The sequence below is a fragment of the Rhodococcus erythropolis R138 genome (assembly GCF_000696675.2).
Classification (GTDB): domain Bacteria; phylum Actinomycetota; class Actinomycetes; order Mycobacteriales; family Mycobacteriaceae; genus Rhodococcus_F; species Rhodococcus_F erythropolis.
The window spans coordinates 4,208,047-4,438,732 of the sequence record NZ_CP007255.1; the positions used below are offsets into that span (position 1 = coordinate 4,208,047).

Annotated in this window: 218 protein-coding genes and 1 pseudogene (2 of these 219 running past the window's edge); 70 read left to right on the forward strand and 149 right to left on the reverse strand. The window is 62.6% G+C overall.

Features of this window, described 5'->3' with window-relative positions:
- The 8 genes from entS to H351_RS19300 form a co-directional block, all read right to left on the reverse strand.
- Positions 1–616: the start of an enterobactin transporter EntS gene (gene entS, locus H351_RS19265; RefSeq protein ID WP_007735127.1), read on the reverse strand. It extends 686 nt beyond the left edge of the window; the window shows 616 of its 1,302 coding nt (coding positions 1–616); it begins with the start codon at positions 614–616; the stop codon falls past the left edge of the window.
- Positions 613–1,626: a Fe2+-enterobactin ABC transporter substrate-binding protein gene (locus H351_RS19270; protein ID WP_029255217.1), complete on the reverse strand. Its 1,014-nt coding sequence runs from the start codon at positions 1,624–1,626 to the stop codon at positions 613–615. The genes entS and H351_RS19270 overlap by 4 nt, the downstream gene beginning before the upstream one ends.
- 40 nt (positions 1,627–1,666) lie before the next feature.
- A complete protein-coding gene (locus H351_RS19275; RefSeq protein ID WP_244891374.1) occupies positions 1,667–14,128 on the reverse strand; it encodes an amino acid adenylation domain-containing protein in 12,462 nt (4,153 codons plus the stop codon).
- Between the two features lie 208 nt (positions 14,129–14,336).
- A complete protein-coding gene (locus H351_RS19280) occupies positions 14,337–14,789 on the reverse strand; it encodes a flavodoxin family protein (RefSeq protein WP_029255215.1) in 453 nt (150 codons plus the stop codon).
- 47 nt (positions 14,790–14,836) lie between these two features.
- A complete protein-coding gene (locus H351_RS19285) occupies positions 14,837–15,484 on the reverse strand; it encodes an isochorismatase family protein (protein ID WP_029255214.1) in 648 nt (215 codons plus the stop codon).
- A gap of 37 nt (positions 15,485–15,521) precedes the next feature.
- Entirely contained in the window at positions 15,522–17,186 is a 1,665-nt protein-coding gene (locus H351_RS19290; protein ID WP_019748151.1) for a (2,3-dihydroxybenzoyl)adenylate synthase, read from the reverse strand.
- 41 nt (positions 17,187–17,227) lie between these two features.
- On the reverse strand, positions 17,228–18,028 hold the full coding sequence (locus tag H351_RS19295; RefSeq protein ID WP_019748150.1) for a 2,3-dihydro-2,3-dihydroxybenzoate dehydrogenase: 801 nt from the start codon (positions 18,026–18,028) through the stop codon (positions 17,228–17,230).
- Complete coding sequence (locus H351_RS19300) at positions 18,016–18,246, reverse strand: phosphopantetheine-binding protein (protein ID WP_003942230.1); 231 nt, start codon at positions 18,244–18,246, stop codon at positions 18,016–18,018. The genes H351_RS19295 and H351_RS19300 overlap by 13 nt, the downstream gene beginning before the upstream one ends.
- A 201-nt stretch (positions 18,247–18,447) precedes the next feature.
- Between H351_RS19300 and H351_RS19305 the strand changes: the two genes are divergently transcribed.
- Entirely contained in the window at positions 18,448–19,605 is a 1,158-nt protein-coding gene (locus tag H351_RS19305; RefSeq protein WP_029255213.1) for an isochorismate synthase, read from the forward strand.
- Between the two features lie 7 nt (positions 19,606–19,612).
- On the opposite strand, the gene H351_RS19310 is transcribed toward H351_RS19305, so the two are convergent.
- Positions 19,613–20,011 (reverse strand): DUF1801 domain-containing protein, encoded by a 399-nt coding sequence (locus H351_RS19310; protein ID WP_019748148.1) that lies wholly within the window; start codon positions 20,009–20,011, stop codon positions 19,613–19,615.
- Positions 20,012–20,213: 202 nt separating this feature from the next.
- On the opposite strand from H351_RS19310, the gene H351_RS19315 reads away from it, so the two are divergent.
- Both H351_RS19315 and H351_RS19320 read left to right on the forward strand, forming a co-directional pair.
- Positions 20,214–21,161, forward strand: a complete 948-nt coding sequence (locus H351_RS19315) for a hypothetical protein (RefSeq protein ID WP_244891501.1) — start codon at positions 20,214–20,216, stop codon at positions 21,159–21,161.
- A 47-nt stretch (positions 21,162–21,208) separates the two neighbouring features.
- Positions 21,209–21,865, forward strand: a complete 657-nt coding sequence (locus H351_RS19320; protein ID WP_019748146.1) for a DUF3105 domain-containing protein — start codon at positions 21,209–21,211, stop codon at positions 21,863–21,865.
- Positions 21,866–21,900: 35 nt separating this feature from the next.
- On the opposite strand, the gene H351_RS19325 is transcribed toward H351_RS19320, so the two are convergent.
- Positions 21,901–22,365 (reverse strand): hypothetical protein, encoded by a 465-nt coding sequence (locus H351_RS19325; RefSeq protein WP_020907483.1) that lies wholly within the window; start codon positions 22,363–22,365, stop codon positions 21,901–21,903.
- Complete coding sequence (dapB, locus tag H351_RS19330) at positions 22,362–23,126, reverse strand: 4-hydroxy-tetrahydrodipicolinate reductase (RefSeq protein ID WP_019748144.1); 765 nt, start codon at positions 23,124–23,126, stop codon at positions 22,362–22,364. Before dapB ends, H351_RS19325 begins: the two co-directional genes overlap by 4 nt.
- Before the next feature lie 102 nt (positions 23,127–23,228).
- On the opposite strand from dapB, the gene H351_RS19335 reads away from it, so the two are divergent.
- Entirely contained in the window at positions 23,229–25,268 is a 2,040-nt protein-coding gene (locus H351_RS19335) for an ATP-binding cassette domain-containing protein (RefSeq protein ID WP_019748143.1), read from the forward strand.
- The gene (locus tag H351_RS19340; RefSeq protein WP_020907480.1) at positions 25,265–25,999 is read left to right on the forward strand and encodes an energy-coupling factor transporter transmembrane component T family protein; all 735 of its coding nucleotides are present in this window, start codon (positions 25,265–25,267) and stop codon (positions 25,997–25,999) included. Before H351_RS19335 ends, H351_RS19340 begins: the two co-directional genes overlap by 4 nt.
- Here H351_RS19340 and H351_RS19345 read toward each other — a convergent pair.
- The gene (locus H351_RS19345) at positions 25,965–26,621 is read right to left on the reverse strand and encodes a TetR/AcrR family transcriptional regulator (protein ID WP_029255211.1); all 657 of its coding nucleotides are present in this window, start codon (positions 26,619–26,621) and stop codon (positions 25,965–25,967) included. The genes H351_RS19340 and H351_RS19345 overlap by 35 nt on opposite strands.
- A gap of 226 nt (positions 26,622–26,847) precedes the next feature.
- On the opposite strand from H351_RS19345, the gene H351_RS19350 reads away from it, so the two are divergent.
- Complete coding sequence (locus H351_RS19350) at positions 26,848–27,792, forward strand: metal-dependent hydrolase (protein ID WP_029255210.1); 945 nt, start codon at positions 26,848–26,850, stop codon at positions 27,790–27,792.
- On the forward strand, positions 27,792–28,955 hold the full coding sequence (locus H351_RS19355; RefSeq protein ID WP_020907476.1) for a DUF7802 domain-containing protein: 1,164 nt from the start codon (positions 27,792–27,794) through the stop codon (positions 28,953–28,955). The genes H351_RS19350 and H351_RS19355 overlap by 1 nt, the downstream gene beginning before the upstream one ends.
- Positions 28,956–29,017: 62 nt before the next feature.
- Here H351_RS19355 and H351_RS19360 read toward each other — a convergent pair whose 3' ends face one another.
- Positions 29,018–30,067 carry a lipoate-protein ligase LplAB gene (locus H351_RS19360; protein WP_029255209.1) on the reverse strand — a complete coding sequence of 350 codons (1,050 nt, stop codon included), beginning with the start codon at positions 30,065–30,067 and terminating at the stop codon, positions 29,018–29,020.
- Between the two features lie 245 nt (positions 30,068–30,312).
- Here H351_RS19360 and H351_RS32120 point away from each other — a divergent pair, with 245 nt between their 5' ends.
- The gene (locus H351_RS32120; RefSeq protein WP_153211278.1) at positions 30,313–30,486 is read left to right on the forward strand and encodes a hypothetical protein; all 174 of its coding nucleotides are present in this window, start codon (positions 30,313–30,315) and stop codon (positions 30,484–30,486) included.
- Positions 30,487–30,505: 19 nt separating this feature from the next.
- Here the strand turns inward: H351_RS32120 and H351_RS19365 are convergent, their stop codons facing one another.
- Both H351_RS19365 and H351_RS19370 read right to left on the reverse strand, forming a co-directional pair.
- On the reverse strand, positions 30,506–31,336 hold the full coding sequence (locus tag H351_RS19365; RefSeq protein ID WP_051636585.1) for a MerR family transcriptional regulator: 831 nt from the start codon (positions 31,334–31,336) through the stop codon (positions 30,506–30,508).
- Between the two features lie 52 nt (positions 31,337–31,388).
- A complete protein-coding gene (locus tag H351_RS19370; RefSeq protein ID WP_029255207.1) occupies positions 31,389–31,895 on the reverse strand; it encodes a VOC family protein in 507 nt (168 codons plus the stop codon).
- A gap of 169 nt (positions 31,896–32,064) precedes the next feature.
- On the opposite strand from H351_RS19370, the gene H351_RS19375 reads away from it, so the two are divergent.
- A complete protein-coding gene (locus tag H351_RS19375) occupies positions 32,065–32,553 on the forward strand; it encodes a nitroreductase family deazaflavin-dependent oxidoreductase (RefSeq protein WP_019748134.1) in 489 nt (162 codons plus the stop codon).
- Between the two features lie 31 nt (positions 32,554–32,584).
- Here the strand turns inward: H351_RS19375 and H351_RS19380 are convergent, their stop codons facing one another.
- Positions 32,585–33,766, reverse strand: coding sequence for a GDSL-type esterase/lipase family protein (locus H351_RS19380; RefSeq protein ID WP_029255205.1), 1,182 nt, complete (start codon positions 33,764–33,766; stop codon positions 32,585–32,587).
- Positions 33,767–33,872: 106 nt separating this feature from the next.
- Here H351_RS19380 and H351_RS19385 point away from each other — a divergent pair, with 106 nt between their 5' ends.
- Entirely contained in the window at positions 33,873–34,448 is a 576-nt protein-coding gene (locus H351_RS19385; protein WP_029255204.1) for a TetR/AcrR family transcriptional regulator, read from the forward strand.
- Between the two features lie 187 nt (positions 34,449–34,635).
- Here the strand turns inward: H351_RS19385 and H351_RS19390 are convergent, their stop codons facing one another.
- Both H351_RS19390 and H351_RS19395 read right to left on the reverse strand, forming a co-directional pair.
- Positions 34,636–35,544 carry a tyrosine-protein phosphatase gene (locus H351_RS19390; protein ID WP_020907469.1) on the reverse strand — a complete coding sequence of 303 codons (909 nt, stop codon included), beginning with the start codon at positions 35,542–35,544 and terminating at the stop codon, positions 34,636–34,638.
- Positions 35,545–35,728: 184 nt separating this feature from the next.
- Positions 35,729–36,649 carry an alpha/beta hydrolase gene (locus H351_RS19395; RefSeq protein WP_029255203.1) on the reverse strand — a complete coding sequence of 307 codons (921 nt, stop codon included), beginning with the start codon at positions 36,647–36,649 and terminating at the stop codon, positions 35,729–35,731.
- A 174-nt stretch (positions 36,650–36,823) separates the two neighbouring features.
- Between H351_RS19395 and H351_RS19400 the strand changes: the two genes are divergently transcribed.
- The gene (locus H351_RS19400; protein WP_029255202.1) at positions 36,824–38,287 is read left to right on the forward strand and encodes a glycoside hydrolase family 5 protein; all 1,464 of its coding nucleotides are present in this window, start codon (positions 36,824–36,826) and stop codon (positions 38,285–38,287) included.
- Positions 38,288–38,338: 51 nt separating this feature from the next.
- Here the strand turns inward: H351_RS19400 and H351_RS19405 are convergent, their stop codons facing one another.
- A complete protein-coding gene (locus H351_RS19405) occupies positions 38,339–39,001 on the reverse strand; it encodes a GAP family protein (protein ID WP_029255201.1) in 663 nt (220 codons plus the stop codon).
- Between the two features lie 132 nt (positions 39,002–39,133).
- A complete protein-coding gene (locus H351_RS19410) occupies positions 39,134–40,726 on the reverse strand; it encodes a D-alanyl-D-alanine carboxypeptidase/D-alanyl-D-alanine-endopeptidase (protein ID WP_029255200.1) in 1,593 nt (530 codons plus the stop codon).
- A gap of 86 nt (positions 40,727–40,812) precedes the next feature.
- Here H351_RS19410 and H351_RS19415 point away from each other — a divergent pair, with 86 nt between their 5' ends.
- A complete protein-coding gene (locus H351_RS19415) occupies positions 40,813–42,138 on the forward strand; it encodes a serine hydrolase domain-containing protein (RefSeq protein WP_029255199.1) in 1,326 nt (441 codons plus the stop codon).
- Positions 42,139–42,180: 42 nt separating this feature from the next.
- The gene (locus H351_RS19420) at positions 42,181–42,819 is read left to right on the forward strand and encodes a PadR family transcriptional regulator (protein ID WP_020969422.1); all 639 of its coding nucleotides are present in this window, start codon (positions 42,181–42,183) and stop codon (positions 42,817–42,819) included.
- A gap of 240 nt (positions 42,820–43,059) precedes the next feature.
- On the opposite strand, the pseudogene H351_RS19425 reads toward H351_RS19420, so the two are convergent.
- A pseudogene (locus H351_RS19425) lies at positions 43,060–43,413 on the reverse strand (VOC family protein); the annotation flags it as partial.
- A 66-nt stretch (positions 43,414–43,479) separates the two neighbouring features.
- Here H351_RS19425 and H351_RS19430 point away from each other — a divergent pair.
- Complete coding sequence (locus H351_RS19430) at positions 43,480–43,887, forward strand: hypothetical protein (RefSeq protein ID WP_029255198.1); 408 nt, start codon at positions 43,480–43,482, stop codon at positions 43,885–43,887.
- A gap of 46 nt (positions 43,888–43,933) precedes the next feature.
- Here the strand turns inward: H351_RS19430 and H351_RS19435 are convergent, their stop codons facing one another.
- From H351_RS19435 to H351_RS19535, 22 genes are all read right to left on the reverse strand, one after another.
- Complete coding sequence (locus H351_RS19435; RefSeq protein WP_020969421.1) at positions 43,934–44,677, reverse strand: DUF6390 family protein; 744 nt, start codon at positions 44,675–44,677, stop codon at positions 43,934–43,936.
- A complete protein-coding gene (gene hypE / locus H351_RS19440; RefSeq protein WP_029255197.1) occupies positions 44,677–45,747 on the reverse strand; it encodes a hydrogenase expression/formation protein HypE in 1,071 nt (356 codons plus the stop codon). Before hypE ends, H351_RS19435 begins: the two co-directional genes overlap by 1 nt.
- Positions 45,737–46,849 carry a hydrogenase formation protein HypD gene (gene hypD / locus H351_RS19445; protein ID WP_020907460.1) on the reverse strand — a complete coding sequence of 371 codons (1,113 nt, stop codon included), beginning with the start codon at positions 46,847–46,849 and terminating at the stop codon, positions 45,737–45,739. Before hypD ends, hypE begins: the two co-directional genes overlap by 11 nt.
- Positions 46,846–47,145: a HypC/HybG/HupF family hydrogenase formation chaperone gene (locus tag H351_RS19450; protein ID WP_020907459.1), complete on the reverse strand. Its 300-nt coding sequence runs from the start codon at positions 47,143–47,145 to the stop codon at positions 46,846–46,848. The genes hypD and H351_RS19450 overlap by 4 nt, the downstream gene beginning before the upstream one ends.
- Positions 47,146–47,161: 16 nt before the next feature.
- Positions 47,162–49,450: a carbamoyltransferase HypF gene (gene hypF / locus H351_RS19455; protein ID WP_029255196.1), complete on the reverse strand. Its 2,289-nt coding sequence runs from the start codon at positions 49,448–49,450 to the stop codon at positions 47,162–47,164.
- Positions 49,447–49,731 carry a HypC/HybG/HupF family hydrogenase formation chaperone gene (locus H351_RS19460; protein WP_021333538.1) on the reverse strand — a complete coding sequence of 95 codons (285 nt, stop codon included), beginning with the start codon at positions 49,729–49,731 and terminating at the stop codon, positions 49,447–49,449. Before H351_RS19460 ends, hypF begins: the two co-directional genes overlap by 4 nt.
- 3 nt (positions 49,732–49,734) lie before the next feature.
- A complete protein-coding gene (locus H351_RS19465; protein ID WP_029255195.1) occupies positions 49,735–50,229 on the reverse strand; it encodes a hydrogenase maturation protease in 495 nt (164 codons plus the stop codon).
- Positions 50,230–50,235: 6 nt separating this feature from the next.
- Complete coding sequence (locus H351_RS32940) at positions 50,236–50,355, reverse strand: DUF6893 family small protein (RefSeq protein WP_003942178.1); 120 nt, start codon at positions 50,353–50,355, stop codon at positions 50,236–50,238.
- A gap of 80 nt (positions 50,356–50,435) precedes the next feature.
- On the reverse strand, positions 50,436–51,800 hold the full coding sequence (locus H351_RS19470) for a hypothetical protein (RefSeq protein ID WP_021333536.1): 1,365 nt from the start codon (positions 51,798–51,800) through the stop codon (positions 50,436–50,438).
- Positions 51,797–52,435 (reverse strand): DUF6084 family protein, encoded by a 639-nt coding sequence (locus H351_RS19475; RefSeq protein ID WP_020969415.1) that lies wholly within the window; start codon positions 52,433–52,435, stop codon positions 51,797–51,799. The genes H351_RS19470 and H351_RS19475 overlap by 4 nt, the downstream gene beginning before the upstream one ends.
- On the reverse strand, positions 52,432–53,052 hold the full coding sequence (locus H351_RS19480) for a DUF5947 family protein (protein ID WP_029255194.1): 621 nt from the start codon (positions 53,050–53,052) through the stop codon (positions 52,432–52,434). Before H351_RS19480 ends, H351_RS19475 begins: the two co-directional genes overlap by 4 nt.
- A 19-nt stretch (positions 53,053–53,071) precedes the next feature.
- Complete coding sequence (locus tag H351_RS19485; RefSeq protein ID WP_029255193.1) at positions 53,072–53,974, reverse strand: NifU family protein; 903 nt, start codon at positions 53,972–53,974, stop codon at positions 53,072–53,074.
- A gap of 3 nt (positions 53,975–53,977) precedes the next feature.
- Positions 53,978–55,771 carry a nickel-dependent hydrogenase large subunit gene (locus H351_RS19490; RefSeq protein ID WP_020907450.1) on the reverse strand — a complete coding sequence of 598 codons (1,794 nt, stop codon included), beginning with the start codon at positions 55,769–55,771 and terminating at the stop codon, positions 53,978–53,980.
- A 54-nt stretch (positions 55,772–55,825) separates the two neighbouring features.
- Entirely contained in the window at positions 55,826–56,941 is a 1,116-nt protein-coding gene (locus tag H351_RS19495) for an NADH-quinone oxidoreductase subunit B family protein (RefSeq protein ID WP_020969412.1), read from the reverse strand.
- Positions 56,942–57,104: 163 nt separating this feature from the next.
- Entirely contained in the window at positions 57,105–57,905 is an 801-nt protein-coding gene (gene hypB / locus H351_RS19500) for a hydrogenase nickel incorporation protein HypB (RefSeq protein WP_029255192.1), read from the reverse strand.
- A 2-nt stretch (positions 57,906–57,907) separates the two neighbouring features.
- On the reverse strand, positions 57,908–58,237 hold the full coding sequence (gene hypA / locus H351_RS19505; protein WP_073512368.1) for a hydrogenase maturation nickel metallochaperone HypA: 330 nt from the start codon (positions 58,235–58,237) through the stop codon (positions 57,908–57,910).
- Between the two features lie 160 nt (positions 58,238–58,397).
- Positions 58,398–60,092: a cutinase family protein gene (locus tag H351_RS19510; protein WP_007735070.1), complete on the reverse strand. Its 1,695-nt coding sequence runs from the start codon at positions 60,090–60,092 to the stop codon at positions 58,398–58,400.
- Positions 60,093–60,273: 181 nt separating this feature from the next.
- Positions 60,274–61,386: an alcohol dehydrogenase catalytic domain-containing protein gene (locus tag H351_RS19515; protein WP_029255190.1), complete on the reverse strand. Its 1,113-nt coding sequence runs from the start codon at positions 61,384–61,386 to the stop codon at positions 60,274–60,276.
- A 28-nt stretch (positions 61,387–61,414) separates the two neighbouring features.
- A complete protein-coding gene (locus H351_RS19520; RefSeq protein WP_029255189.1) occupies positions 61,415–62,773 on the reverse strand; it encodes a M16 family metallopeptidase in 1,359 nt (452 codons plus the stop codon).
- 126 nt (positions 62,774–62,899) lie between these two features.
- On the reverse strand, positions 62,900–65,170 hold the full coding sequence (locus tag H351_RS19525) for a polyribonucleotide nucleotidyltransferase (RefSeq protein WP_029255188.1): 2,271 nt from the start codon (positions 65,168–65,170) through the stop codon (positions 62,900–62,902).
- Positions 65,171–65,608: 438 nt separating this feature from the next.
- Positions 65,609–65,878 carry a 30S ribosomal protein S15 gene (gene rpsO, locus H351_RS19530; protein WP_003942254.1) on the reverse strand — a complete coding sequence of 90 codons (270 nt, stop codon included), beginning with the start codon at positions 65,876–65,878 and terminating at the stop codon, positions 65,609–65,611.
- Between the two features lie 180 nt (positions 65,879–66,058).
- On the reverse strand, positions 66,059–67,039 hold the full coding sequence (locus tag H351_RS19535) for a bifunctional riboflavin kinase/FAD synthetase (RefSeq protein ID WP_029255187.1): 981 nt from the start codon (positions 67,037–67,039) through the stop codon (positions 66,059–66,061).
- Between the two features lie 117 nt (positions 67,040–67,156).
- Between H351_RS19535 and H351_RS19540 the strand changes: the two genes are divergently transcribed.
- On the forward strand, positions 67,157–67,903 hold the full coding sequence (locus H351_RS19540) for a metal-dependent transcriptional regulator (RefSeq protein ID WP_029255186.1): 747 nt from the start codon (positions 67,157–67,159) through the stop codon (positions 67,901–67,903).
- 10 nt (positions 67,904–67,913) lie between these two features.
- Here H351_RS19540 and H351_RS19545 read toward each other — a convergent pair whose 3' ends face one another.
- From H351_RS19545 to rbfA, 7 genes are read right to left on the reverse strand one after another with little or no spacing between them, the layout of a single operon-like run.
- Positions 67,914–68,390: a GNAT family N-acetyltransferase gene (locus H351_RS19545; RefSeq protein ID WP_029255185.1), complete on the reverse strand. Its 477-nt coding sequence runs from the start codon at positions 68,388–68,390 to the stop codon at positions 67,914–67,916.
- Positions 68,387–69,307, reverse strand: a complete 921-nt coding sequence (gene truB / locus H351_RS19550) for a tRNA pseudouridine(55) synthase TruB (protein ID WP_021333527.1) — start codon at positions 69,305–69,307, stop codon at positions 68,387–68,389. Before truB ends, H351_RS19545 begins: the two co-directional genes overlap by 4 nt.
- Before the next feature lie 24 nt (positions 69,308–69,331).
- Positions 69,332–69,991: a 4'-phosphopantetheinyl transferase family protein gene (locus H351_RS19555; RefSeq protein ID WP_029255184.1), complete on the reverse strand. Its 660-nt coding sequence runs from the start codon at positions 69,989–69,991 to the stop codon at positions 69,332–69,334.
- Positions 69,992–70,004: 13 nt separating this feature from the next.
- Positions 70,005–70,928 (reverse strand): metallophosphoesterase family protein, encoded by a 924-nt coding sequence (locus tag H351_RS19560; protein WP_003942180.1) that lies wholly within the window; start codon positions 70,926–70,928, stop codon positions 70,005–70,007.
- Entirely contained in the window at positions 70,913–72,316 is a 1,404-nt protein-coding gene (locus H351_RS19565) for an MATE family efflux transporter (protein ID WP_047889326.1), read from the reverse strand. The genes H351_RS19560 and H351_RS19565 overlap by 16 nt, the downstream gene beginning before the upstream one ends.
- A 10-nt stretch (positions 72,317–72,326) precedes the next feature.
- Positions 72,327–73,319 carry a DHH family phosphoesterase gene (locus tag H351_RS19570; RefSeq protein ID WP_029255182.1) on the reverse strand — a complete coding sequence of 331 codons (993 nt, stop codon included), beginning with the start codon at positions 73,317–73,319 and terminating at the stop codon, positions 72,327–72,329.
- 12 nt (positions 73,320–73,331) lie between these two features.
- Entirely contained in the window at positions 73,332–73,811 is a 480-nt protein-coding gene (gene rbfA, locus H351_RS19575; RefSeq protein WP_003942248.1) for a 30S ribosome-binding factor RbfA, read from the reverse strand.
- 844 nt (positions 73,812–74,655) lie between these two features.
- Here rbfA and H351_RS19585 point away from each other — a divergent pair.
- Complete coding sequence (locus H351_RS19585; RefSeq protein WP_051636470.1) at positions 74,656–74,949, forward strand: hypothetical protein; 294 nt, start codon at positions 74,656–74,658, stop codon at positions 74,947–74,949.
- A gap of 3 nt (positions 74,950–74,952) precedes the next feature.
- Here H351_RS19585 and H351_RS19590 read toward each other — a convergent pair whose 3' ends face one another.
- The 5 genes from H351_RS19590 to rimP form a co-directional block, all read right to left on the reverse strand.
- The gene (locus H351_RS19590; protein WP_003942205.1) at positions 74,953–75,243 is read right to left on the reverse strand and encodes a DUF503 domain-containing protein; all 291 of its coding nucleotides are present in this window, start codon (positions 75,241–75,243) and stop codon (positions 74,953–74,955) included.
- Between the two features lie 113 nt (positions 75,244–75,356).
- Positions 75,357–78,293, reverse strand: a complete 2,937-nt coding sequence (infB, locus tag H351_RS19595) for a translation initiation factor IF-2 (protein WP_019748064.1) — start codon at positions 78,291–78,293, stop codon at positions 75,357–75,359.
- A 108-nt stretch (positions 78,294–78,401) separates the two neighbouring features.
- A complete protein-coding gene (locus H351_RS31485; protein WP_019748063.1) occupies positions 78,402–78,752 on the reverse strand; it encodes a YlxR family protein in 351 nt (116 codons plus the stop codon).
- A 44-nt stretch (positions 78,753–78,796) separates the two neighbouring features.
- Positions 78,797–79,828, reverse strand: coding sequence for a transcription termination factor NusA (nusA, locus tag H351_RS19600; RefSeq protein ID WP_003942738.1), 1,032 nt, complete (start codon positions 79,826–79,828; stop codon positions 78,797–78,799).
- Positions 79,825–80,445 (reverse strand): ribosome maturation factor RimP, encoded by a 621-nt coding sequence (gene rimP / locus H351_RS19605; protein WP_020907437.1) that lies wholly within the window; start codon positions 80,443–80,445, stop codon positions 79,825–79,827. Before rimP ends, nusA begins: the two co-directional genes overlap by 4 nt.
- A gap of 271 nt (positions 80,446–80,716) precedes the next feature.
- On the opposite strand from rimP, the gene H351_RS19610 reads away from it, so the two are divergent.
- The gene (locus tag H351_RS19610) at positions 80,717–81,166 is read left to right on the forward strand and encodes a hypothetical protein (protein WP_019748061.1); all 450 of its coding nucleotides are present in this window, start codon (positions 80,717–80,719) and stop codon (positions 81,164–81,166) included.
- Complete coding sequence (locus tag H351_RS19615; protein ID WP_080945658.1) at positions 81,163–81,618, forward strand: ferritin-like domain-containing protein; 456 nt, start codon at positions 81,163–81,165, stop codon at positions 81,616–81,618. The genes H351_RS19610 and H351_RS19615 overlap by 4 nt, the downstream gene beginning before the upstream one ends.
- A 54-nt stretch (positions 81,619–81,672) precedes the next feature.
- Here the strand turns inward: H351_RS19615 and H351_RS19620 are convergent, their stop codons facing one another.
- Positions 81,673–83,097 (reverse strand): MFS transporter, encoded by a 1,425-nt coding sequence (locus H351_RS19620; protein ID WP_029255179.1) that lies wholly within the window; start codon positions 83,095–83,097, stop codon positions 81,673–81,675.
- A gap of 84 nt (positions 83,098–83,181) precedes the next feature.
- Here H351_RS19620 and H351_RS19625 point away from each other — a divergent pair, with 84 nt between their 5' ends.
- From H351_RS19625 to H351_RS19635, 3 genes are all read left to right on the forward strand, one after another.
- Positions 83,182–83,817 (forward strand): TetR/AcrR family transcriptional regulator, encoded by a 636-nt coding sequence (locus H351_RS19625; protein ID WP_020969397.1) that lies wholly within the window; start codon positions 83,182–83,184, stop codon positions 83,815–83,817.
- Positions 83,818–83,910: 93 nt separating this feature from the next.
- Positions 83,911–84,408, forward strand: coding sequence for a nuclear transport factor 2 family protein (locus H351_RS19630; RefSeq protein WP_029255178.1), 498 nt, complete (start codon positions 83,911–83,913; stop codon positions 84,406–84,408).
- Positions 84,405–85,244, forward strand: coding sequence for an SDR family NAD(P)-dependent oxidoreductase (locus tag H351_RS19635; RefSeq protein ID WP_029255177.1), 840 nt, complete (start codon positions 84,405–84,407; stop codon positions 85,242–85,244). The genes H351_RS19630 and H351_RS19635 overlap by 4 nt, the downstream gene beginning before the upstream one ends.
- Here the strand turns inward: H351_RS19635 and H351_RS19640 are convergent.
- Both H351_RS19640 and H351_RS19645 read right to left on the reverse strand, forming a co-directional pair.
- Complete coding sequence (locus H351_RS19640; RefSeq protein WP_029255176.1) at positions 85,206–86,162, reverse strand: DMT family transporter; 957 nt, start codon at positions 86,160–86,162, stop codon at positions 85,206–85,208. The two genes, H351_RS19635 and H351_RS19640, sit on opposite strands and share 39 nt — an antisense overlap.
- Before the next feature lie 91 nt (positions 86,163–86,253).
- A complete protein-coding gene (locus H351_RS19645) occupies positions 86,254–87,549 on the reverse strand; it encodes an MFS transporter (protein ID WP_051636584.1) in 1,296 nt (431 codons plus the stop codon).
- Positions 87,550–87,708: 159 nt separating this feature from the next.
- Here H351_RS19645 and H351_RS19650 point away from each other — a divergent pair, with 159 nt between their 5' ends.
- On the forward strand, positions 87,709–88,134 hold the full coding sequence (locus H351_RS19650) for a pyridoxamine 5'-phosphate oxidase family protein (protein ID WP_020907428.1): 426 nt from the start codon (positions 87,709–87,711) through the stop codon (positions 88,132–88,134).
- 76 nt (positions 88,135–88,210) lie between these two features.
- On the opposite strand, the gene H351_RS19655 is transcribed toward H351_RS19650, so the two are convergent.
- The 5 genes from H351_RS19655 to H351_RS19675 all read right to left on the reverse strand — a co-directional run bounded on the left by H351_RS19655 (position 88,211) and on the right by H351_RS19675 (position 93,954).
- Positions 88,211–88,990: a nuclear transport factor 2 family protein gene (locus tag H351_RS19655; RefSeq protein WP_029255174.1), complete on the reverse strand. Its 780-nt coding sequence runs from the start codon at positions 88,988–88,990 to the stop codon at positions 88,211–88,213.
- The gene (locus H351_RS19660; RefSeq protein WP_029255173.1) at positions 88,987–90,717 is read right to left on the reverse strand and encodes an acyl-CoA dehydrogenase family protein; all 1,731 of its coding nucleotides are present in this window, start codon (positions 90,715–90,717) and stop codon (positions 88,987–88,989) included. Before H351_RS19660 ends, H351_RS19655 begins: the two co-directional genes overlap by 4 nt.
- 58 nt (positions 90,718–90,775) lie before the next feature.
- The gene (locus H351_RS19665) at positions 90,776–91,435 is read right to left on the reverse strand and encodes a rhomboid-like protein (RefSeq protein WP_021343988.1); all 660 of its coding nucleotides are present in this window, start codon (positions 91,433–91,435) and stop codon (positions 90,776–90,778) included.
- Between the two features lie 22 nt (positions 91,436–91,457).
- Positions 91,458–92,129, reverse strand: coding sequence for an O-methyltransferase (locus tag H351_RS19670; RefSeq protein WP_029255172.1), 672 nt, complete (start codon positions 92,127–92,129; stop codon positions 91,458–91,460).
- Positions 92,130–92,208: 79 nt separating this feature from the next.
- Positions 92,209–93,954, reverse strand: a complete 1,746-nt coding sequence (locus H351_RS19675; protein ID WP_029255171.1) for a proline--tRNA ligase — start codon at positions 93,952–93,954, stop codon at positions 92,209–92,211.
- 55 nt (positions 93,955–94,009) lie between these two features.
- Here H351_RS19675 and yaaA point away from each other — a divergent pair, with 55 nt between their 5' ends.
- Complete coding sequence (yaaA, locus tag H351_RS19680; protein ID WP_007735009.1) at positions 94,010–94,753, forward strand: peroxide stress protein YaaA; 744 nt, start codon at positions 94,010–94,012, stop codon at positions 94,751–94,753.
- A gap of 12 nt (positions 94,754–94,765) precedes the next feature.
- Here the strand turns inward: yaaA and H351_RS19685 are convergent, their stop codons facing one another.
- The 10 genes from H351_RS19685 to mqo all read right to left on the reverse strand — a co-directional run bounded on the left by H351_RS19685 (position 94,766) and on the right by mqo (position 106,168).
- Positions 94,766–96,274, reverse strand: coding sequence for a protein adenylyltransferase SelO (locus tag H351_RS19685; RefSeq protein WP_029255170.1), 1,509 nt, complete (start codon positions 96,272–96,274; stop codon positions 94,766–94,768).
- A 35-nt stretch (positions 96,275–96,309) separates the two neighbouring features.
- Entirely contained in the window at positions 96,310–96,738 is a 429-nt protein-coding gene (locus H351_RS19690; RefSeq protein ID WP_007735005.1) for a CBS domain-containing protein, read from the reverse strand.
- A gap of 80 nt (positions 96,739–96,818) precedes the next feature.
- Complete coding sequence (locus H351_RS19695) at positions 96,819–98,315, reverse strand: MFS transporter (protein WP_020907421.1); 1,497 nt, start codon at positions 98,313–98,315, stop codon at positions 96,819–96,821.
- Between the two features lie 11 nt (positions 98,316–98,326).
- Positions 98,327–99,553: a uroporphyrinogen-III C-methyltransferase gene (gene cobA, locus H351_RS19700; protein ID WP_029255169.1), complete on the reverse strand. Its 1,227-nt coding sequence runs from the start codon at positions 99,551–99,553 to the stop codon at positions 98,327–98,329.
- Entirely contained in the window at positions 99,550–99,933 is a 384-nt protein-coding gene (locus H351_RS19705) for a cobalamin biosynthesis protein (RefSeq protein WP_051636469.1), read from the reverse strand. The genes cobA and H351_RS19705 overlap by 4 nt, the downstream gene beginning before the upstream one ends.
- Before the next feature lie 13 nt (positions 99,934–99,946).
- The gene (locus H351_RS19710; protein WP_029255167.1) at positions 99,947–101,323 is read right to left on the reverse strand and encodes a cobyrinic acid a,c-diamide synthase CobB; all 1,377 of its coding nucleotides are present in this window, start codon (positions 101,321–101,323) and stop codon (positions 99,947–99,949) included.
- Positions 101,317–101,931, reverse strand: coding sequence for a cob(I)yrinic acid a,c-diamide adenosyltransferase (gene cobO, locus H351_RS19715; protein ID WP_019748043.1), 615 nt, complete (start codon positions 101,929–101,931; stop codon positions 101,317–101,319). The genes H351_RS19710 and cobO overlap by 7 nt, the downstream gene beginning before the upstream one ends.
- 21 nt (positions 101,932–101,952) lie before the next feature.
- Positions 101,953–103,917, reverse strand: coding sequence for a magnesium chelatase subunit D family protein (locus tag H351_RS19720; protein WP_037119394.1), 1,965 nt, complete (start codon positions 103,915–103,917; stop codon positions 101,953–101,955).
- 224 nt (positions 103,918–104,141) lie between these two features.
- Positions 104,142–104,618, reverse strand: a complete 477-nt coding sequence (locus tag H351_RS19725; RefSeq protein ID WP_003942808.1) for a GNAT family N-acetyltransferase — start codon at positions 104,616–104,618, stop codon at positions 104,142–104,144.
- A gap of 11 nt (positions 104,619–104,629) precedes the next feature.
- The gene (mqo, locus tag H351_RS19730; RefSeq protein ID WP_020907417.1) at positions 104,630–106,168 is read right to left on the reverse strand and encodes a malate dehydrogenase (quinone); all 1,539 of its coding nucleotides are present in this window, start codon (positions 106,166–106,168) and stop codon (positions 104,630–104,632) included.
- Positions 106,169–106,314: 146 nt separating this feature from the next.
- On the opposite strand from mqo, the gene H351_RS19735 reads away from it, so the two are divergent.
- Both H351_RS19735 and mtr read left to right on the forward strand, forming a co-directional pair.
- Positions 106,315–107,364 carry an alpha/beta hydrolase gene (locus H351_RS19735; protein ID WP_020907416.1) on the forward strand — a complete coding sequence of 350 codons (1,050 nt, stop codon included), beginning with the start codon at positions 106,315–106,317 and terminating at the stop codon, positions 107,362–107,364.
- Positions 107,361–108,737, forward strand: a complete 1,377-nt coding sequence (mtr, locus tag H351_RS19740; RefSeq protein WP_021333011.1) for a mycothione reductase — start codon at positions 107,361–107,363, stop codon at positions 108,735–108,737. The genes H351_RS19735 and mtr overlap by 4 nt, the downstream gene beginning before the upstream one ends.
- 77 nt (positions 108,738–108,814) lie before the next feature.
- Here mtr and H351_RS19745 read toward each other — a convergent pair whose 3' ends face one another.
- On the reverse strand, positions 108,815–109,360 hold the full coding sequence (locus H351_RS19745) for an alpha/beta fold hydrolase (protein WP_003942671.1): 546 nt from the start codon (positions 109,358–109,360) through the stop codon (positions 108,815–108,817).
- 233 nt (positions 109,361–109,593) lie between these two features.
- A complete protein-coding gene (locus tag H351_RS19750) occupies positions 109,594–110,223 on the reverse strand; it encodes a TetR/AcrR family transcriptional regulator (RefSeq protein ID WP_244891375.1) in 630 nt (209 codons plus the stop codon).
- Between the two features lie 102 nt (positions 110,224–110,325).
- Between H351_RS19750 and H351_RS19755 the strand changes: the two genes are divergently transcribed.
- Positions 110,326–111,471 (forward strand): Rv3169 family protein, encoded by a 1,146-nt coding sequence (locus H351_RS19755; protein ID WP_029255165.1) that lies wholly within the window; start codon positions 110,326–110,328, stop codon positions 111,469–111,471.
- Entirely contained in the window at positions 111,464–112,495 is a 1,032-nt protein-coding gene (locus H351_RS19760; RefSeq protein WP_029255164.1) for a phosphotransferase family protein, read from the forward strand. The genes H351_RS19755 and H351_RS19760 overlap by 8 nt, the downstream gene beginning before the upstream one ends.
- A 34-nt stretch (positions 112,496–112,529) precedes the next feature.
- Here the strand turns inward: H351_RS19760 and H351_RS19765 are convergent, their stop codons facing one another.
- The 3 genes from H351_RS19765 to H351_RS19775 are packed head-to-tail and all read right to left on the reverse strand — an operon-like array spanning position 112,530 to position 114,460.
- A complete protein-coding gene (locus H351_RS19765; protein WP_020907411.1) occupies positions 112,530–113,336 on the reverse strand; it encodes an enoyl-CoA hydratase/isomerase family protein in 807 nt (268 codons plus the stop codon).
- On the reverse strand, positions 113,333–113,953 hold the full coding sequence (locus tag H351_RS19770) for a TetR/AcrR family transcriptional regulator (RefSeq protein ID WP_020907410.1): 621 nt from the start codon (positions 113,951–113,953) through the stop codon (positions 113,333–113,335). The genes H351_RS19765 and H351_RS19770 overlap by 4 nt, the downstream gene beginning before the upstream one ends.
- A 45-nt stretch (positions 113,954–113,998) precedes the next feature.
- Positions 113,999–114,460, reverse strand: coding sequence for a PPOX class F420-dependent oxidoreductase (locus H351_RS19775; RefSeq protein ID WP_020969381.1), 462 nt, complete (start codon positions 114,458–114,460; stop codon positions 113,999–114,001).
- A 121-nt stretch (positions 114,461–114,581) separates the two neighbouring features.
- Between H351_RS19775 and H351_RS19780 the strand changes: the two genes are divergently transcribed.
- The gene (locus tag H351_RS19780; RefSeq protein ID WP_229756819.1) at positions 114,582–115,451 is read left to right on the forward strand and encodes a PhzF family phenazine biosynthesis protein; all 870 of its coding nucleotides are present in this window, start codon (positions 114,582–114,584) and stop codon (positions 115,449–115,451) included.
- An 88-nt stretch (positions 115,452–115,539) separates the two neighbouring features.
- A complete protein-coding gene (locus H351_RS19785; protein ID WP_029255162.1) occupies positions 115,540–115,965 on the forward strand; it encodes a DUF6069 family protein in 426 nt (141 codons plus the stop codon).
- On the opposite strand, the gene H351_RS19790 is transcribed toward H351_RS19785, so the two are convergent.
- The 5 genes from H351_RS19790 to H351_RS19810 all read right to left on the reverse strand — a co-directional run bounded on the left by H351_RS19790 (position 115,962) and on the right by H351_RS19810 (position 120,652).
- Positions 115,962–116,795: a GAF and ANTAR domain-containing protein gene (locus H351_RS19790; protein ID WP_019748033.1), complete on the reverse strand. Its 834-nt coding sequence runs from the start codon at positions 116,793–116,795 to the stop codon at positions 115,962–115,964. The genes H351_RS19785 and H351_RS19790 overlap by 4 nt on opposite strands.
- Positions 116,796–116,871: 76 nt before the next feature.
- Positions 116,872–117,441, reverse strand: coding sequence for an RNA polymerase sigma factor (locus H351_RS19795; RefSeq protein ID WP_020969378.1), 570 nt, complete (start codon positions 117,439–117,441; stop codon positions 116,872–116,874).
- An 84-nt stretch (positions 117,442–117,525) separates the two neighbouring features.
- The gene (locus tag H351_RS19800; protein WP_029255161.1) at positions 117,526–119,037 is read right to left on the reverse strand and encodes a cobyric acid synthase; all 1,512 of its coding nucleotides are present in this window, start codon (positions 119,035–119,037) and stop codon (positions 117,526–117,528) included.
- A gap of 8 nt (positions 119,038–119,045) precedes the next feature.
- Complete coding sequence (gene map, locus H351_RS19805; RefSeq protein ID WP_007734970.1) at positions 119,046–119,903, reverse strand: type I methionyl aminopeptidase; 858 nt, start codon at positions 119,901–119,903, stop codon at positions 119,046–119,048.
- A gap of 29 nt (positions 119,904–119,932) precedes the next feature.
- Entirely contained in the window at positions 119,933–120,652 is a 720-nt protein-coding gene (locus H351_RS19810) for a transglutaminase domain-containing protein (protein ID WP_020907403.1), read from the reverse strand.
- A 53-nt stretch (positions 120,653–120,705) separates the two neighbouring features.
- On the opposite strand from H351_RS19810, the gene H351_RS19815 reads away from it, so the two are divergent.
- The 4 genes from H351_RS19815 (at position 120,706) to H351_RS19830 (ending at position 123,471) form a co-directional block, all read left to right on the forward strand.
- Positions 120,706–121,056, forward strand: a complete 351-nt coding sequence (locus H351_RS19815) for a DMT family transporter (RefSeq protein ID WP_019748028.1) — start codon at positions 120,706–120,708, stop codon at positions 121,054–121,056.
- Positions 121,053–121,379, forward strand: a complete 327-nt coding sequence (locus H351_RS19820; protein ID WP_019748027.1) for a DMT family transporter — start codon at positions 121,053–121,055, stop codon at positions 121,377–121,379. Before H351_RS19815 ends, H351_RS19820 begins: the two co-directional genes overlap by 4 nt.
- Positions 121,380–121,433: 54 nt before the next feature.
- The gene (locus H351_RS19825) at positions 121,434–122,252 is read left to right on the forward strand and encodes a helix-turn-helix transcriptional regulator (RefSeq protein ID WP_019748026.1); all 819 of its coding nucleotides are present in this window, start codon (positions 121,434–121,436) and stop codon (positions 122,250–122,252) included.
- Between the two features lie 142 nt (positions 122,253–122,394).
- Positions 122,395–123,471 carry an ABC transporter substrate-binding protein gene (locus H351_RS19830; protein WP_020907401.1) on the forward strand — a complete coding sequence of 359 codons (1,077 nt, stop codon included), beginning with the start codon at positions 122,395–122,397 and terminating at the stop codon, positions 123,469–123,471.
- A gap of 17 nt (positions 123,472–123,488) precedes the next feature.
- Here H351_RS19830 and H351_RS19835 read toward each other — a convergent pair whose 3' ends face one another.
- Positions 123,489–124,082: a GNAT family N-acetyltransferase gene (locus H351_RS19835; protein ID WP_021333024.1), complete on the reverse strand. Its 594-nt coding sequence runs from the start codon at positions 124,080–124,082 to the stop codon at positions 123,489–123,491.
- Between the two features lie 162 nt (positions 124,083–124,244).
- Between H351_RS19835 and H351_RS19840 the strand changes: the two genes are divergently transcribed.
- Together H351_RS19840 and H351_RS19845 are read left to right on the forward strand one after the other, a co-directional pair.
- Complete coding sequence (locus tag H351_RS19840) at positions 124,245–124,643, forward strand: DUF7144 family membrane protein (RefSeq protein WP_019748023.1); 399 nt, start codon at positions 124,245–124,247, stop codon at positions 124,641–124,643.
- Between the two features lie 78 nt (positions 124,644–124,721).
- Positions 124,722–126,167 (forward strand): hypothetical protein, encoded by a 1,446-nt coding sequence (locus tag H351_RS19845; RefSeq protein ID WP_029255159.1) that lies wholly within the window; start codon positions 124,722–124,724, stop codon positions 126,165–126,167.
- Here H351_RS19845 and H351_RS19850 read toward each other — a convergent pair.
- Positions 126,145–126,522: an SHOCT domain-containing protein gene (locus tag H351_RS19850; RefSeq protein WP_020969370.1), complete on the reverse strand. Its 378-nt coding sequence runs from the start codon at positions 126,520–126,522 to the stop codon at positions 126,145–126,147. The two genes, H351_RS19845 and H351_RS19850, sit on opposite strands and share 23 nt — an antisense overlap.
- Positions 126,523–126,653: 131 nt before the next feature.
- Positions 126,654–126,905, reverse strand: coding sequence for a three-helix bundle dimerization domain-containing protein (locus H351_RS32580; protein WP_019748020.1), 252 nt, complete (start codon positions 126,903–126,905; stop codon positions 126,654–126,656).
- Between the two features lie 219 nt (positions 126,906–127,124).
- Between H351_RS32580 and ppk2 the strand changes: the two genes are divergently transcribed.
- Genes ppk2 through H351_RS19875 form a run of 4 tightly spaced genes read left to right on the forward strand, consistent with a single transcriptional unit; the run spans position 127,125 to position 133,386 of the window.
- On the forward strand, positions 127,125–127,892 hold the full coding sequence (gene ppk2, locus H351_RS19860; protein WP_153212522.1) for a polyphosphate kinase 2: 768 nt from the start codon (positions 127,125–127,127) through the stop codon (positions 127,890–127,892).
- Between the two features lie 27 nt (positions 127,893–127,919).
- Positions 127,920–130,682 (forward strand): cation-translocating P-type ATPase, encoded by a 2,763-nt coding sequence (locus H351_RS19865; protein WP_029255158.1) that lies wholly within the window; start codon positions 127,920–127,922, stop codon positions 130,680–130,682.
- The gene (locus tag H351_RS19870) at positions 130,679–132,373 is read left to right on the forward strand and encodes a SulP family inorganic anion transporter (protein ID WP_019748017.1); all 1,695 of its coding nucleotides are present in this window, start codon (positions 130,679–130,681) and stop codon (positions 132,371–132,373) included. Before H351_RS19865 ends, H351_RS19870 begins: the two co-directional genes overlap by 4 nt.
- 47 nt (positions 132,374–132,420) lie before the next feature.
- Positions 132,421–133,386 carry an endonuclease/exonuclease/phosphatase family protein gene (locus H351_RS19875; protein WP_029255157.1) on the forward strand — a complete coding sequence of 322 codons (966 nt, stop codon included), beginning with the start codon at positions 132,421–132,423 and terminating at the stop codon, positions 133,384–133,386.
- Positions 133,387–133,422: 36 nt separating this feature from the next.
- On the opposite strand, the gene H351_RS19880 is transcribed toward H351_RS19875, so the two are convergent.
- Complete coding sequence (locus H351_RS19880) at positions 133,423–134,421, reverse strand: Lrp/AsnC family transcriptional regulator (protein WP_244891376.1); 999 nt, start codon at positions 134,419–134,421, stop codon at positions 133,423–133,425.
- Positions 134,422–134,557: 136 nt separating this feature from the next.
- Between H351_RS19880 and H351_RS19885 the strand changes: the two genes are divergently transcribed.
- The 7 genes from H351_RS19885 (at position 134,558) to H351_RS19915 (ending at position 142,972) form a co-directional block, all read left to right on the forward strand.
- Positions 134,558–135,901, forward strand: a complete 1,344-nt coding sequence (locus tag H351_RS19885) for a DUF3100 domain-containing protein (RefSeq protein ID WP_029255155.1) — start codon at positions 134,558–134,560, stop codon at positions 135,899–135,901.
- An 84-nt stretch (positions 135,902–135,985) separates the two neighbouring features.
- Entirely contained in the window at positions 135,986–137,200 is a 1,215-nt protein-coding gene (locus H351_RS19890; protein ID WP_029255154.1) for an amidohydrolase, read from the forward strand.
- Positions 137,197–138,555, forward strand: a complete 1,359-nt coding sequence (locus H351_RS19895; protein ID WP_029255153.1) for an L-serine ammonia-lyase — start codon at positions 137,197–137,199, stop codon at positions 138,553–138,555. Before H351_RS19890 ends, H351_RS19895 begins: the two co-directional genes overlap by 4 nt.
- 125 nt (positions 138,556–138,680) lie before the next feature.
- Positions 138,681–139,565, forward strand: coding sequence for a hypothetical protein (locus H351_RS19900; RefSeq protein ID WP_244891377.1), 885 nt, complete (start codon positions 138,681–138,683; stop codon positions 139,563–139,565).
- Positions 139,566–139,691: 126 nt separating this feature from the next.
- The gene (locus H351_RS19905) at positions 139,692–140,852 is read left to right on the forward strand and encodes a serine hydrolase domain-containing protein (RefSeq protein WP_029255151.1); all 1,161 of its coding nucleotides are present in this window, start codon (positions 139,692–139,694) and stop codon (positions 140,850–140,852) included.
- Positions 140,853–141,148: 296 nt separating this feature from the next.
- Positions 141,149–141,835: a TetR/AcrR family transcriptional regulator C-terminal domain-containing protein gene (locus H351_RS19910; RefSeq protein ID WP_020969360.1), complete on the forward strand. Its 687-nt coding sequence runs from the start codon at positions 141,149–141,151 to the stop codon at positions 141,833–141,835.
- 9 nt (positions 141,836–141,844) lie between these two features.
- Complete coding sequence (locus H351_RS19915; protein ID WP_029255150.1) at positions 141,845–142,972, forward strand: FAD-dependent oxidoreductase; 1,128 nt, start codon at positions 141,845–141,847, stop codon at positions 142,970–142,972.
- A 20-nt stretch (positions 142,973–142,992) separates the two neighbouring features.
- Here H351_RS19915 and H351_RS19920 read toward each other — a convergent pair whose 3' ends face one another.
- Both H351_RS19920 and H351_RS19925 read right to left on the reverse strand, forming a co-directional pair.
- Complete coding sequence (locus tag H351_RS19920; protein WP_134771729.1) at positions 142,993–143,589, reverse strand: class I SAM-dependent methyltransferase; 597 nt, start codon at positions 143,587–143,589, stop codon at positions 142,993–142,995.
- 5 nt (positions 143,590–143,594) lie between these two features.
- Positions 143,595–144,338: a GntR family transcriptional regulator gene (locus H351_RS19925; protein ID WP_019748005.1), complete on the reverse strand. Its 744-nt coding sequence runs from the start codon at positions 144,336–144,338 to the stop codon at positions 143,595–143,597.
- Between the two features lie 96 nt (positions 144,339–144,434).
- Here H351_RS19925 and H351_RS19930 point away from each other — a divergent pair, with 96 nt between their 5' ends.
- From H351_RS19930 to H351_RS19955, 6 genes are read left to right on the forward strand one after another with little or no spacing between them, the layout of a single operon-like run.
- On the forward strand, positions 144,435–145,562 hold the full coding sequence (locus H351_RS19930) for a TIGR03364 family FAD-dependent oxidoreductase (RefSeq protein WP_029255147.1): 1,128 nt from the start codon (positions 144,435–144,437) through the stop codon (positions 145,560–145,562).
- Between the two features lie 25 nt (positions 145,563–145,587).
- Positions 145,588–146,265: a phosphonatase-like hydrolase gene (locus tag H351_RS19935; protein WP_029255146.1), complete on the forward strand. Its 678-nt coding sequence runs from the start codon at positions 145,588–145,590 to the stop codon at positions 146,263–146,265.
- 25 nt (positions 146,266–146,290) lie between these two features.
- Positions 146,291–147,340 (forward strand): 2-aminoethylphosphonate ABC transporter substrate-binding protein, encoded by a 1,050-nt coding sequence (locus tag H351_RS19940; protein ID WP_020969356.1) that lies wholly within the window; start codon positions 146,291–146,293, stop codon positions 147,338–147,340.
- Between the two features lie 2 nt (positions 147,341–147,342).
- A complete protein-coding gene (locus H351_RS19945; RefSeq protein WP_020907382.1) occupies positions 147,343–148,518 on the forward strand; it encodes an ABC transporter ATP-binding protein in 1,176 nt (391 codons plus the stop codon).
- Entirely contained in the window at positions 148,515–149,417 is a 903-nt protein-coding gene (locus H351_RS19950; RefSeq protein WP_019748000.1) for a 2-aminoethylphosphonate ABC transporter permease subunit, read from the forward strand. The genes H351_RS19945 and H351_RS19950 overlap by 4 nt, the downstream gene beginning before the upstream one ends.
- On the forward strand, positions 149,392–150,177 hold the full coding sequence (locus H351_RS19955; RefSeq protein ID WP_029255145.1) for an ABC transporter permease: 786 nt from the start codon (positions 149,392–149,394) through the stop codon (positions 150,175–150,177). Before H351_RS19950 ends, H351_RS19955 begins: the two co-directional genes overlap by 26 nt.
- 57 nt (positions 150,178–150,234) lie before the next feature.
- Here H351_RS19955 and H351_RS19960 read toward each other — a convergent pair whose 3' ends face one another.
- Positions 150,235–151,857, reverse strand: coding sequence for an AMP-binding protein (locus H351_RS19960; protein ID WP_029255144.1), 1,623 nt, complete (start codon positions 151,855–151,857; stop codon positions 150,235–150,237).
- A 178-nt stretch (positions 151,858–152,035) separates the two neighbouring features.
- Here H351_RS19960 and H351_RS19965 point away from each other — a divergent pair, with 178 nt between their 5' ends.
- Entirely contained in the window at positions 152,036–152,845 is an 810-nt protein-coding gene (locus tag H351_RS19965; RefSeq protein WP_046378400.1) for a LuxR C-terminal-related transcriptional regulator, read from the forward strand.
- Between the two features lie 4 nt (positions 152,846–152,849).
- Here H351_RS19965 and H351_RS19970 read toward each other — a convergent pair whose 3' ends face one another.
- The 5 genes from H351_RS19970 to dxr form a co-directional block, all read right to left on the reverse strand.
- A complete protein-coding gene (locus H351_RS19970) occupies positions 152,850–154,664 on the reverse strand; it encodes a penicillin-binding transpeptidase domain-containing protein (RefSeq protein WP_029255143.1) in 1,815 nt (604 codons plus the stop codon).
- Positions 154,665–154,733: 69 nt separating this feature from the next.
- Complete coding sequence (locus tag H351_RS19975; protein ID WP_029255142.1) at positions 154,734–155,570, reverse strand: GNAT family N-acetyltransferase; 837 nt, start codon at positions 155,568–155,570, stop codon at positions 154,734–154,736.
- A gap of 111 nt (positions 155,571–155,681) precedes the next feature.
- Positions 155,682–156,839 (reverse strand): flavodoxin-dependent (E)-4-hydroxy-3-methylbut-2-enyl-diphosphate synthase, encoded by a 1,158-nt coding sequence (ispG, locus tag H351_RS19980; RefSeq protein ID WP_007734888.1) that lies wholly within the window; start codon positions 156,837–156,839, stop codon positions 155,682–155,684.
- 87 nt (positions 156,840–156,926) lie between these two features.
- A complete protein-coding gene (locus tag H351_RS19985; protein ID WP_020907377.1) occupies positions 156,927–158,144 on the reverse strand; it encodes a M50 family metallopeptidase in 1,218 nt (405 codons plus the stop codon).
- Between the two features lie 7 nt (positions 158,145–158,151).
- Positions 158,152–159,309, reverse strand: coding sequence for a 1-deoxy-D-xylulose-5-phosphate reductoisomerase (gene dxr, locus H351_RS19990; protein ID WP_029255141.1), 1,158 nt, complete (start codon positions 159,307–159,309; stop codon positions 158,152–158,154).
- A 120-nt stretch (positions 159,310–159,429) separates the two neighbouring features.
- Between dxr and H351_RS19995 the strand changes: the two genes are divergently transcribed.
- Positions 159,430–159,699, forward strand: a complete 270-nt coding sequence (locus H351_RS19995; protein ID WP_019747993.1) for a DUF2631 domain-containing protein — start codon at positions 159,430–159,432, stop codon at positions 159,697–159,699.
- A gap of 80 nt (positions 159,700–159,779) precedes the next feature.
- Here the strand turns inward: H351_RS19995 and rlmN are convergent, their stop codons facing one another.
- Entirely contained in the window at positions 159,780–160,889 is a 1,110-nt protein-coding gene (rlmN, locus tag H351_RS20000) for a dual-specificity RNA methyltransferase RlmN (RefSeq protein WP_019747992.1), read from the reverse strand.
- A 102-nt stretch (positions 160,890–160,991) separates the two neighbouring features.
- On the opposite strand from rlmN, the gene H351_RS20005 reads away from it, so the two are divergent.
- Together H351_RS20005 and H351_RS20010 are read left to right on the forward strand one after the other, a co-directional pair.
- Positions 160,992–161,402, forward strand: a complete 411-nt coding sequence (locus tag H351_RS20005; protein ID WP_020969349.1) for a LapA family protein — start codon at positions 160,992–160,994, stop codon at positions 161,400–161,402.
- Between the two features lie 95 nt (positions 161,403–161,497).
- Positions 161,498–162,340 (forward strand): HpcH/HpaI aldolase/citrate lyase family protein, encoded by an 843-nt coding sequence (locus H351_RS20010; RefSeq protein WP_029255140.1) that lies wholly within the window; start codon positions 161,498–161,500, stop codon positions 162,338–162,340.
- A 79-nt stretch (positions 162,341–162,419) separates the two neighbouring features.
- Here H351_RS20010 and H351_RS20015 read toward each other — a convergent pair whose 3' ends face one another.
- The 6 genes from H351_RS20015 to rpsB form a co-directional block, all read right to left on the reverse strand.
- Positions 162,420–163,148, reverse strand: coding sequence for a class I SAM-dependent methyltransferase (locus tag H351_RS20015; RefSeq protein WP_029255139.1), 729 nt, complete (start codon positions 163,146–163,148; stop codon positions 162,420–162,422).
- Positions 163,149–163,154: 6 nt separating this feature from the next.
- Positions 163,155–164,051, reverse strand: a complete 897-nt coding sequence (locus H351_RS20020) for a phosphatidate cytidylyltransferase (protein ID WP_003942673.1) — start codon at positions 164,049–164,051, stop codon at positions 163,155–163,157.
- Between the two features lie 48 nt (positions 164,052–164,099).
- The gene (gene frr / locus H351_RS20025) at positions 164,100–164,657 is read right to left on the reverse strand and encodes a ribosome recycling factor (protein WP_003942777.1); all 558 of its coding nucleotides are present in this window, start codon (positions 164,655–164,657) and stop codon (positions 164,100–164,102) included.
- Positions 164,658–164,700: 43 nt separating this feature from the next.
- Positions 164,701–165,429 (reverse strand): UMP kinase, encoded by a 729-nt coding sequence (pyrH, locus tag H351_RS20030; RefSeq protein WP_019747988.1) that lies wholly within the window; start codon positions 165,427–165,429, stop codon positions 164,701–164,703.
- A gap of 200 nt (positions 165,430–165,629) precedes the next feature.
- A complete protein-coding gene (tsf, locus tag H351_RS20035; RefSeq protein ID WP_019747987.1) occupies positions 165,630–166,457 on the reverse strand; it encodes a translation elongation factor Ts in 828 nt (275 codons plus the stop codon).
- Positions 166,458–166,609: 152 nt separating this feature from the next.
- Positions 166,610–167,467 carry a 30S ribosomal protein S2 gene (gene rpsB / locus H351_RS20040; RefSeq protein WP_003942709.1) on the reverse strand — a complete coding sequence of 286 codons (858 nt, stop codon included), beginning with the start codon at positions 167,465–167,467 and terminating at the stop codon, positions 166,610–166,612.
- Positions 167,468–167,774: 307 nt separating this feature from the next.
- Here rpsB and H351_RS20045 point away from each other — a divergent pair, with 307 nt between their 5' ends.
- Positions 167,775–168,275 carry a M23 family metallopeptidase gene (locus H351_RS20045; protein WP_037119391.1) on the forward strand — a complete coding sequence of 167 codons (501 nt, stop codon included), beginning with the start codon at positions 167,775–167,777 and terminating at the stop codon, positions 168,273–168,275.
- A gap of 25 nt (positions 168,276–168,300) precedes the next feature.
- Here H351_RS20045 and H351_RS20050 read toward each other — a convergent pair whose 3' ends face one another.
- Positions 168,301–169,410, reverse strand: a complete 1,110-nt coding sequence (locus H351_RS20050; protein ID WP_019747985.1) for a MinD/ParA family ATP-binding protein — start codon at positions 169,408–169,410, stop codon at positions 168,301–168,303.
- A gap of 122 nt (positions 169,411–169,532) precedes the next feature.
- Positions 169,533–170,459 (reverse strand): tyrosine recombinase XerC, encoded by a 927-nt coding sequence (locus H351_RS20055; RefSeq protein WP_029255137.1) that lies wholly within the window; start codon positions 170,457–170,459, stop codon positions 169,533–169,535.
- 84 nt (positions 170,460–170,543) lie between these two features.
- On the opposite strand from H351_RS20055, the gene H351_RS20060 reads away from it, so the two are divergent.
- Positions 170,544–171,716, forward strand: coding sequence for a multidrug effflux MFS transporter (locus H351_RS20060; RefSeq protein ID WP_029255136.1), 1,173 nt, complete (start codon positions 170,544–170,546; stop codon positions 171,714–171,716).
- Here H351_RS20060 and H351_RS20065 read toward each other — a convergent pair.
- The 5 genes from H351_RS20065 to H351_RS20085 all read right to left on the reverse strand — a co-directional run bounded on the left by H351_RS20065 (position 171,713) and on the right by H351_RS20085 (position 176,530).
- The gene (locus H351_RS20065) at positions 171,713–172,483 is read right to left on the reverse strand and encodes a siderophore-interacting protein (protein ID WP_029255135.1); all 771 of its coding nucleotides are present in this window, start codon (positions 172,481–172,483) and stop codon (positions 171,713–171,715) included. The two genes, H351_RS20060 and H351_RS20065, sit on opposite strands and share 4 nt — an antisense overlap.
- A gap of 295 nt (positions 172,484–172,778) precedes the next feature.
- Positions 172,779–173,138 carry a histone-like nucleoid-structuring protein Lsr2 gene (locus H351_RS20070; protein ID WP_003942721.1) on the reverse strand — a complete coding sequence of 120 codons (360 nt, stop codon included), beginning with the start codon at positions 173,136–173,138 and terminating at the stop codon, positions 172,779–172,781.
- A gap of 403 nt (positions 173,139–173,541) precedes the next feature.
- The gene (dprA, locus tag H351_RS20075) at positions 173,542–174,669 is read right to left on the reverse strand and encodes a DNA-processing protein DprA (RefSeq protein WP_029255134.1); all 1,128 of its coding nucleotides are present in this window, start codon (positions 174,667–174,669) and stop codon (positions 173,542–173,544) included.
- Entirely contained in the window at positions 174,666–176,174 is a 1,509-nt protein-coding gene (locus H351_RS20080; protein ID WP_029255133.1) for a YifB family Mg chelatase-like AAA ATPase, read from the reverse strand. Before H351_RS20080 ends, dprA begins: the two co-directional genes overlap by 4 nt.
- Positions 176,174–176,530, reverse strand: coding sequence for a YraN family protein (locus tag H351_RS20085; RefSeq protein ID WP_029255132.1), 357 nt, complete (start codon positions 176,528–176,530; stop codon positions 176,174–176,176). The genes H351_RS20080 and H351_RS20085 overlap by 1 nt, the downstream gene beginning before the upstream one ends.
- A gap of 265 nt (positions 176,531–176,795) precedes the next feature.
- On the opposite strand from H351_RS20085, the gene H351_RS20090 reads away from it, so the two are divergent.
- Positions 176,796–177,530 (forward strand): hypothetical protein, encoded by a 735-nt coding sequence (locus H351_RS20090; protein WP_003942731.1) that lies wholly within the window; start codon positions 176,796–176,798, stop codon positions 177,528–177,530.
- 115 nt (positions 177,531–177,645) lie between these two features.
- On the opposite strand, the gene H351_RS20095 is transcribed toward H351_RS20090, so the two are convergent.
- Positions 177,646–178,200, reverse strand: a complete 555-nt coding sequence (locus H351_RS20095; RefSeq protein WP_244891378.1) for a helix-turn-helix transcriptional regulator — start codon at positions 178,198–178,200, stop codon at positions 177,646–177,648.
- 396 nt (positions 178,201–178,596) lie between these two features.
- Between H351_RS20095 and H351_RS20100 the strand changes: the two genes are divergently transcribed.
- The 3 genes from H351_RS20100 (at position 178,597) to H351_RS20110 (ending at position 181,199) form a co-directional block, all read left to right on the forward strand.
- The gene (locus H351_RS20100) at positions 178,597–179,604 is read left to right on the forward strand and encodes an iron-siderophore ABC transporter substrate-binding protein (protein ID WP_029255131.1); all 1,008 of its coding nucleotides are present in this window, start codon (positions 178,597–178,599) and stop codon (positions 179,602–179,604) included.
- 82 nt (positions 179,605–179,686) lie between these two features.
- The gene (locus H351_RS20105) at positions 179,687–179,920 is read left to right on the forward strand and encodes a hypothetical protein (RefSeq protein WP_019747974.1); all 234 of its coding nucleotides are present in this window, start codon (positions 179,687–179,689) and stop codon (positions 179,918–179,920) included.
- A gap of 97 nt (positions 179,921–180,017) precedes the next feature.
- Positions 180,018–181,199 carry an RtcB family protein gene (locus H351_RS20110; RefSeq protein WP_029255130.1) on the forward strand — a complete coding sequence of 394 codons (1,182 nt, stop codon included), beginning with the start codon at positions 180,018–180,020 and terminating at the stop codon, positions 181,197–181,199.
- Between the two features lie 65 nt (positions 181,200–181,264).
- Here H351_RS20110 and H351_RS20115 read toward each other — a convergent pair whose 3' ends face one another.
- The 6 genes from H351_RS20115 to H351_RS20140 form a co-directional block, all read right to left on the reverse strand.
- Positions 181,265–181,570, reverse strand: a complete 306-nt coding sequence (locus tag H351_RS20115; RefSeq protein WP_003942715.1) for a DUF2469 domain-containing protein — start codon at positions 181,568–181,570, stop codon at positions 181,265–181,267.
- 37 nt (positions 181,571–181,607) lie between these two features.
- Positions 181,608–182,288, reverse strand: a complete 681-nt coding sequence (locus H351_RS20120) for a ribonuclease HII (RefSeq protein ID WP_020907294.1) — start codon at positions 182,286–182,288, stop codon at positions 181,608–181,610.
- 50 nt (positions 182,289–182,338) lie between these two features.
- Complete coding sequence (lepB, locus tag H351_RS20125) at positions 182,339–183,142, reverse strand: signal peptidase I (RefSeq protein WP_081051171.1); 804 nt, start codon at positions 183,140–183,142, stop codon at positions 182,339–182,341.
- A 53-nt stretch (positions 183,143–183,195) separates the two neighbouring features.
- Positions 183,196–183,537 carry a 50S ribosomal protein L19 gene (gene rplS / locus H351_RS20130; RefSeq protein WP_003942791.1) on the reverse strand — a complete coding sequence of 114 codons (342 nt, stop codon included), beginning with the start codon at positions 183,535–183,537 and terminating at the stop codon, positions 183,196–183,198.
- Positions 183,538–183,626: 89 nt separating this feature from the next.
- Positions 183,627–184,514: a hypothetical protein gene (locus tag H351_RS20135; RefSeq protein WP_003942742.1), complete on the reverse strand. Its 888-nt coding sequence runs from the start codon at positions 184,512–184,514 to the stop codon at positions 183,627–183,629.
- A gap of 105 nt (positions 184,515–184,619) precedes the next feature.
- Positions 184,620–186,965 (reverse strand): Tex family protein, encoded by a 2,346-nt coding sequence (locus tag H351_RS20140; protein WP_029255128.1) that lies wholly within the window; start codon positions 186,963–186,965, stop codon positions 184,620–184,622.
- A 75-nt stretch (positions 186,966–187,040) separates the two neighbouring features.
- On the opposite strand from H351_RS20140, the gene H351_RS20145 reads away from it, so the two are divergent.
- Complete coding sequence (locus H351_RS20145; protein ID WP_029255127.1) at positions 187,041–188,027, forward strand: serine hydrolase; 987 nt, start codon at positions 187,041–187,043, stop codon at positions 188,025–188,027.
- A gap of 26 nt (positions 188,028–188,053) precedes the next feature.
- On the opposite strand, the gene rffA is transcribed toward H351_RS20145, so the two are convergent.
- Both rffA and H351_RS20155 read right to left on the reverse strand, forming a co-directional pair.
- The gene (rffA, locus tag H351_RS20150) at positions 188,054–189,196 is read right to left on the reverse strand and encodes a dTDP-4-amino-4,6-dideoxygalactose transaminase (RefSeq protein ID WP_021343913.1); all 1,143 of its coding nucleotides are present in this window, start codon (positions 189,194–189,196) and stop codon (positions 188,054–188,056) included.
- Entirely contained in the window at positions 189,186–190,172 is a 987-nt protein-coding gene (locus tag H351_RS20155; RefSeq protein ID WP_019747967.1) for a glycosyltransferase, read from the reverse strand. Before H351_RS20155 ends, rffA begins: the two co-directional genes overlap by 11 nt.
- Positions 190,173–190,344: 172 nt before the next feature.
- Here H351_RS20155 and H351_RS20160 point away from each other — a divergent pair, with 172 nt between their 5' ends.
- Together H351_RS20160 and H351_RS20165 are read left to right on the forward strand one after the other, a co-directional pair.
- Positions 190,345–192,543, forward strand: a complete 2,199-nt coding sequence (locus tag H351_RS20160) for a membrane protein (protein WP_029255126.1) — start codon at positions 190,345–190,347, stop codon at positions 192,541–192,543.
- Complete coding sequence (locus H351_RS20165; protein WP_020969332.1) at positions 192,540–192,986, forward strand: GtrA family protein; 447 nt, start codon at positions 192,540–192,542, stop codon at positions 192,984–192,986. The genes H351_RS20160 and H351_RS20165 overlap by 4 nt, the downstream gene beginning before the upstream one ends.
- 5 nt (positions 192,987–192,991) lie before the next feature.
- On the opposite strand, the gene H351_RS20170 is transcribed toward H351_RS20165, so the two are convergent.
- Entirely contained in the window at positions 192,992–193,570 is a 579-nt protein-coding gene (locus H351_RS20170) for a TetR/AcrR family transcriptional regulator (RefSeq protein ID WP_020969331.1), read from the reverse strand.
- A gap of 68 nt (positions 193,571–193,638) precedes the next feature.
- Between H351_RS20170 and H351_RS20175 the strand changes: the two genes are divergently transcribed.
- Positions 193,639–194,214 carry a dihydrofolate reductase family protein gene (locus tag H351_RS20175; protein WP_029255125.1) on the forward strand — a complete coding sequence of 192 codons (576 nt, stop codon included), beginning with the start codon at positions 193,639–193,641 and terminating at the stop codon, positions 194,212–194,214.
- Here H351_RS20175 and trmD read toward each other — a convergent pair.
- The 24 genes from trmD to H351_RS20290 all read right to left on the reverse strand — a co-directional run bounded on the left by trmD (position 194,211) and on the right by H351_RS20290 (position 222,558).
- The gene (gene trmD, locus H351_RS20180; protein WP_029255124.1) at positions 194,211–194,915 is read right to left on the reverse strand and encodes a tRNA (guanosine(37)-N1)-methyltransferase TrmD; all 705 of its coding nucleotides are present in this window, start codon (positions 194,913–194,915) and stop codon (positions 194,211–194,213) included. The two genes, H351_RS20175 and trmD, sit on opposite strands and share 4 nt — an antisense overlap.
- Before the next feature lie 9 nt (positions 194,916–194,924).
- Positions 194,925–195,497: a ribosome maturation factor RimM gene (rimM, locus tag H351_RS20185; protein WP_020907286.1), complete on the reverse strand. Its 573-nt coding sequence runs from the start codon at positions 195,495–195,497 to the stop codon at positions 194,925–194,927.
- A 14-nt stretch (positions 195,498–195,511) separates the two neighbouring features.
- Positions 195,512–195,754, reverse strand: a complete 243-nt coding sequence (locus H351_RS20190; RefSeq protein ID WP_003939023.1) for an RNA-binding protein — start codon at positions 195,752–195,754, stop codon at positions 195,512–195,514.
- Positions 195,751–196,221, reverse strand: a complete 471-nt coding sequence (gene rpsP, locus H351_RS20195; protein WP_003942818.1) for a 30S ribosomal protein S16 — start codon at positions 196,219–196,221, stop codon at positions 195,751–195,753. Before rpsP ends, H351_RS20190 begins: the two co-directional genes overlap by 4 nt.
- A gap of 209 nt (positions 196,222–196,430) precedes the next feature.
- Positions 196,431–197,513 carry an amidohydrolase family protein gene (locus tag H351_RS20200; protein WP_029255123.1) on the reverse strand — a complete coding sequence of 361 codons (1,083 nt, stop codon included), beginning with the start codon at positions 197,511–197,513 and terminating at the stop codon, positions 196,431–196,433.
- Positions 197,514–197,516: 3 nt separating this feature from the next.
- Positions 197,517–199,094: a signal recognition particle protein gene (ffh, locus tag H351_RS20205; protein WP_003942713.1), complete on the reverse strand. Its 1,578-nt coding sequence runs from the start codon at positions 199,092–199,094 to the stop codon at positions 197,517–197,519.
- Between the two features lie 115 nt (positions 199,095–199,209).
- Complete coding sequence (locus H351_RS20210; protein WP_020907284.1) at positions 199,210–201,717, reverse strand: [protein-PII] uridylyltransferase; 2,508 nt, start codon at positions 201,715–201,717, stop codon at positions 199,210–199,212.
- Entirely contained in the window at positions 201,707–202,045 is a 339-nt protein-coding gene (locus H351_RS20215; protein WP_003942772.1) for a P-II family nitrogen regulator, read from the reverse strand. Before H351_RS20215 ends, H351_RS20210 begins: the two co-directional genes overlap by 11 nt.
- 56 nt (positions 202,046–202,101) lie before the next feature.
- Positions 202,102–203,361: an ammonium transporter gene (locus H351_RS20220; protein ID WP_051636583.1), complete on the reverse strand. Its 1,260-nt coding sequence runs from the start codon at positions 203,359–203,361 to the stop codon at positions 202,102–202,104.
- Positions 203,362–203,608: 247 nt separating this feature from the next.
- Positions 203,609–205,072, reverse strand: a complete 1,464-nt coding sequence (gene ftsY, locus H351_RS20225) for a signal recognition particle-docking protein FtsY (RefSeq protein WP_029255121.1) — start codon at positions 205,070–205,072, stop codon at positions 203,609–203,611.
- A 42-nt stretch (positions 205,073–205,114) separates the two neighbouring features.
- The gene (gene smc / locus H351_RS20230) at positions 205,115–208,702 is read right to left on the reverse strand and encodes a chromosome segregation protein SMC (RefSeq protein WP_029255120.1); all 3,588 of its coding nucleotides are present in this window, start codon (positions 208,700–208,702) and stop codon (positions 205,115–205,117) included.
- Positions 208,703–208,728: 26 nt separating this feature from the next.
- Positions 208,729–209,013, reverse strand: coding sequence for an acylphosphatase (locus H351_RS20235; RefSeq protein ID WP_019747956.1), 285 nt, complete (start codon positions 209,011–209,013; stop codon positions 208,729–208,731).
- A 5-nt stretch (positions 209,014–209,018) separates the two neighbouring features.
- The gene (locus H351_RS20240) at positions 209,019–209,942 is read right to left on the reverse strand and encodes an SMP-30/gluconolactonase/LRE family protein (RefSeq protein ID WP_029255119.1); all 924 of its coding nucleotides are present in this window, start codon (positions 209,940–209,942) and stop codon (positions 209,019–209,021) included.
- On the reverse strand, positions 209,942–210,394 hold the full coding sequence (locus H351_RS20245) for an OsmC family protein (RefSeq protein ID WP_020907278.1): 453 nt from the start codon (positions 210,392–210,394) through the stop codon (positions 209,942–209,944). The genes H351_RS20240 and H351_RS20245 overlap by 1 nt, the downstream gene beginning before the upstream one ends.
- Before the next feature lie 41 nt (positions 210,395–210,435).
- A complete protein-coding gene (mutM, locus tag H351_RS20250) occupies positions 210,436–211,305 on the reverse strand; it encodes a bifunctional DNA-formamidopyrimidine glycosylase/DNA-(apurinic or apyrimidinic site) lyase (RefSeq protein ID WP_019747953.1) in 870 nt (289 codons plus the stop codon).
- An 8-nt stretch (positions 211,306–211,313) separates the two neighbouring features.
- Positions 211,314–212,087: a ribonuclease III gene (gene rnc, locus H351_RS20255; protein ID WP_019747952.1), complete on the reverse strand. Its 774-nt coding sequence runs from the start codon at positions 212,085–212,087 to the stop codon at positions 211,314–211,316.
- A 19-nt stretch (positions 212,088–212,106) separates the two neighbouring features.
- Positions 212,107–212,289 carry a 50S ribosomal protein L32 gene (gene rpmF / locus H351_RS31490; RefSeq protein WP_007729318.1) on the reverse strand — a complete coding sequence of 61 codons (183 nt, stop codon included), beginning with the start codon at positions 212,287–212,289 and terminating at the stop codon, positions 212,107–212,109.
- 2 nt (positions 212,290–212,291) lie between these two features.
- Positions 212,292–212,852 (reverse strand): YceD family protein, encoded by a 561-nt coding sequence (locus H351_RS20260; protein ID WP_007729319.1) that lies wholly within the window; start codon positions 212,850–212,852, stop codon positions 212,292–212,294.
- 189 nt (positions 212,853–213,041) lie between these two features.
- Positions 213,042–213,803 (reverse strand): DivIVA domain-containing protein, encoded by a 762-nt coding sequence (locus tag H351_RS20265; protein WP_003942696.1) that lies wholly within the window; start codon positions 213,801–213,803, stop codon positions 213,042–213,044.
- 131 nt (positions 213,804–213,934) lie between these two features.
- Entirely contained in the window at positions 213,935–214,429 is a 495-nt protein-coding gene (gene coaD, locus H351_RS20270; RefSeq protein WP_003942776.1) for a pantetheine-phosphate adenylyltransferase, read from the reverse strand.
- On the reverse strand, positions 214,426–214,992 hold the full coding sequence (gene rsmD, locus H351_RS20275) for a 16S rRNA (guanine(966)-N(2))-methyltransferase RsmD (RefSeq protein ID WP_029255118.1): 567 nt from the start codon (positions 214,990–214,992) through the stop codon (positions 214,426–214,428). The genes coaD and rsmD overlap by 4 nt, the downstream gene beginning before the upstream one ends.
- Positions 214,989–218,393, reverse strand: a complete 3,405-nt coding sequence (locus tag H351_RS20280; RefSeq protein WP_029255117.1) for a pyruvate carboxylase — start codon at positions 218,391–218,393, stop codon at positions 214,989–214,991. Before H351_RS20280 ends, rsmD begins: the two co-directional genes overlap by 4 nt.
- Positions 218,394–218,513: 120 nt before the next feature.
- Positions 218,514–220,775, reverse strand: a complete 2,262-nt coding sequence (gene recG / locus H351_RS20285; protein WP_029255116.1) for an ATP-dependent DNA helicase RecG — start codon at positions 220,773–220,775, stop codon at positions 218,514–218,516.
- A 73-nt stretch (positions 220,776–220,848) separates the two neighbouring features.
- Entirely contained in the window at positions 220,849–222,558 is a 1,710-nt protein-coding gene (locus tag H351_RS20290; RefSeq protein ID WP_029255115.1) for a DAK2 domain-containing protein, read from the reverse strand.
- A gap of 348 nt (positions 222,559–222,906) precedes the next feature.
- Here H351_RS20290 and rpmB point away from each other — a divergent pair, with 348 nt between their 5' ends.
- Positions 222,907–223,098 carry a 50S ribosomal protein L28 gene (gene rpmB / locus H351_RS31495; RefSeq protein WP_003942669.1) on the forward strand — a complete coding sequence of 64 codons (192 nt, stop codon included), beginning with the start codon at positions 222,907–222,909 and terminating at the stop codon, positions 223,096–223,098.
- Positions 223,099–223,229: 131 nt separating this feature from the next.
- Positions 223,230–224,024, forward strand: a complete 795-nt coding sequence (locus tag H351_RS20295; RefSeq protein ID WP_019747947.1) for an enoyl-CoA hydratase-related protein — start codon at positions 223,230–223,232, stop codon at positions 224,022–224,024.
- A 66-nt stretch (positions 224,025–224,090) separates the two neighbouring features.
- Here the strand turns inward: H351_RS20295 and H351_RS20300 are convergent, their stop codons facing one another.
- The 3 genes from H351_RS20300 to H351_RS20310 are packed head-to-tail and all read right to left on the reverse strand — an operon-like array spanning position 224,091 to position 226,324.
- Entirely contained in the window at positions 224,091–224,762 is a 672-nt protein-coding gene (locus H351_RS20300; protein WP_020907272.1) for a uracil-DNA glycosylase, read from the reverse strand.
- Entirely contained in the window at positions 224,762–225,283 is a 522-nt protein-coding gene (locus tag H351_RS20305) for a gamma carbonic anhydrase family protein (RefSeq protein WP_007729328.1), read from the reverse strand. The genes H351_RS20300 and H351_RS20305 overlap by 1 nt, the downstream gene beginning before the upstream one ends.
- Before the next feature lie 9 nt (positions 225,284–225,292).
- Positions 225,293–226,324, reverse strand: coding sequence for a thiamine-phosphate kinase (locus tag H351_RS20310; protein ID WP_081051172.1), 1,032 nt, complete (start codon positions 226,322–226,324; stop codon positions 225,293–225,295).
- A gap of 77 nt (positions 226,325–226,401) precedes the next feature.
- On the opposite strand from H351_RS20310, the gene H351_RS20315 reads away from it, so the two are divergent.
- On the forward strand, positions 226,402–227,094 hold the full coding sequence (locus H351_RS20315; protein WP_078377411.1) for a DUF3515 domain-containing protein: 693 nt from the start codon (positions 226,402–226,404) through the stop codon (positions 227,092–227,094).
- Here H351_RS20315 and H351_RS20320 read toward each other — a convergent pair whose 3' ends face one another.
- The 3 genes from H351_RS20320 to H351_RS20330 all read right to left on the reverse strand — a co-directional run bounded on the left by H351_RS20320 (position 227,095) and on the right by H351_RS20330 (position 230,420).
- Positions 227,095–228,201: a D-alanine--D-alanine ligase family protein gene (locus H351_RS20320; RefSeq protein WP_024487352.1), complete on the reverse strand. Its 1,107-nt coding sequence runs from the start codon at positions 228,199–228,201 to the stop codon at positions 227,095–227,097.
- A gap of 72 nt (positions 228,202–228,273) precedes the next feature.
- Positions 228,274–229,425, reverse strand: a complete 1,152-nt coding sequence (locus H351_RS20325; protein ID WP_037119384.1) for a cystathionine gamma-lyase — start codon at positions 229,423–229,425, stop codon at positions 228,274–228,276.
- Positions 229,422–230,420 carry an NAD(P)H-dependent glycerol-3-phosphate dehydrogenase gene (locus tag H351_RS20330; protein WP_029255111.1) on the reverse strand — a complete coding sequence of 333 codons (999 nt, stop codon included), beginning with the start codon at positions 230,418–230,420 and terminating at the stop codon, positions 229,422–229,424. The genes H351_RS20325 and H351_RS20330 overlap by 4 nt, the downstream gene beginning before the upstream one ends.
- Before the next feature lie 126 nt (positions 230,421–230,546).
- On the opposite strand from H351_RS20330, the gene cofC reads away from it, so the two are divergent.
- Positions 230,547–230,686 carry the beginning of a 2-phospho-L-lactate guanylyltransferase gene (gene cofC / locus H351_RS20335; protein WP_081051173.1) on the forward strand. The gene runs 610 nt beyond the window's last position, so the window shows 140 of its 750 coding nt (coding positions 1–140); it begins with the start codon at positions 230,547–230,549; its stop codon lies off the right edge, out of view.

The following is a 230,686-nucleotide window of genomic DNA, read 5'->3' on the forward strand; positions in this document are numbered from 1 at the left end:
TCGTGCCCGGTGCGGGGGAAGGGCCGATGGCTTGGAACAACGTGACAGTTGCTGCGGTGGCCACCGCAGCAACAAAGTATGTCGCGGGGATGCCGCCGGAGGCGATGATCACGCCGGCGATTGCCGGCGAGATCATCGTCCCGATGTCGGTGGTCAGCGCTACCAAAGCGCCGGCCGCAGCCATCTTGTTGCGCGGCAACAACGTCGGCATCAAAGCCATCAAGGCCGAGCTGCTGACACCGCCCGCCAAGCCGTCGACAGCTGCCGCGACGTAGATGACCCACATCGACGGGTGTGGCAAGAGCGCATTGCACCCGAGAATGACAAAGCCGAGACCCGCAGCACTGCGGGCCAACTGGATGGTGCGTCGCCGGTCGTAACGGTCAGCGAGCACGCCGCCGAACAGGCTGCCGAAGAACATGGCGATGGCCATCGCCGTGGACACTCCGGCAACCTGCAAGGTCGAGCCGGTGAGCTGGTACGTCTGCGCGGGAACGGCTACGACGAGCAGTCCGATCCCGAGCAGCGAGATCAATCGCGCGGAAAACGCGTACCTGAATGGACGGCTGGTCCGCAACGGTGAAACATCGATCACCAGCCCACCGAATCGAGTCATGCGAAGGTCTGGCCGATCAGGTCGAGCGTAGCCATTGCGCCGTCATAGTCAGGACGGTAGCTGGTGGCGGGGAGCTCGAACGTCGTGCCTGCCTTGAAGGACGGCAGCTGCGAGTAGAGCGGATCGGTGGCAAGTTCGGCCATCGGGCGACCGGACACCGGAATCACAAAGGTGACAGGAGCATCGGCGACCTGCGAGAGCAGTTCCGGGCTGACCTCGAACGAGTCACCCGAGCCGAAGAGCTGCGGGTTGCCGGCCTTGGCCATGACGTCGTCGGCCTTGAAACCGAGCTCGGCGAGCATTGCGGGGAGCGCTGCCGTCGGCGGCACGAGGTACGGCTTGTTGTTGGCGAGCGAGAGAATGTAGACGACGTTGCCCTCGGGAACCTTGATCTTGCCCTTGACCTCTTTGACCTTGTCGTCGTACGCGCTGATCAGTGCCGGAACCTTGTCCGAACGACCTGCGGCATCGGCGACGATCTCGAGCTGCTTGTCCCAGTTGGCAACCGTCTTGGGGACCAACACGGTGGGTGCGATAGCAGTCAGCTGGTCGTAGAGTTCCTCGGCCTGAACCGAGGTGATGCCCTGTCCACCGCCGATGATCAGGTCGGGTTCAGCCGCCGCGACGGCTTCGATGTTGAGCTGCTCGCCGGCCGGCAATTCCTTGGTGCCCTGCGCCTTTGCGGCATCCGACCATGCCGGCGGGAATCCACCGTCGAGGTTCGTGACACCGAGGACGCGGGTATCGGTGGCAACCACCGGTGCGTCCAGGGCGTACAGGTATCCGGCGAGACCCCCGCTCAGAACCACGATGCGCTCCGCCGACGCGGGCACGGTGACCGAGCCCTTTTCGGTTTCGATCACGCGCGTCGTGGGCTCTGCAGCCTTGGTCGGTTCGTCGTTCGAATCGCTACTGCAACCGATCATCGCCACGAGTGCGACGATCAGCAACCCTGCGATGGCGACGAATCGTCGCCAACTCCGTATCGCGAGGGGCGGTGTGGACTTCATCATTGAGCTCCCATTGTGTTTCAACTGTGTGGTTTTCAAACTATGTGGCCGTGCGTTTCGACAAATGGCTGTCGAGCAGCGGGGCAATTGCCGCCCACCCGGCTGGGGTCACCAATCCGGCGTGGTCGTACGGCAGATGGTGTACTGCCATGTCCCGGTCCCCGCGGACTCTGCGCCAGCGATCGGCCAGCAGCTGTCCGGACGCCTCGGCGTCGGCGGTGATCAGAGTAACCGGTCCGTCGTAGGTTGTGTCAGTCGAGCGGGCGACGAGCAAACGAGTGGCATCAAAACCCGCCCGAACAGCCTCGACCAGTCCCGGTGCCTGAGTGAGGATCTCGGGTGGCAGGGCGGCGGCCAGATCTCGGTCGTCGGAATCGTCACGACCACGATCGTCACGATCTCCCAGTGGATGAGTATCGATCAGACCGGCGAACTCCACCCTCTCGCCGGTATCGACCAGCTGAGCCGCCATCGCGGCAACGACGTTGCCACCGAACGAGTAGCCGAGCAGGTGGTACGGCCCACTCGGCTGAACACCCCGAATCGACTCGACGTACATCGCTGCCAGTTGGTCCACGTTCGTCGGTTCGAGTGGCTCACCGGCAACTGTGGGCAGCTGCAGGCCGAACAGTGGACGGTCAGCCTCGAGAACACCGGTCAAAGGCGCAAAGGGCCAAGCGAATCCACCGGCCGGATGCACGCAGAACAGTGGTTCTCCGCTGCCTTCGGCTCGCAGTGTCAGGAGGCGATCGCGACTCAGATCGATTTCGGACGCCGACTCGTCAAGGTGTGCTGCAAGTTCTGCAACTGTCGGACGGGCCATCAGCGTTCCCACACCGACGCTCACCGACAGGTCATGCTCCATCTCCCCCACCAGTCGCATGGCTCGAAGCGAGTCGCCGCCGAGATCGAAGAAACTCTCTTCGGGATCGACTGCCTCGACGCCGAGTACGCGCGCAAAGACCTGGCACAGTTGCCTTTCCATCTCGGTTCGCGGTGCTCGGGCCGCTGCTCGGGCGGGGGGTGCCGGCAACGCACCGCGGTCCAGTTTTCCGTTGGGCGTCAGCGGGATCGAATCCACGACGACGATGTCCGACGGAACCAGGTGCGCCGGTACGCGTTCCCGCAACGCAGCTCGCAGATCGGTTGAATCAGCGCCAGGTTCTTCGATGACGTACCCGACCAGTCGCGGCGGCGCACCGCCTTCGCTACGGACTGACGCTGCCGCTCTCAACACTCCCGGCAACGACGCCAGCGCGGATTCCACTTCACCCAATTCGATCCGAATGCCTCGGATCTTGACCTGATGGTCTGCGCGACCCAGATATTCGAGTTCGCCGTCGCGGCGACGCAGAACGACGTCACCCGTGCGGTACATGCGGTGACCGACCGAGTAGGGATCCGCGACGAATACGGAAGATGTCAGCGCGGTCCGGTGAAGGTAACCCATCGCCGTTCCGTCACCGGACATGTACAGCTCGCCCGCCGCTCCGATCGGAACCTCCCGCAGCCCCGAATCGAGTACCCTCGCGGACGCGTTCAGAATCGGACGACCCAAGCACGGTGTCTCGCTCCCCTGAACCGGGGATCCCATCGCGTTGATCGTGAACTCCGTCGGCCCGTAAAGGTCGTACCCGTCGACACCGTCCTGATCGCGCAATCGCGACCACAGTTCGGCAGGTACAGCTTCTCCTCCGAGCATCACCAATACAGGCGTCCGCTGCCCGTCGAGGAGACCGGCGGCCATCAGTTCCCGTGCATACGAGGGGGTTACATTCACGACGTCGATACCGACTTCGCGGTAATGCTTCACCAGAGACGCGGGGTCCAGTCGCGCCTGCTCGTCGATCACGTGAACTTCATGCCCCGCGAGCAACCAGAACAGTTCCTCCCATGACATGTCGAACGAGAACGAGACTGTGTGCGCGATGCGCAAACGTCGGCCACCCACACTGTTTTCGGTCGGAGTGAAGATCTCGGCCTTGTGATTGTGATACATCGTCGTCAACCCGCGGTGACCCACCACGACGCCCTTGGGTTTTCCGGTACTGCCCGAGGTGTAGATGACGTAGGCAGGCTGGTCCGGTGAGGTCGGCCCGCACACCGCGGCGTCGTCGACTACAGGTGCCGGGGACTGCCCGTCGAGTACCCCTGTTACGTCCGGGTCGTCGAGGACCAGACATACCTGTCCATCCGGAACAACGAGGTCACGCGTCTGAGTCGTGGTGATCACCAGCGCCGCATCGCTGTCGAGGATCAGTTCGCGCAGGCGTGCAGGCGGGTGAGCCAGATCCAAGGGAAGGTATGCCGCTCCGGTTCTCATGACCGCGAAGATCGCTACGACGTGATCGGCGGTACGCGGAAGTGCGAGCGCCACAACACGGGTCGATCCCGCGCCTGGCACCGACTGCCCCAGCGCCGAAGCGAGTATCCGTGCCAGCCTGTCCACTCGAGTGTTCATCTCGGCTGCGCTCAGTGTGACGTCTCCGAAGACCAGCGCCGTCTCGTCCGGAGTTGCCGCTGCCCTTTCGCGGAGCAAGGCGTCCACGCTACCGCCGGCCTGGTCCGGCCGCGGCATCACAATGTGCTCCGAAGCGAATTCCGCGGGGGTGCGCGAAAGCGGAACCGCCGTGTCCGCCACCGTGGCGGTATCGGAATTCGCCATCACTTCGAGGATCGTGATGGTGCGTGAAAGAACGTCCCGAGCCACGTCGTGGGGAATCAGGTCGGGACGATTTTCGAGAGTGAGCGCCATCGGCGCATCCCCGGCACCCGGATCCACGTCGAGCGTGAGCGCATAGTGGGTGCCGTCCACTGCGTCGAACCCGACGATTCCACTGCGCCCGAACGTGTCTCGACGTGCCTGTTCGTCACGAGGCGTGTTGCGGAAGACGTATAACGTGTCGAACAGTGTTGCGAACCCAGCGCTTCGCTGCACGTCGCCGAGCCCGAGATGGTGATGCCCCAGCAGCGAACCCTGTTCACGGAACAGGCGTCCGAGCAACGCCGAGATCTCCTCGCCTGGCCGGACCCGGACACGCACGGGAATGGTGTTGAGCGCCAAGCCCACCATGCGGTCGGCGCCCTCGACCTCGGGTGAACGTCCCGAAACCGTCGATCCGAAGACCACGTCGTCACGCCCCGTCACGGCGCGCAATGCCAGGCCCCACGCCGCAGAAACGACGGTGGACAGCGTCACTCCGCTACGTCTGGCCAGCTCGCGAACGTGCTCGGTGATGCTCTGTTCGAGCTGAACCCGGGTGAACACCGGCAACGGAGCGCGTCCGCCTGATCCCGCACCACCCACGAGTGTGGGTTGCTCGAGATCCGCGAGGTAGTCCTTCCAGGACGAGAGGGCGTCCGTGCGATCCGCTTCGGCGATCCATCGCAGGTGATCACGGAAGTCCGCAGGCTTGTCGAGCGCGCCGTCGAGTCCAACCGGGTCCGTGCCGTGAGTGCGAGCAAACTCGTAGAGCGCAAACAACTCCGCGTACATCAAGGTCTGCGACCAACCGTCGGTCAGCAGATGGTGCTGAGTGAAGACGAGATGCGCTCCCCCACCCGGTAACCAGACCAGCACCATTCGAATGAGTGGTGGTGCATTCAAGTCGAAGAGCGTGCCGAATTCGGCCTCGTCGACGGCGCGAACCTCGCGATCGATGTCCTCGGTCGCAACTGCGCTCAGATCGATCTCGCGGAAAGGCATTTCGGCTGCCCTGGGCACGAACTGCACCGGAGCGTCGAAACCGGCGTGTGTGAAGCCGGCCCGCAAGTTCGGATAGCGCCGCAAGAGCGCATCCCCCGCTGCTCGGAGTGAGCGAACGTCGACGGCAGCATCGGCGGAGAACTCGAATCGCGGCTGCATGTGATAGACATCCGTACCGCCGGCGCCGTCGAGAACCGACTGGAAGTACATGCCTTCCTGCAAGGGACCGAGTGGCAGCACGTCCTGCCAGCCCGGGCTCAGCGACTCGAGCCGTGCCCGACGATCCGCATCGACGGCTACGAGTGGGCTCGGCACACGATCCGGCGCGGTGTCGGGCAATGCCTTTCGGTCCACCTTGCCGTTGAGGGTGAGCGGGAGTGCTTCGAGCACCGTGATGCTCTGCGGCACCATGTGCTCGGGGAGCAGCCGCGCAATCTCCTTGCGCACCAGTACCGAATCGAGCGTGGTTCCACCTTCGGGAACCACATATCCGTGCAGACTTCCGGTACCCGCCGCATCGACACGGACGGTGGCTGCCGCGCGGAACACACCGGCCACCGATCCGAGCGCGCCTTCGACCTCGCCGAGCTCGATGCGGAAACCGCGAACCTTCACCTGATCGTCCGCACGACGAAGGAAGTGCAAAACCCCTCGCCTGCGTCGGACCAGATCGCCGGTGCGGTAGAGGCGTGCCCCCGGTAGAGAAGGATCGGCAACGAACCGAGCTACGGTCAGATCGGGGCGATTCAGGTATCCGCGGACCACCTGCGCACCGCCCAGATACAGCTCGCCCGCAACGCCTTCCGGAACCTCACGCAGGTCGTCGTCGAGGATTCGCACGTGCACGTCGGTCCAGGGCTGACCGATCGTGACTCGGTCACCGGTTGTGATGACCGAAGATGTCGCCCACACCGTGGCCTCGGTGGGTCCGTAGACATTCCGGACCGAAGCAGCGTTGGCCACCAGATCGTCAGCCAGATCCTGCGGGAGGGCTTCCCCTCCCACCAGGGCTCGCACCATGGCGAGTCCGGATGCGTTCTCGTGTTCGGTGACCACTCGCCACAGCGCCGGCGTTGCCTGCATCACTGTCGCATCGCTTGCGATGATCAACGCCGACAACGCATCCGGATCGCGAACCGTCCTGCGGTCTGCGATCACGACAGTCGCGCCCGCTGCGAGCGGGCACAGCAACTCGAGTGCGGCGATGTCGAACGACACCGTTGTCACCGCGACGATGCGATCGCCCGGCCTGATCCAGCAATCCTCGAGTACCGTGTCCGCGAAGGCCGCGAGGTTGCCCGTCGAGACCATCACGCCCTTGGGGCGACCCGTCGAACCGGAGGTGTGGATCATGTAGGCGAGGTGATCGCCCGCCGCGGGCGGTGAAGGAAGCACAACACCCGAGTTGGTGAACTCACCGTCCACGAAGACACTCGTGGCGACCGTCGACGGAAGTTGCCCGGCGCTGTCGATACTGGTCAGGGCACACACCGGAGCCGCGTCCTCGATCATGAACTCGAGCCGCTCACTCGGGTAGTCGACGTCGAGTGGCAGGTACGCCGCACCAATACGCAGTACCGCGAGCAGTCCGGCCACCAGATCCGCATCTCGATCGAGCGCGACGGCGACTACCTTCTCGGGTCCGGCGCCGGCCGCGAGAAGTTCGCGGGCCAGCTCGTCGACGCGCGCCGACAGTTCCCCGTAGGTAATTCCGACCTCACCGGAGACCACCGCGACGTCGTCGGGGTGACGGCTGACGTGTCGAGCGAACAACTGCGAGATCCCCGACGGCGGCGTCGCGCGTCGGCCCGGATCGCGATCCGACTTGCTTTCCGACAATCGCAGATCCGCGACGACAGTGCTGTTTTCGTGACCGAGGACCGCGATCACACCGTCGAGCAATGCATCCGCAGTCGCGGCGTCGAACAGCCCGGCATCAACCGTCAATCGAAGTTCTGTTGCGGTTCGGACGAATTCGAGGTCGACGCTCGCTCGGGGCGAGTGACCGACACGGGCAGCGAACAGACTGCTGGCGGGACGCCCGAGTAGATCGGCGATTCGGTCCAGGCTGACTTCGGAATGCGCAAGTGCCTCAGAGAAAGCGTTTTCGACTCGTCGAACGACATCGGCAATTCTCGGCCGACCGGACAGATCGACCCGAATCAGGCTGTCAGTCCCTTCCGAGAAGAGTCCGACCGCAAGGTCCCGACCACCACCGAAGCCGTTCAGCGTCGCCGCCACTGCGGCCAACAGCACCGCGTCGAATCCTGATCCGTCACCGAACCGCGCATCGCGTAGCTGACGAACGTAGGTGTGCGGGCGGTACGCTTCGCCGCGCGGGCGATCGTAGGGAAGGTCCGTTTCGAGGGGCAAGCCCGCGAGCGTGCGAACCCAATACCGCTCGTGATCAGGATTTCCCGACACTGCCGGGGCGCGGAACGTCGCCACGGTCACGGCGGGTCGATCGACGACAGCAACCGAATCCGGCGAGAACTTCTTCTGATCGACGCGTGCGGCCACGGCAAGACCGAGGGGGGTCGGGGTGTCGAAGACATCGGAGACGACGACGCGAATTCCCAGCTTCCGCAGACTTCCCACCAACCGCATCGCAGTGAGCGAGTGACCGCCGAGAGTGAAGAAATTGTCACCCGGATCGACGTCGGGAATCTCCAACACCGTTGCGACACAGGCGCACACTGCATCGACGACCGCGGGATCGACATCGATCGCAGGATCGGACGCGGCCACCTTTTTCGTGACAGCCACATTTTTCGTGACAGACACCGCATCGGCAACGGACGCTGCCTGTCGGACAACCGTGAGCACCGCGGATGCGGGAGCTGTCGGCTCGGTCAGCAACCCACGCAGGATCTCCGCGAGCCGTGTGACCATTCGCTGCGCCGTGGCTTCGGAGACAACTGCCGGATCGTGGTACAGGACCAGATCCAGACCGGTGCTCGGCGGCGCCATCAACGTCATCGGATAGTGCGTGACTCCGCGGTTGGTGAATCCCTCGACTCGAAGTGTGTGCGATGCAGGCTGTCCCGCACCGGAGTTCGGGAAGTTCTCGAACACCAGGAGCGTGTCGAACAGTTGACCGATCCCGGCGATGCGTTCGATCTCGGCCAAACTGGTGTGCTCGACGTCCACGATGTCGAACTGCGCGTTCTGCAGACCGACGAACTGATCCAGCAAGGGCTGATCCGCGACGATGTCGAGGCGGGCCGGAATCGTGTTGCTGAACAACCCGACCATTCCCTCCACCCCGGAGAGTTCGGCAGGTCGGCCGGACACCGTGGCCCCGAACACGACGTCCCACTGTCCCGACGCTTCGGCGAGCGCCGCTGCCCACGCACCCTGAACCAGGGTGTTGACCGTCAGCGCTCGCGCACGACCGAGTTCGATCAGCGCTTCGGCGTCCGATGTCGCGAGAGGAACCTCGAGCGCGACGGGCACACTTCGCGGCGCCCCTGCGTCGGCAACGAGAGTCGGCGCGGTGAGCCCACGCAGACGCTCACTCCACACTGCGCGGGCAGAGTCCTGATCACGGCCGGCGATCCATGCCAAGTAGTCGCGATACGGCGTCGGCGCAGGAAGGTGCGCATCGCCGTCGTGGTAGACGTTCATCAGCTCGCGCAGGACGATCGGAGTCGACCACCCGTCGGTGAGCAGGTGATGCGCATTGAGGACCAAACGGTGCACCCCGCCGGGCAGCCGAATCAGCAGCGCACGCAGCAGAGGCGGTGTACTGACATCGAAGACGTAATCGGCGGCCTCGTCCTCGAGCTGATCTGCAGAGCGGAATGCAGTGTCAGCTGGAACGGAGGTCAGGTCGACCGAACGCCACTCGACTTTTGCACCGCGCGGAATGATCTGAACGGGCCGTTCGAACTGCTCGTAGTGGAAAGCTGCGCGTAGGTTCGGGTGCCTGTCGATCACGGTCTCGAACGCGTCGGCCAACTTCACCTCGTCCAACGGGCCGGAGAGGTCGAAGCGTGCAGTAAGGGTGTAGACGTCTGCCTCGCCGTCACGGACCGCGTGGAACAGGAGGCCTTCTTGTAGCGGCGAGAGCGGAAGTACATCGGCAAGCGGTCCGTGGACGGCTTCGAGTTCGTTGATCCCGGCTTGATCTACCACCGCGCCCTGGCCGAAGATCGTCGCCGAGCAATCGGAAGGCGTCAAACCACCCTCGAAGAGCGCGGCATGCGCGGTCAGGGCGGCGAGCGCACGTTCCCAATGCTCTTGCAGCTCGACGATCGTCGCGGCGTCGAGCACTGAACCCGCCGCAGTCCATTCGACTGCCAGCGTCGTCGAGTCGTCCTCTCGGACAAATGCGTTGAGCGCCAGCACCTCCGACATTGCCTTGCTCGCCGGTTCGATGACCGCGAATGGATCCTGCTCCGGCAATCGCCATCCGGTTCCGGGTAGGGACGGGAAGCGGCCGAGATAGTTGAGCAACAGTTCAGGTGTAGCGCACGCGGAAAGGTCAGGTGCGGTGTCGCGATCCAGATGCCGCAGAACTCCGTAGCCGACTCCACCTCCGGGTACGGCGCGTTTTGCTTCCTTCACCGCACGAAGCAGATGCCCGGCAGCTGCTCCGCCGCTCAGTGCGTCGGCAAGATCGTCTGCGGTGAGCAGTGCATCGGTGGGAACCCGGACGGGGAACTCACTGGTGAACCACCCGATGGTTCCGGCGAAGTCGGTGTCGCTGGTGAGCGCGTCGCGGCCATGGCCTTCGACGGTGACTGTCTGCGCGGGCAGCCCGATGAGGCCGCGGCCGTGCTGCCATGAGCGCAAGGCAAGCATCAAACCCGCGAGAAGCACTTCGTCGGCCTTGGCTCGATACGCCGCCGGAAGCGTGGTCAACAGCGCGTCGGTGACAGCCGGGGGTGCAACAGTTGTCGTGCGAGAGGCGGTTGCGGTGAGGTCGACTTTCGGGTCGAGACGACGACTGCCGATCGGCTCGTCGTCCGCCTGTACCGACGCGGACTTCCAGTACTCGAGCTCCGATGCCATGCTGCCCGAGGTCCCGAATTCTGCGAGCAACCCCGCGTATCGGCGCCACGAACTTCCACCAGCACCCAGCCGGGCCGACCTACGCTCGCGCGCTGCATCGGTAGCTTCGTGGAGGTCTGGAAGCAGAATTCGCCAGGACACACCGTCGACGATCAAATGGTGAGCCACGACGATCAAGTGGTCGGGTCGACCGGCCTCGGTATTGACCAGTACGACTCGCAGGAGTTCACCGGCGCGTGGGTCGAGACTCGCCGCCGACGCCTCCGCGAGCTCTCTGATCCGGGACGGCTCGGAGGTGTCGGACACCTCGTGAACGAGCCCCTCGCTGCGCACCGCGCCGACGTCTCGGACGATCAATTCGGTAGTGCCGCTGTCATTGTCACGGCGCAGGAGCAGACGTAGAGCGTCATGGTGATCGAGGATCGTCTGCACGCCGGACTGCAGGTCGCCAAGCGAGAGGCCGTCGTCGATGCGCACTGCGGTCCACTGCGTGTAGCCCGCGATTGCCTCGTCTGTCGGATTCTTGTCGATCAGTGCCCGAACGATCGGCGGAGCGATCACGGTGCCGGTCGCCACGTCCGCAACCGAGGCTACGGCGTCGGCGTCATCGGCAATCTCACGCGCCGCAGCGGCGATGGTTCCCAGATCTCGCTGTGCCAGTAGCTCTTTCGGAGCGACGACCAGTCCGCGCACCCGCAGGCGACTGCTGACACTGATTGCCGTGATGCTGTCACCACCGAGGCCGAAGAAATCCTCGTCCACACCGACGCGCTCGCGGCCTAGCACCTCGGCCACCACGTCACAGAGGATTTCCTCGTGTGGTGTGGATGCAGCGCGACCTTCCGATTCGGTGGCCGGGGCTGGTAGTGCCGCACGATCGAGCTTTCCGTTCACCGTGACGGGTAGTTCGTCCAGAACGACGATTGCGGCGGGAACCAGATGATCCGGTACGCGACCGGCGAGGTCTCGGCGCAATTCTTCCTGCGGCGGAAGCGTCGTACCGGCGGCGGCTACAACGTAGCCGACCAGGCTGGGCCGTCCTCCATCCGTACGGATCAGCGCGGCGGCCGCGCCGATTCCGGGCACCGATCCGAGAACAGCCTCGACCTCGCTCAACTCGACGCGATGTCCGCGGATCTTCACCTGCTTGTCACTACGACCGATGAAGTCGTATCCCCGCCCGGGTACCCAGCGCGCGACGTCCCCGGCGCGGTACATCAGATCTCCCGGAGCCCCGAAGGGATCTGCGACAAAACGCTCGGAGGTCGCTCCGGCGCGACCGAGGTATCCCCTGGCCAATTGCGGTCCGGCCAGATAGAGCTCACCTCGTTCACCGTCGGCGACCGGTTCGAGCGCGCTGTCGAGCAGGTACGCGCGGGTTCCCGCGAGCGGGTACCCGATACGCGGTCCGGCACCTTCGACCGTGGTCGCGATCGCGTCGACCGTCGTTTCAGTGGGGCCGTAGAGGTTTCGAGCGGGAACGCCGGATTCGATGATCGCGTCCCACAGTGCGGGCGGTGCCGCCTCGCCGCCCACGACGAGGAGCTGCAACCGCTGCGTACGCAGCAATCCGTTGTCCACCATCGCTGCCGCCATCGACGGCGTCGTGTCGACCACGTCGACGCAATCTCGCTCGAACGCCGCGACCAGGGCAACGGCGTCCTTCTGCAGTTCTTCGTCGTATACGTGCACCCGATGACCACACAGCAGCCACAGCAGTTGATCGAGAGACGCGTCGAAGGCGAACGACGCCGTATGCGCGGTGTGCAGTTGGCGGTTTCCGACGCGCTCGGCGGTGTCCCGGTAGATGGTGGCGCGGTGGTGGTGAAGCAGGTGCGCCAATCCACCGCTTCTGACCAGCACTCCCTTGGGCTTGCCTGTCGATCCCGAGGTGTAGATGACGTACGCCAGGTGATCGACATGCCGCGCCGTCGCCAGTTCACCGAGTTCGAGTGGAAGCTCGGAATGGGCACGGAGTTCTTCGCGCACTGCGGCGGAATCGAGTACGAGCGGGTCGGGTCGAGAATCTCCGACGAGTTGCTCAGCCAGTGTGGAAGTGGTGAGCACCACCTTCGGTTGCGCGTCGTCGATCAGATCCCGCAACCGCTCGGCCGGGTGCTGCGGATCCAGGGCCACGTACGCTGCGCCCGCGTTCAGTGTCGCGAGCAGAGCCACCACCATCTCGGAGGTACGCGGAAGCGCAAGTCCGACAATGTCGTCCGGGCCGACATCGCGAGCCCGAAGCAACCGGGCGAGTTTGTGGACGCGGCCACCGAGTTCTGCGCCTGTCAGACGTTCCTCACCGCACACCAGGACCGTGTCATCCGCATGATCGGCGACGATGCGGTCGAAGACGTCCGGGACGAGGGCGACGGAGCCAGGCACAGGTTCAATTTCACGGCCGGCAAGGATCCGCGCAGCTTCGGGTGCCGGCATCATCTGCACCTGTCCGACGGCAGGGTCTCCCTCCCCCACCATCGCGTTGACGATGCTCACGAAACCAGCGAGGCGACGCTGAACCGAATCCCGAGTGTTGGTGCGCGCGTCCACTTCGAACCCGAGGAGAACTTCGCCGTCCGCGATGGGGGTGACCGTCAAACCCAGGTCCTCGGGCGGACCTCCGGCGACGTTACGTAGTACACCCACAGCGCCGGCGAAATCGAGGGCGAAGTCGAAAGCCTTGAGATTGATTCCGATCCCGTGAAGCAGTGCGCCGGTGCCTGCGACGCCCAGGTCCCGAGCAAGATTCTCACCGCGGTAGCGCTGGTGTGCGCGCAGGCTTTTCATCGTGGCGGCCACCTGCTTGCTCAGGTCACCGAGTCGATCGTGGCTGCGAATCGTCAACCGGAGAGGCAGAACGTTGACTGCCATCGCCGGGGTCTTGAGTGCCGTGCGCCCCACGCGCGCCATGAGTGGCATCGCGATGACAACATCCGTCTCACCGAGCAACCGGTGGAGAAACGCGCCGTAGCAGGCGATCAGCGTCTCGGCCCACGTTGTTCCCGTCGCGTCTGCCACCTCTTTGAGGCGGCCGAGGGCATCGGCACTGATGACCTCGCGAACCTGGATCGTTCGTTCCGCTGGACCGGTGACCTGCTGGCCCCGCCCGTCCAACGCGGGCAAAGGCGTCAGGACATCACGCCAGTAGTCACGATCTTCGACGAACTGGTTGCCCGCCCGGTACGCCTCGTCCTCGGCGACCAACGCACTCATCGAACCGAATCGCGTTGGTGCGACGTCGGTTCCCTTCTTCGCCGCCGTGTAGTGCGCGGCGACACGACGCGAAATCATGGCTGCGCTGTATCCGTCGACGATCAGGTGGTGATAGAGCTGGATGCACCAGATCTCGCGATCGGACAGCCTGATCAGCGAGTACGTGTAAAGCGGGCGCTCCACCATCAAGCGGCAGTACTCGGACGCTCGGCTGCGCTCGGCGTCGACCAGTGCGTGCGCCACGGCTACGGGATCGCGCTCGTCACGGACGTCGGTGATCGGGATGACGCCAACCGGCTCGTCGGAGATGTACTGACGCGGGCCGTCCGCCGTCTCGATCATCCGCAGCCGCATGGTTTCGGCTTCGCCGATCGTCGCCCTGATGGCGGCCGTCAGAAGTTCGGTGTCGATCGGTTCGTCGCCTGAGATTTCGAGCACCTCGCCGACGAGATAGCTCCGAGATTCGGGATCAAGCCTCTGTGCGTTCCAAATCCCGAGTTGAGCTCCTGTGAGAGCAAACGTAGCTTCGTTTGCCGCTCCGGAGTTCGAACCTGGAAGAACGCTCACACTGATCCCCTCGTCTGTGGACACACGTCACCCAAGGGTGACCTAACGTCGTTTTGGGTAGCCTAAACTAAATGTCAATGAATCGGGGAATCCGCCTCGCCGGTGACCCGAGAACCGACGGCTCCCGACGCGTTCACCAGAGGACACGCGCTTCTACAACCACTTGCGGGACAGTCTCTTTCGTGAACCGAAACGAGAAAGTGGAAGGCTAGTCCATCAGCGTTGCTGCGACGGTTCCGCCCAGTTCATAACAACCATCGCGGACAGATTTGTCCACGCTGACAGTCACTTCGAGTGGATCCGCCACCGCGACCAATCCGAGCCCTGTCGCGAGTTTGCGCACCGACGACACGGCACCAGCAGTGTCGTTGTTGCCGTGAACCCACAGGCCGTACGGCCGATCCGACACCGCACCGAGACATTGGTAGTACGTGGTGTCGAAGAAGTACTTGAGCGCGCCCGACATGTAACCGAAATTGGCGGTGGTACCGAAAAGATAGCCGTCAGCAGCGAGGACGTCGGGCACCGTCGCCGCCAACGCCGGCACCACCTTCACCTCGACGCCCTCGATCTCGGGATCGCGAGCCCCGGCCAGGACTGCATACAACAATTCGTGGGTTGTCGGCGAGGGCGAGTGGTGAACCACCAACAAAGTCTTCACACACCTGACAATACGGCGACGGGTGGCGCACCCGTCGCCGTTCACGCCTACGCCGAAACCGTTTCCGCGCTCATCGCCTTGACCAGGTCATCGGTTCGGGTGACCGAGGCGCAGCGCCCGGCCGCGTACTCGAGGGCGCCGACATGCTCGCCCAGGGAGAAGTCGGCCACCGCGTCGCCCACGAAGAAGATCTGCACGTCTTGCATGAACCCGTCCAAAGCGGTAGTCAGGCAACCGATGTGGGCATAAATTCCGGTGATGATCAGCTGGTCACGCCCACTCTCGTGCAGCCGCTCACGCAGATCCGTTTTGATGAAGGCGCTGTAGCGCCATTTTGTGAGCATCACGTCGTCCGGATGCGGAGCCAACTCGGCGATCACGTCGGTGTGAGCGGGATCTGCCTTCAGACCCGGTCCCCAGAAATCCGACAGCAACGCACGCTCCTCGGGATCCTGATCTCCGGGTTGCGCGGTGTAGACGATCGGGATTCCGGCAGCTCGCGCCGACGAACGAAGCCGGTCTATGTTCGGAACCACGGTTTGGAGCGGGTCGACGCTTCGGTCGTACGCGTTCACGAAATATTCCTGCATGTCGTGCAGAAGCAGCACCGCTCGGGAAGGATCGAGAGTCCAGTCGACCCGATTCTGCGGAAACTCGGTGGGCATCTCGTATCGCACTGCTGTGGGTAGCGCCATGATGAATCTCCTCGAAAATGTGGGGGGTGGGAACCGATCAACTCGACAGAGTCTGTGCGGCAATCGATTCGCTGAGAACACGGCGCAAGGCCGCCTTGCTGGTCTTTCCGACGCCGGTGACGGGGAACTCGGTCACGAACTCCACTCGATCCGGAACCTTGTACGCCGCAACGCCTCGGCCTCGTATGTATCGCTTGATCTCGCCGACGGTCGGTGCATCTCCGGAAATCACCAGAACGGCGCAGGTTCGCTCGCCCAGGTACTCGTCGGGAACAGCGACGACGGCCGCATCGTGGACAGCAGGATGCGAGAGCAGGTGGTTCTCGATCTCCTCGGCGGCCACCTTCTCACCGCCGCGGTTGATCTGGTCCTTTGCGCGGCCCTCGACAATCAGGTGTCCCGAATCGGTGACGCTGACCAGATCGCCGGTGCGATAGAAACCTTCGGCGTCGAAGACCTCGGCATTGTGCGCATCCGCCCGGTAATAGCCACGGATCGTGTACGGCCCCCGAGTCAGTAAGTGCCCCGTGGTTCCGGGCTCGACGAGCGCGCCATCGTCATCGACTACACGAACCTCGTCGTCCGGTGAAATGGGCCGGCCCTGCGTGCTGACGATCAATTCTTGCGTGTCGTCGAGGCGGGTGTAGTTGACCAAACCCTCAGCCATGCCGAACACCTGCTGAAGGGTGCAGCCCAGCTCCGTGGGTACGCGTGCGGCAGCTTCGGCGCTGAACTTCGCTCCGCCGACGCCGAGAACCCGCAAGCTCGACAGGTCGTGATCTGCCTTGCTGGGGGCGGCCATCCAGGCCAATGCGATCGGTGGAACCAGCGACGCGTGCGTGACTCGCTCTGATTCGATCAGACCGAAAGCTGTGGACGGCATGGTGTCCGGCGCCAGAACCACGGTGCCGCCCGCGTGGAAGACACCCAGGATGCCCGGCGAACTCATCGGAAAATTGTGCGCAGCAGGGAGAACCACCAACATGCGCGTCGAATCGTCGACGCCGCAGATCGGGTTGGATGCCCGCACCGAGTAGAGGTAGTCGGCGTGCGTTCGCGGAATCAGCTTCGGAACACCGGTCGTGCCACCGGAAAGCTGAAGAAAGGCGACCGACAACGGATCGACGTCGGCAAGAACGGGAACCTCGTATCCGCGCAGCGAATCGAAACCGACAAACTCTTCGGGGTCACCGGCCACGATCACAACAGGCGGAGTCTCGAGGCCTTCGTTCACATCACGCGCCAGTGCGCGGTAGTCGAACCCGCCATGACGGTCGGCGACGATATAGGCAGCGACATCAGCGAACTGGCAGAAGTATCCGATTTCGGTTCGGCGATGCGCCGGCAACCCGAATACCGGCAGGGCGCCGAGCTTCAACACACCGAACAATGCTTCGACGTATTCCACGATGTTCGGTAGCTGCAGAAGCACACGGTCACCGGCGCGAACACCCAACCCGGACAGGCCTCCGGCCACTGCCGAGCTGCGACGATCGAGGTCGCAATACGTCAGCCGTGTTTGTGCCCCGGTGGCATCGCTGCCTACCACCGCTTCGTTGTCGGGATGCCGTGCGGCCGCGGCCGTGATGAATCCGGCCAGCGTCTCGTCAGTCCAGTAGCCTCGTTCCCGATAATGCGTCACCAATTCGGGTGGATACTGTGCGACGGGCGCCAAGGGCTCGCGAGCGATCCTCGATGTCATGCAAGTGACTCCTCTTCGAAAGTACTGTCAGCAAATACATCTCACGCTTTTAGCGTCGCTCCGCCGTCGACGTACAGCGCCTGCATGGTGATGTGGGCCGCCCGGTCGGACAGCAGGAAGTGCACCGAGTCCGCGATATCGTCTGCGGTGGCAAGTTTTCCGAGCGGAATGCCCAGGCGATAGCCCGCCAGATTGCCTTCGATGACAGCGTCGGCACCCGAATCGTCGGAAGGGTCCGACCACAAAGACCGCTGCATCGCTGTGTCTGTGGAACCCGGAGCGACAACGTTGACGCGAATCCCGTCGACAGCCAACTCCAGGCCCGCGGTTCGAACCAACATGGTGGCAGCAGCTTTGGACGAACCGTAAGCACCCATCCCGATACGTGGGACACCGGCCGCGTTGGACGAGACCACCACGATCGACCCAGCCCGCCGGCGACGCATTTCCAGTCCCACACTTTGCAGAACGTTGAGCAATCCGAATACGTTGACGCCGAATATCTTCCGCCACTGGTCTGGATCGGAGTCCAGCACCGATCCGGTGTCGAGAATTCCGGCGACGTGCGCGAGCGCGTCGATCCGGCCGAACGTGTCCATCGTGGAGGCCACTGCCGCGTCGACTGCCTGCCGATCGGTCACGTCCACGACGTGACTCTCGATATCGGCGCCTTCGACGATTGTTTCTGCCAATTCCGCAGTTGCCCGCTTCAGTTCGACGTCGTCGCGATCGAGAAGTGCCAGCGAATACCCGTCGCGCGCAAGAGTCCGGGCCACTGCGGCGCCGATCCCCGCCGCCGCACCGGTGACTACGGCAATTCGGCGATCGCTCACTGCGGGCACAGCACCTGAACCCAGGCATTGATCGTCGGTTCTTCTGCCAACTCCGCGAAGTCGGCATCCGCGCCCGCTCCTCGCCATCGTTCGACGAGCGTCATCAAGCGAACCGAGTCCAGTCCTTCGTCACCCAGGTCCGCGTCGTCGCCGAGTTGTTCTGCCCTCATCGACAGAACCTCGGCGACGTCGCGCACGATCTGGTCACGGTCCACGGTGTTGCTCATCGGTCTCCTCGAGTAGTGGTCGACGCGCTCAGATCGAGCCAACCCACCCCTCGTGTCGACCCCGTCCGCACGCCTTTACTTTAGGCCAGCCTAACCATAACGGTACGGAAGTACACAACCCGGATGCTCACGACACAAATTCACCCAAACTAAGGCTAGCCTCAACATAGCAAGTAATCCTGTCGAACTGGAAGGGTGTCAATGTCAGCACTCGCCGAAGTCTCCGAATTCCCGTTGCGCAACAACCGGACTGACGATGAAACGGACTCCGTTTTCCTGCTCTCACGTAGGCAAACGTCGATCCGCACTTCGGGAGTAGTCGAAGAATTCGACTCGGCCTTCGACGCCGCTGAAGCCCTCAAAACGGGGCGCATCGACTCGGTCGTCGGCGCCCTGCCGTTCTCACCGGAGACGGCGTCCGCCCTCACCGCGCCACTGAGTTTCACACGAGTCCGCGGTGATCTATATCACTCGAACGTACCGACGCTACCCACTTCGCGGGTAGCCGGATTCGAACCCAGCGCGCAGATCCACACCGACAGAGTCCGCGGCGCCATCGAACGTCTTCGAGCAGGCGAACTCGACAAAGTTGTCCTCGCACGCTCCCTGACCATCGAGGCCGAGTCCACGATCTTTCCCGCCGCTCTGGCCGAGAAACTGATTGCACTCGATCACGCGCACAACGGTTTCTGCGTCGACTTGTCCCCCGCCGGAGGAAAGTACCGCGGGCGTTCGCTGGTCGGCTCGACGCCCGAGGTTCTGATCGAACGGCGAGGCGACGTCGTCACCTGCCACCCGTTGGCGGGCTCGATTGCACGGCACCCGAATTCAGATCAGGACGAGGCGAATGCCGAGCAACTCCGCGCGTCGACCAAAGATCTCGCCGAACACGCGTTTGTAGTCGACTCCATCAGCGCGATACTCGGACCACTGTGCACATCATTCACTGCACCCAGCGCACCGGAACTCCTTCGGACACCGCAACTGTGGCACCTCGGGACCAAGATCGAAGGTGTCCTGGCCGATCCGAGCCTGACCTCGCTCGAGCTGGCAATGGCGCTGCACCCGACCCCCGCCATCTGCGGAACACCGACGGGCGCCGCACGCGAGCACATCACCGCGACCGAAGGGGACCGCGGGTTCTACGCCGGTGCCGTGGGCTGGTGCGACCGAACCGGAGACGGCGAGTGGATGGTGGCTATTCGTTGCGCCGAGATTGCAGCAGACGGCCTCTCAGCGCGGGCGTACGCAGGCGGCGGAATCGTCGCTTCCTCCGATCCGGAAATCGAGCTGAGAGAGACCAGTACAAAATTCCGCACGTTACTCAGTGCGTTCGACCTCGCTGAACATCAGCTCTGACCAGGCATCACTTCTTCGAGGTGTTCAGGGCAATCGCGGCGTGAACGAGTGCCTTGAACGCCTTTTCGTCGACGGCTTCACCTTCGTGAAAATCGATCGCCCGTCTCGTATTGCCCTCGAGGCTGGAGTTGAAGAGACCTGAGGCGTCGTCGAGTGATGCGCCTTTGGCAAAAGTCACCTTCACTGCACTCTTGTAAGTCTCACCGGTACAGATCATTCCGGCGTGGTACCACACGGGAACTCCTCGCCACTTCCATTCCTCCAACACATCCGGATCCACCTCTTTGATCAGAGTTCGTATCCGGGAGAGCATCTCGCCCCGCCAGTCTCCGAGTTCCTCGATTCGCTGGTCGATCAACTGAGACGGGGAATCTGCGCCTTGCTTTTCGGAATCACGCTTCGCCATCGCTTCGTCACTTCCTGCTCGTTGCCGCCGATCTCCGGTGAGTCGAGTATCCCCTCCTGCACCAACATTCACTCAGCGAATCACTGACGCATCACGACGTCTCGGCAAGCGCGATTTCTTGGAATTCGGACAAAGTGAGACGGACGTCCAGTATTCTCTGGGCACTAAGTCCCGATTCTTCGGCCCGGAGGACTGCATCGTGATGTGGAATCGCCCGCTCGCCCATTCAGTCGCTGCGGCTGCCGGATCGGTTCTTCTCGCCGCCGCAGTCGTCGGCGTTCACACTGTTCCGGCGGCGGCGCAACAGGCCCCGCGCGTCTTCGACGTACTGTGCACACCCACCGATGAAGGCCTTTCCGAGCTGTCCGGACTCACCGTCACCGCGGCCGGGATATACGCAATCGGCGACAGCGGCTCCGATGATCGAGTCGCCGAACTCGATTCGAACTGCCACGTTCAGCGCTGGATCAGCGTGGGCACCCCTCGTGTCGATGTCGAGGATCTCTCGTCGACTCCCGACGGCCACCTGTGGCTGGCAGACATCGGCGACAACAACGCGGTACGAACGTCGATCGGGCTGATCGAACTCGATCCGACTTCAGGTGCCGCGACCTCCTACCCCCTGGTTTATCCGGACGGGGCGCACGATGCCGAGACACTGCTGATCCAGAGCAACGGGCTTCCCGTCATCGTCACCAAGGATTACCTGGGCGCAAGCGTGGTCTACACAACCGCTGAGCGACAGCAGGTTCAGGATCCGAGGACGGCGTCGCCGACCATGTTGGCCAAGGTAGGTCAGCTCAGATTTTCTCCCACCCTCACTTCCGGTGGGCCGGTCCCCCACGCCGGAACGATGGCTGTCACCGGAGGCGCCGTGAGCAAAGACGGCACGGTGGTAGCGCTGCGCACCTACACCGATGTCTACCTCTACACAGCTCCCGACGGCGATGTCGCGAAAGCCTTGACCACCACGCCTATTCGTGTGCCCCTTCCCGACGAGCCACAAGGTGAAGCGATCGCGTTCGACGCGGCCGGTGATCTGATCAGTGGCTCCGAGGCATACCAAGGGCCGCTGCCTCCGCTCCGAATTCTTCGAGGCGCCAGTGACATCGCGCGCTCGGGCGGAACCACAAGCTCTCTCGGGTCGTAGTCGATTCACGTCTCGGGAAAGCGGACGGGCGCCGCTATCATGGCCGAGTGAACAAACAACTTCGAGCAACAGTGGCGATCTCGACAGTTCTCGCGCTGGCTTCGTGCGCGAATTCTCTCGAAGGAACACCTCGACCGGATGCGTTTGTTCCGAGCGTCGACAATCCGGATCCGTCCGAATCCATCGACGGAGTTGTCACGGTCGACTACCCGGCAGCTCAACACGTACGGCCGAACGAACGTGTGGCGTACACACATTCACCGCCCTTCGGTGGTCGCCATGATTCGGTCTGGGCAAACTGCACCGGAGTTGTCTACCCGCAAGCCATTCGAACCGAGAATGCGGTCCATTCCCTCGAGCACGGGGCAGTGTGGATCACGTACAACCCCGACCTGGTCTCGAGTGAGGATCAGGCGCGCTTGGCACAGCGAGTCGAAGGCATGAGCTACACCTTGATGTCGCCGTATCCGACCCTGGATTCGCCGATCTCGCTGCAGTCCTGGGGCCGTCAACTCAAACTCGACAACGCTGAGGACGCTCGCATCGATCAATTCGTCTCGGCGCTACGAGTCAACCCGAACACGTATCCCGAAGTGGGCGCGACGTGTTCGGTGCCGATGACTAGCTTCGACCCGAACAACCCGCCGCCATTCGACCCCACCACTCCGGATCCGTCTTCTCCCGCAACAGTTCCGGAGCGGTAGCATCCCAGCAGACCCCTGTTCACAGCAGGGAGAAACTACTTGCCTCGCGACCGACGTTCCAGTTCCACTGCGCGGCGCATGGTTTCCCGCGCCCGGCTTCGGTCACCGGCATAGTCGTAGGCGCGAGCGAGTCGGAAGTTCTGCTTCCAGTTGTCCGGGTCCGCTTCCCAGTCGACCTTGATCTGAGCGAACAACTCGTCGGCAGCCGCCCGCTCGATCCGGCCCGAAGGCAATTTCGGAAGTGAAGACGCATCGACAGCGAGGCCCTCGTCGTGAATCTGCTGCGCGAGGCGTTGGTGTGTGAAGCCGGCACGAAGGGTGGCGATGACGAGCCACAGCCCCAGGAACGGCAGGATCAGCACGCCGATCCCGAGACCGATCGCGGCGCCGCCTCCGTCTTGGATGAGCTGGATTCCGCGCTGGCCGAGCAATACGAAGTACACCGCGAGCGCGATACAGATCGCAACGATCAGCGCGAGGGTGCGGGTGGTCTTGTTCATAGATCGAGGAAGGAATCGATACCGACCGTCAGGCCCGGACGTGACCCGATCTGGCGGACACCGAGCAGAACGCCCGGCGCGAACGAATTCCGGTCGATCGAGTCGTGGCGAATGGTCAGCGTCTCGCCCTGAGTTCCGAGAATCACTTCCTGATGCGCGACCAGTCCGGCCATCCGCACGGAGTGAACCCGGACTCCGTCGACGTCGGCTCCGCGCGCACCCTCGAGCTCGGTCGTGGTGGCGTCAGGGCTGCGTCCGACGCCTGCTTCCGCGCGAGCTTCGGCGATCATGGCGGCCGTTCGGTATGCGGTGCCCGAGGGAGCATCTGCCTTGTTGGGGTGGTGAAGTTCGATGACCTCGACGGAATCGAAGAAGCGCGCCGCGGCAGCCGAGAAACGCATCAACAACACAGCACCGATGGCGAAGTTCGGGGCGATCAGAACACCCGTTGCAGGCTGCTCGTCGAGCCAGGACTGCACAGTCGCAAGCCTGGACTCGTCGAAACCGGTGGTGCCGATCACGGCGTGAATTCCGTTGGCCACGAGGAATTCCAGATTTCCCATGACGACGTCGGGGTGCGTGAAATCGACGACTACCTGAGTGCGGGTGTCGACGAACGTCTCGATGCGATCACCGGTATCGACCTGAGCGACAAGTTCCAGATCGGGAGCAGCTTCCACTGCCTCGCAGATCGCTCGACCGACCTTGCCCTTGGCTCCCAGAACCCCGACCCTGATGGGTGCTGCACTCACGTCTTCCACGCTCCGTCCGATGCATTGTTTGAGGTGAAGCCTACGCAATCGTGCCGATGCGCTCACCATCAGTCGGGCGGGAGTTATGTCACCACTGGCACACTGGACGTAGTGAGCAACCGTCCGCAAGTCCGCGAAACCGGCAACCTTCGACCACTCGAGTTGGCAACGGGTGCCGTCATGGCCGGATTCACGGTCGCGTTGTCCGTCATTGCCACGGTCATCCCCATGGCCAGCGCCCTCAACCTCGTGGCCGCCGTTCCGATGGGAATTGTTGCCCAGCGCTTTCGAGTCCGCGCCGTGATGACGGCCGGTGTCTCGGCTACTGCGGTCGCTTTCGTCGCAGCGGGTTCGGGATCTGCGGCGGCGGTCGCGCTGAGCGCTCTCCTCGGCGGAATCATCGGTACGGTCAAGCGGCGCGGTCTCGGCTTCATCTCCGCGTTGCTGTCGTCGCTTGTCATCGGACCCGCGCTGGCGTTGTTCTCCATAGTCCTGTTGCTTGTTCTCGCGCCCCTGCGCACCTTGTTGTTGACCTCGCTGGAGAACACCGCGCTGGGCGTGGCCGCAATCTTGAAGCGTGCCCCGACGCTGGTCGGCGCAGCCGAATGGATCGAGAACAGCATCGGCTCGATCATCGACTACTGGTGGTTGTGGATCGGCCTGTCGATCAGCTCCGGAATCGTCCTCAGCACCGTCGTCTCCTATTTTGTCCTCGGTGCCGTCCTCGATCGATTGGCCGCACTCCCCTCGGCCGACCCGCTCCAGACAGCTCCCGACGACCGTCCGATCGACCCGCTACCGGTCACTTTCGATCACGTGGGCTTCACCTATCCGAGTGCATCGACGCCGGCGCTCGTCGACGTCAACTTCACGGTCCGACGAGGAGAGTTCGTCACCGTCGTCGGCCACAACGGCTCGGGCAAGTCCACACTCACCCGGTTGCTCGCCGGTCGCGCACCGACCGTCGGGACCCTGACGAGGCCCGGGTCCGCCGGTCTCGGTCGACACGGCGGAACCGCCGTCGTCCTCCAACGTCCCGAGAGCCAGATCCTCGGAACCCGCGTCGCCGATGACGTCGTCTGGGGGCTTCCGCCCGAGTCGCATCCCGACGTCGATGCACTGCTGGCCGAGGTGGGACTCGCGGGCATGGGCATGCGCGAGACCTCAGGGCTGTCCGGCGGCGAGATGCAACGTCTGGCGGTTGCTGCCGCTCTGGCTCGTCGCCCCGCTCTGCTGATCGCGGACGAAGCCACCGCGATGGTCGATCAGGCCGGCCGGGAGGAATTGGTCTCGCTCCTCGCCGAACTGCCCCGGCGCCATCCGATGGCCGTGGTGCTGGTCACCCATCACCACGCCGACACCCGCAACGCAGATCGGGTGATTCAACTACAACGCGGACGGCAGATCGATCACCAACCCGGTTGGATGACGTCGACGTTCGCGGGTCCGCCGTCTGCGCCGTGGCCGGCCGGCACTCGAACTGTCCTCCAACTCACCGATGTCACCCACACCTACAACGACCGGACTCCGTGGTCGCGGCGCGCACTCTCGGACGTGAATCTGACCATCGGAGACGGGGACGGGCTACTGGTCCTGGGCGGCAACGGTTCCGGTAAATCGACCCTGGCCTGGATCATGGCGGGCTTGATCGCACCGAGCCGGGGAACCGCGGTCTTCGACGGCAAACCCGTCTCGCGTCAGCTCGGCACTGTCGGTCTGACGTTCCAACACTCGAGGCTGCAGCTGCAACGCCGAACCGTCGCCGAAGACATCGAGGCCGCCGGCGGTCCGGAGATCGGATCGGTGCAAGTCTCCTGGGCGCTCGACGCCGTCGGACTCGACCGTCACATCGCCGGCCGCAGTATCGACGAGTTGAGCGGCGGACAGATGCGACGCGTCGTACTGGCCGGTCTCCTCGTCCGCCAACCCCGCGTACTCATCCTCGACGAACCATTGGCCGGTCTCGATCCACCCGGCCGACACGAAATCCTGAACGTACTCAGGTGGATTCGTCGGAACGGAACCGCAGTAGTCGTCATCTCCCACGATGTCGACGGCATGGATGCCGTCTGCAGCAGAACAATTCGACTGTCGCAGGGTCGCATCCTCGACCCTGCCGCCAGCAGCGCCTTGGAAGGATCGACGACGTGACAACACTTCTGCGCGAAGTCCCGACTTCATCGCCGATCCACCGATTGTGGGCCGGAACGAAGATCGTTGCCGTCGTTCTCGTCAGCATCGTGGTCGTGGCCGCGCCGTCCTGGCCGGCGATCGGCGTCGTACTGGGATTGTTGTTGCTGACCGCGGTGATCGGACGCATCCCCCCGACTGCAGTTCCCCGGCCTCCGTGGTGGTTGTGGGCGCTGATCCTGCTCGGCGCGTTGATCAACCTTCCGATCGGCATCGACGCGGTGTTCATCTACCTGCAAGCTGTGACGTTCGGTCTTGTATTGCTCTGCGTCTCACTGATGTTGGCGTGGACCACGTCGATGAGTGACGTGGCGCCGGCACTGGCAACGCTCGGTAGACCGCTGCGAATATTCAAGATCCCGGTCGACGAGTGGGCCATCGCGACCGCCCTCTGCATTCGTTCACTTCCGCTGTTGATCGACGAGATGCTCACCCTGGTAGCGGCGCGACGACTGCGCCCGAAAGCTGTGGTGAACAGCGCGGCCGACAATTCGATAGTCGACCTGATCACCACAACCATGTCCGTGGCAATTCGGCGGTCTGCCGAAATGGGCGAAGCAATCTCCGCTCGCGGGGGCACTGGACTGATTGCGGCGTACCCCAAGCGCCCTCAGCTCGCCGACCTGTTCGCGCTGACCGTCGTCATCGCCGCGTGCGTCAGTGCCGTTGCTTTGACGATAGTTCTGCGCTGATCGGGTCATCGCTGACAGAATTTGCCTGGGCGATGATCGCAGAACCCATCCAGCGCCGTAGGTATCGCCGCAGTTCCTCATCGCTCCGCGGTGGGTCGCCAGGCGCGAGGAAAAACGACTGCATCGTCCGCAGGACGTATTCGACCAGTTCCTGAAGTGACGCGTCGTCGTAGCCGTAATGCACCCAGTCCACGTCGAAGCGGTTGATCATCGCCATTCCGAAGGCTTGCGCCTCCTGAGAGGTCAGACCCTCCGGGTGCAGACTCGTATTCGTGCTTGTGAGAAGGATGCCGAGATGCGGTGTTCGGTGGACCTGAGTCAGTGTGTAGAGAACACCCTCGGTCATCGCCTCGACGGGATCTTCGATGCCGCTCACGTGTGTGGTGAGTCGATCGAGGTAGCCGTCGACCGACGCGATCGCCGCTGCCCGCATCAGAGCGTCGGCGCTGGGGAAGTATCGATACACGGTCTGCCGGATCACGCCCAGTGACTCCGCGACGTCGCCGATGCTGATTTCCGAACTCGTCCGACCGATCAGCTCGACCGCGGCCTCGACAATTCGACGAGACGCATCTTCGTCGTTGACCGGTGGATTGCCGCCCCACCCACGCCTTCGTGCCACTGCCCACTTCCTCGCTCGAACGAGGCTCGAACCATGTCTTTGCGCTCGAAGTCCAAGAGCCACAGGCTAACACAGGCAGGTTTTGCATCTGCGTTCCTCGAATTCACGTTCGTCATCGAAAAGTGAACATACAACTGCACACCAATATGTATGATTACCGCCACACGTGGCTTCGAGTGCCAGAGCGGCCACCTGACCAGCCCCTCCGAAAGACGAGGTTCGACAAGTGACCAACCTTCAGCCCCGAAAGATGGATTTCGGATTCGAGGATCATGACGTTCCCTTCCTGTGGAACCCGGAGAATCCGGCCTGGTCGAGCATGTCCAACGCGGTCTCGTTCCTGGCCATCGGTTTCGAGAAAATGATCGTGAAGATGATCATGCAAACCAAGTCGCGGATCAGCGATCCGGAGGTCGCCGAGGAAGCCGTGGCATTCATGCGTCAAGAAGGCCACCACTCGACCGCCCACCGCCAACATGTGAAAGCTCTGATCAGGCGATACCCCGGACTGCAGAACACACTCGACGCCGTGATCGGTGAATTCGATCTGCTCACCGAGGCGACCTCGTTGAACTACCGGCTCGCGTACACCGCAGATCTGGAGGCGACCTTCACACCGGTGTTCAAACTGATGCTCGACAACGAGGCGACCTTGTTCCGTCCGGGAGACGACCGCGTCGCGTCACTGTTCATCTGGCACTTCGTCGAGGAGGTCGAGCATCGCAGCTCGGCACTGATCATCTTCAATTCCGTTGTCGGAAGCGAGCTTTACCGGATGCGAATGGCGCCGTCGATCTTCGCGCACGTCATGAAGGTGATTCGCATCGCCTGTGCAGGGTTCAACCAGCACGTTCCACTCTCCGAACGGCAAGTCGACTCACTGTCGATGTTCGCCATGCACCGCACCAAGCAGAAGATTCTGACGTCGTTTGCGCCCTACCTGACCAAGGGCACCATGCCCCGCGCCTTCGATCACCTACAACTCGGCGAACAACTCGTCGCGCTCGGCGGTGTCTTCCGCAGCCAGATGCCCAATCACAACCCGGACCACGAGAAGCTCCCCGCACTGGCCGACCAGTGGTTCAAGCGTTACGACGACGGCTACGACTGCACACGCTGGTACACCGCTGAATCTCAGGCACAAGAGTCGATCACGTCAGGGGCCAACTGATGGCAGAGCACTGCTCCCCCACGTTTGCCCAACTGGCAACAGAACTCGGTTTCTCCTGTCAGGAAGCAGGTGGACTCGTCGAGTTCCGTAACCCGGCGGCCCTCGAGAACTGGACCCTGCCCGTACTCGAATGGACGATCATCGTCGGCTCGGTACTCGCACTGGTCTTGGCGATCGTGCGACTGCGCCGCAACGGCGACCCCACCAACCTGGTCCTTTGGTTCGGCGCCACCGCCTACCTGTTCATCATCGAGCCTCCGCTGTACTTCCCGGCAGCCTTCGGCATCGAAGAACAAGTGGACACGATGTTCGCGCACAACGTGTTCACCGTCGACTTCATGTGGGGTCGACTGCCGCTGTACATCATTGCCATCTACCCGCTCATGGCGACGTTGGCCTTCGAAATAGTCAGAATGCTCGGCGTTTTCCGCAAATACGGTCCACTGCTGGGCGCAGTCTGCGTCGGCTTCGTCCACCATGCATTCTACGAAATCTTCGATCACCTCGGACCCCAGTTGCGGTGGTGGGAGTGGTCGACGTCGAACCCGATCAACCAACCCATGTTCGACGCGGTTCCACTCCCCAGCGTGGTCGTCTTCGCCGCGTTGTGGCCGATGTCGTTGGCATTCTGCGTCCAGTACTTCGTCGGACGGCATGTCGATGCCGGCAAGCACTTCTCCGGGCTTCAGTTGGTTTGGCGCACCATCGTGATCGGCCTGCTGGCCTCGCTGGGTACGTTCATTCTCCCGCTCCCGGCGACGGTCTTCGGGATGGGCAGTGACACCGTTCGTGGGTTCCTCTATGCGGCGGAACTCGCCGTCCTCACAGTGGTCGCGATCGTGGTTCTCGTCCGCCAGTGGAGAAACCTGCGCTCGGCAGAATCGAACGCTCCTGCACACACCAACAGGTTCGTCCAGATTTACAGCGTCGTGTACCTGGTTGTCATGGCCGTACTGTGGGCGAGTGCGCTTCCGGACTTCTTCGACGCAGTCGACGGTTCCACCAGCGCTGGAGATCCAGTCGGGAACCTCTGGTACACGCTGGCGTGCTTCGTCATCGCAATCCTGTGTGTGAGCGCAACTTTCACCATTCCGAAGAGGAACTCCGTCGTCGACGACGACGCTGAACTTCTCGGGGCAAACTCAACGACTCCGGCCAGCTAGGTCGACCGGGGCGAGACCTCTGGGGTCTCGCCCCGGTTTGTCGGTGTCTCGAGACAACGGCGTCACGGGACGCGGTGAGTCCACGCTTCGGTGCTGAACTTCGTGTCCACCAGCTTGCGCGCCTGCTCCAACTCCGAGTCCGTGTAGTCGCTGTCACGGGTGTCGTACTGGCCGCGGAAGTGCTGCGCAAACGACTCCAGGATCGCTGCACGCGTCATTCCGGTTTGAGAACGCAGCGGATCGACCCGCTTGGCTGCGCTCTTGGTTCCCTTGTCCGACATCTTCTCTCGCCCGATTCGCAGCACCTGCGTCATCTTCTCCGCATCGATGTCGTAGGCCATGGTCACGTGATGGAGCACGGTGCCGGACGCGAATCGCTTCTGAGCGGCGCCGGCTATCTTGCCCTTGTCCGAGGCGATGTCGTTGAGCGGCACGTACCGAGCGTTGATACCCACCTCGGCCAGCGCTCCCATCACCCACTGATCGAGAAACGCGTAGGACTGCTCGAAACTCAAACCTTCGACCAACGACGCCGGTACTGCCAACGAGTACGTGATGCAGTTGCCAGGTTCCATGAACATCGCGCCGCCACCGGAGATTCTGCGCACCACGCCGATGCCGTGCCGCGCGGCAGCCTCGGAGTCGACCTCGTTACGCACGGACTGGAACGATCCGATCACGACCAAGGGCGAGTCCCAGTCCCAGAATCGCAGTGTCGGCGGACGCTCACCCGATGCCACCTCACGCGCGATCACCTCGTCCAGCGCGACGTGCATCGCTGGGTCCAGAACCACCGGTGGGATGAGGTCGAACGTGTGATCCGCCCAACTCGTGGCGTGACCGAGTGCGCGCCGGATCGCAATACCGACCGACTGCGGCGTGAAGCCGATCATCGAGACGGACTCGTCGAGCGCACTGGAGATGGCTTGTGCCAACTGTTCTGCATCCGAGTCGGCTGGCATTCCCCGCAACGCTGCGTTGATGTCGTCGAGCGCGCTGTCGGGCTCGAGGAAGAAGTCCCCCGAGACTGCGACTTCGGCCAGCCGACCGTCCGCCACGTCGACGTCGACCGCGACCAGTTTTCCACCAGGAACCTTGTACTCTCCACGCATTCGTCCAGCCTATCCCTGTGCGATTCTCTGCGGTGAGCGCCGTCGAAGATCACACCGCGCGCGCAGTGCGCATCGGTTCGGCCGGAAGGGTGATCAGGCTCTCACACCTGTAAACCGCTGTGCGGCTCCATGATCGCGCGGCGAGGACAGCACGTGTCGGCCCCCGCCTTGACACCTGCTTCTTCCGACAGGCGAGATGATCGCTGGGGTGGGAGGATTACCGCAACGAGCCAACTCTCTGGCGAGTGACAACGGAGGTAGACATGAAGGTCCCGGCGTTCCACTCGACGGTTCCTTCGGATCTCGACGTCTATCACGACAACGAAAGCTGCATTTTGGCCGCGCGCATCGCAGTACCCCATCGTGCCCCCGGGGTCGACGGCCGACCGTGGTGCACTGCCTGCGCGTCTTTGGACTGACGAGCGACCACCAGCTCACTCACACCCATGTCGCCGATTCGGGGACAACTCCATGGGCCAGAGCGTTCGCATCGATGACAGCGCGGAGCCACGCGGTCAGACCGGTCTCGACCGTCTCGTAGAACAGCGCGTCGTAGAACTCGGAGAATCCCGGATCGGCCACGTACATCCGTCCCAGACACACCTGCATCGAGTGTGTGCAGTCGAAGTAGACCCCGATCGACGCTCGGTGGCGTTCTGCCAGCGAATTCGCCTCGGCGCTTCCCGGTTCGACACCCGCACGGCACGCCAACGCCAGATCTTCGTTGAGCGCCTCGACGCAGTCGGCGATCTTCTGCCAATCCTCAGCGGTCCTACCTGCCGACCGTTCCGCGTGCTGCGCCCACTGCGCACTGTCACCCCAACGCTCGTGCGCCTCCGGTCCCCATGACGGCTGCCAGTGTCGGCCGAAGATCGACACCTGCTCGTCTGCCGGCAACAGCACACCGGACTTCCTGGCATCGATGATGCGATCCAAGGACTCGCCCTGTTGCTCCAAGTCGGCAATCCGTTGTCGCAACTCGGCGCGCTGCCCGCGCAGTGTTTCGTCCACGTGGGCTGCCGGCGATTCGAGCAGTATCCCGATCTCGTCGAGCGACAAGCCCACGTCGCGGTAGACAAGTACGCGACCAATTCGGCCGAGGTCGGCGTCGGTGTACAGCCGGTAGCCTCCGTCACTGCGCCCGGATGGGCACACCAAACCGATTGCGTCCCAATGATGAAGGGTACGTACAGTTATGCCCAGCCGAGATGCGGCAGCACCGACGGTAAGAGCATTGTCTGCCTCGTCTCCGAAGAGTTGATCCGTCACGGCATCCAGTTTGACAGACGCGGTGCGCGAGACCACCGCGTCAGACTTCTGTTCAGTCGTCGGGTCCGTCAATTCCCATACCTCGCAGATGCTCGGCCTCGGCACTGTTCGGGTCGTACGGACGAGCGGCCGTCATGATCACACGCGCGTTCTCCGGTGTCACGATCTCCAACTCCAGTGAATTCCACGGCTTCAGGTCTGGACCGCTGGTGCATCCGGGCCGCAATTCCTCACACGCCTTTGCTATCTGGTCGATCTGACTCAGCACACACGCAAAGCTCACGCTGATGGACGGTGGCGAATCTGCTCGCTCGCCGGGCACGAGCAGAACGTCTTGAAATGCCCAGCGCCGCAGATGCGTCAGTCGATCAGGCACCGAAAAGAAGTCGAAGAAACCGAGCCCGCGGATCCAGAAGTCTGCCGATTCGGCCAGATCCGAAGTCGGAACAGACACGAACATCGGCATACCGTAGAGACCTCGGAACTGTTCCGGAGGCACGGCATCGGTCGTAGGGACAGGGACGGGGCTGATGTCGAATGCAGGGTAGGTGTCGGTCATGAAGTCATCGTGAGCCCTCACGCTACGTCAGGGTCAAATCGTGTGAACTCCGATCAGAAAACACAGTGACCGGAAAACACAGTGATCAGAAATCGAGAAGCACCGAGCCCGCAATCCTCATAGGTTTGTCGAAACGACGCTCACGCCGACAAACTGGAGGTAGCCGACCATGGCACAGACGGATCCAACACCGAGAGATCCCATCGGGAATCACAGCGAACCGAAGTCCGGCGGTCCCGGCGCACTGTCACGGTGGATGCAGCGGAACGCGAACGCCCGCACGAATCGCAAGATTCGGCGCGGGAAAGGCACGTTCATGGGAATGGACGTCCTCATCCTGCACACGGTAGGCCGACGCAGCGGGCAACCCCGAGAGACTCCGCTGATGCACCTGTCCGACGGCAGGGGCGGTCTGTTGATCGTGGCTTCGGGCGGCGGCGGTCGAAACCCGGACTGGCACTCGAATGTGGTGGCGCATCCCGATCGAGTGTCTATCGAGATGCCCGGCCGAAATCCCGTACCAGTCACAGCTCACGAACTCGAAGGCGACGATCGCGAGCAAGCGTGGCACCAAGTGGCCACCGCCCAGCCCCGAATCGCCAAGTACCAGAGCAAGTCCGATCGCAAGTACCCGCTGATTCGGCTCACCGTGATGTGAGTGGTGGTGTGAGCCGAATCAGATTGCGCGATTACACCTCGCCGGCGAATACATCGCCGTCTGCGAATACACGTTGGGCAAAGCGTTCGCCGATGAGACGATGCGTTGCAGCGTCCGGATGGAGCTGATCGGGAAGCGGCAACTCTTCGTTCTCCGCGGCACCGTAGAGATCACACCCGTCGACGTAATGCAGATTGGGATCATCGACTGACCGCTGGGTTACGATGCGCGCCAACTCTTCCCGAATCGAGCGCAGCGTCAGCTTCCCGGATGCCCGCTCGGCGGGATCTCCGGTGGCAACGAATCGCATTTCGCCTCTGGCAAGAGCGTCGAAGTCGAAGGCACCAGGCCCCGGTGTGTCCTCGTGGATCGGGCAATAGACGGGCGAAACGACCAACAGCGGCGCCACTGGATGACCGTCGCGAACCGTGTCGAGGAAGCCGTGCATTGCAGATGTGAAGGCCCGTAGGCGCATCACGTCGGAGTTGACCAGATTGATGCCCATCTTGATGCTGATCAGGTCAGCAGAAGTGTCGCGCATCGCGCGGGCGGTGTACTGGTCCAGCAGAGCACTGCCACTGAACCCGAGGTTGATCAGATCCACGCCGCCGACGGAGGCTGCAAGAGCAGGCCAAGTGCCGGAGGGACTTTCAGCGCCGGATCCTTGACTGATCGAGCTTCCGTGATGGAGCCACACGCGGCGCTTCGTATCAACCGCGAGTTCGAGTGGCGCGTCGGTTCGCAATGCGACAAGTTCGGTGGTCTCGTTGTGTGGCAACCAGATCTCGACGGTCTTGGATCGCGCGGGCAGCTCCGCGAAACGGATGATACTGACAGGTCCGGACTGCCTCTGAGCGGTACCGGTAGCCATGTCGATCGTCACCGTATTGCCGCCCGTAGCGCTTGCTTGCCCGGCCAGTTCGCCGTCGACGAGCAGGTCGTACACCCCTTGCGGCCTCGGCGGAGCGCCGGTGTAGATCATTTTCGTGGGCAGAGTATCGAGTTCGATGCTCGTGGCGCTGGTTCGGAATACTAGCCGCACTCCGGACGGTTGTGATTGCGCCATTGCCATCTGCCCGTCAGCGAATTGCGTGCGAGCCGTGGCAGGTAGGCGGTGCGTCAGCACACCGCGTTCGGTCCGTTCGATTTCGAGGGCTCCGCGCACGATGTCCTCGGAAATTTCGGTAGTAATCCAGCTGCTCTGGCTGTGCATTTCATTCACCTGAAAATCGTTTACGGAAGTTTGCTACTGCTGATAGTAATTTGCCTATACTCTTTAGGCAAGTGGTTTACCCTCCCAACGAACAGGACCGATTGACATGCCTCGCGCAGGACTCACAGCCGACCGCCTCGCGATGGCGGGCGCGGAATTGGCCGACGAGGTCGGCTTCGAGCACGTGACCGTATCGGCAGTCGCCAGGCAGTTCGACGTCAAGGTCGCAAGCCTGTACTCCCACGTGAAAAGTTCGAACGACCTCAAAACCAGAATCGCGTTGCTCGCTTTGGAGGAGATGGCCGACCAGGCTGCCGACGCCGTGGCCGGTCGGTCCGGCCGCGACGCTTTGACCGCCTTCGCGAACGTCTATCGCGACTACGCGAAGGCACACCCCGGCCGGTACGCCGCGTCACAGATGCGCCTCACCCCGGAGGACGCAGCAGCGAGCGCGGGCTTCAGACACTCGCAGATGATGCGATCGATTCTGCGCGGATACAACCTCAACGACCTCGACCAGACTCACGCAGTTCGGTTGCTAGGCAGCGTTTTCCATGGATATGCCAGCCTGGAGTTAGGTGGATCGTTCAGCCACAGTGCACCGGACAGCGCCGAAAGCTGGTCCAGGATCCTCGAGGCTCTCGATTCGATGCTGACCAATTGGCCAGCGTCGAGTGCATGATCGGGCGTGCTTCTTGTGAGCAAAGTTCCTGCGCCACTTGGTGTTGGCATGCGGCCTGATGATGGAGACCGCAACCTCGAGCCCACCGCAGGAGCAGCGCCACACAATTGCGCGTTCCCGTAATCATTGGTCGCACTGGAACAGCAGAGGGTCCGAGTGGGCAATAAGTCGAGGTGTGGGGCTGCGCTTAGAGGAGAAGCTTGGCACGCAGAGAGTCGATAGTGCCCTGGTCGACGCCGAGGCCCTCCCGTACGTAAGTATCCATACCACCGTAGAGTCGGTCCACCTGGGCGTACGCCGCATCGAGCCACGACAGGTCCACCGCGTCGTCCCGGCCCAGGTACGTGTTCGACGCCATGAAGTCGGCACTGATGACCTCACGCGGGACACCGAGGATGGTCAGCAGGATCGCGGTACCCCAACCGGTGCGGTCCTTCCCTGCGCTGCAGTGGTAGACGGTTGCGCCGTCGGAGTTGTTCGCGATCGCCGTCAGCAGATCATGGAAGGCGACATCGGAGCCACGGTAGTTGACCATGAACGGGTAGCCGATGCTCTGGCCGATGTTCGAGGTTCCGTTGACCGCGCCGTCGATCAACGCGCGACCGAGGGTCAGGGGAACGAACTCGTGGAACGCGATGCCATGGTCGATGCTGACGACGTCGGCGACCTGGTAGGTGACCCCGGCGGGGATCCGATCGGGATCCTCCGCTCGTTCGGAGGTGTTACGCAGATCGACGTCGAGGGTCAGGTTCGCGGCGGTGAGTTTGGCCAGATCAGTCTCATTGAGCGAGCTGAGCTTGTTGGAACGGAACACCAGGCCTGTCCGGACGGTCCTGCCGTCGGTAGTCCGATAGCCGCCGATGTCGCGGAAGTTCCGCGCCTCGTCGAGCCTGATCTCGGCCGCGGACGGCGGTGGGATCTCCGGCAGCGGCGGTTGCTCCCCGGACGATCCGAACTGGCTCGAACCCGATTGCGGGTCGCCGCTCGAGGCGGAGGCGAGTGCGGGGCCAGTCAAGGCCGCCACCACGGTAAACAGCGCAGTGAGGGCGATTCCGAAAGAATGCGCCCCTCGGCGGCGCGTGTAAGCAGTCGTCATCGTCGTCCTCTTCACTCGCTGTGCTGGACGACCCCGCGCCCCCGCAAACTCACGTGCGAGATTACAAGGGTGGCGCGCTCCTCGTCCCGACTTTGCCCCAGAAACCGGACATTTGTTCAGGTGTCCGAATTGCCCGCTCCTGCCACTCCTACACCCTCGGCACACTGAACCGCGCCCGTGCTTGTCACGCCGGCTCGGCGTCGAGACGATTCCGAAGCCAAGCACCCATATCGAGCGCAGCGCGCCGGGCAACAGGCGTTGGATGGTTTGTAAATCCATGCGGGACAACAGGATAGAGACGCAAGTCGACGTCGTTACCGGCCGCCGACAGCCGCGCCACCATGGAGAGGTTCTCAGCCAGAACCACGTCTTCTGACCCGACCACCACGAGGGTAGGCGGCAGGCCGCTGAGGTCGCCGAATGTCGGAGAAATATCCGGGAGAGTGCGATCATCGACATGCCCGACATAGGCTTCGATGAAGTATTCGTCGCTGATGGTGCGGCCCGCGGGAGTCTGCGCACTGACGTCGTACGTGCCCGCTTCCAGCACGGCACCCGAAAACGACTTGGCCAGACCTCGATCACGAAGGCGCAGCAATGTCGTCGTCACCAAGGTTGCTCCCGCCGACATGCCACCGATGGCGAGCCTGGTCGTCCCGAACCGTTCGGCAGCGACATCAAGTAGCCACAAAGCGACTGCCTCACAATCGTCCGGCGCTGCCGGCCAAGGGAATTCCGGCGCAAGCCGGTAATCGACGGTAACCACTGCCACCCCGACCGCGTCGGCAAGTCTCGTACTTCGGGCGTCAGCGCTGGCCGCTGAACTCATGTAGAAACCACCACCCGGAAGATACAGATAGACCCCGTTGACAACGCCGTCTTTCGGCGTGACTACGCGCACTGAAACGGATCGACCCTCGATGTCGAGTGTGTGTTCAACAGCCCGGGTCGCCGTGGGCTCAACCACCCTGGATGCTCGCGCCACAAGCAGTTCCTGCAGCGAACTCGGACCGACACCGGCAAGCCGCGGCGCATAGAACGCTCGGGTGATCGCCACATCGTCGCCGGGTAGTTGTTCGACCAGATCAGTCAGTGCAAGCTTCACAAATGCTCCCTCGGGTCGCGACTTGTCGACAATTCTCGCACCCCGTACAGCAGCCTCGAGCCGGGGCATTCCAGGCAGTGAAGACGTGACGGGTATGTGCGAATCGCGCCGCAATAAGGCGTTCTCACGCTACCCTCATCTCTGAATTGGACGTTTGTCTAGAAAGGTCGACGGATGCGTGCGCTGTTGCTTGCCACCCTTGCAATCCTGGCTATCCAGATTGCAGCCCCGGCGGCAAACGCTTCACCTCCGGATCCGGGCTGGACTCTCCCCCAACTGACCGTCGCAGATCGAACGATCAAGGACGTCGACGGACGAACGGTGTTGCTCCGCGGCGTGAACGCCAACGGTCTCAATGACTACGCAACCAACGGCACCGGTCTACCCACCGTTACGCCGCTGGGAATAACGGACTTCGCGCAGATGGCCGCGCTGGGCTTCAACGTTGTCCGACTCAACGTCGCGTGGTCCCTCCTCGAACCGACCCGCGGTGCATTCGACGCTGCGTATGTCGACCGGATTCGAGGCGCAGTCCAGAACGCGAAAGACCACGGCATCTACACCGTTCTCGACATGCATCAGGACGCATGGGGCCCGTACGTCGGCACCCCGAGCGACCAGTCGTGCCCGTCTTTCATGGAGCCGGGAGTCGGCTGGGACGGCGCACCGGAGTGGGCAACCCTGACCGGCGGATGGACGACCTGCAATATCGCTGGACTCCGGGAAGCCGCACCGGCGATCGCCCATGCCTTCCAGGCGTTTTACGACGACGAGCAAGGAATCCAGAGTCGCCTCGTGGCTACGTGGGCGCGGTTGGCCGCCGAGTTCAAAGACGAACCGGCGGTGGCCGGATACGACCTGTTGAACGAACCGAATCCCGGCCTGCGCGATCCATTCACCGCCGCTGATCAGATCGGGCAGTTCTACAAGCGGGCCACCGACGCCATCAGACAGGCCGAATCAGGCGGATTTCCGCACCTCGTGTTCTTCGAGCCCAGCGCGATCTGGTCGGCATTCGGCTTCGACGCGCTGCCCCCACGCCAGTACCTGACCGATCCTCTGGTGGTCTTCTCGCCACATCTCTACAGCGAATCGATAACAGTCAGTAGCGAATTCCCCGGAATCGAAGACGGGTTCAAGATCGCCGACCGCGCTGCCGCCTGGTACGACGCCCCGTTGTGGACGGGTGAATGGGGTTGGTTCGGGGATGCCGGCGAGCAGGGAGCAGACGTCGACCGCTTCGTCGACGCCACCGACAACTACCGGATGGGCGGCGCGTGGTGGTCGTGGACACAAGCGTGCGGTGACCCCCACCCGGTTCGAGACGGCAATACCCACCAGCCGCAAGGAAATTTGAATCGCATCGACTGCCCTTCCGGCGAATCACTCGGGCTCGTAGAGGGATTTGCCGGGCCTCTCTCGCGTGCTTATCCGCGAGCAGCGCCCGGCACACTGACGGAGTTGTCGCGCAACGGGTTTACCGGGACGGGTACCGGACAGGTCGAAGCCTGGTACCCCGGCACCGACCGGCCACAGCTCGAGACCACGAATCTCTCCGACGTCCGACTGTCCCCGATAGAAGGCGGCTGGCAACTGATCAGCCACGCCGATGGCGACTACGCGGTGAACTTGGCCTGATAGGACACCCACCTCGGCGGTCCGCGTTCACACCACGTGAAAGAGGGCTTATCAGAAGATTCCGCCGATTCCTTTGCCGATCAGAACAACTCCGACGACCAAGATCAACACGCTCATCACCGTGGTGTTGTTGTCTTGGAGCCAGACCTTGAGCTTGGCCAACGGCTCGCGCAGACGATCAGCAGACACCAGGTATCCGATGACCGGGATCGCGACCGTTGAACTGGCGATGATCGTGAAGACAAGGACAGAGGCGATCACTCCACTGGTCGCCAGCGACGCCGAGCCGATCGACACTCCCGCCGCGATGCACATCAGCAGATTCTTCGGGTTGATCGCGGCGAGCGCGAATCCTAGGCCCAACCCCTTGACCGCGGTCATCTCGTCGATGGCTTGCATCCACTTCGGTGTTTCGTGTTCGCCGCTGCGCCCTCGCCACTGCTTGACCCCGAAGGCCAACAGGAGGACACCGAGAGCGAGTTTGATCCACGATACCGTGGCAGACGGTCCATTGTCCGAGGTGCTGAGGGCACTGGACAGGGTGACGAAAAGAACTGTGGCAATGAAGATTCCGAGCAGACAACCCAACGCGAACCCGATGCTGGTGCTACCCGCGCGCTTGGAGAGCAACATCAAGATCGTGGCGATGACGGCTACCGGAGACACGGCGACACCGACAGCTATGGGGAGGAGATCTCCGATAACGGAACCCATGTCAAAACTCGTTTCTCATCGGGACGCAGTCGATACCGCTGCGCGCCAATGCTGACACTCTGTGCGCCTACATCGTTCGTGCCTCATTCGAAAGGGATGAGCGCCCGAACGCCGGACCTCCGTCTCGCCCCGTCAATTCGTCTGTGCTTGTTGGAATGCAGCGGCAACACCACCGACGTCTCCCCCGACTTGGAACACGCCCCTAGGCAGGTCGGGAAACACTGCATCGCTGACGGCGACGACAAACAGAAGTCGGCGATCGTCGGGGGTGATCATGTAACCCGACAACGCTTGAAGAGTGACTATCAACCTGCCGGTGTCAGATTCGACGTCGGCGGATGTTCCCGTCTTACCGATGACCTTCCCCTTTGCCGGACTGTCGGTTCCCACGCCCGACAACGAGCCTCGCTCACCGAGTACGGGTTGACCTGCCCAGAACGTATCGGCCCATGGCTGCTGGTCCACCCAGTCGAGCCACTGGAGGACGGCTGCGGGCGTCGATTGTGACGGGTCTCCGCCCTGACCGTCCATGACCACCAGGTCGGATGCTGCAATACCTGCCTTCTCGGCGAGTGCCCGCACGCTGGGCAGACCGTCGCTGCACGACGACGATCCTGTCGCTACTGCCAACAGACACAAGAAAGTGTTCGCGCCCGTGTTGTAGCTTGTCGCGAGAATCATCCCTCCCGACTCCGAAATTGGTGCCGATTGCAGGCTCGCAACTTGTCGACTTCCTGAATATGTCCGATCGACAGGCAGGGCAGCCGTGCTGTTCGTACGAGATACCGATGCAACCTCGATGCCATTGCGTCGCAGCGCTTCTACGAACAGCTGACGCGCCCACGTCGGCGCGTCGGTAATGCGATAGACAGTCAGTGATGTCTTTCCAGCCGGTACCGACCCGGTTACGTTGATCTGGGTGGGATCGGACGGATCGGCCGCAACCTTCAGAGTCGAGTCGCTACCTTCCTCACCCGTGGTGACCTGAGCATCGACGCGGAACAGGCCGTTGCCGGGAAGCATGTCGATGGCGGCGGGCTCACCTACCGCACCCGGACTCGCCTGGATATCGACGAGGTTGTCGTTGACGAAAATCGACGGGACCAGGCCTTCGACTGTCGAGTATGTGTCCCACAGACGAGGGTCCACCAGAACGTCGCCGTTTACCCGAGTGATGCCGGCGTCGGCTACTTGTCGTGCGAGATCGTTCAGGCCTGCCAGCGGATCACCGGGCGCGAGAACGGCTCCTGGCAGGGCATCGGCGTAGACGTGGTCGATGCCGTCGGTGGCGAAATCGAATCGGCCTTGTGCGGCGTTGCGCCCACCGAGCGCGAGGTCACCGGAGCCGACCAGCACCAGATCACCGGTAAGGGTGCCCTCGACGGGGAGAGAAGTGGCATAAACGGGGGTGGTGACAGTGTGGTCTACACCAAGGGTGTCGTAGGCGGTGCCGACGGTGAAATGTTTGGTCTGGGAAGCCAAAAACATAGAGCTATCAGCATTGTTGCTGTAAATCACCTCGTCGGTGGCGGGGTCGACCAAGAGATAGGACCACCGAGCCATGGCGTACGGATCGGTGGCCATGATGCGGGCTGCCTCCTCGGGAACCTGTTGCGCCGGAGCCGATGCGGAATCGGAATTCGACGGCTTCGCCGAACATGCGGTGAGGACTACTCCGACGCTGATCAACGCAGCGACGGCGCGAACTGATGTGGTGTGCGGCATGGACGCTCCTGAGGATGCATGACTGATTTGTCGTAATTTACTGCAAAGTGCAGCATGCAGAGTGCAGTATCGCTTAAAGTCCCTCTATGAACCCTTTTGGGAAGTCGACGTCCTTTCACAACGTCAAGACCCGCAAAGTGGCTGTGGCCTGCATCGCTACGGCATTGCTGCTCTCAGCCTGTTCGTCCGCAACCGATTCCGAGTCCCCCTCATCGTCCCCGCCGACCTCCGCCGGGTCTGCGGACGGCGCCGTCTTGTCTTTCGACAGCGCCGCAATGGATTCCGTCGTCTCCGAGAAGGCAGAAGAGTTCCGTGAGATCGCAATGGTGGTCATGGTCACGACGCCGACGCAGAAGTACGTCAACACATGGGGTTCGGTCAGGGAAGGCGTGAACGAGCCTCCCACTCTGGACACCAAGGTTCGCGTGGGCTCGAACACCAAGACCTGGACCGGTACGGCCATCCTGCAGTTGGTCGACGAAGGCAAGGTTGCGGTAACCGATCCGGTCAGCAAGTTCCGCCCAGATGTCCCCAACGGCGACAACATCACCATCGGCGACCTGCTCGACATGCGTAGCGGCCTGTACAACTACACCGAAACCCTCGAACTCAACCGGGCGCTCGACGAGCAGCCGGAGCGGGTGTGGACACCCGAGGAACTGCTGGCAATGGGGCTGAGCCAGCCGCCGTATTTCGCGCCCGACACCGGTTATCACTACTCCAACACCAATACCGTTCTCCTCGGCTTGATCGCCGAGCAGTTGGACGGCAAGCCGATTCAGCAGATCTTCGCGGACCGATTCTTCGGGCCACTCGCACTGGCAGGGACGTCGTTTCCTGCGAACACCGACACCAGCATCCCGACTCCGTTTGCAGACGGCTACACCTACAGTGGCAACGTCGAAACGCTCGGCGAAGGCAAAGAGGCTCTCCCACAATCTCGCCTCGACGCGATCGCCGCAGGCACCGAAAAACCGACCAACACCACTAGGCACAATCCCTCGTGGACATGGTCTGCAGGTCAGGGAATTTCGACTGCAAACGACATGGCGACATGGGTCAAAGCTCTGGGAACCGGTTCGCTCCTGAGTCCCGCCACACAAGAGTTGCGTTTGAACAGTGTGCAACCCACAGATGGCGAAGGATCCGCAGGATACGGATACGGTATCGCTCAAATGGGTCCGATGTACGGCCACATCGGCGAACTGCCCGGCTACAACTCGTTCATGGGGTACGACCCGGTCAACGACGTGACCTTGGTGGTGTGGGGAAATCTGGCACCCACGGCCGATGGTTTCGCCCCGGCCTCTGCCGTCGCTGCAGCGCTCGTCCCCTTCATCTACGGCAAGCCCGCTCAGGACACATCCGACGACATCGCCGACACCGAGGATGCAAACGGTGAAGGGAAGTAGCACTTGTAGGCTCGGATGTAACCGCGGAACGAAGGGAGCCATGTGGCTCAGCGTGATCTCACACCTACCTCGTACATGATCCTGGGACTGCTGACGGTCAAGGACTGGTCGGCATACGAGATCGCCGAACAGGTCGGACGCGGGGTCGCCGAGTTGTGGCCCAGCGCCGACCGACAGCGATACAACGCCCCCAAGATCCTGCTTGAACGCGGTCTGGTCACGGCGAGCACGGTAACGAAAGGCACTCAGCGCTCGCGCACGGTCTACTCCATCACCGACGAAGGTCGCACAGCGCTGAGTGACTGGCTCGCCACCCAGGCCACACCCCCCGCCTTGCAGTTCGAAGGCATGATCCGCGTGATCTTCGCCAACCAAGGCACGATTGCCGACCTGCGGACCAACCTGACCACCATGCGCGAACAGGCAACTCGGTCCAGAAGTCTGTTCGTCTCACACGCACAACGGATTTCGGCCCCCGAAGCCGGCACACTCCCCCAGCAGAATCATCTGATGGCACTGGCCAACCGGTTCATGATCGGCCACTTCAACCACATCGCAGAATGGGCCGACTGGGCGCTGGAAGAAACTGCTGACTGGCCCGACACAGTGCAACCGGCAACAACCCACCGAAAGCGCACCGTCTCCACCCTCGCTCACTCGATAGACGATGGAAGTAGCTAGATCCCCCTCGAAAGCCATCGGACGTCGGTCCGACACCTTCTCGAAACCAGTTCGATCAGCGATCTGGAAGAGAACAGTCCGACGGACGCGGACCGCGGGCGACGATCAGAGAAGCGGGACCCGCAAAGTCCGGTGACGAACGAGAATTCCAAGTGCACGGCCGGGAAAGATGTCGACAGCCGGCGGAGGCAGCACTGAACGACATTGAATCTGGAGTAATTTCTCCTCGGAGTGGTTGGTTCACGGGTAGACGGCGATCTCGATGAGGCTTCCGTCGGGGTCGCGACAATAGTGCGAGACCATCTCGCCGAGGGCACCCAGTTTGGTCACCGGCCCGTCGAGCACCTCGACCCCACAGTTCTCCAGGTGCTCACGGACAGTTCCGGGTGACGCAAGAGTGATGAAGCACAAATCCTCGGAACCTGCCGTCTCGACGGCGCCGGTGGTCCAGGCCGGGTCTTGCTCCGCCGATCCGAGAGGCCTCGGATTGATCTTCTGATCTCCGAACTTCACTGCAGTGCGTGCCGTGGGGCCGATTATCTCGATCGTCATTCCGCGTACCTTCGCGTACCACTGGGCGGTGGCGTCGACGTCACCCCGTCACCGATTGAAACGCGAAACGGCACCGAATCGCCGGTCAAGCGACTAGCGTCGAATCGTATGACTGCACTCAACGCTTTTGCACGTACCGGTGCCGCGGTCTTTGCGGCCCTTGCGATCTCCGGCGTGATGATGCCGGGTACCGCGGCAGCGGCGCCGAGCACGGTTCCGTTCCAGGTCGACCCTTACGTCCCGCTCGTCGACTTGCCCACTCCCCACCTTGCAGCGATCGTCGGCGAAGAACCTGGCGTCGCCGTGCTGCACGTGCGACGCGCACCCGGAGACGGAAACCCCCACTCCGCGGTCGTCCACTGGCTCAGTCTCGGAACCGGAGCGTACGGATCCGCATCATTTCCGACACTGGATGCACAACCCGTCACCATTCGTCCGGGCTCGGGTCAGGTCGTCGCATACGTCGATCCCCAGGCGATCGGAACACCGGGCCTCGGAACCTTTTTCGTGCCCTGACACCTGCGTATCCTCCAGACAGTGGTCCCTGCTCTGACAGGGCCTGTCACGTCGACAGCATCCGGGTCGCGATCCGCAATGCCGAGTCTTCCGCGGCATCCAATGCCCGTGATTGCTCTGACGTGATGTTGTCACACAGCCAATCCCAGTGCATCGTCACCAAGGCGCCCTGGACGGGCGTCGGTGCGAGTGAGCGGCCGTCAACGCTCCATCGCACTCGCTGCGTCACCGGCGTGCCGCGTACGAGTTGCTCACCGTCGAACTCGAGCGGGGACGAAACCACCAACGCGTGCTCCTCACTCACGTCCTCGACCACTCCCCATCTGATCCGGCAGTTCTGGAGGACGGACAGTGGGACCGCACCGCGCTTCCGAAGAAGCTTGACCCACGGATACACCAGAAATACGTGAAAACTGTGGTGCGCGAGCGCGCGGTCCCGATCCCCGAGGGCAGGGAGAAACCCGGTGTTCTCGCGTTCACCGAATGCCGCCCTCAAGTGCTGCAACAACGCCCCCGAATCAAGCGAGTCGAGGAGATCACCTCCTACCCAATAGGCTTCGATCACTCGCGGATCGAGAGGATCGTCGATGCCCGCACTTGCGGCCAATGCCTCGAGGTACGGCCACGCACCGTCGAATTGACGAGCGCGATCACGGTCGCCGCTGCCCGAGTTGCCGCTGGCCAGACGAAGCAGCACTGAAGGATCGTCGGGTCCGCAGTAACCCAACTCGTTCGGCGGATACGCGTAGCGGGCAAACAATGCCGGCCCGTTCATACCGACGGCAGTCATCAGCAGATCCGCGGAAGTTGTTCACCTGCCGGCAAATCCACTACCCGATTGCCTCCCAATCCCGTACGCGCCACCACCATTCCGCGATGTTCGGCCACGCACTCCCCGATCACGGCAGCTCCCGCACTCAGCGGATTACCGCGCATCGCTTCCAGAATTCGGTCGGAGTCTTCTCGCGGAACGAAGGCGATCAACTTACCCTCGTTGGCGACGTACAAAGGATCCAAACCGAGTAGCCCACAGGCGTCGCGCACGTCAGCGGGAATCGGCAGATCTCGTTCCACCAGCGCAACACCGATGTTCGACGCTTGAGCGATCTCGTTGAGGGTGGCGGCAACTCCGCCCCGGGTAGGGTCGCGCAAGACATGGATGTCGACGCCGGTGGCAATCATGTCGGCGACCACGCTGTTGAGCGACGCGCAATCACTGCGCACCTCGGTCCCGAATTCGAGACCTTCGCGACAACTCATCACGGCCACCCCGTGAACACCGATGTCGCCGCTGACGATCACGACGTCACCCTCTTGTGCGCGAGTGGGGTTGATGTCCACCCCGTCGGCGACAATCCCGATTCCCGCGGTGTTGATGAAGACTCCGTCGCCGTGACCGGCATCGACAACTTTGGTGTCACCCGTCACCAGTCGAACGCCGGCAACGTGCGCAGCCCGCCCGAGCGCCTTCGCGATCCCTGCGATGTCGGTCAACGCGGTCCCTTCTTCGAGGATGAATGCCGTCGACATCACCAAGGGTTGTGCTCCCGCCATCGCCAGGTCGTTCACCGTTCCGTTGACCGCAAGATCGCCGATCGTTCCGCCGGGAAACACCATGGGTTTCACGACGTACGAGTCCGTTGAGAAGGCGAGCCGCACCCCGCCGATGTCGAATACAGCCGAGTCGCCGAGCTCGGCATCGGCAGCGCTTCCGAACGAGGGCAGGAACAGATGCTCGATGAGCTCGGCGGACATCGCTCCCCCACCGCCGTGTCCCATGACGATGTTCGGCGAATCACGCAGCGGCAGTGGGCACACCCATGCCGACAGGTCCACGACAGCGGTCTCCTCAGCCGGCATGACCCGCCTCCTGCAGTTCCAGGCGTCGGTACAGGTAGTACGCAGCGCACGCCCCCTCGGACGACACCATCGTGGCACCGAGTGGATTCCGCGGAGTGCATTCCTTCCCGAAGGCACTGCACTCGTGTGGCTTGATCAAGCCTTGCAATACTTCACCGGACCGGCAGACACTCGACTCGTCGGTGTGGATATCGGTCACCGAAAAACGTTCTTCCGCATCAAAATACGCATACTTCGGTGCCAGCTGCCAACCACTGTCCGGAATCGATCCGATGCCGCGCCACGTCCGGTCCGACACCGCGAACACATCCTCGAGCATCGCTTTCGCTGCGGTGTTGCCCTGGGCGGTGACGGCACGGGCGTAGGCATTTTCGACCTCGTGTCGACCCGATTCCAATTGCAGCACCGTCTTTCTGATGCCCTCGAGCAGATCCAGCGGCTCGAATCCGGTGACGACGATCGGGACCCTGTACTTCTCGGCGAGGGCCGGGTACTCCGACGTTCCCATCACACTGCACACATGCCCGGCCGCCAGAAATGCCTGCACGCGGCACTCTGGCGAGTCCATTATCGCGGCCATTGCCGGCGGGACCAGAACGTGCGAGACGAGCAGCGAGAAGTTCTTGATACCCAGGCGATTGGCCTGATAGACGGTCATGGCGTTGGCCGGCGCTGTGGTCTCGAATCCGATCCCGAAGAACACCACTTGCCGGTCCGGATTCTCCTTGGCAATAGTCAGTGCATCCAACGGTGAGTACACCACGCGAACGTCGCCGCCGGCGCTCTTGATCCGGAACAGATCCGACGAACTCCCCGGAACTCGCAACATGTCCCCGAATGAACAGAAAATGACATCGGGCTTTGCCGCGATTTCGAGAGCTTTGTCGATGATCTCGAGCGGCGTGACGCAGACCGGGCAACCAGGTCCGTGAATCATCTCGATCTGCTCTGGGAGTAGTTGATCGATGCCGTGCCTGATGATCGAATGTGTCTGACCACCACACACTTCCATGATCGCCCATCGGCGCGTGGCCAGCGCGCGGATCTGATCCAGCAGTTTGCCGGCCAGTTCCGGATCGGAGAACTCGTCCAGATACTTCATGATTCCGTCTCCTTCGGTTCGATCCCGGCGGCCCGGGCAGCCCTGGCGAACCCGTCACCGAATTCCTCTTCGAGTACGCCGAGGTGTTCGAATTCCGCCAGCGTGCTGCGTGCGGATTCCTCGTCGAGTCGTTGGATCGCGAATCCGACGTGCACCACGACGTACTCGCCGACTCGGGCGCCCGGAATGTATTCGAGGCACACTTCTTTTCGGACGCCACCGAAGTTCACCACCGACATCGTCGTTCCGTCGCGTTCCTCCAAGGACTCGATACGTCCTGGTACGGCTAGGCACATGGCACAACTCCTGACCTCATGACGAACTCCCGACCAGCACTTGGCCGTAGGCGAGACCACCGTCGTTCGGTGGTAACTGCAGTCCTGTCAACGGCGTGAATCCGGCTTCTCCGAGCAGGGCACACGCCCGGACGAGCAGGAGAGGGTTCTGAAACACGCCTCCGGTGAGAACTACCTCGTCCACTCCCGCCAGTTCCCGGCCACGGATTGCCCACTCGAGTACGAGGTGCGCGACGGATTCGTGGAAGCGCGCGCCGATCACGTCGGCGGGCACCTTCGCCCGGAGATCACGGACAACGGCCCGAATGACCGACCGTGGATCAGCTGTCCATGAATCGTCGTCCGACTGCACCCAGTCGAAGGTGTACCGCGACGGGGCGCAGTCGACTCCCCTCGAAATGCCCTCCAGTTCGATGGCGGCCTGCGCTTCGTAGTCGACGCTCTGACGAACCCCGGTCAGCGAGGAGACTGCGTCGAACAACCGCCCCATGCTCGAGGTGTCCACACACCCGAAACCGGTTTCCAACTGGTGAAGTAGGACCGACTGCTCTCGTGGCGGACAGGCCGCCACCGGCGCGAGGTCGGATTCCCAGTCCAACCCGGCATGCCAGAGGTGGGCGAGCGCCATTCGGTACGGTCGTTCCACTCCGGCATCGCCCCCTGGCAGCGGTACGTATCCCAGATTCGCGAGACGGCGATAACCCTTGTACGTCGCCAGCAGCAATTCCCCTCCCCACACTGCGCCGTCCGCCCCGTAGCCGGTGCCGTCGAACGCTATTCCGAGAACCGGTTCGCTCCCGTCCCGGCCGTTCTCCCCCATCACGGAAGCCACATGTGCGTGGTGATGCCCGACGACGCGCACCGGTCGGTCGCCACTACGACTGCGAGCCCACGAGGACGAGCGATACCGAGGATGCTCGTCACAGGCAATCTGGTGCGGCACTACTCCGGTGATCGACTCGAAGTGACTCTCCGATGCAGCAAAACTGTCGAGGACAGCGAGGTCGCCCATGTCTCCGATGTGCTGACTCGGCCAGACATACGCACCCTCGGCAAGACAGAAGGTGTTCTTCAGATCGGCCCCGACCGCCAAGGTGGGCGGTAGATCGAACGGCGCCGCAACGGGCAGCGGTGCATATCCGCGCGAGCGACGAAGCAACTGTCGTCCACTGCCGACTATTCGCATCACCGAGTCGTCACACGGCATCAAGATCGGACGGTTGTGGGTCAACACCCCGTCGGCCAGGTCACCCACCCGTTCGAGATCGTCGTCGGAGTACAGAATTGGCTCGCCACCGATGTTCGCCGACGTCATCACCAACGCCGCCGGGCCCGCAGCGTCTCCCGCCAACCCGAGCAGGAGATGCTGAATCGGGTTGTAGGCCAGCATGATTCCGATGTCCGGAACGCCTGGGGCAATCGAGGGAGACAGCGCGTATCCAGACGCTTTGGCAACCAACACTATGGGACGCTCGCGCGAGGACATGGCATCAGCCTCGGCATCCCCGACCACACCCAGCGCTCTGGCTTCTCTCACATCGCGCACCATCACCGCCAACGGCTTGCTCGGTCGATGCTTGCGTTCACGCAATTCGTGAACCACGCGATCATCACGCGCATCGCAGGCCAAGTGGAATCCTCCAATTCCCTTGACAGCAAGAATCTTCCCGTCTCGTAGCAGCGATCGGGCTCGTAGCAGTGCGCCCTCGCCGGTCACCGCGGGCGCGTCGCCTTCCACGAACGAAAGCGTTGGACCGCACTCCGGGCAGGCAATCGGTTGCGCATGAAACCGGCGGTCGGAGGGATCCACGTACTCTGCCGCACAGTTCGCGCACAACGGGAACCGCTTCATCGTCGTAGCGGCCCGGTCGTAGGGCATCGACTCGATGATCGTGAATCGTGGACCACAATTGGTGCAGGTGATGAAGGGATGACGAAATCGCCGATCGCTCGGATCAGTCAGCTCCCGCAGGCAGTCGTCGCAGATCCCGACATCGGCCGGCGCCAAGGTTCGCCCGACCGCCCCCGCATCCGTCTCGATGATGCAAAACCCCTGACGACCTAGCGGCGGCGAGTCCTCGCGCTCTATCGACTCCACTCGTGCCAGCGGTGGGGGGCGGTTTCGCACCCGAGCGACAAACGCATCGATTGCCTCTCCGTCGCCTTCGATGTCGATCACGACCCCGAGAGCAGAATTTCCCACCGAACCCGACAGTCCCAGTTCGGTCGCAGTCGCGTGAACGAACGGCCGGAATCCCACACCCTGGACTACGCCACGAACGATGACACGGCTGGCGACCATCATGTCCCGACCTCGCCGGTACGAGTATCGGACTCGTCGATCTCACCGTCTTGACCACGGCCCATCAGTTCGAGGCCGGCCCGGGCGCGCTGTGCTCCCTGTTCGTCGACCTTCTCGACTGCAAAGCCCATGTGGATCACCACCCAGTCACCTGCCGTGACGGTGCCTTCGTCGAGCATCCCGATGTTGACCTTGCGCGGTGCACCTTCCACGTCGACGAGGGCGAGTTGACCGCCGTATCCGTCCAGTAGTTCGCGTACCCGTCCCGGAATCCCCAGACACATGACTCACACCTCCGGCCCCAATGTGGTGGCATCACAATCCACGTCGATCGACCGGACGAGTGCCATCACCGCAGAGGCGGCTTGCCTGACCGAATCACGCATCTCTGCACTCAATCCGATTCCGTCGCCGACCGATTTCGCGTGTGCCCCCACCACGAACGTCCGCGGGAGTGCTCCGCCGAGGGCCTGCAGGCTGGCAAACACCGAACTCGGATGCATCGAGTGTGCGTCGAAACCTCCTTGCGAGCCTTCACTTTCGGGATCCACTTCGATGATCGCAAGCTTCCCCGGAACTCCGGTCACCGGTAATGCGTCGATCAGCACCAGCGCGTCCCACGACTCCAACAAGTCGTATGCCAGATGCACACCACGAATCCCGTAGTCGACCAGGCGAACCCCCGTCGGGAGATTCTCATGCTGCAACGCTCGAACAACTTCGGGGCCGAATCCGTCGTCTTCGAGAAATATGTTTCCGACGCCTGCAATCAGCACGCGCACAGTGCTTTACATCTTTCGCATTCGCAGATAGCGCTGGATGTCCGGCATCGACACCACCAGAACGATCGCGGCTGCGATCGCGGTGGCGCCGAGAAGTGCCGTCGACAGCAATCCCATGCTCCTCATGGCGGGTTCTCCTCTCGATAGCAGTGAAGTCCGAAAGCTGTGAAGTCCGATAGCTGTGAAGTCCGACAGCGTGAAGTACGTCAACTCGCGCCGTCTCGCGGCACCGGCTCTATCTCGTCCGGCGCGAAGTACAGGTAGCGGCCGTACCAGTTGTGCAGATCGGCGGCCGGGTCGTCCAAGAGCGTCACCCCAACATGAATGTCGCCGTCCACGTCTTCATGAATGGTGGCGACGTGGGCGATCCGGCCGTCGAAGAACAGGTCCTGAGCATCAGCGCGACGTGAGGGGTGAAGCCGAACCGTACTTCCACCACAGACGCGGACGCCGTTGATCAATACTGCGTCGGTGCGTGGTTGAACACTGGTGTCGGCTTCCGGCGTCCACCAGTCCACGCCGTCAGGCACCTCGGGTATCAGATCAGAACCGGCAATCGAATCTCGCAGCACGCCGTGCAGGCCGGCTAGATCGTCGGCCGTCAAGCTCTCACATCGGTCGATGATGTCGGCAGCTTTCGAGTCGGTAGCCCGCGCCCGCGCCTTTTCCTCTTCGGTCATGGCGAGAATTCTCAGGGTGAGAATTTCGTCGATCTCCGTCGAGTCGAACAGGGATCCTTCGCTCTGCGGCGCAATCTCGGGAAAGTCGTACAAGATGATCGGTGACACCAGAACGGTGTGCGATGTACCGGGGTGAGTCGGATCCTCGGTCCCCGCAAGCACGGGATAACAGCGATTTTGCCGCAGCGGCTCCGAGTGATCTGGTTCGTCGAACAACGACACGAACCTCGAGCCTGCGCAGGTCAAAATGACGTGAGTGCCGAGCATCGACTGCGCCGTGGCCGTGCCCTTGTCCCTCATGTCGACGCTCGTGTCGTTCATGATGCTCACGGAGATCACCCTGCGTCTGTCCCCTGCGGAGGCGTTCAATTCCAAGCAGCCAGTCACCGGAAGCCGTGTCCGAACGACCCGTCCGACGACCCGGCCCCGAGAATCCGCCAGAGTCTCGCCGTCGACAACTCCCGCCGCACAGAAGGATTCTTCGACTCCGGCCTCGAGTTCGTCCAGACCCCACGGACCCAAGACGATCTCGGATTCGGTGGCTTCGTCCCACGAGATCGCCTCGTGCCCGTCGACGGCCAACCGATCCACCGGAATCCACGCGCCGCCGGCGCCGAGTCGTTCAACCGTCCGCGACTGGTGGTGCAAAAATCTCACCGTCGCCGTTACTTCGGCGCCGCTCCGCTCGAGTTCGCCGAGCAGACATTGGGCGGACATCGACGGTTCCTCGCCGACTCCGTCACCGGCGGCGCCGGGCGGTCCGAGAACCCCGAACTGCCAACGGGATTGATTCTTCGCCGAGCCGGCCCGGTAAGGATAGAGAAGATATCCCTCGTACAGGACAGCGTCGGCCACAGCCCGAACGTCGTGATCCATCTCAGTTCGGGTCATCGGGGCACCTCGCTCGCCGTGAGCAACTGCCGCACGGCTGAATCGAGGTCCGTGAAGCCGTGCGCTGCCTTGAATCGCACGAGATCGGCAATCGTCTCATGGTCGAGGCGTACCCAACCAGAGGCCGGATAATGCGTGGCCATCAGCTGTTTCCACACGTCGACCGGCAATTCGTAGGCAGCAGATCTGTCCCACGGGATCTGCTGTACCGAGAAACCGCGCTGCCCGTCGGTGAATACGGTTCCGCTCAGTAGAACCACGATCGGAATCGTTCCGTCACGGAGTGCGTGCATGTACTTCGACGCCGTCACCGAGAAGTCGTACGTACACGCCATGGGTAAGGCCGCGACCGTTGTTTCCGTGAATCCCTGAACGACCGCGGAACACTCCATCCACAAGAAGGTTCGTAGCGTACTCGACCAACGCTCCCGCGGACCGAACAAATCGCGCAGGGCGTCGCCTTCCTCGTCGGAGTACGGCCGGCGGTGCGGTTCGATTCGAACCTGTGCGCGTAGAGCGACTGCTCGGACGGTCGCGCCGGTAGTCTCCGACATCCTCAATCTCACCGTCAGATTTGGTGTAACCGCATACGGTTCCACCTCCACGTTGTCGACCGAGAAGTCGAGGACGGTCATGCCGACCTGCTTCGCGCCTCGACGCGCCCGAAGAACTCGTCCACCGCGCGCGCTGCGTCCTGGCCACCGTCGAATCCGCGCCACACGGTGCGCAGCCTGCCCACCAGCTCGTAGCAGGCGTCGATGGGAACAACGAAGCATCTCGGCGATTGTCCTGACGTGGGCACCGAGACAATCAACGCCTCGACGTCGGCCCGCATCTGCGAGAGCCCCGGATTCTCCGCGAGCACAGTCTCGAACGAGTCGATGGGCAGCTCGGATTCGGTAGCTCCGGCAGGTCCCGGATAGAAGACTATGTACTTGTCGAGGAGTGAGTTCCGAAAGAAGAATGCCAGTCCGACGGGGATTTCCAGGGACTCCCACCGGCCAGGGCCGAGGTCGAAGTCCGGAAATTCGAGATACCGATCGGGAACCGCCTTGTATCGAAGATCCGCGTCGACCGGCGCAAAGAGCAGATAGCAGGGACGGCACACGCACATCAGGCTCCGGACCTGTACGTCCACGACGTGTTGGTGTTCGTCACCTATGCCCGCCGCGCACATCTCACACAGCGGCCCGGGCGGAACGGCGCGCGTCGAGGCGATTCGCGTGAGCACCTCTCCCACAGTGGTTTTCATGACCAGGCTTCGTCCACGGCTAGGTCACCGGCAACACGGAATCGTCGGCAAGCGCGACCGAGAGCACACCGTCGCGAATAAGCACCGGCAGAGGCGCCAGGTGCTCGGAGCCGGTGCCGACCCGCGCACCCGCTCCGTACACGCTGAAGTGGGCAGAGCAAGTCGGACAGGTAAGGACAGCGGCGTCTCGGACAGGAAGGCCCATCATGCGTTCGAGCACAGCCCCCGCCATCGAATGGTCACATACGGGGCAATAGTCGCGATACGCGTACAGATCGTCACCGGAGCGGCAGACCAACAGATCGGTATCCGATACCCGGAAACCCGCGACCTCACCCGCGTCGACTTCGGCAAATTCGGGGACCTCCACCCAGTGCGCGCCTCCCCCGTCGGCGTGTACGTGCGAGAACAGGGACTCGACCGAGATCACACCCGACTTCAGCTCGTGCGAATCCGGTGTTTCGACGTCGATTCCGGTGGTCTCGGGTGCCGCCGCCTGCACCGCGTCCTGGACCGCGGTTTCGAGGGTCACCGACGACGAAGGGCAACTGTTACAGCTTCCGAGAAGCCGTAGCCGCACCACGCCGTCCGCCACCTCGATCAGTTCGACGTCCCCGCCGTGCGAGCCGAGGTACGGACGCACGCTGTCGAGCGCAGTGCGTACGCGGGTCTCGACGTCGTGCGGGTGAAGTCCGTGCACCAGTAGGAGGCTCGACACCAGATCGTCGCGAACCATCGCATCCATCATGGCCGGATCCGCCAGCGCGACGGTGCGTTCGAGTGCGGCGCCGTACAACTGCACGACCTCGCGCACCAGTTGCTCGGCGCGATCCCTGGCCACCGGGCCTGCACCGGCATTGGCCTGCAACAACGTCTCGATGCGCTCACCTGCTCCGCGCCAGTAGTCGGCCGATTGCTCCATCGATCACTCCCCGGTCACGGACTGCGTCGGAGAGTGCAACTTCTCCAGGGTCTTGCCGCCGCCGAGATACATGTGAACACCACACGGCAGACAGGGATCGAAACTACGCACGGTCCGCATGATGTCGATGCCCTTGAAGTGGTCTCGATCGTTCTCCTCGAAGATCGGCTGACCCTGCACGGCATCCTCGTACGGACCGGGGGTTCCGTAGCTGTCGCGCGGGCTCGCATTCCACGGGGTCGGTGGGTACGGGTGATAGTTCGCGATCTTGCCGTCACGAATCACCATGTGATGTGAGAGAACTCCGCGGACGGCTTCGGTGAATCCGCAACCGATTCCCTCGTCCGGAACCTCGAACGACTCCCACGTCTTGGTGCGGCCTGCCCGGATCTCGACAAGCGCCTTCTCTGCGAAGTGAAGGGCAGCCGCTGCTGCGTACGCCTGGAAATACGTTCGCGCACGGTTTCTTTCGAGAGTATTGCTGCCATGTTCCGGAATCTTCCACTCGAGCGAGACAGGACCCTTCAGTGCTGTTTTCGGAAGATTGATCTTCACACTGTGTCCGGTCGACTCCAGGTATCCGATGTCGACCAGGCCGGCAAGAGCGGTGCTCCACAGACGAGCCAATGCTCCCCCGCCGGTATCCAGAGCGAGGTTGTCTTTTCCGTCGAACCATCGCGGTGACATGACCCAGCTGTACTTGTCCTCGAGATTACGCTTCTGCGGATGCGGGTTGGTGTGTTGATTCCACGGGTGCCGGCGATCGACCGGGTTACCCAGCGGATCGGTTTTGACGAACATCTCCTGATCACTCCAGTCCTCGTAATACGAGGACCCCAGCATGATTCGGATACCGAGGTTGATGTCCACCAGATCCGTGGTGACCAACTTTCCGTCGACAACCACACCGGGAGTGACAAACATCTTCCGGCCCCAGTCGGTCATGTCCTTGTACGAGAAATTGCAGTACTCGGGGTCTTGGAACGATCCCCAACAACCCAGCAGGGTCCGCCGCAGGCCAACCTTCTCGTAACCGGGCAGCGCCTCGTAGAAGAAGTCGAACAGGTCGTCGTGCATCGGCACGACCTTCTTCATGAATTCGACGTACCGCATCAGCCGCGACATGTAGTCCGTCATCAGTTCGATCGTCGCGACAGTGCCGACGCCGCCGGGGTAGAGCGTCGATGGGTGGACGTGCCTACCCTCCATCAAGCAGAACATTTCGCGAGTCGAACGCGAGACTTGCAACGCTTCGCGATAGAACTCACCCGTGAACGGATTGAGAGTCCGCATGATGTCCGCGATCGTGCGATACCCGTGCTGCTCCTCGTGCGGGCAGCGCGTGTTCTCTGCCTGCGCCAGCACACCGGGATTCGTCTCGGAGACCATCTTCTCGCAGTAGTCGACTGCGACCAGATTCTCTTGAAAAATGTTGTGGTCGAACATGTACTCGGCGGCCTCGCCGAGATTGACGATCCACTCGCCTAGATGCGGCGGCTTGACGCCGTACGCCATGTTTTGTGCGTAGCACGAGCACGTGGCGTGATTGTCACCGCAGATGCCGCAGATACGACTGGTGATGAAATGCGCGTCGCGCGGGTCCTTCCCCTTCATGAACAGGGAATACCCACGAAAGATCGACGACGTGCTGTGGCACTCCACCACTTCGCGATTGGCGAAGTCGATCTTGGTGTAGATACCCAGACTGCCGACGATTCGGGTGATGGGGTCCCACGCCATCTCGACAAGACCGTCGCGGTCCGCAGTCGAGGTGGGTTCGGGAACGATGGCCGTCATTGCAGTGCCTCCCAGAGACGTTGCTCACGAACTGATTTGAAGGTATCCGGTCGGTCACCAGGTACGCGTCGCACCGGTGAGCAACTTCGACCCGCGCTCGCGCCAGTGCGGTTCCTTGTCCAACGTGTGACCGGTGATCCGGCGCAGACTGTGGATCACGGACCCGTACATTCCCACCGCATTGGTGGAGAGTTTGCCGCCAGGTGGTTCATCCATGAACGGCATGAATTTGTCCGGGAATCCCGGCATTGTGCAGCCGATGCAGATCCCGCCGACATTAGGGCACCCGCCGACTCCGTTTATCCAACCACGTTTGGGGACATTGCATTTCACGACCGGTCCCCAACATCCCAGCTTGACGATGCACTTCGGCGACCCGTACTCCGTCGCGAACTCGCCCTGCTCGTAGTACCCGCCACGGTCACAGCCCTCGTGAACGGTGGCACCGAAAAGCCACTGCGGGCGGAGGGATTCGTCCAAGGGAATCATCGGCGCCTGATCAGTGGCCATGTACAGAAGATAGGTCAGGGTCTCGGAGAGGTTGTCCGGCTGAATGGGACACCCGGGAACGCACACGATCGGGATGCCCGCCTTCGATTTCCAGGTCCACCCGAGATAGTCCGGCACGCCCATCGCACCGGTCGGATTGCCGGCCATCGCATGTATGCCGCCGTAGGTTGCGCACGTGCCGACCGCAACTACCGCAGTGGCTTTCGGCGCCAGCTTGTCGAGCCATTCGCTCGTGGTGACCGGTTGGCCGGTTTCGCGATTGTTCCCGAAACCACACCAGTACCCCTCGTCGTGAAGTTTCTCGTTCGGTATAGATCCTTCGACAACAAGAACAAAGGGTTCCAATTCTCCCCGGTCGGCTTTCCAGAACCATTCCAGGAAATCGTCAGCGCCGCCCTGCGGTCCACATTCGAAGTCGATGAGCGGCCAATGAACCGCCACCTGAGGCAGGCCGGGCAACGCACCGAGCGCGATCTCCTCGATACTGGGTTGCGTGGCCGCGGTGAGCGCCACCGAATCACCGTCGCAACTGAGACCGGCATTGATCCACAGCACGTGGATCAGAGTTTCTTCCGCTTTGGCCGCTGCACTTTCCGGGGTAGCTGCGCTTTCGGAGGCAGGTTCCGCCGTGGTGCCAGCAGTCGATTTTTGTGTGTCCATGTCAGCCGCTTTCACGGGTGCACTTGCGCCTGATTCTCGGCGCCGCTACTGCCTGACACGCTATGGCCTCAAATTGCTGCGGCACCGAAACGCTGACGCCACCGGAGTCGAACCTCGGCCCACTTGCGTGGCACCCACTCATTTCATTAACTACCCGAGCAGATCAGTTGTCAACGGCCACCGGAGAAATCGCCGAACGACTACCGATCCACTCGTACCACTCGTCCATGCCCTCACCTGTCGTGGCCGATAGAACAACAACGCGCACAGCAGGATTGAGGATTTTCGCTTGCGCGACACAGGCATCGACGTCGAACTCGACGTACGGGAGCAAGTCGATCTTGTTGATCACCACGAGGTCCGCGACGGCAAAGATGTGCGGGTACTTTTTCGGCTTGTCGACCCCCTCCGGCGTCGAAATTAGGACAACCTTGCCTTCCTCGCCCAGGTCGAACAGCGCGGGGCACACCAGGTTTCCTACGTTTTCGATCAGAAGCAGCGACTCGTCCGCGGGGTCCAAGGCGCGCAGCGCGCGGTCGATCATCTCGGCATCGAGGTGACAGCCCGCCCCCGTGTTGACCTGGACCACTGACGCGCCGGCCTCACGAATCCGCTCGGCGTCGAGCCGGGTTTCCTGGTCACCTTCGATCACGGCAATCGGTCGTTGTCGTCCTAGTTCCCGGATCGTTCGCGCCAGCAATGTCGTCTTACCCGCGCCGGGCGAACTCATGATGTTGAGCGCCGTGATTCCGCGGCCCCGCATCCACTCACGATTGTGAACCGCAATGCCGTCGTTCTTGGCAAGCACCTGCTGCTCGAGAATTACAGTGTGGTCGGAGTGACCGTGCCCATGGTCGTGGTCGTGGTCGTGGTCGTGGTCGTCGTGTTCCTGCTCGTGTTCTCCGTCTGCGACTACCGACACCCGAGGTCCTGTGGTGTCCCCGCACCCACACGTCGCGCACATGCTCAGCTCACTTCCATCGACAGGATCCGTAACTCTCGGCCGGCAAGCACCTCGACATCAGCACTGCCGCATTCACACAGCAAGAACATGTCGGGCGGCGAGAACATCACGCCGCAGCTTTTGCATCGCGCGCTGGTTGCAATCTCATCGATGTGCAAGCTGGCACCTTCGGCGTGAGTACCCGCGGTGACGACGTCGAAGCAGAACAGCAGAGAGTGTGGAACCACCGCGCAGAGTTGCCCTACTTCCAGCCGCACGCTCGATACTCGTCGCTCGCCGGCACGCTCACACACGGCTTCGACCACACTCTGCGCAATGGACAGCTCGTGCACGGTGAAACCCACGATTCGTGATCCGGAAACCTCCCTTCCACGATAAGCACCAACGGTCGCTGTGCGTAACCCGTACACGAAAACAGGCTGCGATCCGCAACTACTTGCGGATCGCAGCCTGTGACAGCGTTATTCGTGTGACGAACGCCGGCGAGAAGGATTACGGGTTCGGAACCGGCACCTTCGTCGTCGTGGTCGTCGACGTCACTGTCGTAGTCGGGGGCGCCGTCGTTGCATCCGTTCCCGCTACCGGTGTGGTCGGAACTGTCGACGTCGGCGTCACTGCCGCCGAACCCGTCGGAGTGGCAACCGCTCCCGATGTGACCGACGCCGATCCTGCCGCAGGCACCTGTGACGTGGTTGCGGGCGCTCCAGCAGATCCCGTGGAGCCAGTGGTCCCGGCCGGTGCCTGACCGGTTCCGGTGCCTTCAGCCACCGCGGCGTCGCCCTCAGCATTGCCGTCAGCCATGTAGGCATCGACAGCAGCACTGATCTGTTCCGGGGTCGGCTTCGCCGTTGTGTCGACGGGCTTTCCTTCCTTCGCCTGCTGGGCGAGGTAGGTGAGCCAGGCCGCTGCGTACTCAGCTGAAGTCAACGGCTTGCCGTTGGCCGCATCCGCATCTCGCCAGTAATCGAAGTGGTGTCCGACGTCTGGAGCGAGTGTCTGCTGGTAGGGGTCGCTCAAGATCACGGGAATCGTGTTCTGGTTGGTAGCAATCAGACCGACAATCTCCTTGAAAAGCTTCTGCGGCAGATATGCCAGCGGAGACACCTTGTCGGTGGACACCGTCTCGCCCTCGGCTACCGGCGCCGGCGCGGGTGTTTTTCCGGGCTTGTACTCCGGATCCGAGACCTTGAGCATCACCTGAAGGAATGTCTCGTCACTCTGCATCCAGTTGGGATTGGACGAAATGTCTGCGAACGCCTCGAAGACGATCTGGCCGAACACCACCGCGACGTCCTGACCGGTGGCCGGGTTCAGACCCTGCGCTTCGAGTTGGTCGATGTTCAACTGCCGACCGACATTTGCCGCCAAGATCAACAGAGAGATGTTGCTGGGAGCCGAGCAGGTGAAGTCACCGTCCGAGCAGAAGGACGCGACCTTGCCGTTCAGCTTGCCGAAACCTCCGGCAGTGCCGGGGAGTACACCTTCGCCAGGTGTCGCGGAGGTGCCGTTCTGGTACTTCGTATTGAAGTTATCCGGGTTCGTGAACGGATTCGTGGCACCGAGGAACGTGCCGTCGCCCGCTTCACGGCCTGCATCCGCCAGCATGACCACACCGACAACCTTGTCCGGGTCGACCCCGAACTCGTTGTTCTCCTGCGTACCGATGTCCATCGCGACGCGACGCACCACATCGGCGCCTTCGCTGTACCCGACGATCGAGAACTGAGTCTTCGGGCATTCCTTGGCGATGGCACTCATCACGGACTGCGTATTTGCAGCGCCGGCAGCGACGGCATCCTCGTAGGACGCCATGTTGGCCGGGTACGCGATGTACACAGCCGCGTACGAGCCGGGCTTGTTCGCGTTGACGGAGCCTGCCGGGTTGATCACCTGGTCGACGCGTTCACTCTTGTAGTCACCGGACAGGGCGGCCGGCAGCGGCTTCCCGTCGGCTCCCAGCAACATCTTCACCGTCGAAGCGTCCGGTGTGTCGTGTCGACCGGCAACCGCGATGCTGACCATGTCGTGACACTCGGTGACCGACGACGTCAATTGTGTCTCGATCGTGCGTGACTCCGGAGAGTCCACAGCGACCGCAACCGCGACCAGTGCGGCCACGCCGAGCGCTGCGGGCGCTACTGCACCCGCCAGTATTCGATGTCGCGAAAAGAACCCACGAACCGGCATATCTTCTCCCCAATCAACTTTTGGAAAACGTACGACCGACCCCCGGGGCGTCACGCAACGTCAATCGAGTAGTCGTCCAGTACGAGAGGAGCGTTACAACGGGTAACGATTTTCCGCGGCGACTCGGGAGGGCATCGGGGGCGCAAACGCCTCATTTCCGCTGCATAACACCGACGTGCACCTACTCCGCGTCGAAGATAATGACCTGTCGGATTGCTTTTCCGTCGGCGAGTTCGTCCATACCCGAATTGATGTCGGCCAATTCGATTCGCGAGGAAATGAGCTTCTCGACCGGCAGCTTCCCGTCGCGCCACAACTGCGCGTAGATCGGGATGTCGCGGGACGGGACCGCAGATCCCAGGTAGCTGCCGATGATGGTCCGCGCTTCGGCCACCAGCCCGAGCGGCGAGATCGACGAGCGCGCATCAGGCGCAGGCAACCCGACCGTGACGGTCGTGCCACCCGCTGCCGTCGCGGCCACGGCTGTCTCGAACGCCCGAGCATTTCCCGCAGCTTCGACGACGATGTCTGCGCGAACGCCACTCTCGGACAGGCCGGACGGTGTGAAGACCTCGGTCGCGCCCAGTTCCAGCGCCTGAGCCAGCTTGGACTCCAGTGCGTCGACGCCGATGACGTTCTCGACCCCGAGTGCCCGCGCCGCCAGGATTGCGGCCATCCCGACGCCGCCCAAGCCGACCACCATCACAGTGTCCGCCGGGCGAGGCTTGGCCGCGTTGAGTAGCGCTCCCCCGCCGGTCAACACCGCGCAGCCGAGTACGGCTGCAATCTCGGCCGGAATATCGTCTTCGACGGCAACTACGGACTTGGCGTTGACCACCGCATGCGTCGCGAAACCCGAAACGCCGAGATGATGTTTGACGCTCTCGCCGGAGCGTCGCAGTCGTTGCGCGCCACCGAGCAAACTGCCGTCGTTGTTGGCGGCGCTACCCACCGTGCACGGCATCCGGCCGTCAGTGGCGCATCCCGCGCACTCGCCACACCGCGGAAGAAAAGTCATCACGACGCGGGTGCCCACCGACAACGAATCAACGCCGTCGCCGAGTTCGACGATTCGACCAGCTGCCTCGTGGCCCAGCAACATCGGCACGGGGCGAACGCGATTCCCGTCGACCACGGAGAGGTCGGAGTGACAAAGCCCGGCAGCTTCGATCTTGACGAGGATCTCACCCGGGCCCGGGGATTCGAGGTCGAGTTCCGAAATCGAAATCGGAGTCGACTCCGCAAAGGGACGCTCCCGGCCGATCTCCTCGAGCACTGCACCACGGATCTTCAACTGCACACCCCGATTTCGATAGTTCGAACTACTTGCCCACGATCCCGCGTACCGACGCGGGAAGATCACGAACCCGCTTGTACGGGCCGACGACGGCGGCTGCAAACGACCTCGTCAACAGCACCTGCGCCACCTCGAGCACCTCTTCGGAGGTAACCGCGTCGATGGTCGCGAGCGTCTGCGCAACACTGCGATGGTTGCCGTAATTCAGTTCACTGCGACCGATACGGTTCATGCGTGAACCTGAATCTTCCAGTGCCAGAACCAATCCGCCGCGCAGCGATCCCTTGGCGCGGGCGATCTCGGCATCGGTGATGCCGTCCGTCGCCACGTTCGCAAGTACCTCGCGGATCACTGTGGCAACCTCCCCGAGGTTCTCCGGCTGGCAACCCGCGTACACGGAGAACGCTCCGGTGTCCGCGAAGGTGTCTACGCCGGAATAGACGGAGTACGCAAGCCCACGCTTCTCGCGAATCTCTTGGAACAGACGAGAACTCAGCCCGCCGCCCACTGCGGCGTTGAGAACAGACAGGGCCCAGCGATGACCCTCGTGCCGACCGAACGCGCGTACTCCGAGCGCAAGGTGGACCTGCTCGCTGTCGCGGTGGGTCAAGCTCAGTTCAGGCATCGTTCGCAAACGCAGAGTGCCTTCGCGCCGCGGCGCCGGCTTGACTCCACGCTCGAGATGCCCGGCGAAGGCGCGGCGAGCGAGCGTCACAACCTGCTTGTGGTCGACGTTCCCCGCTACTGCCAGCACCATCCGCTGCGGCGTGTAACGCCGAACATGGAAGGAATGCAGCTGATTGCGCGACATCGACTCGATCGATTCGACGCTACCGATGATGGGACGACCGACAGGATGATCTCCGAACAACGCGGTCAGGAAGGCGTCGCCGAGCAGGTCTTCCGGATCGTCGTCTCGCATCGCGATCTCTTCGAGCACTACTTGCCGCTCGACGTCGACATCCGCAGTTCTGCAGCGCCCACGCAGTACGACGTCGGCAACAAGGTCCACCGCCATCGGGAGGTCCTCGTCGATCACGTGCGCGTAGAAACAGGTGTGTTCCTTCGACGTGAATGCATTGAGTTCGCCGCCCACACCATCCATGACCTGCGCGATGTCCAACGCGGTCCGTGACGGCGTCGACTTGAACAACAGATGCTCGAGAAAATGCGCGGCACCGGCCACACTCGGCTGCTCGTCGCGGGAACCGACTCCGACCCACACGCCGACGGAGGCGGAACGCACACCGGGGATGAATTCGGTGACGACGCGCAGGCCGCCGGGAAGGACCGTGCGCTGCACTCCCGATTCAGGAGTCGCATCGATCGGCGATTTCAGCACAGCGCTGCGGCTGCGCGTGGTGTTGGGAGTGGTCTTTGGCATGAAAAGGTTCAGCAGTCCTCGGTGCAAGTGTTGAATCAGGTATCTACAGGCTCGTGTCTACAGACAGTACAGATGCGGCCCCGCACGGAAATCCGCGCGGGGCCGCATCAGAGTACGAAGTGAGATCTACTCGGAAGCAGCCTCGTCGGCGGCCGGAGCGGCAGCCTCGTCGTTGCCCTCTTCGACCGGGATCAGCGAGATCTTGCCACGTGCATCGATGTCGGCGATCTCGACGCGGATCTTGGATCCGACGTTGACCACGTCTTCGACCTTGGCAATGCGCTTACCGCTGCCCAGCTTCGAGATGTGCACCAGTCCGTCGCGTCCCGGCAGGAGCGAAACGAAGGCACCGAAGGCGGTGGTCTTGACGACCGTGCCCAGGAACCGTTCGCCGACCTTGGGGAGCTGCGGGTTGGCAATGGCGTTGATCATGTCGATCGCGGCCTGTGCAGACGGTCCATCGGTGGCGCCGACGAACACGGTGCCGTCGTCTTCGATGGAGATGTTGGCACCGGTCTGCTCGGTGATGGAGTTGATCATCTTGCCCTTGGGGCCGATGACCTCACCGATCTTGTCGACGGGGACCTTGATGGCCGTCACGCGGGGAGCGAACGGGCTCATCTCGTCCGGGGTGTCGATGGCTTCCGCCATGACCTCGAGGATCGTGGTCCGTGCATCCTTCGCCTGCGAGAGTGCTCCGGCAAGAACCTGCGACGGGATGCCGTCGAGCTTCGTGTCCAGTTGCAGGGCCGTGACGAAGTCCTTGGTGCCTGCGACCTTGAAGTCCATGTCGCCGAAGGCGTCTTCGGCGCCGAGGATGTCGGTCAGAGCGACGTAGCGGGTTTCACCGTCGACCTGGTCGGAGACCAGACCCATGGCGATACCGGCAACCGGAGCGCGAAGCGGCACACCGGCGTTGAGCAGTGCGAGCGTGGACGCACACACCGAGCCCATCGAGGTGGAACCGTTGGAGCTCAGAGCCTCGGAGACCTGGCGAATCGCGTAAGGGAACTCTTCGACGCTGGGCAGAACCGGCATGAGAGCGCGCTCGGCGAGTGCACCGTGACCGATTTCGCGACGCTTCGGCGAACCGACGCGACCCGTCTCACCGGTGGAGTACGGCGGGAAGTTGTAATGATGCATGTAGCGCTTGGTGGTCTCGGGACCGAGCGAGTCGACCTGCTGAGCCATCTTGACCATGTCGAGAGTGGTAACACCCAGGATCTGGGTCTCGCCGCGCTCGAACAGTGCGGAGCCGTGTGCGCGCGGGATGATCGCGACCTCGGCGGACAGCGAACGGATGTCCGTGACGCCGCGGCCGTCGATGCGGAACTGATCGCGCAGGATGCGCTGGCGAACCAGCTTCTTGGTGAGCGAGCGGAACGCTGCTCCCAGTTCCTTCTCGCGGCCTTCGAAGTTGGGTGCAACCCGCTCGAGAACCTCGACCTTGACCTCGTCGGTCTTGTCGTCGCGTTCCTGCTTGCCGGCGATTGTCAGTGCGGCATTGAGCTTTTCGGACGCAGCAGCCTCGACGGCAGCAAAAACGTCGTCCTGGTACGCCGGGAAGACCGGGTAGTCACCCGTGGGCTTTGCAGCCTTGGATGCCAGTGCTGCCTGAGCAGCGCACAGGCGTGCGATGAACGGCTTGGCGGCCTCGAGGCCTTCGGCAACGATGGCCTCGGTCGGTGCCTGAGCGCCGTCGGCGATCTTCGCGATGACGTTGTCGGTGGCCTCGGCCTCGACCATCATGATCGCTACGTCGGCGTTGTCACCGCTGCCGGACACGACGCGGCCGGCTACGACCATGTCGAAGACGGCGTTCTCGAGCTGATCGACCGTCGGGAATGCAACCCACTGGCCGGCCTTGTTGTCCTCGGAGACGATGAGTGCAACACGCACGCCACCGACGGGTCCGGAGAACGGCAGGCCCGCGATCTGCGTCGACGCGGAAGCGGCGTTGATGGCCACGACGTCGTACAGATCCTGCGGGTTGAGGCTCATGACCGTGACGACGACCTGGATCTCGTTACGGAGACCGTCGACGAAGGACGGGCGCAGCGGCCGGTCGATGAGGCGGCAGGTCAGGATCGCGTCGGTGGAGGGGCGTCCCTCACGACGGAAGAACGAACCGGGGATGCGGCCCGCTGCGTACATACGCTCTTCGACGTCCACCGTCAGGGGGAAGAAGTCGAAGTGCTCCTTGGGGTGCTTGCTGGCGCTCGTGGCGGACAGCAGCATGGTCTCGTCGTCCAGGTAAGCAACGACGGCGCCGGCGGCCTGCTGAGCAAGGCGTCCGGTCTCGAAACGGATGGTGCGGGTACCGAAGGACCCGTTGTCGATCACGGCGGTGGATTCGAACACGCCTTCGTCGACCTCTACTACGGAATTCTCTGTCATTCTTTTCTCTTCACTTCCCTCTCGTCTTCGCCGTACCCGCGCGGGCGTTTCCACCCTCCTGGTGGAAACTGCGCACCGAGGGACGTCCCCCTCTTGAATTGCAGACGCTCCTTGCGATGCGAGCGATTTCTGCTTCGGGACGTCACGACGTTCGGGCGGCCGTCGATCGAAGTCCGCCGGAGCTTTCGGGCACTTGCCCGGTCCGGAGAACCACTACCGACAACCGACACCACGTTCTCTGGTGCATACGGTGTGCTGGCTGCGCACTGCACAACTGTGCGTAGACAACTGTGCATAGCGCCGACAGCGGAAACTGCCTTGCGGCAGCTAACGCCGAAAGCCAGCGAAGCCCAGTATATGCGTGGCTTCGCCGGCTAACGGAGTGTTCGGCAAACCGAAGCGTGCCGTGTTGCTTTCGATCAGCGTCGTGAGAAAAATCTAGCGACGCAGGCCGAGACGCTCGATGAGCGTGCGGTAGCGAGCGACGTCAGTCTTTGCCACGTACTTCAGCAGACGACGACGGCGACCGACCATCAAGAGCAGTCCACGACGCGAGTGGTGGTCATGCTTGTGGGTCTTGAGGTGCTCGGTGAGATCGGTGATGCGCTTGGTGAGCATTGCCACCTGAGCTTCGGGCGATCCCGTGTCGGTCTCGTGCAAGCCGTACTCGCCGAGAACGACCTTCTTTTCTTCCGTGGTCAATGCCACTTGATTCACTCCTGTGATGACGTTTGCGTGAAAGGAACTAGATCGGTGCGGCCACCGCAAACCGCAGCACGCACCGAGAGAAGATCCTACCAGCAGCAATGAGGCGCTTTCGCCCACCTGGAGCGAATGTGGCCGCCGCCACTAGTGCAGGACGAGCTCAACCCACGCTGCGCGCCGCGCTCAACCCACGCTGCGCTCTGCATCCTCACTCAGGATTTGGCGTGCGCGTTCGACGTCTCGGTTCATCGCCGTGATGAGCGACTCGATCGAGTCGAACTTCTCCATGCCCCGAATCCGCGAAACCAGGTCGACAGCGACGTGTTGTCCGTACAGGTCTGCTTCGGTGTCGAGAACGTACGCCTCGACGGTTCGGGTCCGGCCGGAGAAGGTCGGGTTGGTCCCCACAGACACTGCGGCTTGGTATCGACGACCGGGAACGACAGTTCCGAGTTCCTCGCCGGCGCCGAGCACCGTGAACCACGCTGCGTAGACGCCGTCGGCCGGAATCGCCGAAAACATCGGCGGTGCAACATTGGCCGTCGGGAATCCCAACTCGCGTCCACGCTTGTCACCGTGGACGACTACACCTTCGACACGATGTGGACGGCCGAGAGCTTCGGTGGCGGCTTCCATGTCGCCTGCGTCGACGCACGAGCGGATGTAGGTCGACGAGAACGTCACCGCGTGCTCGGCGAGCAGCTGGACGCCGTCGACGGCAAAGCCGAAGCGAGCGCCCATCTCACGAAGAAGATCGACATTGCCGAGCGCGTTCTTGCCGAAGGTGAAGTTGTCCCCCACCACCACCTCGGCGACATGCAGACGTTCGACGAGAATTTCGTGGACGTAGCGCTCCGGCGTCAGCTTCATGAAATCAGCGGTGAACGGCATCACGCAGAACACGTCGATGCCCAGATCCTGAGCCAATTCCGCACGCCGTTGCAGCGTCGTCAACTGGGCTGGATGACTACCCGGCCGCACAACCTCCATGGGATGCGGGTCGAACGTCATCAACACGCTCGGAACACCACGTTTGCGCGCAGCGGTAACCGCTCTCGCTATCAATTGGGCATGCCCACGATGCACACCGTCGAACACACCGATAGTGAGCACACAACGACCCCAATCGGCCGGAACTTCGTCGAGACCACGCCATCTCAGCACGATTGGCAGCCTACGGGTCCACCGGCGGCGGGTCACGTTCGGACCCGCCCAGCGAATCACCGCTGTGCTGCCGCTCACGTACGGAAGTTCCGGATTTCGTAGCCTAAGCTAAGCGTTGTGGCAGCTCACAAGACCGGAACCTCGGAAGCATCATCGACGTCGGATGGCGACAGCACTTCGGCGCACGGCGCGGCAATCGACACGCTCGCACTCTCGTCGGTGGCTCAGGACTACCTCAAGGTCATTTGGACGATCCAGGAGTGGTCCCACGAGCGGGTATCCACCAAGCTCCTGTCCGAGAAGATGAACGTCTCGGCTTCGACGGTGTCCGAGGCGATCCGCAAACTCTCGGACCAGGGCCTCGTCGATCACGCCCGCTACGGTTCCATCGCTCTGACGGACAGTGGCCGCGCGGCTGCTGTGTCCATGGTCCGGCGCCACCGGTTGATCGAGACCTATCTGGTTCAGGAACTCGGGTACGGCTGGGACGAAGTCCACGACGAAGCCGAAGTCCTCGAACACGCCGTTTCCGATCTGATGATCTCGCGGATGGACGCCAAACTGGGCTTCCCCGAACGTGACCCGCACGGCGATCCCATTCCCGCCACCGATGGTTCGGTGCCGACTCCCCCGGCCCGTCAGCTCAGCGACTTCGCCAACGGCGAGCGAGGCCGCGTTGCCCGGATCTCCGATTCCGATCCCGAAATGCTTCGGTACTTCGATTCCGTCGGCGTCAGTCTCGATGTCGACATCACTGTCGAAGAACGCCGTGATTTCGCCGGAACAGTGTCCGTTCGACTCGGCGACAACCCCGACACCATCGACCTGGGAAGCCCAGTCGCTCAAGCAATTTGGCTCGTGTAGTCGAGGCCGCTCAGAGCGGCAGACGATATCGCCGTTCCACGGGCCGGACTCCGCCGGTCCGGGTCCAGTCGGCGAGCCTCTCGTCGACGTACACCCAACCTCGACGCTCGTACAGCGCGATCGCCGGCAAAGCGTCCTCGACGACGTCGAGCACCAGTTCCAACTGACTTTCTGCTGCGAAATCCGTGACAGCGTCGAGTAGCGCACCGCTGAGGCCGTTTCCGCGGGCATGGGGATGAACGAACAATCGCGACACGGCTATCGATCCCGCGGTGGTGGGCGCGCCTGCAACCTCGCGGTCGACGGCCACATGACCGACAACACGGCCGTCGCTCTCACCGACCCACGCCTTCACCACCGTGGGCGAACTGAGCCAGCGGTGCGGGTTCTGTGGCCACGTGTTCGGATATCCGTCGCACTCGTGGACCTGTGCCAGCGCATCGACGCAACCGTCGAGGTCGCCGTCGACACGCTCGCGGACGATCACCCGCGAAGCGTCGCCGGTCGCACGACCATCACCGAACTGGCGCGTCGACCCTTCTCCTGCAGGAGCGCAATCGTGTGACCGGTGGGATCGATCGCCGCACAGATCCCCTTCATCCCGATCGGCTCGAGCCAGCGCCCCTGGCTGATCGCCTCGGCTTCCTCCGCCGTGATCTGCCGATGCGGAAAAGCCGTCTGCGCGGCCTGATCGATGTCGAGGCTCACACCCGGCTGTTCCGCGAGATCTTCGAGCGTGCGCGCATGTTCGAGAGTGAACGGCCCGACGCGGGTGCGGCGCAATGCCGTCAGATGACCGCCGACGCCCAATTCACGACCGAGGTCGCGTGCAAGCGAGCGGATGTATGTTCCGGAAGAGCACTCAACGTCTACATCCAGATCGACGAAGCCACCAGGGACATCTCGCCGAGCCAGAACTTCGAAAGTCGACACCGTTACCGGGCGCGGCGCCAGCTCGACGGTTTCTCCCGCACGCACCAGGGCATGTGCACGTTGACCGTCGACCTTGATAGCGCTCACGCTTGCCGGGATCTGCTTGATGTCTCCGGTCAGCGTTGCCACGATCGCCGCGATCTCCGCGTCCGTCACCTGCGAAGCGTCTGCGGAAGTCAGGACCTCCCCTTCTGCATCGTCCGTGTCCGTCGCTGCACCGAGGCGAATGGTCGCCGAGTACGCCTTGGTTGTCAGTGCCAGGAGTCCGAGCAACTTGGTCGCACGCTCGACGCCGAGAACGAGGACGCCGGTCGCCATGGGATCAAGAGTCCCGGCATGTCCCACCTTGCGGGTGTTCAACAATTTGCGGCACCGAGCGACCACGTCGTGGCTGGTGATGCCCGCCTCTTTGTCGACAATCAGGATTCCGGCGCCGACAAGACCGGAGGAAGGCTTTTCACGAGCTGACACGTGTGCCGATTCTGCCAGTCGCGCTCACTGCACCGAAATTGCCGTCAGAATGAGCCCGCCCGACACCAACCACCTGCCGTCGAAAGAGGTGAGCGGCGGACCAGACGTCGCCTCACCGGGGACCAGCAGACGCGAGTTGAAAGTTCCTGAAGTGTCCGACTCCGCCTCGAATGTGATGTGGGCGTCCTCGAAACCCAACCAGCGCCCGGTGAGCGGAAACCACGCCTTGTACGTGGCTTCCTTCGCGCAGAAGAGCACTCGATCCCAGTGCACCGGACCGCCGGTTTCCTGAGTGTCCAGCCACGTTCGTTCCGCTTCGATGCTGACCGCGGGCAATACCCCGTCCGGCAGCGGGCCGTGCGGCTCGGCGTCGATACCGAGTGAGCGGACCTGCATGGAGTACGCCAGGACAGCGCCGCGGTAGCCGTCGCAATGGGCGAGGCTTCCGACTACTCCCTGCGGCCAGAGTGGGGCACCACGCTCGCCGCGCATGACAGCGGCAGACGGAACACCGAGCTTGCCCATCGCCTGACGCGCGAGGTGCCGGGTAGTCACGAACTCGCGACGACGCTTCTCGACCGCGCGGCCGATCAACGCCTCCTCACTGGGGTGCGGAACCAGACCGGGCGGATCCACGAAGGCCTCGGCCGTCGCAACTCCACCGGGAAGAATCTGTTCGATCACGTAGCGATACCTCTCAGCGTCCGGCGCGCATGCGCTCGACTTCGGCTTCCTGCTCCGGCGTGACCTTGAAGTGGCCACCCCACTTGTTGAGCGTTCCCGGCGGGTACTCCGGAACGGGAAGAATCTGACGCAACAACTTCTCCGGCAGTCCACGCCGACGCCATTCGCGCGGGTATCCGAGTGAGACTTCCTCGAAGCGGACGCCGTCGTAGTACGTGGTTCGAGGAATGTGCAGGTGACCGTACACCGAGCACACCGCGTTGTACTTCACATGCCAGTCGGCGGTCGCGGTGGTTCCGCACCACAACGCGAACTCCGGATACATGAGCACGTCCGTGGGCTGCCGGACCATCGGGAAATGGTTCACCAGAACGGTTTTTGTGCCTTCGGGGAGCGCGTCCAGCCGTGCCTGGGTGTATTCGATTCTCGCCCGGCACCACGCGTCGCGCGTTGCATACGGCTGCGGCGAGAGCAGGAACTCGTCGGTGGCGACGACGTTCTTGTCCCGCGCGATCTCGAGCCCGTGTTCCTTGTCTCGCGCGCCTTCCGGCAGGAAGGAGTAGTCGTAGAGAAGGAACATCGGGACGACCGTGACCGGGCCCTCGTCTCCCTCCCACACCGGGAACGGGTCCTCGGGTGTGATGACGTCGAGTTCGCGGCACATGTTGACCAGGTACTCGTACCGCGGCGCTCCGTGAATCTGAACCGGATCCTTGGCGGTCGTCCACAGTTCGTGGTTGCCCGGAATCCAGATGACCTTTGCGAATCGGCTGCGAAGGAGCTTCAACGCCCACCGAATGTCGTCAGTTTTCTCGGAAACATCTCCGGCGAGAATGAGCCAGTCGTCAGGCGAATCCGGGAACAGTTCCTCCGTCATCGGCTTGTTGCCGTTGTGACCGACATGAATGTCGCTCACCGCCATCAGCTTTGCTGCCACGATCCCTCTGCTTCCTCAGTTGAACTTCCGCGCTTCGCCGTCGCCGGACCTGTCACTGCCCACTTGCCGGAAAACGCTCGCCACGACACCGCGACCATCCGAAGTACTACGAACACGGTAAGCCCTGCCCAAATTCCGGCCAGCCCCCAGTCGTAGGCGAGGGAGAGCCAGATCGCGGGCAGAAATCCGAGAACTGCGCAGAGCATGGTCGCGTTGCGCAGAAACACCACGTCCCCGGCGCCGAGCAGAACACCGTCGAGTGCAAACACGATTCCCGCTACCGGCATGATCGCGACGAAGAACCACCAGGCGATCGACATTTGACCGAGAACCTCGGCGTCGGACGTGAAAAGTCCGGGGATCACGGAGTGGCCCGCGGCGAAGAAGATCGCGAGTACCACGGCAAATACCGTCGACCAGGCAGTGATCCGCCAGGTCATCCTCTTCGCGGCGGCTGCGAATCCACCGCCGAGGGCAGCTCCGATGAGCGTTTGGGCGGCGATCGCCAAGGAATCGAGAAGGAGCGAAACCAGGTTCCACAGTTGGAGGACAACTTGGTGTGCACCGACTACGGCTGCACCGAACCTCGACGCCACCGCGGCCGCCGAGACGAAACACGCTTGGAATGCGAGGCTGCGCAGGATCAGGTCACGGCCCATCAGCATCTGCGCCCGCATGATTGCAAGATGCGGTCGAGCCGAGACCGGTTCACGAAAGAGTGCCCAAGCGAACAGGACACCCGAAACGCTCTGGCCGACCAGATTCGCGACAGCTGATCCTTCGAGTTCCATCCGGGGAGCACCGAGCAAACCGTGCACGAGAATCGGGCACAACACCGCTGAAATACCCAGGCCGACAAGGACGAACCGAAGCGGTCGCACCGTGTTCTGAACCCCGCGCATCCAGCCGTTGCCGGCCAGAGCCACCAGGATGAGTGGAACACCCAATACCGCTATCCGAAGCCAACTTTCCGCAGCCGCCGCAATGTCGGGAGTCCCGGCCACCGCCGAAGTCAGCGGGCCCGCGATCACCTGCACGATCACTACCAAGGCCAAGCCGATCGCGGCCGCCAGCCAGGTCGCCTGAACGCCCTCGCCCACCGCGTCGCGCTCGCGGCCCGCCCCGTGCAGCCGTGCGGAGCGCGCCGTCGTGCCGTACGACAAGAAGGTCAGCTGCGTACTCACCAACGACAGGATCAGACCACCGACTGCCAATCCGGCCAGCGGAAGCGCCCCGAGTCGGCCGACCACGGCGATGTCGAACAACAGATAGAGGGGTTCGGCCGCCAGTACCCCGAGTGCCGGAAACGCCAGGGAAAAGATTCGACGTCCAGTGACGTCGAAATCAGCTGCCGAAGATCCCGCCGAGGTGGCGTCAGATTCGCTCAATGCCGCGGATTCAGCCGAGTGCCGCGACGAGCGCGGCAACAATCTCGTCGCTGGAAGTGGTCGACGTATATCCGGCCGACAGCCGGTGCCCGCCGCCACCAAGACTTTCAGCGACCGCCGACACGTCGATCGCCGACTTTGCACGCAACGAGATCGACCAGCTTCCGGAAACCGACTCTTTGAGTACTGCGGCAACTTCGGCTTCCGAAGTAGTTCGCACGATATCGACGACGCTCTCGATCTCCTCGGAGCGAAGATCGCCGATGTCACTGCGTCGGATCACCGCATACACCAGCCCACGGCCGTCCGCGGCTTCCGGGACCAGCACCGCGGACCCGAGTACCGAAGCCAGCATCGGCAACCACCCGAACGGATGGGTGTCGAGCAGCTTTCGCGCAATCGCGTCGCCGTCGATGCCGGTCGCCAGCAAACGTGCGGCGAGCACGTGCGGAAGCGGACCTCCCCACCGGAAGGAGCCGGTGTCGGTGACCAGCCCGGCATAGAGACAGTGCGCCAGATCGCTGTCGATCGCGACTCCCCACGCATCGAAGAATCGTGCGATGAGTGCCGTCGTCGACGCTGCAGTCTCGTCGACGACGTTGATGGTTCCGAATTCGGAATTGGAGCGATGGTGATCAAGGACGATTGTGCGATGCGCGCCGGCGAGTCGACTCGCCAACTCACCGAGGCGGCCCTCGCTGCCGACATCCACGGTCACCAGAACATCGACGCTTTCCCGAACATCGGCGGGCGCCGTGAGCAAGTGAACACCAGGGAAATCACACATCGACTCGGGCAGCGCCGACGGCCGACTGAACGCGACCTGCACCGAAACACCCCGACGCTCGAGAACGAGACCGAGCGCAAGTCCGCTGCCGATCGTGTCCGCATCCGGCTGCACATGGCAGAGAATTGTCACCGTGTGCGCCGATTCGAGAACCTCGGCCACCTGAGCGAACTTCGCCTCGCAGGGGTCGACGTCCGAAAGTGCGGTGAACGTCATTCTCGGTGCGCGTCAGTCGGCTTCACGAACATCTGGCGACGCCTCGTCTTCGTCCGAAGCCACTCGCGGCTCCTTGTACGGATCTGCATCTCCGGCCGGCTGTGCATTCTCACGCGCCTTGGCGACCTCGTCGTCGGCGGCCTTGGCACGGGCCAGCAGTTCTTCCATATGACGCGCGGTGTCGGGAACGGTATCGGCGACAAACGTCAGAGTCGGTGTGAAGCGAACGCCAGTTCCGGCACCGACCTTCGAGCGGAGAACACCCTTGGCCTTCTCGAGTCCTGCGGCGGCGGCTTCCACATCGGGTGCGGAATCGACCTTCTCGCCCATGACTGTGTAGTACACCGTCGCGTCGTGCAGATCGTTGGTGACCTTGGTGTCCGTGATGGTCACAAATGCGAGTCGCGGATCCTTGATCTCGTGATCGATCGCGGTCGCGACGATGGTTCCGATACGCTTTGCCAACTTGCGTGCCCGGGCTGGATCTACCATGACTGTCAGTCTCCTCTACCTGGCCACTCGAATCGAGGTGACTCGATCGATCAAAGTTCTGGTTAACAAGAATTATTACCGACAACAGTCTCGTCCATCGGCTACCCGGCAACCAAATCACCATCCACCCGCGCATGCCGGACCCAGAGCACAGACCGATCGCCCTTTTATTGGTAACGTTCGGTCGATGACGCGATCAAGAATCACCGCATCGATAATTTCCGGAGGACTCGTTGCGACTGCACTACTTTGCTCGCCGGCAATCGCGTCGGCCGACCACAGCGAGTTCACACCGCTTCCATTGACATATTCGTTGGGAAGGAACAACACCCTTCCTTGTAGCGGACAACTCACGGGCTACGTCCAAACCCCGCACGACCGTCCAGGCATTGCAGTCGTTTCAGTCTCCTGGACTTCCTTTTTCGACAGCCCGTGTTCGATCACCGCCTACGTCAATTATTCGAACCGCGACACTCGCACCGGTGGAACCAGAGCAATCGACTTGACGCATATCTCTGACGGATCCGGTTCGCTGCGGGGTGAATCGAGCCGCCAGATATCCATTGAGGTCGGGTCGGGAAACGCGGGCCTCAATCTGACCAGCGAATCGCTCACATCAACCTTGATCGATCCGGGCGCGTCTACCGTGCGCTTCGTCGTGGCATGAAGTAGCGCGCCGCCTACCGGGAGGTCCTCGCCAAGGGCGCCCCGCGAATCACGCGCTCCCGGACCGGATCTAAGTCGACTCACCCGTCGTCGATCCCTCGGGCAACAACGTCATCTTCATTCAGCGTGACGAACCCGAAGACGTCGAATACGGCGATCGAAGTTGCTGAGAGAGCTGGTGAGGGTTGTCGACGACGCCCAGATTCTTCGGGAATTCAGAAGCGACGATCACACCGCCGCTTTGGTTTTGGACGTTGGTCTACTTCGATTCCCGGACGCAGGCGCGGACCGGGTGAAAGCGCTGACCGCTTCTGTCGGGATCACCATTGCACAGAGTGAAACCGAGATTGCGCGGAAAATGCGCGACGCGGTCGACACAGTCGCACTCGGTTGCGAGGACGCCGAATCCCTTGCCGACCAACTCGATTCGGTACGCCGTCTGGATGCCTGGCTCACCGACACACACCAGTGACACTCAGTCTTCCGGGCCGAAGATTCGCCTTCGCACAGCCAGCAACTGAATCTCCGGACGCTCGGCGACCGCTCGCTCACAATGATCGAGAACATCGTGCAGATGATCGACGGACGAACTGACCACACCGACGCCCACGAGCGCACGACGCAGGCGTCCCTGCTCCCCCGCCTCCGCTGCACTCACGCCGAATCGACGGAGTTCCGTCAGGATCGGCGACAGCATCGAACGCTTTTCCTTGAGTGAGTGGACATCGCCGAAAAGAATGTCGAACTCCAGTGCCCCTACAAACATTTTCCCCCTAGACAGAGCCGAATGGACTCTTCCGGACTTGTATGTTCAAGTCCGGAAGAGTCCATGTCAGCTAGTACTCACGTGCGTCCGCCCCAACGCCCGTGTCGACATAATCAGTCGCGCGGCTTCTCGCGAAGCTCGTAGCACTCGAGAACGTCACCGATCTTGATATCGGAATAGGTGACGGTCAAACCACATTCGTAGCCTTCGCGAACCTCGGTAGCGTCTTCCTTCTCCCGCTTGAGCGAGGAGATGGTGACCGTCTCGGCGATGACCTTGCTGTCGCGGATGAGACGTGCCTTGGCGTTGCGACGGATGCTGCCCGACGTGACCAAGCAACCGGCAATGTTGCCGATCTTGGACGAACGGAACATGGCGCGGATCTCTGCCTTGCCCAGCTCGACCTCTTCGTACACCGGCTTGAGCAGACCCTTGAGTGCCTTTTCGACCTCATCGATGGCCTGGTAGATCACCGAGTAGTAGCGAATGTCGACGCCCTCGCGGTTCGCCAGCTCCGTTGCCTTGCCTTCGGCGCGGACGTTGAAGCCGATGATGATCGCGTTGGACGCAGCAGCCAGGTTGACGTTGGTCTCCGTGATGCCACCGACACCGCGGTCGATGACGCGCAACTGCACCTCGTCGTCGATCGGAATTCCGAGGAGAGCCTCTTCGAGGGCCTCCACGGTTCCCGAGTTGTCACCCTTGAGGATCAAGTTCAGCTGTGAATGTTCCTTCAGAGCTGCATCGAGATCGTCGAGGCTGATGCGCTTACGACTCTTCGCTGCAAGCGCGTTGCGCTTACGTGCGTTGCGACGGTCCGCGATCTGACGAGCGATACGGTCCTCGTCGACCACGAGCAGGTTGTCGCCTGCACCGGGGACCGACGTGAAGCCGATGACCTGGACCGGACGTGAAGGCAGTGCCTCGTGGACGTCCTGACCGTGCTCGTCCACCATGCGGCGGACGCGGCCGTAAGCATCGCCGGCAACGATCGAGTCGCCGACCCGCAGCGTTCCGCGCTGGATGAGCACGGTAGCGACGGGGCCGCGGCCACGGTCGAGGTGCGCCTCGATGGCAACACCCTGAGCGTCCATGTCCGGGTTGGCGCGCAGATCCAGGGAAGCGTCCGCCGTCAACAGCACTGCTTCGAGCAGTGCGTCGATGTTGAGACCCTGCTTCGCCGAGATGTCGACGAACATGGTGTCTCCGCCGTATTCCTCGGCCACCAGTCCGTACTCGGTGAGCTGCTGCCGGATCTTGTCCGGGTTCGCGCCTTCCTTGTCGATCTTGTTCACCGCGACCACGATCGGCACGTCGGCCGCCTGGGCGTGGTTGATCGCTTCCACCGTCTGCGGCATGACGCCGTCGTCGGCTGCGACAACAAGGATCGCGAGGTCGGTGGCCTTGGCACCACGAGCACGCATGGCCGTGAAGGCCTCGTGACCCGGGGTGTCGATGAACGTCACGAGACGCTCGTTGCCCTCGAGCTCGGTCAGCACCTGGTAGGCACCGATGTGCTGCGTGATGCCGCCGGCTTCGCCCTCACGGACATTCGCCTTACGGATCACGTCGAGCAGACGGGTCTTACCGTGGTCGACGTGGCCCATGACGGTGACCACAGGCGGACGGGACTCGAGGTCCTCTTCTCCGCCGGCGTCCTCGCCGTAGGTGAGGTCGAAGCTGTCGAGCAGCTCGCGGTCCTCGTCCTCCGGGCTGACGACCTGCACGACGTAGTTCATTTCGCCGCCGAGCAGCTCCAGCGTCTCGTCGTTGACCGACTGAGTTGCCGTGACCATCTCACCGAGGTTGAACAACGCCTGCACGAGTGCTGCGGGGTTCGCATCGATCTTGTCCGCGAAGTCCGACAGCGATGCGCCGCGAGCGAGACGGATGGTCTCACCGTTGCCGCGTGGCAGCCTGACGCCGCCGACTGCGGGAGCCTGCATGCTTTCGTACTCGGCGCGCTTCGCCCGCTTCGACTTACGTCCACGGCGAACTGCTCCGCCGGGACGACCGAATGCACCTGCCGCTGCGCCGCGCTGACCGGGACGGCCACCGCCGCCGGGACGACCGCGGAATCCACCGGCCGGAGCTGCTCCACCGGGAGCACCTGCACCAGCACCGGCGCCGGGAGCGCCGCCGCCGCGGTATCCACCGCCGCCGCCGCCCGGACGACCACCGGGAGCGCCACCGGGACGACCCGGACGTCCGCCGCCACCGGGCGCGGGACGAGCGGAACGAGCAGGCATTGCACCCGGGTTCGGGCGAGGAGGCATGGAGCCGGGGCTGGGACGGGGTCCGCCCTGACCTGCAGGCGGACGAGGTCCACCCTGGCCGGGAGCCGGACGGGGACCGCCCTGACCCGGAGCCGGACGAGGTCCACCCTGGCCGGGAGCCGGACGGGGACCGCCCTGACCCGGAGCCGGACGAGAACCGCCCTGGCCTGCACCCGGACGCGGTGCGCCGGGAGCCGGACGAGGTGCCGGACGCTCGGCGGGTGCCGAGGAGTACGGGTTGTTACCGACGCGAGGTGCCTTCGGTCCCGGACGCGGTCCGCCGGGCTTTGCGCCGGTGGACGGTGCCGCCGGAGCCGCGGGGGCTGCCGGTGCCGATGCTGCGGGAGCAGCCGGAGCCGGGCGTGCCGGCTTCGGAGCGTTGAACGTCGGGGTGGGGACCGGCGCCGACGGTGCTGCCGGAGCAGCGGCTGCGGGAGCCGCGGGGGCTGCCGGTGCCGGAGCTGCGGGAGCAGCCGGTGCGGGTGCGGCCGGCTTGGGGCCGGGACGCGGGCCACCGGGCTTTGCAGCTGACGGCGACGGTGCGCCGGGCTTTGCCGCGGGGCGAGCCGCCGGAGCGGCTGCGCCGGTCTCGGACTTGGTTTCTGCTCCGCCTGCCGACGGGAATGACTCCCGCAGACGACGGGCGACGGGCGCCTCCACTGTGGATGACGCAGACTTCACGAACTCGCCTTGCTCCTTGAGCGTTGCGAGTAGTTCCTTGCTGGTGACACCGAGTTCTTTAGCCAACTCGTGCACGCGGGCCTTGCCTGCCACTGCTCTCCTCACTGATGAGGTCGAGCAGGAGGCATCCCACAGATGTGGGTCCCGCACGACCTCGGGTTATCGCCGATGGACGTTCATCGTTGGTGCTTCACGGTGTGCTCATGAGTGCTTGTGCCTGTTCTTCTCGAGAGGTACTGCTTTTGTGTGAACTGCGTCGACCAGCTGGTCGACAGCGGACGTGTCCAGATTTCCGGACACTCGCAGTGCTCTGCTGAATGCTCGGCGCCGCTCTGCCAGGCTCAGACAACTCGGATCCAGGTGCAGCCATGCACCTCGACCGGGGAGTCTTCGCGATACGTCGGGGACGAGCGGGGAACCCTCCGGCCCCTGCTCACCAACCACGACCCTCAACAGATCGACAGCCGACCCTTGTTCCCTGCACCCCACACACGTTCTGACCGGCGAACCGGGTTTCACGCGCGCAGAATCCGAGGACTCACGTCGAACCATTGTCCACTCTACCGCCGAACCGTCTCGATCACTGCATTCCACCGTTATCCGTTGGACGTGGCGGGCCGGTCGGACGCGTCGCCAACGGGTGCCGCATCGCTCCGAATGTCGATACGCCAACCCGTCAACCGTGCAGCCAGGCGGGCATTTTGACCCTCTTTTCCGATGGCCAACGAAAGCTGGAAATCGGGCACGATGACACGGGCCGCACGAGCCTCCGGATCGACGACAGTGACGGAGACCACTTTCGACGGGGAAAGTGCGTTGCCCACAAACGTCGCGGGATCTTCGTCGAAGTCGATGATGTCGATCTTCTCCCCCGCAAGTTCGCTCATGACGTTGCGGACGCGCTGACCCATCGGGCCGATGCATGCACCCTTTGCGTTCAGCCCCTGCACGCGTGAGGCAACGGCGATCTTGGAACGGTGTCCCGCTTCGCGCGCGACGTTGATGATCTCGACGCTGCCGTCCGCGATCTCCGGAACCTCGAGTGCGAACAACTTGCGAACCAGGTTCGGATGGGTCCGCGAGAGGGTGATCTGGGGGCCACGGGCGCCGCGAGCAACCCCGACGACGTAGCACTTGATGCGCTCGCCGTGTTCGTAGTTCTCGCCGGGAACCTGTTCTGCGGGCGGCAACAATCCTTCGGCGCCATTGGATTCGCTGCCGATTCGAACGACGACCATCCCGCGAGAGTTTGCACGCGTGTCGCGCTGAATGACACCGCCGACGATTTCACCCTCATGGGTGGAGAACTCACCGAAACTGCGCTCGTGCTCGGCGTCGCGCAAACGCTGCAGGATGACCTGGCGTGCGGTGGTCGCCGCGATTCGACCGAATCCTTCGGGAGTGTCGTCCCACTCCTCGCCGATCATGTTGCCGTCGGCATCGGTGTCGTGTGCCATCACTCGCACCGAACCGGTCTTGATGTTGACATCGATCCGAGCGTTCTGCTTGTGCCCCTCGGTGTGGCGGTACGCCGTCAGCAGCGCGGTCTGGATCGTGGCGATCACAGTTTCGATCGAAACGCCCTTTTCGGCTTCGATCGCTCGCAACGCTGCAATGTCGATATTCACTTGTCGAACCCTTCTTCGTTTTCTACGTCTTCTAATTCTGCTTCGTCGTCTTCGACACTGTCCACGCCCGAGTCATCGGTGAGGTCAACCGCATCCGAGGGAACTGCGCGCCCCTCCGGGATGCCGCCCGCGAGTTCCAACTCCGCCTCACTGGGCTTCGAGAACTCCACCTGAACTACGGCCTTCTGAACGTCGCCCAGTGCAATCTCTCGCACGGTCAGTCCGCCACGGCCGCCGATGACAACCGCCACGGAATCGTCGTTCAACGTTCCGATACGGCCGACCACGGTCTCGCCGGCCAGATCGATACGCGCTTTGCGTCCACGAGCTCGACGCCAGTGACGCTCGAGTGTCAGTGGACGATCGATTCCCGGGGAGGTCACCTCGAGGGTGTACGGCGTTTCACCGATTTCCTCGAGGCTGTCGAAAAGTTCCGAAACGAGTCTGCTGATCTCTGCGGCGGCATCGAGTTCGATCCCGGCATCGCTGTCGACCATGATGCGCACCGCGCTGTGCTTGCCCGCACTCGTCACGACAACGTCTTCGACGTCGTAACCCTGGGCGTGCACGAGTTCGGAGATCAGCTCGATCACCCTCTCCCTGGATGGCACCGGCATCTCGCGAACTCCTCATTTCAGTTGTCGTCGATTGTCCGACTTGTGTCGACTGTCGACGTGGGCGGCTGCGAGCATGAAAAGACACCAGGTGCCTCATGCTGCAAGCATCCAAGAGTACCGCTCATTACGCGTCTCCGTGACCAGAGTGCCCGACGCACGTCACACTTGAACACGTGCCGCGGATTCGAACGATCGGCCGACCACCTGGCACGATGGACTGGTGCTGACGCCCATGACTACTACCCCACTCTCCCGGCGGAGTGCGCTCAAGATGACGGGAACCGCAGCAGCGTTGGGCGCTGCAGCCTTCTCGTTGTCCGCCTGCACCGACAACGGCACAGCGGAGGCGGCTGCAGAAGTCGACCAGTTGACGGCCCAGGCCGAGCGAGCTCGCTCCGACGCGGCAGCCGCAACCGCCGCCATCGCTCTTGCGCCGGACAAGTCGGCATCACTGACCACGATCAGCGCCGAACGCACAGCGCATGCACTCGAACTCGACGCCGAGATTGCGCGAGCAGCGGGCGGCGGCGCTACGACCACTGCGCCCCCGTCGACCTCGGTCGCGAACGCTCCGACGGGCGTTGACACCTTGAGGACCTCGCTTAACGATTCGGCGCGCAGTGCCGCGGATCTCGCTCGCACGATGTCCGGCTATCGCGCGGGCTTGCTCGGTTCGATCAGCGCGTCGTGCTCGACCCAGGTTGCGGTGTTGCTTCCATGATCACTTCGCACACCCGTCGAACCGAGAGTTCTGCCTTGCTGACCGCAATCGAATCAGAGAATGCCGCGATCTTCGCTTACGGAGTGGTTGCCGCGTTTTCGAATCCTGCCCGTGTCAACGAAGTTGCCACACATACAGCCGCGCACCGCGCGCGACGTGATGCGCTGGTTGCCCTGTCGACCGACGCGGGCGAGACCCCGCCGACAGCCGCGGCAGCCTACGAGATCCCGTTCCCGGTGACGGACGCCGTTACCGCGGCACAACTGGCAGCACAGATCGAATCCGACACCGCCGTGACCTACCGGGCATTCGTCGAACAGGTCGATACCGACCAACTCCGCACGTTCGGAATCGACGGCCTGACCGATGCGGCAATCCGCGGCGCCGGATGGCGGTCCGCGCTGGGAACCGCTCCGTCCACATCAGCGTTCCCAGGGGACCCGGCTTCGTAAACTGCTGTGCGCCTTTATTAACCGCCGGCGGTTAATAAAGGCGCACAGCAGTGCTCAGCTCTTGCGATGCGAGGGCACGAACCAAGCCGCGACAACCGCAACCAACACGAAGCAACCGCCGACGCGCAGGGCAGGTGTCAGCGCATCTCCGTAGCCCAGCGGCGTGAGCGCGCCACCAGCGGCAAGGAAGACTGCGGTGAGAACCGCGATTCCCAGCGCAACACCGATCTCGCGAAGCGTCGAGTTGGTCGAACTGGCCGTTCCGTGATCAGGCTCATCCATGTCGACGAGGACAGCCGTGGAACTCGGCGCGAAGGTCAGGCCCATGCCGATGCCCGCCATCAGGAGCGCCGGAACCAGTGAACCGTACGTCACGTCGGGACCGATCAACGCGGCCAACCAGAACAATGCTCCGGCCTGGAGCAGCAGACCGGTCAGCAGAAGTGAACGGAGCCCGACCTTCGGCGCCAGAAAACCGGCGAGAGGAGCGAAGATCATCGGCGCTGCCGTCCACGGAAGCGTCCGCAGGCCTGCTTGGAACGGGCTGTAGCCCATCACGATCTGGAGGTACTGCGACAGCAGGAACACCGCTCCGAAGATCCCGATCGAGAAGGTCAAGCCGATGACGTTCGCCATCGAGAAGCTGCGCGAACGGAACAGACGTAGGGGCATGACCGGATGTGACGTCTTCATCTCGCGAAGAACGAACAGCGCCAACGCGACTGCGGAACCGGCCAACGACGCAACCACTCCAAGCGATCCCCAGCCGTCGTCGTTGCCGTGAACGATCCCCCACACCGCCAGAAACACACCGAGTCCGGCGAGTGCGACACCGGGAAGGTCGAGAGGTTGTGTGCGACCGGTCGATTCACGCAACGCATACATCGCGAGAGGAACGGCAACGATCGCAACCGGCACATTGATCCAGAAGATCCCCTGCCACGAGAACCCGTCGACTACCGCTCCACCGACCACGGGACCGATCGCGATTCCCAGTCCGGAGACGCCACCCCAGACACCGATTGCCATGGCGCGCTTGGCTTCCGGTACGGCTGCGACGAGGAGGGTCAGCGAGAGCGGCATGATCGCGGCTGCGCCCGCGCCTTGAAATGCCCGGGCCGCAATCAGCAGGCCGGGAGTTGTCGACAGCGCCGAAGCGATCGATGCAGCCGTGAACAGCCCGATTCCGAACACGAACATCCGGCGGCGTCCCCACCGATCGCCGAGCGTCGTCGCCGAAAGCATCAGCGTCGCAAAGCAGAGCGTGTACGCATTCATGAACCATTGGAGCTGCCCGACGGACGCGTTCAGTTCCTTCTCGATCACCGGCAGCGCGCTCGTCATCACGAGGTTGTCGAGGGTAGCCATGAACATGGGCAGAGAAGCAGCAACCATCGCTATCGCGATCGGAACCTTACGTCCTCCACTGTTTTCCGACCCGGATGCGGCGTCCGATCCGGACTTCGTCAAAACGGTCATCGTGATTCCTCGATGTGAAGGTGCCTTAAGGCATCGATTGATTACTTAAGTCGAAACTAAGCTATCCGGTGATAACGTGTCAATATGTCGATCGGTGCAGCTGAACCACGTACCCGCAGGATGAGCGCACCGGAACGTCGCGCACTGGTCCTTGCCGCGGCAACGCGGGCATTTGCAAAGGGCGGATACTCCGGCACCAGCACGGACGCCGTCGCCAAGGAAGCCGGCGTCTCGCAGCCCTACGTCGTGCGCATGTTCGGAACCAAGGCAGATTTGTTCCACGCGGTGTTCACGCGTGCGCTCGACGAAATCGTCCGCACCTTCAACGACAAATTGGACACCGTCACAATCGATCCGAGCAATCCGCAGTTCTGGGCCGAACTCGGATCCGCCTACGGCGAGCTGGTCCTCGATCGAGATCTGCTGCTCGTCATGTTGCACGGCTTCGCAACCAGCACCGACGACGTCGCCGCCGTGTCCCGGACCGCCATGTCCGGCATCTACACCTTGCTGCGCGAGCGCACCGGTTGCACGCCCGAGCAAGCACGCTTGTTCATCGCGAACGGCATGCTGATCAACAATCTGCTCGCAATGATGGCACCCGAACACGCCGAAGAAGATCCGGCCCTCGGCGAACTCTGGGGCAGCGTCTTCAGCGACTCGACTGCAATCACTCTCACCGGCGACGAATCCTCGAGCGAAACCGACACCGTTTCCTGACCGGTCACTGGGAAAAACTACACACATGTGACTGAGGACACCCTACAGTCGATCCGACATGTCTCCGGGAAACCCAGACGAAAAGGACCGACGGTGGATCTCGCACAACGCCTCGACGCGCTCGAACAGATCGAGGAAATCAAGAAGCTCAAACATGGCTACTGGCGAGCATGTGACGCCAAGGATCCGGTTCGGTTCCGCAGCAGCTTCATCCGTTCAGGAGCGTCGATCGACTACGGACGTCTCGGCGCGTTCGACGACGCCGGGCCGATGGCGGACATCTTCGAGAAGATCGCTCTTCGCAAGGTCGACGGCCGGTACGCGGTACTCGACATGCATCACGGATTGCATCCCGACATCACACTGACCTCGGAGACGTCGGCGGTGGGGCGATGGACTCTGCAGTTCCGCCAGGTCGACACTGTCGGACGCACCGAGAAGTTGATGACCGGCGAATACGACGACAAATACGTGATCGAGGACGGTGTGTGGAAAATGAGTCAATGCCACTTCACGGAGACGTGGTCGATCACCACTCCCCTGTCCCCCGACACTGATATCGCCGAGGGTTCGTTGGGAGGCCCCCGGTGACCACGTCGACAAACGGCAAAGTAGCGCTCGTGACCGGCGCGAGTAGGAGCGTCGGTAAAGGCATTGCCCTCGCACTGGGAAGCGACGGCTGGACGGTGTACGTGACGGCCCGAGGCACCGTCGGCGCCGACAGCCCACTCGATCGCACCGCGGCGGAGATCACCGAGCGCGGCGGTCACGGCATTGCCGTGCAGTGCGATCACGCCGACGATCAACAGATCGTCGACCTGTTTGCACGCATTGCCGAGGAACAGTCAGGCCGCCTCGATCTTCTGGTCAACAACGTCTGGGCCAACCCGGCGGGCTATGCCGGCTTCGCCGATCCGTTCTGGAAGAGGCCGATCGACGATTGGGATTCGCTGATCGGAATCGGACTGCGCGCCCACTACGTTGCTTCGGTAGAAGCGGCGAAGTTGATGGTCCCCCGGGGCAGTGGAGTGATCGGCAATATCTCGTCATTCGGCACCCGCGGGTACCTGCACTCTGTCCTGTACGGGATGTCAAAGGCAGGTTTGGACAAGATGGCCGCCGACATGGCTGTCGAATTGAAGGGAACCGGCGTCACCGCACTTTCCTTCTGGCTCGGGTTGATCCGCAACGAGCGGATGGAGGCGAGTGGGATCGAGAGCTTCGAAGGCTTCTCACTGGCCGAGGCCGAAACCCCGGAATTCGTCGGCCAGGTCATCACTGCATTGGCCAACGATCCAGAAGTGAACGCGCGCAGCGGTCACACACTGATCACCGCCGAGACGGCCGTCGAGTACGGAATCACCGACGCCAACGGGAAACAACCTGCGTCACACCGCAGTGCCTTCGGTGGCGGCCCGCTTTTCTGAATCATCGGTGGCGGTGGTCGCGTCGCGTGCCGGCACAGCACGCGGCGCTGCCACTCGCGCCTTCAGGGCAAGCCAGGCACACCCGATGACGACGACGCCGCCGGCCACGATCGAGGGTGACAACGCCTCACCGAGTATCAGCGCCGACCAGGCAATGCTGAGTACCGGTTGAACCAACTGTGTTTGGCTCACAGTGGAAATGGGACCGATCGCCAGACCCCGGTACCAGGGAAAGAACCCGAGAAACATACTCACGCATCCCAGGTAGGCAAACGAAAGCCACGAATTCACATCGGCAGAGACCGGAGCCTGGGCCATGGACGCCACCGTCAACGCAATCGTGACCGGCAGTCCGAGAATCAATGCCCAGGCAATCGTCTGCCACGACCCGATCTCGCGGGCCAGCAACGCACCTTCCGAATATGCCAGCGCTGCACACACAACCGCGGCGAACAGAAGAAGATCAGCGAGCTGAAACGAGCCGAGTCCGCCGTTTGCGACGGCCACGAACCCTACGACCGATACCGCGCCGGCGGCGCTTGCCCACCAGAATCCCTTACTGGGACGCTCTTTTCCTCGGACGACGGCAAATACCGCGGTCGCAGCGGGAAGTAGTCCGATCACGACTGCCGCGTGACTCGCCGGCGATGTCTGCAACGCAAACGTGGTGAACAGTGAAAACCCCAGTACCGCGCCAACGGTCACGAGTGCGATGCGAAACCACTGCCGAAGCGTCGGAAGCGTCGCGCGAGTAACCGACAGCATCACAATCGCAAGGGCCCCGGCAACGACGGCGCGGCCCGCGCCGACGAACAGGGGGTCGAGATCCGCGACGGCGACCCTCGTGAGCGGAACGGTGAACGAGAACGCCAGAACACCGAGCAAGCCCCACCACAAACCGGATCGAGACGATGGCATCGGTAGCGGTGCCCGCGACGTGACGATAGCGCTACTCTTCATACTCATATTCAACGATAGCAGTAGCGCGCCAACCTGCGAAACTGGTATTTCAGATGCGAACCCGTGTGCAGGAGATCGAAATTGCACCGAGCAGTCCGACGAGCGCGAAAGCGTAGAAGCCCCACGGCACGGCGTAACCCGCACCCAGGAGAACTCCGCCCAGAATCGGGCCACAGATCGCACCGACCCGGCCGACACCCGCCGACCATCCGAGCGCTGTCGCGCGAATCTGCGGTGGGTGATTGGCGCTCGTGAAGGCGTAGACCAGTACCTGTGCACTGAAAACGAAGCATCCGGCGAGGAAGACCATCACGTAGATTCCGAACGACACCTTCACACTCAGAAGCGCCAGGAACAACGCTGCTCCCGTGAACCACACGATGGCTGCAGTCCGCGGGCCGATCTTGTTCGCGACGCCCCCGGCGATCAACAGCCCGACGACGGCTCCGGCATTGAGGATCAGAAGGAACGTCAACGAGGCTCCGAGGTTGTAACCGGCCTCGCGCATGATCGTCGGAAGCCACGTGTTCAATCCGTAGACGAGCAGCAAGCCCATGAAACTGGTGATCCAGATGGCGATGCTGTTGCGCAGGAACTTCGAAGAGAACAGTGCGCGAACGGGATTGGCGGCTTCGGCGCGCCCAACTTCGGACGTAGGCGCAGCCTCGAGCTCGACACCGTAGCGGGCAGCGATTTCCTCGGCCTCGGCACGCTTTCGGTGAGCGAGAAGGTACGACGGGGATTCCGGCAGATACCGCAACATGAGTGGAATCAGGACGACGGCAGGAAGTGCGCCGACAACGAACATCGCTCGCCAACCGAAAGGTTCGATCACGACGAGCGCCAGCGCGGCGGTGGCAACGGCGCCGACGTGATAGCCGGTCATCAGCATGGTCGACGCAGATCCACCGCCTTGTTTCTTCGAGAATTCGTTGACCAGAGCCAATGCCGTCGGAAGGGCGCCACCCAGTCCCACCCCGGCGAGGAAGCGCAGCAGACCGAAGATGAACGGATTGGGCGCAATTGCGCACAACAGAGTCAGAATCGAGAATGCGGCAACGGCGTACAGCAGCGCGCGGCGTCGACCGATGACGTCAGTGAGAGTGCCGATGACGAGGGCGCCGATGGTCATGCCGATGAGCCCGAAGGTCGAGATCATCGTGATCGTGCCGGTACTCAATCCCCACGCGTCGTAGTCGAGAAGTGAAGGAATGACCGCACCGAGTACGACCAGATCGAATCCGTCCAGAAGCACAGCTATCCAACACAACGGTGCTACCCACATTGCGGCACGCGCCCCAGGCAAACCGGTGATTGAACTCGATTGCGTATGCGGTGCGGTCATCGGATCCTCGACATTCACTGCTTGTGGGCGTTCGCTACCGGTTCAGATCCAGTAGTTCAGATCGAGATCTGTTCGCATTGCGAACGCATGTTCATAATGAGCACAACGATTGTGTACGGAGTCACAACGCCATGTCAAACGTCGCGGTAATCTCGAGGAATGGCACTCTCCGAAAATGAGCGTGAACAGTTTCTGGCCGAACCCCACATCGGGGCGCTGTCCGTAGCGGACGGCACCGAACGCGGTCCGTTGACCGTCCCGATCTGGTACCTGTACTCGCCCGGTGGCAAACCATGGATCCTCACCGGCAAGGATTCACGAAAGGCTCGACTCATCGAGTCGGCCGGGCATTTCTCGTTGATGGCCGAAAGGCTCGATCCGACAATCCGTTACGTCAGCGTCAGCGGATCCGTCGACAAGATCGTTCCGGGCACCGACGAGATGCTGGTCGAAGTCTCGCGGCGATACCTGACCCCGGACAAGGTCGACGGATATCTCGAATTCGCGCGATCGCAGTTGGGCGAGCAGGTAGCGATCTACATGAATCCGCAGCACTGGCTGTCTGCGGATCTCGGGGCGATCTGACACTTCACCGAAAAGCGAAGGCTCGGCGCGCCGGAGTGGCGCGCCGAGCCTGACCTGCGTTCGAGTGTTCTCGGTATCAGCTCTCGGTGAAGAAGCGCACCCGATTGAGGCGATGACCGCTCGCCTCGAAGCCGAACAGGGCGATGGCCGGTTCCCCGCACACGATTACGCTCGCCGTCACAGTTCGACCGGCAACCAGCATCTTGCTCTTCGTCACGCCGGTGAGCAGAGCGTTGACGTCGGCTTTGGACAACTGCGTTCCCGCCGGAAGCTCGACGGGTACCGGCGGCGTTCGACCGACAGCGGCCGCATCGAGGAACCGCGAAGCCGCCTTCTTGCCTTTGTCTCCGACTCCGAAGATGCCGCGCGAGAATCCGAGCGCTCCGCCGATCCCCTGGTTCGAGAGCAGCTGCGGGGTCAACTTCGCGGCAGCCTTCATCCCGGCAACGCCGGCGGTAGCGAGCTGGCTCAGCATCGTTGCCAATTCCCAATGCGCATAGAGGGTTCCGATCCGCAAGGAATCGGGCTCCCCCACCAAGTCGTAGCGCAAATGCATCGGCACGTCGAGGACGACTCCGGTCGACATCTCGGTAGCGAGGCTCAGATCGCGCCACACTGTGCGGCCGCACACGATATCGCGCTCGACGTCGAAGGTGATCGAATTGGGGGCGATGAACGTGTCGTAAAAACTCTCGATCGCCGCCTGTCCGTTATGCGGACGTGAACCTACAGGGTCGTTGATCTGGCCGTCTTCGGCAAACAGCGCAACCCAGGTCGAGCGATCATGCGCGCCGACGGCTTTCGGGGATCCCTCCACGACGGCCATCAACTGCTCACGTACCACCGGCGCGGTCATGCGCGCATCTCGTATGCACCGTCGTACGCCTTGACCTGCTGCCACACCCGGTCGAAGCGTTCACTGTCCACAACAGGCTTCCGCACTGCGGCCAAGGCCCACTTCTGCTGCTCCGGCGTCGACGACGGCTTTCCGTGCAGTGCGATCGCGTATCCCGAGAAGTCGCGAATCTGGAAGTCGAAGATCTGATCGACAACGTCGGCGTCGAGTCCGCTGATCTCGGCCTGCTCGAGAATCAGATGACCGTAGACTACGAGGGAGAACAGGTGCCCGACATTGAGCATGAAATCGAGATCCTTCTGCTGCTGCGCGTCCGGCGCTGAGGCAGTGAGCAATTCGGTGAGTGCGATCGCCTGCTCGTAGAAACGAGCGACGTTCGGGATCGAAGAGTGCTTCTCGTAGACGGGCTTCCACTCGTGGAACTGAATCTTCGCAGCGCCGCGGGTCGGTCCCTGATTCCAGAAGAACTCGTCGTCGGCTGCGTCGTCGCGCGTGACGATCTCCGGGAACTCCGCGGGGTTGAACAGGTAGTTCGGCAAGAACTTGAGGATCAGGCCGACGTTGACGTGGACGGTGCCCTCGAGCTTGGGCAGCGTGCCGATCATCTGCGCTGCTTCACGGAAGTACGTGGACTTCTCGTACCCCTTTGCCGCGATCACGTCGTGCAGCAACCCGACGACCTTTTCACCTTCCGAGGTGACCTTGGCCTTCGTCATGGGATTGAACAGCAGGTAGCGACGGTCTTCGAGGCTGGCGCTGCGGAAGTAGTCGACCGCCCGCGCGCTGAACTGTTTCATCGCGATCAGACGTGAGTACGCGTCGACGAAGGCGGCGCGTACATGGGCGAAGTCCGTGACCGGATTACCGTAGAGAATTCGATTCTGCGCGTGAGTGATTGCTTCGAAGAACGCATGTTCGGTGATCCCGATGGAGCCGGTGCACAGGTTGAACTTTCCGACGTTGACCGTGTTGAGCGCGGCCTCGAATGCGGCGACGCCGGTGTGCAGAATGTCTTCCTCGCGCACCGGGTAGTCGTCGAGGCGGAAATTGCTGACGTACATTTGCCCGCGCAGGACATTGTCCACAAGCTGATAGTTCGGATGTGCACTGTCGGCGACGAAGAACACGTAGCCTTCGGGACCCTCGACGTCGGTACGACGCCCGAACACAGACACCATTCCGGCTACGTTGCCGTTTCCGATGTAGTACTTCTCGCCGCTCGCGCGGAAGGCGACGTCGCCGTCGGTGGGAGTGAGAAGCATGTCGGTGGAGTACACGTCGGCGCCGTGATCACGCTCGGACAGGCCGAACGCCATGACACCACCGTCGACGAGTTCCTGCGCTGCACGCTTCTTCGCTGCGTCGTTGTCACTCATCCAGATCGGTCCGAGTCCGAGGATCGTGACCTGCCAGGCGTACCAGTAAGCGAGTCCGTAGAAACCGAAGATCTCACTCAAGGCCGCGTTGCGGGCACCGTCCCAACGACGGTTCTCGTCACCGTCGGCGAATGCCGCCGGAGTCTGGAACGTCGCGAACAACTTCTCCTTGCCGACGAACTCGAGAAAGTCGGAGACCCACACTGCGTCGAGGTCGTCCTGAAGCAGTTGCTTCTTGCCGCGGCTCTCGAACCATTCGATGGTGGCTCGCAGCAAACGGCGGGTCTCCGGATCGAACTGAGCGGGGTCGTAAGTATGGGGGTTGAAGAGCAATCCATCGGTGCCAGACACGTCATTACCTTTCGTCGATGACGCTAAACTACCAGCGGGTAACTTTCCGCGGTGCGATTCATGGAAGACCTGCGATTCTTCGCGAATGCCACAGGTCCATCGGATTCCACGTGCCCGCCCGAGCACGCGTGATCGGATAGCACGCCAATCCCAGCAACAACGCAGACATGTGGCCGATGGCGGTGAAATTGGTGGCGAAAATCAGAGGTACACCGTAGAAGAGCAACAGCCCCGCGAGATAGACGTATCGCCACGGATCGACGATGCGGTACACCAGAATCCCCATGATGCCGGCCAGACCGTAGCTCACTCCCACGTCGAGAGTGTTGACCGCCGACTCCGCCACGTATCCGTGCCGAATACCTTCGTACAGAACACCTTCGCTGATGTACGTGGCTCCGACGTGGGCGATGACGACAACACACAGCCACCGCCACGTCCCGAGCCAACGCTCAGCCGTTGCATGAAAGATGGTGAAGAGAACCAGGTATCCCAACCAACCGCCACCTTCGAGCCAGAAGGCACTCGAGAACAGGACTCGTAGCGGGTCTTCGGCCAGGTGATGCAGATTGGTCGAGCGCTTGCCGAGAAAACGCTCCTCGACATTGTCAGGCAGATGCCGGAGGAACAGCGTGGTGAACAGCAGGGCAAGCAACCAGACATAGGTACCGGGAGCACTGCGCACCCATCGCCATGCCGCCTTTGCTGCCCCCAGCATCCTCACCGCTTCGAGTCTGCGCTCACTCGTTCACTACTGCAACGGCAAACCCGTCCCACCCCTTCGAACCCACGGTTTGAATGGCGGTGCCGTCGAGTTTCGGCTCGGCCGCGATCATCTCCAACACCGCTCGACTCGCTTTGACGCGCTCGTCGTCGATATCCGGGTTGGACACATGTCCCCCACGCACCACGTTGTCCACGATGATGACGGTTCCGGGATGCGAAAGGGCCAACGCCCACCGCACGTACTCGGTGTTGTTCTCCTTGTCGGCGTCGATGAAGACCAAGTCGAAAGGTCCCAACTCTTCCTTCGCGATCGACGGGAGGCTGTCGAGCGCGGCCCCGACGCGGATGTCGACACGGTCAGCCAAGCCGGCGCGCTCGATATTCGCCCGAGCGACATCCGCACGAGTGGGATCGAATTCCAGCGTGATGACTTGGCCCGAGGGGCCGACCGCGCGAGCGAGCCAGATCGTGCTGTATCCGCCGAGCGTTCCGATCTCGAGGACATTGCGCGCCAAGCACATTCGCGCCAGAAGGTTGAGGAGCTTGCCCTGGTTCGGCGCCACGTCGATCGGAGGGAGGCCGGCCTCGGAGTTGGCGGCGAGTGCCGCGTCGAGAACCGGATCTTCACCTACCAACGTGGAGACAAGGTAACCGTCGACTTCTGCCCAATCCGGTTCGCGTTCCATAGCCACGATTGTGGCAGAAAAGAAGGGCCGCCGCAGACACCTCGGAAGGTGGCTGCGGCGGCCCAGACGACTATTCGAATCAGCCGCGAACTGCGCTGATGATCTCCTCGATCGCCGAGTCGGCGTCGATCTCACGGCTCTCGCCGGTGAAGCGGTCGCGAATCTCGACCTTGCCGTCGGCCCAACCACGGCCGACGACAACGATCAGCGGAACGCCGATCAGCTCGGAGTCCTTGAACTTCACGCCCGGGGATGCCTTGCGGTCGTCGAGGATTACTTCGAGTCCGGCACGGTCGAGTTGCGCGGCGAGGCCTTCGGCGCCTTCGCGTGCAGTCTCGTCCTTGTTCGCGATGACGAGGTAGACGTCGGCCGGTGAAACTTCGGCAGGCCAGCGCAGACCCTTCTCGTCATGGTGCTGCTCGGCAATGACGGCCACCAGACGCGAGACGCCGACGCCGTACGAACCCATGGTCGGGCGGACGGGCTTGCCGTTCTCGGCGAGGACGTCGACGGTGAAGACATCGGTGTACTTGCGGCCGAGCTGGAAGACGTGCCCGATCTCGATACCGCGAGCCGAGACCAGCGTGCCGGCGCCGTCGGGAGAGGCGTCGCCGTCACGAACCTGGGCGGCTTCGATGGTTCCGTCAGGGGTGAAGTCGCGACCGGCAACGAGGCCGACCACGTGCTTGCCGTCTTCGTCGGCGCCGGTGATCCAGCTGGTGCCGTCGACGACGCGCGGGTCGACAAGGTAGCGAACGCCGTTGGCCTGCAGTGCCTTCGGGCCGATGTAACCCTTGGCCAGGAACGGGTTGTTCTTGAAGTCGGTCTCGGTGATCATCACGAACTCGGCCGGCTCCAGCGAAGCTTCGAGGCGCTTTTCGTCGACCTCACGGTCGCCGGGGATGCCGATACCGAGCAGTTCCCACTCGCCGCCGGGCAGGCGGGTCTTGACCATGATGTTCTTGAGAGTGTCGGCGGCGGTGATGGTGCGGCCGAGGTCGGCACCGTTCGCCCAGTCCACGAGCGTGTCGATGGTGGGTGTGTTCGCGGTGTCGTACACCTTCGCTTCGGGCAGCCCGTCGAACGGAATCGAGTCGGGAACAACAGTCTTGACGGCCTCGACGTTGGCGGCGTAGCCGGATTCGAGGCAGCGTACGTAGGTGTCTTCGCCGATCTCGCTCTCGGCAAGGAACTCCTCGGACGCGCTGCCGCCCATCGCACCGGAGGTGGCCGAGACGATGACGTACTTGACGCCCAGACGCGTGAAGATCTTCTCGTAGGCACCGCGGTGCGCCTGGTACGACTCCGTCAGACCTTCGTCGCTGAGGTCGAAGGAGTACGAATCCTTCATGAGGAACTCGCGACCACGCAGAATGCCCGCACGCGGACGCTCTTCGTCGCGGTACTTGGTCTGCACCTGGTACAGGGTGACCGGGAAGTCCTTGTACGAGTTGTACTCACCCTTGACCGTCAGAGCAAAGAGCTCCTCGTGGGTCGGGCCGAGCATGTAGTCGTTGCCCTTGCGGTCCTTGAGGCGGAACAGGTTGGGGCCGTACTCGGTCCAGCGGTTCGACGCCTCGTACGGATCGCGCGGGAGCAGAGCAGGCAGCAGAATTTCCTGCCCACCAATGGCATTCATTTCTTCGCGGACAACACGCTCAACCTCGCGCAGCACCCGCAATCCCAGCGGCAACCACGAGTAGACGCCTGGAGCGATACGACGCACGTAGCCGGCACGAACCAGCAATTTGTGGCTGGCAACTTCGGCGTCCGAGGGATCGTCACGCAGGGTACGCAGGAACAGGTGGGACAGACGGGTAATCACGAGGTGTAAGGATAGTCGCCGCAGTCGGCCGAGCGGGCCTCGGTACGGTTACAGCGTGCTTGTACTGCTGCCTCCCTCAGAAACCAAGTCCGACGGCGGCAAGGATGCGCCCCTCGATCTGGCCGAACTGTCGATGCCACAGTTGACCGAAACGCGCGAATTGCTGGTTCAGACGCTGGTCGATCTGGCCGCTGACGTCGAGGCGTCGTGCGAAGCGCTCGGGCTCGGTCCGACGCAAGCAGACGAAGTGGAACGCAACGCCAAGCTGTGGGTGTCCGCGACGCGGCCCGCGCTGCAGCGCTACACCGGGGTGCTCTTCGACGCCCTCGACGCCAAGTCGTTCACCCGTGCCCAGAAGGCCAAGGCTCTCGATCGGATCGCGATCGGCTCCGCTCTGTTCGGTGCAGTCCGTGCGGGAGATCTGATCCCCGCCTACCGCCTTTCCGGCGGGTCCAAGCTGCCCGGGATGGGCACGCTCCGCTCACTGTGGAAGCCGGAGTTGCCGAAGGCCTTGGCGGCCGAAGCCGACGGCCTTGTCATCGATCTACGGTCCGGCACCTACCAAGACCTCGGACCGGTTCCGGACGCACTGATCGCAACGGTCCTCACCGAGAAGCCGGACGGCACCCGCACTGTCGTCAGTCACTTCAACAAGCACCACAAGGGTCTGCTCGCGCGCGCCCTTGTGGTCTCGCGCGCCGAACCGACCGACATCAAGGGTGTTGCGCGGGTGGCGTCGAAGGCGGGCTTGCGCGTCGAAATCGCGTCGGAGCGCGAATTGATCATCCTGACGGATTGATGGCTTCGTCTGTCAAGTGCCACAGAAGGTTTGGAATGTTTCGCTGAAAGACTGCGGAGCCGCCTCGGTGTAGTCAGCCCACTCGTCGCGTCGGTCGAATGGATGCGCGACAACCTCCAGCAGCTTCTCGAATGGAGCGAGGTCGCCGTCGGTCGCGGCGCGCAGGGCAGCGTCGAGCCGATGATTACGCGGAATGTACAGCGGGTTGACGCGATCCATCGCGCTCGCGGTCTCCGCGGCCCCGTATCCGTTTTCGGTCAGGGCTCCCTGCCACCGCTGCAACCAGGGCGCGATGTGCTCCCGTGGCACGAGGTTGTCGAGAGGCACCGAATTTCCGCGCAATACGTCGGCGAGAGCGCGGAAACTGCCCGTCCAATCAGCACCGTGTTCCGCCAACAACGTCAGCAGATCGTCGACGAGCGCCCGATCGACAAACGGCTGGGCCAGACCGAGCTTTGCCGCGAGACCGGCCGCGTAGTGACCCTCGTAGCGCTCGTCGAAGGTCTCGAGAACTGCTGACGCCGCGGAAATTGCTTCGTCGGGTGTGGAATCGATCAGTGGCAACAGTGTTTCTGCCAAGCGCGCCAGGTTCCACTTCAGTACAGCGGGCTGATTACCGAATGCATAGCGGCCCCCGTGGTCGATCGAGCTGAACACTGCCGCCGGATCGAACGCGTCGAGGAAGGCGCACGGACCGTAATCGATGGTCTCCCCCGAAATTGTCGTGTTGTCGGTGTTCATGACCCCGTGCACGAAACCGATGAGCATCCACCTCGCCACCAGTGATGCCTGCGCCTCAACCACCGCCTCGAGGAACTTCAGGTAGCGATTGTGTGTACCCGTTGCCGGAAGTTCGGTCAGCTCCGGGTAGTGCCGGGCAATCGCGTAATCAGTGAGCGGCTGCAATACCTCGCCCTGCCGGGCCGCGAACTCGAAGGTCCCAACGCGTAGGTGACTCGACGCGATCCGTGCAAGCACGGCACCGGGTTCTGCGCCGTTGCGGCGAACGTCTCGGCCCGTCGCCACCACCGACAGCGCGCGCGTAGTGGGGACACCGAGGGCATTCATCGCCTCACTGACGAGATATTCGCGCAGCATCGGCCCTACGACCGCATACCCGTCGCCGCCCCGAGAGAACGGCGTGCGCCCGGAGCCCTTCAGATGCAAGTCCACTCGCTGCCCGGCGCTGCTGACGAGTTCGCCGAGTAACAAAGCCCGACCGTCCCCGAGAATTGGTGCGTACCCACCGAACTGATGACCCGCATATGCCATCGCCACCGGTGTGGCCCCGACCGGCACCGTCGAACCGGACAGGACGCAGATCCCGTCCACACTTCGCAGCGCTGCTACGTCCAATCTCAACGACGCAGCCAGCTGCTCGTTCAGCACGAGCAACTGCGGGTCGGGCGCGGCAGCACCTTGCCACGGCACCGTCAGAGCGCCGAGTTCGTCGGCGAAGGTGCTCTCGAGGCCGGCCACGATGGTGACCGTGCCTGCTGTGGATTCCTGGAATGCGGCCATCACACGAGAGTAGTCACCGTGCGACAACCTATCGATCAGCCCTGATCGATGTACGACTCGAGCTGATCGCGTTCGCTCTTGAGCTCGTCGATGCGGCTCTTCACCACGTCACCGATACTGACGATGCCGAGGAGGTTGCCGTCCTCGATCACCGGCAGATGTCGGATTCGACGCTCGGTCATGATCGCGGCAATGCTGTCCACCGCGTCTGCCGGAACGCACGTGTACATCAGAGCGGTCATGACCTCGGAAACCTGGATCCCGAGAAGGTCCGGGCCACGCTCGTGCAGGCGTCGAACGACATCGCGTTCGGAGATGATGCCGACCACCGCGTCGTCGTCGACCACCACCATGGCTCCGATGTTGTGGCGGGCAAGATCGCACAGCAACCCGTTGACCGTTGTATGGGCGTCGATCGTGACGATGCTGTTGCCCTTGTTTCGCAATATGTCCGCGATCCGCATCACGGCACCCCGATTCGTCGAGACTCTCGGCACGTCCTGCAACGATCGTATCGGCTAGCGAAGCGGAAAAACAGGACTGATCAGGCGATTCCCTGAGCTGCCTTCTCCGCAGCCTGAGCCTGGGCTACCTGAGAAGGTGTGAACCTGATGCACAGCGCCGCGATACCGGCGAACACCGCGCAGACCGCGCAGCCCACGAGTGCGAAGGTGTATCCCTCTCCGAGTGCGATCAATTGCGCCGGATTCATGTCCGCTGCCTTGCCCGAAGTGCCGCCGAGCGAGAGCGTCTTCGACGTCGCCATCGCACCGATCACCGACAGCGCCAGTGGCCCACCGAGCGTCTGGGCAACCTGAGCGATGGCCGTCAGCGGGCCGATCTCGGTCTCCGGCACACCGGCGATCGCGCACAGTGGCAAGGGCACCATCGCGAGGCCGATACCGAATCCGATCCCGATCACGGGCACGAACAAGTTGGCCAGGTAGGTGGAATCGGAATCGAGAGTAGATCCGTAGAGGAGTCCGACGATCATGATCACGACGCCGGTGAGGACCAGCCAACGGGGTTGAACCTTCACGGCGAGCTTGGAAGCAACCGACGCGGCGGCGCCCAATCCGAACGCGAACGGAATGAACGCGATACCGGCACGCAACGGCGAATACTGCATGATGTCTTGCACGAACAGTGCGACGAAGGCCGTCATGCTGAACATCGCGCCACCGACGAAGAAGATGGCGAGGAACGTCGCGACACGGTTGCGATCGGCGAACAACGAGAAGGGCAAGAGCGGGTTGTCCGCAGTTCGCTCGACGAAGAGGAAGGCAGCGAGGGCGACCAGTCCGGCCGCCAATGCACCGATGACGGCGATACTCCCCCATCCCATTTCCGGGCCTTCGGTGAGAGCAAAAACAACACCGGTACAACCGAGGGTCGCGAGGATCGCGCCGGGGACATCCAAAGCCAGACGCGTCTGATTCGTCTCGCGAAGGGCGCGGAACGCCATGCCGACGAGCGCGATGCCGATCGGGACGTTGATGAGGAAGATCAGACGCCACGACACCTCGGTCAATGCGCCGCCGATGATCAGACCGGCGATCGATCCGACGCCCGTCATGGCGGCAAAAATCGCGATGGCCTGATTACGAGCCGGACCCGCGGCGAAAGTCGTGGCAACAAGTGCGAAGGCGGTGGGCGACGCTACGGCTGCGCCGACACCTTGAAGCGCCCGCGCTGCGATCAACATGCCCTCGTTCAGGGCGAGACCACAGAGCAACGACGCCACCGTGAACAGCGAGACTCCCGCGATGAACATCTTCTTGCGCCCGTACGCGTCACCGAGGCGACCGCCGAGGAGCATGAGCCCACCGAACGCAAGCGCGTACGAGGTCAACACCCAATTACGACCACTGTCGCTCAGCCCGAGGTCTGCCTGCAATGGCGCCAGCGCGAGGTTCGCGACGGTGCCGTCGAGCACCACCATCATCTGCAAACCACTCAGGACGATGATGGCGAGCCCGATGACTCGAGTGGCTACCGGGGCATTCGCCGAAGCGGTTTCAGATGTTGGGGAATCAGACACAAGACTTCACGTTACCCAGCGTCGACGGAAAAGCCCGCGACCGGCCCGATCACGATGATCGCCGGAGGCTTGATCTCCTCGTCTTTGACGCGCTGAGCAACGGTCGCCAGATCGGCCCGAAGTTCACGCTGAGTGCGCAGCGTGCCCTCTTGGATGACGGTGACCGGCGTGGTTGCCGGGCGTCCACCGTCGACGAGTACCTTGGCGAACTGATCGATGCGCTCGACCGCCATGAGCAGCACGATCGTGCCGCGCAACTTGGCCAGTGCCGACCAGTCGACCAGCGAATCCGGATGATCCGGAGCCACGTGCCCACTGACGACGACGAACTCGTGGGTGACACCGCGGTGGGTCACCGGGATGCCCGCGGCCGACGGGACCGAGATCGCGCTCGTGATTCCGGGCACTACGGTCACGGGAACGCCGGCAGCGGCACACGCTTCGAGTTCTTCGTATCCCCGCCCGAAGACGTACGGGTCCCCGCCCTTGAGGCGGACCACGAACTTGCCTGCCTTCGCGTTGTCGATCAGCGCGGCGTTGATGGCCTCCTGAGCCATGGCACGGCCGTACGGGATCTTGGCGGCGTCGATCACCTCGACGTCGGGACCCAGTTCGGCGAGCAACTCCGGCGGAGCCAATCTGTCGGCCACGACGACGTCAGCGCGTGCGAGCAAACGGCGTCCGCGCACGGTGATCAGGTCGGGGTCACCGGGGCCACCACCGACGAGAGCAACGCCCGCAGCGGCCGGCTCGGCCGTGTCGGCGAGCACGCCCGACTGAAGACCTTCGACGACCGCGGTGCGGACTGCTGCCGAACGACGGTGATCGCCGCCGGCAAGAATTCCGATACTCATACCGTCGTACTCGGCGCTGGCGGGAGTTACCGCGGTGCCGTGCTTCGCGTTGTCGGCGCGCACGCAGAAGATGTGGCGACGCTCCGCCTCGGCGACGATCGCCGCATTGGTTTCCGGCTCGTCGGTCGAGGCGATGGCATACCACGCACCTTCGAGGTCGCCGTCGGCGTACGGGCGCTCTTCGACGGTGATCTGCCCGGCCGTGGCCATACCTTCGACGGCTGGAGTGAACGCGCGACTGATGACGTGAACACGGGCACCGGAGGCGACCAGCAGTCCGAGTCTGCGCTGAGCCACAGTGCCGCCACCGAACACGACCACGCGTCGATCGGTCAGGTTGAGGCCGACCAAGTAGTTGGTCTCGTCTGCGGTGGACTCGCTCACTCGCACTCCGTTTCGTCGTCAGAATTGGTCAAGCTGGAGGGAACTTTACGGGCCGCCCCCACGGTCACTCCATCCCTGGCAGTCTTGGCCACTAGGAGCGGGCCGCCCCCGGAGGCGAGGATCGCCGCCGCTTCCGCGACGCTTGCCGTCCCGATCGCGTGCTCGACGCGAGTCGACGGTGACGGAACCTGAACTCGCCCAAGTACGTCCGGGTCGAAACTCACAATCGGGACGTTCAGTTCATCGGCGGCAGCGAGCAGAGCTGCAGACGCCGCCTTGCCGGTCGCAGTGGCGAGGACCACGATCCTCGCTCGCTCCTGCAGCACCGCGTTCACCGCAGCGACGATGTCCTTCGCGGTGGCGCTCGACGTGAATCCCACGCCTATACAGAGGTCATCCCCGTGCGGCATCGACGAACTTCGCGATCGATTCGGGCTGCCCCACCGGATGAGTGTGGAGATACGACGCGTGGACGCCGCCGCGAACAAATCCTTCGCGGACACTGCCGCCGTCCCAGGGCCGCCATCCCCACGCACTTCCGCAACCGTCCGCGTCCGCCGAGACGAGAGACGTTCGGTGGAACTCGTGACCGGTGACGCGGGAGCCTGCGTCGAAGAGGGTGGAATCGCTGATCGCCACTGCTTCGCGGTACCCGAGGGTCAGGCGTTTCCCGAATGTGGCATCCACCCCGACAACACCGGCCATGCTGTGACCGTCCAAGCTGCGAGCGAGGTAGAGCAGACCGGCACACTCAGCGTGGATCGGTGCGCCGCCGTCCGCCAGGTCACGAACCTGCTGCAGCAGAACGGTATTGGCCGCGAGGTCCACCGCATGCTCTTCCGGGAACCCGCCAGGAAGGACAAGAGCAGCAGTTCCCGCGGGAAGCTCGTCCCGCAACGGGTCGAACACCTGCACGTCCGCGCCGGCAGCAGTCAGGAGTTCACGGTGCTCGGCATAGCCGAAGGTGAAGGCCGGGCCGCCCGCCATGGCAACCACGGGACGAGACTCGGCTTGTGCGCCGACCTCGGCAACCGGATCCCATGCAGCTTCACCCACGTTCGAGGCGGCCAGTGCACGAACAGCGTCCAGTTCGACGTGCGAGGCAATCAAGTCGGACATCGCGTCCACTGCGGCCACAGCGGCGGCGCCGTGCTCGGCCGCCGGAATCAGACCGAGGTGCCGGGAGGGAACTTCGAGTTCCGTCAACCGTGGCACAACTCCGAGCACTGCGACGCCGACCTTGTCGCACGCATGACGCAACACCTGCTCGTGACGAGCGCTCCCGACGCGATTGAGAATGACGCCGCCGATGCGCACACCTGCGTCGTAGGTCGCGAAGCCGTGGAGTACGGCGGCCAGACTCTGACTGTGCCCACGGGCGTCGATCACGAGGATTACCGGCGAACCGAGGATCGACGCTACCTGCGCCGTCGATCCCTCCGCCGACGGCTGCGAGTTGGCCTCGTCGATCTTTCCGTCGAACAGACCCATGACGCCTTCGACCACGGCGATGTCACAGCCGGCGGTTCCATGCCGGTAGAGCGGTCCGATGCGATCCGGGCCGACCAGAACAGTGTCGAGGTTGCGTCCGGGCCGCCCTGCCGCGAGTCCGTGATAACCCGGGTCGATGTAGTCCGGCCCCACCTTGAAGGGTGCAACGCTGCTACCGGACCGTCGCAGCGCGCCGATCAATCCCGTTGCCACCGTGGTCTTTCCGCTACCCGAGGCAGGAGCGGCGATCACCACGGCCGGAGTGGAAGGACTTACCATTCGATGCCCCGTTGACCCTTTCGGCCGGCATCCATCGGGTGCTTGATCTTCGTCATCTCGGTCACGAGGTCGGCGGCGTCGATCAGTGCCTGCGGGGCATCACGCCCCGTGATGACAACATGCTGGTTGCCTGGGCGATCGCGCAGTGTCTGCACCACCTCGTCCACGTCCACCCAACCCCACTTGAGCGGGTACGTGAACTCGTCGAGGACATAGAATCGATGCTCCTCGCCTGCAAGCCTTCTCGCGATCTCCTGCCAACCTTCCGCAGCGGCAGCAGCATGATCTTCCTCGCTACCGGCCTTGCGTGTCCATGACCAACCTTCGCCCATCTTGTGCCACTGCACCGGCCCACCGACGCCGGTTTCGTCATGCAGGTTTCCGAGCGCGCGGAACGCGGCTTCCTCGCCGACCTTCCACTTGGCACTCTTCACGAACTGGAACACGCCGATGTCGAAACCCTGATTCCAGGCACGCAGCGCCATGCCGAAAGCGGCGGTGGACTTACCCTTTCCAGGGCCGGTGTGCACGGCAAGTACCGGCGCGTTACGACGCTGACGCGTGGTCAGACCGTCGTCGGGAACTGTCTCGGGAACACCCTTGGGCATCGTGAACTCCTGAGCTGGGATCTAGGCTGCGGCGCGGACGACACCCGCGACCTGCTGCGCTGACAATTCGGCAAGGCGGACGTAACCGCCACGTAGTTCTCGGGCCAACTCGGCTGCGAGCCCCAGACGCACGAGGCCGGTCTCGCAATCGACGACGATGGACGCGACGGAGGCATCGGCAAGAAGATGCGCGGCTACGCGGGCGCGATGCAGCGCGTCCTTGCCTCCGGTAGCCCGGCCGTCGGTGAGCGTGACGACGAGGGCGCGGCGCTGCGGGTCACGAAGCCGTTCCCGCAGAACCACTTCGCGAGCACGCAGGAATCCCTCTGCGAGTGGGGATTTGCCGCCGGTACGCATCGACTGCAGGCGACGGACGGCGATGTCCACCGAAGAGGTCGGCGGCAGTACGAGCTCTGCTTCACGACCACGGACAGTGATGACCGCGACCTTGTCGCGGCGCTGATAGGCGTCGCGGAGCAACGAGACAACCGCACCGGTGACCGCGGAGAGGCGGTCGCGTGCTGCCATCGACCCCGACGCGTCGACAACGAAGACGATCAGATTGCCTTCTCGCCCTTCACGAATCGCGCCGCGGAGATCAGCAGGTGCCAGCCGCAGCCGTCCAGCAGTGCGACCACGGGCAACTTGAGACTCGGCTGCGGCGAAGACCGTGCTCGTCAGATGCAATCCGTGGCCACGTTCCCGCGTGGACCGCACGACTCGTCCACGGGACGACATGGACCGCGAGCGGCGTCCCGGTGCACCTTCGCCGACACCAGGAACCTCGAGGAGCTTGGCCTTGAATTCGCCGGCCGGTGGCGCCGAGGGGCGATCGGTAGCGCATACTCCCCCACCAGGTCCGTCAGGGTCTTCCGGGCCGTCGTCGTCCGGACCCTCGTCGTCAGGACCGCCCTCTTCGGGGCCACCATCTTCCGGGCCACGGTCTTCGTCAGGGCCACGGTCTTCGGGATTCTCGGGAGGTTCGGGCTCTCCGTCGCGCGCGTCGTCCTCGACCTGCGACTGGGCGTCCTGATCGGCCTGCTCGAGTGCATCGTCCAACTGCTGCTGATCCAAGCCGGGCTCGTCGAACGGATCGCGGCGGCGGCGATGCGGCAGCGTCAGTTCCGCAGCCACTCGCACATCCTCCGCAGTGACCTCACTGTCGCCTCGCCAGGCAGCGTGGGCGGTCGCGGTGCGCGCCAGCACCAAGTCCGCGCGCATACCGTCGACGTCGAACGACGCACACAGTGAGGCGATACGACGCAGCTCGCGGTTGCTCAGCTCGACCGAGTCCAGTTTCTCACGCGCCGTGAGGATTTCGGCCGCGAGCTCCTCATCGGCGGATTCGTACCGAGCGACAAACGCCTCGGGGTCGCGCTCGTAGTCGAGCCGGCGACGCACCACTTCCATGCGTACGTCGACGTCGCGGGAAGCTGCGACATCGACCGCCAGTCCGAAACGGTCCAACAGCTGCGGACGCAGTTCTCCCTCTTCGGGATTCATCGTGCCGACGAGTACGAATTTAGCCGGGTGCGAATGGGAGATTCCGTCACGCTCGATGTGAACGCGACCCATCGCCGCGGCGTCGAGAAGCACGTCGACCAGGTGGTCGTGAAGCAGATTCACCTCGTCGACGTACAGAACTCCCTGGTGAGCGGCGGCGAGCAGTCCAGGTTGGAAAGCGCGCTCACCGTCGCGGAGAACCTTCTCGAGGTCGATGGACCCGATCACTCGGTCCTCGGTGGCGCCGACGGGCAGTTCCACCAAGCGGGCCGGTCGTGTCGTTCCGGCGTCGTCGACCGCGGGCAGCAGCGCAGTCAGCGCGCGCACGACCGTCGACTTGGCAGTTCCCTTCTCACCGCGGACCAGGACTCCACCGATCCCCGGATGCACAGCACACAGAATCAGCGCCAACCGCAATTGATCCTGGCCGACCACAGCACTGAACGGGAAGCCCGCCACTGATCGATCTTCTTCACTTCGCACGTCGATATCCCTCCACCTCTCGGTTTCCTCGCCGAGAATTTGGCTGCACTCGAATGTCGCGGCAACCTGGCTGAGATCTCCCGGTCAGTCGGTAGAGGAGAGATCTTTCACAGTGGCGGGACCGCGCCTGGATCGAACAGGACTTCCCCGCGAACATTCGGTATCGAAAAAACCCTAGTCGGCTCGCTTTTCCACGAGCCGACCAGGGTCAAATCTCCGACAAACTAGCTGACAGCCACGAAAGGCTCTCCCCCGCCACGGCGCATCGGGGTGTGCGGGATGCCGTCTTCGATGAACTCTTCGCCGTCAGCCTTGAATCCGTGCTTGGCGTACATCTCGACCAGGTAGGTCTGGGCGTTGATCCGACACGGCGCTTCGCCGACCTCGGCCAGTGCGGCCTGCAGGAGGCGGGTCGTGTGGCCCTGGCCGCGAGCCTGACGCGACGTGCAGAGGCGTCCGATTCGGAAGCTCTTGTTTCCGTCGTCGTGCTCTTCGAGCAGACGGAGTGTGCACACCACCTGGCCGTCCTGCTCGAGCCAGAAGTGGCGTGTTTCCGTCAGCAGGTCCCGCCCGTCCAACTCGGGATACGGGCAGGCCTGCTCGACGACAAAGACCTCCACTCGAAGCTTCAACAACTCGTAGAACGTCTTGTTGTCGAGGTCGAGTGCCCATGAACGCTTCAAAGCTGCTGTTGCCGTCATGGGTTGGACTATCACACAGTCGCGACGGTATCCGCGACCGGAGCCGATTCGGAAGCACCAGCGGAATCGAGCTCGAGAACCTTCGAGGACCAATCCCAGACCTGGTTGAACAGGCCTTCGTTGTCAGTGAGTTTGACGCCGATGGACGGAACCATCTCACGAAGCTTGCCCTTCCAACCCTGGAACTCGGTCGGGAAGCAGCGCTCGAGGACGTCCAGCATCGCCGGGACGGCCGTGGACGCACCGGGCGAAGCGCCGAGCAGGCCGGCGATGGAGCCGTCCTCAGCGGCGACCACAGCGGTACCGAATTCGAGGACGCCGCCCTTGCCCTTGGCACGGCGGATCACCTGGACGCGCTGGCCCGCGGTGATGAGCTCCCAGTCCTGAGCCTGCGCCTTGGGCGCGAATTCACGCAGATCCCAGATGCGACCGGCTTCGTTCTTGGCGAGTTCGCTGACCAGGTACTTGACCAGGCCGAGCTCGCTGACGCCGACGCCGAGCATCGAGAGGATGTTGTTCGGCTTGACCGAGCCGGGCAGGTCCGTGACGCGACCCTGCTTGAGGAACTTCGGCGACCATCCGGCGTATGGGCCGAACAGCAGACCCGGCTTGTTGCCGATGACACGGGTGTCGAGGTGCGGCACCGACATGGGCGGGGCGCCGACGGCAGCCTTGCCGTAGACCTTGGCGCTGTGCTGGTCGATGAGTTCGGGGTTGGTGCATCGCAGGAAAGCACCGCTGACCGGGAAGCCACCGAAGCCCTTGGCTTCCTTGATGCCGGACTTCTGCAGCAGGTGCAGGGCGCCGCCACCGGCACCGACGAACACGAAGCGCGAGCGAACGGTGCGCTTTTCACCGGTGCGACGGTTGGTGACCTTGACGGTCCAGGACTTGTCCGAGTTCTGGGTCAGGTTGGTGACCTCGTGGCCGAAGTACATCTTGCCGCCGGTCTTACCGATGTAGCCGATGAGCTGCTTGGTGAGCGCTCCGAAATCGACGTCGGTGCCGTCCTGGCTCCAGTTCAGGGCGATGGGATCGGAGAAGTCGCGTCCCTTGGCCATGAGCGGCAAACGCTCGCTGAACTCGGCCGGATCGTCGATGTACTCCATGCCGCGGAAGAGCGTGTGGCCGGCAAGTGCGTCGTAGCGAGCACGCAGGTACTTGGCGTTGGCCTCACCGTGAACGAAGCTCACGTGTGGGATGGGGTTGATGAATTCCTTGGGCTGGGTCAGGACGCCCTGCTCGACCGCGTGTGCCCAGAACTGGCGGGACACCTGGAACTGCTCGTTGACGTTGACGGCCTTCTTGATGTCGACCGTGCCGTCGGAGTTCTCCGGGGTGTAATTGAGCTCACACAGGGCGGAGTGACCGGTTCCCGCGTTGTTCCAGGGGTCGCTGCTCTCGGCTGCGACGGCATCGAGCCGCTCGAAGGTCGAGATCGACCAATCGGGCTGCAGCTGGCGCAGCAATGCACCCAGCGTGGCGCTCATGATGCCTGCGCCCACGAGCACTACATCCGTCTTCGTCTCTACCGCGTTCTGATTCGACACTGGAGAATCGACTTCCTTGTCATTAGCCGTGCGCGCATCCGCCTGCTGTGTTACGCCGAATAGGTTACCCGTGCGTACTCGCGCGGTTCACCACCCCCAATTGTGCTCTACAACGCGCACCCGAAACGACGATTAGATTGTGATTTGTGACTACTTGGGTTCCAGACGTCCTCGGTGACGGATATCAGCAGCTGACGATCCCGCTCGGAACGGATCCGGACGGCGAAGGCGAGGTGGACGCAACACTGGTCCGCTACCAACCGCGGAAGGAGGCGGTGAAGACACGTCGTGCCGTCTTGTACGTGCACGGATTCACCGATTACTTCTTCCAGAAGCACCTGGCCGAGCATTTTGCCGAGCAGGGCTACGCATTCTTCGCACTCGACCTGCGCAAGTGCGGGCGATCCCTCAAGCCGGGACACACGGCGCACTACGTCTCCGACCTTGCGCTCTACGACGCCGAACTGAACGAGGCGCTGCGCATCGTCCGCAGCGAGACCGACGGGAGCGAGGTGCTGCTCATGGCGCACTCGACCGGCGGTCTGATCGTTCCGCTGTGGCTGAACCGTTTGCAGCGCAAGCCCGGTGGCAGCGACGGCGCCGGAATCTGCGGGCTGGTGCTCAACAGTCCCTGGTTCGATCTTCAGGGCCCCTCGGTGGTGCGTAACGTGGGAACCACCGCGATCGACGCCCTCGGGCGGGTATCGGCGAAGACGGTGATCCCGGGAACCGGACTACCGACTTACGGTTCCAGCCTTCATGTTTCGGCAAACGGAGTGTGGGACTACAACCTCGACTGGAAGCCGCTGGCCGGCTGCCCCGTCACCTTCGGCTGGATGCGGGCCGTCCGAGCGGGTCACGCGAAACTTCACCGCGGCCTCGACATCGGAGTGCCTGCGCTGATTCTGCGCTCGAAGAAGTCGCAGTTCGCCAAGGCGTACAACCCGAGCGTCGACCTCGCCGATTCCGTTCTCGACGTCAAGCAGATCGCACGCTGGGCGGGTTGCCTCGGCGATCGCACCACCATCGTCCCGATCGACGGCGCCCGTCACGACGTGTTTCTTTCGACCGAGAAGCCCTTGGCCACAGCCTTTTCCGAACTCGACCTGTGGTTGGAGTGGCTCGACGGCCACCTCACTCCGGCCGCAGAAAGTTCGGCAAGCACAGCAAGCAACACACAGGAGATCGCGCAGTGACGCACTACGACCTTGCAATCATCGGCAGCGGATCCGGAAACTCGCTGCCCGACGAGCGGTTCGACGGCAAGAAGATCGCAATCCTCGAAGAGGGCACCTTCGGCGGAACGTGTCTCAATGTCGGGTGTATCCCGACCAAGATGTTCGTCTACGCCGCCGAGGTGGCACGCACCATCACCACTGCCGAGAAGTACGGCGTCGACGCCACGCTCGACGGCGTCCGTTGGTCCGACATCGTCAAGCGCGTCTTCGGCCGCATCGATCCCATTTCCGCAGGTGGTGAGCGGTACCGCAGCGAAGACAGTCCCAACACCACCGTCTACCGCGGCCACGCCACGTTCACCGGCGACAAGACGATCGACACCGGAACCGGCGAGACGATCACCGCCGACCAGGTGGTCATCGCTGCCGGTTCGCGTCCGATCATCCCGGAAGAGATCGCGTCGAGCGGTGTGACGTACTACACCAACGAAGACATCATGCGACTGCCCGAACTTCCCGAGCACCTGGTGATCGTCGGCTCCGGATTCATCGCCACCGAGTTCGCACACGTGTTCTCCGCGTTGGGTTCTCGCGTCTCGATCATCGGTCGCAGCCAGAGACTGCTGCGGCACCTCGACGACGAGATCTCCGAGCGTTTCACCGAGTTGGCCGAACAGAAGTGGGACGTCCATCTGGGCTCCCCCCTCACGTCGGTACGCGGCGACGGCGACAAAATCGCCGTCGAACTGGCAAACGGCACAGTCGTTTCCGGTGACGTCCTTCTCGTAGCAGTGGGCCGCCAGCCCAACGGCGATCTACTCGGTCTCGACAAGGCCGGCGTCGAACTCGACGACAAGGGCTCGATCGTGGTCGACGAATACCAACGCACCACCGCCGAGGGCGTCTTCGCACTCGGTGACGTCTCGTCGCCGTACCAGCTCAAGCACGTCGCCAACCATGAAGCGCGCGTTGTTCAGCACAACCTGCTTCAGGACGCTTGGAAGGACACGTCCGGGCTTCGCAGCACCGATCACCGCTTCGTGCCGGCAGCCGTGTTCACCGACCCGCAGATCGCCGACGTCGGAATGACGGAGAAGCAGGCTCGCGACGCCGAACTCGACATCACCGTCAAGGTGCAGGCATACGGCGACGTCGCGTACGGCTGGGCGATGGAGGATCAGGAGGGCATCTGCAAGGTGATCGCCGAACGCGGCACCGGACGCATCCTGGGTGCCCACGTCATGGGTACGCAGGCTCCGACCGTCATCCAGCCGCTCATTCAGGCGATGAGCTTCGGTTTGTCAGCTCAGGACATGGCACGCGGCCAGTACTGGATCCACCCGGCCCTGGCCGAAGTGGTCGAGAACGCGCTGCTCGGCCTCGACATCTGAGCCCCGCAGCCCTAATGACGCCGAAAAGGCGGGCACTCCGCGCAGTGGGAGTGCCCGCCTTTTCGTAGGTCAGAGTTTCACCAGGGGCTGGTACGCAGCACGATCTCGGTTGCGAGTTCGGCCGGTGCCGACTTGACGACGTCGTCGACACCCGGAAGTTCCGTCACGCGGAAGTCGGAGTACACGAAACGACCGCTGGCGTCGGCGATGGCCCGACCTCCACTGCCCACGACTACGGTGGTCGGAACCTCGACCGGCGGTACGCCGGCAATATCGCTCGCCGACGGATGTCCACGGTCCACGGCGATCAAACTCGCGAAGCGGCCGAACTGACGTGCAGCCAACAGCCACGCGAGATCGGCGCCCTCCCGGTGACCGACCAGATTCACCCAGGCGATGTTCAACTCGTCCAGAAGTACCACTGCCGAGGTCTCGTCGAGATTCTCGATCGATTCCACCGCGACGGTCCGCAGATCCGAATGGTGCAGTCGCTCACACACATCGTCGTACAAGTCGACGGGGTCGCCCTTGCCGGGGAGCAGGAGTACCGCATGCTTGCTGACCGGCCCGTCGATCCGAACGGTGCACGAACCACTGCCCACCGCTACTCGAGTCAATTCCATGTCTGGAAACGGTACGCGATCCACACTGTGGAGGACCCTGGAGTCGACAGAAGTATGACCACTCATACATTCTCACCACCGCCGGCGAGTCCGATTTGTTCGCTCTGCACCGCCTCTCCCCTGAGCGAAAGTGGCTTTCGGCGCATCTGAGGCGACCGACGTACCGTTCGCTCGAGGTGGGGGGTGGGCGAAGCAACGAGCGCCTGACCGGAGGAAGCGCCTCGGTCAGCCCCTCATTGCCGGCTGATCTCGGTTCCCGTCGACGTAACCAGCAGAACCAGTGCGTCCGCAGTGCGCGCGCAGAACGCGTCACCGTCGGCGAGGCCACTCGTGAGGCCCCGCACGATGGTGGTTGCAACGAGAATGTCGAAGGCCACATCGGCGGTCGACGCGATTTCCGCGTCGGACCGCTCGGGAAACTCGACACGCACGCGCTCGGCGAGCGCGAGCCGGGCCGGGTCTTCCGATCTCCGAACCAGTTGTTCGTAGGCGCCGTCTTCCTGATGGTAGGCCGACAGCAGGCCGGGAATCGCTGCGCGCGTTGCCGGTTCGGCAACTCTCGCGAGGAACCATCTCGTCCAGGCCTGCATGTCGTCACGCAAATTCGACGTGGTCACCGGTAGCGCAGCATCCTGCATTCCGAAGACCGCATCCTCGATGATGGATTCCTTGGTCGCCCAGCGCCGATAAATTGCGGCAGTGCCCAGTTGAGCCCGTCGCGCGATGGCTGTGATCGTGGTCTTCTGGTAACCCTGCTCCGCCAGCAACTCGCGGGCGGCGGTGAGAATGGCGTCGTCCACCTGCGGATCTCGAGGGCGCCCCACTCCGACGGTGCCGATGCGTCGATCTCTGCGTTCGTCCACAACTGCGGACAGTACCCGACCTGTTTCGCCGAAAACCATTACGTTGCGTAGCGCTCCGTAATAGATTGTGAACACCCCACTCCGTCGACACAAGGACCGACTGTGATCACACCGCACGACGAACTACTCATTCATCAACTCCCGACGACACTCGACCACGTCTCCCAAAGTGACCTGCGCTGGACCGAACGCATCGTGATGTACGGCTTCGACAAAACGGGCGAGATCAGCATCATGACGGGACTGGCCAAATACCCGAACCGCAACGTCCTCGACGCCTACGCGATGGTGACGCGCAAGGGTGAGGAAGCCCGCGTGGTGCGCCTGTCCACCGAGTTGAACCCTCAGAGCGGAGGACTGGCAGCGTGGAGTGTGGGGCCGTACACCTATGAAATCGTCGAACCACTCCGCCAGGTACGTTCCACGGTCGACGCAAACGAACACGGATTGAGCCTGCAACTCGACTTCCACGGCGACTTCCCGGTGTACGAGCAGACGGCAGCGTTCCATCGCACGCGCGGCCGCGTTCGCGAAGACGCCCGACGCTTCTACCAGAACGGCACCATCACGGGTTGGATCGAAATCGACGGCACCCGCATCGACATCGATCCCGACAACTGGTGGTTCGGCCGCGATCACTCGTGGGGCGTACGACACGGCGGTGGCGGCGGCAGTCTGTCCGAGGGCGCGAACCTGCAGCCGTCCGAGGTTCCGGACGGAGTCCTCTATTACATGGGGATATTCCAATTCGACGACGAGGTAGTGCATTTCGCGCAGCGCGAAACCAGTACCGGCGCGCGCTGGCAGTTCGAGGGCGAGGTGCTCTTCCCGATCGGTTCCGGCAAGGACGCGCTACCGATCATCGACGTCGAGCACGACCTGAAATTCCGTGACGACATGCGGGTGGTCGAATCCGGCACTTTCACCGTGCACCGAGCGGACCGGACCACCGATGTGATCGAGGTGAATCCAGTGTGCGATTTCTGGCCCGGACTGGCCGGTTACGACGAGTACCGGGGGTACGCCTCCGGCATGTACCGCGGCAAGGACTTCAGCGACAGCTTCACCGTCGACATCACGAACCTCGATGAAATCCGGCAGGTGAGCATGCTCAGCGAGACGCTGTGCGAGGTCCGCATGGGAGACAAAGTCGGATACGGGCTCGTGGAAATGGTCTTCATGGGCGTGAATCCCCGCTACGGGTACACCGATTGGAGCAACACACGGACAGGTACGAACAATGACTGACCGAACAGCCGCAGAAGACATCGCACCCGCCCTTGAACCACTTGTCCGGGAGCACATTCCGGGTACTCGGGGCGCCAAGATCGTCAACTTCAAGCGCACCGAACGCGGATTCTCGACGGAGACATACCTGTTCGACCTCGATGGCGCCACTGGCGAGTCGAGTGGTTTTGTTTTCCGGCGTCCACCGGAGGTTTCGCTGTTCCCCGACTACGATCTCCGCCGCCAGTTCCTCGTGACACAAAGGCTCGCGAAGTCCGACCTCGCAGTCCCCCACGTTCGGTGGATCGACAGCGGCGACAACCCACTCGGCAGCCCCTACTACGTCATGGACCGCATCGGTAATGCCGAGGCGCCCAGCGACTTTCCGTCGTATCACAGTGCCGGAACATACTTCGAAGCCGATGAGGCAGGCCGAGCGAAGATGTGGTGGGGATGCGTCGAGACGATTGCGCAGATTCATCGCTTGGACCCGGACAAGCTCGAACTCGGATTCCTCGCCTACCCCAAGTTCGGCACCCATCCGGTCGAACAGGCGGTGAACTACCTCGACTGGGCCGTTCGTTGGGCATCGCCGGACCTACCGCCGATATTCGACAAAGCACTGGCCTGGCTGAGGGAGAATATCTACCAACCCGAACATGTGACACTGTGCTGGGGCGATGCCCGGATGTCGAACATCCTCTATGGTCCGGACCAGTCGATCGCCGGGGTTCTCGACTGGGAGATGGCCTACCTCGGCGATCACGAGGCCGACCTCGCCTGGCTGTTGTTTCTCGATTGGGCGTGTAGCGAATTCGAGGGACACACACCTTTGCCAGGCACTCCCAGCCGAGAAGAGACCATTGCCCGCTACGAGGAACTGACCGGCTGGAGGGTCGAGAACCTTTTGTTCAACGAGGTACTCGCTGCGGTTCTACTCGCTGTTCCGCTCCTGCGCCTGTCCACGCATCTCCAACTCGGCGAACATACGGATATCACCGCGTTCTGCAAACATCGTCTCGAACAGTTGCTGCTAGACGCGTAGTCGTCCGCGTGTGATTTTCCGCAAGGCTCCCGAATCATTCCGACGGGATTTCCTGCCACTCGGCGGACAAGCGCGAAACCCACACAGGCGTGCGCCGTTCCATTAATGCACGAACACCTTCCACCGCGTCCGGCTTCCCCATGACGCGTAGATGCAGGTCCGTTTCGATGGCCGCCACCGTCTCTGGTCGACAGCTGCTGCTCTGGCTCTGCCAGAGCAGTCGCTTCGAGAGTGCCACCGACATCGGTGCAGTGTTCGTCGCAATGTCTCGGGCGATCACCAACGCCGCCGAAAGGACTTCGTCAGCGGGCAGGCAACGGCTACCCAACCCGAGCGCGATTGCCTCGGCTCCGTCGAACGTCCTTCCAGTCAAAAGGATGTCGGCGGCCACAGCCATTCCGGCGATGCGCGGAACCGTCCAATGCGCCATCGCATCCGGCAACACACCGAGGCGAACCTGCGGAATTGCATACTTGGCGTCAGCTGCAAAGATTCTGATATCGGCCTGCATCGCGATGGTGAGGCCGATTCCGATCGCATGTCCGTTCACCGCTGCGATGACCGGCTTTCGCAACTCGAACGCCGGCGGATCCACCGGTGATGACGAAAACTGCTCGCCGTCAGGTGAATCGAAGGTGCCGGCGCCGTCGCCAAGATCTGCACCCGCGCAGAATGCTGGTGGCGCACCGGTCAGCACGATCACGCGAACGGAATCGTCTTCGTCGAGCTTTCGGTACGCCTGCCCCAATTCTCGACCCATGCGCTTGTTGAAGGCATTCCGTTTGTCAGGCCTGTCGAGGGTCACGACGGCAACGCCGCCGTCCACCGAAACCGAGATCATTGCCCCACCGCTTCCGTCCCGACGGCGTCGGCCGGATGCGCAGCCAGGACGTACAGAGATCGTGCGAGGGCATCTACAAAGCGGTCCTGACCCTCGAGCCCACGGGTCAGCCCCTGCATTGTCGTCGTTCCGGCCAGCAGATCGAACAAGAACATCGCGTCTGCACCTGCCGGGATCTCACCACGCCTCACCGCGTCGTCCAGCAGATCCTGAAACGCTGCACGAACCGGCGCACCGATAGCCAACAGACGTTGTCGCGCCTCCGCCGTCCGCGAATCGGCAAGCAGGCCAGGAACTCCGGCCCGCGCCGCGGGGCGGGCAGCGCGGACCAGGAAGATGTGCACCCACGTCGTCAGATCCACCCGCAAATCACCGGTCGACCGAGGCAACGGATGTCCGCCCGGTCCATGCACTGCTTCTTCGATCAGGGCTTCCCGTGACGACCAGCGACGGTAGATGGCCGGCGTATTGACACCGGCAGTCCTGGCAATCGCCGAAATGGTCGTCTGCTGATACCCGACTTCGGCCAGCAGTGTGCGAGCTGCAAGCAGCACAGCCTCGTCCTTGCCTGGGTCGCGTGGTCGTCCGATACGGGCGGGAGACTCGGTTTTCACCATTACATATTAACTCGTAACGTTATCTCCTACCTGAACGAACGCAGTTCAGGTGCCGGACGGCTTGGGGAGCCTCGTCATTCCGTAGACGTGATCAGCGCGCACCGTGAGGATCTGTCGACGCTCCGCAACCATTGCTTCGCGGTACTCCTCCCAATCAGGATGCTCCTGACCGCTGATGTCCCGGTACAGCTCGACCAGTGCGTCAGACACTTCGTCGTGAGGATCGGCCGCGACGGGTGTCACCACGGCAAGTCCTTCGATCACGGCGTAGCTCCAGAAGTCGGGCGCGCTGACGTGAAGGGAAACCCGCGGATCGCGGATCGCATTTTTACTCTTGGCGCGATCGGCTGTGATGGACACGGAAGCCGTCTTCGACTCGACGTCCCAGCGGTAAATGATGTTGGACAACTGTGGGCGGCCGTCACGCTTGACGGTTGCCAGCACGCCTTGTTTTCCCTGGGCCACGAGTGCGAACAACGCGTCGTCGGTGTCTGTGTCATTGCTCATATCTGCACCAACGACGCCGTGCGGCCGGTTTGTTCCGGAGGCAGTCCAGTTCGAAGATCGCGGACCGCAATCGCGCGATGTCTCTTCCCCCGATGGACGACAGCGGACAAAGATGGTCGACATGGCAACTTCTCACGACATCCTCCGACTGACTGCGTTCAGTTCGGATCCGGCCGGCGGTAATCCCGCCGGCGTGCTGCTCGACGCCCGCGGACTCGACGACCCCGAATTACAATCCGTTGCAGCCGAAGTCGGGTATGCCGAGACGGCGTTCCTCATCGAACCGGAACTCGGAGGCAACCCGCGCCACAGCCGGATCCGGTACTTCTCCCCTATCGCCGAAGTACCGTTCTGCGGTCATGCCACTATTGCGACGGCCATCGCTCTCACCGAGCGAGACGGCGACGGAACCTTCACATTCGAAACACCGATCGGACCGGTATCCATCGACACGGCGACCGACGAGGACGGAAGGTCGACTGCGACCTTCATCAGCGTCGAACCGTCGGTCTCGCCGATCGATCACGCCGTGCTGACAGCGCTGCTCGGGCTCATCGGCGTCGATTCGTCTGCGCTCGACGCGCGGTATCCCGCAATGCTTTCGTACGCCGGCAACACTCACCCGATCGTCGTACTTCGTGATCAGTCGACATTCGACGAGTTCACCTTCGATCCATCCGCAATGCGAATTCTGATGGACGCGCAGGGGTGGGCCGGCACGGTGACAATCCTGCATCCCCTCGACGACAACACCTTCGAAGCCCGAAATCTGTTTCCGGTGGGAAACATCGTCGAGGATCCCGCAACCGGGTCCGCAGCGGCGTCGACCGGCGGTTACCTGCGCAAACTCGAACCCGCGGCCACTCCGCGGCGGATCACCATCCACCAGGGCCGACACGTCGGGCGTCCCAGTGTGCTCGAGGTCGACATCCCAGTCGACGGCGGTATCTCGGTCACCGGCACCGCAGTGCCCGTCGTCAACGGGCAATAGTCAACCTCAGCGATGAGTTTCTGCCCGCCGGCGGGTCTATTCACCAGAGCGACGTCACAAGACCATCGCATCGAGCCGGGAGAACACCATGTCTGCAATCACGTCAACCGCACACAACCTCCACGTCACCAAGCCACGTGCCGTACTCGGCGCCACGGTAATTGCTCTCGTCGTCAATCTGATCCTGTGGTTGATCGGCCTCGCATTGGGCGGATCCTTCGAGATGACAGATCAGGGAAAGCCGGCGAGCGTCGCGCCTGGTGGGGTCATCACATTGACGGTGGTGCCACTGCTGGTCGGTTTGTCGGTCGCAATGTTGATCTCACTGAAGTGGGAGCCGATCATCCGCATCGCCCAGATCGTGGGGGCAGTCGTGGCGCTCGGCACCATCGCTCTGACCATTGCCGCAGACTTCGACGCCGCCAGCACGGTCATGCTCGCGCTGATGCACGTGGTTGTCGCCGCGGGCGTCGTCGTCGCGCTCGAGGCTGTACGTCGGTCCCCCTCGAACTAGACAGCGGTAGGCGGCGCCGAATACGTCTCGACGATCTCGGCTGCCACGTCGCGCAACCGGGTATTCGTCGTCTGAGACTGCTTGCGCAGCATGTGAAATGCGGTGTCGGCGTCGATCCGATGGATGGCCATCAGCATGCCTTTGGCCTGTTCGATCGGCGCCCGGGTCTCGAGCGCACGTTGCAAGGCATCAGCCACCGCCTTGGCGGACTTGAAACGAGAGAAGTCGCCGATCGCGCGTGAGACCGTTGTCGTGAGAATCTCCATGACATCCGCGTCGACCCGGTCGAATGCCGCTGAGGCGCGTCCGTACAGGTTGAACGAACCCAGTCGCTGATCCGGCGTGAAGAGCGGCGCCGCGAGAAAGGACTTGATCCCTTCGTCCTTCGCCGCCGCCGCGAACCGCGGCCAGCGTTCCGCGCTGGTCTCGGCATCGACGACAACGGTTTCACCGGTTCGAGCGGCGTGCAGACATGGTCCGTCGCCGGCGTCGTATTGCTCGATGTCGACACGCAGAGTCCGCGAATCGGTATGAACGGCGGTGTAGGTCTGCCCGGCCAGATCGATGGTGACGCCGATGCTGTCGGCGCCCTCGATGGCGTCGTTCGCGATTTCGACGGCGCGCTGGAGCAAAACCACGAGTTCGTCCTCGTCGCCGATACTTCCTCCGAGCGCTGCCAGCAACTCCCGGACCGCGCTTGCAGTCAGCCGAGTTTCCGCAGCCTCGACGGCGACGTCAGCACCCGTTGCCGTCGCATCGTCCGGCATTACCGACGGCACCGAATCCTCGGTTCTCGGGTCGAAGCCTCTGGGGTCGAAAGCGGTATCCACGACGAAGCATTCTTCCAGCTACCCGGGCCGTCAGGAGAGTGAGTTCGGTGACAGAACCCGGCAAACCGCCGAGTCGTCATCGCCATCGGTCGAGCGCGAGACCCAGATTCCGCCTCGCCCGAGTGTGTTGGCCACGAACCGCGTCCGGACTCAGTTCCAGGACAACTGCGATCTGTGGATACGTCATGCCCTCCACTTCCCGCAAGACCCAGGCGGCGCGCTGACGCAGCGGTAGACGATCGAGTTCGGCTTCAAGAGCGTCGAGAAATGCTGTGCCGCATACTTCCTCGCTCGGATCGCGCAATCGAGTATCGACTTCGTCCCGAAGTCCGTCCACATCGGCGGCGCAGGAGCCGACTTTTCGATGGACATCCGCGATCTTGCGAGAGCAGATCGCGAACAACCAGGTCTTGATGCTCGAGCGCCGCTGAAACCCCGGAAGTTGGCGCCAGGCGGCAACGCAGGTTTCCTGGACGATGTCGTCGACGTCACTCTCACTGGTGACGAGTCGACGGGCAAATCGATACAAGTGCGGGCCGTATCGGCGAACGATGACGTCGAAGGCCGCATGATCGCCGAGCATTGCCGAGTCGACCAGCACCTCGTCACTGAAGTCGGTAAGCAAGCCGTCGAATTGATCTGTCACCGCGCACACTCCTACTAGGGAGCCGTCGCGGGAGTGAGGCCTGGCTATTCTACCGCGTCCACGTCGACGCCCGCGGGAGCGCTCTCAGGCTTCGAGTGCGGAGGCAATGACGGGAAGCCCGATCGGCGCCCCACCGTTGATCAGTTTCTCGAGTAGATCCTGATCGAGGTGCTGCTCGACGAGATCAGCGAGAAGGTCGAGTTGTTGTTCTCGCACCGCGGCAACCGAGGTGTCGGGTGCAGCAACAAAACCGGGAACCGCGATCTCACGCAGCAGGCTGCGCCGAAAGTCGTCACTTTCCAGGAGACCATGCCAGTGTGTCCCTCGAACAGACCCTCGCACACTACCTTCCGGCACACCGCCCGAGTCCGCCAGCAATGGACGGTCCCCGTTGTGCACGACGCGTCCGTGATGAATCTCGTACCCCGACAACGAGATACCGTCGGCGGAACCGGTTACCTGCGCCAGCACTTTGTCCGAAGCGAATTCGATGTCGAGGTCCAGCAGACCGAGTCCTGCGGTGATCCCTGATCCTGATTCGACCTCGTCGACGATCGAATTACCCAGCATCTGGTATCCGCCGCAGACTCCCAGCACCGCCTGCCCGCGGCCCGCTCGGGCGATGATCTCGTCAGCCAGGCCGGTACTCCGCAACCACTCGAGGTCACTCACGGTGGACTTACTACCGGGGATCACCACGAGGTCTGCGTCGCGGATCCGCGACGGATCGGTCACCCACGAAACTGCCACGCCCGGTTCACATGCCAGCGCCTCGACATCCGTCGAGTTGGAGATGCGGGGGAGCCGAACCGCAGCAACGGTGAGCCAGGCCGAACCGACGGGTGGGCCAGGGCGCCCTACCGGGGCGTTGCCGGTGACGCCAAGCGAATCCTCGGCGTCGAGCCAAAGATCGTCGGCAAACGGGATCACTCCGAGAGTGGGTCGACCGGTGAGGCTGCGCAGTTGATCCAGTCCGGGTTCCAACAGTGCAACGTCACCGCGGAATTTGTTGATCACAAATCCCGCGATCAATGCCTGGTCGCTCGGCGAGAGCACAGCAACGGTCCCGAACAGATGGGCCAGGACGCCGCCGCGATCGATGTCACCGACGACGACGACCGGAATCTGCGCAGCCTCAGCCAATCCCATGTTGGCAAGATCCGTTGCGCGCAAGTTGATTTCGGCCGGTGAACCGGCGCCTTCACAGATCACGACGTCGAACTCGGATCGAAGCGATTCGAGATCTTCGGCCACGACGGCGCGAAGCCACTGCCGATGCTGCATGTAATCGCGAGCACCCACCGTGGTCATCGCCTTGCCCCGAACGACCAGTTGCGAAGTGCGATCACTCCCCGGCTTGAGCAGCACGGGATTGAATCGAACACTCGGCTCCAGACCGCATGCCCGCGCCTGAAGTGCCTGCGCACGGCCGATCTCTCCGCCGTCCAGCGTGACCACGGAGTTGTTCGACATGTTCTGTGCCTTGAACGGCGCCACTCGGACGCCTCGACGCGCCAACATGCGACACAATCCGGCTACCAGAACGCTCTTGCCTGCGTCGGAAGTAGTGCCGGCTACCAGCAGAGCGCCGCGCATCGCCGAACTCAAGGCAGGGTGAGAATCTCTGCACCGGTCTCGGTGACCACCAAGGTGTGCTCGAACTGCGCCGTCCACTTACGGTCCTTGGTGACGACGGTCCAGCCGTCCTCCCAGATCTCGTAGTCGATACCACCGAGGTTGATCATCGGTTCGATCGTGAAGACCATGCCCGGTTCGATGATCGTCTCGACCGCGGGCTCGTCGTAGTGCAGGATCACGAGGCCGTTGTGGAAGGTCTCGCCGATTCCGTGTCCGGTGAAGTCCCGGACGACGCCGTACCCGAACCGATGGGCGTAGGACTCGATGACGCGTCCGATCACGTTGAGCGCGCGGCCGGGCTTGACGGCTTTGATGGCCCGCATCGTTGCCTCGTGTGTGCGCTCGACGAGCAAGCGGTTCTCTTCGGACACGTCACCGGCGAGGAACGTCGCATTGGTGTCCCCGTGCACTCCGTTGATGTATGCGGTGACGTCGATATTGACGATGTCTCCGTCCTGGATCACGGTCGAGTCGGGGATTCCGTGGCAGATCACCTCGTTGAGAGACGTGCAGCACGACTTGGGAAAGCTCTTGTAGCCCAACGTCGACGGGTATGCGCCGTGGTCGAGCATGAACTCGTGTGCGATGCGGTCGAGCTCGTCGGTCGTGACACCGGGAGCGACAGCCTTGCCGGCTTCCTGCAGCGCGCCGGCAGCGATCTTGCTGGCGATGCGCATCGCCTCGATCGTCTCCGGCGTCTGAACCCAGGGCTCGTTGCCCTCTTTGGCGGTCGGCTTCCACGCGTACTCGGGCCGCTCGATCTTCGAGGGCACAGCGAGGACGGGAGAGACGGTTCCAGGGACCAATGGCGTACGCACAGACATGCAGAACAGCCTAGACCTCGCGTCGCGCGTCAGCCGGATGCACTCCAGTTCCGGAAAACCGGATCGACGAGAATTCTGATGGGGGTCGACATCGTCTGTCCGAATTCCTCGAAGAGCTTGTCGCGAGATTCGAAGGTGCCCAGATCACGGTCGACGAATTCGGAGAAGTCCAAGCAATCGCACGAAATTGATTTGCCCCAACTGATCGGAGCGCGTCCGATCGCGTCGAACAGTGTCTCCTCGCCGGTATTCGTGAACGGTTCGAGCGCTGAGACCACCGCAGGTGAAACGATCTCGGAGATGTCCTGCCAGCGTCCGTCGACCAGAAATTCCGGCCACGCCAGCAGCACTGACTTCGGAATCACCGCATGTAGACGCCGAAATCTCGGGTACCAGAACTCCCCACGAAGTACGAGACCGCGAACTCGGGTGGCGATACCTCGGCGGCGAGCCAACGCTTCGACGATAGCCAGTCTCTGACTGCAGGATCCGCGTCCTCGGCTCAATGTCACCGAGACGGGTTGCCGGTCGTCGAGGCCGTACACCGGCCGAATATTTGCAGCGACGCTGCGATGCGCCGACACCAGGAACTCCTGCGCCGACTGGATCGCACCTTCTGCAATGTCCTCGTAGAGGCGAGCCACGTCATCGTGGCCCCAGTCGAGAATCGGCGTCGCGGTTATATCGCCACCGGACACATCGTGGCGGATGTCACCTTGGCGGATTCCGCCGAGCAGCACGCACGTCATGTCTCAACCGTAGTGCGCGACCGGAATCGGTGGAGCCTGACAGAATCCGAACCGTGAAGAAATGGCTCCTGTTGATCACCGCGATCCTGACCGAGGTGTCTGCGACTCTGTCTCTGCGCGCGGCCCTCGATCACCCCGCCTGGTACGTCGTGGTCGTCGGCGGATATCTCGCAGCATTCACCGCGTTGTCGTTCGTCCTGCGGGAGGGCATGGGACTCGGTGTTGCATACGGAATCTGGGGCGCAACCGGAGTTGTCCTGACCGCGGTGTTCGCGACTTTCCTTTTCGGCGACCCCCTGACAGCCACGATGGGCGTCGGCATTGCCCTGGTCATCGGCGGAGTCCTCTGCGTTGAACTCGGTTCCCAGGTTGCTGCCGACAGCGGGCCGGCGGACCCGGCATGACTTTCGTATTTCTGATCGCTGCAATTATTTCCGAGGTCACCGCGACGTTGTCACTACGGATGGCGTCGCAGGACGGCAGCGACAAACGATGGCTCGCGGTTGTCACCGTGGGGTACCTCGCCGCTTTCGCTTTCCTCACGCTCGCACTCGACGCGGGCCTGACAATCGGCGTTGCGTACGGCATCTGGACTGCTTGCGGGGTGGCGCTGACAGCAATCGCATCCCGCATTCTCTTTCGCGAACCGCTGACCAAGCTCATGATCGTGGGGATCGGCCTTATCGCGGCAGGCGTGCTTCTCATCGAACTCGGTGCGGGCCACTGAGCCCAGCAAACAAGGTGTAAGGTTTACCTAACTTTGCTTTGGAGGTAGTCCGCGGTGCCGATCCCTGCCCTTCGTGAAATCGACGGTGGCCTCCACCTGTCGGATTCCGACCGCCACACTCCGATGGCGCGCGCCGTCCCGGCGCCGTTCCAACTGACGACGTACATCGTCGAGACCGACCACATCACCCAGTGGCCACAGCACGCTCATGCCGAGCACGAACTCATCTGGTCCGACCGCGGCGTCGTCAACATGATCATCGACAATCAACTCTGGACCGTCACGCCCGGCGTCGGCCTGTGGATCCCTCGCGGGGTCCTCCACGAAGGTCAGGCCAATCCCCACGTCGCATTCCGCGCCACTCTCTTCACCCCCGAGTTGTGGACTCCCGCCTGGAACGAACCGTGCATCGTGACGTTGAGTGAGGCAGCCCGGGTACTGCTGATACACCTCGCCCATACCGGAATGCCTGCAGAACAACGCCTTCGGGCACAGCAGGTCTGTGTCGATCTCCTCACCCCGGCATCGGCACCTCACTTCGACGTACCGATCCCCCGCGATCCCCGGCTTCGACAACTCGTCGACAAAGTGTTGTCGGATCCCGCCGACGATCGGTCACTCGACCAGTGGGCGCACGTTCTCAACCTCAGCCGACGCACGGTCACCCGGATTTTTGCCGCGGAACTTGCGCTGAGTTTTGCGCAATGGCGCACTCTGGTTCGCATGAGTACAGCGCTGGGCATGCTGGGGACCGGGATGAGTGTGAACGCCGTCAGCCGTCGAGTCGGGTACGGGACGTCGAGCTCGTTCATCGCTGCTTTTCGTAAGACGGTCGGCTACACCCCTGGCAATGCGCTCGCCGCTGTCAACTGACTCGAGCCTGACCTGTTGTCGACATCTGCTGGCCCCTTCGCTACACGCACGCGCCCTACATTCACTTAGGTAAGCCTGCTCTCATGTGCGTACCGCGCTGAGTCGTGCAAGCACTTCCCCGATCTATCCCGAGGAGTTTCGCGTGTTCAGATCTGCCCGTCAGAGAATTCGTCCCCAACGGAAGAGGCGAATTGTCGTTGCGCTGATGGTGGCGGCCGCACTGCCTCTGACCGCCTGCACGCAGTCGTCATCGGACGCCCAGGAAAATAGTTCGTCGGCATCTGCTGTCGAGGACGGCGCATACCCCGTCACGATCGAGCACGCATTCGGCGGCACCACCATCGACAAGGAACCGACCAGGATCCTCACCCTCGATTCCGCAGCGGCCGACACTGTCATCGCCCTCGGCGTCACTCCGATTGCAATGCAGAAGGACTCGTGGGCCGGCGACGCCGACGGCTTCCTCCCGTGGACGCGCGCGGAACTCGAGAAGTCGGGCCAGCCGCTGCCCACACCGGCGCCGTACTACTCCGACAGCGGTGAGCTTCTGTTCGAGCAAATCCTCAATGCCGCACCCGACCTGATTCTGGCCCCGTACTCCGGTTTCTCCGAGCAGGACTATCAGCGCCTGAGCTCGATCGCCCCGACACTCCCCTACGACACCAAGCCGTACCAGCCGAGTTCGTGGCAAAACCTCGCCACCGATGTCGGCAAGGCCTTGGGGCGCCCGGCCCAGACCGCGGATTTGATCAAGTCCGTCGAAAAGACGGTGGAAGAGTCGAAGACCAGCCATCCTGAATTCAATGGAGTCACGTTCGCCTTCGGGTCCTACATCCGCGAAGGCGAAACCGAGACCGCCATCTACGGCCCGGACGATCCGCGCGTGAAGTTCGTCGAAAACCTCGGGCTCACAGTTGCTCCCGACGTGGTCAACGGTGCCAAGAACTTTGCAGGCGACTCGTTCCTGTTCGGCATCAGCATGGAAAAGCTCGACACGATAAACACCGACGTATATCTCGGATGGGCAAGCGATCAGTCGGAAGTCGACAGCACGTTGGCCAACACCCTGTTCGCACGGTGGCCGGTTATCGCCAACGGGAAGGACTTGTGGATCACCGACAATCGCCTGACAGCCGCCACCATGTACGTCAGCGTTTTGAGCGTTCCATGGGCAACTGACGAGCTGGTCCCCCAGTTGACCGAACTGGTTGCGAAGTAGCAGCTCGGCCCTCCTGATCAGAGACTTGTAGGCCACTCACTGCGCAGCGTTGCAAAAACCACAGTGTCGGTCCACTCGTTCTTGATCCACGCGTTCTGCCGAAAATGCGCCTCTCGCCGCAACCCGATTCGCCGCGCGAGTCGCGCCGAGGATTCGTTTCTCGCATCCATCTGCGCGACCACGCGGCGCAATCGGGGTGTCGCGAAGACCAGGTCGATCAGAGCGGTCACAGCTTCCGTCGCGAACCCTCGGCCGCCGAAGTCGGGCGAGAATGCCCACCCGACTTCGGCGGTGCGCTCGGTGTCGACAGCGTCCCCTGATTCGTCGACTAGCCATGCACTCACGCTTCCGACAACCCGGCCCTCGTATCCGACAACAAGAGCCACCGCGCCCGCTGCCAGGTCGCGGCGAGACATTCTGGTCTGCACTGCCTCTCGCGCATCGTCCGGGCTCCAGGGTTCGTTGAACAAATACCGGCACACGTCGCTACGCCCGTAGAAGGTGAGAAGGTCCTGATGATCGCCGGGACGGTAGGTACGAAGCACCAGTCGATCCGTCCGAATTGTTACCGGCGCAGTCGTCGGCGTCATGCCTGCGTCCTCCACATCCATGCCGTCACGGTAGATCCTCTCGGATTCGTGGGCGAGCGAATATCGCGAGGATATCCAGCGCTCAATGTTTGATTTGCCCCGTGGCGGGATACTTCACCACCGTAAATAGTCGCAATACGGAGTTACGCCAGGCAATTTCGCACTTGATACCAAGGGGCGGTCATGGCCGAGGAATCACTGGTCAAGCAAGGTGTGGCAAAAGGAAGCGCGCTGGGCGGAGCCGTTCTTCTCGTCACCGTCGGCGTGCTCGAAATTCTCCAAGGCATCTCGGCGATATCCAAAGACGATGTGACCGTCGTCGGCCCTGAATACGCGTACCAATTCGACCTCACCTCCTGGGGATGGATTCACCTCGTACTCGGCGTGCTCGTCACCGCTGTCGGAATCATGCTCTTCACCGGCGCGACGTGGGCACGGGTAGGCGCGATAATCTTCTGTTCGCTGTCGATCCTCGCGAATTTCCTGTGGCTACCCCACTCTCCGTGGTGGTCGATCACCATCATCGCGCTCGACGTATTCGTCATCTGGGCTGTCGCGACATGGAATCCCGACGTGATCTGAGGTCTCGACTCCGGATCCACCCATCGAATTCAGCGTTTTCATCTGTGCGGCAGCAGTTTCCCTCCGGAGAGGAACATGATGGCAAACGGCACGAACGACGGCCCACTCCAGGAGGACGAACGTGCCGAACTATCCAGGTTGCGGCAAGAGGTTGCAACGCTCCGCGAGCAGACTCCCAGCGCCCGCGAAACGACCGTCGAGCAAGTCTCCCGGCCACCTCGACACGGACTGCGGTGGACTGCCGTGGCGATACTGCTGGTGTTGGTCGCGCTCCTTGCCGTCTTGTCCGTGACCACCCGCTTCACCCGTAGTCAGATACTCGACACGGACCGCTACGTCAGTACGGTCGCGCCACTGGGCGAGAATCCCGCCGTGCAGGCCGAGATCACGAATCAGATCACCGACGAGATCTTCGATCGTGTCGACGTCGAGGGGCTCACCACCGACGCACTCACCGCACTGACCGACGTGTCAAATCTTGCGGCCAACGCGCCGCGTCTAGATCAAGCCGTAGTGGGGTTGGCACCGGTGATCGCCGGCCAGGCAAAGAGCTTTGTTCACGACACGGTGGGCTCGCTCGTTCGGTCACAACAGTTCGAGGACTTGTGGATTCAAGCGAACCGATCGGCGCACAACGCACTGGTCTCGGTCATGACCGGAGATTACGGCCCCAATTCCGTCGAAGTCGATCAGAGCGGAACCGTCAGCATTTCGCTCAGTACGATCATCGACAGGGTCAAAGCAGCTTTGATCGACCGCGGCTTCGCCTTCGCAGACAAAATCCCCTCCGTGGACAAGGAATTTGTTCTCTTCCAGTCCCCCGAGCTCGTGAAGGCTCAGCGAGCCGTCTCGGCACTCGACAAGGTCTCAGCGGTGTTGCCGTGGTTGGGAATCGCTTGCGCGGCAGCCGCTGTCGCCGTTGCGCCAACCGGTCGCAGGCTCCGCGCACTGTCCCTGGTCGGCTTGTCGATTGCGTTGGGAATGCTGGTTCTCGCGATCGGAATTCTCATCGGACGCGCAATCTACCTCGACAGTGTGCCCACCGATATCCTCTCGCCAGACGCCGCGACTGCCGTCATCGACACAGTTCTGGTACCACTGCGCACGAGCCTGCGAGCGGTTGCGGTCCTCGGCGTGGTGGTCGGGCTCGGCGCCTACCTGGTCGGTGGGTCGTCGTCGGCGATCGCCGTTCGACGAGGCTACGGGCAGGCATTGGACTTCGTCCGGCATTCTTCAAGCGGCCGTACGCCAAATCAGGTGGAGCGGTGGGCCAATCAGCTTCGTGTTCCGCTGCGCTGCGCCATCATCGGCATCGCCGCATTGTTGCTGCTCTTCTGGCGCTACCCCACCGGTTTGGTCGTGGGTTGGATCGTCGTCATTGCGCTGGTTGCACTCGTAGCTCTCGAAGTGCTGGTTCGTCCCGCACGCGCCGCCGCGCAGGACGCCCGGCCTGACGACGCCGGAACCGACGACGCCAGGCCTGGGGCAGAAGATACGAAAACTACGCCAGCGCCTTTGCCTTGATTGCCTGGAATTCCTCTTCGTTAATCGCGCCGGAGTCGAGAAGCTCTCTGGCGTCGGCGATCTGCTGAGTCGGAGACCTACCGGCGACGGTTCGAATGTAGTCACTCTGCGCGTGTATGTGCTGTTGAGCGGCCTCCATCGACCGCCGAGTCATTCCGTCATTCTTGACAACCACGTAGATCATCGCGGACAAGAATGGAATGACGAAGAGGAAAATCATCCACAACGCCTTGGCCCAACCCGAAGTCTCGTGATCACGGAACAAGTCGGTGATGATCGAGAACAACACGCTCAAATACGCCACAAAGGCAAAGCAGACGAAGATGAACCAGAAGAATTCCCAGAAACCTTCCATGTCAACGCTCCTTGTACTCGGTTTACACATAAGGAGTTCGGGAGGCTGACATTCCGCGCCTGAAATCTGCAGTCGGCCAAAACTCCCTGGTCCAAGGTCATTTCAGTATGCGCCGACGACGTCCGTTCCGGCTACAGTTCGAGAGGGTTCAGCACTGCGGACCGTTCATCCATTATCGGAATCACGATCATCCGGTTCGAGATCTCGTGTCTGGCCGCCTTTTCGACAAGGAGAGGCACGAAATCACGTATCCGACACCCCGCAAAACGTTGGTGAATTGTTCGCACTCTGTTTTCGATCTCCGGTGGAGGAACATTCGGATACCGGGAAATCAGGCGAGTGATCACCCGCTCGACGTGGAGCAACTCTTCGTCGCCAGTCATCAATTAATACTCGCGCCGATCGCTGACACCGTCAAGACTCGAAACGGGCTCGAAAACAACACGATTCGAGTCGCGATCCCGGAGAGAATAGGTTGACCGAATACGGGGCATACACATACGAGCGGACGATGCCCCGCGCGCTCACGTCTCCAAGGAGTGGAAGTGGGAAAGAACGCTCGGATTCTTCACGACGACGCGGCACTCGTCGCAGAAAAACCGATGAAGAACAAGGTATACCGCCACGAACTCAAGCCGATGCACGGTGAGCTCGTGGCTTTGCAGGAGTGGGTCAAATCGTCTGGCGCCAAGGTCTGCATCGTGTTCGAAGGCCGAGATACCGCGGGGAAGGGCGGAGTAATCAAAGCCATCACCGAACGCGTGAGTCCACGAGTGTTCCGGGTGGTTGCTCTACCGGCGCCGACCGAGCGAGAGCATTCGCAGATGTATGTCCAGCGCTACGTCCCACATCTCCCGGCGGCGGGCGAGATCGTCATCTTCGACCGAAGTTGGTACAACCGTGCCGGAGTCGAACGAGTGATGGGCTTTTGCACCGAAGAACAGGCTCATCAATTTCTCCAGCTCATTCCGACCGTCGAACGCGCGATCGTGGAATCGGGAGTCATCCTGCTCAAGTACTGGCTCGAGGTCAGCGAAGAACAGCAGCTCTTACGTCTGCAAAGCCGGATCGACGATCCTCGAAAGATCTGGAAGCTGTCGAATCTCGATCTGAAGTCGTTCAGTCATTGGTACGACTACTCGCGTGCTCGCGATGAGATGTTTCGCTTCACCGACACCGGCTGGGCGCCCTGGTATGTCGCGAACAACGACGACAAGAAACGCGGACGACTCAACATCATCAGTCACATTTTGAGTCAGATCCCCTACGAGCCCGTGCAATCCACTGACATCACCCTGCCGAAACGGCAGAAGGCCCACGGCTACCAGACGCCCAAACAACCGCTTCACTGGATTCCGACCCGGTATTGACGATCGCCAAGGAAAGGACGTGCGGTCATGAGCCCCACGCCGTGGCATGCGCAGAGTGGCGAATCAGTCGTGTCCGTACTGCAGTCGGACCAGCAGCGCGGACTGCAATCGAGTGAGGCCGACCAACGTCGACAACGCTACGGGTCGAACGAAATCACCTCGACGCCACCGCCGTCGACGTGGTCGATCGCACTGTTGCAACTGAAAGATCCGATGAACTTGATGCTCGTCGCCGTGGCCGCGGTCAGCATCGCCATCGGTGAAGTGCCGACAGCGATCGTGGTGGCGGTGCTCGTCGTGCTCAACATCGTCCTCGGAACTCGACAGGAGTTGAAGGCACGGGCCAGCGTCGACGCGCTCGCCAAGATGCAGACACCCCAAGCGCGGGTCATTCGTGACGGGAACCTGATTCAGCTCGACGCTACCGAACTGGTGCCGGGTGACGTCGTCCAAGTCGAGGCAGGAGACATCATCGCTGCCGACGGGCGGTTGCTCGCCTCGACCACCCTGGAGACACAGGAAGCCGCATTGACCGGGGAAAGCGCGCCGATCCCGAAGGACCCGAAAACGCTGAGCAATGAGGATATTCCACTCGGAGACCGCAGCAATCTGGTGTTCCAGAACACCTCGGTCACCCGCGGCACAGCGACCATGGTGGTCACCGAGACCGGAATGCAGACGCAGATCGGCCAGATCGCGTCGATGTTGTCGGCCGTCGCCCCTGGCAAGTCGCCACTGCAACGAGAATTGGACTCTCTCACCAAACTTCTCGGCATCATCGCGTGGACGGCCGTGATCGTCATCGTCGTCATCGGACTCATTCGTGGTCAGGACCTGACAACGCTTCTGCTCCTTGGTATCGCGATGGGAGTGTCCGCGATTCCGACCGGCCTGCCAACCTTCGTCCAGGCAATGCTGGCCTACGGGGCCCGTCAACTGGCCGACGCCAAGGCCGTCGTGAAGAACCTGACCGACGTCGAAACTCTCGGCGCGACCAGTGCAATCAACTCGGACAAGACCGGCACGCTGACCATGAACCAGATGACCGTCCGATCGCTGTACGTCCACGGCCGTTGGTACACGGTCGACGGCGAAGGCTACGCCAAAGCGGGAAGGATCACGCAGGTTGCCGGCGAGGCGCCGCCCGACTTCACCCTTCTCGCATACGGACTGTGTCTCGACAGCGATGCAACGGTTTCCGATTCCGGGGAAGTTGTCGGCGACCCGACCGAGGCCGCACTCGTCGTGCTCGCGGCAAAGATCGGTGCCGACGCCCCACTCACCAGACGGACCTACCCGCGGGTGGCGACGGTTCCGTTCGATTCCGCGTACAAGTTCATGGCCACGTACCACCATCTCGAAGTCGACGGCGTAAGTCAGTTCGTCGGATTGGTCAAGGGCGGACCCGATGTCGTCCTCGCTCGTTGTTCTTCGGCCTTTCTCCCCGGCCGCCGGCAGGTACCGATCGAGGAAGTCCGAGACGAACTCACGGCAGCAAATCAGTCCATGTCCGAGAAGGGTCTTCGGGTGCTGGCATTCGCGATCAGACGCCTCGACGGACGGGAAGACGCTGTCGTGGCGGACCCTATGTCTTTTGTCGAGGACCTGACGTTTGTCGGTATGGCAGGCATCATCGACCCGCTGCGTCCGGAGGCGGTCGATTCGGTGCGAACCGCACACCGGGCCGGTATCGAGGTCCGCATGATCACCGGCGACCATGCCATCACCGCCGCCGCGATCGGTGCCGAACTCGGACTCGGCCCGGGCGCGGTCGGCGGAGCCGCATTGCAAGCGATGACCGATGACGAACTCTCGGCCGCGTTGCCGAACCTGCACGTGTTCGGCCGAGTCACTCCGCAGGACAAACTTCGCTTGGTCGATGTCATGCAGAGCGGTGGCGCCGTGGTCGCGATGACCGGAGATGCTGTCAACGACGCCGCCGCGTTGAAGAAGGCCGATATCGGCGTCGCCATGGGCTCGGGCAGTGAGGTAACCAAACAGGCGGGCAAGATGGTGCTCACCGACGACAACTTCGGAACCCTCATCACCGCGATCACCCTGGGCCGCAACATCTACGGGAAGATCGTCTCGTACATCCGCTACCAAATGTCGAAACTCTTTTCGTTGGTTCTCCTCTTCCTCGCCGCGAGCATCTTCAACATCAACGAGGGTGTGGCACTGACACCGCTGATGGTGCTGTTCCAGCACTTCTTCATCACACTGTTCCCCGTCGCCGTGATCATGCTCGACCCGCCGCCACCGGATCTGATGAACAAGCCGCCACGCGATCCCAAGATGCCGATCGCACATCGAAGCGCAGTCGCTCAGTGGCTCGCGTACGGCGTCTTGCAATTCGCAGTGACACTCGCAGCGATGCTTCTCGCACCCGGCGAAATGAGCACTACTGAGGCGAATGTCCCCATGACCACCGCATTCGTAGTGCTCTCTCTCGGTTCGATATTCGCTGGGTTGACCATGCGGCGTGATCCCGAGTCCGGCCTTGTTCCGCCGGTTCTCGGTGCCATCAAGATCTTGACCATCCCCACGGTCGTGACCGTATTTGCCGTCGAGGCGGGTGTTCTCCAGGATCTCCTCATGACAACCTCACTGACCGGCGCCCAGTGGCTCGTCTGCCTAGGCTGGTCGCTGATCATCCCGGTTGTCGTCGAGTTGGAAAAGGCGATCCGACGCCGCCGCCTCTCACCGACACCTGTCGCCATCACCGCGACCACTGCAGTTGCCCCCGAGCGCGCCCGTCACTCCGCTGAGGGAGGGACAATCACACGATGACGTGGACGGAGGGTCTAGGTCGGCTACCGGGGATCGCGACTGCCCGCGGGTACCGCCGCGAATGGCTGCGAACCGACATCACAGCAGGGCTCGTCTTGACGGCCCTGCTGATCCCGGCGGGGATGGGCTACGCCGAGGCCGCCGGATTGCCCGCGTACGCCGGTCTGTACGCAACCATCGTGCCGTTGCTCGCGTACGCGGTAGTCGGACCGTCGAAGATTCTTGTACTCGGGCCTGATTCGTCGCTGGCACCGCTCATCGCCGCCGCAGTCATACCGCTGGCGGTGGTCGGCGATTCGGAGAACGCGCTTGCACTCGCCGGGGTTCTCGCCGTCCTTGTCGGGCTCATCCTGGTGATCGGCGGATTTCTGCGTCTGGGTTTCGTGACCGAACTCCTCTCGAAACCGATCCGCCTCGGCTACCTCAACGCCATCGCGCTCGTCGTCGTAATCGGTCAGATTCCCAAGCTGCTCGGTTTCTCCGTCGACGCGTCCGGCCTCCTCGGTGAAATCGGTGAGATCGGAAAGGCTCTGGCCGGTGGAGATGTCGATCCCCTCGCTGCCGTCATCGGCGTGGGTTCACTCATTGTCATTGTGGTCTTCCGGCTCTGGGTACCTGTTGTACCCGGTGTGCTGGTCGCCGTCGTCGCGGCAATAGTCTTGTCCGCCGCCGCCGGTCTCACCGATGACATCGGCATGGTCGGCGCACTGCCGGAAGGACTTCCCCTCCCCTCTCTCGGTGGAGTCACCTGGCAGGACGTCGGGCACCTGATCGGACCGGCGGCAGGTATCGCGCTGATTGCCTTCGCCGACACCGGCGTTCTCTCGCGCACCTTCGCCGCCCGCCACGGCGAGGACGTGAACGGCAGTACCGAGATGAAGGCGATCGGTGTCGCGAACGTGGCCGGCGGACTGTTCGGCGGATTTCCGATATCGGCGAGCGGATCACGGACGCCGGTAGCCGAACAGAGTGGGGCGCATACACAATTGGCCGGTGTCGTCGGAGCACTCGCCGTCCTGGTGTTTGTCCTCGTCGCTCCCGGACTGACGGCATATCTGCCCGATGCAACACTGGCCGCCGTCGTCATCGTCGCCGCGTGTGCACTGATCGACGTGGGCGGCATGGTCCGCATGTGGCGCATGAGCACCGTGGAATTCGGCCTCGCCGTCGCGGCGTTTCTGGGCGTTGCCCTGGTCGGGGTGCTTCAAGGCATCCTTGTTGCGATCGGACTCTCCTTCGTAGCGGTCATCGCGCAGGTATGGCAGCCACATCGAACCGAACTCGTCGAGACGGGCGAACCCGCGGGATTCCACGACGTCGAACGCCACCCGGACGGACATCGCATCCCCGGCCTCGTGTTGGTGAGATTTGACGCACCACTGTTTTTCGCGAATGGCGAGATCTTCGACGAGTACGTTCGCTCCGTCGTCGCCAAGGCACCCGACCCGGTCGAATGGGTGGTCATTGCCGCCGAGCCGATCACCGGGCTCGACACGACCGCCGTCGACGAACTCGTCGATCTGGATACATTTTTGGAGGGCAAAGGAATTCGATTGGCATTCGCGGAGATGAAAGGTCCGATCAAGGATCGACTCATCCGATTCGGGGTCGGCGACAGGTTCGATTCGACGCACTTCTACCCGACCATCGAAGCGGCCGTGAACGCATTCCGCACCCGAACCGGCGACTGACAACGCCAGGCAATCGGGAGCCTAAGCTGCATTAGGTACCGTTTGGTATGGGATTCACGACGGACAACGTTCCGGCTCGCCGTATCGCTCAGGTCGCCGGGGTGGGTGGGATTGCCGTCGGTGTCATTGCGCTGATCTCGTTGTACTCCACCAAGCCGATCAACCCGTTGATCGCCGTGGCCTCCTTTGTCCCGATGCTGCTTGCAGTCACACTCGCAGCGTCCCTGATATGCCTGGTTTTTCGCCGCTGGATCCTGCTGGCGATTTCGGTGGTACTGATAGCGGTGGGCGCGTCGGTGATCAGTCCACTGTATGTAGCAAACAGTTCCGAAATCGACGGGCCGTCTCTGCGTGTAATGCAAGCGAACCTTCTCTTCGGGCAGGCAGACCCCGTCAGTTTGACTGCGACGGTGCGTGAGAAGGCAGTCGATGTCCTGACGGTTCAGGAACTGACCACATCACTCGAAGGCTCTCTGAGAGATCAAGGGCTCGAGCAACTGCTGCCGCATCACTACTTGGTACCGGACGAGGCCGGCGGGGGTGGCGCAGGTATTTACAGTCGTTATCCGCTGACGGAAACTCGGGAATTGAACGGCTTCGGACCTACCAATCTTGTTGCTGAAGTGGGATTCTCAACCGCGTTCACCCTACTGGCGGTTCACCCCGGACCGGCGTACGTGACCCCGCCCGACGTGTGGACTGCCGAGCTGAGCACTTTGCGAAACGCGCTCGACGCCGCTGCCGCCGAGGAAACCGTCATCGTCAGTGGCGATTTCAACACGACCTTCACGCACAAGCAATTCCGTGACCTTCTCGACGTCGGCTACTCCGATACCGCAGACCAATTGGGAGTCGGCATCGTTCGCACCTACCCGGCCGACAAAAAATTTCCCGCGATCGTCGGCATCGACCATGTACTTCTGCGGGGTGCACAGGCGAAGTCTCTCGAGCGCATCGAGATCGAAGGTTCCGATCACTACGGCTTGATCGTCGACGTGGCGATCCCCCAGTAGTCGGAGAGCACCCGATCCGCGCGAACGCGTTACGGATCACCCGTGCTTCGGCATGCTTCGACCCGACACATCGATTGTTCGATGTAGATGATGCGGCGTACGCAGAACGATCGACCGGTCCACCACGGATACGCCCGGAAACTGCTCGGCGAGATAACCTTCCAAACGCTGCACGTCGTCGATCGAGCGCAGCCACACCGCCAATGCGATGTCGTAGCTGCCGATCGTCGAAGCAACAAGCCTCGCCTCACGCAGGAGGGAAAGGCGCTGAGCAATGGCTTCCTTTCGCCCCTCGAGACGTAAGAAATACCAGGCGTAGACCGGCCAGCCGGAGTAGGGCCGAGCAATCTCCGTGCGGACGACCAGGCGCCCCGTCGACAGCTCGTGAGAAAGGAGCGCCCCGGCGCGAGCCGGCGTGACGCCGAGGGCTGCAGCGAGGGCCGAGACGGTAATTCGTGGTTCGCGAGAAAGGATGTCGAACAGCTTCGACTGTTCCTCTTCGCTGGCGCGTACCCCACGACTCTTCGCCGCCGGGGCCGACTCGAGCGCGGCAATTTCTTCCGCATCGAAAGCACGTAGACGCCAGTTTCGTGCGTCGGAATTCGCCGAGGACACGATCTGAGTTCGCATCGCAGTGACCATCGGCAGCGATCGTGTTCGTTCCAAGACATACCTGGACAATTGATCGAGGTCAGTGCAGGTGAGCGTGACGAGTAGATCCCGATTGCCGGTTGTGAGATCGACTGTGAGAACTTCGGGATCGTGCGCGATCTGTTCGGCCACGCTCAAGGTCTGTGCCGGTGCGCATTCGATCTCGAGCAGTGCGGTCGCCGACACGATGGGACCCCCACGGTACGCAGCGATCCACGCTATCCCTTGCGAGTGCAGACGCTCCCAACGCCTGGTCAGGGTGACCGGGTCGGAACCGATCGCGCGTGAAAGCTCGGACCACGAGGCTCGCGGCCTGATCTGCAGTGCGTTCAACAGCCGAAGATCTTCGTCCTTGAGCACCTGATCCTGCACCGAGGACCTCACTTTCAAAAGAATGCTGCACCGAAACAGGATCGAAACGCATCGATCCTAACTTCATCACATCAATAGTCCACCAAATCCTGAACCTCGAGAACGCTTGCTTCTTGCGTTCGTTCGCCCCCTCGAGAAAGACACCGACATGACCGAAGCATTCCCTGTCTCGCATGACGATTCTCCGGTCAGCGATCAAACCCCGACGCAAAAGATCGTTTTCGCCTTGAGGTCGCCACGGCTGTGGATCGTGGCGATTCTGCTCCTCGCGCTTGCGGCAGGTGCCCAACTGATCGGCCCCGCAGTGATTCCTGTCGGCGCTGCCGCCATCACGATCTTGCCCATGGTGTGGGGACTGATTGCCGGCGGTCTCGTCTCGAGTCAGAACTGGAAACCTCTCGGCCTCGATCTTCAGGCCGCAGCCTCGGCAATCATGGGGCTGGCTGTTCTCTTGCTTTGCGCGAGACTGTCTTTCACCATCGGCCCGAACATCCAACTGTTGTTCGAGGCGGGCCCCGCCCTGCTACTGCAGGAACTGGGGCACTTGTTCGGCACTATCGCTCTCGCACTCCCGCTGGCGGTACTCCTTCGGATGGGACCGGCCACCGTCGGAGCCACCTTCTCCATCGACCGCGAGGGGTCCTTCGCGATGGTCAGTGAACGCTACGGTCCCGATTCCGACCAGTACCGTGGTGTCCTGTCGATGTACGTCTTCGGCACTCTGTTCGGTGCCGTGCTGATCAGCCTGATTGCGTCGCTGGCGACATCCTTCAACATCTTCGACCCCCTTGCATTGGCGATGGGTGCTGGGGTCGGATCCGGCTCGATGATGGCTGCCGCTGCCGCCAGCGTCGTTTCGGCGCACCCCGAGATGGCCGACCAGGTACTCGCCGTAGCGGCAACATCCAACATCATCACCGGCCTCCTCGGCGTGTATGTCGGCATGTATGTCGCACTCCCCCTTGCCGATCGAATCTACGGCGCACTCACCAAGCGCTCGAAGACGACCAGCGAACGGAAAGCCGACACTGCCCCACGAGCGGTTGCGCCGAGCGTCACCGTGCCGCTGACCACCATCGTTCCGATTCTGTTCGTCGGTGGGGTCATCGTCTCCTCGATCGCAGCGGGTGGCGTATCTCGATCGATCATCGTCGGTTACCTGATCCTCACCGGATTGTTGCTCCTGGGCGTCGGCGTGGCCCGCCTGACGCGCGGCAAGATCGCGGCGATGATCGCAATCATCACCATCGGCGCCTTGGCGACAACACCGTGGTCCCCCATCGGTGATTTCGTCTCGAGCACCGTCGGGACTGTCGACTTTCTCTCGATCTGCACCCTCACCTTGACTGTCGCAGGTCTCAGCCTCGGCAAGGACCTTCCCTTGCTCAAGACGATCGGCTGGAAGATCGTGCCCGTCGGAATCGTCGCGATCCTCGCCTCTTACCTACTTTCCGTGGTCGTCGCGGAGTTCGCGCTGGGCCTCTGGCACTAGAACTGCACCCGAAGACGCTCAGAACTGAAGACACCGCGATCCGAAGACACAGAGAACCAAAGATGTTGAAAGGAAGCAATACCCATGTCCATCGCTGACACCCTCACCCACACAGACTCGGTTTCGAGCACGATCGAGAAGTGGGCATCACGCCTCATCGATGTCAGCCACACGATCCATGCTCACCCAGAGCTGGCATTTGAAGAGCATCGGGCGTCCGCCCTCTTGGCGGACGCCGCACAGGAAGCCGGCTTCACGGTTACTCGCGCCGCCTACGGCCTCGAGACGGCATTCGAAGCTGTGCGAGGCTCCGGCCCCTTCCGCGTCGTAGTCTGCGCCGAGTACGACGCCCTTCCCGACATCGGTCATGCGTGTGGACACAATGTCATCGCCGCTGCCGGACTGGGAGCAGCTATCGCGCTCGGAGAGGTCGCGGAGGAACACGGCCTGACCGTCGTCCTTCTCGGTACGCCGGCCGAAGAACATGGCGGCGGGAAAGTCTTGCTGCTCGAACGTGGCGCATGGGAGGGCGCGGCGATGTCGATCATGGTCCACGGCGCTGCAGGTGAAGACGTCAGTTGCACCGTCACCGGAACGCAGGCAGTCGATCGGTTCGACGTGACCTACACCGGACGAGCCGCACACGCGGCCGCTGCGCCACACAAGGGCATCAACGCAGGTGACGCCGCCACGATCGCCTTGGTCGCCATCGGACTTCTCCGTCAACAACTTCCGTCCGACGTCAGGCTCAACGCCTATGTCGAGCACGGCGGCGAAGCAACAAACATCATTCCGGCCTCGACGTTGGTGCGAGCGGAAGTTCGGGCCGCAGAACTCGACGTGCTGTTGGACGCCAAGCGTCGCATGCTCTCCTGCTTCGAGGGCGCAGCTGTGGCCAGCGACTGCTCCTGGTCGATCGAACGCGCCGAACCGCGCTACGAGGAGCTTGTTCAACATCGCGTGCTGGCGACGATCTGGGACGAGGAGATCGCGAGCCTGGGCCGCACCGCGGCCGCCCGAACTCCCCTGACCGGCGGCTCGACGGACATGGGCAACGTGTCGAAGGTGGTCCCCTCGATCCACCCGATGATCGCGTTGCGCGGCGTCACCGGAGTTCCTCACACTATCGAGTTTGCCGCTGATGCCCGCTCCGCAGCGGGCGACGAAGCTGTTCTGCACGGAGCAATCGCAATGGCGCGCACAGTGATCCGAGCCGCCACCGGGGACTCGCGCTCCAATCTCCTGACGATTGCGGCCCAGCGCGAGTCAGGAGCGACCACCGTCACGAGCGCCGAATGAGCACCACCGGCGTCTATGTCTCCGCTCTCGAATTCTTCTCCATCGGCATCGGACCCTCCAGTTCACACACGGTCGGTCCGATGCGCGCCGCTCGCACTTTCGGCGGCGAGCTCTCCGCCGCCGGCTTGACCGCGTCGGTCGACCGAATTCGCTGCAACCTGCACGGCTCTCTCGCCGCCACCGGAATAGGTCACTGCACTCCCGACGCGGTGATTGCGGGACTTCGTGGGTTGGATCCTGAAACGTGCGAGCCGACCGACGTTCACGGGCGATGGGCCGAACTGTCGGACGGCGGATCGGTGATGCTAGTCGGCGGTTCACTCGGACATGTTGTGTTCACTCACGAGGACATGGTGTTCGAGCCGCTCGTTCGCCGTCACGGGCACCCCAACTCGATGACACTGACCGCCTTCAACGGTCGCGAAATTGTTTGTACGAGTACATATCTGTCGATCGGTGGCGGATTCGTACTGCGCGCCGGAACGGAGACGCAAGCAAGCACGTATTCGATCAACTCAGGCTATCGAACCGCGAAAGAGCTACTGGCGGAATGCGGCTCCGGAACCATCGCCGAACTGGCACTGTCGGACGAAATCGCGATACACGGCCAGGATCGAGCATTCAACGGCATCGACGCGATCTGGTCCGCGATGCGCGTCTGCATCGAGCGCGGTACCCAGACCGAAGGTGTATTGCCCGGGCGTCTCGGAGTTCGCCGAAGAGCACGGTCTGCGAACATTCAACTGGAACAACGTAACTGCGCCCCCGCCTCACGCGAGTGGCTGACCGTCTATGCCATGGCGGTCAACGAAGAAAATGCAGCAGGTGGCCGCGTGGTAACGGCTCCGACGAACGGTGCCGCAGGCATCGTGCCTGCGGTGCTGTACCACCACATACGTGCGACGGGCGCCGGCGCTCACGACGTTCGAACCTTTCTCCTCACCGCTGCCGCAATCGGATCGATCATCAAGGCGAATGCCTCGATCTCGGGTGCGGAGGCGGGGTGCCAGGGTGAAGTCGGAGCTGCCTGCGCGATGGCGGCAGCCGGCTTGTGCGCTGTCATGGGCGGATCACCACGACAAATCGAGAATGCAGCTGAGATTGCCATGGAACACCATCTGGGGCTGACCTGCGATCCGGTTGGTGGCCTGGTCCAAATCCCCTGCATCGAACGAAATGCCGTAGCCGCCTCGACTGCAGTCACCGCAGCTCAGCTCGCATACCTGGGTGACGGGACGCATGTGGTGAGCCTCGATACCGTCATCGAAACCATGCGCCAAACCGGAAACGACATGTCCGTGCGTTACAAGGAAACCAGTGAAGGCGGACTCGCCGTCAATGTCGTCGAGTGCTGAGGGGATGTCGACGGCAGCGGCGACGGCGGGCGGACGCCATCGCCGGAAATATCATCCTCTCGAACGATGAAGTCCGGTGTACCGATTTCTACACTCGTTGACATGACTTTGTGGACGGTGACCAGATGATCGCTCATCACGCTGGAGGAATCCCACTGCACCACTCTCCACTGCGCTCGACGCAGTCCTCCGGTCGCAAGATCGCCGCGTTGATCGCGTTGGTCGCCGGTTTCTCCGCTGCCTTCGTTCTCGCCCCGGGCATGCTGACTAGTAGGCCGGGCGATGGGTACGCAGGCGAGGGGGAACTCGTCGAGACGGTCCGCGCCGCGTTCGTCGAATACTGGAGTTCCGGTGTCCAAGCCTTCTCTCCGAGCTTGGAGTCCGCTGTCGACTACTGGCTGCGTTACCACGTGGCCAAGGCTGTGATCGCGGTAATCCTGCTGACGGTTCTGCTCGCACTCGGCCGCATGGTCAAGGCGTCGTTCGTGAATGCCGGCTCTCTGACGGTTGTAAAGAAACTCGCATTCGTCTCGGCGGGAGGCCTCGTCACGCTCCTCGCGCTGTTCTCTTCGGTACTCGTGATGGCAAATGTCCAAGGTGTTGTCGCACCCTTCTCTTCGCTGATCTCGATGTTGCCCGTGGCCCAGACGGATGGGGCACTCTCCGAAACTGTCGGGCAGGTCCGACAACAGCTCGCTCAGTCGACGGCCACCGGAAATCAGCAAAGTCCCGCCCTCGAACTGATGATCAGCGACTTCGCGCGGTATCACTTGGCCATGGCGGTGATCGCGCTGATCGCGGCAGCAATATCACTGGCCGTGACTGCGGTCGTGTGGGCACGCTTCGCGAGAACGGCACGATCCGACAGGCGGACGAGATTCATGTCGGGGTCGATAGGCCTTCTCACTGCACTGTTCACACTGGGATTGATCGTTGTCGGCGTAGCAAATATGGGCACCGCGGCAGACCCCGCACCGGCGCTGGCGGCGTTCTTCGACGGCGGGCTCTGACCCAAGTCAAGGGTTCAGGCCAGGGTTCCGTAGTCCCCCGGTACCGGTTGAGGAGGTACCTGGGGACTGCGTCTGCCGTACCCGGGGTCGATGTGTGAGTGCCCTCGAACAGGCAGAGTTCGACTCATGAAAACCGGAGCAAGACGCATCATGCTTGTCGGCCTGTGCAGCGCCATGGTTGCCGGCGCTGTAATCAGCTGCAGCACGGACAAATCCGCAGACAATCCCACATCCACCACTGACAAGGTCATGGACTCTGCCATCACCGGCCAGCTCGATTCGATCATCGACGCTGCGGTGAATTCGACGGGGATTCCCGGTGCGATGGTGGGCATTTGGGGACCCGACGGCAACTATGTGAAGGTTGCAGGAGTCGCCGACACTGCAACCAAGGCACCGATGGAGACCGACTTCTACCACCGGATCGGTAGCGTCACCAAGACATTTACCGTCACCGCCCTGCTGCAATTGGTCGACGAGGGAAAGATCGGTCTCGACGATCCGATCTCCCAGTACGTCGACGGGGTCATGGAAGGTGATGCGATCAGCTTGCGTCATCTGACAGGGATGCGCAGCGGCCTCGTGGACTACACGACGTCTGAACAGTTTGTGATGGAATATCTTTCGGATCCTCGCCGGACTTTCACACCGGAGGAACTCGTCGGATACGTCAAGGACCTCCCACTCCAACTTCGACCAGGGACCACCGTCGACTACTCGAACACCAACACTATTCTGCTGGGAATGGTGATCGAAAAGGTCTCCGGCTCAAAACTGTCGGACGTCATCGACACCAAGATCACGACACCACTCGGCATGGAGCACACAAGCTTTCCCACGACCAACGCGTTCCCGACACCACACGCACAGGGGTACACCAACCAAACGCTCGACGAATCCGTGACCGCGGCGACGGACTGGAATCCGTCGTGGGGCGGCGCCGCGGGTGCAATGATCTCGTCGTTGGACGACATGCGCATCTGGGTTCCGGCGCTGGCCAAGGGCGATCTCCTCACCGACGACACTCAGAAGCAGCGCCTGCAGACCGTGAACTTGAGCGAAGGGGACGACAGCTCCGGCTACGGACTCGGATTGTTCAACAGCGGTGGCTGGATCGGTCACAACGGAAGCCTGCCCGGCTACAAGACAGTCTCGGTCTACTTGCCCGAGAAGGACACCACCCTGGTTGTCTTCATCAACACCGACATCGACGGCGAGACTGATCTGACCAGCGCGTTGATGGTACCGATCACCAAGTTGATCAGCCCCGACAACGTCTACGGCTGATCACCTCAGGTTCGATCGACAATTCAGACAAAAGTGACATATCGGGTTCGATCTGTCGATAAGCTCGACCGTCGGCAGATCGAAACCCGAAAGAGGCGCTCATGGGATCGTTGAACGACTGGCTACTCAACAGCGACAGCCCGCTCGTGGGCATAGTCGGCGGCATCCTGCTGACGATCGCAATGCTCTCCGGCGGTACGGGCATGTAGCCCATTAACATCAGCATGTGATTCGGGACATCTTCACGTGACTTAACGAACATGTTCGTTACGAACATGTTCGTGTACGGTGAAGACATGCCCAACCAGCCAGCAAGTCCATCGAGCCGACGCAATCGTCCGGCAAAACCCGCTCTGACACGCGAGGGCATCGTCAGCACTGCGGTGGAAATCTTGCGGTCGGAGGGGTTGCAGAAGTTGACCATGCGTCGACTCGCCCTCGAACTCGACACCGGGCCGGCGTCGCTGTACGTGTACGTTCAAAATACCGCCGAATTGCACGCCGCCGTTCTGGACGAACTGCTCGGAGTCGTGGACCTCGCCGAAAATTCCTCCGGCACTTGGCAAGCGCGCCTCGAACGGGTGCTGACGTCCTACACGGCCATACTGTTCGATCATCCCGGCCTTGCCCAGTCGGCTCTCGTTTCCCGGCCCAGCGGAGTTCACTACGTACGCCTGCTCGAGCGCCTGCTGGCATTGCTCGACGAAGGCGAAGTCCCTTCGGGTCAAGCCGCGTGGGGCGTGGACTTGCTGCTGCAGTACGCGACGTCCACTGCTGCCGAACACTCGGCGCCGAACAATTCCGCCGACTCGGATGCCCAATGGAGCGCGTTGACCGACGCAATCCGGAACGCAAACCCGCAGACGCACCCACTCGTCGCAGGCCATGCAACAGCGCTACTTGCCGGTGAACCCACCGCGCGCCTCTCCTGGGGATTCCGCACGCTCATCACGGGCATCGAGAACACCCCACTCACTTCTTAGGAACCCACCATGAACCACTACCCCATCGCAATCATCGGCGCCGGCCTCGGCGGCCTCACCCTCGCCCGAGTCCTCCATCTCCGCGGAATCGATTCGGCGGTATTCGATTTCGAATCCGGACCAACAGCTCGGACGCAAGGCGGGATGCTCGACATCCACGAAGACTCGGGCCAGATCGCGCTTCGTGCCGCAGGCCTCTACGACGAGTTCCGCGCACTCGTTCATCAAGGCGGCGAAGAGACACGCGTCCTCGATCGAAATGCCGTCGTGCACCTGAGCGAGCAGGACACCGGAGACGGCGACCGCCCGGAAATCGACCGCGGCCAGCTGCGTGACCTACTGCTCAGCTCAATTCCGAAAGAAACAATCCATTGGGGAGCAAAGGTCCGCAGTGCCCATCCGTTGCCGGACGGTCGGCATGAAGTCCACCTCGTGGATGGCACCCACTTCACCACCGATCTCCTGGTCGGCGCCGACGGCGCGTGGTCGAAAATTCGCCCACTGGTTTCAAACGCCACTCCTGCCTATACCGGAGTATCTTTCGTGGAGTTCGACCTTCACGACGCCGACAACCAGCACGCGAAGGCCGCTGAAACAGTCGGCGGCGGAATGATGTTCGCGCTCAGTGCCGACAAGGGCTTCCTTGCCCACCGTGAGACCGACAACAGTCTGCACATATATGCCGCCCTGCGAGTTCCCGAGAACTGGTCAGCGAGTGTCGACTTCTCCGACGATCATATTGCGAAGAAGATTCTGCTGGAACACTTCTCGGACTGGGACGAGTCGCTGCGGTCACTGATCGTCGAAGCGGACAGCTCGCTGACCCCTCGCCCCATCCATGCTCTTCCCATCGGGCACAGTTGGAGCCGTACTCCCGGGGTCACTCTGCTCGGGGACGCAGCGCATGTCATGTCGCCGTTTGCCGGAGAGGGCGCGAACCTGGCAATGCTCGACGGCGCCGAACTCGGCGAGGCGATCGCGTCACATAGCGGCACGGAGGAAGGACTTGCTGCCTACGAAGAACGACTCTTCCCGCGCAGCGCCGCATCGGCACAACAGTCGGCTGACGGTCTGGACATGTGCTTCGGCGAGAACGCACCCCAGGGGCTCCTGGACATGTTCAACTCACACGCGTGACCGGAACCGCTGCCTGATTGTCAGTTCGCCCGTGCAATGACATGCAACCAATCGGCAGTGGGACCGACCACGCTGTCGATTGACAAAGTTTCCCACCCGCATGTGCCGAGCACCTGACGAAGTTGGCCCTCCTGCCAAAATGTGAAGTGGCGCGGCAAACCCAGTTTCGCTTTGCTCCAACTGGTTCCGTCGCCCTTCTTGACCGTGAATGCGAATATTCCCTCTGTCCCGACTACACCTCGCGACTTTCTCGCGACGAATTCGAACTCGTCGCGTCGCAAATGAAGCAGAACCGCATTTGCCACCACGGCATCGTACGTTCCATTGAACTGCCCAGTTCGAATGTCGAGGACTTCAGCTGTAAAGCCCTCTGCCCTCATCATTTCCACGAAGGCGAGTGCGCCGTCAGTACGCGTCACCGAGACTCCGAAAGATTCGAGGTACTCGGCATCACGGCCGGGGCCACTGCCGAGTTCCAGAATCGTCCCTCCGTCCACCAGCTTGGCGATCCGGGCGAGGTACCAGGCCATCGCCTCCCCCATGACATACGGTCTCGCCGCATACAGATTCGCACCGGCTTCGTAACTTGCGAGCGTGATGTCGCCTGCATCGCCCACCGCAATCACTCCCGCAACGTCGTCAAGAAGGCAATGCGGTCGCCGCGGTAAAGCGAGCGAACCCGCTCGATCGGCACACCATCCGGGTCGACAGACGTGCGGTGCAGTAGAAGCATCGGCATCGAGGTGGTGGACTCGACGAGGGTTGCCTCCCGCGGTGAGGCAAGTACCGTCTCGATCCGTTCGGTTGCGGAGGCGAAGACCACGCCGATCGAGCGAATGGCCGCGTAGAGCGATGTCGTCGCGTCGAAAGCGTCGAGCATCTCACCGAACCTGCTGTCCGGCAGGAAGGTTGACTCGAGTCCGATCTTCTCACCGTCGGCGAAGAGGACACGCTCGAGATGAACGACGCTGTCGCCCAACTCGATACCCAACTCCGTGGCGAGACCGTCGTCGGCTGACATTCGTTCGAACGTCACAACCTTACGACTGGGCACTCGCCCAGCACTCAGCGCGCCTTCGGTATACGAACGAATCGAGAGAGGCTGAACCAACTTCGGACTCGCGACGACAGTGCCCCGCCCCCGCCGCTCGATCCGTCCTTCGACAAGCAGATCACGAAGCGCTTGACGGACCGTCTCGCGAGCGACAGTGAACCGTGCCGCCAATTCCCGCTCGGACGGGACTGCGTCGCCCTCCTCGAGCCCACTGAGAATGGTCTCGATCTCGGTGCGCACCCGGTAGTACTTCAGCTCCGGTTCGATCACGACGCTCGAGGTCCCCGGCCCGGTGGACGTCTGCTGATTCATGGCGCAAGCGTACAAGAATTCGGTCTATACCAATTGTTAACCTGGAGTTCGTCTCGATTCCCCCTATTGGTCTAGACCAAACGTCACTATCTCTACATGCGAATTTTGATTGTGGGCGGAGGAATCCTCGGAACGGCGCACGCCGACGAGGCAATCCGCCGGGGACACGACGTCATCCATCTCGAACGCGAGCCCGAAGCCCGCGGTGCAACGGTACGGAACTTCGGATTGGTCTGGGTATCCGGGCGCGCTCCGCACGAACTCGAAGCCGCGCTGCGTTCGCGCGAGCTGTGGGCGGACCTTGCCGCCCGTGTCCCCGGCGTCGGATACCGCCCGGCCGGCTCCATCACCCTCATGCGCACCGAGGAGGAGGTCGCGGTCGCGCAGGAAGCATTCGCTCGGCCGGACGCCGACAACCGAGGGTTCGCACTTCTCGATCCCGACGCCGTTCGCGTCGTCAACCCCGCGCTCCGGGGCAAGTTTCTCGGCGGACTGCACTGCACCCTGGACGCCGCTGTCGAGTCACGGCAAGCGCTCCCCGCCATCCGTTCTTACCTCGAATCCACCGGCCGTTACACCTTCCACGCCGGAACGGAAGCCCGCGAGATCACGACGAACACCTCCGGCGTACACATCCGCGACGACCACGGTCGCAACTTCGACGCCGATCTCGTGATCGTCTGCCCCGGAGCAACACTCGGCGGATTGGCCCGCGATCTCGCCGGCGATCTCCCGTTGCGACGTGTGCGCCTGCAGATGATGCAGAGCGCCCCACTCGGCGAAAAGCTCACCACCGCAATCGCTGACGGTGACAGCTTCCGCTACTACCCCGGTTTCGCCGGATCTGCCCTCGATCACCTTCGCACGGTGCAGCCGCAGGAACCGACTGCCGAGGAGCACCGCATGCAGCTCCTGTGCGTGCAGCGCTTGCACGGCGGTCTGACCATCGGTGACACCCACGAATACGAGGAGCCCTTCGACTTCGACGTCGACGAGGCGCCCTATCGCCATCTGTCCGGAGTCGTGGAAACACTTCTGGGACGGGATCTTCCGCCCATCGTCAAGCGATGGGCGGGCGTCTACAGCCAGTGCCTCGACCCCTCACAACTTGTTCACCGCGCAAAAGCCGCCGACAACGTCTGGGTGGTTGCCGGTCCCGGTGGCCGCGGCATGACGCTCGGCCCGGCACTGGCGGAACAAACCGCCGACCAACTCGGTCTCTGAATCCTTCCGACAAGAAAGACTTCTCATGTCTCCCATCACCCTTGCCGTTCTCGACATGGCCGGCACCACCGTCGCCGACGACGGACTGGTTCTTCGCGCGTTCGCCGCCGCTGCCGAAGCCGGCAGACTGCCTGCCGAAGGCCCGGAAGCCGACGCCGCTCGCCAGTACGTCCTCGACACCATGGGCCAGTCGAAGATCGTCGTGTTCCGGGCGATCTTCGGTGACGAGAACCGCGCCCAGGCCGCGAACGCCGCATTCGAAACCACTTACGATTCCCTCATCGACCAGGGGCTGGCCGAGCCGATCCTTGGCGCGGAGAAGGCGATCACCACACTGCGCGAGGCCGGCATCAAAGTTGCCTTGACCACCGGGTTCAGCCGATCGACGCAGGACAAACTCCTCGTCGCGCTCGGCTGGGAAACCCTCGCCGATCTCACCCTCTCCCCCGCCGAGGCCGGTCGCGGTCGACCGTACCCGGACCTGATTCTGACTGCCCTGCTCAAACTTTCGATCGACGACGTCCACCAGATCGCCGTACTCGGCGACACGTCCAACGACGTGCTCAGCGGCGTTCGCTCCGGCGCATCCATCGTCGCCGGAACTCTGACCGGCGCACACGACGAGCAACAGCTTCGCGACGCCGGAGCCACCCACATCGTCCCGTCCGTGACGGAGTTCGCCGAACTCCTCACCCACTCCTGATCTCACCTCCGAAAAAGGAATCGTCATGCGTCTACGCCCGAGCATCGCTGCGGCCGCTCTCGCCGTGTCCGTCCTTTCGTTCACCACTGCCTGCGGTGGCACCGGCACTGCTGCCGGATCAGATACCGAGACCGTCACCGTCTACAGCGCCGACGGTCTGTCCGGTTGGTACAAGGGAAGATTCGACGCCTTCACCGCGCAGACCGGTATCGCCGTCAACCTCGTGGAAGCCGGATCCGGCGAGGTCGTCTCGCGGGTCGAGAAAGAACAGTCCAACCCACAGGCGGACGTGATCATCACGCTGCCGCCGTTCATCCAGAAGGCCGACGCCCAAGGTCTGCTCGAGCCCAGCGGAATCGACACCTCCGCCGTTCCCGCGGACGAGAAGGACGACGCCGGCAAATACGTACCCGTCGTCGAGAATTACCTCTCGTTCATCGCCAATCCGACTGCGTCACCCGCCCCACAATCTTGGGACGACCTGCTCACTGATCAGTTCAAGGGCAAGTTGCAGTACTCCACGCCCGGCCAGGCCGGCGACGGTACCGCGGTGTTGTTGCTGCTCCAGCATCTGATGGGCAAGGAAGGCGCACTCGACTACCTCGGAAAGCTCCAGGCCAACAACGTCGGTCCCTCGTCCTCCACCGGAAAGCTCCAGCCCAAGGTCAGCAACGGGGAACTCCTGGTCGCCAACGGTGACGTCCAGATGAACCTCGCCTCCATCGCCGACGACGGCTCGAAGTTCGACATCTTCTTCCCCGCGGGAGCCGACGGCACTCGCACCACCATTGCACTGCCCTACGTGATGGGCCTCGCCAAGAGCGCACCGAGCAGCGAACAAGCCAAGAAGTTGATGGAGTTCCTGCTCTCCGAAGAATCCCAGAAGACCGTCGCCACCGATGCACTCGGCGTATCGGTCCGCGAGGACGTCCGAAGCAGTGCCGGTGAATCGACCGACAAGAACACGCCTTCGGGAGTTCTGCAGGGCGTCAACGTGTGGACCCCGAACTGGAACGACGTCCTCAGCTCGCTCGACGCCGACATCGCCGCTTACCAGAAAGCCACCGGGAGCTGATCATGGCAAGAACCAGACTGGGGCGGACGCTCCCCGAGACCGTCGGTGTTCACGGAGCGATCGAACATTCCGCTCCGGCCATCACCTTCGATCGCGTCAACGTCGCCTACGGCCGCGGGAAGACCGCAACCCATGCACTCGTCGATTTCAATCTGCGAGTGGCACCGGGTGAAACTGTGGCACTGCTGGGGCCCAGTGGATCCGGCAAGTCGACCGCCCTGAAGGCCCTCGCGGGATTTGTCCGCCCCACGTCCGGTTCCGTCAAGCTCGGCACCCGAGACGTCACCAATCTGCCTCCCGCACAACGCGGTATCGGCGTCGTCGTTCAGTCGTACGCTCTTTTCCCGCACATGCGAGTTTCCGAGAACGTAGCCTTCGGACTCCGAGCCCATCGCGTGCCGCGCTCGGAGATCGGCCCTCGCGTAGCCGAAGCCCTCGACATGGTCGGGATGTCGGCGTACGGAAAGCGCCTTCCCCGTGAGCTTTCCGGCGGTCAACAGCAGCGAATCGCAATCGCCCGAGCCTTGGCAATTCGCCCTGGAGTACTCCTCCTCGACGAACCACTGGCCGCCCTGGATGCGCAACTTCGCGAGAGCATGCTCGGCGAACTGGCGAGACTGCGCGCCGCACTACCTGACACAGCCATGCTCTATGTGACGCACGATCAGAGTGAAGCCCTGGCGCTCGCAGACCGAATCGCAGTGATGCGCAACGCCAGACTCGCGGACATCGACACCGCCGAGGCCTTGTGGAAACGCCCGCCGTCCAGCTTCACCGCGGCCTTCCTCGGGGGTGCCAACCTGTTGCCCTGCACCGTCACACGCGTCATCGGCACCTCCGCACTGGTCTCGATCGGTGGCACGCCGTTCACCGCTCACGCCCCGCAGCCCGAGATCGGGCACATCGAATGGGAGTCCGACATGGACGCCTACCTGTGTGTTCGTCCACACGCGGTAGGCGTAACCGGCGTCGGCGCACGAGGATCATTCCCGGCGCGCATCGTCTCGAGCGTCTGGCGCGGTTCCACGACGCGTCTGACGCTGGCTGTCCGTGGCCTCGACGACGTCCGCGTCGACGCGGATGTTCCAGGGCACGACGAACGACCGGTCGACACCGAAGTGGGCGTCGTCTTGCCCACGGACGGCAGTGTCCTGGTTCCGGCGGATCGCCACCCATGACGACAACCTTGGAACGCCCCGAAACCGCTGTGCCCCAGCACAAAGACCCGATCCCGTGGCGCCGGATCGGGTGGACGCTACCGCCACTGCTTCTTGTCCTCGTGTTTGCTGTCTATCCCACTGCGCGTGTCCTCACGGAATCGCTGAGCACCGGAAGCGGCACCGGGTTGTCCACGTGGTCCTCCGTGCTCGGTTCGGAACTGTTCCGAACCGCACTGTGGCGGACCATCCAGATCGCCGTGGCGTCGACCCTGGGGTGCCTGATCCTGGGAACCTTCCTCGCCTTGGTGCTTGCCTTCGTTCCGTTCGCCGGATCCAAGGTGGTGGGGCGATTGATCGACACGGTGCTCGCCCTGCCGTCATTCCTGATCACGCTGGCGTTCACGTTTCTGTACGGCACGGCCGGCGCCGTCAACGCCTTGATCATCAGCATCACCGGCGACGCGAGCGGCCCGCTGAATTTCCTGAACACTCCGTTCGGAGTCATCGCGGCCGAAATCACCTTCTTCACACCCTTTGTCGTGCGTCCGCTATTGGCCGCGTTCACCCAGATTCCGCGTGAACAGCTCGACGTTGCAGCCAGTCTCGGCGCGTCACCCGTCCGAGTTCTGCGGCAGGTGGTGATGCCGGAAGCGTGGCCAGCCCTCCTGGCCGGTGGATCGCTCGTACTTCTGATGACACTGAATGAATTCGGCATCGTGCTCTTCACCGGAGCAAAAGACGTCGTAACTCTTCCGGTCCTCATCTACACCCGCGGCATCGTCACCTTCGACTTGCCCGGCGCGGCAGTGATCGCGACGGTCCAGGTCGCACTCTCACTCGGCCTGTACTGCCTCTACCGATTCACCTTCAACAGATTGATGGGAGGCAGCCGTGCTGCTGTGGACACGAAGCTCTAGGGCTCTCGTACTCGGATTCTTCACCCTCGTCGTCGCGGTGGTTTTTGTCGCGCCCATCGCCACCGTCGTCGCGGCTGCCTTGGCCGGATCGTGGACCGGTCCACTTCCGTCGAATCTCGGCGGCAAGAACTTCTCCACGGCGCTGTCCGACGAGAACTTCGCCAGCCTGATCGTCAGTTTGCAGACTGCATTCATCGCGGGGGCATTGGCATTGATCGTCGGAACGTGGGCCGCGCTGGCCTCTCGTGAGGCACCGATGTGGCTGCGGCGCATCACCGATGCCGTATTCCATTTACCGATTGCGGTTCCGTCGGTCGCGATCGGCTTGGGTCTGCTCATCACTTTCAACGAGCGCCCACTACTGCTCGGCGGCACCAAGTGGATCGTGATTCTCGCTCACACGGTTTTGGTGCTTGCCTTTGCCTTCAGTTCCGTATCGGCCGCGCTCGAACGGCTCGATCCCGCCTACCGTCAAGCTGCCGAATCACTCGGCGCCGGCCCAGTGCGGGTGCTGACGCGGGTGACGCTACCGCTGCTGCTCCCAGCGTTGGGTGCGGCCGCCGGGCTTTCCATCGCACTGTCGATGGGTGAGCTGGGCGCAACGGTCATGGTCTACCCGGCGACATGGAAGACCTTGCCGGTCAGCATCTTCGGACTCACCGACCGCGGCCAGGTATTTCTTGCCGCAGCAAATACGACACTGCTGCTTGCAGTTACCCTGATCGCCCTCATGGTGGTCGGCAGAATCCGTCGGCGCTGACCTTGCTGTGCGCCTTTATTAACCGCCCGCGGTTAATAAAGGCGCACAGCAAGGGGTTTATCCCTTCCGCAAGATGTACCGCTGAACCTTGCCGCTCGGGGTCTTGGGCAGGTTCGGAACAAAGTGCACCGTGCGTGGGTACGCGTGCGCTGCAAACTTCTTCTTCACCAGGGTTTGCAGTTCCTTCTCGAGTTCGTCGTCACCGTCGACACCTTCGCGAAGTACGACGAACGCCTCGAGGACCTCACCGCGCAACTCGTCGGGCATGCCCACCACTGCCGCCTCGATGACGTGCTCATGCATGACCAGCACGCTCTCGACGTCGAAGGGACCGATGCGGTAGCCCGCCATGATGATGACGTCGTCGTCGCGCGAGGAGAAGAAGAAGAATCCGTCCTCGTCCGTCATTCCGGCGTCACCGGTGATGTACCAGCGACCGTCTTCGCTGAATCGCTGCTTCGTCTTCTCCGGCGCATCGACGTACCCGGTGAACCACATCAACGGACTGTTGTGAGTATCGATCGCCACGCGTCCCTGAGTGCGAGCCGGTGCGATGTCATCCGAATTGTCCTCCAGCACAGCGGCAGACCAGCCCGGCAACGGACGACCCATGGATCCTGGACGGACGTCCTCGCGGAGTCCGTCGGCCCAGGCGTTGACAATGAACATGCCGTGCTCGGTCTGGCCGTAGTGATCACGAACCTCGACGCCCAACGAGTTCTTCGACCACGCAACAACATCCGGAGTCAAGGGCTCACCGGCCGAGGACGCGCGGCGAAGCGAGATGCCTTCCGGAACGGGCGCCTTGTCGGCACGCAGACTGCGGTACACGGTCGGAGCAGCGGCAAAATTGGTGACACCGAACTTCTCGATGATCTGCCACGTCAGCGGCGCGGAGAATCCGGCGTGCAGCAGAATGCTTCGCGTTCCCGCGGCAAGCGGACCGAGCAACGCGTAGTACAGCCCGTACGCCCAGCCCGGGTCTGCGGCGTTCCAGAACACGTCGTCCTGACGGACGTCGAGGCCGAACTCCTGGTAGGCATGGAACGACGCGAGCGCGCGCACCGGAACCGGCACGCCCTTGGGTGTCCCCGTGGTGCCACTGGTGAACAACTGCACCATCGGTGCGTTGCCGCCGACTGCCTGAGCAGCGCCCTTCGGGTCTTCGGCATCCTGAGCTGCGACAAGTGCATCGAAGTCCAACTCGTCACCGGCCGCGCCGCCCGCGACGATGACCTGCCACGCTGCGTCGGCGGGGATGTCCTCGCCCGGCGCGAGCTTGTCGAGCTGATTGGCGTCGGAAATGACCACCTTCGCGCCACTGGCCGTCAAGCGGAAAGCGATGGCCGGCGAAGCGAACGCCGTGAACAAGGGCACGTGGACCGCGCCCCGGCGCCAGATTCCGAGGAGCGCGACCACGAGGTCCGCAGACTTGCCCATCAAGGTCGCGACGTTGTCACCCGGCTCGACTCCGAGGCCGGCCAGAGCTGCCGCGAAACGCGCGGACTGCTCACGTAGATGACCGTAAGTGAGGTCCACCGAGCTAAGGTCTGCCTCGACGACGGTGAATGCAACGCCATCCGCGGGATGCCGATCGCAGAGCAATTCTGCGGCGCTGGCATGCGGGGTGTCGTACTGGTCCAGCAGCTCGCGCACCCGTGCGGTGGGATCGGTGCTCATCAACTTGCTCCTTATCGATCGTCGTATGGTTGGCCCGACCGGTTACGTTGGCGGCTCGTCATACGTACTGTTCACCCCCTATGATCTAGCTCACAAGAGAACTTCACTACCCCCAGAAAGGGGTACCTGCGTGAATCGACATGCTTCGTCACTTCTGCGTCCCCGCGACGGGGACGCTATGCGAGGTGAACTCCGAACAATTGCAGCTCAGGGCGTTGTTCCCGTGCTGTTCGGAGGCGAGGTCCAGGACGGAACCCTGCACCTGAGCGAATTCGTCGGCACCCGCACCAACAATCTCAAGGGCTTGGCCATCCCGCCGCGCTCGGGCATGGGCGGACGCGTCGTCGCCCAGGGTTCACCGATCACCGTCAACGATTACGGCAATTCGCAGTCCATCACTCATCACTTCGACCGGCCTGTTCTGAGCGAGGGCCTGCATTCGATCATCGCCGTTCCGGTCATGGTGTCCGGCAAATCGCGCGCGGTCCTCTACGCCGCGATCCGCGACTCCGCTCCCCTCGGCGATCGCACAGCAGACGTCATGGTCAGCGCATCCCGGCGTCTCGGGATGGAGTTCGCCATCCGCGACGAGGTCGATCGTCGCCTGCAACTACTTCAGGCCGCCGCCGCGACCACCGCCGACGGTATGTCTTCGGAAGAGATCCGCGGAGTCCACGCCGAACTACGCAGTGTCGCCCAGACCGTGACCGACACCGACTTGCAGACCAAGCTCCGCGGACTTTCCCAGCGTTTGGCCAACCTGCTGCGGCCTACCGCCGACGCCGAATCCGACGTCGCGCTCACCCCGCGTGAAGTGGACGTTCTCTCGCAAGTCGCACTCGGCTGCACCAACATCGAAGCCGGCCAACGGCTTTCCCTTCGACCTGAAACAGTCAAGAGCTATCTGCGAAGCGCGATGGGAAAGCTGGACGCGAGCTCACGCCACGAAGCCGTGGTGACCGCACGCAGGTTGGGACTGCTCCCCTGACGGGTCAGTAGCCCTCCGGCAGAGCGGTGAGCATGTCGCGGGTGACTGCGACGGCGTTGTCCGAACTTCCGCCCCGCACAACCAGAGTGGCGAAGGCCAGGTTGCCGCGATAGCCGACGAACCACGCATGCGATCCCCCGTCGACCTCGGCTTCACCGGTCTTGCCGTACACCTCACCCTGATCTTCGACGCGTTCTGCAGTACCGCTCGTGACCACGAGTCGCATCATGCCGCGCAGACCGTCGACCATGGCCGGCGTGATCGCCGGGCGCTCACCGTCGATGGTGGTTTCGCGCCCCGAAATCAGTTGCGGCACCGGAGTCGAACCGTTCGCGACCGTCGCAGCTGCCATCGCCATTCCGAACGGACTGACCACGACCTTGCCCTGACCGAACCCGTCTTCGGTCCGCTGGACGAGGTCCGACGCCGGCGGCACCGAACCGGAATCGATCGGCAATCCCACCACGTTGTAGTCCTGGCCGATGCCGAACTGCGCTGCCGCAGTGGTCAACGTGTCTGCCCGCATCTCGCTGGCCAACTTGGCGAAGGACGTGTTGCACGAACGCGCGAAGGCCGTTGCCATCGGCACCGTGCCGAGTGCGAACTCGTTGTAGTTGGGGACGCTGCGCTCGCCGATCTCGATTCGGCCCGGGCATGGCACCATCGTGTCGGGGGTCGCCTGACCGGTCGAAATTGCCGCACCTGCCGTGATGATCTTGAAGGTCGAACCAGGCGGGTACTGACCCATCGTCGCGACCGGCCCGTCGCGGTCAGCTGCCTTGTTCTGCGCGACGGCCAGGATCGCGCCACTCGACGGTTCGATCACCACCATCATCGCCTGATCCTTGTTCACGTTCACCGCGCGCTGAGCAGCGATCTGGATGTTGCGGTCCAGACTGATACTGAACGACGGAACCGGTTGTGGCGCAGTCTCGGTCAACACATCGGTGTCGACGCCGTTCTGGTTGACCGTGACGACACTCCAGCCGGCTTTGCCGTCGACCTCGTCGATGATCGTCTTCTTGATCTGCCCGAGAAGGTCAGGCGCGAACTCCGGGTCGGTCGACACGAGATCCGATTCGTCCGATACCGATACTCCCGATATCGCACCCAACTGCGCCGAAACTTGGTCGTAGTCATCACTGCGCAGCCGCGTCACCAGATAGTCACCCTTGACGGCCGTCGAGGATTCGGCGATCGACTGACCGGTCAGCGACGCATCGAACCGCCCGAGAACACTTGCGAGACTGTTCGCGGAACCGATGATGTCGTTGCTCTTGGAGCGATCGAACTTCACTCGGTAGACGATTCCCGGCACCAGGACGTCTGTCCCCGAATGCTCGTTGACCCGCGCTCGCGGCGCCGCGGTTGCCCGCAACGACATCGTCTGCTTGTCACCGAGGCGCGGATGAACGTCCGTCGAACTCCAACGGACGGACCAGTCGCCGTCCTTGCGTCCCATCTGCAGCTCGCCGTCGTACGTCCAGACGCGGTCTTTCGGCAGGTGCCACTCGTAGGTGTAGCCGACCGTCGCAGTATCACCGTTCATCTTCACCGACGTGGTCTCGGCAGTCATCGACTCCGCCTGAAGCGCATCCCAGGTGTCACTCAATACAGGACCCGCGGAATCAGGCCGGTCCGTCATTTTTGCTGCCTCGTCGATGTCCCTGTCACCGAACGCACTCAGGAACTGCTGCGCGACGGGCTCGGGGCCGGCGGGTTTCGGAGTACACGAACTGATCCCCACCGCCAAAAAAATCACGGTGCAGGAGGCCAACAGTTGGGCCGAGCGACTACGAGAGAAATGCCGAGTGTTCATCGAGCCCTATAGTAGGGCGACAATTGCTCCACCCAGCGTAGGCGCGACCATTGCACGCAGCTTGGACGCTCAGTCGAGCAGCACCGTCGAGAAGGTCGCGACCTGCCGGAACCCCACCCGCGAATAGGTCGACCGCGCAATCGTATTGAAGCTGTTGACGTACAGGCTCGCAATGCGACCGGTCGCCATGATCGACTCCGCTACAGCCGCTGTACCGGTCACGCCGAAGCCCTGCCCACGAAATTCCGGGTTGACCCACACGCCCTGAATCTGGCCACAGCGAGCAGACATCGAGCCGACCTCAGCCTTGAAAACGACCTGGCCTTCCTCGATATGCGCCCACGCTCGACCAGCGGCGATCAGGCTTGCCACACGATGTCGATATCCGCGCCCACCGTCGTTTGCACGCGGATCGACGCCAACCTCTTCGATGAACATCGCGATCGCGGCAGGCAGATAGATCTCGAGTTCGTCCGAGCGAACCTGCCGGACCAGTGGATCCGACGGGCATGCCAGCGGCTCGGATACCGCGAGCAACGGCTGTTCGGGGCGAACCTCCCGCGCAGTTCCCCAATCGAGCTCGAGCATCTCCCACAGCGGCAACGCCAATTCGGCGCGGCCGACCACCGACGAGCACATGCGCGGAATCCGACAGGCGCGGTCAGCGAATGCCCGAATGTCATCCGGATCGCCTCGAAGTGGAACCAGATTTGCCCCGGCAAAGCACAGCGAGGACAACGGCCCGCCTCGACTCCACAGCTCGCCGTGAATCATTCGTGGGTCGACACCGCATTCTTCGACGCGCGCGGCAATCATGCATGCGGCCACCGGATCGGCGTCGAGTACCCGTCGGACGTCTTCGAGATCTCGACTTCCGACCTGCTTGGCTCCGAGGAGTTTGAGCATCCGTCAACCCCCTCGACTCGACTGCGCGTCCACGAATATCACTACCCGATCATGATGCACTCAGATTGCCACGAACCTGACACCGACGGGGAAGATTCATCCGGCAATCACTCAACTCACGGTGACGACCGGCGCACCCTCCGAAGCATCACCCTCCATGCTTTCGGCAATTTTCATCGCTTCTTCGATCAAAGTCTCGACGATCTGCGCCTCGGGCACCGTCTTGATGACCTTGCCCTTGACGAAGATCTGGCCCTTGCCGTTGCCGGACGCCACACCGAGGTCAGCCTCACGTGCTTCACCCGGTCCGTTCACGACGCAACCCATGACTGCCACGCGCAGCGGGATCTCCATGCCTTCGAGGCCGGCAGAGACCTCGTCGGCAAGTGTGTAGACATCGACCTGTGCACGGCCACACGAGGGGCATGACACGATCTCGAGCTTGCGGGGGCGCAGGTTCAGAGACTGCAGAATCTGGTTACCGACCTTGATTTCCTCGGCCGGCGGGGCCGAGAGCGAAACCCGGATGGTGTCGCCGATACCCTCCGCGAGCAGCGCTCCGAAGGCGACCGCGGACTTGATCGTGCCCTGAAACGCCGGCCCTGCCTCCGTGACGCCGAGGTGCAACGGGTAATCGCACTTCGCGGCGAGTTGGCGGTAAGCCTCGACCATGATCACCGGATCGTTGTGCTTGACGGAGATCTTGATGTCACCGAAGCCGTGCTCTTCGAACAACCCGGCCTCCCACAGCGCGGACTCGACCAACGCTTCGGGCGTCGCCTTGCCGTACTTCTCCATCAACCGAGGATCGAGCGATCCGGCGTTGACACCGATACGAATCGGAATGCCTGCATCACCGGCAGCCTTGGCTACCTCTTTGACACGGCCGTCGAATTCCTTGATGTTGCCCGGATTGACGCGCACCGCAGCGCATCCCGCATCGATTGCCGCGAAGATGTAGCGCGGCTGGAAGTGGATGTCGGCGATAACCGGGATCTGGCTCTTCTTCGCAATGATCGACAACGCGTCCGCGTCTTCCTGACGTGGGCAGGCGACACGGACGATGTCGCAACCGGACGCGGTCAGTTCCGCGATCTGCTGGAGCGTTGCATTGACGTCGTGCGTCTTCGTGGTGCACATGGACTGCACCGAGATGGGGAAATCGCTGCCCACACCTACCGTGCCGACCTGCAGCTGCCGTGTCTTGCGTCGAGGAGCAAGAATCGCTGCGGGTGCCGAGGGCATTCCCAGTCCGATAGGGATGGTCACGTCTGTGCCTTCTTTCATAGCTTCACTGCAAGTTTAGCCGGGAGATCGCCGCACTACCGCGCGGCAACCGTCGCCATGCTCACACGGTCAGAAGATCTTGATCGGATTGACGATGTCAGCCGTGAGTGTCAGCAACATGAACGCGCCACCGATCACGATGAATACGTAAGTAATCGGAAGGAGTCTCGTGTAGTCGACCGGGCCGCCGGGAATCAAGCCGCGGCGAGCGCGGAACCAATCGCGGATCTTCTCGTAGAAGACCACCGCGATGTGACCGCCGTCTAGCGGCAACAGCGGCAGGATGTTGAAAACACCGAGGAAGAAGTTGATCGACGCGAGCAGTCCGACGAACATCGGCCACTCGGCTCGATCAGCGGCCTCGCCACCGATCACGCTGGCGCCGACCACGCTGATAGGTGTGTCCAGCGCCCGCTCGCCGCCCGTGATCGACTCCCACAGAGCCCCCACCTTCGACGGAATGTCAGCCAACGCCTTCACCGAGTCGACCATGATCTGTCCGGTGTAGTCGAAGGCTGCCGGAACAGCAGAGAGCGCGTTGTACTCGATCAGATTGCTGACACCCTCGATTCCGACAGCGCCTACCTTTGCCAGTTCCGGCGTTGTGCTGCCCTCTTTGGCTACGTAACGCTCAACCGGCGATACGTCGACCGGAACTTGAACAGTCTCGTCGCCGCGCTCGACTGTGAGCGTGACTGTCCCGGACTTGTCGCGGATCGCCGCGGAAACCTTGGCGAAAGTGTCCGTCGGTTGACCGTCCACCGCGACGATCCGATCGCCGGCAGCAATTCCGGCTGCCTCCGCCGGGCCGGTACCGGTGCAATCCGCGAGTTTCCACCCCTGATCCTGACCGAGTTGCGTCGGAGCAACACACGTCACGCCCTTGACAACAGGCGGTGCCGGCTCCGAACTAGTTCGACCCCAACCGAGGAGCAATGCGTAAATCAGGAGGAACCCGAGAATGAAGTTCATCGCGATACCGCCGGACATGACGACGACGCGCTTCCACGCCGCCTTCTTGTACATCGCGTGCGGCTCTTCTTCGGGTGTCATCTCGTCGAGAGCCGTCATGCCGGCGATGTCGCAGAATCCACCGAGCGGCAGCGCCTTGAGGCCGTACTCGGTCTCACCTCGACGGAACGAGAAGATCTTCGGTCCGAAGCCGATGTAGTAGCGGCGAACCTTCATTCCCAAAGCCTTGGCCGTCCACATGTGGCCGGCTTCGTGCAGGGCGATGGACACGCCGATGCCGAGGGCAAACAGCACTACGCCCAGTGCAAAAACCATGAAAGCTCTAGCCCTCCTGCTTCACGAGCTGACGCGCTCGTGTGCGTGCCCAGCCGTCTGCGGCCAGAACGTCGTCCACGGTAACCGGTTCCGCGGACCATTGACCTGCATCGTCGAGAACAGCGGCCACCGTGCGGACGATCGCCGGGAAGGAAATGACACCGTCGAGGAATGCCTGAGCCGCCACTTCGTTGGCCGCGTTGTAGATCGCGGTGAAGCAACCGCCGGATTTGCCCGCGCTTCGCGCCAGATCGACGGCGGGGAACACCGACGAATCGAGCGGCTCGAATTCCCAGGTGGAGGCGGTGGTGAAGTCGCATGCCGACGCAGCACCTTCGATGCGGTCCGGCCAGCCTAGAGCGAGAGCGATCGGGAGCTTCATGTCCGGCGGGCTTGCCTGCGCCAGCGTCGACCCGTCGAAGAAGGTGACCATGGAATGCACGATCGACTGCGGGTGCACGGTGACGTCGATGCGGTCGTAGTCGATCCCGAACAGCAGGTTCGTCTCGATCAGCTCGAGGCCCTTGTTGACCAGAGTTGCCGAATTGAGGGTGTTCATGGGCCCCATCGACCAGGTGGGGTGCGCTTTTGCCTGAGCTGGATTCACACTTTCGAGATCCTCGGCGCTCCAGCCACGGAACGGTCCACCCGAAGCGGTGAGAACCAACCGAGCCACTTCGTCGCCTGTTCCACCACGTAGACACTGGGCAAGCGCCGAATGCTCCGAGTCGACCGGCACGATCTGACCGGGTGCAGCGGCTTTGGTCACCAGCGCTCCGCCGGCGACAAGCGATTCCTTGTTCGCCAGCGCCAGGCGCGCTCCCGAGTTCAGCGCCGCTAGAGTCGGTTCGAGTCCCAACGAACCGACGAGTGCATTGAGGACAACATCGGCACCGCTGTCCCGAACCAGTTCCGTCACGGCGCTCGGTCCCGAACGGGCGGTTACCGATTTCAGCGCCGATGCCGCTGCAGGATCGGCGACGGCGACGTCGGTGACGCCTGTTGCACGAATCTGTTCGCCCAACAACTCGACGTTGTTGCCGCCCGCTGCGAGACCGACTACTTCGAAACGATCGGGGTTGGCTGCGATGACCTCCAGCGCTTGGGTACCGATCGAACCGGTACTGCCGAGGAGGAGGACGCGGGTACGTGTGGTTTCCTGCACTCGCCCATTGTTCCTGATAACACCTGAGAACAACCTTATCGACGCCCAACTACGTACGACAGGCAGTCGTATGTCACCATATTGGGCAGTAGTGCAACCGAATGAGCAGGAGGATCGACCGTGGCCGATACCCAGTTGGACGTCAAGTCCAGCGCCCCCGTCGTGGTCTCGCACGTCGATGAGGCCGAGGTCCCCTCTGCCGCATGGGGGTGGAGTGGTGAAGGACTCAAGTTTTTCCGTTTCCTCGGATGGTTCTTCGCGATATTCCTGCTTCTGATGATGATCGGAAACCATCACGGCAAGGTCGAGGATCTGTGGCTCATCGGCACCGCCGGATTGATGATCTTCGTTCTGGTCCGCGACATCGTCATCCGTCGCCGCCCGCGCTAGAGACCTGACAAAGAGAAGGCCTCCACGAACGAAAGTTCGTGGAGGCCTTCGCTTTATGTGTTTTTCAGGCCTGGAGGGTTTCAGTTCTCGGCTGCCAGCTGGCCACAGGCTGCGGCGATTTCCTGACCGCGCGTATCGCGCACAGTGCACGAGACGCCCTGGGCGATGACCCGACGCACGAACTCACGCTCGACGTCCTTGGGGCTCGCGTCCCACTCGCTACCCGGAGTCGGGTTGAGCGGAATCAGGTTGACGTGCACCAACCCGCCGAGTGCTTTCTTCAGCTTCTTGCCCAGCATGTCCGCGCGCCACGGCTGATCGTTGACGTTCTTGATCATCGCGTACTCGATGGACACACGCCGACCGGTCTTGTCTGCGTAGTACCGGGCAGCCTGAAGTACCTCCGACACCGACCAGCGATTGTTGACCGGCACAAGTGTGTCGCGCAGTTCGTCGTCCGGTGTGTGCAGCGATACCGCCAGCGTGACGCTCAGGCCTTCGTCAGCGAGCTTGCGGATAGCGGGAGCGAGGCCGACGGTCGAGACCGTTACGGACCGCTGAGAGAGGCCGAGGCCGTCGGGTGCGGGCGAAGTGATCCGTCGTACCGCTGCCACCACGCGCTTGTAGTTCGCCAATGGCTCGCCCATACCCATGAACACGACGTTCGAGAGGCGTCCGGGTCCGCCGGCAACATCACCGTCGCGCATTGCGGCCGCTGCCTCGCGAACCTGATCGACGATCTCGGCGGTCGAAAGGTTGCGGTCGAGGCCGCCCTGACCCGTCGCACAGAACGGGCAGGCCATTCCGCAGCCTGCCTGACTCGAGATACAGAGCGTCGCCCGATCGGGATAGCGCATCAGGACGCTTTCGAGCAGCGTTCCGTCATGTGCCTTCCACAGGGTCTTGCGAGTGTCGCCCGAATCGCACGCGAGGTGCTTGATCGGGGTCAACAAGGTCGGGAACAGCGACTCCCCCACCTTCTCGCGCACCGATGCGGGGAGATCGGTCATCTTCTCCGGATCGGCTTCGAGCCGCGCGTAGTACTGACGCGCGAGTTGATCGGCCCGGAAAGCCGGAAGGCCGAGCTCTTTCACCGCTTCTTTGCGCTCGGCGGAATCGAGATCGGCGAGGTGCCGTGGAGGCATTCCGCGCTTGGGTGCAGTGAAAACGAGGGGAAGAGAGGCAGCCATAGTTACACCATTGTCCCATTGTTTTGGGGTGCTACCCCACTGCCACCCGATTGTGGCCGGATTACCCGTGCAACTTTGCGCAGGTTGCGTGATGATCATGTCATGTCAACCACACCAGAGGATCCGTCGAACTCCCCCGTGTACGGCCCCGCCGACGGTTTCGGTCCCGATCCGGAACTTCCGAAGGTGGGCGAGGACAAGGCAGTGGAAAAACACGATCCGGAACCGACACCGACGCCTGAACCGGTGCCGACCGGAACGTCGGTCACCGACCGAACCAGAGCTGCGACGACCTGGGTTGGCCTGGTCATAGGCGCAATTGTGCTGATCTTACTGCTGGTGTTCATCCTGCAGAACCTCGAGAGCGTCTCCGTCAAGATCCTCGCCTGGCAGATCGACTTTCCGCTCGGAATCACGATCCTGCTCTCCGCGATCGCGGGCGCATTGATCATGGCGTTGGCAGGCGGGGTTCGCATCATTCAGATCCGGCGCGCAGCGAAGCGGCAGATGTGACTGAAATCTAGTTACGCAATTGGGTCGATCGATGGGCCAGCAGGCATCATTGATGTCGTGGAAATCACCGGAAAGGCCCTGATGTGACTACTCACATGGAGAGACCTGTGACCTCGCGAATTGCCCCACAGCAGGCAAGATCCTGGCTCCTCGTCCCCGCGTCCAAACCGGACACCTTCGACGCCGCACTCGCGAGTGCGGCCGACGCCGTCATTCTCGACCTCGAGGATGCCGTCACCGCACCCAACAAACCGGCGGCCCGCCGCGATGTCGCCGCATTCCTGAGCGAACACAATCGCGCCTGGGTTCGGATCAACGACGCCACGACACCGTTCTGGGAAGAGGATCTGGCCGCACTCGCGGGCCTCCCCGGACTCGAGGGTGTCATGCTCGCAAAGACCGAAAGCGGTCAGCAGGCCGACGCCACGGCCGAGCGACTTCCCGAAGGCACCAAGATTCTTGCTCTCGTCGAATCCGCGGTGGGACTCGAGGCTGCGCCCGAGATCGCACGCACTGACGGCATCTTCCGTCTCGCATTCGGCAGCGGCGACTTCCGGCGCGACACTGGGATGGACGACTCCCCCACGTCGATGTCGTACCCGCGTTCGCGGCTCACCATCGCCAGCCGCGCGGCACGCATCGCTCCGCCGATCGACGGTCCCACGCTCGGCCCCGATCTGGATCTGCTCGCCCGAGACTGTGCGATCACCTTGTCACTCGGTATGGCCGGCAAACTCTGCATGACCACCGCGCAGACTGCCCCCGTCAACGCGGGACTGAGTCCATCCGTGGCCGACGCGATCTGGGCTCAGAATGTCATCGACGATCTCGGCGAAGACGGCTCACGCGTGCGCGACGGCAGCGACCTGCCCAAGCTCGCCAAGGCGAAGAAGATTCACAAGCTCGCCACCCTGTTCCACATCCCCACCGATCACTGATTTTTTTACTACTGAATCGGTGCAGAAAACGTCAGGCGCTCAAGTCGGAGCGCCTGACGTTCGTCTTTCGAGCCCGCTTTCACGCAAGTTCGAGTGATCGTGGTTTGGACCGAACATGGATCCGGTATCGCACCGTGAAGCCCAATCCCGTTACTTGCGAGAACGCACGCTCGGCAGTCTTCTCGGTGAACTCGATTCCGAGTACCCGCCGCAAGTCGTCTCGATTCTCGAACTCCCACCGGGCGTCGACACGCGTGAGCGAGAACCCTTGAGCCTCGAAGAATCCTTCGACCGCCGCGGGATCGTATTTGGGCAGATCCGCCCTCATCCACTCTCCGTACGGGCCGGCGCTCACATCGAGATCCACGATCAGCAGGGCTCCCCCGGGCCTCAGGATGCGCATGGCTTCACGAATTCCCGGGCCGCAGCCTTTGCCGAAAAAGTACGCCGTACGGGCATGAACGAGATCGACTGAAGCATCCACCAGACCCGTGGACTCTGCTGAACCCTGGACTACGTCGATCGACGCCGAATCGCGGGTTCGTTCCCGCGCGGCCTTCACCAGCGGTGCGTGCGGCTCCACTCCGACAACACGACGGGCAGTACGAGCGAACTCCGGTAGATGGAACGCCGCCCCACAGCCGACGTCGACGACGTCGCGTCCAGACCAGTCGACCTGGGCTCGCATCGCGGCCCAAATGGAACCGTCGACGTCCTGCGCGCGGTTCTCGATTTCGTACACGTCCGGCCAATGCCAGATGTTCGGGCTGGGGATCGGCTTGGAACGGCCGGAGAAGAAATCACGCACGCGAAATCAGACGAGTGCGTACAGAATCAGCCAGGTGACAAATGCCGACGGCAGGAGTGAATCCAGGCGATCCATGATTCCGCCGTGGCCGGGAAGCAGGGTTCCCATGTCCTTGATGCCGAGTTCACGCTTGATCTGCGATTCGATCAGGTCGCCGACCGTCGCGACTACCACCAGGACGACACCGAGCAGGACGCCGATCATCGAGTTCGCGTCGAGGATCAACGTCACCGAAAGCAGACTGCCGATGACGCAGAAAATGAGGGAGCCGACGAATCCTTCCCAGGACTTCTTCGGACTCACAGCCGGCACCATCGGGTGCTTCCCGAACAGCACTCCGGCCGCGTAACCGCCGATGTCGGAGCACACGACACCGATCATCAGGACGAAAACGCGACCCGGGCCGTCGTCTTCGAGCACCATCAACGCACCGAATGACGCCAACAGCGGGATCCACGCCAGAACGAACACCGTGATGGAGGTGTCTCTCAGGAAGTTCTTCGGGGTCGCCTTGAGCCCGTGGTCGAACAACCGCCACACCATGCACACCAGGACGGTTGCGGTGAATCCGCTGAGCACCCCGACCGGTCCCCACGGCCAGCCGAGCCAGATCGTGGCTTGCCCTCCGACGAGAAGGGGAATTCGCGGCACCTCGATGTCGGCTTCACGAAGCCGCGTTGTGACCTCCCACGTCGCGATGAACATCGCGATCGCGACGACAGCGATCCATCCCGGGGGCAGGAAGATCAAAGTGCCGATGACCAAGGCTCCGAGACCAGCTCCGACGCCGATGGCGGCAGGTAGGTTCCTGCCCGCCTTCGACTTCGGCGGTTGCGCGCCCTCAGCGCCGCCCGTAGGCCCGTCCGTGACGGGACCACCGGCGGTTCCCTCTTGTGCGTGCACCCAAACTCCCTGATCTACTCCCGACGACAAACACTGCAAATGAGGAGGCTATACCTCCATCAACTCTGCTTCCTTGTGCTTGACGAGTTCCTCGACCGTGTGCACGTACTTCGCCGTGGTCTTGTCGAGTTCTTTCTCTGCGCGACCGACCTCGTCCTCGCCGGCTTCACCGTCCTTCTGGATCCGGCCGAGTTCGTCCATCGCCTTGCGGCGGATGTTGCGCAGCGTGACCTTCGAGTCCTCGCCCTTGGACTTGGCCTGCTTCACCAGTTCACGACGACGCTCTTCAGTGAGCTGCGGAACCGAGATGCGGATGATGCTGCCGTCGTTGGACGGGTTCACACCGAGATCCGAGTTGCGGATCGCCGTCTCGATCGCGTTGAGCTGCGAAGCCTCGTACGGCTTGACGATGACCATGCGGGCCTCGGGGACGTTGATGCTCGCGAGCTGCGTGATCGGCGTGATCGAACCGTAGTAGTCGATCACGATGCGCGAGAACATACCGGGGTTCGCGCGTCCGGTGCGAACCGAGCCGAGATCGTCCTTGGCTACCGTGACAGCCTTTTCCATCTTCTCTTCTGCCTCGAAGAGCGCTTCATCGATCACGGCTGTTCCTCCATGTTGTTCTGCATCATTTTTTGGGTGTCACTCACGACTTGATCAGGGTGCCGATCTTCTCACCGGACACCGCGCGAGCGATGTTTCCTTCGGTGAGGAGGTTGAACACCATCATCGGCATCGAGTTGTCCATGCACAGGCTGAACGCCGTCGCGTCCGCGACCTTGAGTTCACGTTCGATGACCTCGCGGTGCGTGATCTGTTCGTACATCGTCGCGTCCGGGTCGATACGCGGGTCGGCCGAGTAGACGCCGTCGACGGCCTTGGCCATCAGCACTACCTCGGCACCGATCTCCAGCGCGCGCTGCGCAGCAGTGGTGTCGGTGGAGAAGTAGGGCATACCCATCCCGGCACCGAAGATGACTACGCGCCCCTTCTCGAGGTGCCTACGTGCGCGAAGCGGAAGGTACGGCTCGGCGACCTGTCCCATGGTGATTGCCGTCTGCACTCGAGAATCGACGCCGGCCTTCTCCAGGAAATCCTGCAGAGCGAGGCAGTTCATGACGGTGCCGAGCATGCCCATGTAATCGGAGCGCGCGCGATCGAGGCCACGCTGCTGCAGTTCCGCTCCGCGGAAGAAGTTTCCGCCGCCGATGACCACTGCAACCTGTACGCCCGATCGAACGACCTCTGCGATCTGCTCAGCCACCTTGGTGACCACGTCGGGATCGAGACCGACTTTGCCGCCTCCGAACATTTCGCCGCCGAGTTTGAGCAGGACCCGCTTGAATCCTGGACGTTCGTTGGCTGGTTCGGACATTGTTCTCCTCAGTTCGATACAAGACCTTGTAGGTCCTTCATTCTTCTTCTGCCGCCGAATCGGACACCGCGACATAGGAAAGCCCCCGGGACTCGTCCCGAAGCACTCTTATCCTGCCTCATCGGAGGCCCCAGGTACACGTAGACCCCGCCGGTAGAGCAAATGCTCTTCAGGCGGGGTCCATGTGTACGGGCTCCGAATTAAGCGGAGGCGCCGACCTCGAAACGCACGAAGCGCTTGATGGTCACGCCTGCCTCGTCGAGGATCGCCTTGACGGTCTTCTTGGAGTCCGTGACCGAAGACTGCTCGGTCAGAACGACGTCCTTGAAGAAACCGTTGACGCGGCCTTCGATGATCTTCGGCAGAGCCTGCTCGGGCTTGCCTTCTGCGCGGGCGGTCTCCTCGGCGATGTGACGCTCGGAAGCGACGATTTCAGCGGGAACCTCGTCACGCGTGACGTACTTTGCCTTGAGTGCTGCGACCTGCATTGCAGCGCCGCGAGCGGCCTCAGCAGCAGCATCGCCTTCGCCGGTGTACTCGATGAGAACGCCGACAGCGGGCGGCAAGTCGGAGCTGCGCTTGTGCAGGTAAACGGCAACGGGGCCGTCGAAGGAAGCGACGCGGCTCAGTTCGAGCTTCTCGCCGATCTTCGCGGACTGCTCCGCAATGACGGTGTCGATGGTCTTGCCGTCGAGCTCGAGCGCTTTGAGAGCGTCGAGGTCCGCAGGCTTGCCAGCAGCAGCGACGGTCACGATCTCGTCGGCCAGCTTGATGAACTCGTCGTTCTTGGCGACGAAGTCGGTCTCGCAGTTGATCTCGATCATGACGCCGTCCTTGGCGACGACGAGACCCTCAGCGGTGGTGCGCTCTGCGCGCTTTCCGACATCCTTCGCGCCCTTGATGCGCAGCTGCTCGACGGCCTTGTCGAAATCGCCGTCTGCATCTGCGAGTGCGTTCTTACATGCCATCATTCCGGAGCCGGTGAGCTCACGGAGCCGCTTGACGTCAGCGGCGGTGTAGTTCGCCATGATTAGCGAGCCTCCTCATGTGTCTGTTTCGGACCTAGGACTAACGGTGAAGCACGGCCTAGCGGTGAAGCACGGCCTGACGGTGGTGCTCGGGCCTAACGGTGAAACGGCCCTGACCAAAAGAACTCTTGGTCAGGGCCGGTTTCAACGAATCAGGCCTCGGTGGCCGGTGCCTCTGCGGCGGGGGCTGCCTCAGCCTCTGCAGCCGGAGCTGCCTCAGCCTCTGCAGCCGGAGCTGCCTGCGAGAGCAGTTCCTGCTCCCACTCGGCGAGGGGCTCGCCTGCGCCGGCTTCGGGCTTCGCGTCCTTGTCGGCGCTCAGTCCTGCACGTGCCTGCACACCTTCGGCAACCGCGGAAGCGACAACCTTGGTCAGCAGTGCTGCGGAACGGATGGCGTCGTCGTTGCCCGGGATCGGGTAGTCGACGAGGTCGGGGTCGCAGTTGGTGTCCAGGATCGCGATGACCGGGATGTTCAGCTTGCGAGCCTCGGCAACTGCCAGGTGCTCCTTGTTGGTGTCGACGATCCACACCGCGGAAGGAACCTTGGCCATGTCGCGGATACCACCGAGGGTGCGATCCAGCTTGGTCATCTCACGCGTGAGCATGAGGATTTCCTTCTTGGTGCGACCTTCGAATCCACCGGTCTGCTCCATTGCCTCGAGCTCCTTGAGGCGAAGCAGACGCTTGTGAACGGTGGTGAAGTTGGTGAGCATGCCGCCGAGCCAACGCTGGTTGACGTAGGGCATTCCGACGCGAGTCGCTTCGGAAGCGATGGACTCCTGCGCCTGCTTCTTGGTGCCGACGAAGAGGACGGTGCCGCCGTGGGCAACGGTCTCCTTGACGAACTCGTACGCCTTGTCGATGTACGTCAGCGTCTGCTGGAGGTCGATGATGTAGATGCCGTTGCGGTCGGTCAAGATGAATCGCTTCATCTTCGGGTTCCAGCGACGGGTCTGATGTCCGAAGTGGGTTCCACTATCGAGCATCTGCTTCATGGTTACGACAGCCATGGCTGTGTACCTCAAACTTTCAATCCGGTTGATGCAGGCGATCGGGTGATCCCTGCCCTGGCACCCGCACGGCCGTCGGACCTGTTTCGTGAGAACCAGGACCAGCCGAGGCCGGAAAACGTGCGCGGGCGCGCGAAGTCGGACTGTGCGAGCACAGACCGCTCGACAAGTGTACGTCCTCGTCCGCCGATGCCATAACCACCCCGGAAGCAACAGACCGAACCGGCGGTTGTGGATCGGCGGTCATCCTGTGGATTACCCGTCTGATCTGCATTGAAGCGCGTGCGACTCCACGCAAGATCAAGGAATGACGATGTTTCGCGGAGCTCGACGAGGAGTGGTCGTTGCCGTGATCTCCTGCTGTGTGGCCGTAGGCACGGCGTCGGCAGACGCGCGTTTCGACTGGCCGCTCGCTCCCCGGCCGCACGTGGAACGCGCTTTCGACAAACCGGCCAAGAATTGGCTGCCGGGTCATCGCGGGGTCGATCTCGGCGGCAGTGCCGGCCAATCCGTCCTCGCGGCCGGCGACGGCATTGTGGTGTTCGCGGGAGTGGTCGCCGGAAAGCCGACGGTGTCGATAGATCATTCCGGCGGCCTACGCACGACCTACGAACCCGTCGTAGCAGTCGTTCGCGCAGGTGAACGCGTCGCCGCCAGGTCCGTGATCGGAACCCTCGAAACAGGGCACGAAGGGTGTGCTGTCGAAGCGTGTCTGCACTGGGGCTTGCGCCGTGGACGCGAGTATCTCGATCCACTCGGACTCGTTCGGACGCAACCGCTCAGGCTCAAGCCATTGAAAGGAGGCTGATCGGTCGCAGAAATCGGTCGCAGAATCAGTGCCACTCGGAAACGGCGTGCCGACCCACAGCGTCCGCGAAGTCGTCGGCCACCATCGCTGCCAGTTCCATGAACGCTCGTCTGGTGGCCGGTCGCATCAACTCGAGGTCCATCACCGACCCCTCCGCGAGATGCTCGTCGAAAGGAATGACCTCGACGGCGCGGCATCGACGCATGAAATAGTCCACCAAAGCGTCCATGTCGATCACGCTCGACCCTGGTCGGGCGGCGCTGATGACGACGACGGTCCGTTCGACCAGATGGCCGTATCCGTGCAACTGAAGCCAATCGAGCGTTGCCGCTGCGCTGCGCGCTCCGTCGATTGCCGGCGAACTGACGAGAACCAACGAATTGGCAAGATCGAGAACGCCGTTCATCGCCGAGTGCATGATCCCGGTACCGCAATCAGTGAGGATGATGTTGTAGTAGACCTGCAAGATGTCGATGACCTGGCGATAGTCCGCCTCGCTGAATGCCTCCGAAATCGCCGGATCCTGCTCACTCGCCAGGACCTCGAGACGACTCGACGACTGGGATGTGTGCACTCGAACGTCCGAATAGCTCTTTATGTCCGGTCTAGCAGCAATCAGATCGCGCACCGTCGAATTGGTCTGCAGCGGAACACGTTGCGCCAAAGTTCCGAAATCTGGATTGGCGTCAACCGCCACGACGCAGTCACCACGAAGCGAAGCAAATGTCGCACCGAGTCCGACCGTGACCGTCGTCTTGCCCACGCCCCCTTTGAGCGAGAGCAAAGCGACTCGGTAGTCGTTACGGATCGGCTGCTCGATTCGGGCGGCCAGTGCACGGTTGCGCTGTTCGTTGGTCGAATCTCCCAGATTGACCACACCTCCGGTCGCACGATGTAATCCTCTACGCCATCCGCCACGCGGCGTCCGTTTAGGGCGTTTCAGTAAAGCTTCGGCAACCAGATCCTGGTTTGTCACCTGCTGTTGGCTCGACGGTGGCGGTGGCGTGGTCCAGACCTCTTGCAGTCGTGCCACAGGCTCCGGCGTCGGCGCCGGCTCGGGAGCCGGTTGTGGCGCTTCGGACAGCCAGGCCGGTTGGCCGCTGTTCGGCAGGTGCTTCACATCTTGGCGGTTCACGAATCCCCCGGATTTCGCATGTCATCGAGTGTCTCGACACGACGATCGAACTTGCCGATTGTTCACTCTTCTGAGCTGCGACGCTACCAAATACCGGCCGAGAACTCGCGTCGCTTCACAATCTAGGCGCGTGGATGGGCCTGATCGTGGACGGATCGAAGGCGTTCGACCGACACGTGCGTGTACAGCTGAGTGGTCGCCAAACTCGCATGTCCGAGGAGTTCTTGGACCACACGAAGGTCTGCACCACCCTCCAGCAAATGTGTCGCAGCCGAGTGCCGAAGCCCGTGCGGACCCATGTCGGGAGCCCCTGGAATTGCAGCCATGGTTTCGTGGACCACCGAACGCGCCTGACGCTGATCGAGCCGGCCGCCTCGAACTCCGAGGAGCAATGCTCGCCCGGACCTATCCGAACTCAGCGCGGGTCGTCCGTGCTCGAGCCACCCGTTCAGTGCCGATTCTGCGGGCAGGCCGTATGGCACCGATCGCTCCTTGTTCCCCTTGCCGAGGACACGAAGCAAACGTCGATCAGCATCGACCGACTCGACGTCCAGTCCACACAACTCGCCGACGCGAATTCCGGTGGAGTACAACAATTCCACGATGAGTCGATCTCGCAGGGCGAGCGGCTCTTGTTGCTGCGCACCGCTTTCCGCTGCATCCATTGCGTCGAGGGCCTGGCTCTGACGCAGCACCGTCGGCAGCGTGCGACGAGCAGGTGGAGCCGCCAGACGTGTGCCCGGGTCGACGGAAATACGTCCGGTCTGCGCGAGCCACGCAGTGAAACCACGCGCCGAAGAAGCCCGTCGAGCTACCGTCGTACGGGCTGTTCCTACGGCACTCTGGGCGGCCAACCACGAACGCATGACACTTAGGTCGAGGCGGTCGAGATCTGCATTCTCCGAACCCGCGGAGAAATGGGTCAGCAACGCCCGCGCGTCACCGACGTAGGCGCGGATCGTGTGTTCCGACCGGCCTCGGCTCAGTCGGAGGTGCTCGGCATACGCATCGAGGTGAACGCTCAAGCTCGCCGGCAATGCGTCAGTCATGAACACACGCTCGCTCGCCGCGATTGAAACCGCAAGCTGCCTCGCCGATAGGGTTGATCGGTGAATCGAGCAATTCCTCTGAAGATGTTGTGTGTACTGGCACTGATTTCCGCAATCGCTCCACTGTCCATCGACATGTACCTGCCCGGCCTACCTTTGATGGCGGATGCACTCGACACTACTGCGGCCAGCGTTCAGCTCACGCTGACCACCTTCATGGCAGGCCTCGGAATCGGCCAGCTGATCATCGGTCCGATCTCCGACGGACTTGGCAGGCGACGAATACTGCTGGCCGCGACAATCATCACGGCACTGAGCGGCGCGGCATGCGCTGTGGCGCCGAACATCGAGTTTCTCATCGGTGCACGACTCGTCCAGGGCTTGAGTGGAGGCGCTGCCATCGTTCTTGCCCGCGCTTGTATTGCCGACCGAGCGCGCGGCGACGACGCAGCGAAGCTCTTCAGCATCATGATGATCATCGGCGGTATCGCTCCCGTGGTCGCACCACTGATCGGCGGCGCACTTCTCGGCCCCGTCGGATGGCGCGGAATCTTCTGGGTCCTGGCTGTCGCGGGCGCCGTGATGGTGGCTGGTGTGGTTTTGCTCGTTCCCGAGACACTTCCACCCGAGCGACGCCATGGCGGTGGTTTGAAGGCCCTGATCTCGAATCTGCAGTACGTGGTCCGAAACCGGCACTACCTCGGATATGCGCTCGCATTCGTCTTCGGATTCGGCGCCTTGTTCGCGTACATCTCCGCATCACCGTTCGTCGTTCAGAACGTTCTCGGGCTGAGTCCGTCACAATTCTCGATCGTGTTCGCAGTGAACGCCACCGGAATGGTCACGGCAGCGATGATCACCACTCGCCTGCTCGGTCGCGTCGGAGCTCGCACGCTGCTGCGTTTCGGGGTGTGCCTGCTCCTCATTGGTGGCGCCGTATTGTTCTGTACCAGCGTGGTTTTCAGTTCCACGAATACGTGGCTGATCTTGGTCCCGCTGTTCGTGGCGATTTCGAGCATCGGGTTCATCATGGGCAATGCAACCGCTCTCGCCCAAGGAGAGGTCACCAACGCGGCCGGAACTGGTTCAGCCCTGATGGGAGCGGGCCAGTTCGGCTTGGCAGCGCTGGTTTCGCCGTTGGTGGGAATTGCGGGAGAAGACACTGCCGTGCCGATGGCAATCGCAATTCCCACCTTCGGAGTTCTCGCGGCCGTTGCGCTCGTGTTGCTGACTCGCGGCAAGGCCACCGCGAGTTAGTTTTCGACCGCGGCGAGTTCGGACTTCCAGACCCGGAAGCCTTCTTCGGTGCGACCACGACGCCAATAGCCGGAAATAGAAGCAGCCGCCGCCGGGACATTTCGTTCCTTGCGAATGTACGGCCGGAGGTTGTGCATGACGGCTTGTGCTTCACCGTGAATGAACACGTGCGGTTCGCCCGGTAACCATTCGAGTGCCTTGACCGCGGCGACAACCGGAGCGTTGTCGCCAGCTAATTCTTCGCCGACCGCATCGGACGATGCTCCGCGATGCAGCCAGGTCACGGCAATACCTTCTGGGGCATCGAGCGCGACTTCGTCTTCCGGCCCCCCGACTTCGACGACGGCGTAGCCGACCGCATCCGGCGCCAATCTCGCTATCGAAGCAGTAATAGCAGGTATTGCGGTCTCGTCTCCGACGAAGAGATACCAGTCAGCGGATGGTGACGGCGAAAACGCGCCACCCGGTCCACGCAGGGTAATCTCAGCGCCCGGCTGAACGGACGCGGCCCACGGACCTGCAACTCCCATGTCGCCGTGGACGACAAAATCGATTGCAATCTCTTTGGCATCAAGATCGTACGAACGAATCGTGTAGGTGCGCAGCATCGGCTGATCAGGAGTACCGAATTCGATCTTTACATAGGAATCGCTGTATTCGCTGGGAGTGAAGGACTCGAAGCCCGGTCCCCCGAGAAACACTCGCACCAAATGGGGAGTCAATTGTTCGGTCCGCAGAACCGTCAATGCAGTTGTCGGCTTGGCCACAGAAAGATCCTTCCAAAAGTTAGTGTTACCTAACTAAGGTACACGACAATTGCAGCGCATGGACAAAATGCCTCCCCCGGTACATCCGCCCCGCGCGCGACAGACCACGGTGCTCAACGAAATAAACCGACCACTCTGCCGGGTAAATTCGTCGGTGGCAGCCAAATTTCCGAATCAGGACTCGTGCATGATCAGGCAGCACATCGCTATCGGAGAAATTCAGCAAAGCAATAGTAAAATACACCTCTGGCCCCCGGCGAGGTTCGCCAGGGGCCAGAGGAGGTATTAATTCAACCTAGTGTGCAGCGTCGAAAGCGTCGATGATTTCCGCTTTGATACGCCCGCGCGGAGCAACTTCGTAACCGTTCTTACCCGCCCAATCACGAATGGCCTGGAGCGTCTCCTTGGAGCGGCCAGAACCCGACGTGGCCTGCGGAGATGCAGCCTGCGCCTTCTTGCCACGCTTCCCGCTCACCTTCGCCGCCGCCTCGACGAACGGCTTCACCGCAGCGTCGAACTTCTCTGCATTGGTGGCGCGCAGATCGATCACGTAATCCGTTCCCTGGTAAGAGAACTCAATTCGATCACCGAATCCATCGTCAATCGGCTTACCGTCAAGGTCGTCGATGAGTTGCCGAATCAGCTTCTCAGCCATTGCACTCCTCTTTCAATGATCGATTCAATTCTCCTTCACAATACACAGATAGAGCGTTGATGAACAAAAGAAGTCCGGAAACCTGTGCCATTTCCGAACAGACTCAATGGTCCGAATTAGCAGCGGGTTAACGACGAACCAATCAATACCCGCACTCAGGGGAACCAGACTAATCAGACTTCAAAGCACATTGACCTGAGACTTTCCTGAGGCCCGTTAAATTCACGGCCAAGTCTGCAAAGCTGGGTCGAGAATAACGCTGCACACAGGCCGATCGAGTTCACGAAAAGCAGTCCTGACGTGCAATTACCAGCATCGCGAGGGTATTCGAGTTTCGTCCTCGCCGGAACGGTTAGTGGGCATCGCCACCCGCCCACCGGACGAGCACAATCAAGTTCACGCGCTACCGCGTCCGAAACCATCCACTCGAATCCGAACTCGCAAACCCCTCGAGTTCGAGCAGAGGAAGAGTTGCACGAACCTGCGTTATGAGCAATCCCGATTCCTCGGACAGCTCACGCGTACTACGTGAACCTGTTCCCGGCAATGCTTCGTATACCAATCGAGAATTGCCCCGCAATGCGTCGATGTCACGTGTAGCGGCTGCATCCTCCGCGGAATCCCCGACACCAAATGGACCTGACGCTTCGACTACATCCACGGCATTGGAAACGAGTTGCGCTTCACCTTCGCGGATCATCCGGTGACATCCGGTCGACGATGCCGAAGTAACCGGCCCGGGCACCGCCATTACCGGCCGGCCCAATTTCCGGGCCCAATTGGCGGTATTGCGTGCACCACTGCGCCAACCCGCCTCGACCACCACTACTCCGTCCGACAACGCAGCTACCAGTCGATTCCTTGCCAGAAACCGGAACTTTGCAGGTGTTGTGCCCGGTGGATATTCACTTATCACTGCACCCGAACTCGCTATCTGTTTGAGTAGTCGCGTATGCCCTGACGGATACGCTCGATCGACCCCACAGGCCAAGACAGCCAGTGTGTTTCCACCTACGCCCAATGCAGCGCGGTGCGCGGCCCCGTCGATACCGAAGGCCGCCCCGGAAATCACGGTCCATCCGTCGACAGCGAGGTCACCGGCAATCTCTGCCGTCACGTGTTCGCCGTACGCAGTAGATGCTCGCGTGCTGACAATCCCAACCGATCTCTCGGTCAGATCAACCAAATCCCCGGACCCCAACACCCACAACACAAATGGCGCCGTCTCACCCCCGGAGGCATCGAGTCCGTCGAAGGAAAGCATTCGCCACGCCGGCCAATCGGCGCAGTTCGGTGTTACGAGCCTGCCACCCATCGCCTCCATCAGGTCGAGGTCTCGTTGGGCTGTGTCGATGTGAGCGCGGGCTCGTGTCTTCTCCTCGATCGCGGGTGGCAGATCGCCGTTGCGGACCGCCCTCGCAGTTTCTTCGACCCCGAGCTCGTAGATCAACATGGACATATACGCGCTTGGGCCCTGCACGACGCGGGACAGATATGCCCAAGCGAGTAGTCGCGGATCGTGCGCAGTCATTGGAATCCCCTGTCTCGGAAGTCGAGTGCGGTGACAACTTGGTCTGGTCCGGGCATCGCCTCACCTGCCAGATCGGCGACACTCCAGGCAACCCGCAACGCTCGGTCCGCCCCACGAGCAGTGATGACACCTTTGCGCAGCGCCCGTTCCACCGGCGCCAGCGCCGCACGCGAGAGTCTGAACTTCTGTCTCAACGCCGGCCCTGGTACTTCCGCGTTGGTCCGCCACCCGTACTCACTCCACCGCTGGGCTGCAGTGTCTCGAGCCGCCGCCACGCGCGCACGAACATCGCCGGTACTTTCCCCTACTTCGTCGATCAGCGCTCCGGTTGCAACGGCCTGCATCCGGACCCTGATGTCGACTCGGTCCAAGAGCGGGCCGGACAATTTCCCCAGGTAACGGCGACGCGCCGCGGGTGCGCAGACGCAGTCCGCGTCTCGCGGCGGCGCGCATGGGCAGGGATTGGCGGCCAGGATCAGCTGGAACCGCGCCGGGTACCGCGCAACTCCGTCCCGCCGGGCGATTCGCACTTCCCCGTCTTCGAGTGGCGTGCGTAGCGCTTCGAGCACCTTCACCCCGATCTCGGCACATTCGTCGAGAAACAGCACGCCGCGATGGGCGCGGCTGACCGCACCAGGACGAGCCATCCCACTGCCACCACCCACCAGCGAACTGACCGACGAACTGTGATGCGGCGCAATGAAAGGCGGCATATCGATCAACGGCCGATCCTCCGGCAACACCCCCGCCACCGAATGAATCGCCGTCACCTCCAACGACTCCCCCTCCGTCAACGGCGGAAGAATCCCCGGAAGCCTCTGCGCCAACATCGTTTTCCCGATCCCCGGCGGACCCGTCAACATCAAATGATGCGCACCCGCCGCAGCAACCTCGATCGCCCACCGAGCATCCGTCTGCCCGACAACCTCACTCAAATCACGCACCGTCACCACATCCGCACGCTCGAAAACATCAGGAACAGCCAGCGCCAACTCACCACGCAACCACCCGATCACCGCAGACAGATCGTCAGCTCCCAGCACTTCGATCCCCTTCACCAGGCCCGCCTCAGCCAACGCCCGAACTGGAACCACCACAGTCCCCCACCCCGCCCGCTTCGCCGCAAGCACCGCAGGCAACACACCACGCACCGTCCGCAAACGCCCGTCGAGCGCCAACTCCCCCAAAAACACAGTCTCCCGCAACAACTTCCGCGGCAACTTCTTCGCCGCATCGAGAACCGACAACGACAAAGCCAAATCGTAAACACTGCCCACCTTCGGCAACGTCGCCGGCGACAACGCCAAAATCACCTTGCTGTCCGGCCACTCCTCACCAGAATTGGTCACCGCGGCCCGAATCCGATCACGCGACTCGTGCAACGCAGTATCAGGCAGCCCCACCAAATGCACCGCAGGCAACCCGCGCCCGATATCCGCCTCGATCTCCACGATCTGCCCGTCCACGCCACTGACCGCAACAGAATGCGCCCGACCCAACGCCATCAGAACGCATCCACAAAATGCTCGACCGAAGGCACGCCGTCGCGGCCGATCAACACGGCCACCACATCGAAACGCACCCTCGACCACGACCGACCCGAATCAGTGAGCCACTGCATCGCCAACACCCGAATCCGACGCTGCTTCGCGAACGTCACCGACTCCGCCGGACTCCCGTACCCGACACCCGACCGAGTCTTCACCTCCACGAACACAATCCGATCACCGGACGTCGCAACAACATCCAACTCGCCGTACCGACAACGCCAATTCCGCTCGACAATCTCCAAACCAGAATCGATCAGGAACTCGACAGCCACATCCTCACCCCGAGCACCCAACGCCATATTCCTCGCCATCGCAGCCCCCACCACTCACACGACCCCGCGCCCGCCCTATACGAACCGCGTCCCAACCACCACCCTCGACCCGCCACCACAAAACCAAGCCACCCGAAAACAACCTGTTGACAACTCAGAACCTGTGGAATTCGGCAGCGCAACACACCAACGTCGACCCGAACCGTGACAATTTTCTGAAATCCCCACAATTTGGACGAAAGTCCAGTAGAACTAGTTACAGTTTTGCTCAAACCGTCACGCACCCCGCTGAATGGAGTTCTACATGGCCCGCCGCTCACTTCGCCACGCAGTAGCAACCACTACATCCCTCGTTCTCATCGCCGCCGGCGTCACTGTTGGACTTGGAGCCTCGGTGGCGCAAGCAGCACCGGCATGCGCGCTCAACCAGTCGGTCACCGACAGTTGGGCCGGTTCCCTCGGGACGCCGTACACCGTCAGCAAGGAGGTTGTCGGCGATGGCAAGGTCGCCGCGGGTCAGACGGTCACCTACATCACCAAGGTTTCCGGTTCCGGAGCCCTCGTCAATCAGATCCGCGATTTCCACCCGGCAGGATTCCAGCTGGTCAAGGCTCGCCTGAACGTCAAATGGCTTATCGGCGACCAGAAGTGGGACGACGTCACCAAGACCGTCGTTGTCGGCAACAACTCCGTGGTGGCAAAGGGCGGCGGATGGACCACTGCGGGCGGCGGCGTCATCGCTTTGGAAACCACCTACAAAGTTCCCGATAACGCAGTTGTAGGCACGCAGCTCGACAGCGGCGCCGGCACCAACATTGTGCTGGCGGCGGGCGACTGGAACATCAATCCGATGGGCGTCTGCGTCACCATCCGGCAGCCGAACCCCGTCGAGGCGGGCGCCGGAAGCCTCGAGGACATGGGCTTCGGCTCACTCAACTCCGGATCAGGCCAGGTATTCGGCTCCCTGACCGACCCGCAGGGGTCGATGACCAATGTCATCAGCGGTGTCTTGGGCAATGTGCTCGGCAACATGAGCTAACTCAGTTCAGATTAGTAAATCGGCCGAGCTACCAGCAGATGCTGGTAGCTCGGCCCATTTCTACGTTGCCGAACAAAGCTTTGCCGTCAACCGAGTTCAAGAAATCATCAGCAAATCACCGCATCAGCTTTCCGCCGTACCTGGCCGGCGTCGTACCGAAGGTTTCCCGAAATGCGGCGATGAACCCACTGCTGGTGCGGTAACCAACCTGCGGGGCAACGTCATTGACACCCTCACCCCGCGCGAGCATCTCGAGTGATGCGTACATGCGTGCTCGAGTTCTCCACTGCCCGAAGGTAATCCCGGTATCGGCGACAAAGGCTCGCATCAAGGTCTTGGAACTGACCCCGAGTTCGCCCGCCCACTCCCCCAGCGTCCGTGAGTCTGCCGGATCGGCAAGGATGCGGGCAGAAACCGAACTCGCCGCAGCATTGCGAGGAACCGCGAGGACGTCGTGCCGTTCGGGCGCGGCAGCAAGAATGTCGTAGAGCAACTCCTGACTCATCAACCGCCGAGCATCGTCGATGGTCCGATCTGCGAGATAGCGCAGCAATTGAGCGGACAGAGCATCGACTTCGAGAACAAGTGGCTGAGTCCACCGCGGCCCGGCAGGGCGTAGATCCGGACGCGCATAGGCCGCAATCATGCACCCCTCCGTCAGAAGTGTCATGTCGTGGAGAACGGTGCCCGGCAACCAGACCAAGTGCTCGCTGTGCAGGTGCCACACATTGCCTCCGGCAGCGATCTACATCGTCCCTTCACTCATCCAGGCGATCTGATTCTCGGGGTGTCGATGAGCTCCGTACGCAGTCACTCCGTCGACGACGTTGGTGTAGACCTGAAAATCTTTGAATGTCCGTCCGCGACTATCGGGCAGCGCTAGCAAGGACTTTGGACGAGTCGAGTACTCGATAGTGGACATTTTGCGTCTTTCTGGGCGTATCCGAGTCCATCCTGAAGGATGGACCGACGATCCTGCAAAGGTTAGCCTCACTTTATTGCTGACGCGACCAGTTCAGCACTTCACGCGGAACTCAGACCACTTCGCCCACCACTTCGAAGGAGCATGCACGTGCCCTCACGTAGCACCCGAATCCTCGCCGCCTTATTCACGACGGCCGCGATCATCGGGTTCTCGACCGCCTGTGGAACCTCGCAAGGCGTCGACACCGCATCAGCGACCCAGAGCAACGACGCATTCCCCGTGACGATCGAGCACGCACAGGGTTCGACGACCATCGATGCCGAACCGCAGCGGGTAGTGACACTCGGATACACCGATCACGAACCACTGCTCGCCTTGGGAGTTGAACCCGTCGGCATGGCCGAATGGTGGGGGTCCGGCATGGATGAAAGCTGGCCGTGGACGAAGGACTACTGGAAGGGGAAAACTCCGACCTACATCAACAGCGGCGGAGACTTCAACTTCGAGCAAATCGCCTCCCTCGCACCAGATCTGATCCTCGCGCTGTACGCCGACATCGACACGGAAACCTACAAGAAGCTGACCTCGATTGCGCCGACTGTCGCACAGAGCAAGGACTACGACGCATACACAACGCCGTGGACCGACATGACGCTCACCGCCGGGCGCGCCCTCGGCAAAGAACCACAAGCTCAGCAACTGATCGCGGATACCGAAAACGCGTTTGCCACCGCTCGCGCTGCACACCCGGAGTTTTCCGGGCAAACCGCAACGATCGTCAACCTCGACACTCCCGAGGGATACGTGTTCTCGTCGCACGACCCACGCGGCATCTTCCTCTCGTCACTCGGATTCACCCTCCCCCCGACGGTCGACGCATTTGTCGGCGACCAGTTCGGCGACTGGCTGCCGAACGAGCGATACGACATCCTCGAACCCGTTGATCGTTTGATCGTGATGGCCGATCCGGAGGGAGAGAAGGCCCTCCCCGGCAACACTCTCTACCAGCGGCTACCCGCTGTGAAAAACGGAAATGCGATAGTCGTGCGATACACCGCAGATCCACCCGTCGGCGCGGCGATGTCCGGCAATACCGTCCTGAGCATTCCGTACGCCATAGACCAACTGACCGCCACATTGTCGAAGTAACCAACAATTCCAGGTATCGAAAATATGTTCGAATGATGCTAGCCTCAAACCCAGGAAGCACTCACGGACATCGAGGATCACCATGGACGAGGTACCGGAAACAGCGCTGGATCTTGCACGACTCGATCTGGCTCGGCTGGTCGACGAGTTGACGGTTCTCGACCAGCGACGCGTCGACATCGGCGAGAGCTTGGTTCAACTCGAGTACCTCTACGCCAGGATGGGCGCACGGCAACAAGCAGATGCTGCCCGAAAAGCCTTCCAGGAAAAGTACGTCGGACGAATCTACGAACTCGCAGACGGTCTGCGCACCTGAAAAGAGGTTGCACACAACCACTGACGGAGCGCATGGTCATTCCTGCACGACACACCGGACCGATCGGTTCGGCTGTGAACTATGTGGGAGAAATCTGATGGAGAAGATCACCAAGAGGCTGTGGAACTGGGCATCGATACTCGACGAGAACACTCGCGAGCAAGCGCTGCGTACGTCCCAGATGCCTTTTGTCCGTCCACATCTGGCACTTATGCCGGATGCGCACCTCGGTGCGGGAGCGACGGTGGGTTCGGTCATTCCGACGGAAGGCGCAATCATGCCCGCCGCCGTCGGAGTCGATATCGGCTGCGGAATGATCGCGGTCAAAACCCAGTTCAGCGCACGCGACCTTCAAGGCCGCGACCTGAGCGTTCTTCGCCACAGCATCGAACGCTCCGTTCCGCTCTCGGCAGGTGTCTACAACAAGACGCTGAGCGACACGGCGCAAATCCGCATCGCAGAACTCGAGGCACTTGCGGGCGATCGCCTGGCCTTCTACGACAAGTTCAAGAACAACTGGAGGTTTCAGCTCGGAACGCTGGGTTCTGGCAACCACTTCATCGAGGTGACGCTCGACGAGAGCGACGGCGTCTGGCTGTTCCTGCACTCGGGCAGCCGCGGTATCGGAAACAAGCTCGCACAGCATCACATCAAGATCGCCAAGGACTTGTGCGAGCGGTGGTACATCAACCTTCCCGATCCGGATCTTGCCTACCTGATCGAGAAGACGCCCGAATTCGACTCGTACATCACCGATCTCAACTGGGCTCAGCACTTCGCTCTGCTCAACCGCGAAGAGATGATGGACCGCGTGGTGAAGGACTTCGCGCACTTCATGGGTGACGGCAAGCCCGCGATCATCGACGAAGTCGAGCGGATCAACTGCCACCACAACTTCACCCAGAAGGAGTTCCATATGGGCCGGGGCGTGTGGCTGAGCCGTAAGGGTGCGATCAAGGCAGACGAGGGCACGCCCGGGCTCATCCCCGGTTCGATGGGGACGGCGAGTTACGTCGTCGTCGGCAAGGGAAACGTGCCGTCGTTCAAGTCCAGCCCCCACGGCGCGGGTCGGGTGTACGGACGTAACCAGGCACGCAAGACCTTCACCATCGAAGATCTCGACAAGGCGATGGTCGGCATCGAATACAAGCGCTCGGCGGCGTTCCTCGACGAGATCCCGGGTGCGTACAAGGACATCGACGTCGTGATGGACGACGCGAGGGACTTGGTCGAGATTCGACACACGCTGCGTCAGATCGTGAATGTCAAGGGCAACTGACCCCGCGCAACTCCGCGAAATGCAAAGTGCCCCGCCGATATCGGCGGGGCACTTCGTTGTCAAGATCAGTCAGGAAGGCGCAGATCCGGCTTGTCCAGCTCTTCGATGTTGACGTCCTTGAACGTCACGACGCGCACGTACTTCACGAATCGCGCCGGGCGGTACATGTCCCACACCCAGGCGTCGGACATCCGCAGTTCGAAGTAGATCTCCCCGTCTGAATTGTGGGGCAGCAACTCGACCGTGTTGGCCAGGTAGAAACGTCGTTCGGTCTCCACGACGTAGGAGAACTGTCCGACGATGTCCCGGTATTCACGGTAGAGCGACAGCTCCATCTCGGTTTCGTACTTCTCGAGATCCTCGGCACTCATCGGTTTAGCCAGTCCTCCCAGTTCGTCTGAACGTCCATCATCCCGTACGGCCCGCGCGTTGTTCCAACCGGACTCCCGCAGCCACCACGTTTGCGTACGTCATGCGATGCTCGGGGCACGGCCCCAGCTCGTCGAGAGCGTCCATGTGCAGCGGCGTGCTGTATCCCTTGTGAATCGCGAAGCCGTATCCGGGATGAGTCTCGTCCATCTCGGTCATCACACGATCTCGGGTCACCTTCGCGAGAACGCTGGCCGCGGCGATACATGCAGCGGCGCCGTCACCGCCGATGACCGGTAGCGACGGAGCCGTCAGTCCTGGAACCCGGAAACCGTCGGTGAGGACGTAGCCCGGTTCGAGATCGAGGCCCGCGACTGCTCGACGCATCCCCTCGATGTTGGCGACGTGGATACCGATCTGATCGACTTCCGCAGCGGGTACCGAAACGACACTCCACGCCAACGCCAAGCGCTTGATCGCCGGGAAAAGCTCCTCGCGCGCACGTTCGGTCAGCTTCTTCGAATCGTCGAGCCGCGCCAGTGCCGCTTGCGGTTTCGGCGCCAGGACACACGCTGCAATGACGAGTGGACCAGCGCACGCTCCGCGCCCGGCTTCGTCGACGCCGGCGACCGGACCGAGTCCGGTTCGCGCCAACGCAGACTCCATCGTCCGCAGACCTGCCGATCTGCGAATGACAACGCGAGGGGGCCAACTACTCACTGTCTCTGCCTACTCGAAACTACGCGAATCCATGTGTGCGGTACGACAACTCAATTGCCCTGAATATCAGGCGCATCGATGCCGCCCATTCGCGACGGGGGAAGAACGATGAATCGAGCTTGACCGATGATGTTGTCGATCGGGACGGTTCCCTGGAACTCGTCGTCCACGTGGTAGCGCGAGTCGGCGGAATTGCTGCGGTTGTCACCCATGACCCACACGTGGCCCTCGGGAACGGTGATCGGTCCGAAGCAGCGGCCCGACTTCAATTCGGTGTCACACGTTTGTGTTCCCGGAGTGAACGGGAAATCCATCTTGATGTACGGCTCGTCGAGCGGCTTGCCGTCGACCAGGACTCGGCCCTGATCGTCACAGCATTCGACGGTCTGGCCGCCGGTAGCGATCACTCGCTTGACCAAGTCGTTCTCGTCCGGCGGAACGAGGCCGACCCACGAACCGACCTCTTGAATGCCGCGAACGACAACGTTGTCGGACCGATTGGACACATATTTCGTGTTCCACGAATCGGGTCCCTTGAAGACGACGACGTCGCCGGGTTCCGGATCGCCGAAGCGGTATCCGATCTTCTCCACCACGATGCGGTCACCGGTACATCCTGCACAGCCGTGCAGTGTCGGTTCCATCGACTCGGATGGGATGAGAAAAACTCTGAAGACAAATGCCTGAAGGACGATGCTGAGTACCAGCGCTACGCCGATCAGAATAGGGAGTTCTCGCAGGAACGATCGCTGTTTCTTCTGCGGCCGATGTGAGGTCGGTTCCGCGGAACCGCTTGATCCCTCGTGATTCTCGGGTCCGGACGACAATGCCTGCTCCTTCGAAGAATCTGCCACAGAAACCAGATTAGCCCGGCACCGCGTACGCGGTGCCGGGCTCATCGGAAAGATCAGCGCTTTTCCTTGATCTTCGCCTTCTTGCCACGAAGCTCACGGAGGTAGTACAGCTTGGCGCGACGGACGTCACCGCGGGTCAGAACCTCGATGGAGGCCAGCGTGGGGCTGTGAACCGGGAAGGTGCGCTCGACGCCGACGCCGAAGGAGACCTTACGGACGGTGAAGGTCTCGCGAACGCCGCCGCCCTGGCGACGAATAACGACGCCCTTGAAGACCTGCACGCGCTCCTTGGAGCCTTCGATAACCTTGACGTTCACGTTGAGCGTGTCGCCGGGACGGAACTCGGGGATGTCGTCGCGGAGCGACTTTTTGTCCAGGAAGTCCAGGGTGTTCATATGTCATCCTTGTATTTCGCAGGAGCAGAGGAACCGAGCGGCACGCGTTTCGGTCTCCCGAAACGGCGCTCGTCTGGTTCGTGCCCAGATCAAGTGCTGCTGCCTGGTCCAGGCAACCCGTCCATTGTGCCAGACGCGGACACCAGCGGGGAAATCGGTGGCGGCGGAGCCGCGTGAATGGTGTGGTCCAATTCCTGCTCGGCGGCGGTCATCGCATGCTCGACGCTCGGTGATCCGGCAATCAGATCCTGGACGTAGATCTTGGCCCTGATGACCGGTCGCCGCCACTTCCGCTCACGCTCGAGCGCGCGGTTCATCCGTTTCGGCTTACGCGTGTACCGCCAACGCGCCCACGGCGCACCCGGCCGGCTCAGGCGAACCGCACCGATTACCAGCAACGGGAAAACGAACAGGCCGACGAGCCCCGTCCAAATCTTCCCCTTGAGAATCACGATGGCTGCCAAGGCGAAGTTGATCAACGCGACAAAAACGAACACCAACTTGATCCACGGATCCCGTTCTTCACGGAACCCGGCGACGTCGAGAAGTTCGAGCGGGCGGAAACCCAACAGCACCAGACCGGTCACGGCGATCGCGACGAAGACCGCATCCACCGAGGTCCGACCTTGCTCGGACCAGTACACATCCTTCAGATAGAAGATCAGTGCGAACTCGTCGAGCACCAACGCCGCACCCATACCGAAGATCGCCGCCAGGACGGCACCGGTGGTCTGCGAACCATCGACGTAGACCGCGATCAGCGCACCACCGGAGATCATCATGGCGATCACACCGAACACGACGTGATGCACGTGCTGACCTCCGGGCGCGATGTTGCCCGGCCACCATTTCACCTGCGCACGGATCATCCGGACGCTGAGACGGATGAAGAGGAAGGCAGAGAGGAATCCGAGCAGGAAGAACAGCAATGGCAATCGGCCATGGGCGATGATCTCGCGCTCGAGCCACTCCCGCATCACTGTCCTCCCTTCACCGAATTTCAGATCCGATCATTCTTTCGATTGATACCGCCAACCGACTCGAATGAGACGATACGGACTCCGAAAACCCGGCGGACGGAATTACTTGCCGAAGCCCGCCTTGCGCAGAGCCTCAGCCATCGACCCGGCAGCAGGCGCGCGGTTGTCCGGACGCGACTCGCGTCCACCCTGGCGTCCGCCATTACCTCGTTGCTGACCCTGCCCCTGCCCCTGCCCCTGACCCTGTGGCTGGCCCTGACGCTGAGGTTGCCCACCTCGTGGGCCTTCGGACTTGCGGGGTGCGCCCACCTCGTCGTCGAGACGAAGCGTCAGCCCGATGCGTTGGCGTGCCTCGTCCACTTCGAGGACCTTCACCTTGACGACGTCACCTGACTTGACGACCTCGCGTGGGTCCTTGACGAAGTTGTGTGACATAGCCGAGACGTGAACCAGACCGTCCTGATGAACTCCGATGTCGACGAAGGCACCGAAGGCTGCGACGTTGGTGACCACACCTTCGAGAGTCATACCGGGCTTGAGATGCGCGACTTTCTCGATGCCTGCGGCAAAGGTCGCGGTCTTGAATTCGGGTCGTGGATCTCGTCCCGGCTTCTCCAACTCGGAGATGATGTCGGTGACGGTCGGTAGACCGAATCGCTCGTCGACGTAGTCGGACGCCTTGACCGATCGAAGTGCCTGCGAGTTTCCGATCACGGTGCGCACGTCCCCGCCGGCACTGGCAACGATCTTGCGAACCACCGGATATGCCTCCGGGTGGACGCTCGACGCGTCGAGAGGGTCGTCGCCGTCGGTGATCCGCAAGAAGCCTGCGCACTGCTCGAAAGCCTTGGGTCCCAGTCGGGAGACGTCCTTGAGTCCCTTGCGGGACTTGAACGGACCGTTCTGGTCCCGATGGGCGACGATGCTCTCCGCTAGGGAACCTGCGATTCCGGACACCCGAGCGAGAAGTGGCACGGACGCGGTGTTGACGTCGACGCCGACCGAGTTGACGGCATCCTCGACGACGGCGTCGAGGGAACGTGAGAGCAGCGATTCGGTGATGTCGTGCTGGTACTGACCGACACCGATGGACTTGGGATCGATCTTGACCAACTCCGCCAACGGATCCTGCAGGCGACGCGCAATGGACACCGCACCGCGAATCGAGACGTCGAGGTCGGGAAGTTCCTGCGACGCGTAGGCCGAAGCCGAGTACACCGATGCGCCTGCCTCGGAGACGACGATCTTGGTCAGGTTGGGCGCGCCGGTCTTCTTGATCAGTTCGGTAGCGAGCGTGTCGGTCTCGCGTGAGGCCGTGCCGTTGCCGATGGCGATCAGTTCGACGCCGTGCTTGGCGACCAGTCCGGCAAGCGTCGCAAGCGCCGCGTCCCACTTGTTCTGCGGCTGGTGCGGGTAAATCGTCTCGTATGCAACAACTTTGCCGGTTCCGTCGACGATGGCAACCTTAGTTCCGGTACGGAATCCGGGGTCGAGTCCCATGGTGGGTCGGGCGCCGGCGGGAGCCGCGAGGAGTAGATCCTTGAGGTTGGTGGCGAAGACGTCGACGGCGTCCTTTTCGGCCGACTGCCGCAGACGCATTCGAGTGTCGATACCGAGCGTGACGGCGAACTTCGTCTTCCACGCCCACTTGACGGTGTCGAGAAGCCACCCGTCGGCGGCCCGACCGCGGTCGGCGATCTCGAACCGCGACGCGATGCGGCCTTCGTAGACCGTGCGCTCCCCCGGCGCGAGTTCTTCGGTGTCGGCCGCCATGTTGAGCGACAGCACTTCTTCCTTCTCTCCGCGCAGGACGGCGAGGATGCGGTGCGAGGGCAGTTTGGAGAACGGTTCCGAGAACTCGAAGTAGTCAGCAAACTTCGAGCCATCGGTTTCCTTGCCCTTGCGGACCGAGGAGACGACCTGGCCGCGACTCCACATAAGCTCGCGCAATTCACCGACCAGATCGGCGTCCTCGGCGAAGCGCTCCACGAGGATCGACCGGGCACCGTCGAGTTGCTCGTCCGAATACTGGGCGGGATCGGTGGTGGGATCTCCGATGAGAGCGTCCGCGACGGGCTCGTGGCCGGCCTCGCGGGCGATCTGCGCCTTGGTGCGCCGCTTCGGTTTGAAGGGGAGGTAGATGTCCTCCAGCCGCGCTTTTGTCTCGGCCAGCATGATCTGACCGCGCAGTTGATCGTCGAGTTTGCCCTGAGAGTCGATCTCCGTGAGCACGGCGTCACGACGGTCGTCGAGCTCGCGGAGATACCGCAGCCGCTCGTCCAGGAGTCGCAACTGGGCGTCGTCGAGCGTGCCGGTGACTTCCTTGCGGTACCGGGCGATGAAGGGCACCGTGGCTCCGCCGTCGAGAAGGTCGACTGCTGCTGCAACCTGGCCTTCGCGGACGTCGAGTTCCTCGGCAATGCGCTGGTTCACGGTCTTGAGAATCACGAGATCCGACCCTACCGCTATCCTGAGACAAGAAGATCGGCAACAGTGCCGTGTCAGGGCTACCGGGGGAAACAGATGAGTACGCGGTACGTCCGGATTGCCGCAATGGCGGCCGCAGTTACTTTTGCGGCTTCGTGCAGCGGTGGACAGAACCCGGATGATTCGATGCAGACCCCCGCCTTCCCCGACACCAATGTTCCGGTCGCGGAGACTCTCGACGGCCGACTGGCTCAAGCTCAGGTGGCGGCGCTCGGGCGTGGTGCGGACGTCTCCATCGCCGTCCTCGATCGATCCTCGGACAAGTACCTCGATGTTGCCGGCGACCAGCAAATCGAAACTGCCTCGGTGGCAAAACTTTTCATCGCCGAGGATCTACTCCATCAGGACGCTCGCGGCGAGCGGCCCATCACGGACGACGATCGCACCCTCATGGCGGCAATGCTCGAATCCTCCGACGACACCGCAGCCAACCTTCTGTGGGACGAGGTCGGCGGTCAGGAGGTGATCACCCGGGTTGCCGAGCGTTACGCACTGACCGCGACGACGCCGCCGTGGGACGGAATGTGGTGGAACACCGAGACCACGACGCACGACCTGGTCACTTTCTACAACGGCGTCCTCGACGACTCCGACCAGCTCGGACCTGAGCGGGTCGAGCAATTCGTCGAGTACCTGCGGCAATCCACTCCCGAAGGAACCGACGGCTACGACCAGAGGTTCGGATTGCCCGAGGCCTTGTTCGGCGAGTCGGTCATCGGAGTCAAGCAAGGCTGGATGTGCTGTGTCGAGGACAAGTGGATCCATCTGTCCACCGGCATCGTCGGTGACGACAACCGATACATCATCGCAATCGGTTCGCGAGAAGACGTCCAGTACACGGACGAGGACAGCTTCTATCCCGACACCTCGTTCACCGACGCCGTCGACGACGAAAGCGCACTGCACGCACGTGACACGGTCACCGGCGTCACACAGATTCTCTTCCCGAGCGGAAGCATCGACGACTGGGCGGCGGCATCCACGACCGCGGATTCGGTGATGCCCGAAGCTTCCGGGCCCTGATTCGATCCACGCGGTCGTGTTAGTCCTCAAGCCTGCTTGTACTCGAGGACGGAACCGATGACCCGTTCCTGTTGTTCGGACGTGAGCATGGGCCACAGTGGCAGTCGAAGGATCGACGCGGAGAACTCGGCGCTACGCACACACGGCTCCGGTGTTCGTCCGTAGCGCACACCGGCCGCGCTCGTATCGAGCGGAATGTAGTGGAACGGCGCCACGATTCCGTCGGCGGCGAGATGCCGAATCAAGCCGTCGCGGCTCTCTTCGGTAGGCATCTTGAGATAGAACAGGTGCGCGGTGTGCTCGCGATCATCGGGAACCGCCATGGGAACGACACCGTTCTCGGACGCCCACTCGCCCAGACTCACGCTGTAGGCATCCCAGACGCGATGCCTGGCCGCCTGAATCGCGTCGAACTCCGAGAGTTGTGCGTCGAGGACAGCGGCATTGAGTTCACTGGGCAGATAACTCGACCCGATGTCCTGCCACGAATACTTGTCGACCTGGCCGCGCAGGAAACGGGCACGGTCGGTCCCCTTCTCACGGATGATTTCGGCGCGGGTCATCAGCTGATCGTCGGAGAGCAGCAGCGCACCACCCTCGCCGCAGTGAACGTTCTTGGTGTCGTGAAAACTCTGCGTACCGATAGTTCCGATGGTGCCGAGCGCCCGCCCGCGCCACTTTCCGCCGAGCCCGTGAGCGTTGTCTTCGATCAACGCGACGCCGTGGAGTTCAGCGAGGTCGAGGAGAGGTTCCATGTCGGCGGCGACTCCGCCGTAATGCATGACCAGTACTGCTTTCGTTCGTTCCGTGATTGCCGCTGCGACGCAGTCGGGATCGATATTGCCGGTACTCGGATCGATGTCGACGAAAACAACAGTGGCCCCGCGCAACGCGACGGCGGTTGCCGCCGAACTGAACGCGAAGCTCGGGACGATCACCTCGTCACCTGGGCCTAATTCGAGTAGCAGCGCACCCAATTCGAGTGCGTGCGTGCACGAGGTCGTCAGCAGAGCATGCGTGGATCCGGTGATCGCTTTGAGCGCTGCAGTCGCGGACTTGGTGAAACGTCCGTCACCGTGAATATGATCGGACTCCAGAACGGTTGCCAGATTCGACAATTCGTTCGATGCCCGATAGGGGCGGGAGAAGATGATGCGATCAGTGCTCACGACTACGCCGATCGATCGAGGTTCCGGGCCGCGGTGAATCGACAGTCAGATACAGAGGCTTTCCGACAAGGACGTGCAGTGCCACGCCAAGGTATTCGGCGATGAGACCGAGCGAGAACAAGATCGCACCCGAACAGACCAGCAGCGCCATGATGATCGACGCCCATCCTTCCGGGTCGTTGTTGTCACCGGTCATGGCTTGGACGAAGATCACCGCAGCCATGATCACACCGGCCGACGCCAGGGTGACCCCGAGCAGACTCACCAGTCGTAGACCGCGGGTTCCGCTACACAACACCATCTTCCAGAACAACGAGAACAAACGGCGATAGTTGTACCCCGATTCCTCGCGGCCTTCCGCTCGAAGTGTCACCGGCGCCGTGGCGGTATTGCCGACAACCCACGTCAGCGCGACGTCCAGATACACACCGTTGGCGGCGACGCCGGCCAACTGTCGGCCGATGTCACCTCGGATCAGGCGGTAACTTTCGAATCTCGTCGAATCAGGGAACGCGAATACCGTCGCCAAGACGATCTTTGCACCGCGCGAGGTCAGGTTCCGCAAGAATCCATGCGGGCGGGTGTTCGTGGGTTTGGAATACACGAGATCGGATCGCTCCGTCAGCGCGGTGTCGAGGAAAGCCCCGATGTGCACCGGGTCGTGCTGGCCGTCTTCGTCCATCGTCACGATCCACTGGCCACGTGCAACGGCCATACCGGCGATGGTCGCCGCGTCCTGGCCGTAGTTGCGACTGAGCCACACGACACGCACCTGATCGAAACGGCGCTCCAATTCGAGTAACACGACGTCGGAACGGTCCGGACCGTTGTCGTGAACCAGCACGATCTCGTCGACGGTGAACTGCGCTCCACCGGGCGTCGAACTCGGTGCGCACAGGCCGTCCAACTCCTCGACGAGCGCCGTGATCGTCTTTTCGCCCTGATAAACGGGCACTACGACGGAAATCGAGTGCACTCGCTTCCACTCCCTTCAGGGGGCTCGACTGGCGCCGAGAGACAGGCACGATCGGGCCCACACCGTCGCGAACTTTAACACGCAGAGATGTCCGGACTTCGGATGCCGACGGCGCGTGATGCGCTCGCGTCTCCGCGCGCCCCACCTGCCCTGTTAAGGTCTGGAACTCGTGGTGGAAACTCGCACTCTCGCCCGGGCAGACGTGTACAAGTGGGGCGCCGTCACGGCGGTCGGTGTCATCGCCGGCTACCTGGCCGTGGTGCTCGCGAACGCTCGTCACTTCTACACCGACGACACCGAGTCCCAGTACGCGCCGCTGTGGGTCATGCTCGGCCGTAGCCTGCGAGAAGGACACCTACCGGTACTCGTCCCCGAGAACTGGATGGCGGGCAACTACGCGATCGAGGAAGCGGGCCTTCTCAATCCGCCACAACTTCTGATCGACCTGATCGCACCGTCCTTCGACAACCTGGCGCTTTACGCGACGATCGTGAAATTGATCTTCGCGATCATCCTTGCGCTGGGCGTCTATCGGATCTGCCTGGAGTACGGCTCGAAGCCCACGTGGGCTGCGGTCGCCGGAGTCTCGATTCCGTTCACCGGTTTCCTCCTGTTCTTCGACTCGGCCAGTTGGATGACAGCCTTCACAGGCACTGCCTGGATGGTTCAGGCGTGGGCCTCGGCAATCCGCTACGCCAGAGGCAAGAGCGGTCCGATCCCGACCTTCGTGTTCTTGTATCTCGCGATGTCGGTTCAATATGTTTTCCCCGCAGTCGAATCCGGCTTGATGATCGTCGCAGTCGCGATCGGCGAAGTTGTCTATCAGCGGCGTTGGCTGCCGTCGCTGCGGCTTCTGGCGGTGTCTGCCTGTGCCGCCCTCGCAGGTCTCGCGACGTATCTGCCGAGCCTGCTCACCGCCGACGTCACCTGGCGCGGTGCATCCGAAGTCAAGAACGACGCATTCCTTGCCGTTCCCTGGTCGGAATCGCTGAACGCGAGCCTGCCGAGCACGATGCCCGCATTCTCCTCGTGGTGGGGATACATCCAGACCATGCCCATGGTCTACGTCGCGTGGTTCCTCATTCCGGCTCTGGCGTTCATCGACTGGGGCAAGGCACGCGCCGCGGCACGCGAATTGACCGCCGTCGGGATCTTCACGGTCGCCGTCCTCATGTGGACTGCCGGGCCGAGCACGATCGGCCCACTGCGGTGGCCCGCGCGCGTGCTTCCGATGGTGGCCATCGGACTCCTGCTCCTGGTGTGCATCCTGCTCGGGCGTTACGCCACGACCGACAAGTTGCGCGGACGCTGCGTTGCAGCGGGAATCCTCGTGGGCCTGCTTTTGATCAGGTCCGCCTCGGCAGCTCCCGGGCTCGCGAAATGGCATGTGATCTCAGCCCTGGTCGTTGCCGCACTCGGCGCTGCGATGGTGTGGCTGGGCCGCACCAAGGGCACCGCGCTCGCATGCCTGTTGGCAATCGCCGCGGTCTCCCCCATCGCCTACGCCCAGGTTCGGGCCGCGCAACCAACCCCGATGAGCTGGGACCTGCCCGAATCCCGCTCGGAGATGAAAGAGGCCTTCCCCGACTTTGAAGGCACGACACTGCAACTGGGCGACCGTGCACTCATCGCACCCGGGGACAAAACCCTCGACGGAGCGTACGGTTCCCTGGCTTTCGGCAACTACCCCAAAGACCTCGAACTGACCTACACCAGCGGCTACACCCCCAACGGGCACTTCTACTTCGGCGATCTGCTCTGCATGCGCTGGGACATGAGCGTCTGCCCCGACGCCTTCCGACGGGCATTCACCGTCGAACCCACCACCGGCCGCACCATCGTCGACCTGATGAAGGTGGACCGCGTCGTACTGCAGAACGCCCTCTACCCCGATGCACGTAAGAGCCCGGCCCCCGACGGGTGGACATGGGTGGACTACCCCGGTCACGAGAACTACATCTCCGTGCTCGAACGCGTCGACGGCCCCGTCTCGACACGAAACGGCCGCATCGCCGATACCCGTGGCGTCGAAGCTGTTTCGACGGCGGAATCGAACATGTCGAGCACCCTTCGTGTCAGTTCGGAGACCGGCGGCAAGGTTGTGTTCGCACGGCTCGGCTGGCCCGGGTATCGAGTTAGCCTCGACGGTCAGCCTGTCCCGATCGACGTCGTCGCGAAGTCCTTTGTCACCGTGGACATCCCAGCAGGGACGAAGGACGCTGAACTTGTCCTCACGTGGCGACCCCCGGGATGGAAGGTCGGCGGCGCTTCGATGGTCGCCGGAATCCTCGGCCTCGGTGTGCTCGAGTGGATGTATCTGCGGACACGACGCAAGGACCGGATCAACATCGTGAAAACCGAGTCTTCATGACCGAAGACATCGCATCACCCGAGAACCCCGGCCCGCTGCTGCGGGTGGTCAAGCATCAACCCATCGCGTTTGCCATTGTCGGAGTGGCCAATACGGCGATCGGATACGGGCTCTTCGTGATCTGGTCACTGATCCTCGACAACAAGGATCTGTATCAAGTGGCTGTGATCGGTGCGTACTCCATCAGCGTGCTCATCGCTTTCGTTCTGCATCGGACGTTGGTTTTCCGCGTCCGCGGACATGTGGCACGCGACCTGGGCGCGTTCATCGTCGTCAATTCCGGTGGCCTCGTGCTGAATCTGATACTCGGAACAATCGCGGTGTCGATTCTGCATGCCCCGCCGCTTCCCGCCCAGGCGGTTGTCATGTTGATCGTTGCCGGTGTGAGTTTCTTCGGTCATCGATACTTCTCGTTCCGCCGCAAACCTGCCGAGCGGCACTGACCCTTCTACGATTCGCGGGGTAGCGCTCGATCCACCGCGGCCTCGACGATCGTACGAATATCTTCCTCCCCGAACAGGTTCGGCAATGTCAGTCGATCCAGTACGAGCCAGTTCAACGACAAATAGAGCAGGCGAACGGTCATCGCATCACCCGGCACGCCCGACGCCAGATGATTGGCTACGTTCAGATCGAAGTCTTCTCGGATGCGGACGGTCAGGACCGCTCGCAGGTCCGGACGACGTATCGCCTCCAGCCGCAACTCCATGAGCGCGAGGAAACCCGTTCCAAACGAGGTGACCCGCTCGACCACGTCGAGCATGAGCGTCACCAGTCGCTCACGATCGGTGCCGTTGACGGGATCGATCAATCCCTCGAGGTCGTCCGGAATCAGTCGCTCGTAGATCCGGCCACCGGCCTGCGTGAGTAGGTCGTCGCGATTGGAGAAGTAGTTCGACGCTGTCCCGTTCGGCACGGCTGCCTGGGTGTCGACGGCTCGAAAAGTCAAGCCTCGAGCACCCTCTCGGGCCAACACCTCGATTGCCGCGTCGATCAGGGCAAGCCGTCGTTCCGGGTTCTTTCGCACTTGACATCACTCCTGACACGACCCTAAGTTAAACCACTACGAACATAGTACTACGAACGGAGCGTTTGATGCGAAAGCTTGTGTACTACGTGGGAGCTTCCCTCGACGGCTACATCGCGGGACCAGACGGCGAATTCGATTTCTTCCCGGTTTCCGAACAGATCACGGCCTGGATATGCGATCGATATCCCGAGACCGTGCCAACGCATGTGCGGCCCGCTCTCGGAATCGAGGACGCACCCAACAGAACCTTCGACACGGTCGTCATGGGCCGCGGCTCTTACGAGCCCGGGCTGAGCCTCGGCGTGACCAGCCCTTTTGCGCACCTGCGCCAGTTCGTCGTCTCCAGCACCCTCCCTGACGCCGAGGATCCCCCCGTCACCATCGTTCGCACCGATCCACGTGCGGTCGTCAGATCCCTCAAAGAGGAAGAAGGACAAGATATCTGGCTGTGCGGCGGCGGAACTCTCGCCGGCGAACTACTACCGGAGATCGACGAGTTGATCGTCAAAAGGTATCCGGTTGTCGCCGGCGCGGGCATACCGCTGATCAGAGGTAACTACGCGCCGACACTGTTCACACCGACTGCAACCGAATCGCTCGACGACGGCGCAAGCATCACCTGGTTGAAGAGAAATACCTAAGGAAGTAGATCCGGTCGACGCTCGGCCGTGCGCTGCAGCGACTGCTCATGGCGCCAGGCTTTGATCTTCGCGTGATCTCCGGAAAGCAGAACAGGCGGAACCTCGAGATCGCGCCACACGGCGGGGCGAGTGTAACTGGGCCCTTCGAGGAGCCCGTCGGAGAACGAATCCTCTTGGTGTGACAGCTGATTGCCGAGAACACCGGGCATCAGTCGCACAACAGCCTCGACCATCACCAGCACGGCTGCTTCACCGCCGATCAGAACGTAATCGCCGATACTGACTTCTTCGACGCGAACCCGCTTGGCGGCGTCGTCGAAAACCCGTTGGTCGATACCTTCGTATCGGCCGCAGGCGAAGACAAGGTGCTTGGCGGTGGCCCAGCGATGTGCGGTCGCCTGAGTGAACAGGACGCCGGCGGGAGTCGGCACCACCAAGATCGTCTCGGCATCATCCGGGCCGGAAGAATCGGAGCGACCGATCACGTCGTCGAGCGCCGGACCCCAGACGGTGGGTTTCATGACCATGCCGGGTCCGCCGCCGTACGGGGAATCGTCGACCGCTTTGTGTACGTCATGGGTCCACGACCGAAGATCGTGGACGTCGACCGAGATCAAGCCACGTTCGATTGCCTTGCCCAGCAAGGCAGCACGAAGCGGTTCGAGATACTCGGGAAAGATGGTGACGACGTCGAGACGCATGACAAACGATCAGTCGTTGTCTGAGTTCGAATTGTCGCTGTTCGACTTGTCGCCGAAATCCGGGTCGAGCAGTCCCTCGGGAGGCTCGATCATCACGACGCCGTCGGCAATCGACACCGAGGTGACGATGGCGGCGACAAACGGGATCAGCAATTCACCGGACGTCTCGCCGGTACGACGAATCGAAAGCAATTCGCCTGCGGCGGAATGCAATACCTCGATGACCGAACCGACCTCGGTACCGTCCGTGAGGACGACCTTCAGTCCTTCGAGTTCGTGATCGTAGAACTCGTCCGGATCGTCCGAAGGCTCGAGTTCCGAACTGTCGATGACAAACAGTGTGCCGCGCAACGCATCTGCGTCGCCACGGTCACTGACGCCTTCGAGGCGCAGCAGAAGCCGCCCGGAATGATCCCGGGCGGCTTCCACTGTGTACGACTTCAGTGTGGACTCGCGCGGCTTGCGCCCACGCAGCACAGAACCTACGGCAAAACGATCTTCGGGCTCGTCTGTACGAACCTCGACTACCAATTCACCTTTGATGCCATGCGACTTCGCGACACGACCGACTACGAGTTCCACCTGTTTACTGCCGTCTACTGATCGGTGTCGACGACATCAACACGGATACCGCGGCCACCGATGCCGGAGACCAAGGTCCGCAGAGCGGTCGCCGTGCGACCACCCCGACCGATGACCTTGCCGAGATCGTCGGGGTGCACGTGCACCTCGACGGTCCGTCCCCGACGTCCGGTGATCAGCTCGACACGCACATCGTCGGGATTGGCGACGATGCCACGCACGAGATGCTCTACCGCATCAGCGACGACGGCACTCACTTGTCAGCAGCCTCGGCGTCTGCAGCGGGAGCCTCGGCGTCAGCCGCGGTGTCTTCTGCCTTGGCCTCGTCAGCCTTTGCAGCCTTCTTCTTCTTGGGGGTGATTGCTTCTGCAACCGGCTCGTTCTCGGCCTGCGCGAGTGCAGCCTGGAAGAGCTCGAGCTTGGTGGGCTTGGCTTCCTTGACGCGAAGGGTGCCTTCGGTGCCCGGCAGGCCCTTGAACTTCTGCCAGTCACCGGTGATCTTGAGGAGTGCCTCGACGGGCTCGGTGGGCTGTGCGCCCACGGACAGCCAGTACTGAGCGCGCTCGGAATCGATGTCGATCAGCGAGGGCTCTTCCTTGGGGTGGTACTTGCCGATGGTCTCGATCGCACGGCCGTCACGACGGGTGCGCGAGTCGGCGATGACAACGCGGTACTGAGCGTTGCGGATCTTGCCGAGGCGGGTGAGCTTGATTTTGACAGCCACAGCTGCAGTTCTCCTTCAGCGCGCACAACAGTGCTGCGCATGTCACGTGCAATTCAGCGACCCACACGATTTGTGAGCCCGGTTTTGCCTCTATCCTGTGACCGTCGCAGCGGTACGTAACCGGTTGCGACGAACAATGGTCCATTGTGCCAGATGGGTGGGCTCGTTCGGAAACCACCCTGTGCGCGCTTCGAGAGTGCAGGGACTCCCTAACCACTCACGGGGGTGCCGCGGAGGATCACACGCGTCGGCTTCGCGAGCACATCGGAGTTTCCGCGCGGATCTTCGGAATAGACCACCAGGTCGGCGGGCGCTCCCTCTTCGATGCCCTGGGCACCCAACCAACTCCGCGCATCCCAGCTGGCTGCGCCCAACGCCTGGTGAGCTGTCAATCCGGCAACTTCGACTTCGGCGATCTCGTCGGCGATCCGCCCGTGCCTGATCGAACCGCCGGCATCCGTTCCGGCATAAATCGGAATCCCGGCCTCGTGAGCGGCACCGATTGTCTGGTGCCGACGAGCGTGCAAATCGCGCATGTGCGCCGCGTAGATCGGATACCGCGTGGCGGAGTCCGCGATCTCAGGGAAAGTAGCGATGTTGATCAGCGTCGGAACCAGGGCCGTGCCGTGCGCGACCATCGACTCGATGGTCGCGTCCGTCAATCCGGTGCCGTGCTCGATGCAGTCGATACCGGCGTTGATCAGGCCGGGCAAAGCGTCTTCGGCAAAAACGTGAGCGGTGACCTTTGCGCCTTCGGCGTGGGCGGCAGCGATGGCCTCGACCAGGATCTCGTCGCTCCACAAGGGAGCGAGATCGCCGACGGAACGATCGATCCAGTCGCCGACGAGCTTGACCCAGCCGTCACCAGCGCGTGCCTGACGCACTACCTCGGCCGGCAACTGAGATTCGTCGTCCAGGTCGACCGGCAAGCCCGGGATGTACCGCTTGGGTGCCGCGATGTGCTGACCTGCGCGAATGATCCGCGGCAAATCGAGGCGCTCGTCGATGAACCTGGTGTCGACCGGTGATCCGGCGTCGCGGAGCAACAGCACGCCCGCGTCACGTTCGGTCTTCGCCTGCTCCAGCAAGCCGTCGACAGTTTCGCCGCCGCCACCGCCGTAGCGGATACCGACGTGACAATGCGCATCCACGAGACCCGGTGTGATCCAACCCGATTCGACGATCGTCTCCGCACCGGACACCGGCTCGAAGGAAATCAGCCCGTCGACGATCCACAATTCGATCAGCTCGGCATCGGGCAGACCGATACCCCGCAGATGAAGCGCAGCCACCGACTACTTCTTGGGCAGCTTGAGCTGGGAGAGATCGATGCCTTCCAGTCCGGGCGGCAACTGATCGAGACCCTTGGGCATGTTCGACAGGTCGGGCATGCCAGCCGGCATTCCGCCGGGCATACCCGGGAATCCGCCCATGCCGGGGAATCCTCCGCGCATCTTGGGCTGCGTCGGGCCCTTGCCGCCCTTCTTGCCCTTCTTGCCCTTCTTGCTGCGAACCTGCTTACGCGCGCCGGGCATGCCCATACGGCCGGCCATGGCAGCCATCATCTTGCGGGCTTCGAAGAAGCGATCCACCAACTGGTTGACGTCGGAAACCTTGACGCCCGAACCGTTCGCGATGCGCAGTCGGCGTGAGGCGTTGATGATCTTCGGATCGTCGCGCTCGGCCGGCGTCATACCGCGGATGATGGCCTGAATGCGATCGAGTTGCTTCTCGTCGACGTTGGCCAGCGCGTCCTTCATGCCGCCGGCACCCGGCAGCATGCCGAGGAGGTTGCCGATCGGGCCCATCTTGCGGACGGCCATCATCTGATCGAGGAAGTCTTCGAGTGTGAGCTGACCGGAACCGATCTTCGCTGCGGTCGCTTCGGCCTGATCGGCGTCGAAAACCTGCTCGGCCTGCTCGATGAGGCTCAGGACATCGCCCATACCGAGGATCCGGCTGGCCATGCGATCGGGGTGGAAGACGTCGAAATCTTCGAGCTTCTCGCCGGTGGACGCGAAGAGGATCGGCTGGCCGGTGACCTCGCGGACGCTCAGTGCGGCACCACCGCGGGCGTCGCCGTCGAGCTTGGTGAGGACGACACCGGTGATGCCGACTCCCTCACGGAACGCGTCGGCGGTACTGACCGCGTCCTGACCGATCATGGCGTCGAGGACGAAGATGGTCTCGTCCGGGTTGACGGCGTCACGGATACCGGCGGCCTGCGCCATCAGCTCGGAGTCGATACCGAGGCGACCGGCGGTGTCGACGATCACGACGTCGTAATGCTTGTTGCGTGCTTCTTCGACGCCGGCGCGGGCGACCTCGACGGGGTCGGCTGCGGAAACGCCGAGGGCGTTCTCGCCACCGCCGATGGAGGTACCGGGGTGCGGCGCGAAGACTGCCGCGCCCGCACGCTCACCGACGATCTGAAGCTGAGTGACGGCGCCGGGACGCTGAAGGTCGCAGGCAACGAGGAGGGGCGTGTGCCCCTGGTCCTTGAGCCACTTGGCCAACTTTCCGGCCAGCGTGGTCTTACCGGAACCCTGCAGACCGGCCAACATGATGACCGTCGGCGGAGTCTTGGCGAACTGGAGTCGACGAGTTTCGCCGCCGAGAACCTCGACCAGCTCTTCGTTGACGATCTTGACGACCTGCTGAGCCGGGTTCAGTGCACCCGAGACCTCGGCGCCCTTGGCGCGTTCCTTGATCTTGGCGATGAAGCTGCGCACTACGGGAAGCGCGACGTCGGCCTCGAGCAGGGCAAGGCGGATCTCGCGGGCCGTAGCGTCGATGTCGGCGCCGGACAGACGACCCTTGCCACGCAGATCCTTGAGAGATCCGGTCAATCTGTCGGAAAGGGATTCGAACACCGAGTGCGCTCCTGAAGGTCGTGCGAGTTAGCCGTGGATATTCTCGGGCACCAGCCTAGCCGCTACGCCCGCACCGATCCCAGCCGATGCGGGCGTAACTGCCGAAACCGGTCCGTCAATCCTCTTTCTTCTTGGGTTGTGGCACCGGAACCACCGCCAGCACCGCCTCCTCGACGCGCTCTCGCGCCGCGCGGGTATCGGCCTCACCGAAGTCGAGGCAGAACGCGTCGACCACCGAGGAACCCAACGTGGCGACCTTCGCCCACCGGATGTCGGCACCACTGTGTTCGAGTGCTGCGGCCAGTCGGCAAAGCAGGCCGACGCGGTCTTCGGTACGCAATTCGAGGATCGCGTGACCGTCACCGGGCGCGTCGAACCAGATGACCCGCGGCGGTGCCTGCGAATAGAGCACCGGAACCGCCGAATCCTTGTTTGTCTGGATCGGGTCGTCCCACTGCTCTGCCCGTGCCTCCTCGTCCTTGGCGTCGAGAAGTTCGAGCAGATTCAGTTCACCGGCCGAAGCGCGGATCAATTCCTGCCTGAGCAGCACCGCCTGCGGCGGTGTGCCGAACCTCGGTGTGACGACAAACGAATTGACCGCCGAACCCGCATGCGACCCCAGCGAAGCGGAATGCACCCGCAACGACTGCAGCGCCAGAACGCCGGCAGCCCGAGACAGCAACCCGGGCGCGTCGGGCGCGATGACGGTCACGACGTAGGTGTGCGGATTCTCGGCCGGTACGAGCGAGACGTGAACCCCGCCGTCCTCGGCAATGGCCAACTGCTCGGGAGCGAGTGGATCGGGTTGTGGGAGTTCCTCCCCCGCCATCAACAAACGGCAACGACGCACGAGCTCACCGATCAGAGACGACTTCCAGTCGCCCCAGACGCCAGGCCCGGTGGCCAGCGAATCCGCCTCCGCCAACGAATGCAGGAGATCGAGAAGCGTCCCGTCCCCTTCGAGTGCGTCGACCACTCGCTGCACCGTTGCCGGATCGTCGAGGTCGCGACGAGTCGCGGTTTCCGGCAGCAGCAAGTGATAGCGCACCATCGCCGTCAACGTCGCGACGTCGGAAGGCCAGAGTCCCAAGCGATTTCCGATCGCGGTGGCCAATTCGGCACCGACGACGCTGTGGTCTCCCCCTCGCCCCTTCCCGATGTCGTGGATCAGCGCACCGAGCATGAGCAGATCCGGCCGAGCGACGCGAGTGGTGAATCCGCTTGCATACGCGGCGGTTTCGACCAGGTGGCGATCCACCGTCCACGTATGGACGGCGTCGCGCGGCGGAAGATCGCGAATGGTCCCCCACTCCGGCAGGAGTCGACCCCAGAGCCCGGTCCGGTCCATCGCCTCGATCACCGGAACCGCACGCGATCCCGAACCGAGCACGACCAAGAGATCGTTGACCGCATTTTTCGGCCACGGCTCACGCAGTTCCGGGGCATTGTCGGCCAGTCGATTGAGCGTCGATGCGGAGATCGGCATGCCGTTGGTGGCCGCCGCTGCCGCGACCCGCATCACCAGACCGGGATCCTTCTTCGGCCTCGCATCGCGCGCCAGGACAACTTCGCCGGCATGCTCGACGACGCCCTCGTCCAGTGGTCGCCGCACCGGCGCGCGACGCAGCCGCGACAAACCACGCCGGGGCAAGGAGTTTCCGGCGGTACGGATACCGACGTCCACCGAATAGCTGATGGTGCGCGCCGATTCGCTGAGAAGGCGGGCCAGATCGAATCGATCACCGATCCGCAGCGCCGCACCGATTTCGTCGGCGTCCTGCGCTCGCAGTTGATCGCGGGCGCGACCGGCAACGCGGTGAAGTTCGGTGCGCACGTCGAGCAACCGCCTGTGCGCAAGTGCCAGACCGCCGCCGGGCGAGTTGGGTCCCAGCCCTGGCATCCCGTCGGTCAATTGCGCGATGGACAGGGCGTTGAGCAGTTGGACGTCACGCAGCCCGCCACGGCCGCTCTTGAGATCCGGTTCGGCGCGATGGGCGATCTCGCCGCTGCGCTCCCACCTCGTACGGGTCTGGGTGATCAATTCGTCGAATCGGCTGCGGATGTCCATGCGCCACTGTCGACGGACACCACTGATCAACAGGTTGCTCAGCTCCACATCGCCGGCAATGTGGCGTGCTTCGAGCATTCCGAGTGCCGCCGTCATGTCGGTGGCCGCAACCTGAAGCGCCTGCGGAAGCGTCCGCACGCTGTGGTCGAGTTTGATGTGCGCGTCCCACAGCGGGTACCACAGGCTGTCCGCAACCTGGGCCACGACTGCTGGGTCCATGTCGTCGTGCAGCAGAATCAGATCGAGATCGGAATACGGCAACAGTTCGCGTCGGCCAAGACCACCCACGGCGACGATGGCAAACCCACAATCCGGTTTGATGCCCAGTTCGGTCCCCTTGGTGGTCAACCAGAACTCGTGCAGATCGACCAGTGCATGTCGCAGAGAAGGGGCGTCGAGCCTCCTGTTCTTGACGCCTCCGGTGAGTAGGGCCTTGCGTGCGCGGGCCAGGTCCGCAGCTTCGTCGGATCCCCCTGACGAGACCGGCCCTGGCCCCGTCGCTTTCGCGACGGAACCAGGGCCGAGGTTCTCGGACCCTTTCGGGTCAGAGTGCATCGCCACCGCGTTCCCCGGTGCGAACCCGGATGACCGACTCGACTGGCGAGACCCACACCTTGCCGTCACCGATCTTGCCGGTTCGAGCGGCCTCGACGATCACCTCGACCACCTTGTCCACGGCCGCGTCGTCGACGACGACCTCGACCCGGACCTTGGGTACGAAGTCCACGGAGTACTCCGCGCCTCGGTACACCTCGGTGTGGCCCTTCTGTCGGCCGTAGCCCTGAACTTCGCTGACTGTCATACCCAGCACTCCGGCCTGCTCGAGTCCGGTCTTGACGTCCTCGAGCGTGAACGGCTTGACGATTGCTGTGATCAGCTTCATGTGCTCATCCCTTTCCAAACTCTGAAGTGCCTGAATTCACTTTAATCACGTGCTGATCACGCGAGGTCGTATGCGGTCTCTGCGTGTTCGGTCTCATCGATGCCGCGTGCCTCGTCCTCAGCCGAGATTCGCCAGCCCAGGGGCTTGAGTGCGAAGCCGATGATCGTCGTCAGAACGCCGGTGAAGACGAGTGCTGCGAGTGCGATCACGATCTGAACCACCAGTTGCTTGTAGTCGCCCCCGTAGAAGAGGCCGGTTGCGGTGCCGAAGAATCCGATACCGATCGTGCCCCACAGGCCGGAGACAAGGTGAACACCGACGACGTCGAGCGAGTCGTCGAAGCCGAAGCGGAACTTCAGGCCGACTGCGAGAGCGGACAGGATGCCGGCTACGGCGCCGAGGAAGATGGAACCGACCGGGTTGAGCGCACCGGCAGCAGGGGTGATGGCGACCAGACCGGCGACCGCACCGGAAGCTGCGCCGAGGCTGGTGGCGTGACCGTCACGAATACGCTCGGTGGCGAGCCAGGCCAGGACTGCGGCACACGTCGCGGTGGTCGTGTTGACCCAGGCGAGACCGGCGTTACCGTCGGCGGCGAATGCCGAGCCGGCGTTGAAGCCGAACCAACCGAACCAGAGAAGTGCTGCGCCGAGCATCACGAAGGGCAGGTTGTGCGGACGGAAGGCGGTCTTGCCGAAGCCGAGACGCTTGCCGACGATGAGGGCGAGGACCAGACCGGCCATACCCGCGTTGATGTGAACGACTGTGCCACCGGCGAAGTCGATCGGAGCGACGTTGGCGACGGTGACTCCGTCTTCGTTGACCGTGGTGCCGAAGAGCTTTGCCGCGATGCCGTCCTCGGAGCCCGAGAGGAGTCCGCCGCCCCACACCATGTGTGCGAGGGGGAAGTAGACGACGGTGACCCAGATACCCGAGAACAGCAGCCAGGTGCCGAACTTGACCCGCTCGGCCAGGGCACCGCTGATAAGGGCGGTGGTGATGATCGCGAATGTCACCTGGAACGCGATGTCGATGACGTTGGGGTAGCCCCACGCGCCGGCGATGAAGTTGCCGTCGGCATCGGTGATGCTGTTCTTGAGGCCGAAGAACTCGAACGGGTTGGCAAAAATGCCCCCGATGTTCTCGGTGCCGTAGGACATCGACCATCCCCACAGAACGTAGATGACGCCGATGACGGCCATGGCCCCGAAGGACATCATCATCATGTTCAGGACGGACTTGGACCGAGACATCCCGCCGTAGAAGAAAGCGAGGCCGGGTGTCATCAGCAAGACCAGAGATGCAGCCATCAGCATCCATGCGGCGTTACCGGAGTTCGCCAACAAATCGTCGGTACTCACTTACTACCTCCTAGTCGCACGTGCCGGGCAGCACGTCGTTAAGGAGAAGAGTGCTGGGCTGGTGTTTCGTCCATGGCGCTGTCGCGTTTCGCAGACGTGAACCAATTGCCCAACTTTGTTGCAAACAGGTTTCGCCAGGGGGTTCTACCGACCCTGTGCGCCTTTTCGGTAGTTCGCGCTACCAAAAAGGCGCACGGGGGCGTCAGCCCAGGAGGGCGTCGACGAACGCACCCGGCTCAAAGGGCGCCAGGTCGTCAGCACCTTCACCGAGACCGACCAACTTCACCGGCACACCCAGTTCATGCTGAACCTGGAAGACAATTCCGCCCTTGGCAGTTCCGTCCAGCTTGGTCAGTACGACGCCGGTGATGTCCACGACCTCCGCGAACACTCGAGCCTGCGCCAGTCCGTTCTGGCCGACCGTCGCATCGAGAACCAGCAGAACGTCGTCGACCGACGCCTTCTTCTCGATGACCCGCTTGACCTTTCCGAGCTCGTCCATCAGACCGGTCTTGGTGTGCAGACGGCCCGCGGTGTCGATGAGGACCACGTCGACGCCGTCCGCGATGCCGCGTGAGACCGCGTCGAATGCAATCGCAGCGGGATCGCCACCCTCCTTGCCACGAACAACTTCAGCGCCGACACGCTCGGCCCACGTCTGGAGCTGATCGGCAGCGGCGGCGCGGAACGTGTCCGCGGCACCTAGCACGACGCGACGACCGTCGGCGACGAGCACGCGAGCCAGCTTGCCGGTGGTGGTTGTCTTGCCGGTTCCGTTGACGCCGACGACGAGCAGAACAGCCGGGTGATCATCGTGCGGCAACGCGCGGATGGAGCGGTCCAGTTCCGGACGCAGTTCGGCGATCAACACCTCGCGCAGAAGGGCGCGGGCGGCAGCCTCGGTCCGGACGCTGCGGGCCGCCATCTGCTCACGAAGCTTCGTGACGACCTTTTCCGTGGTCGCGGAGCCGAGGTCTGCGATGAGAAGGGTGTCCTCGACTTCTTCCCACGAGTCCTCGTCGAGATCGCCGCCACCGAGTAGGCCGAGCAAGCTCTTGCCGACTGCTGACTGCGAGCGGGAGAGGCGCCCGCGCAGTCGGTCCAGCCGACCCTCGGTCGGGTCGATCTCGTCCAGCACGCGCGGTGCAGGCTCGACAGGTTCGGGAACTACGACGGGTTCGGGAACTACGACGGGCTCGGGTACGACTGCAGGTTCGGGAACGACAGGTTCTTCGACAACAGGTTCTGCTACTGGTGGTTCTTCTACGACCGGCTTTTCGATTACCGGCTCTTCGACAACCGGTTCCTCGACAACAGCGGGTTCTTCGACAACCGGCTCCTCGACGACGGCCGGCTTCTCCGCAACAGGTTCTTCGATGATCGGTTTTTCGACGACAGGTTCTTCGACGACAGGCGGCTTCTCCGCGACCGGCGGCGTCGGAACCACCGGAGGTGGCGCCGTTGCCGTCGAGCCTTGACTGAAGTTGAACCCGCCACCGGCCTTGTAGCCGCCTGACTTGTCCTTCTCGGGGGTGCCGAGCTCCGGCTTCGTCTCGGGCGCCTTCAGCGAGACCTGCCCCTTGCGGTAGCGCAGGAATCCGGCAACGAGAACGACGAGTAGTACGGCCGCTACAGCCGCGATGATGATCCAAGCCTGGGTAGTCACCGGCCCATTGTTTCAGGCTCCGACCCGGAAAGTGAGCAGGGCTTACGTCGAGGCCATGTCTTGACCGCGAAGTCGCTGCGAAATCACGGTGGTGATGCCGTCGCCGCGCATGCTGACTCCGTACAACGCGTCGGCGATTTCCATCGTCGGTTTCTGGTGAGTGATCACGATCAACTGCGACTTCTCCCGCAATTGTTCGAAGAGTCCGATCAGCCGCCGCAGGTTGGTGTCGTCCAACGCCGCCTCGACCTCGTCCATCACGTAGAACGGGGACGGGCGTGCCCGGAAGATCGCGACCAGCATGGCCACCGCGGTCAACGACTTCTCGCCGCCCGACAGCAACGACAACCGCTTGACCTTCTTACCGGGCGGACGCGCCTCGACTTCGATGCCTGTGGTCAGCATGTCCGACGGATCGGTGAGAACCAGTCGTCCTTCTCCCCCGGGGAACAATTTCTCGAACACGCCCACGAACTCCCGCTCGACGTCGGCATAGGCCTCGGTGAACACCTGCAGGATTCGTGCGTCCACGTCTGCGACCACAGCAAGAAGGTCCTTACGGGCGGTCTTGACGTCCTCGAGCTGAGTGGAGAGGAAGGTGTACCGCTCCTCGAGAGCTGCAAATTCCTCGAGCGCCAGCGGATTGACCTTGCCGAGGGTGGCGAGGTCTTTCTCCGCCCGCTTCGCGCGCCGTTCCTGAGTCGCACGATCGTACGGAAGCGGAGCGGGGGCGGTCACCTGCTCGCCGCGCTCCTTGGCCTGCTCGTACTCCTCGATTTCGAGAGCGGTCGGCGGCAGTTCGACGTCGGGTCCGTACTCGGCGATCAGATCATCGAGGCCGATACCGTACTGATCGAGGATCGACTCCTCGAGTTGTTCGATGCGCAGCGCTGCCTGAGCCTTCGCAACCTCGTCGCGATGGACGGCGTCGGTGAGTGAAGCGAGCTGTCCGGTCAGTGCCCGGACGATCTCGCGGACCTGATCCAGCTTGGCTGTGCACTCGGAGCGGGCCCGAGCCAACTCGTCGCGATGAGCAAGAGCTGCAGCGACGACGGCCTCGAGTTCGGCCGCCACGCGCTGCCCCGACTCGGCGACGGCAGCTGCAACCTCCGCAGCGTGCGCTCTGGCGCGCAGAGCCCGCTCGGCGCGAATTCGTGCCTCTCGTTCGGCAGCAGCGGCGCGGCGAAGCGAATCAGCCTTTCCGCGTACGGATTCCGCACGTTCTTCGGCGGTGCGCACGGCAAGGCGAGCATCCATTTCGACTATGCGCACTTCGGCCAGCGCTGCTGCGGCCATTTCGCGATCGGCAGCGGTCGATTCCGCACCGTGTCCCGGTGCACTGCCGTCGGTTTCGGCCACACGCAGACGTTCTTCCAGGTCCGCCAGCTTTGTCAGCGACTCACCGCGGCCCTCCTCGGCACGCACTCGCTGGGCGGTCAACCGCTCGGATTCCGCGTGGGCGACTCGTGCTGCCTGCCCCAATCTGCCCAACTGCTCGTAAATGGCGGACATGGCGGCGTCCGACTCGTTGAGCGCCGCCAAAGTCTGCTCCGCGGTCTCGCGTCGAGCGGCCAGTTCGGCCAGAGCGCCGGACAGCGCCGCGTCGAGTTCCTCGGATCGGCTCTCCGTTGCCGCCAGTTCCGCTGCTGACGCGTCGATCGCCGCCTGTACCTCCAGCGTGCTGGGTTGCCGATCCGAGCCACCGATCATCCACCCCGAACCGTGCAGATCGCCGGAACGCGTCACTGCACGAATTCCCTTGTGGTCAGCAACAACTCGAATCGCGTCCTCGAGAGTCTCGACCAGGACAACGCCATCGAGTATTGCGGTCAACCCCGCACGCAACTCATCAGGGCAGTCGATGACGTCGACGGCAGGACGACTGCCCGGTGCGATCTCGGCCTCGCATTTGATCACCGGTTCACCGCTCACGATCAGCGACGCACGCCCACCGTCCTGATCGGCCAGCGCTGCAACAGCGGAGCGAGCCGAGTCCAGCGACTGCGCCACGACGGCGTCCGCCGCCGGCCCCATCGCGGCAGCGATCGCAGCTTCGTAGCCGGGTTCGACGTGAATCAATCCGACCAGCGAGGTGATGCCGTCGTCGCGCCGATGTTCGAGCAGCCAGCCGCCACCGTCCTTGCGCTGCAAGCCCATCGACAGTGCCTCGACGCGCGCACGGAGCGAAGCTATACGTTGCCCGCTCGTCTTTTCTTCCTCGCGAAGTTCTTCGACACGTGCGTCGATCATCTCGAGAGCTTCGACGGCGCGTTCATGATTGGTGTCGAGGCCTACTTCACCGGCGTCGAGGTCCCCGATGCTTTCCTGCACCGTGTCGAACTCGGCTTGTGCGGCATCCCCACGCAGACGAGCCTCGTCGATGGCCTCGGTCAGTCGGGAAACTTCCGCGTCGACGGATTCGACGCGGGTACGCAGAGTGTCGACCTGACCGGAGAGTCGAGCAAGACCTTCACGGCGGTCGGCGACGGCACGAACTTCCGCCATGTGCGCCCGTTCCGCTTCTGCTGCAGCATCTTCGGTGGCTGCCAGCTGGTCCCGAGCAGCTTCCGACGCCGCTCGCGCGATTTCGACGCCTTCGAGGAGTTCGGCCTCCTCGGCCGCAAGACGTTCGGCGCGCGCTTCCATCTCGTCCGGGTCCTGGCCGCGATTGCCGACGGGTTCGGAGTCGAGATGTCGTGCACGCTCGCGGGCGATGCGCACGGTGGCGTTGACTCGTTCGGCAAGCGCGGACAGCTGGAACCAACTCTGCGCAGCCGCTTCCGATCCCGGAGTCAGACGAGCGAGAGCTTGCTCCTGGCGCCCGAGTTCGAGGTTGGCCTCGTCGAGCGCGGACGCCACCTCGTTGTGCTGTTCGCGGGCGGCTTTCTCGTCCTGCGCCTGGTCGTTCAGTTGGGTTCGACGGGTCACCAGGTCGTCAGCGGCCAGCCGCATCTTGGCATCACGCAGGTCAGCCTGGACCGTCTGTGCTCGCCGAGCAACCTCGGCCTGGCGTCCCAGCGGTTTGAGTTGCCGACGCAGTTCCGCGGTGAGGTCACTGAGTCGAGCGAGATTGGCCTGCATGGAATCGAGCTTGCGTACCGCTTTTTCCTTGCGGCGGCGATGTTTGAGGACTCCCGCGGCTTCTTCGATGAAGGCGCGTCGATCCTCGGGGCGGGATTCGAGGATCGCGGCGAGCCGTCCCTGCCCGACGATGACATGCATTTCGCGGCCGATACCGGAGTCGCTGAGCAGTTCCTGGACGTCCATCAGACGGCAGGACGAGCCGTTGATCTCGTACTCCCCCGCGCCGTCGCGGAACATCCGGCGCGTGATCGACACCTCGGAGTACTCGATCGGGAGCGCGCCGTCGGCGTTGTCGATGGTCAAGGTCACCTCGGCGCGGCCCAGCGGCGCGCGGCCGGAGGTGCCGGCAAAGATGACGTCTTCCATCTTGCCGCCGCGCAGAGCCTTGGCGCCCTGCTCGCCCATCACCCAGGTCAACGCATCGACGACGTTGGATTTACCCGAGCCGTTCGGCCCGACGACACAGGTGATCCCCGGCTCGAACCGAAGAGTCGTTGCCGACGCAAAGGATTTGAATCCCTTGAGTGTCAGACTCTTGAGGTGCATGGGGGGAAACTTTACCGCCAAACCGGTCAGCGTTCGACGAACCCTGTCAGGTCGCCCCTGGCGGGGTCCCAGCTGTCGACCACGAGATCCACCGTGCCCGGTGTTGTTCCCGAGCGAAGCAACTCCAACAATCTCTCGAGCTGCGTGCGTTCGCCTTCCGCCACGACGAGCACTCGACCGTCACGCTGATTCGACGCATATCCGATCAACCCGAGTTCGAGGGCGCGGGCCCTGGTCCACCACCGGAACCCGACGCCCTGAACATATCCGTGAACCCACGCCGTCAACCGCACAGGCGGTGTCTCAGTCATGACGTTCAGCCCGCCACACGTTCGAGACGGTGGACGTCGCCGAGGAAACCGGTGGTGTAGATCGAGTTGGGGTCCCAGCCCGGGCCGGCACCGAACTTCACCGCGGATGTGAACGGCAGACCCGAGGCGATCTCACACGAAGATCCCGAATCCGGATCGACGCGAACAACTTTGCCGCCGGCATTGAATGCGACGTACAACGCGCCGTCCGGTCCGACGGTCAGATCGTCCGCCATGTTTGCCGGACCGAACCCGGGGAGCGTGATCGTTCGCACCGGCCCGCCCAGATCGTGTGCGTCGAGGACGTGGACCGCGGTCACCATGTCGAAAGTGGTCGTTACGTAGATCGTCGAACCGGAGCGTGCGAGGCCGTCGACGGTGCCGAGATCCTCACGAACGATCGAACTGGTTCCGTCACTGTCGATGACCGTGAGCCCCGGCCGGGTCAGGGTACGAGCTGTGAGGAAACGGTTACCGTCCAGCGGCACAAGCCCGTTCGGCATCACCAGACCGTCGGCAATCGTAGTCACCGATCCGTCTGCGACGTCGACCTTACGAAGGCTGCCGTCGGCGATTCCGAACAGACCCGAGACAGTCGAGTTGCCCGTGGTGAAGTACACGGAACCGTCACGCGCGACCAGCCCGCCAGGTCCGGTGACGTCACCGACCAAAGTTGTCCGTGTTCCGTCCGGCGCCACTTTCAGCAGTGCACCCGGCCCGATCAGAGCCGACTGCGACAACACCATCGATCCGCTGCCGTCGAATTCGAGATTCTCGAGCATTCCGGCACCAGTCGTCACGACGCTCGACGTCCATTTGCCGCAACCACCGTCCGAGCCGTCGGCCGGGACCGAGGCCTGTGCCGGAGCACTCACCGCCACAACGGAACCCAGTGCGATCGCAGCGACAACACTGCCGGCGCGGGACATCAGGCTTCCGTGTCGAACGACAGCGTGACCTTGGTTCCGGCCTTGAGAGTGCGCCCGACCGTGCACACCTTGTCGACGGAACGCTCGACGAGAGTGATGAGGCGCTGCTGCGCTTCGGCATCCAACTCACTGAGGTCGAGTTCGAGAACCTCGTCGAGCTGCGGGTAGACCTCGTTTTCACGATCGGCGGCACCGGACACTCGGACCGTCGCGTCGTAGTTGTCACCGAGGCGGCGAGAGATCGGGAAGTCTGAGCTCATCCCGGTGCATGCAGCCAGTGCAATTTTGAGGAGTTCGCCGGGCGTGAAGACTCCTGGCACCGATTCGGAGCCGATGAGAACCTCTGCGCCGCGCGAACTCTTGCCGGTGTAGAGGCGGGTTCCTGTGCGTTCCACCCAAAGCTCCGTGTGAGCTGGGGCGGTTGCAGTGTTGTCTGGAGTCTGTTCAGCCATGACGCAATCTTGCCACTCCGCCGAACCGAAGGGGCGAAGACCTAGGCGATTCGCCGTGCCCTCGGGGTCGGCTGACACCGCGGGCAACTGAACGACGATCGATTCATGAACTTCTCACGCTTGATCGGCGCGCCGCATCGCGGGCACGGAAGATTCTCCTGCCCGTACGCCGACAGCGACCGGTCGAAGTAGCCCGATTCCCCGTTGACGTTCACGTACAGCGCGTCGAAGGACGTACCGCCCTGATCGAGCGCCTCGCCCATCACCGAGTGCGCCGCGGTCAACAGTTCTCGAAGTTTGGGCCTGGTGAGCGATTCGGCGATTCGGTTGCCGTGAATCTTTGCACGCCACAATGATTCGTCGGCGTAGATGTTTCCGATTCCGGAGACCACTGTCTGGTCGAGAATCGCCCGCTTGATCTCGGTGTGCTTGCCCCGCAGGACTTTCACGACGGATTCGAGATCGAACGCAGCATCCATGGGATCGCGAGCGATGTGCGCCACCGACTCGGGCAGCATCGTTCCGTCGACCTCGACGAGGGGTGAAATCGACCAGCCACCGAAGGTCCGCTGGTCGACGAATCGAAGATCAGCCCCGGAATCGAGGGCCAACCGAATGCGTAGGTGCTTTTCCCAGTCGACTGTCGGGGGTTGGACCAACATCTGTCCGCTCATCCCGAGATGAACCACCAGTCCGACACCGGCAGGCTCGAGAACCAGCCACAGATACTTGCCGCGACGCTCTGCCGAAGCGATGGTCTGCCCGGTGAGTTGGCCGATCAAGTCCTCGGAACCGAGAATGTGGCGCCTGATCGCGCGGGGATGGAGGACCTCGACGGCCTCGATCGCCGCACCTACAGCATGAGACTGTAGGCCGCGGCGAACGACTTCGACTTCGGGAAGCTCAGGCAAGAGTGAACTCAGCCGGCGAGATCAGACGGGTTGTCAGCAGCGACTGCGCTAGCAGCGGCATTCTCCGACATCGTCTTCCATGCCGAACTTGCTGCCTTCTGCTCGGCTTCCTTCTTGGAACGACCGACACCGACGCCCAAGGGCTTGCCACTGATGAGAACTGTGGCCGTGAATTCCTTGTCGTGATCGGGTCCGGTAGCGGTGATCTCGTAGACGGGAACTCCGGCACCGTGTTCTGCGGTCAGTTCCTGCAGACTCGTTTTCCAATCCAGACCCGCGCCGAGAAGCGGTGCGCGAGTGAGTAGATCGTCGAACAGATCGAGAACAACACGTCGCGCAGTATCGATGCCGTGCTGCAGGTGAATGGCGCCGAGAATCGACTCCATACCGTCGGCGAGGATGGACGGCTTGTCACGGCCGCCCGTCATTTCCTCACCCTTACCCAGCAGCAGGTGCGCTCCGAGTCCACCTTCACCCAGAGTCCTGGCAACCTCGGCGAGTGCATGCATGTTGACCACGCTGGCACGAATCTTCGCCAGATCACCTTCGGATTTGTCCGGGTGGGACAGATAAAGATTTTCGGTCACCGTGACGCCGAGAACGGAATCCCCGAGAAATTCGAGGCGCTCGTTCGTGGGCAGACCGCCGTTCTCGTACGCGTACGAGCGGTGCGTGAGAGCCAGGGTCAGAAGACCGGGCTCTATATCTACGCCGACAGCGGCGAGGAGCTTGTCGTGATTGCCCTCGCCGCCGGCGGCTGAAACTGTATTTTCGCTCGTCATAGTCTTTCTCCGGGGAGAACTAGACAGCAGCGGTTACCTGGCGGCCCTTGTAAGTACCGCATGACGGGCATGCGATGTGGGGAAGGGTCTGCTCGCCACAGCCACGGTTGGGGCAGGTAACGAGGGTGGGCACAGTGGTCTTCCACTGGCTACGACGCGACCGCGTGTTGGATCGCGACATTTTGCGCTTGGGGACAGCCACTTCTACTTCTCCTCGGCTTCGGTGATCACAAGATTTTCGCTGGTGTTTGATTCCACGCCAAATTTGGCCGCGAGACCAGCCCAGCGAGGATCAAGTATGTCATGCCCATGCCCAGATTCCGCAATCGCCAGGCGAATGCCACATTCTGAGCACAATCCCAGGCAATCGTCACTGCACAGAGGCTGGAGCGGAAGCGCCAGACCGACTGCATCGACGATAACCGGTTCGAGGTCGATTTCGTCGTCTTCGACCGCGTAGACCTCTCCCTCTTCCGTCGTCTCCTCGGTGGTGCTGTCCGGGTAAGCGAACAACTCCGTGAGATAGATGTCCACGGTGTCGGTGAAAGGTTCAAGGCACCGCGAGCATTCACCCTTGGTGGGTGCGTGCACGTTTCCGGTGACGAGAACGCCTTCGGACACTGCTTCGAGACGAAGATCGAGATCTATGTCCGCGCCCGCTTCGATCGCGATCAGATCGAGACCGATACGGTTCGGGGACTGAATTGTTCTCTCGACGGTACGCATCGACCCTGGACGACGACCGAGCTTGACCGTGTCCAGCAAAAATCCCGCATCACTTGACTGATGCGACGAACTACGACGATGCGTTGACAAAGAGAACTCACCTAACTGTTGAAACTGGTATGGGCAACCACTCCACAATACGGCAGCTACAACGCAAATCCCAATTCCGTCCACGAAAAAGTGGGCCGCCCCATATCGGACGACCCACCCTCGACTGTCTCGTTCGCTCTAGCGACGACGCTCCGAACGACGATCGTCGTCCTGGTAGTCGGGGACTCCCGAACCTGTTCGAAGCTGTTGACGACCACGCCCGACCGATCGAACCGTTCCGGTGAGGAACTCTTCGAACTCGGCCAACTTGGTGTCCACGTACAGGTCACACTCCGAACGCATCCTGTCGGACTCGGCATGAGCGGCGTCGATCACTCGCGCGGATTCCGCGTGAGCTGACTGGACAACCTCGGTCTGCGACACCAGACGAGCCTGCTCCGCCGTTCCCTCCGCCACTGAATGTTCGTACGAGGCCTGGCCGGACTCGATCATCCGATCGGCCTCGGCACGCGCCCGTCCGGTGACGGCCTCGTACTCACGACGGCCGTCGGTGACGGTCCGTTCCGCTTCTGCTTCGGCGTCCTCGACCAACTGATCGGCGTGCGCGCGTGCTTCGGCAACCATGCGATCGGCCTGAGCCTTGGCATCGGACAGAATCCGGTCGGCGTCGTCGCGTGCGTTCTCGACAGTCGAGGTTGCCTCGGCATTGGCGCTGCTGACTGTCTTCTCGGCGTTTGCTCGCGCGTCACCGACCAATTTGTCGCGATGATCGAGGACGTCCTGAGCGTCGTCCAGCTCGCTCGGAATTGCGTCCCGGACGTCGTCGAGTAGCTCGAGTACGTCACCGCGAGGCACAACACACCCTGCGGTCATGGGAACACCGCGCGCCTCTTCGACAATTGCGACCAGTTCGTCCAGTGCCTCGAATACGCGGTACACAAGCAACCCCAATCTCTACCGGCCGAAATCGGCCCACATCGTCACCGGTCCACTCGGACCTGTGCCCGTTCCTGTCCAAGTTTGCCGGAAGAACGGCCAACGGGGTGTCGTCGTGGTCGGTGTGTCGGGGATCAGCTGTTTTCGGCTGCTCGTTCGGCGATACGCGCGAGTAGCCGAGAATGCACCTTGGCCGGGAGCATGTCGGAGACGTCGCCGCCGAAGGTCGCAACTTCCTTCACCAGAGAACTCGACAGGTAGCTGTAGGTCGGGTTCGTGGCAACGAAGAGCGTGTCGACGCCCGTGAGCTTCTGATTCATCTGAGCCATCTGCAGCTCGTAATCGAAGTCGTTCGCGCCGCGCAGACCCTTGACGATCGCGCTGAGGCCTTCTTGTTTCGCGTAGTCGACCAACAATCCGTGCCACGACGTGACGCGAACGTTGGGCAGGTGGCTCGTCGCGTCTTCGAGCATCTCGATCCGCTCGTCGATCGTGAACATGCCACGCTTGCTCTTGTTGATCAGCACGGTGACCACGACCTCGTCGAATTGCGCAGCAACTCTTCCGATTACGTCGAGGTGACCGTTGGTCACAGGGTCGAAGGATCCGGGGCAGACGGCGCCAGTCATGAGTCCAGACCGTAGCAGGTGGCCAGCTCGATGCGGGCTTCACCGTAGTTCTTGGCCTTGATCGGCTCGTAGCCCTGAGGCCACACGGTCTCCGGCGAGCGCGACGAACGTTCGAGTACGACGATCGTGCCCTCCCCCACCCATTTGTTGGCCTGCAGATCAGCGAGCATGGACACGACGGCCTCGTCGGTTACCGCATACGGCGGGTCCGCGATCACGATGTCGTATTCACGCGCGCTCGGACCCGAGACCACGGCCGCAACCGGAGCGGCGCGAACCGTCGCCCCCGGCAACGCGACAGTGCCGATGTTCGCCTTGATGACGGCAGCAGCCTTGGCATCGGATTCCACGAGAACAACGTGCTCGGCTCCCCGCGAGAGCGCCTCGAGGCCGAGAGCACCCGAACCCGCAAAGAGGTCGAGAACCGCGCACCCTTCGAGATCGATGCGCGCTTCGAGAGCACTGAACAGCGCCTCACGAACCCGATCCGACGTCGGACGGGTGCCGCTCGGCGGGACTCGCAGGCGTCGACCGCCCGCGAATCCCGAGATGATGCGTGTCACTCTGCGGCGCTCTCCCCCGTCGAGACGACTACCAGCAGGTCTCCGCCCTCGACCTGTTGGACGGCGCTGATCGCGATCCGAGAGACGACGCCGGCGCGCGGCGCGGTGATCGCCGCTTCCATCTTCATCGCTTCGATCGTGGCCACGGTGTCGCCGGCCTCGATCTTCTGGCCTTCCTTGACCGCGAGCGTCACGACGCCCGCGAACGGTGCAGCCACGTGGCCCGGGTTGTTCTTGTCGGCCTTCTCCGCCACCGGTACGTCACTGGCAATCGAGCGATCGCGGATCGAGACCGGGCGGAGCTGGCCGTTCAGGATGCACATGACAGTGCGGTAGCCGCGCTCGTCGGGCTCGGAGATCGCCTCGAGACCGATGATCAGTTCCACGCCGGGAGCCAACTCGACCCGGTGCTCGTCGCCGCGCCGCAAACCGTAGAAGAACTGGTTTGCCGAAAGCCGCGACGTGTCACCGAACTTCTCGCGGTGTTCGAGGAATTCCTTTGTCGGGCCGGGGAACAGCAGACGGTTCAGCGTCGCCTGACGGTCCTTCGACGAGCCCTCTAGCAGCACCTCGTCCTCAGCGGACAACGTCGCTTCCGGCTTGGCCTGGCCACGTCCTTCGAGTGCCTTGCTGCGGAACGGTTCCGGCCAACCACCGGGAGGCGTACCGAGTTCACCGCGCAGGAAGCCCACCACGGAGTCGGGAATGTCGAACTTCGCCGGATCTGCGGCGAACTCCTCCGAAGGCACGCCGGCACCGACAAGATGGAGCGCGAGGTCGCCGACGACCTTCGACGACGGCGTCACCTTCACGAGATGCCCGAGCATGCGGTCTGCGTCGGCGTACTTGGCTTCGACCTCTTCGAACCGGTCGCCGAGACCGAGAGCAACGGCCTGGGTCCGGAGGTTGGAGAGTTGACCGCCCGGAATCTCGTGTGTGTACACGCGACCCGTCGGCGCCGGCAGTCCGGATTCGAACGGCGCGTACACCTTTCGCAGCGCCTCCCAGTACGGCTCGAGGTCGCACACGTTCTGCAGGTTCAGTCCGGTGTCGAACTCGGAGTGCGCGGCAGCGGCGACGATGGCCGAGAGCGCAGGCTGGCTGGTGGTTCCGGCCAGTGCCGCGGAAGCACCGTCGACTGCGTCGGCGCCCGCCTGCCACGCTGCGAAGTACGTGGCCAGCTGTCCACCGGGAGTGTCGTGCGTGTGAACGTGAACCGGCAGATCGAAGTTGCTGCGTAGCGCCGTCACCAGCTTGGTAGCTGCCGGAGCGCGCAGCAGGCCTGCCATGTCCTTGATCGCGAGCACGTGAGCGCCGGCATCGACGATCTCTTCGGCCAACTTCAGGTAGTAGTCGAGCGTGTACAGAGTTTCGTTCGGATCCGACAGATCACCGGTGTAGCTCAGCGCCACCTCCGCGAGGGCCGTTCCGGTCTCACGCACCGCGTCGATGGCGGGCCGCATCTGGTCGACGTTGTTGAGCGCGTCGAAGATTCGGAAGATGTCGATACCGGTGTCGGCGGCTTCCTGAACGAATGCGCGCGTGACCTTTTCGGGATACGGCGTGTAGCCCACCGTGTTTCGGCCGCGAAGAAGCATCTGAAGGCAGATGTTCGGGATCGCCTCGCGGAGTGCGGCGAGCCGGTACCACGGATCCTCGTGCAGGAAGCGAAGTCCCACATCATAGGTCGCGCCGCCCCAGGCTTCGATCGAGAGCAGTTCCGGCGTCAACCGCGCAACGTGCCCGGCTACTCCGAGCAGTCCGCTGGTCCGAACTCGCGTGGCCAACAACGACTGGTGCGCGTCACGGAAGGTGGTGTCGGTGACGCCGACGGCCTTCTGCTCACGCAGTGCCTTCGCAAAACCTTCGGGTCCGAGTTCGAGCAGGCGCTGACGGCTACCGGCAGGAGGAGGCGTCGAAAGATCGATCTTGGGCAGCTTGTCCTGCGGGTACACCGCCGAGGGCCGCTCACCGTGAGGCTTGTTGACAGTCACATCCGCGAGGTAGGTCAGGATCTTCGTGCCGCGGTCTGCCGAAGAACGCAGAGTCAGCAGCTGAGGACGTTCCTCGATGAAGGAGGTCGTCACGCGTCCGGCACGGAAGTCCGGGTCGTCGAGAACCGCCTGCAGGAAAGGAATGTTGGTCGAGACGCCACGAATGCGGAACTCGGTGACCGCGCGGCGAGCCCTCGCGACAGCGGCTTCGAGGTCACGACCACGGCAGGTGAGCTTGACCAGCATCGAGTCGAAGTACGCGCCGACCTCGGCTCCCAGCGTGGCGCCGCCGTCCAGGCGGATACCGGCTCCGCCCGGGGTGCGGTACGCGGTGATGCGGCCCGTGTCCGGGCGGAATCCGTTGGCCGGATCCTCCGTGGTGATGCGGCACTGCAGCGCCGCGCCGCGAAGCTTGATCGTGTCCTGTGACAGACCAAGTTCTTCAAGCGTCGAACCGGACGCGATCTTGAGCTGCGACTGGACCAGATCCACGTCCGTCACTTCTTCGGTGACGGTGTGCTCCACCTGAATTCGCGGGTTCATCTCGATGAAGACGTGATTGCCGCGCTTGTCGAGGAGGAACTCGACGGTGCCTGCGCACGTGTACCCGATCTCCTTCGCGAACGCGACGGCGTCGGCACAGATCTTGGCGCGCAACTCTTCCGAGAGATTGGGCGCCGGAGCAAGCTCGATCACCTTCTGGTGGCGACGCTGCAGCGAGCAGTCACGCTCGAAGAGGTGGATGACGTTGCCCTGCTCGTCGGCGAGGATCTGCACTTCGATGTGCCGGGGGTCGATGACGGCCTGCTCGAGGAAGACCGTCGAATCGCCGAAGGCCGATTCCGCTTCGCGCGCTGCGGCTTCGATCGATTCCTTGAGCTGTGAGCGCTCCGCAACGCGGCGCATTCCGCGTCCACCGCCGCCTGCAACGGCCTTGACGAAGATCGGGAAGGTCATGTCCTCGGCGGCCGCGAGCAACTCGTCGATGTCCGCTGACGGCTCCGAGGACGCGAGCACGGGGAGACCGGCGGCCTTTGCCGCTGCGATGGCCCGAGCCTTGTTACCGGTCAACTCGAGGATCTCGGCGGACGGGCCGACGAACTTGATGCCTGCCTCGGCGCACGCCGCCGACAGATCCGGGTTCTCGGAAAGGAAGCCGTAACCGGGGTAGATGGCGTCGGCTCCGGCACTCTTGGCGGCGGCGACGATTTCCTCGACTGAGAGATACGCCCGAACGGGGTGACCCTTCTCCCCGATCTGGTAGCTCTCGTCTGCCTTGAGACGGTGGATCGAGTTCCGATCCTCGTACGGGAACACCGCGACGGTTCCGGCACCTAGTTCGTAGGCGGCGCGGAAGGCACGGATCGCAATTTCGCCGCGGTTCGCGACGAGCACTTTGGAGAACATTCGAGAAAACTACCCCGATTTCATCTTGCGTCTACATGCGGAGTCTCATATTTCGGACTGAATCGAGAAACCAACCCGGTGGTCCTCGTGCTATTCGATTTCAGCTTGTCGTCATACCCGTCACGACTTCTCGAGGTACTCGATCCGGTCGGAGTCCAGGGCAGCGGTCACCATGGAAGCGAGGGCGGGATGATCCTCGAGCGACGGATCGGAGTCGACGATTCCCTGAGCGAACTCCCTGGCGGACTCGAGGATGTCTCCGTGAGCCATGAGGGAAAGCAGCCGCAGATTCGAGGTTGTGCCAGACTGCGCCGCACCGAGGATGTCTCCTTCACGTCTGGTCGCGAGGTCGAGTTGCGCCAGTTCGAACCCGTCGTTGGTCGCTGCCACCGCCGAGAGTCGCTCGTACGCCGGCCCGCCGGGATTGCTGCCGGTGACGAGGATGCACAGTCCCTGGTGCTTGCCTCGACCGACTCGTCCACGCAGCTGATGGAGCTGACTGACGCCGAACCGCTCGGCGTCGACGATCACCATCACCGTCGCATTCGGAACGTCCACACCGACTTCGACGACAGTCGTACAGACGAGGACGTCGATGTCACCGACGTTGAACGCGCTCATCACGACGTCTTTTTCGTCGGAAGGCAGTCGACCGTGCAGCAACCCGACTCGCAGATCAGCCAGCGGGCCACTCGACAGCTCTTCGAAGACGTCGACTGCCGACTTGGTCTCGGGCTGTTTCTCCTCGGTGAACTGGTCCTCACCGGCACCCTGCTCACCGTCGCCGATGCGTGAGCACACGACATACGCCTGACGGCCAGCGGCAACGTCCTCACGGATTCGTTCCCATGCGCGATCCACCCACTGCGGCTTCTGCTTCGCGGGCACGACGCTGCTCTTGATCGGGGTTCGCCCACGCGGTAGTTCCCGCAGAGTCGAGACCTCGAGGTCGCCGAGCACCGTCATGGCGATGGTTCGCGGAATCGGCGTTGCCGTCATCACCAGCAGATGCGGACTCAGACCTTCACGGGCACGTGATCGCAACTGATCACGTTGCTCGACGCCGAAGCGGTGCTGCTCGTCGACGACAACCATGCCGAGGTTGAAGAACTCCACGTTGTCCTGGATGAGCGCATGGGTACCGATGACGATCCCGGCGTCGCCGGTCACGGCTTCGAGCAGCGCTGCGCGCTTCGCAGCGACCGGCAGCGAGCCGGTCAGAAGGGCGATACGGGTGGAATGTTCGGCCGAACCGAGTTCACCGCCTGCGGCCAGCGGGCCCATCATCTTGCGCAGTGATCGCGCGTGCTGATTTGCCAGGACCTCGGTCGGTGCGAGCAACGCGCACTGATAACCGGCGTCGACGACCTGCAACATCGCGCGCAGAGCCACGATGGTCTTGCCTGACCCGACCTCGCCCTGAAGAAGCCTGCTCATCGGGTGTGGGCGGGCGAGGTCGCTGGAGATCTCCTCCGCGACTGCTTGCTGTCCCTCCGTCAGAGTGAACGGGAGCATCTCCTCGAACTGGTCCGCGATCCCGCCGGCAACCGGAGCGCAGGCCGGCGCCACACGCTCGGAATTGTCGTGACGACGCATCGCGAGGACCAACTGCAGAGACAGCGCCTCGTCGAAACGCAGACGATCCTGAGATCGTTCGATGTCCTCCTTGGTATCCGGGAGGTGAACGGTGCGCAGTGCCTCGTCCAAACCGATGAATCCGTGCTCGGCCCGAGTCTCGGCGGGCAACGGCTCCTCGATCGGATCGAGTTGATCGAGCACTTGCCGCACGCACCGCATGATGGTCCAGCTCTCGACCTCGCGGGTCGCCGGGTACAGCGGGATCAATGCGCGGTCGAAGACGGACAGATCGAGTTCGGCGCCGGGATCCTGGTTTGCGCGAGCCAGACCGGCAAGGTCACCGGCCCCCTTGATGGATGCAAGCGGAACTACCGAATCCTCCTCGCCGACACGAGGTTCCGGGAGGATCAGGTAGCTCGGGTGGGTGAGAGACCACTTGCCGCGGAAGTACTTCACCGTCCCGGAGAACATCGCGCGCACGCCGGGCTTGATGACGTGCCGCACCTTCTGCGGGTTGAAGAACGTGACGTCGACGGTCTGCGAATCAGTCGCGAGCGATACTCGCAACATCTGCCCCGGACGGTTCTTCATCTTCACGACCGCCGCCGACGCCACCCGCGCGATGATGGTGATGTGCTCACCTTCGGGCGGCTCCTTCTCGGCAAGTTCCTTGCCTGCCGACGCGTACCGGTGTGGGTAGTGACGCAGCAGGTCCTCGACCGTCCGAATCTCGAATGCCTCGTCGAGCGCGTCCGCGGTCTTCTTTCCCAGCAGCCGATCGAGTGGGTCGGCGAGCGTCGCCATCAGTTCCTCCAGCACAGTGTCGCGGTAAGCACATGTGTTCGTATATCAGTAGTCACCGACAGACCCGGTTCGATCACTCCACACCCAACTGGAACAGGTCACCCGGCTGATCACCCTGATAGACGAGCACGTCGACGCCCGGATGGTGCGCGATGACGTGCGCCTCGAGCTGCCCGGCCAGGCCGTCCGGCGCGTCGGCGCCCATGAGTAGGGTCACGAGTTCGCCACCGGATCCGAGCGCGAGGTCGACCAGTCGCGCACTCGACTCCGCGACGTCGGGACCGATGAGCACCACCTCGTGCCCCATCAGACCGATCGCGTCACCCGGATCACACGTCCCGACGTACGTCAGCGAACGCTCGACCGCAATTCGCAATGATCCCCAGCGCGTCGCAGCCGCCGCCTCGGACATCGTGAAGCCGTCGTCGGCGACGTTGCGTTGAGCGTCGTGAACGGCAAGTGCGGCCAAGCCCTGAACCATCGACGATGTCGACAGCAGCAGAACCTGGTGAAGCGGATCGCGTGCAGCGGCACTGACTGCGACCAGTTCCTGAGCCGTCAAGGCTCCGTTCGGCAGCACCAGAACTTCACTTCGCTCCATCTGACGAATGCGGCCGAGCAGTTGCGCACGTGTCACCGGCGCGTCGTCGCACCGAAGAACCGTCGCACCCTCACTCTCGAACAACGCCGCCGCACTCTCACCGGCAACGACGGCCAGAACGCCGCGGGCACCGGCACCCGGGAATCGCCTCTCCGCCCGTGCCACCAACTGGTCGCGTTCGTCGACGAGAAAACTGCTGATGCGAATACCGTGGACCTTCCCGGCTTCGAGGCCGGCTTCGACGGCTGCACCGGCATCGCAGCAATGCACGTGCACCGACCAGCCACCGAAGCCGTCGCTGACGATGACCGTCGAATCTCCGAGGACGGACAGCCGCGTGCGCAGCGCCGTCATGCGATCGTCGTCCGAGTCGTCGACGAGGTACATGACCTCGAAATCCTGTTCCGAGTGATCACCACATTCGATCGGGCTCTTGTGAGCCCAATCGTGATCGAATGCGCTGACGTCGACAACTGCGCTCGACCTCGGGTCCGGCGTCCCCAGATCCTCGCGAACCTGCGACTTCCCGGTCACCACCTCGACAAAAGCGTCGAGGATCAGAACCAGACCGAATCCCCCGGCATCGACCACCCCGGCCGACGCCAGAACGTCCAGTTGCTCCGGGGTCTTGTTCAGCGCGATCGCAGCCGCATCGGCAGCGGCGGCAACCACGGAAGCAAGGTCCTCGCCGCTCGGCGTCTTGGTGTCGACGCACTCCTGCGCTGCCTCACCCGACGCGCGCAGAACCGTGACGATGGTGCCTTCCACCAGATCGGAGACAGCCCGAGAAGCCAGTCCCGTCGCCGTGGTCAGTGAGTTCGCAAAGCTCCGGCCGTCGATGTGCTCGCCTTGAACGCTCTCCGCGATACCCCGGATCACCTGGGAGAGGATCACTCCGGAATTACCGCGTGCACCGGACACCGCGCCCCGAGCCAGCGCGTTCGCGACGCGGCCGGCACTGCGGACGTCGTCCTCGATCGTCTCGGCGGAATCGAGCGCGGCCCGCATCGTGAACAACAGGTTGGTGCCGGTATCCGAATCAGGGATGGGAAAGACGTTGAGGCTGTTGATCTCACCGCGGCGCTTCTGGAGACTGTCGACCGCCCGGCGGGCCCAGCGCCGCAGCAGATGTCCGTCCGCGACGGATTCCGCTTCTTCGGCGACGCGTTGCACTTCCCCCACTGACGGTTCCCCTCCACGATGGACAGACAGACGATGGAAAGACTGACGATGAAAAAGAGATCGGTGATCGGTGCAGTCGAGGGTAGTCCGACGCTTCTGCGCAACCGCCATTACCGGGCGGTTTGGCCATTCGGGCCGGAAGCGGTTACTCTTACACGGTTGCCTCGAACGGGCTACACGAAATAATGCTGCACTTTGTTTGTTGCTGATTGACTGTTTTCACGTTCGACTGCACAGTGAGCGGTCAAGGATCGGTTCGAAGTCGAGTATATTCGGATTGTAATTCTGGCTGCCCTACCGTGTAGGGTAACCACTTCAATATTCATTTCTAACAAGGAGTTCGCGACTATGGCTGCCGTCTGCGACGTATGCGCCAAGGGGCCCGGCTTCGGTAAGTCGGTCTCGCACTCGCACCGGCGTACCAATCGTCGCTGGAACCCGAACATTCAGTCTGTTCGTACCGAGGTTGCCCCGGGTAACACCCGTAAGGTCAACGTGTGCACCTCCTGCCTGAAGGCAGGCAAGGTCGCTCGGGGCTGATTGCCCGAGCACAAACTATTGCAGGCTCTGCCCCCGTCACTTCGGTGACGGGGGCAGAGCTGTTTCTATGTGGCTGTATCTATGTGTCCCCGTGTTTCGTATGGCTGTCCGACACCCGTAATGTGCGTTGAGTGACTTCCATCGATGACCTGAGCAAAGTGACCCTCGACGAGGGCGTACTCCGCATCACCATTTCCACCGCCGCCAACGGCACCTCCCTCGACGACGAAGGACTGGTTCAGGGCGCGCAGGCGCTCGAGACAGTCGGAAACGACATCGGGAGCATCCTTCTGGTCGGCGAAGGCGCAAACTTCTGTGCCGGCGGCAACGTCCGTGCGTTCGCGGCTGCTCCTGACCGCGGCGAGTACGTCGCCGAGGTTGCCCGTGTCTTCCACGTGTTCGTTCGCGCGCTCGACGCCGCGACCGCTCCAGTGGTGGCCGGGGTCCACGGATGGGCTGCCGGCGCCGGAATGAGCCTGGTCTGCCTCGCCGACGTCGCAATCGGCGGCACCGGCACCAAGCTCCGCCCCGCGTACCCCTCCATCGGTTTCACCCCGGACGGCGGAATGTCGTGGACACTCCCCCGCATCGTCGGCGTGGCACGCGCTCGCGAGATTCTTCTCAACGATTCTGTGATCGGTGGCGACGAAGCCGTCCGGCTGGGGATCCTCACCCGACTCGTCGGCGACGACGAGGTCCAGGAAGAGGCAGCTCGCCTCGCCCGCGCTTTGGCCAACGGACCGAGTACGTCGTACTCGGGAATCAAAGCACTGCTGCGTTCGTCGCGGACGAACTCGCTCGCCGAGCAACTCGACGCCGAGGCTGCGTCCATCGCCCTCGCGGCGAACAGCCCGATCGGGCGCGAGGGTGTCGACGCATTCGTCGACAAGCGTCGCCCCGATTTCACTTCCGCAAAGCAGGCCTAGTCAGCTGGCATGCCGAATGTCGTGTCACGACGTTCGGCATGCCAGGTGAGTGCAGGCGCAGTTCGATCAGCCCAGATTCCAGTCGACCGGGTCGGCCCCGAGTCCGGTCAAGAGTTCGTTCGCACGACTGAACGGGCGCGAACCGAAGAAGCCGCGCGAAGCCGAAAGCGGTGACGGGTGCGCTGATTCGATGATCGGTGTGTCGCCCAGCATCGGCGCGAGAGTGGCTGCGTCACGACCCCACAAGATCGCCACCATCGGTGACGACCGCGCCACCAAAGCGCGGATAGCCTGCTCGGTCACCGGCTCCCAGCCCTTCTTGCGATGAGAAGCGGCTTGACCCGGCTGCACGGTGAGTACGCGATTGAGAAGCAGCACACCTTGTTTCGACCACGGCGTCAGATCGCCGTTCGGCGGTATCGGCAACCCGAGATCCTGGTGATACTCCTTGTAGATATTACCGAGACTTCGTGGAACCGGCCGCACGTCCGGGGCAACCGAAAAGCTCAACCCGACAGCATGACCGGGCGTCGGATAGGGATCTTGACCGACGATGAGCACCCGAACGTCGTCGAACGGATTCGTGAATGCACGCAAGACGTTCTCTCCCGCAGGCAGATACTCCCGTCCCGCAGCGATCTCTTCGCGCAAGAACTTACCCATCGCGGAGATCTGCTCCGAGACCGGTTCGAGTGCCCGCGCCCACCCTGGATCGACGATCTCTGCAAGCGGCGCCATCAGTCGAGCCTGCGCAACGCGTCGCGGTAGTACGCCGCATTGGCTGCGTACATCTTGACGTTTCCGTCGAGGTGACCGAGCGGAACTTCGTATCCCGCACGGACCTTGGCGGGCACACCGAGTGCCATGCTGCGCGGGGGAACCTGCATCTTGTTGGCCACCACCGCCCCCGCGGCGACGATCGACCCCGTCCCGATCACCGTTCCGTTGAGAACCACGGATCCCGATGCGATCAGGCAGTGGTCCTCGATGGTCGACCCCTCGATGTGCGCGTTGTGGCCCACCACGCAACCGGAACCGATGACAGTCGCATCGATGGCGGTGCAATGGATGACAGTTCCGTCCTGGATGTTGGATCCGATTCCCACCGAAATGGTTCCGTAGTCACCACGCAATACCGCCTGCGGCCAGATCGAGGTGCCCGCCGCGAGAGTCACGGCGCCGATCACCACTGCGTCCGGGTGAACGTATGCGTCCGGATGAATGTCCGGAACTCTGTCTCCAAGTGCATATACAGCCATGAAAGCAACCTATACCGCGGTGGTGCCGGTGGTCGAAAAGCTGTGCCAGCCCCCACCGCTCTCGCGAAGCGAACCGTCGACGCTCACGCCGGAACCGGCCGCAACCTCACCGATCACAGTCCAACCCGACGGAATCTCGACCTCAGGCCCGAAAGTTGCTGCAAATCCGTGATCTTCACCACCGGAGAGGATCCAGTCCAGCGGATCGACGTCGAGCGCCTCGGCCGCCGATGCGACATCGAGTGAGGTGGGAACCGCGGCCGAGACGATGTCGAACCGCACGTGCGAGGCCTCTGCGAGATGTCGAAGGTCCGCGATCAATCCGTCGGATACGTCCGTCATGGAATGTGCTGATTCTGCGGCGTCCCATGCCGATTGATACGGCGGATTCGGAACACGATGAGCGGCAAGCAAGTCTGGAAAGCTTTCGGCTTCGTCGAGCAATACGGCTTCGTCGAGCAGTAGTGCCAACCCTGCTGCCGAGCAACCGAACAACCCGGCGACCGCGATCTTGTCACCGATCTTTGCTCCCGAACGCAGAACTGCCGGACGGCCACCGAGATCGCCGAGCACGGTCACCGACACCACGACCACCGGCGACTGGACCAGGTCACCGCCGACCACACCGGCCCCCAGATCAGTTGCCGCGTCCCAGATTCCCGCGGAGATTGCGTCGATCACGTCGACCGGAGTCGAAGGCGGGCATCCCAGAGACACGGTGAATGCCGTCGGCCGCGCTCCCATCGAGACGACGTCCGCAGCGTTCTGTGCCACTGCCTTTCGGCCGATGTCGCGTGGCGAAGACCAATCCATTCGGAAATGCCGACCTTCGACCAGCATGTCGGACGAGACAACCACACGGCCGTCTCCGGACGTCACGATCGCGGCATCGTCGCCCGGCCCCAATTCGGTGGTGACCGGTTGGATTCGGCCGACCAGAGATCGCGCGATCACGTCGAACTCCCCCACCTGTTCAACAGTGTGCTCTGACCCGAACTCCGATGATGCAGCGAACTCCGATGATGCGATGAGTGTCTCCAATGCCGACGCAATTCGCTCGTAAGCGGCCTGCGGTACCTTCTAGCTGTGGTCGTGAATGCTTCTGCAAGCTCACGCGTGTGTCGGCAATCCTACCGATTCACCGACGTGCCCTGCGAAGTGACGAGACCGCTGATCGACTGGACCAGGACCCGAGCGAAGAACTGAGCATGGCAGAAAACACCTCCACCGCAGACAACGCCGACATCGACCCCGATAGCGACGACGATCCGTCCGAGCGCCGCAGTCCGGCGCTGATCGCCACCGCCATCGCGCTCCCGGTAGCCCTGATCGTCGGAGTGGTGATCGCGGCCGTCGTCGCGGGAAACAACCCTGAACTCTCGCCGGTAGCGCTGGGACCCGTACCGGCACCGGCAGCGGAGTCGGAGGCCTGCGTTTCCCTCCTCGGTGCGCTCCCCGACAAGATCGACGACTTCACGAAAGCCGAGTTGGTTGACCCCGCTCCGGCTGGAGCGGCAGCTTGGCAGCGCAGCGAAGGTGAGCCGATCGTGTTGCGCTGCGGGCTCGACCGTCCGACCGAGTTCGACCAGGCTGCAGCACTACAGGTTGTGAACGGTGTCCAATGGTTCCAGGTCTCGGGAACCGACGTCGGTCTGGCTGCGAGCACTTGGTTTGCCGTAGACCGCGGTGAGTACATCGGTATCACGATCCCCGACGGGACCGGCCCGACGCCGATTCAGGAGATCTCCGACACCATCACGGCGACTCTCGAACAGAAGCCCCTCGACCCGGCGCCGGTCGCGGTTCCCTGATCAGCGAAGTCCGGTACCGCGAGCGATGGCGGTGTCGACCAGTGTCGAAATCAAAGTGCGGTAATCGATTCCGGTGGCGTTCCACATCTTCGGATACATCGAGATGGAAGTGAACCCGGGCATCGTGTTGATCTCGTTGATCACCGGGCCGTCAGCCGTGACGAAGAAATCGACCCGCGAGAGTCCCTGGCAATCGAGTGCCTTGAACGCGCGGACTGCAAGCTCCCTGATCTGGTCGCTCACCGACTCGTCGAGTTTCGCGGGGATGTCGAATTCGCAGACGTCGTCGAGGTACTTGGTGTCGAAGTCGTAGAACGCGTCCGAATCGGTGTCGGAATCCGGCATCCGGATCTCAGCGACCACACTCGCCTTGACGTCACCGTTCGGGAATTCGAGGACGCCGCATTCCACCTCACGGCCGATGATCGCGCCTTCGACGATCACCTTGGGATCGTGCAGGCGCGCATGAGCGATCGCCCCGTCCAGACCGTCCCAATTGCTCACCCGGGTGATGCCGATGGACGAACCACCACGAGCGGGCTTCACGAACACGGGAAGGCCCAACTCCGCCTTCTGCTCTTCGGTCAGCGTTGCGATTCCCGGTCGAAGCACGACCTGCACTCCGACGGGAAGTCCTTCAGCGGCAAGAAGCTTCTTCGTGAACTCTTTGTCCATGCCGGCGGCGCTGGCCAGGACTCCGGGTCCGACATACGGAACCCCGGCAAGTTCGAGCAATCCCTGAATGGTGCCGTCTTCGCCGTAAGCCCCATGCAGAACGGGGAAAACGACGTCGACCGACGCGAGCACAGCACCGGCGTCGGAGCCGTCGAAGGAGATGACCTCGCCCTCGCGGGTGGGGTCCGCGCTGAGGACCACCGACGTTCCGTCTTTGTCGACCGACGGCAACGCGCGCCCGCTGATCGCGAGGGAGCTGGGGTCGCTCGACCCGAGGACCCAGGAACCGTCGACTGTGATGCCGATCGGTACGACGTCGTACCGATCCGGGTCGAGGTTGCTCAGGACGCTTCCGGCGGAAACACAGGACACTGAATGCTCATTGCTCCGGCCACCGAAGATCACGGCCACGCGGGTACGGCTGCTGTTCACGCGTCAAACCGTACCGCCGAATCGACTTCGGCACGCGATCGGGCCGGGCCGGAAATCATCGACGTGGTCCGCTCACGCGTCGAGCGCGCGCTCGATGTCGGCCAGGAGATCGGCGGTGTCCTCGATGCCACAAGCGATTCGGACAAAACCCGCACTGACCGGATCGCCCCAGCGCGCACGACGATCCGCCGTCGTGTGGATCCCACCGAAGCTGGTGGCGGCCGTGACGAGATTGCTCGCTTCGACGAACGAGTGGAATGCTTGAGCCGAATCCAACTCGACGCTCACCAATCCGCCGAATCGTTTCATCTGACCGGATGCCGTTGTGTAGGACGGGTCACCGCGAAGGCCGGGATAACGAACGGACCGGACCGCTCTGTGTCCAGCCAACATCTCTGCCAGGGCCAGCGCGTTGTCGCACTGACGCCCGAATCGCAGGCCTGCCGTGCCGAGACTCCGGTGCGCAAGCCACGTCTCGAAGGGGCCGAGCACTGTTCCCGAAAGAAGTCGCTCACGCTCGATCAGCTGACTCACCGCCGCATCGCAAGTAGCGACGTAACCCATCAGGAGGTCACTGTGCCCGCTGAGTGCCTTGGTACCGCTGGCCACCACGACGTCGGCACCCAATTCGAGCGGGCGCTGCCCCAGCGGTGTTGCAGTCGTGTTGTCGACGATCAGCAGCGCGCCCGATCGGTGACACACGTCGGCGAGCACGCGAAGGTCGACCACGTCCAGCACCGGGTTGGACGGCGTCTCGGCGACGACGACCACGCGACCCGGTGACGCGTCGAGCAGATCCGCGAAGCTCGCGTCGCCCATCTGCAGGGTCGAGACTTCGCGAACGGTGATTCCCAACGGAGCCAACCGTTCGTTCGCGTACAACCGCACCTGGTAGTACCCGTCCGAGGGCACGACGACGGTATCCCCGGCGACGAGCACGCTGCGCAAGGTCGCTGTGATCGCAGACATCCCCGACCCCATGACGAGTGCGTGGTCCGCCCCTTCGAGCGCCGCGAGCGCCGATTCGAGTCCGCGCCAACCCGGGTTCGACGCTCGAGCATAGGTATCGGACTCGGAGCCTTCGTCCACCGAAAGCTGGTACGGCGCAGCAAATATCGGGCCCATCTGCATGGGCTGACCCGCAGCGTGTTCGCGCGCAACGGCGCTCACGCTGCGCGTCGAATCCCCGTAACCCTCGAAGTCACTCACACCGATTTCACTCATTCCGGCTTCGTCCGGCGTCCGAGCAACTGACCGATCGCATCGCTGACGGCCATGCCTTCGTGGCACACCCGATGGACCGCGTCGGTCAACGGCATCTCCACGTCGTAGCCGGCAGCGAGTGCGCGTACCGACGTGCACGACTTCACACCCTCGGCGACCTGACCGTTGGTTGCCTTCTGTGCCGATTCCATCGACCCGCCCCGTCCGAGTCGCTCTCCGAACGTCCGGTTTCGCGACAACTCGGACGTGCAGGTCGCGACCAGGTCACCGACGCCCGCCAAGCCTGCAAGCGTCGACGCCTTGGCGCCGAGCGCGACACCGAGCCGAATCGTCTCGGCGAGACCACGGGTGATGATGCTGGCAACCGTGTTGTCGCCGAATCCACTACCGGCGGCCATGCCGCAGGCCAGCGCGATCACGTTCTTGCACGCGCCACCGATCTCGCAACCGATGACGTCGGAGTTGGTGTACGGCCTGAAATAGCCGGTAGCGCAAGCATCCTGGAGAGCGAGGGCACGCGAGGAATCCGAGCAGGCGATCACCGTGGCCGCTGGCTGCCCGCTGGCGATCTCGTGTGCAAGATTCGGGCCCGAGAGCACCGCGACGCGCCCCGGTTCCACGCCGGTCACCGACACGATGACCTGGCTCATGCGCATGAGCGTCCCGGTCTCGATTCCCTTGGCCAGACTCAGCAGAGTCGCATCGGGTCCGATCGAGCCTTTCCACTGCTCCAGGTTTCCCCGTAGCGACTGCGAGGGAACCGCCAGCACGATGAAGTCAGCGCCTGCCATCGCCTCCTCGTGGTGGTGGGTCGCGCGAATCGACGAAGGCAAAGCAATGCCCGGCAGATAGTCGCTGTTCTCGTGTGCGGTGTCGATGCGCTTCGCGACCTCTTCACGCCTGGCCCACATCGTCACGTCGGTTCCGGCCTCGGCCATCACCTTGGCCAACGCTGTTCCCCACGAACCTGCGCCCAATACAGCTGCCTTACTCACACGCTCACCCCGTCTACCCGGCGAAGCGGGTCGCCGCCAGAAAAATCGTCTGCACAGAGTATCGCCTGTGGTGCACTGCGGTGGGCAGCCGCGGACACCGAGCGTGATGACTGGCAAGATCGAGGGATGGACAGCGCGGAACCCCCGTACCCACACGTCGTGGAGACACCGCATGCGCGCACGGAGATCGAACGCCCCATGCATGCGATAGTGGCCGTCAAGTCCTTGAGATCGGCCAAGTCCCGGCTCGCGGGCGAACTCGACGC

Excerpts from the sequence above, each read along its gene's own strand:
- H351_RS19270 (WP_029255217.1), bottom strand. The coding sequence starts at position 1,626 with ATGAAGTCCACACCGCCCCTCGCGATACGGAGTTGGCGACGATTCGTC.
- H351_RS19285 (WP_029255214.1), bottom strand. The coding sequence starts at position 15,484 with ATGGCGCTACCCACAGCAGTGCGATACGAGATGCCCACCGAGTTTCCG.
- H351_RS19290 (WP_019748151.1), bottom strand. The coding sequence starts at position 17,186 with ATGACATCGAGGATCGCTCGCGAGCCCTTGGCGCCCGTCGCACAGTAT.
- H351_RS19300 (WP_003942230.1), bottom strand. The coding sequence starts at position 18,246 with ATGAGCAACACCGTGGACCGTGACCAGATCGTGCGCGACGTCGCCGAG.
- H351_RS19305 (WP_029255213.1), top strand. The coding sequence starts at position 18,448 with ATGTCAGCACTCGCCGAAGTCTCCGAATTCCCGTTGCGCAACAACCGG.
- H351_RS19310 (WP_019748148.1), bottom strand. The coding sequence starts at position 20,011 with ATGGCGAAGCGTGATTCCGAAAAGCAAGGCGCAGATTCCCCGTCTCAG.
- H351_RS19315 (WP_244891501.1), top strand. The coding sequence starts at position 20,214 with ATGTGGAATCGCCCGCTCGCCCATTCAGTCGCTGCGGCTGCCGGATCG.
- H351_RS19325 (WP_020907483.1), bottom strand. The coding sequence starts at position 22,365 with ATGAACAAGACCACCCGCACCCTCGCGCTGATCGTTGCGATCTGTATC.
- H351_RS19355 (WP_020907476.1), top strand. The coding sequence starts at position 27,792 with ATGGCAGAGCACTGCTCCCCCACGTTTGCCCAACTGGCAACAGAACTC.
- H351_RS19360 (WP_029255209.1), bottom strand. The coding sequence starts at position 30,067 with ATGCGTGGAGAGTACAAGGTTCCTGGTGGAAAACTGGTCGCGGTCGAC.
- H351_RS19370 (WP_029255207.1), bottom strand. The coding sequence starts at position 31,895 with ATGACCGACACCTACCCTGCATTCGACATCAGCCCCGTCCCTGTCCCT.
- H351_RS19375 (WP_019748134.1), top strand. The coding sequence starts at position 32,065 with ATGGCACAGACGGATCCAACACCGAGAGATCCCATCGGGAATCACAGC.
- H351_RS19380 (WP_029255205.1), bottom strand. The coding sequence starts at position 33,766 with ATGCACAGCCAGAGCAGCTGGATTACTACCGAAATTTCCGAGGACATC.
- H351_RS19385 (WP_029255204.1), top strand. The coding sequence starts at position 33,873 with ATGCCTCGCGCAGGACTCACAGCCGACCGCCTCGCGATGGCGGGCGCG.
- H351_RS19390 (WP_020907469.1), bottom strand. The coding sequence starts at position 35,544 with ATGACGACTGCTTACACGCGCCGCCGAGGGGCGCATTCTTTCGGAATC.
- H351_RS19400 (WP_029255202.1), top strand. The coding sequence starts at position 36,824 with ATGCGTGCGCTGTTGCTTGCCACCCTTGCAATCCTGGCTATCCAGATT.
- H351_RS19405 (WP_029255201.1), bottom strand. The coding sequence starts at position 39,001 with ATGGGTTCCGTTATCGGAGATCTCCTCCCCATAGCTGTCGGTGTCGCC.
- H351_RS19410 (WP_029255200.1), bottom strand. The coding sequence starts at position 40,726 with ATGCCGCACACCACATCAGTTCGCGCCGTCGCTGCGTTGATCAGCGTC.
- H351_RS19415 (WP_029255199.1), top strand. The coding sequence starts at position 40,813 with ATGAACCCTTTTGGGAAGTCGACGTCCTTTCACAACGTCAAGACCCGC.
- H351_RS19430 (WP_029255198.1), top strand. The coding sequence starts at position 43,480 with ATGACTGCACTCAACGCTTTTGCACGTACCGGTGCCGCGGTCTTTGCG.
- H351_RS19435 (WP_020969421.1), bottom strand. The coding sequence starts at position 44,677 with ATGACTGCCGTCGGTATGAACGGGCCGGCATTGTTTGCCCGCTACGCG.
- hypE (WP_029255197.1), bottom strand. The coding sequence starts at position 45,747 with ATGCCGGCTGAGGAGACCGCTGTCGTGGACCTGTCGGCATGGGTGTGC.
- hypD (WP_020907460.1), bottom strand. The coding sequence starts at position 46,849 with ATGAAGTATCTGGACGAGTTCTCCGATCCGGAACTGGCCGGCAAACTG.
- H351_RS19450 (WP_020907459.1), bottom strand. The coding sequence starts at position 47,145 with ATGTGCCTAGCCGTACCAGGACGTATCGAGTCCTTGGAGGAACGCGAC.
- hypF (WP_029255196.1), bottom strand. The coding sequence starts at position 49,450 with ATGATGGTCGCCAGCCGTGTCATCGTTCGTGGCGTAGTCCAGGGTGTG.
- H351_RS19460 (WP_021333538.1), bottom strand. The coding sequence starts at position 49,731 with ATGTGTCTGGGGATTCCGGGACGGGTACGCGAACTACTGGACGGATAC.
- H351_RS32940 (WP_003942178.1), bottom strand. The coding sequence starts at position 50,355 with ATGAGGAGCATGGGATTGCTGTCGACGGCACTTCTCGGCGCCACCGCG.
- H351_RS19470 (WP_021333536.1), bottom strand. The coding sequence starts at position 51,800 with ATGACCCGAACTGAGATGGATCACGACGTTCGGGCTGTGGCCGACGCT.
- H351_RS19475 (WP_020969415.1), bottom strand. The coding sequence starts at position 52,435 with ATGACCGTCCTCGACTTCTCGGTCGACAACGTGGAGGTGGAACCGTAT.
- H351_RS19480 (WP_029255194.1), bottom strand. The coding sequence starts at position 53,052 with ATGAAAACCACTGTGGGAGAGGTGCTCACGCGAATCGCCTCGACGCGC.
- H351_RS19485 (WP_029255193.1), bottom strand. The coding sequence starts at position 53,974 with ATGGAGCAATCGGCCGACTACTGGCGCGGAGCAGGTGAGCGCATCGAG.
- H351_RS19490 (WP_020907450.1), bottom strand. The coding sequence starts at position 55,771 with ATGACGGCCATCGTTCCCGAACCCACCTCGACTGCGGACCGCGACGGT.
- H351_RS19495 (WP_020969412.1), bottom strand. The coding sequence starts at position 56,941 with ATGGACACACAAAAATCGACTGCTGGCACCACGGCGGAACCTGCCTCC.
- hypB (WP_029255192.1), bottom strand. The coding sequence starts at position 57,905 with ATGTGCGCGACGTGTGGGTGCGGGGACACCACAGGACCTCGGGTGTCG.
- H351_RS19510 (WP_007735070.1), bottom strand. The coding sequence starts at position 60,092 with ATGCCGGTTCGTGGGTTCTTTTCGCGACATCGAATACTGGCGGGTGCA.
- H351_RS19520 (WP_029255189.1), bottom strand. The coding sequence starts at position 62,773 with ATGCCAAAGACCACTCCCAACACCACGCGCAGCCGCAGCGCTGTGCTG.
- H351_RS19525 (WP_029255188.1), bottom strand. The coding sequence starts at position 65,170 with ATGACAGAGAATTCCGTAGTAGAGGTCGACGAAGGCGTGTTCGAATCC.
- H351_RS19570 (WP_029255182.1), bottom strand. The coding sequence starts at position 73,319 with ATGACGTTCACCGCACTTTCGGACGTCGACCCCTGCGAGGCGAAGTTC.
- rbfA (WP_003942248.1), bottom strand. The coding sequence starts at position 73,811 with ATGGTAGATCCAGCCCGGGCACGCAAGTTGGCAAAGCGTATCGGAACC.
- H351_RS19590 (WP_003942205.1), bottom strand. The coding sequence starts at position 75,243 with ATGTTTGTAGGGGCACTGGAGTTCGACATTCTTTTCGGCGATGTCCAC.
- H351_RS31485 (WP_019748063.1), bottom strand. The coding sequence starts at position 78,752 with ATGGTTCGACGTGAGTCCTCGGATTCTGCGCGCGTGAAACCCGGTTCG.
- rimP (WP_020907437.1), bottom strand. The coding sequence starts at position 80,445 with ATGCCGGTGCCATCCAGGGAGAGGGTGATCGAGCTGATCTCCGAACTC.
- H351_RS19610 (WP_019748061.1), top strand. The coding sequence starts at position 80,717 with ATGACGGGAACCGCAGCAGCGTTGGGCGCTGCAGCCTTCTCGTTGTCC.
- H351_RS19615 (WP_080945658.1), top strand. The coding sequence starts at position 81,163 with ATGATCACTTCGCACACCCGTCGAACCGAGAGTTCTGCCTTGCTGACC.
- H351_RS19620 (WP_029255179.1), bottom strand. The coding sequence starts at position 83,097 with ATGACCGTTTTGACGAAGTCCGGATCGGACGCCGCATCCGGGTCGGAA.
- H351_RS19625 (WP_020969397.1), top strand. The coding sequence starts at position 83,182 with ATGTCGATCGGTGCAGCTGAACCACGTACCCGCAGGATGAGCGCACCG.
- H351_RS19640 (WP_029255176.1), bottom strand. The coding sequence starts at position 86,162 with ATGCCATCGTCTCGATCCGGTTTGTGGTGGGGCTTGCTCGGTGTTCTG.
- H351_RS19645 (WP_051636584.1), bottom strand. The coding sequence starts at position 87,549 with ATGACCGCACCGCATACGCAATCGAGTTCAATCACCGGTTTGCCTGGG.
- H351_RS19650 (WP_020907428.1), top strand. The coding sequence starts at position 87,709 with ATGGCACTCTCCGAAAATGAGCGTGAACAGTTTCTGGCCGAACCCCAC.
- H351_RS19655 (WP_029255174.1), bottom strand. The coding sequence starts at position 88,990 with ATGACCGCGCCGGTGGTACGTGAGCAGTTGATGGCCGTCGTGGAGGGA.
- H351_RS19665 (WP_021343988.1), bottom strand. The coding sequence starts at position 91,435 with ATGCTGGGGGCAGCAAAGGCGGCATGGCGATGGGTGCGCAGTGCTCCC.
- H351_RS19670 (WP_029255172.1), bottom strand. The coding sequence starts at position 92,129 with ATGGAACGCGAACCGGATTGGGCAGAAGTCGACGGTTACCTTGTCTCC.
- H351_RS19685 (WP_029255170.1), bottom strand. The coding sequence starts at position 96,274 with ATGGCCGCATTCCAGGAATCCACAGCAGGCACGGTCACCATCGTGGCC.
- H351_RS19690 (WP_007735005.1), bottom strand. The coding sequence starts at position 96,738 with ATGCGGATCGCGGACATATTGCGAAACAAGGGCAACAGCATCGTCACG.
- H351_RS19710 (WP_029255167.1), bottom strand. The coding sequence starts at position 101,323 with ATGGTAAGTCCTTCCACTCCGGCCGTGGTGATCGCCGCTCCTGCCTCG.
- cobO (WP_019748043.1), bottom strand. The coding sequence starts at position 101,931 with ATGCCCAAGGGTGTTCCCGAGACAGTTCCCGACGACGGTCTGACCACG.
- H351_RS19725 (WP_003942808.1), bottom strand. The coding sequence starts at position 104,618 with ATGACGGCAACAGCAGCTTTGAAGCGTTCATGGGCACTCGACCTCGAC.
- H351_RS19745 (WP_003942671.1), bottom strand. The coding sequence starts at position 109,360 with ATGGAATTGACTCGAGTAGCGGTGGGCAGTGGTTCGTGCACCGTTCGG.
- H351_RS19760 (WP_029255164.1), top strand. The coding sequence starts at position 111,464 with ATGACTGACCGAACAGCCGCAGAAGACATCGCACCCGCCCTTGAACCA.
- H351_RS19765 (WP_020907411.1), bottom strand. The coding sequence starts at position 113,336 with ATGATCTCGGTTTCGGTGGACGGCGGCGTTGCCGTCGTGACCCTCGAC.
- H351_RS19770 (WP_020907410.1), bottom strand. The coding sequence starts at position 113,953 with ATGGTGAAAACCGAGTCTCCCGCCCGTATCGGACGACCACGCGACCCA.
- H351_RS19775 (WP_020969381.1), bottom strand. The coding sequence starts at position 114,460 with ATGAGCAATGACACAGACACCGACGACGCGTTGTTCGCACTCGTGGCC.
- H351_RS19780 (WP_229756819.1), top strand. The coding sequence starts at position 114,582 with ATGGCAACTTCTCACGACATCCTCCGACTGACTGCGTTCAGTTCGGAT.
- H351_RS19785 (WP_029255162.1), top strand. The coding sequence starts at position 115,540 with ATGTCTGCAATCACGTCAACCGCACACAACCTCCACGTCACCAAGCCA.
- H351_RS19800 (WP_029255161.1), bottom strand. The coding sequence starts at position 119,037 with ATGCGCGGCGCTCTGCTGGTAGCCGGCACTACTTCCGACGCAGGCAAG.
- map (WP_007734970.1), bottom strand. The coding sequence starts at position 119,903 with ATGTCTGTGCGTACGCCATTGGTCCCTGGAACCGTCTCTCCCGTCCTC.
- H351_RS19810 (WP_020907403.1), bottom strand. The coding sequence starts at position 120,652 with ATGACGTGCGTGCTGCTCGGCGGAATCCGCCAAGGTGACATCCGCCAC.
- H351_RS19820 (WP_019748027.1), top strand. The coding sequence starts at position 121,053 with ATGACTTTCGTATTTCTGATCGCTGCAATTATTTCCGAGGTCACCGCG.
- H351_RS19835 (WP_021333024.1), bottom strand. The coding sequence starts at position 124,082 with ATGGATGTGGAGGACGCAGGCATGACGCCGACGACTGCGCCGGTAACA.
- H351_RS19840 (WP_019748023.1), top strand. The coding sequence starts at position 124,245 with ATGGCCGAGGAATCACTGGTCAAGCAAGGTGTGGCAAAAGGAAGCGCG.
- H351_RS19845 (WP_029255159.1), top strand. The coding sequence starts at position 124,722 with ATGGCAAACGGCACGAACGACGGCCCACTCCAGGAGGACGAACGTGCC.
- H351_RS19850 (WP_020969370.1), bottom strand. The coding sequence starts at position 126,522 with ATGGAAGGTTTCTGGGAATTCTTCTGGTTCATCTTCGTCTGCTTTGCC.
- H351_RS32580 (WP_019748020.1), bottom strand. The coding sequence starts at position 126,905 with ATGACTGGCGACGAAGAGTTGCTCCACGTCGAGCGGGTGATCACTCGC.
- ppk2 (WP_153212522.1), top strand. The coding sequence starts at position 127,125 with ATGAAGAACAAGGTATACCGCCACGAACTCAAGCCGATGCACGGTGAG.
- H351_RS19865 (WP_029255158.1), top strand. The coding sequence starts at position 127,920 with ATGAGCCCCACGCCGTGGCATGCGCAGAGTGGCGAATCAGTCGTGTCC.
- H351_RS19870 (WP_019748017.1), top strand. The coding sequence starts at position 130,679 with ATGACGTGGACGGAGGGTCTAGGTCGGCTACCGGGGATCGCGACTGCC.
- H351_RS19875 (WP_029255157.1), top strand. The coding sequence starts at position 132,421 with ATGGGATTCACGACGGACAACGTTCCGGCTCGCCGTATCGCTCAGGTC.
- H351_RS19885 (WP_029255155.1), top strand. The coding sequence starts at position 134,558 with ATGACCGAAGCATTCCCTGTCTCGCATGACGATTCTCCGGTCAGCGAT.
- H351_RS19890 (WP_029255154.1), top strand. The coding sequence starts at position 135,986 with ATGTCCATCGCTGACACCCTCACCCACACAGACTCGGTTTCGAGCACG.
- H351_RS19895 (WP_029255153.1), top strand. The coding sequence starts at position 137,197 with ATGAGCACCACCGGCGTCTATGTCTCCGCTCTCGAATTCTTCTCCATC.
- H351_RS19900 (WP_244891377.1), top strand. The coding sequence starts at position 138,681 with ATGATCGCTCATCACGCTGGAGGAATCCCACTGCACCACTCTCCACTG.
- H351_RS19905 (WP_029255151.1), top strand. The coding sequence starts at position 139,692 with ATGAAAACCGGAGCAAGACGCATCATGCTTGTCGGCCTGTGCAGCGCC.
- H351_RS19910 (WP_020969360.1), top strand. The coding sequence starts at position 141,149 with ATGCCCAACCAGCCAGCAAGTCCATCGAGCCGACGCAATCGTCCGGCA.
- H351_RS19915 (WP_029255150.1), top strand. The coding sequence starts at position 141,845 with ATGAACCACTACCCCATCGCAATCATCGGCGCCGGCCTCGGCGGCCTC.
- H351_RS19925 (WP_019748005.1), bottom strand. The coding sequence starts at position 144,338 with ATGAATCAGCAGACGTCCACCGGGCCGGGGACCTCGAGCGTCGTGATC.
- H351_RS19930 (WP_029255147.1), top strand. The coding sequence starts at position 144,435 with ATGCGAATTTTGATTGTGGGCGGAGGAATCCTCGGAACGGCGCACGCC.
- H351_RS19935 (WP_029255146.1), top strand. The coding sequence starts at position 145,588 with ATGTCTCCCATCACCCTTGCCGTTCTCGACATGGCCGGCACCACCGTC.
- H351_RS19940 (WP_020969356.1), top strand. The coding sequence starts at position 146,291 with ATGCGTCTACGCCCGAGCATCGCTGCGGCCGCTCTCGCCGTGTCCGTC.
- H351_RS19945 (WP_020907382.1), top strand. The coding sequence starts at position 147,343 with ATGGCAAGAACCAGACTGGGGCGGACGCTCCCCGAGACCGTCGGTGTT.
- H351_RS19950 (WP_019748000.1), top strand. The coding sequence starts at position 148,515 with ATGACGACAACCTTGGAACGCCCCGAAACCGCTGTGCCCCAGCACAAA.
- H351_RS19960 (WP_029255144.1), bottom strand. The coding sequence starts at position 151,857 with ATGAGCACCGATCCCACCGCACGGGTGCGCGAGCTGCTGGACCAGTAC.
- H351_RS19965 (WP_046378400.1), top strand. The coding sequence starts at position 152,036 with ATGCGAGGTGAACTCCGAACAATTGCAGCTCAGGGCGTTGTTCCCGTG.
- H351_RS19970 (WP_029255143.1), bottom strand. The coding sequence starts at position 154,664 with ATGAACACTCGGCATTTCTCTCGTAGTCGCTCGGCCCAACTGTTGGCC.
- H351_RS19975 (WP_029255142.1), bottom strand. The coding sequence starts at position 155,570 with ATGCTCAAACTCCTCGGAGCCAAGCAGGTCGGAAGTCGAGATCTCGAA.
- H351_RS19985 (WP_020907377.1), bottom strand. The coding sequence starts at position 158,144 with ATGGTTTTTGCACTGGGCGTAGTGCTGTTTGCCCTCGGCATCGGCGTG.
- rlmN (WP_019747992.1), bottom strand. The coding sequence starts at position 160,889 with ATGGCTGCCTCTCTTCCCCTCGTTTTCACTGCACCCAAGCGCGGAATG.
- H351_RS20005 (WP_020969349.1), top strand. The coding sequence starts at position 160,992 with ATGTCAACCACACCAGAGGATCCGTCGAACTCCCCCGTGTACGGCCCC.
- H351_RS20010 (WP_029255140.1), top strand. The coding sequence starts at position 161,498 with ATGGAGAGACCTGTGACCTCGCGAATTGCCCCACAGCAGGCAAGATCC.
- pyrH (WP_019747988.1), bottom strand. The coding sequence starts at position 165,429 with ATGTCCGAACCAGCCAACGAACGTCCAGGATTCAAGCGGGTCCTGCTC.
- tsf (WP_019747987.1), bottom strand. The coding sequence starts at position 166,457 with ATGGCGAACTACACCGCCGCTGACGTCAAGCGGCTCCGTGAGCTCACC.
- rpsB (WP_003942709.1), bottom strand. The coding sequence starts at position 167,467 with ATGGCTGTCGTAACCATGAAGCAGATGCTCGATAGTGGAACCCACTTC.
- H351_RS20045 (WP_037119391.1), top strand. The coding sequence starts at position 167,775 with ATGACGATGTTTCGCGGAGCTCGACGAGGAGTGGTCGTTGCCGTGATC.
- H351_RS20055 (WP_029255137.1), bottom strand. The coding sequence starts at position 170,459 with ATGACTGACGCATTGCCGGCGAGCTTGAGCGTTCACCTCGATGCGTAT.
- H351_RS20060 (WP_029255136.1), top strand. The coding sequence starts at position 170,544 with ATGTTGTGTGTACTGGCACTGATTTCCGCAATCGCTCCACTGTCCATC.
- H351_RS20070 (WP_003942721.1), bottom strand. The coding sequence starts at position 173,138 with ATGGCTGAGAAGCTGATTCGGCAACTCATCGACGACCTTGACGGTAAG.
- dprA (WP_029255134.1), bottom strand. The coding sequence starts at position 174,669 with ATGACTGCGCACGATCCGCGACTACTCGCTTGGGCATATCTGTCCCGC.
- H351_RS20080 (WP_029255133.1), bottom strand. The coding sequence starts at position 176,174 with ATGGCGTTGGGTCGGGCGCATTCTGTTGCGGTCAGTGGCGTGGACGGG.
- H351_RS20085 (WP_029255132.1), bottom strand. The coding sequence starts at position 176,530 with ATGGCGAGGAATATGGCGTTGGGTGCTCGGGGTGAGGATGTGGCTGTC.
- H351_RS20090 (WP_003942731.1), top strand. The coding sequence starts at position 176,796 with ATGGCCCGCCGCTCACTTCGCCACGCAGTAGCAACCACTACATCCCTC.
- H351_RS20095 (WP_244891378.1), bottom strand. The coding sequence starts at position 178,200 with ATGACACTTCTGACGGAGGGGTGCATGATTGCGGCCTATGCGCGTCCG.
- H351_RS20100 (WP_029255131.1), top strand. The coding sequence starts at position 178,597 with ATGCACGTGCCCTCACGTAGCACCCGAATCCTCGCCGCCTTATTCACG.
- H351_RS20105 (WP_019747974.1), top strand. The coding sequence starts at position 179,687 with ATGGACGAGGTACCGGAAACAGCGCTGGATCTTGCACGACTCGATCTG.
- H351_RS20110 (WP_029255130.1), top strand. The coding sequence starts at position 180,018 with ATGGAGAAGATCACCAAGAGGCTGTGGAACTGGGCATCGATACTCGAC.
- H351_RS20115 (WP_003942715.1), bottom strand. The coding sequence starts at position 181,570 with ATGAGTGCCGAGGATCTCGAGAAGTACGAAACCGAGATGGAGCTGTCG.
- rplS (WP_003942791.1), bottom strand. The coding sequence starts at position 183,537 with ATGAACACCCTGGACTTCCTGGACAAAAAGTCGCTCCGCGACGACATC.
- H351_RS20135 (WP_003942742.1), bottom strand. The coding sequence starts at position 184,514 with ATGCGGGAGTGGCTCGAGCGCGAGATCATCGCCCATGGCCGATTGCCA.
- H351_RS20145 (WP_029255127.1), top strand. The coding sequence starts at position 187,041 with ATGAGTACGCGGTACGTCCGGATTGCCGCAATGGCGGCCGCAGTTACT.
- H351_RS20165 (WP_020969332.1), top strand. The coding sequence starts at position 192,540 with ATGACCGAAGACATCGCATCACCCGAGAACCCCGGCCCGCTGCTGCGG.
- H351_RS20175 (WP_029255125.1), top strand. The coding sequence starts at position 193,639 with ATGCGAAAGCTTGTGTACTACGTGGGAGCTTCCCTCGACGGCTACATC.
- trmD (WP_029255124.1), bottom strand. The coding sequence starts at position 194,915 with ATGCGTCTCGACGTCGTCACCATCTTTCCCGAGTATCTCGAACCGCTT.
- H351_RS20210 (WP_020907284.1), bottom strand. The coding sequence starts at position 201,717 with ATGCACTCTGACCCGAAAGGGTCCGAGAACCTCGGCCCTGGTTCCGTC.
- H351_RS20215 (WP_003942772.1), bottom strand. The coding sequence starts at position 202,045 with ATGAAGCTGATCACAGCAATCGTCAAGCCGTTCACGCTCGAGGACGTC.
- H351_RS20220 (WP_051636583.1), bottom strand. The coding sequence starts at position 203,361 with ATGCTGATGGCTGCATCTCTGGTCTTGCTGATGACACCCGGCCTCGCT.
- smc (WP_029255120.1), bottom strand. The coding sequence starts at position 208,702 with ATGCACCTCAAGAGTCTGACACTCAAGGGATTCAAATCCTTTGCGTCG.
- H351_RS20235 (WP_019747956.1), bottom strand. The coding sequence starts at position 209,013 with ATGACTGAGACACCGCCTGTGCGGTTGACGGCGTGGGTTCACGGATAT.
- H351_RS20240 (WP_029255119.1), bottom strand. The coding sequence starts at position 209,942 with ATGTCCCGCGCCGGCAGTGTTGTCGCTGCGATCGCACTGGGTTCCGTT.
- H351_RS20245 (WP_020907278.1), bottom strand. The coding sequence starts at position 210,394 with ATGGCTGAACAGACTCCAGACAACACTGCAACCGCCCCAGCTCACACG.
- rnc (WP_019747952.1), bottom strand. The coding sequence starts at position 212,087 with ATGACGAGCGAAAATACAGTTTCAGCCGCCGGCGGCGAGGGCAATCAC.
- coaD (WP_003942776.1), bottom strand. The coding sequence starts at position 214,429 with ATGACTGGCGCCGTCTGCCCCGGATCCTTCGACCCTGTGACCAACGGT.
- H351_RS20280 (WP_029255117.1), bottom strand. The coding sequence starts at position 218,393 with ATGTTCTCCAAAGTGCTCGTCGCGAACCGCGGCGAAATTGCGATCCGT.
- recG (WP_029255116.1), bottom strand. The coding sequence starts at position 220,775 with ATGGCGACGCTCGCCGACCCACTCGATCGGCTGCTGGGAAAGAAGACC.
- rpmB (WP_003942669.1), top strand. The coding sequence starts at position 222,907 with ATGGCTGCCGTCTGCGACGTATGCGCCAAGGGGCCCGGCTTCGGTAAG.
- H351_RS20300 (WP_020907272.1), bottom strand. The coding sequence starts at position 224,762 with ATGGCGCCGCTTGCAGAGATCGTCGATCCAGGGTGGGCGCGGGCACTC.
- H351_RS20305 (WP_007729328.1), bottom strand. The coding sequence starts at position 225,283 with ATGGCTGTATATGCACTTGGAGACAGAGTTCCGGACATTCATCCGGAC.
- H351_RS20325 (WP_037119384.1), bottom strand. The coding sequence starts at position 229,425 with ATGAGTGAAATCGGTGTGAGTGACTTCGAGGGTTACGGGGATTCGACG.